The sequence below is a fragment of the Cobetia sp. BMC6 genome, from assembly GCF_029991385.1.
Taxonomy (GTDB): domain Bacteria; phylum Pseudomonadota; class Gammaproteobacteria; order Pseudomonadales; family Halomonadaceae; genus Cobetia.
In genome coordinates this window covers 1-230,686 of sequence record NZ_JAKUMF010000005.1, presented here as the reverse complement: position 1 = coordinate 230,686, position 230,686 = coordinate 1, and the positions used below count along the sequence as shown (strand labels likewise).

The 230,686-nt window shown below is 63.6% G+C and carries 196 protein-coding genes, 14 tRNA genes and 2 pseudogenes (1 of these 212 cut by a window edge); 75 read left to right on the top strand and 137 right to left on the bottom strand.

Features of this window, described 5'->3' with window-relative positions; genetic code table 11:
* From argA to MKZ40_RS11925, 3 genes are all read right to left on the bottom strand, one after another.
* A protein-coding gene (gene argA / locus MKZ40_RS11935) for an amino-acid N-acetyltransferase (protein ID WP_043333715.1) crosses the window boundary here: on the bottom strand, positions 1–426 show its beginning. It extends 885 nt beyond the left edge of the window; the window shows 426 of its 1,311 coding nt (coding positions 1–426); its start codon is at positions 424–426; the stop codon falls past the left edge of the window.
* 182 nt (positions 427–608) lie between these two features.
* Entirely contained in the window at positions 609–1,892 is a 1,284-nt protein-coding gene (locus MKZ40_RS11930) for an inorganic phosphate transporter (protein WP_043333714.1), read from the bottom strand.
* A gap of 40 nt (positions 1,893–1,932) precedes the next feature.
* Positions 1,933–2,613 (bottom strand): TIGR00153 family protein, encoded by a 681-nt coding sequence (locus tag MKZ40_RS11925; protein ID WP_043333713.1) that lies wholly within the window; start codon positions 2,611–2,613, stop codon positions 1,933–1,935.
* Between the two features lie 475 nt (positions 2,614–3,088).
* On the opposite strand from MKZ40_RS11925, the gene MKZ40_RS11920 reads away from it, so the two are divergent.
* Together MKZ40_RS11920 and MKZ40_RS11915 are read left to right on the top strand one after the other, a co-directional pair.
* A complete protein-coding gene (locus MKZ40_RS11920) occupies positions 3,089–4,099 on the top strand; it encodes a CYTH domain-containing protein (protein WP_175089925.1) in 1,011 nt (336 codons plus the stop codon).
* A gap of 151 nt (positions 4,100–4,250) precedes the next feature.
* Complete coding sequence (locus MKZ40_RS11915) at positions 4,251–5,315, top strand: ion transporter (RefSeq protein WP_175089928.1); 1,065 nt, start codon at positions 4,251–4,253, stop codon at positions 5,313–5,315.
* A 144-nt stretch (positions 5,316–5,459) separates the two neighbouring features.
* Here the strand turns inward: MKZ40_RS11915 and MKZ40_RS11910 are convergent, their stop codons facing one another.
* Together MKZ40_RS11910 and MKZ40_RS11905 are read right to left on the bottom strand one after the other, a co-directional pair.
* Positions 5,460–6,083, bottom strand: coding sequence for an L-threonylcarbamoyladenylate synthase (locus tag MKZ40_RS11910; protein WP_054555307.1), 624 nt, complete (start codon positions 6,081–6,083; stop codon positions 5,460–5,462).
* 65 nt (positions 6,084–6,148) lie between these two features.
* A complete protein-coding gene (locus MKZ40_RS11905; RefSeq protein WP_131432877.1) occupies positions 6,149–7,009 on the bottom strand; it encodes a PHP domain-containing protein in 861 nt (286 codons plus the stop codon).
* A 368-nt stretch (positions 7,010–7,377) separates the two neighbouring features.
* Here MKZ40_RS11905 and MKZ40_RS11900 point away from each other — a divergent pair, with 368 nt between their 5' ends.
* The 3 genes from MKZ40_RS11900 (at position 7,378) to mnmC (ending at position 10,745) form a co-directional block, all read left to right on the top strand.
* The gene (locus MKZ40_RS11900; protein ID WP_043333711.1) at positions 7,378–7,959 is read left to right on the top strand and encodes a septation protein A; all 582 of its coding nucleotides are present in this window, start codon (positions 7,378–7,380) and stop codon (positions 7,957–7,959) included.
* Positions 7,959–8,258: a YciI family protein gene (locus tag MKZ40_RS11895; RefSeq protein WP_043333710.1), complete on the top strand. Its 300-nt coding sequence runs from the start codon at positions 7,959–7,961 to the stop codon at positions 8,256–8,258. The genes MKZ40_RS11900 and MKZ40_RS11895 overlap by 1 nt, the downstream gene beginning before the upstream one ends.
* A gap of 141 nt (positions 8,259–8,399) precedes the next feature.
* Positions 8,400–10,745 carry a bifunctional tRNA (5-methylaminomethyl-2-thiouridine)(34)-methyltransferase MnmD/FAD-dependent 5-carboxymethylaminomethyl-2-thiouridine(34) oxidoreductase MnmC gene (mnmC, locus tag MKZ40_RS11890; RefSeq protein ID WP_348994701.1) on the top strand — a complete coding sequence of 782 codons (2,346 nt, stop codon included), beginning with the start codon at positions 8,400–8,402 and terminating at the stop codon, positions 10,743–10,745.
* 14 nt (positions 10,746–10,759) lie between these two features.
* On the opposite strand, the gene MKZ40_RS11885 is transcribed toward mnmC, so the two are convergent.
* Both MKZ40_RS11885 and MKZ40_RS11880 read right to left on the bottom strand, forming a co-directional pair.
* Positions 10,760–11,497, bottom strand: a complete 738-nt coding sequence (locus MKZ40_RS11885; RefSeq protein WP_175089931.1) for a response regulator — start codon at positions 11,495–11,497, stop codon at positions 10,760–10,762.
* 65 nt (positions 11,498–11,562) lie between these two features.
* Positions 11,563–13,380: a sensor histidine kinase gene (locus MKZ40_RS11880; protein ID WP_254627125.1), complete on the bottom strand. Its 1,818-nt coding sequence runs from the start codon at positions 13,378–13,380 to the stop codon at positions 11,563–11,565.
* A 192-nt stretch (positions 13,381–13,572) separates the two neighbouring features.
* Here MKZ40_RS11880 and MKZ40_RS11875 point away from each other — a divergent pair, with 192 nt between their 5' ends.
* Positions 13,573–14,883 carry a 2-hydroxycarboxylate transporter family protein gene (locus tag MKZ40_RS11875; RefSeq protein WP_054555304.1) on the top strand — a complete coding sequence of 437 codons (1,311 nt, stop codon included), beginning with the start codon at positions 13,573–13,575 and terminating at the stop codon, positions 14,881–14,883.
* Positions 14,884–15,046: 163 nt separating this feature from the next.
* On the opposite strand, the gene MKZ40_RS11870 is transcribed toward MKZ40_RS11875, so the two are convergent.
* The 13 genes from MKZ40_RS11870 to ccmA all read right to left on the bottom strand — a co-directional run bounded on the left by MKZ40_RS11870 (position 15,047) and on the right by ccmA (position 31,014).
* Positions 15,047–15,349, bottom strand: a complete 303-nt coding sequence (locus MKZ40_RS11870; protein ID WP_248379925.1) for a YheU family protein — start codon at positions 15,347–15,349, stop codon at positions 15,047–15,049.
* Between the two features lie 68 nt (positions 15,350–15,417).
* Entirely contained in the window at positions 15,418–17,508 is a 2,091-nt protein-coding gene (gene ligA / locus MKZ40_RS11865; protein ID WP_254627126.1) for an NAD-dependent DNA ligase LigA, read from the bottom strand.
* A gap of 420 nt (positions 17,509–17,928) precedes the next feature.
* Positions 17,929–19,041 carry a cell division protein ZipA C-terminal FtsZ-binding domain-containing protein gene (locus tag MKZ40_RS11860; RefSeq protein ID WP_282627895.1) on the bottom strand — a complete coding sequence of 371 codons (1,113 nt, stop codon included), beginning with the start codon at positions 19,039–19,041 and terminating at the stop codon, positions 17,929–17,931.
* 413 nt (positions 19,042–19,454) lie between these two features.
* Positions 19,455–22,976 (bottom strand): chromosome segregation protein SMC, encoded by a 3,522-nt coding sequence (gene smc, locus MKZ40_RS11855; protein WP_175089940.1) that lies wholly within the window; start codon positions 22,974–22,976, stop codon positions 19,455–19,457.
* A 295-nt stretch (positions 22,977–23,271) separates the two neighbouring features.
* Positions 23,272–24,639 (bottom strand): c-type cytochrome biogenesis protein CcmI, encoded by a 1,368-nt coding sequence (ccmI, locus tag MKZ40_RS11850; protein WP_175089942.1) that lies wholly within the window; start codon positions 24,637–24,639, stop codon positions 23,272–23,274.
* Positions 24,636–25,127: a cytochrome c-type biogenesis protein gene (locus MKZ40_RS11845; protein ID WP_175090068.1), complete on the bottom strand. Its 492-nt coding sequence runs from the start codon at positions 25,125–25,127 to the stop codon at positions 24,636–24,638. Before MKZ40_RS11845 ends, ccmI begins: the two co-directional genes overlap by 4 nt.
* A 53-nt stretch (positions 25,128–25,180) precedes the next feature.
* Positions 25,181–25,759, bottom strand: coding sequence for a DsbE family thiol:disulfide interchange protein (locus tag MKZ40_RS11840; protein ID WP_175089944.1), 579 nt, complete (start codon positions 25,757–25,759; stop codon positions 25,181–25,183).
* Positions 25,756–27,756: a heme lyase CcmF/NrfE family subunit gene (locus MKZ40_RS11835; RefSeq protein ID WP_282627901.1), complete on the bottom strand. Its 2,001-nt coding sequence runs from the start codon at positions 27,754–27,756 to the stop codon at positions 25,756–25,758. The genes MKZ40_RS11840 and MKZ40_RS11835 overlap by 4 nt, the downstream gene beginning before the upstream one ends.
* Positions 27,756–28,262, bottom strand: a complete 507-nt coding sequence (gene ccmE / locus MKZ40_RS11830) for a cytochrome c maturation protein CcmE (protein WP_175089946.1) — start codon at positions 28,260–28,262, stop codon at positions 27,756–27,758. The genes MKZ40_RS11835 and ccmE overlap by 1 nt, the downstream gene beginning before the upstream one ends.
* Before the next feature lie 81 nt (positions 28,263–28,343).
* Positions 28,344–28,610: a heme exporter protein CcmD gene (gene ccmD, locus MKZ40_RS11825; protein ID WP_217485884.1), complete on the bottom strand. Its 267-nt coding sequence runs from the start codon at positions 28,608–28,610 to the stop codon at positions 28,344–28,346.
* A complete protein-coding gene (locus MKZ40_RS11820; RefSeq protein WP_175090070.1) occupies positions 28,607–29,374 on the bottom strand; it encodes a heme ABC transporter permease in 768 nt (255 codons plus the stop codon). The genes ccmD and MKZ40_RS11820 overlap by 4 nt, the downstream gene beginning before the upstream one ends.
* A gap of 165 nt (positions 29,375–29,539) precedes the next feature.
* Positions 29,540–30,262 carry a heme exporter protein CcmB gene (gene ccmB / locus MKZ40_RS11815; protein ID WP_043333704.1) on the bottom strand — a complete coding sequence of 241 codons (723 nt, stop codon included), beginning with the start codon at positions 30,260–30,262 and terminating at the stop codon, positions 29,540–29,542.
* Positions 30,259–31,014 (bottom strand): cytochrome c biogenesis heme-transporting ATPase CcmA, encoded by a 756-nt coding sequence (ccmA, locus tag MKZ40_RS11810; RefSeq protein ID WP_175089947.1) that lies wholly within the window; start codon positions 31,012–31,014, stop codon positions 30,259–30,261. Before ccmA ends, ccmB begins: the two co-directional genes overlap by 4 nt.
* Positions 31,015–31,488: 474 nt before the next feature.
* Here ccmA and MKZ40_RS11805 point away from each other — a divergent pair, with 474 nt between their 5' ends.
* Both MKZ40_RS11805 and MKZ40_RS11800 read left to right on the top strand, forming a co-directional pair.
* Positions 31,489–31,965 carry a LexA family transcriptional regulator gene (locus MKZ40_RS11805; protein WP_043333703.1) on the top strand — a complete coding sequence of 159 codons (477 nt, stop codon included), beginning with the start codon at positions 31,489–31,491 and terminating at the stop codon, positions 31,963–31,965.
* 26 nt (positions 31,966–31,991) lie between these two features.
* Positions 31,992–32,618 (top strand): YigZ family protein, encoded by a 627-nt coding sequence (locus MKZ40_RS11800; RefSeq protein WP_175089949.1) that lies wholly within the window; start codon positions 31,992–31,994, stop codon positions 32,616–32,618.
* Between the two features lie 110 nt (positions 32,619–32,728).
* On the opposite strand, the gene MKZ40_RS11795 is transcribed toward MKZ40_RS11800, so the two are convergent.
* Both MKZ40_RS11795 and MKZ40_RS11790 read right to left on the bottom strand, forming a co-directional pair.
* A complete protein-coding gene (locus MKZ40_RS11795; RefSeq protein WP_175089951.1) occupies positions 32,729–33,358 on the bottom strand; it encodes an NAD(P)H-dependent oxidoreductase in 630 nt (209 codons plus the stop codon).
* 153 nt (positions 33,359–33,511) lie between these two features.
* Positions 33,512–34,492, bottom strand: coding sequence for an MliC family protein (locus tag MKZ40_RS11790; RefSeq protein WP_175089954.1), 981 nt, complete (start codon positions 34,490–34,492; stop codon positions 33,512–33,514).
* Positions 34,493–35,121: 629 nt separating this feature from the next.
* On the opposite strand from MKZ40_RS11790, the gene MKZ40_RS11785 reads away from it, so the two are divergent.
* The gene (locus MKZ40_RS11785; RefSeq protein WP_054555293.1) at positions 35,122–36,033 is read left to right on the top strand and encodes a LysR family transcriptional regulator; all 912 of its coding nucleotides are present in this window, start codon (positions 35,122–35,124) and stop codon (positions 36,031–36,033) included.
* Positions 36,034–36,270: 237 nt separating this feature from the next.
* Here MKZ40_RS11785 and MKZ40_RS11780 read toward each other — a convergent pair whose 3' ends face one another.
* The 4 genes from MKZ40_RS11780 to MKZ40_RS11765 all read right to left on the bottom strand — a co-directional run bounded on the left by MKZ40_RS11780 (position 36,271) and on the right by MKZ40_RS11765 (position 39,541).
* A complete protein-coding gene (locus MKZ40_RS11780) occupies positions 36,271–36,477 on the bottom strand; it encodes a cold-shock protein (RefSeq protein ID WP_043333698.1) in 207 nt (68 codons plus the stop codon).
* A 214-nt stretch (positions 36,478–36,691) separates the two neighbouring features.
* On the bottom strand, positions 36,692–37,141 hold the full coding sequence (locus MKZ40_RS11775; RefSeq protein WP_043333697.1) for a lipocalin-like domain-containing protein: 450 nt from the start codon (positions 37,139–37,141) through the stop codon (positions 36,692–36,694).
* Positions 37,142–37,165: 24 nt separating this feature from the next.
* Complete coding sequence (locus tag MKZ40_RS11770; protein WP_175089956.1) at positions 37,166–38,827, bottom strand: ATP-binding protein; 1,662 nt, start codon at positions 38,825–38,827, stop codon at positions 37,166–37,168.
* 3 nt (positions 38,828–38,830) lie between these two features.
* Positions 38,831–39,541, bottom strand: coding sequence for a response regulator (locus MKZ40_RS11765; protein WP_043334706.1), 711 nt, complete (start codon positions 39,539–39,541; stop codon positions 38,831–38,833).
* Positions 39,542–40,139: 598 nt separating this feature from the next.
* On the opposite strand from MKZ40_RS11765, the gene MKZ40_RS11760 reads away from it, so the two are divergent.
* From MKZ40_RS11760 to gnd, 3 genes are all read left to right on the top strand, one after another.
* Positions 40,140–43,040, top strand: coding sequence for a ribonucleoside-diphosphate reductase subunit alpha (locus tag MKZ40_RS11760; protein WP_054555290.1), 2,901 nt, complete (start codon positions 40,140–40,142; stop codon positions 43,038–43,040).
* Positions 43,041–43,317: 277 nt separating this feature from the next.
* Positions 43,318–44,571 carry a ribonucleotide-diphosphate reductase subunit beta gene (locus MKZ40_RS11755; RefSeq protein ID WP_175089958.1) on the top strand — a complete coding sequence of 418 codons (1,254 nt, stop codon included), beginning with the start codon at positions 43,318–43,320 and terminating at the stop codon, positions 44,569–44,571.
* Between the two features lie 168 nt (positions 44,572–44,739).
* Entirely contained in the window at positions 44,740–45,723 is a 984-nt protein-coding gene (gene gnd / locus MKZ40_RS11750; RefSeq protein ID WP_043334711.1) for a phosphogluconate dehydrogenase (NAD(+)-dependent, decarboxylating), read from the top strand.
* Between the two features lie 148 nt (positions 45,724–45,871).
* Here the strand turns inward: gnd and MKZ40_RS11745 are convergent, their stop codons facing one another.
* The 6 genes from MKZ40_RS11745 to MKZ40_RS11720 all read right to left on the bottom strand — a co-directional run bounded on the left by MKZ40_RS11745 (position 45,872) and on the right by MKZ40_RS11720 (position 50,672).
* Positions 45,872–46,423 (bottom strand): retropepsin-like aspartic protease, encoded by a 552-nt coding sequence (locus MKZ40_RS11745; RefSeq protein ID WP_175089960.1) that lies wholly within the window; start codon positions 46,421–46,423, stop codon positions 45,872–45,874.
* Positions 46,420–46,917: a hypothetical protein gene (locus tag MKZ40_RS11740; protein ID WP_175089961.1), complete on the bottom strand. Its 498-nt coding sequence runs from the start codon at positions 46,915–46,917 to the stop codon at positions 46,420–46,422. Before MKZ40_RS11740 ends, MKZ40_RS11745 begins: the two co-directional genes overlap by 4 nt.
* 26 nt (positions 46,918–46,943) lie before the next feature.
* Positions 46,944–47,609, bottom strand: a complete 666-nt coding sequence (locus MKZ40_RS11735; RefSeq protein ID WP_175089963.1) for an ankyrin repeat domain-containing protein — start codon at positions 47,607–47,609, stop codon at positions 46,944–46,946.
* 341 nt (positions 47,610–47,950) lie between these two features.
* On the bottom strand, positions 47,951–49,315 hold the full coding sequence (locus MKZ40_RS11730; RefSeq protein WP_131431216.1) for a HAMP domain-containing sensor histidine kinase: 1,365 nt from the start codon (positions 49,313–49,315) through the stop codon (positions 47,951–47,953).
* On the bottom strand, positions 49,312–50,010 hold the full coding sequence (locus tag MKZ40_RS11725; RefSeq protein WP_175089965.1) for a response regulator transcription factor: 699 nt from the start codon (positions 50,008–50,010) through the stop codon (positions 49,312–49,314). The genes MKZ40_RS11730 and MKZ40_RS11725 overlap by 4 nt, the downstream gene beginning before the upstream one ends.
* A 152-nt stretch (positions 50,011–50,162) precedes the next feature.
* Positions 50,163–50,672 (bottom strand): hypothetical protein, encoded by a 510-nt coding sequence (locus tag MKZ40_RS11720; protein WP_064503321.1) that lies wholly within the window; start codon positions 50,670–50,672, stop codon positions 50,163–50,165.
* Positions 50,673–51,143: 471 nt separating this feature from the next.
* Between MKZ40_RS11720 and MKZ40_RS11715 the strand changes: the two genes are divergently transcribed.
* Together MKZ40_RS11715 and MKZ40_RS11710 are read left to right on the top strand one after the other, a co-directional pair.
* On the top strand, positions 51,144–51,767 hold the full coding sequence (locus tag MKZ40_RS11715; protein WP_175089967.1) for a hypothetical protein: 624 nt from the start codon (positions 51,144–51,146) through the stop codon (positions 51,765–51,767).
* 336 nt (positions 51,768–52,103) lie between these two features.
* Positions 52,104–52,457, top strand: a complete 354-nt coding sequence (locus tag MKZ40_RS11710) for a hypothetical protein (RefSeq protein WP_052384715.1) — start codon at positions 52,104–52,106, stop codon at positions 52,455–52,457.
* Between the two features lie 179 nt (positions 52,458–52,636).
* On the opposite strand, the gene coq7 is transcribed toward MKZ40_RS11710, so the two are convergent.
* The gene (gene coq7 / locus MKZ40_RS11705; RefSeq protein ID WP_043334772.1) at positions 52,637–53,284 is read right to left on the bottom strand and encodes a 2-polyprenyl-3-methyl-6-methoxy-1,4-benzoquinone monooxygenase; all 648 of its coding nucleotides are present in this window, start codon (positions 53,282–53,284) and stop codon (positions 52,637–52,639) included.
* A gap of 260 nt (positions 53,285–53,544) precedes the next feature.
* Entirely contained in the window at positions 53,545–53,886 is a 342-nt protein-coding gene (locus MKZ40_RS11700) for a histidine triad nucleotide-binding protein (protein WP_043334727.1), read from the bottom strand.
* A gap of 221 nt (positions 53,887–54,107) precedes the next feature.
* Between MKZ40_RS11700 and MKZ40_RS11695 the strand changes: the two genes are divergently transcribed.
* Positions 54,108–54,938, top strand: a complete 831-nt coding sequence (locus MKZ40_RS11695) for an RIO1 family regulatory kinase/ATPase (protein ID WP_175089969.1) — start codon at positions 54,108–54,110, stop codon at positions 54,936–54,938.
* 34 nt (positions 54,939–54,972) lie between these two features.
* Here MKZ40_RS11695 and MKZ40_RS11690 read toward each other — a convergent pair whose 3' ends face one another.
* From MKZ40_RS11690 to phaR, 4 genes are all read right to left on the bottom strand, one after another.
* Positions 54,973–55,845, bottom strand: a complete 873-nt coding sequence (locus tag MKZ40_RS11690; protein WP_043334728.1) for a phosphoribulokinase — start codon at positions 55,843–55,845, stop codon at positions 54,973–54,975.
* The gene (locus MKZ40_RS11685; RefSeq protein ID WP_175089970.1) at positions 55,845–56,300 is read right to left on the bottom strand and encodes an acyl-CoA thioesterase; all 456 of its coding nucleotides are present in this window, start codon (positions 56,298–56,300) and stop codon (positions 55,845–55,847) included. The genes MKZ40_RS11690 and MKZ40_RS11685 overlap by 1 nt, the downstream gene beginning before the upstream one ends.
* Positions 56,301–56,559: 259 nt before the next feature.
* Positions 56,560–57,852 (bottom strand): phosphoribosylamine--glycine ligase, encoded by a 1,293-nt coding sequence (gene purD / locus MKZ40_RS11680; protein WP_043334731.1) that lies wholly within the window; start codon positions 57,850–57,852, stop codon positions 56,560–56,562.
* A 164-nt stretch (positions 57,853–58,016) separates the two neighbouring features.
* Positions 58,017–58,535 (bottom strand): polyhydroxyalkanoate synthesis repressor PhaR, encoded by a 519-nt coding sequence (gene phaR, locus MKZ40_RS11675; RefSeq protein WP_175089972.1) that lies wholly within the window; start codon positions 58,533–58,535, stop codon positions 58,017–58,019.
* A 197-nt stretch (positions 58,536–58,732) separates the two neighbouring features.
* On the opposite strand from phaR, the gene MKZ40_RS11670 reads away from it, so the two are divergent.
* A complete protein-coding gene (locus MKZ40_RS11670; protein WP_175089974.1) occupies positions 58,733–59,458 on the top strand; it encodes a 16S rRNA (uracil(1498)-N(3))-methyltransferase in 726 nt (241 codons plus the stop codon).
* A 74-nt stretch (positions 59,459–59,532) separates the two neighbouring features.
* Here the strand turns inward: MKZ40_RS11670 and MKZ40_RS11665 are convergent, their stop codons facing one another.
* Positions 59,533–61,209, bottom strand: coding sequence for a deoxyribodipyrimidine photo-lyase (locus MKZ40_RS11665; RefSeq protein WP_175089976.1), 1,677 nt, complete (start codon positions 61,207–61,209; stop codon positions 59,533–59,535).
* Positions 61,210–61,924: 715 nt separating this feature from the next.
* Here MKZ40_RS11665 and MKZ40_RS11660 point away from each other — a divergent pair.
* From MKZ40_RS11660 to MKZ40_RS11635, 6 genes are read left to right on the top strand one after another with little or no spacing between them, the layout of a single operon-like run.
* Complete coding sequence (locus MKZ40_RS11660) at positions 61,925–64,717, top strand: monovalent cation/H+ antiporter subunit A (RefSeq protein WP_175089978.1); 2,793 nt, start codon at positions 61,925–61,927, stop codon at positions 64,715–64,717.
* Positions 64,717–65,073: a Na+/H+ antiporter subunit C gene (locus MKZ40_RS11655; RefSeq protein WP_166019703.1), complete on the top strand. Its 357-nt coding sequence runs from the start codon at positions 64,717–64,719 to the stop codon at positions 65,071–65,073. Before MKZ40_RS11660 ends, MKZ40_RS11655 begins: the two co-directional genes overlap by 1 nt.
* Complete coding sequence (locus tag MKZ40_RS11650; RefSeq protein ID WP_175089980.1) at positions 65,073–66,614, top strand: monovalent cation/H+ antiporter subunit D; 1,542 nt, start codon at positions 65,073–65,075, stop codon at positions 66,612–66,614. The genes MKZ40_RS11655 and MKZ40_RS11650 overlap by 1 nt, the downstream gene beginning before the upstream one ends.
* Positions 66,611–67,111, top strand: coding sequence for a Na+/H+ antiporter subunit E (locus MKZ40_RS11645; RefSeq protein WP_043334742.1), 501 nt, complete (start codon positions 66,611–66,613; stop codon positions 67,109–67,111). The genes MKZ40_RS11650 and MKZ40_RS11645 overlap by 4 nt, the downstream gene beginning before the upstream one ends.
* Entirely contained in the window at positions 67,105–67,374 is a 270-nt protein-coding gene (locus MKZ40_RS11640) for a K+/H+ antiporter subunit F (RefSeq protein WP_175089982.1), read from the top strand. Before MKZ40_RS11645 ends, MKZ40_RS11640 begins: the two co-directional genes overlap by 7 nt.
* A gap of 18 nt (positions 67,375–67,392) precedes the next feature.
* Positions 67,393–67,794: a Na+/H+ antiporter subunit G gene (locus MKZ40_RS11635; RefSeq protein WP_175089984.1), complete on the top strand. Its 402-nt coding sequence runs from the start codon at positions 67,393–67,395 to the stop codon at positions 67,792–67,794.
* 202 nt (positions 67,795–67,996) lie between these two features.
* On the opposite strand, the gene hemH is transcribed toward MKZ40_RS11635, so the two are convergent.
* Entirely contained in the window at positions 67,997–68,986 is a 990-nt protein-coding gene (hemH, locus tag MKZ40_RS11630; protein WP_054555275.1) for a ferrochelatase, read from the bottom strand.
* Positions 68,987–69,182: 196 nt separating this feature from the next.
* Between hemH and MKZ40_RS11625 the strand changes: the two genes are divergently transcribed.
* A complete protein-coding gene (locus tag MKZ40_RS11625; RefSeq protein ID WP_282627887.1) occupies positions 69,183–70,865 on the top strand; it encodes a cryptochrome/photolyase family protein in 1,683 nt (560 codons plus the stop codon).
* Complete coding sequence (locus tag MKZ40_RS11620; protein ID WP_054555274.1) at positions 70,862–71,248, top strand: DUF393 domain-containing protein; 387 nt, start codon at positions 70,862–70,864, stop codon at positions 71,246–71,248. Before MKZ40_RS11625 ends, MKZ40_RS11620 begins: the two co-directional genes overlap by 4 nt.
* Positions 71,249–71,264: 16 nt before the next feature.
* Here the strand turns inward: MKZ40_RS11620 and MKZ40_RS11615 are convergent, their stop codons facing one another.
* The 11 genes and pseudogenes from MKZ40_RS11615 to rnr all read right to left on the bottom strand — a co-directional run bounded on the left by MKZ40_RS11615 (position 71,265) and on the right by rnr (position 82,024).
* Positions 71,265–71,621 (bottom strand): DUF6482 family protein, encoded by a 357-nt coding sequence (locus MKZ40_RS11615; RefSeq protein ID WP_254627111.1) that lies wholly within the window; start codon positions 71,619–71,621, stop codon positions 71,265–71,267.
* Positions 71,622–71,840: 219 nt separating this feature from the next.
* A complete protein-coding gene (locus MKZ40_RS11610; RefSeq protein WP_282627886.1) occupies positions 71,841–72,350 on the bottom strand; it encodes a GGDEF domain-containing protein in 510 nt (169 codons plus the stop codon).
* A gap of 614 nt (positions 72,351–72,964) precedes the next feature.
* Positions 72,965–73,702 (bottom strand): annotated as a pseudogene (locus MKZ40_RS11605) (EAL domain-containing protein); the annotation flags it as partial.
* A gap of 213 nt (positions 73,703–73,915) precedes the next feature.
* Positions 73,916–74,203 carry a hypothetical protein gene (locus MKZ40_RS11600; protein WP_043334752.1) on the bottom strand — a complete coding sequence of 96 codons (288 nt, stop codon included), beginning with the start codon at positions 74,201–74,203 and terminating at the stop codon, positions 73,916–73,918.
* An 86-nt stretch (positions 74,204–74,289) separates the two neighbouring features.
* Entirely contained in the window at positions 74,290–75,678 is a 1,389-nt protein-coding gene (gene dnaB, locus MKZ40_RS11595) for a replicative DNA helicase (RefSeq protein WP_175089987.1), read from the bottom strand.
* A 286-nt stretch (positions 75,679–75,964) separates the two neighbouring features.
* Positions 75,965–76,411, bottom strand: coding sequence for a 50S ribosomal protein L9 (rplI, locus tag MKZ40_RS11590; protein WP_175089989.1), 447 nt, complete (start codon positions 76,409–76,411; stop codon positions 75,965–75,967).
* Positions 76,412–76,423: 12 nt separating this feature from the next.
* Positions 76,424–77,278 (bottom strand): hypothetical protein, encoded by an 855-nt coding sequence (locus MKZ40_RS11585; RefSeq protein WP_175090073.1) that lies wholly within the window; start codon positions 77,276–77,278, stop codon positions 76,424–76,426.
* Positions 77,279–77,290: 12 nt separating this feature from the next.
* Entirely contained in the window at positions 77,291–77,518 is a 228-nt protein-coding gene (gene rpsR / locus MKZ40_RS11580; protein WP_024952281.1) for a 30S ribosomal protein S18, read from the bottom strand.
* A 26-nt stretch (positions 77,519–77,544) separates the two neighbouring features.
* Positions 77,545–77,925, bottom strand: coding sequence for a 30S ribosomal protein S6 (gene rpsF / locus MKZ40_RS11575; protein ID WP_043334756.1), 381 nt, complete (start codon positions 77,923–77,925; stop codon positions 77,545–77,547).
* 305 nt (positions 77,926–78,230) lie between these two features.
* A complete protein-coding gene (gene rlmB, locus MKZ40_RS11570) occupies positions 78,231–79,142 on the bottom strand; it encodes a 23S rRNA (guanosine(2251)-2'-O)-methyltransferase RlmB (RefSeq protein ID WP_175089991.1) in 912 nt (303 codons plus the stop codon).
* A 170-nt stretch (positions 79,143–79,312) separates the two neighbouring features.
* Positions 79,313–82,024, bottom strand: coding sequence for a ribonuclease R (gene rnr, locus MKZ40_RS11565; RefSeq protein ID WP_175089993.1), 2,712 nt, complete (start codon positions 82,022–82,024; stop codon positions 79,313–79,315).
* 339 nt (positions 82,025–82,363) lie between these two features.
* Here rnr and MKZ40_RS11560 point away from each other — a divergent pair.
* The 4 genes from MKZ40_RS11560 to MKZ40_RS11545 all read left to right on the top strand — a co-directional run bounded on the left by MKZ40_RS11560 (position 82,364) and on the right by MKZ40_RS11545 (position 82,976).
* Positions 82,364–82,450 (top strand) — tRNA-Leu (locus MKZ40_RS11560).
* A gap of 123 nt (positions 82,451–82,573) precedes the next feature.
* Positions 82,574–82,660, top strand: a tRNA-Leu gene (locus MKZ40_RS11555).
* A gap of 42 nt (positions 82,661–82,702) precedes the next feature.
* A tRNA-Leu gene (locus MKZ40_RS11550) sits at positions 82,703–82,789 on the top strand.
* 100 nt (positions 82,790–82,889) lie between these two features.
* Positions 82,890–82,976: transfer RNA gene (locus MKZ40_RS11545), tRNA-Leu, on the top strand.
* A 297-nt stretch (positions 82,977–83,273) separates the two neighbouring features.
* On the opposite strand, the gene MKZ40_RS11540 is transcribed toward MKZ40_RS11545, so the two are convergent.
* Positions 83,274–84,140, bottom strand: a complete 867-nt coding sequence (locus MKZ40_RS11540) for a DNA/RNA non-specific endonuclease (protein ID WP_254627112.1) — start codon at positions 84,138–84,140, stop codon at positions 83,274–83,276.
* Positions 84,141–84,588: 448 nt separating this feature from the next.
* On the opposite strand from MKZ40_RS11540, the gene MKZ40_RS11535 reads away from it, so the two are divergent.
* Positions 84,589–84,906, top strand: coding sequence for a high-potential iron-sulfur protein (locus tag MKZ40_RS11535; protein ID WP_175089995.1), 318 nt, complete (start codon positions 84,589–84,591; stop codon positions 84,904–84,906).
* Positions 84,907–85,083: 177 nt separating this feature from the next.
* On the opposite strand, the gene MKZ40_RS11530 is transcribed toward MKZ40_RS11535, so the two are convergent.
* The 12 genes from MKZ40_RS11530 to MKZ40_RS11475 all read right to left on the bottom strand — a co-directional run bounded on the left by MKZ40_RS11530 (position 85,084) and on the right by MKZ40_RS11475 (position 97,429).
* Positions 85,084–86,649 (bottom strand): SpoVR family protein, encoded by a 1,566-nt coding sequence (locus tag MKZ40_RS11530; RefSeq protein ID WP_254627129.1) that lies wholly within the window; start codon positions 86,647–86,649, stop codon positions 85,084–85,086.
* Between the two features lie 83 nt (positions 86,650–86,732).
* Entirely contained in the window at positions 86,733–88,016 is a 1,284-nt protein-coding gene (locus MKZ40_RS11525; RefSeq protein WP_107335619.1) for a YeaH/YhbH family protein, read from the bottom strand.
* A 97-nt stretch (positions 88,017–88,113) separates the two neighbouring features.
* The gene (locus tag MKZ40_RS11520) at positions 88,114–90,036 is read right to left on the bottom strand and encodes a PrkA family serine protein kinase (protein WP_175089999.1); all 1,923 of its coding nucleotides are present in this window, start codon (positions 90,034–90,036) and stop codon (positions 88,114–88,116) included.
* A gap of 703 nt (positions 90,037–90,739) precedes the next feature.
* Positions 90,740–91,825 carry a low specificity L-threonine aldolase gene (locus MKZ40_RS11515; RefSeq protein WP_175090001.1) on the bottom strand — a complete coding sequence of 362 codons (1,086 nt, stop codon included), beginning with the start codon at positions 91,823–91,825 and terminating at the stop codon, positions 90,740–90,742.
* Positions 91,826–92,024: 199 nt separating this feature from the next.
* On the bottom strand, positions 92,025–93,098 hold the full coding sequence (locus MKZ40_RS11510; RefSeq protein WP_175090003.1) for a pyridoxal-phosphate dependent enzyme: 1,074 nt from the start codon (positions 93,096–93,098) through the stop codon (positions 92,025–92,027).
* A gap of 203 nt (positions 93,099–93,301) precedes the next feature.
* Complete coding sequence (locus MKZ40_RS11505; RefSeq protein WP_175090005.1) at positions 93,302–95,329, bottom strand: NADPH-dependent 2,4-dienoyl-CoA reductase; 2,028 nt, start codon at positions 95,327–95,329, stop codon at positions 93,302–93,304.
* Positions 95,330–95,790: 461 nt separating this feature from the next.
* A tRNA-Asp gene (locus MKZ40_RS11500) sits at positions 95,791–95,867 on the bottom strand.
* A gap of 4 nt (positions 95,868–95,871) precedes the next feature.
* Positions 95,872–95,948 (bottom strand) — tRNA-Val (locus tag MKZ40_RS11495).
* 49 nt (positions 95,949–95,997) lie between these two features.
* Positions 95,998–96,074 (bottom strand) — tRNA-Asp (locus MKZ40_RS11490).
* Positions 96,075–96,115: 41 nt separating this feature from the next.
* A tRNA-Asp gene (locus MKZ40_RS11485) sits at positions 96,116–96,192 on the bottom strand.
* Positions 96,193–96,270: 78 nt separating this feature from the next.
* Positions 96,271–96,346: transfer RNA gene (locus MKZ40_RS11480), tRNA-Val, on the bottom strand.
* A 216-nt stretch (positions 96,347–96,562) separates the two neighbouring features.
* On the bottom strand, positions 96,563–97,429 hold the full coding sequence (locus tag MKZ40_RS11475) for an alpha/beta family hydrolase (protein WP_254627113.1): 867 nt from the start codon (positions 97,427–97,429) through the stop codon (positions 96,563–96,565).
* Positions 97,430–97,751: 322 nt separating this feature from the next.
* On the opposite strand from MKZ40_RS11475, the gene MKZ40_RS11470 reads away from it, so the two are divergent.
* The 4 genes from MKZ40_RS11470 (at position 97,752) to fnr (ending at position 101,267) form a co-directional block, all read left to right on the top strand.
* Complete coding sequence (locus tag MKZ40_RS11470; RefSeq protein WP_175090006.1) at positions 97,752–99,242, top strand: cbb3-type cytochrome c oxidase subunit I; 1,491 nt, start codon at positions 97,752–97,754, stop codon at positions 99,240–99,242.
* On the top strand, positions 99,239–99,856 hold the full coding sequence (locus tag MKZ40_RS11465; RefSeq protein WP_175090008.1) for a cbb3-type cytochrome c oxidase subunit II: 618 nt from the start codon (positions 99,239–99,241) through the stop codon (positions 99,854–99,856). Before MKZ40_RS11470 ends, MKZ40_RS11465 begins: the two co-directional genes overlap by 4 nt.
* Before the next feature lie 23 nt (positions 99,857–99,879).
* Positions 99,880–100,149 (top strand): hypothetical protein, encoded by a 270-nt coding sequence (locus MKZ40_RS11460; RefSeq protein WP_175090010.1) that lies wholly within the window; start codon positions 99,880–99,882, stop codon positions 100,147–100,149.
* 368 nt (positions 100,150–100,517) lie between these two features.
* The gene (fnr, locus tag MKZ40_RS11455) at positions 100,518–101,267 is read left to right on the top strand and encodes a fumarate/nitrate reduction transcriptional regulator Fnr (protein ID WP_175090012.1); all 750 of its coding nucleotides are present in this window, start codon (positions 100,518–100,520) and stop codon (positions 101,265–101,267) included.
* A gap of 213 nt (positions 101,268–101,480) precedes the next feature.
* Here fnr and MKZ40_RS11450 read toward each other — a convergent pair whose 3' ends face one another.
* Entirely contained in the window at positions 101,481–103,979 is a 2,499-nt protein-coding gene (locus MKZ40_RS11450) for a fatty acid cis/trans isomerase (protein ID WP_175090013.1), read from the bottom strand.
* A 268-nt stretch (positions 103,980–104,247) separates the two neighbouring features.
* On the opposite strand from MKZ40_RS11450, the gene MKZ40_RS11445 reads away from it, so the two are divergent.
* The 8 genes from MKZ40_RS11445 (at position 104,248) to MKZ40_RS11410 (ending at position 110,853) form a co-directional block, all read left to right on the top strand.
* A complete protein-coding gene (locus tag MKZ40_RS11445) occupies positions 104,248–104,514 on the top strand; it encodes a hypothetical protein (protein WP_197738697.1) in 267 nt (88 codons plus the stop codon).
* Between the two features lie 181 nt (positions 104,515–104,695).
* Positions 104,696–105,655 carry a DUF692 domain-containing protein gene (locus MKZ40_RS11440; RefSeq protein WP_175090015.1) on the top strand — a complete coding sequence of 320 codons (960 nt, stop codon included), beginning with the start codon at positions 104,696–104,698 and terminating at the stop codon, positions 105,653–105,655.
* Positions 105,652–106,488, top strand: a complete 837-nt coding sequence (locus MKZ40_RS11435; RefSeq protein ID WP_175090017.1) for a DNA-binding domain-containing protein — start codon at positions 105,652–105,654, stop codon at positions 106,486–106,488. Before MKZ40_RS11440 ends, MKZ40_RS11435 begins: the two co-directional genes overlap by 4 nt.
* 120 nt (positions 106,489–106,608) lie before the next feature.
* Entirely contained in the window at positions 106,609–107,538 is a 930-nt protein-coding gene (locus MKZ40_RS11430) for a pseudouridine synthase (protein ID WP_254627114.1), read from the top strand.
* Between the two features lie 230 nt (positions 107,539–107,768).
* A complete protein-coding gene (tcdA, locus tag MKZ40_RS11425; protein WP_175090077.1) occupies positions 107,769–108,662 on the top strand; it encodes a tRNA cyclic N6-threonylcarbamoyladenosine(37) synthase TcdA in 894 nt (297 codons plus the stop codon).
* Between the two features lie 73 nt (positions 108,663–108,735).
* Entirely contained in the window at positions 108,736–108,993 is a 258-nt protein-coding gene (locus tag MKZ40_RS11420; protein WP_225996526.1) for a DUF1653 domain-containing protein, read from the top strand.
* A 216-nt stretch (positions 108,994–109,209) separates the two neighbouring features.
* Entirely contained in the window at positions 109,210–109,728 is a 519-nt protein-coding gene (gene purE, locus MKZ40_RS11415) for a 5-(carboxyamino)imidazole ribonucleotide mutase (protein ID WP_043333193.1), read from the top strand.
* Between the two features lie 3 nt (positions 109,729–109,731).
* On the top strand, positions 109,732–110,853 hold the full coding sequence (locus tag MKZ40_RS11410) for a 5-(carboxyamino)imidazole ribonucleotide synthase (RefSeq protein WP_175090019.1): 1,122 nt from the start codon (positions 109,732–109,734) through the stop codon (positions 110,851–110,853).
* Between the two features lie 93 nt (positions 110,854–110,946).
* On the opposite strand, the gene bfr is transcribed toward MKZ40_RS11410, so the two are convergent.
* Both bfr and MKZ40_RS11400 read right to left on the bottom strand, forming a co-directional pair.
* Positions 110,947–111,426 (bottom strand): bacterioferritin, encoded by a 480-nt coding sequence (gene bfr, locus MKZ40_RS11405; protein ID WP_131431198.1) that lies wholly within the window; start codon positions 111,424–111,426, stop codon positions 110,947–110,949.
* Positions 111,427–111,776: 350 nt separating this feature from the next.
* On the bottom strand, positions 111,777–111,980 hold the full coding sequence (locus tag MKZ40_RS11400; RefSeq protein WP_043333196.1) for a bacterioferritin-associated ferredoxin: 204 nt from the start codon (positions 111,978–111,980) through the stop codon (positions 111,777–111,779).
* 617 nt (positions 111,981–112,597) lie between these two features.
* Between MKZ40_RS11400 and MKZ40_RS11395 the strand changes: the two genes are divergently transcribed.
* On the top strand, positions 112,598–113,422 hold the full coding sequence (locus tag MKZ40_RS11395; RefSeq protein ID WP_175090021.1) for a hypothetical protein: 825 nt from the start codon (positions 112,598–112,600) through the stop codon (positions 113,420–113,422).
* 146 nt (positions 113,423–113,568) lie between these two features.
* On the opposite strand, the gene MKZ40_RS11390 is transcribed toward MKZ40_RS11395, so the two are convergent.
* Genes MKZ40_RS11390 through lptF form a run of 3 tightly spaced genes read right to left on the bottom strand, consistent with a single transcriptional unit; the run spans position 113,569 to position 116,202 of the window.
* Positions 113,569–114,033, bottom strand: coding sequence for an RDD family protein (locus MKZ40_RS11390; RefSeq protein ID WP_282627884.1), 465 nt, complete (start codon positions 114,031–114,033; stop codon positions 113,569–113,571).
* On the bottom strand, positions 114,026–115,108 hold the full coding sequence (lptG, locus tag MKZ40_RS11385) for an LPS export ABC transporter permease LptG (protein WP_175090022.1): 1,083 nt from the start codon (positions 115,106–115,108) through the stop codon (positions 114,026–114,028). Before lptG ends, MKZ40_RS11390 begins: the two co-directional genes overlap by 8 nt.
* On the bottom strand, positions 115,108–116,202 hold the full coding sequence (gene lptF / locus MKZ40_RS11380; protein ID WP_175090023.1) for an LPS export ABC transporter permease LptF: 1,095 nt from the start codon (positions 116,200–116,202) through the stop codon (positions 115,108–115,110). The genes lptG and lptF overlap by 1 nt, the downstream gene beginning before the upstream one ends.
* A 411-nt stretch (positions 116,203–116,613) precedes the next feature.
* Here lptF and MKZ40_RS11375 point away from each other — a divergent pair, with 411 nt between their 5' ends.
* The 3 genes from MKZ40_RS11375 (at position 116,614) to MKZ40_RS11365 (ending at position 120,051) form a co-directional block, all read left to right on the top strand.
* Positions 116,614–118,134 carry a leucyl aminopeptidase gene (locus MKZ40_RS11375; RefSeq protein ID WP_175090024.1) on the top strand — a complete coding sequence of 507 codons (1,521 nt, stop codon included), beginning with the start codon at positions 116,614–116,616 and terminating at the stop codon, positions 118,132–118,134.
* A 145-nt stretch (positions 118,135–118,279) separates the two neighbouring features.
* Positions 118,280–119,374: a branched-chain amino acid aminotransferase gene (locus MKZ40_RS11370; RefSeq protein WP_175090025.1), complete on the top strand. Its 1,095-nt coding sequence runs from the start codon at positions 118,280–118,282 to the stop codon at positions 119,372–119,374.
* A 206-nt stretch (positions 119,375–119,580) separates the two neighbouring features.
* Complete coding sequence (locus tag MKZ40_RS11365) at positions 119,581–120,051, top strand: DNA polymerase III subunit chi (protein WP_175090026.1); 471 nt, start codon at positions 119,581–119,583, stop codon at positions 120,049–120,051.
* A 15-nt stretch (positions 120,052–120,066) separates the two neighbouring features.
* On the opposite strand, the gene MKZ40_RS11360 is transcribed toward MKZ40_RS11365, so the two are convergent.
* On the bottom strand, positions 120,067–123,021 hold the full coding sequence (locus MKZ40_RS11360; protein ID WP_175090027.1) for an ATP-binding protein: 2,955 nt from the start codon (positions 123,019–123,021) through the stop codon (positions 120,067–120,069).
* A 263-nt stretch (positions 123,022–123,284) separates the two neighbouring features.
* On the opposite strand from MKZ40_RS11360, the gene MKZ40_RS11355 reads away from it, so the two are divergent.
* A complete protein-coding gene (locus MKZ40_RS11355) occupies positions 123,285–126,128 on the top strand; it encodes a valine--tRNA ligase (protein WP_175090028.1) in 2,844 nt (947 codons plus the stop codon).
* A gap of 110 nt (positions 126,129–126,238) precedes the next feature.
* On the opposite strand, the gene MKZ40_RS11350 is transcribed toward MKZ40_RS11355, so the two are convergent.
* Positions 126,239–126,739, bottom strand: a complete 501-nt coding sequence (locus MKZ40_RS11350) for an META domain-containing protein (protein ID WP_175090029.1) — start codon at positions 126,737–126,739, stop codon at positions 126,239–126,241.
* Between the two features lie 522 nt (positions 126,740–127,261).
* On the opposite strand from MKZ40_RS11350, the gene MKZ40_RS11345 reads away from it, so the two are divergent.
* Positions 127,262–127,945 carry a phosphatase PAP2 family protein gene (locus MKZ40_RS11345; RefSeq protein ID WP_282627883.1) on the top strand — a complete coding sequence of 228 codons (684 nt, stop codon included), beginning with the start codon at positions 127,262–127,264 and terminating at the stop codon, positions 127,943–127,945.
* Positions 127,946–127,997: 52 nt separating this feature from the next.
* Here MKZ40_RS11345 and MKZ40_RS11340 read toward each other — a convergent pair whose 3' ends face one another.
* The 4 genes from MKZ40_RS11340 to MKZ40_RS11325 all read right to left on the bottom strand — a co-directional run bounded on the left by MKZ40_RS11340 (position 127,998) and on the right by MKZ40_RS11325 (position 133,338).
* On the bottom strand, positions 127,998–129,224 hold the full coding sequence (locus MKZ40_RS11340; RefSeq protein ID WP_175090030.1) for a GGDEF domain-containing protein: 1,227 nt from the start codon (positions 129,222–129,224) through the stop codon (positions 127,998–128,000).
* Positions 129,225–129,509: 285 nt separating this feature from the next.
* Complete coding sequence (locus tag MKZ40_RS11335; protein WP_175090031.1) at positions 129,510–129,950, bottom strand: VOC family protein; 441 nt, start codon at positions 129,948–129,950, stop codon at positions 129,510–129,512.
* Positions 129,951–130,121: 171 nt separating this feature from the next.
* Positions 130,122–132,515: an FdhF/YdeP family oxidoreductase gene (locus tag MKZ40_RS11330; RefSeq protein WP_175090032.1), complete on the bottom strand. Its 2,394-nt coding sequence runs from the start codon at positions 132,513–132,515 to the stop codon at positions 130,122–130,124.
* Between the two features lie 31 nt (positions 132,516–132,546).
* Positions 132,547–133,338, bottom strand: a complete 792-nt coding sequence (locus MKZ40_RS11325; RefSeq protein WP_175090033.1) for a formate dehydrogenase accessory sulfurtransferase FdhD — start codon at positions 133,336–133,338, stop codon at positions 132,547–132,549.
* A gap of 336 nt (positions 133,339–133,674) precedes the next feature.
* Between MKZ40_RS11325 and MKZ40_RS11320 the strand changes: the two genes are divergently transcribed.
* Entirely contained in the window at positions 133,675–134,775 is a 1,101-nt protein-coding gene (locus MKZ40_RS11320) for a rhodanese-related sulfurtransferase (RefSeq protein WP_175090034.1), read from the top strand.
* Positions 134,776–134,886: 111 nt separating this feature from the next.
* Here MKZ40_RS11320 and MKZ40_RS11315 read toward each other — a convergent pair whose 3' ends face one another.
* From MKZ40_RS11315 to MKZ40_RS11280, 8 genes are all read right to left on the bottom strand, one after another.
* A complete protein-coding gene (locus MKZ40_RS11315) occupies positions 134,887–135,774 on the bottom strand; it encodes a LysR family transcriptional regulator (RefSeq protein WP_175090035.1) in 888 nt (295 codons plus the stop codon).
* Positions 135,775–135,949: 175 nt separating this feature from the next.
* Positions 135,950–136,081, bottom strand: a complete 132-nt coding sequence (locus tag MKZ40_RS11310; RefSeq protein WP_043333217.1) for an entericidin A/B family lipoprotein — start codon at positions 136,079–136,081, stop codon at positions 135,950–135,952.
* A gap of 151 nt (positions 136,082–136,232) precedes the next feature.
* Complete coding sequence (locus MKZ40_RS11305) at positions 136,233–136,364, bottom strand: entericidin A/B family lipoprotein (protein WP_107335644.1); 132 nt, start codon at positions 136,362–136,364, stop codon at positions 136,233–136,235.
* Positions 136,365–136,387: 23 nt separating this feature from the next.
* Positions 136,388–136,519 (bottom strand): entericidin A/B family lipoprotein, encoded by a 132-nt coding sequence (locus tag MKZ40_RS11300; protein ID WP_084589348.1) that lies wholly within the window; start codon positions 136,517–136,519, stop codon positions 136,388–136,390.
* 65 nt (positions 136,520–136,584) lie between these two features.
* Positions 136,585–137,580 (bottom strand): zinc-dependent alcohol dehydrogenase family protein, encoded by a 996-nt coding sequence (locus MKZ40_RS11295; RefSeq protein ID WP_054555249.1) that lies wholly within the window; start codon positions 137,578–137,580, stop codon positions 136,585–136,587.
* Between the two features lie 179 nt (positions 137,581–137,759).
* Positions 137,760–138,539: a TSUP family transporter gene (locus MKZ40_RS11290; RefSeq protein WP_254627115.1), complete on the bottom strand. Its 780-nt coding sequence runs from the start codon at positions 138,537–138,539 to the stop codon at positions 137,760–137,762.
* 204 nt (positions 138,540–138,743) lie between these two features.
* Complete coding sequence (locus MKZ40_RS11285) at positions 138,744–140,816, bottom strand: TRAP transporter permease (protein WP_254627132.1); 2,073 nt, start codon at positions 140,814–140,816, stop codon at positions 138,744–138,746.
* A gap of 363 nt (positions 140,817–141,179) precedes the next feature.
* The gene (locus MKZ40_RS11280; protein WP_175090037.1) at positions 141,180–142,187 is read right to left on the bottom strand and encodes a TAXI family TRAP transporter solute-binding subunit; all 1,008 of its coding nucleotides are present in this window, start codon (positions 142,185–142,187) and stop codon (positions 141,180–141,182) included.
* Positions 142,188–142,591: 404 nt separating this feature from the next.
* Between MKZ40_RS11280 and MKZ40_RS11275 the strand changes: the two genes are divergently transcribed.
* Positions 142,592–143,020: an HIT family protein gene (locus tag MKZ40_RS11275; RefSeq protein WP_175090038.1), complete on the top strand. Its 429-nt coding sequence runs from the start codon at positions 142,592–142,594 to the stop codon at positions 143,018–143,020.
* 149 nt (positions 143,021–143,169) lie between these two features.
* Here the strand turns inward: MKZ40_RS11275 and MKZ40_RS11270 are convergent, their stop codons facing one another.
* The 6 genes from MKZ40_RS11270 to MKZ40_RS11245 all read right to left on the bottom strand — a co-directional run bounded on the left by MKZ40_RS11270 (position 143,170) and on the right by MKZ40_RS11245 (position 150,070).
* A complete protein-coding gene (locus MKZ40_RS11270; RefSeq protein WP_175090039.1) occupies positions 143,170–144,414 on the bottom strand; it encodes a nickel transporter in 1,245 nt (414 codons plus the stop codon).
* A complete protein-coding gene (locus MKZ40_RS11265) occupies positions 144,404–145,165 on the bottom strand; it encodes a DUF1007 family protein (RefSeq protein ID WP_175090040.1) in 762 nt (253 codons plus the stop codon). Before MKZ40_RS11265 ends, MKZ40_RS11270 begins: the two co-directional genes overlap by 11 nt.
* 122 nt (positions 145,166–145,287) lie before the next feature.
* The gene (locus MKZ40_RS11260) at positions 145,288–146,817 is read right to left on the bottom strand and encodes a response regulator (RefSeq protein ID WP_175090041.1); all 1,530 of its coding nucleotides are present in this window, start codon (positions 146,815–146,817) and stop codon (positions 145,288–145,290) included.
* A gap of 16 nt (positions 146,818–146,833) precedes the next feature.
* Complete coding sequence (locus MKZ40_RS11255; RefSeq protein ID WP_175090042.1) at positions 146,834–148,885, bottom strand: ATP-binding protein; 2,052 nt, start codon at positions 148,883–148,885, stop codon at positions 146,834–146,836.
* A 124-nt stretch (positions 148,886–149,009) separates the two neighbouring features.
* A complete protein-coding gene (locus MKZ40_RS11250; RefSeq protein ID WP_175090043.1) occupies positions 149,010–149,441 on the bottom strand; it encodes a hypothetical protein in 432 nt (143 codons plus the stop codon).
* Positions 149,442–149,446: 5 nt separating this feature from the next.
* The gene (locus MKZ40_RS11245) at positions 149,447–150,070 is read right to left on the bottom strand and encodes a hypothetical protein (RefSeq protein WP_175090044.1); all 624 of its coding nucleotides are present in this window, start codon (positions 150,068–150,070) and stop codon (positions 149,447–149,449) included.
* Positions 150,071–150,482: 412 nt separating this feature from the next.
* Between MKZ40_RS11245 and betT the strand changes: the two genes are divergently transcribed.
* The 3 genes from betT to MKZ40_RS11230 all read left to right on the top strand — a co-directional run bounded on the left by betT (position 150,483) and on the right by MKZ40_RS11230 (position 154,636).
* Complete coding sequence (betT, locus tag MKZ40_RS11240) at positions 150,483–152,480, top strand: choline BCCT transporter BetT (protein ID WP_175090045.1); 1,998 nt, start codon at positions 150,483–150,485, stop codon at positions 152,478–152,480.
* Between the two features lie 364 nt (positions 152,481–152,844).
* Positions 152,845–153,324: a Dps family protein gene (locus MKZ40_RS11235; RefSeq protein ID WP_166019656.1), complete on the top strand. Its 480-nt coding sequence runs from the start codon at positions 152,845–152,847 to the stop codon at positions 153,322–153,324.
* 199 nt (positions 153,325–153,523) lie between these two features.
* Positions 153,524–154,636 (top strand): phosphatase domain-containing protein, encoded by a 1,113-nt coding sequence (locus MKZ40_RS11230; RefSeq protein WP_175090046.1) that lies wholly within the window; start codon positions 153,524–153,526, stop codon positions 154,634–154,636.
* Positions 154,637–154,758: 122 nt separating this feature from the next.
* Here the strand turns inward: MKZ40_RS11230 and MKZ40_RS11225 are convergent, their stop codons facing one another.
* The 5 genes from MKZ40_RS11225 to rmuC all read right to left on the bottom strand — a co-directional run bounded on the left by MKZ40_RS11225 (position 154,759) and on the right by rmuC (position 159,673).
* On the bottom strand, positions 154,759–155,232 hold the full coding sequence (locus MKZ40_RS11225; protein WP_175090047.1) for a DoxX family protein: 474 nt from the start codon (positions 155,230–155,232) through the stop codon (positions 154,759–154,761).
* Positions 155,233–155,325: 93 nt separating this feature from the next.
* Positions 155,326–156,132, bottom strand: a complete 807-nt coding sequence (locus tag MKZ40_RS11220; RefSeq protein WP_175090048.1) for a DNA-binding domain-containing protein — start codon at positions 156,130–156,132, stop codon at positions 155,326–155,328.
* A complete protein-coding gene (locus MKZ40_RS11215) occupies positions 156,129–157,055 on the bottom strand; it encodes a DUF692 domain-containing protein (RefSeq protein WP_254627116.1) in 927 nt (308 codons plus the stop codon). Before MKZ40_RS11215 ends, MKZ40_RS11220 begins: the two co-directional genes overlap by 4 nt.
* Positions 157,056–157,159: 104 nt before the next feature.
* On the bottom strand, positions 157,160–157,456 hold the full coding sequence (locus MKZ40_RS11210; RefSeq protein ID WP_175090049.1) for a DUF2282 domain-containing protein: 297 nt from the start codon (positions 157,454–157,456) through the stop codon (positions 157,160–157,162).
* 324 nt (positions 157,457–157,780) lie between these two features.
* Positions 157,781–159,673 carry a DNA recombination protein RmuC gene (gene rmuC, locus MKZ40_RS11205; RefSeq protein ID WP_254627117.1) on the bottom strand — a complete coding sequence of 631 codons (1,893 nt, stop codon included), beginning with the start codon at positions 159,671–159,673 and terminating at the stop codon, positions 157,781–157,783.
* A gap of 215 nt (positions 159,674–159,888) precedes the next feature.
* Here rmuC and MKZ40_RS11200 point away from each other — a divergent pair, with 215 nt between their 5' ends.
* Positions 159,889–160,476 (top strand): type 1 glutamine amidotransferase domain-containing protein, encoded by a 588-nt coding sequence (locus MKZ40_RS11200; protein WP_043333235.1) that lies wholly within the window; start codon positions 159,889–159,891, stop codon positions 160,474–160,476.
* A gap of 405 nt (positions 160,477–160,881) precedes the next feature.
* Complete coding sequence (locus MKZ40_RS11195; RefSeq protein WP_175090050.1) at positions 160,882–161,307, top strand: hypothetical protein; 426 nt, start codon at positions 160,882–160,884, stop codon at positions 161,305–161,307.
* 132 nt (positions 161,308–161,439) lie between these two features.
* Here MKZ40_RS11195 and MKZ40_RS11190 read toward each other — a convergent pair whose 3' ends face one another.
* Both MKZ40_RS11190 and MKZ40_RS11185 read right to left on the bottom strand, forming a co-directional pair.
* Positions 161,440–162,906: an aminoacyl-histidine dipeptidase gene (locus MKZ40_RS11190; protein WP_175090051.1), complete on the bottom strand. Its 1,467-nt coding sequence runs from the start codon at positions 162,904–162,906 to the stop codon at positions 161,440–161,442.
* Between the two features lie 317 nt (positions 162,907–163,223).
* A complete protein-coding gene (locus MKZ40_RS11185; RefSeq protein ID WP_175090052.1) occupies positions 163,224–165,563 on the bottom strand; it encodes a GNAT family N-acetyltransferase in 2,340 nt (779 codons plus the stop codon).
* A 290-nt stretch (positions 165,564–165,853) separates the two neighbouring features.
* Here MKZ40_RS11185 and MKZ40_RS11180 point away from each other — a divergent pair, with 290 nt between their 5' ends.
* From MKZ40_RS11180 to MKZ40_RS11165, 4 genes are all read left to right on the top strand, one after another.
* Positions 165,854–166,414 carry an iron transporter gene (locus MKZ40_RS11180; RefSeq protein WP_175090053.1) on the top strand — a complete coding sequence of 187 codons (561 nt, stop codon included), beginning with the start codon at positions 165,854–165,856 and terminating at the stop codon, positions 166,412–166,414.
* Positions 166,415–166,591: 177 nt separating this feature from the next.
* Positions 166,592–167,020: a cupredoxin domain-containing protein gene (locus MKZ40_RS11175; protein ID WP_175090054.1), complete on the top strand. Its 429-nt coding sequence runs from the start codon at positions 166,592–166,594 to the stop codon at positions 167,018–167,020.
* Positions 167,021–167,096: 76 nt separating this feature from the next.
* Positions 167,097–167,957 (top strand): FTR1 family protein, encoded by an 861-nt coding sequence (locus MKZ40_RS11170; RefSeq protein WP_175090055.1) that lies wholly within the window; start codon positions 167,097–167,099, stop codon positions 167,955–167,957.
* Between the two features lie 41 nt (positions 167,958–167,998).
* Positions 167,999–169,477: a 4Fe-4S binding protein gene (locus MKZ40_RS11165; protein ID WP_175090056.1), complete on the top strand. Its 1,479-nt coding sequence runs from the start codon at positions 167,999–168,001 to the stop codon at positions 169,475–169,477.
* A 152-nt stretch (positions 169,478–169,629) separates the two neighbouring features.
* On the opposite strand, the gene MKZ40_RS11160 is transcribed toward MKZ40_RS11165, so the two are convergent.
* Positions 169,630–171,264: a DHA2 family efflux MFS transporter permease subunit gene (locus MKZ40_RS11160; RefSeq protein WP_254627118.1), complete on the bottom strand. Its 1,635-nt coding sequence runs from the start codon at positions 171,262–171,264 to the stop codon at positions 169,630–169,632.
* Positions 171,265–171,266: 2 nt separating this feature from the next.
* Positions 171,267–172,394 carry an HlyD family secretion protein gene (locus tag MKZ40_RS11155; RefSeq protein ID WP_175090057.1) on the bottom strand — a complete coding sequence of 376 codons (1,128 nt, stop codon included), beginning with the start codon at positions 172,392–172,394 and terminating at the stop codon, positions 171,267–171,269.
* A 244-nt stretch (positions 172,395–172,638) separates the two neighbouring features.
* Here MKZ40_RS11155 and MKZ40_RS11150 point away from each other — a divergent pair, with 244 nt between their 5' ends.
* The gene (locus MKZ40_RS11150) at positions 172,639–173,313 is read left to right on the top strand and encodes a TetR/AcrR family transcriptional regulator (protein WP_175090058.1); all 675 of its coding nucleotides are present in this window, start codon (positions 172,639–172,641) and stop codon (positions 173,311–173,313) included.
* Between the two features lie 106 nt (positions 173,314–173,419).
* On the opposite strand, the gene MKZ40_RS11145 is transcribed toward MKZ40_RS11150, so the two are convergent.
* The 17 genes and pseudogenes from MKZ40_RS11145 to MKZ40_RS11065 form a co-directional block, all read right to left on the bottom strand.
* On the bottom strand, positions 173,420–175,054 hold the full coding sequence (locus MKZ40_RS11145; RefSeq protein WP_175090059.1) for a sigma 54-interacting transcriptional regulator: 1,635 nt from the start codon (positions 175,052–175,054) through the stop codon (positions 173,420–173,422).
* 65 nt (positions 175,055–175,119) lie between these two features.
* Positions 175,120–176,577, bottom strand: coding sequence for a hypothetical protein (locus MKZ40_RS11140; protein ID WP_175090060.1), 1,458 nt, complete (start codon positions 176,575–176,577; stop codon positions 175,120–175,122).
* Positions 176,578–176,652: 75 nt separating this feature from the next.
* The gene (locus tag MKZ40_RS11135) at positions 176,653–177,822 is read right to left on the bottom strand and encodes an iron-containing alcohol dehydrogenase (RefSeq protein WP_175090061.1); all 1,170 of its coding nucleotides are present in this window, start codon (positions 177,820–177,822) and stop codon (positions 176,653–176,655) included.
* 409 nt (positions 177,823–178,231) lie between these two features.
* A complete protein-coding gene (locus MKZ40_RS11130) occupies positions 178,232–178,981 on the bottom strand; it encodes an ABC transporter permease subunit (RefSeq protein ID WP_175090062.1) in 750 nt (249 codons plus the stop codon).
* Between the two features lies 1 nt (position 178,982).
* Positions 178,983–179,702, bottom strand: coding sequence for an ABC transporter permease subunit (locus MKZ40_RS11125; protein WP_043333243.1), 720 nt, complete (start codon positions 179,700–179,702; stop codon positions 178,983–178,985).
* A 96-nt stretch (positions 179,703–179,798) separates the two neighbouring features.
* Positions 179,799–180,695, bottom strand: a complete 897-nt coding sequence (locus MKZ40_RS11120) for a transporter substrate-binding domain-containing protein (RefSeq protein WP_254627119.1) — start codon at positions 180,693–180,695, stop codon at positions 179,799–179,801.
* Between the two features lie 78 nt (positions 180,696–180,773).
* Positions 180,774–181,631, bottom strand: coding sequence for an amino acid ABC transporter ATP-binding protein (locus MKZ40_RS11115; protein ID WP_254627120.1), 858 nt, complete (start codon positions 181,629–181,631; stop codon positions 180,774–180,776).
* 393 nt (positions 181,632–182,024) lie between these two features.
* A complete protein-coding gene (locus MKZ40_RS11110; RefSeq protein WP_175090063.1) occupies positions 182,025–183,005 on the bottom strand; it encodes an ABC transporter substrate-binding protein in 981 nt (326 codons plus the stop codon).
* Between the two features lie 204 nt (positions 183,006–183,209).
* Complete coding sequence (locus MKZ40_RS11105; protein WP_175090064.1) at positions 183,210–183,842, bottom strand: HD domain-containing protein; 633 nt, start codon at positions 183,840–183,842, stop codon at positions 183,210–183,212.
* Complete coding sequence (locus tag MKZ40_RS11100; protein ID WP_254627133.1) at positions 183,839–184,957, bottom strand: TauD/TfdA family dioxygenase; 1,119 nt, start codon at positions 184,955–184,957, stop codon at positions 183,839–183,841. Before MKZ40_RS11100 ends, MKZ40_RS11105 begins: the two co-directional genes overlap by 4 nt.
* Before the next feature lie 280 nt (positions 184,958–185,237).
* Positions 185,238–185,855, bottom strand: coding sequence for a hypothetical protein (locus tag MKZ40_RS11095; protein ID WP_175090065.1), 618 nt, complete (start codon positions 185,853–185,855; stop codon positions 185,238–185,240).
* A 111-nt stretch (positions 185,856–185,966) separates the two neighbouring features.
* Positions 185,967–187,316, bottom strand: coding sequence for a TRAP transporter large permease subunit (locus MKZ40_RS11090; protein ID WP_175090066.1), 1,350 nt, complete (start codon positions 187,314–187,316; stop codon positions 185,967–185,969).
* Complete coding sequence (locus MKZ40_RS11085) at positions 187,306–188,037, bottom strand: TRAP transporter small permease subunit (protein ID WP_107335668.1); 732 nt, start codon at positions 188,035–188,037, stop codon at positions 187,306–187,308. Before MKZ40_RS11085 ends, MKZ40_RS11090 begins: the two co-directional genes overlap by 11 nt.
* Positions 188,034–189,170: a TRAP transporter substrate-binding protein gene (locus tag MKZ40_RS11080; protein WP_254627121.1), complete on the bottom strand. Its 1,137-nt coding sequence runs from the start codon at positions 189,168–189,170 to the stop codon at positions 188,034–188,036. The genes MKZ40_RS11085 and MKZ40_RS11080 overlap by 4 nt, the downstream gene beginning before the upstream one ends.
* A gap of 460 nt (positions 189,171–189,630) precedes the next feature.
* Positions 189,631–191,183 (bottom strand): annotated as a pseudogene (locus MKZ40_RS11075) (IS3 family transposase).
* Positions 191,184–191,280: 97 nt separating this feature from the next.
* Positions 191,281–192,816 (bottom strand): sigma 54-interacting transcriptional regulator, encoded by a 1,536-nt coding sequence (locus MKZ40_RS11070; protein ID WP_254627122.1) that lies wholly within the window; start codon positions 192,814–192,816, stop codon positions 191,281–191,283.
* A 1,010-nt stretch (positions 192,817–193,826) separates the two neighbouring features.
* Positions 193,827–194,837 carry an IS481 family transposase gene (locus tag MKZ40_RS11065; protein WP_282627874.1) on the bottom strand — a complete coding sequence of 337 codons (1,011 nt, stop codon included), beginning with the start codon at positions 194,835–194,837 and terminating at the stop codon, positions 193,827–193,829.
* Positions 194,838–194,995: 158 nt separating this feature from the next.
* On the opposite strand from MKZ40_RS11065, the gene MKZ40_RS11060 reads away from it, so the two are divergent.
* On the top strand, positions 194,996–195,724 hold the full coding sequence (locus tag MKZ40_RS11060) for a hypothetical protein (RefSeq protein ID WP_175090682.1): 729 nt from the start codon (positions 194,996–194,998) through the stop codon (positions 195,722–195,724).
* A gap of 42 nt (positions 195,725–195,766) precedes the next feature.
* Here MKZ40_RS11060 and polA read toward each other — a convergent pair whose 3' ends face one another.
* Positions 195,767–198,655 (bottom strand): DNA polymerase I, encoded by a 2,889-nt coding sequence (gene polA, locus MKZ40_RS11055; RefSeq protein WP_175090681.1) that lies wholly within the window; start codon positions 198,653–198,655, stop codon positions 195,767–195,769.
* 342 nt (positions 198,656–198,997) lie between these two features.
* On the opposite strand from polA, the gene MKZ40_RS11050 reads away from it, so the two are divergent.
* From MKZ40_RS11050 to speA, 3 genes are all read left to right on the top strand, one after another.
* On the top strand, positions 198,998–199,327 hold the full coding sequence (locus MKZ40_RS11050; protein ID WP_175090680.1) for a DUF2782 domain-containing protein: 330 nt from the start codon (positions 198,998–199,000) through the stop codon (positions 199,325–199,327).
* Positions 199,328–199,522: 195 nt separating this feature from the next.
* Positions 199,523–200,485, top strand: a complete 963-nt coding sequence (locus tag MKZ40_RS11045; RefSeq protein WP_175090679.1) for a homoserine kinase — start codon at positions 199,523–199,525, stop codon at positions 200,483–200,485.
* Positions 200,486–200,661: 176 nt separating this feature from the next.
* On the top strand, positions 200,662–202,560 hold the full coding sequence (speA, locus tag MKZ40_RS11040) for a biosynthetic arginine decarboxylase (protein ID WP_175090678.1): 1,899 nt from the start codon (positions 200,662–200,664) through the stop codon (positions 202,558–202,560).
* 159 nt (positions 202,561–202,719) lie between these two features.
* On the opposite strand, the gene MKZ40_RS11035 is transcribed toward speA, so the two are convergent.
* A complete protein-coding gene (locus tag MKZ40_RS11035) occupies positions 202,720–203,454 on the bottom strand; it encodes a fumarylacetoacetate hydrolase family protein (RefSeq protein ID WP_175090677.1) in 735 nt (244 codons plus the stop codon).
* A gap of 206 nt (positions 203,455–203,660) precedes the next feature.
* Positions 203,661–204,767, bottom strand: coding sequence for an ectoine hydroxylase (gene thpD, locus MKZ40_RS11030; RefSeq protein ID WP_348994700.1), 1,107 nt, complete (start codon positions 204,765–204,767; stop codon positions 203,661–203,663).
* A gap of 589 nt (positions 204,768–205,356) precedes the next feature.
* On the opposite strand from thpD, the gene MKZ40_RS11025 reads away from it, so the two are divergent.
* From MKZ40_RS11025 to MKZ40_RS11010, 4 genes are all read left to right on the top strand, one after another.
* Positions 205,357–206,280 carry a CsgG/HfaB family protein gene (locus MKZ40_RS11025; RefSeq protein WP_254627223.1) on the top strand — a complete coding sequence of 308 codons (924 nt, stop codon included), beginning with the start codon at positions 205,357–205,359 and terminating at the stop codon, positions 206,278–206,280.
* Between the two features lie 25 nt (positions 206,281–206,305).
* Positions 206,306–207,175, top strand: a complete 870-nt coding sequence (locus tag MKZ40_RS11020; protein WP_175090676.1) for a hypothetical protein — start codon at positions 206,306–206,308, stop codon at positions 207,173–207,175.
* A 116-nt stretch (positions 207,176–207,291) separates the two neighbouring features.
* Entirely contained in the window at positions 207,292–207,675 is a 384-nt protein-coding gene (locus MKZ40_RS11015; RefSeq protein WP_175090675.1) for a hypothetical protein, read from the top strand.
* Positions 207,676–207,829: 154 nt separating this feature from the next.
* Positions 207,830–209,107 (top strand): sigma-54 dependent transcriptional regulator, encoded by a 1,278-nt coding sequence (locus tag MKZ40_RS11010; protein ID WP_348994699.1) that lies wholly within the window; start codon positions 207,830–207,832, stop codon positions 209,105–209,107.
* A gap of 131 nt (positions 209,108–209,238) precedes the next feature.
* Here MKZ40_RS11010 and MKZ40_RS11005 read toward each other — a convergent pair.
* From MKZ40_RS11005 to MKZ40_RS10965, 9 genes are all read right to left on the bottom strand, one after another.
* Positions 209,239–209,313, bottom strand: a tRNA-Gln gene (locus MKZ40_RS11005).
* A 3-nt stretch (positions 209,314–209,316) separates the two neighbouring features.
* Positions 209,317–209,392, bottom strand: a tRNA-Phe gene (locus tag MKZ40_RS11000).
* Positions 209,393–209,469: 77 nt separating this feature from the next.
* A tRNA-Thr gene (locus MKZ40_RS10995) sits at positions 209,470–209,545 on the bottom strand.
* A gap of 49 nt (positions 209,546–209,594) precedes the next feature.
* Positions 209,595–209,669: transfer RNA gene (locus MKZ40_RS10990), tRNA-Gln, on the bottom strand.
* Between the two features lie 5 nt (positions 209,670–209,674).
* Positions 209,675–209,750: transfer RNA gene (locus tag MKZ40_RS10985), tRNA-Phe, on the bottom strand.
* A 104-nt stretch (positions 209,751–209,854) separates the two neighbouring features.
* Positions 209,855–210,166 carry an oxidative damage protection protein gene (locus MKZ40_RS10980; protein ID WP_052384882.1) on the bottom strand — a complete coding sequence of 104 codons (312 nt, stop codon included), beginning with the start codon at positions 210,164–210,166 and terminating at the stop codon, positions 209,855–209,857.
* A 138-nt stretch (positions 210,167–210,304) separates the two neighbouring features.
* On the bottom strand, positions 210,305–211,477 hold the full coding sequence (gene mutY, locus MKZ40_RS10975; RefSeq protein WP_175090673.1) for an A/G-specific adenine glycosylase: 1,173 nt from the start codon (positions 211,475–211,477) through the stop codon (positions 210,305–210,307).
* A 110-nt stretch (positions 211,478–211,587) separates the two neighbouring features.
* Positions 211,588–213,981 carry an AsmA family protein gene (locus MKZ40_RS10970; protein ID WP_175090672.1) on the bottom strand — a complete coding sequence of 798 codons (2,394 nt, stop codon included), beginning with the start codon at positions 213,979–213,981 and terminating at the stop codon, positions 211,588–211,590.
* A gap of 241 nt (positions 213,982–214,222) precedes the next feature.
* On the bottom strand, positions 214,223–214,708 hold the full coding sequence (locus MKZ40_RS10965; RefSeq protein WP_254627222.1) for an acetyl-CoA sensor PanZ family protein: 486 nt from the start codon (positions 214,706–214,708) through the stop codon (positions 214,223–214,225).
* Between the two features lie 260 nt (positions 214,709–214,968).
* Here MKZ40_RS10965 and hisB point away from each other — a divergent pair, with 260 nt between their 5' ends.
* From hisB to hisF, 4 genes are all read left to right on the top strand, one after another.
* On the top strand, positions 214,969–215,562 hold the full coding sequence (hisB, locus tag MKZ40_RS10960; protein WP_043336716.1) for an imidazoleglycerol-phosphate dehydratase HisB: 594 nt from the start codon (positions 214,969–214,971) through the stop codon (positions 215,560–215,562).
* Positions 215,563–215,632: 70 nt separating this feature from the next.
* Entirely contained in the window at positions 215,633–216,274 is a 642-nt protein-coding gene (gene hisH, locus MKZ40_RS10955; RefSeq protein ID WP_175090671.1) for an imidazole glycerol phosphate synthase subunit HisH, read from the top strand.
* A 115-nt stretch (positions 216,275–216,389) separates the two neighbouring features.
* Entirely contained in the window at positions 216,390–217,136 is a 747-nt protein-coding gene (hisA, locus tag MKZ40_RS10950; RefSeq protein WP_175090670.1) for a 1-(5-phosphoribosyl)-5-[(5-phosphoribosylamino)methylideneamino]imidazole-4-carboxamide isomerase, read from the top strand.
* Positions 217,137–217,147: 11 nt separating this feature from the next.
* Entirely contained in the window at positions 217,148–217,921 is a 774-nt protein-coding gene (hisF, locus tag MKZ40_RS10945; RefSeq protein ID WP_175090669.1) for an imidazole glycerol phosphate synthase subunit HisF, read from the top strand.
* Between the two features lie 112 nt (positions 217,922–218,033).
* Here the strand turns inward: hisF and MKZ40_RS10940 are convergent, their stop codons facing one another.
* The 3 genes from MKZ40_RS10940 to MKZ40_RS10930 form a co-directional block, all read right to left on the bottom strand.
* Entirely contained in the window at positions 218,034–218,882 is an 849-nt protein-coding gene (locus tag MKZ40_RS10940; RefSeq protein WP_175090668.1) for a CHAD domain-containing protein, read from the bottom strand.
* A 62-nt stretch (positions 218,883–218,944) separates the two neighbouring features.
* The gene (locus tag MKZ40_RS10935) at positions 218,945–219,556 is read right to left on the bottom strand and encodes a DUF416 family protein (protein ID WP_175090667.1); all 612 of its coding nucleotides are present in this window, start codon (positions 219,554–219,556) and stop codon (positions 218,945–218,947) included.
* A gap of 181 nt (positions 219,557–219,737) precedes the next feature.
* Positions 219,738–220,031 carry an MGMT family protein gene (locus MKZ40_RS10930; RefSeq protein WP_043336737.1) on the bottom strand — a complete coding sequence of 98 codons (294 nt, stop codon included), beginning with the start codon at positions 220,029–220,031 and terminating at the stop codon, positions 219,738–219,740.
* Between the two features lie 52 nt (positions 220,032–220,083).
* Here MKZ40_RS10930 and MKZ40_RS10925 point away from each other — a divergent pair, with 52 nt between their 5' ends.
* A complete protein-coding gene (locus tag MKZ40_RS10925; protein ID WP_254627221.1) occupies positions 220,084–220,899 on the top strand; it encodes a type 1 glutamine amidotransferase in 816 nt (271 codons plus the stop codon).
* Between the two features lie 25 nt (positions 220,900–220,924).
* Here MKZ40_RS10925 and mnmH read toward each other — a convergent pair whose 3' ends face one another.
* The gene (mnmH, locus tag MKZ40_RS10920) at positions 220,925–222,031 is read right to left on the bottom strand and encodes a tRNA 2-selenouridine(34) synthase MnmH (protein WP_175090666.1); all 1,107 of its coding nucleotides are present in this window, start codon (positions 222,029–222,031) and stop codon (positions 220,925–220,927) included.
* A 118-nt stretch (positions 222,032–222,149) separates the two neighbouring features.
* Positions 222,150–224,021, bottom strand: coding sequence for a SulP family inorganic anion transporter (locus MKZ40_RS10915; protein ID WP_175090665.1), 1,872 nt, complete (start codon positions 224,019–224,021; stop codon positions 222,150–222,152).
* 285 nt (positions 224,022–224,306) lie between these two features.
* On the opposite strand from MKZ40_RS10915, the gene MKZ40_RS10910 reads away from it, so the two are divergent.
* A complete protein-coding gene (locus tag MKZ40_RS10910) occupies positions 224,307–224,951 on the top strand; it encodes a DUF1415 domain-containing protein (protein WP_175090664.1) in 645 nt (214 codons plus the stop codon).
* 134 nt (positions 224,952–225,085) lie between these two features.
* Here the strand turns inward: MKZ40_RS10910 and radA are convergent, their stop codons facing one another.
* The 4 genes from radA to MKZ40_RS10890 form a co-directional block, all read right to left on the bottom strand.
* Positions 225,086–226,498, bottom strand: coding sequence for a DNA repair protein RadA (gene radA, locus MKZ40_RS10905; protein WP_175090663.1), 1,413 nt, complete (start codon positions 226,496–226,498; stop codon positions 225,086–225,088).
* Between the two features lie 141 nt (positions 226,499–226,639).
* Positions 226,640–227,107: a copper resistance protein NlpE N-terminal domain-containing protein gene (locus MKZ40_RS10900; protein WP_175090662.1), complete on the bottom strand. Its 468-nt coding sequence runs from the start codon at positions 227,105–227,107 to the stop codon at positions 226,640–226,642.
* Between the two features lie 179 nt (positions 227,108–227,286).
* Positions 227,287–228,426, bottom strand: coding sequence for an alkene reductase (locus tag MKZ40_RS10895; RefSeq protein WP_175090661.1), 1,140 nt, complete (start codon positions 228,424–228,426; stop codon positions 227,287–227,289).
* Positions 228,423–228,683, bottom strand: coding sequence for a hypothetical protein (locus MKZ40_RS10890; RefSeq protein WP_175090660.1), 261 nt, complete (start codon positions 228,681–228,683; stop codon positions 228,423–228,425). The genes MKZ40_RS10895 and MKZ40_RS10890 overlap by 4 nt, the downstream gene beginning before the upstream one ends.
* A gap of 25 nt (positions 228,684–228,708) precedes the next feature.
* On the opposite strand from MKZ40_RS10890, the gene hisC reads away from it, so the two are divergent.
* Together hisC and MKZ40_RS10880 are read left to right on the top strand one after the other, a co-directional pair.
* Positions 228,709–229,764, top strand: coding sequence for a histidinol-phosphate transaminase (gene hisC / locus MKZ40_RS10885; protein ID WP_175090659.1), 1,056 nt, complete (start codon positions 228,709–228,711; stop codon positions 229,762–229,764).
* A 154-nt stretch (positions 229,765–229,918) separates the two neighbouring features.
* Positions 229,919–230,362 (top strand): VOC family protein, encoded by a 444-nt coding sequence (locus tag MKZ40_RS10880; RefSeq protein WP_254627220.1) that lies wholly within the window; start codon positions 229,919–229,921, stop codon positions 230,360–230,362.
* Positions 230,363–230,686: the final 324 nt, after the last annotated feature.

Below are 230,686 nucleotides of genomic sequence, written 5' to 3'. Positions count from 1 at the left end.
GCCATGACGCACCCCCAGCGGCTTGGCCATCACCAGATTGCCGGAGACGGCAGAGAGCTCCACGCCATGCAGCGGCGTATTGGGCAGCCCCTGGGACAGACTGGCCTCAAGACGCAGACGCAGCGTGGCGACCTGCTGCTCCAGATGGCCGAGAATCTCGCGCGTCACCACCCAGCGGCCCTGATGGCGGTCCGCCTCGATACCGGCAGCCTGCAACGCCTCGGCCACCTGCGGGCGCACCCCGAACACCACCACCAGCTTCACGCCGAGGGTATGCAGCAACGCCAGATCCTGTATCAACTGCGTTCGTCGTGACGAGGACAGGGCATCGCCCTCGATCAGAATGACGAAGGTACGGCCGCGATGGGCATTGATATAGGGAGAGGAGTTGCGAAACCAGTCCGCGAAGGGGAAACGCGTGTTCAAGAGCCAGCTCCGGGCAGGAGAGAGGGAAAATGGCATGTCAGGCATGCCCATGAATCATCATATCAGCGCCGCAGCCTGCACGGCGAGCGGTGCCCCCTGACATCCATGTGTCAGACACGAGAAAGGCGACCCGAAGGTCGCCTTTCTCGTTTTTCCAATTCAGCTCTGGATCATGCGTCGGCTTAGCCGAACATGCCCTTGAACATGAAGAAGAACAGGATCGACAGGATCGCGCCGGCCGGCAGAGTGATCAGCCAGGACATCACGATGGTGCCGATCACGCGCAGGTTGAGCGCTGCCATGCCGCGCGCCAGACCCACCCCCAGCACCGCACCGACCAGGGTGTGGGTGGTGGAGATCGGCAGGCCGGTACCGGAGGCCAGCACGACGGTCGAGGCGGCGGCCAGCGTGGCCGCGAAGCCGCGTGACGGCGTCAGCTCGGTAATGCCGGTGCCGACGGTTGCGATGACGCGACGACCATAGGTGACCAGGCCGACGACGATACCGCCGCCACCCAGCACGAGGACCCACCACGGCATGCTCGCCTTGGCGCCGATCTGACCGGCAGAGTCGACGACGCTGATGATGGCCGCCAGCGGACCGACCGCATTGGCCACGTCGTTGGAGCCGTGGGCGAAGGCCATCGCACAGGCGGTGAACATCATCAGCAGGCCGAATACCTTCTCGACGCCGCTGAAGTCGAAGTCGTCACCGGTGGCGCGATTCTTCTCCTTGAGGCGTGAACGCGCGACCTTGCGCTCCATCAGCACGCCGATACCCATCACGATGGCGCCGATGACGACGGCCAGCAGCAGGCTGGATTCGAAGCTCAGGTGCAGGCCGACATGCTTGAGGCCCTTGACCATGGTCACCATCGAGATGATGAAGCCGACCAGGAACATGTACATCGGCACGTAGCGCTTGGCGGCCGCGAACGGGTCTTCGTTGTCGAAGATCAGCGTCTGCACGGACTTGAACAGCACGAAGGCGATGGAGCCCGCCAGCAGCGGCGAGACCAGCCAGGAGGCCGCGATCTGACCGACCTTGGTCCATTCGACGGCATCCACACCCAGACCCGCAGCGGAGAAGCCGACGATGGCGCCGACGATGGAGTGGGTGGTCGAGACCGGCCAGCCCTTCATGGAAGCGATCAGCAGCCAGATACCGGCGGCCAGCAGCGAGGCCAGCATGCCGTAGACCAGGAACTGCGGATTCTCGATCAGCAGTGACGGGTCGATGATGCCTTTGCGGATGGTGTCAGTCACCTCACCACCGGCAAGCCAGGCACCGAGGAACTCGAAGATCACGGCGATGATGATCGCCTGCTTGATGGTGATCGCCTTGGAACCTACCGAGGTTCCCATGGCATTGGCGACGTCATTCGCACCCACACCCCATGCCATGAAGAAACCGAACAGACAGGCAAGAATGACGAGCACATCGCCGTATTGAGCAATGATGGACATAGAAGACTCTTGGACAGATGGCAGGACGTCCTGATGGCGCTCAGCGCGCCATCAGGATCTGCAGTCGGGTACCGACCTTTTCCGCTTGGTCAGCCACATCGCCGACCCAATCGATGATCTTGTAGAGGAAGATCACATCGACGGGCGGGAGACTGGCTTCCAGCGAGAACAGGGTCTGGCGGATGGCGATCTGCTGTTCGTCGGACTGTTTCTCGAGCTCATGCAGCTCGTTGATCAGCTTGTCGACCAGCTCGCTCATGTTGCGCCCGAAACCGGACTCGACGAGGTCTTCCAGTTCACCCAACGCACGACGCGCCTGGCAGACCGATTCGACCGCAGTCTTGAGATACTCACGCATGGCGGGCACCAGTGCGGTGGGTATCTGCATATGACGACCCAGCATGATCCCGGCGATGTCCTTGGTGACATTCGCGATGGAATCCTGGACATGGATCAGCTCGAGAAGGTCGGAGCGCGAGACCGGCAGGAACAGCGAGTTGGGCAGGTTGAGACGCAGCTGCGTCTTCAACTCGTCCGCTTCACGCTCCAGACCACTGATGGTCTTGCGGATGCTGGCTGCCTGCTCCCAATCACCCTGCTCGCAGGCGTCGAAGAAGGTCAGCAAGTGCTGGGCGCACTCGTCGGTCTTGATGATGTGGGTGTGCAGCGCCTTGAAAGGCGAGCGCCCGAACATCGAAGAGAAAGGGTTGGTCGTTACCATAGTGGCCGTCGGCGTTAAGGATTGACGCGCGGAGTGTAGCAAAGCCTTTGTGACGATCACATAACTTTCATCGTAACGTCATGATACCGCCATGCTGTTGTCATTTACGCAACAACAGCGGCAGTACGGGGGAACACGAAGGATTCCAGAAGAGAGATTGTCATGTAGCGGCAGGACCCGTGGTCGCTGGCTTTATCCACTGTTCGTAATATAACCAAGGACGTGACGACAGGCAATTGCTGTCACTTCAATGTCATCATGCTGTCATATAAGTGTGATTCTGCCGACAGGCCGATATCCGGCATGCCCTTCCGCCCTCCCCGTGCTTGCCTTGCCGCGGGCCAGGCGCGAGCATGAGACACACGAGCCTTCACCACCATGCACCACGCTTGCCGGAGGCTCTGCGGTCCTGGCGCCGCTGTCATCCTCATCCGTCAGCATCTGTCTTCTTTCATCCGTACAGGGAGTGCCCATCATGGCGCAAGAAATCGAACTCAAACTGGCACTGTCTCAACCCGTCATTGATCGCGATGCCATCCTGGAGACACTGGCGAGCATTGCAGAACTGGCAACGGTCATCCCCAGGCGGCGCTGGCTGGCCAACACCTACTTCGACACCCCCGAGCATGCGCTGGAGCGCGCGCGCATGGCGCTGCGTCTGCGCCAGAGCGGTGAGGATGCCGACAGCACGGGCGCCCTGCGCCAGACGCTCAAGACCAGCGGCGAGAGCCATGGCGGACTGCATTCTCGCGGCGAATGGGAGTGGGAGCTGCCCGAGGGCCAGACCGGCCTCGACCTCGACGGCCTGCGTGACCTGCCGCCCTTGCAGGCGCTGGAAGACGGCGCCCGCGAGCAGCTGCTGAGTGCACTCGCGCCCAGCTTCAGCACCGATTTCGAGCGTCATGCCTGGCAGATCGACGTCAAGGCGACACGCAGCGACGCGAATGTGAGCGACGAGCAGGTCACCGTCGGCGTCGAGATGGCGCTGGACCTGGGCGCGGTGAAGGCCAGTGGTCGCGAAGTGGCCATCCAGGAGATCGAGCTCGAGCTGACCGGCGGCGAAGAACTCGCCCCCGAGGTGAGAGAAGGCGTGCTCTGGCAGCTGGCGGATTCACTGGCCAGCCGCCTGGCACTGCGCCCGGCGGATGCCAGCAAGGCCAAGCGCGGCGCGGCGCTGCGGGATGGCGAATGGCATGAGAAGACGTTGGATACCGCTGACCCCGGCGCGCTGCTGTCCGCCGCCATCGATGCACTCGATGCCCACGCCGACCGTCAGGCGAAAGACGACCTCAGGTGGCACGCGCATGCGTTGGCCGCCCTGTCGGCCCTTGCATCACGGCTGGCCGCCAGCCAGCATCCCGGCCATATCCATGCGGTGGCGCTGGTCGAGGCGCTGGAAAGCAGCGACGGCGACGCCTCACAGGACTGGGCGACTCGCGACTTCGGCCAACACAGCCTGTCACTGCTCGCGACGCTGCGCGGCTGACTCTCGGCACGACACTGACTGCCCAGCCGCCAGGCGCTAGACCACTGGCTGATGGACAACGGCCGGGCAGTCACTGAAGGTCACACACTGAGACATCCCCGATACGCCCTGACATTCATCCGGCGTCGTCACGCCCGTCAAGGAAGCCTGCATGCCTGAACGCCAGGGCCCTGCCAATGAATATGGCAGCACGCCGCAAAGCCCCCCAGCGACACCCTCGCACCCCAGCGACTACGAGCCCGCGACGGGCCGCCTGCGCGCGCGGCTGTTCCATTGGATCTTCGAATCCGACACCAAGGCGGCCAAGGCCTTCGATATCGGCCTGATCCTGATGATCTTCGCCAGTGTCGCCGTGGTGATGCTCGACAGCGTGCCCTCGCTGAATGCGCAATACGGCGAGCTGTTCCGCATCATGGAGTGGGGCTTCACGATCATCTTCACGCTGGAATACGCCGTCCGCCTCTACTGCCTGAAGCATCCCGGCACCTGGGCCAAGGGCTTCTACGGCGTGCTCGACCTGCTGTCGATCGCGCCCACCTGGCTGTCGCTGCTGATTCCGGGCGCCCAGGCCCTGCTGGTGGTACGCGTGCTGCGTGTGCTGCGCCTGTTCCGCGTGTTGCGCCTGATGGCCTTCGTCGGCGAGGGCCGCATGCTGGTCGAGGCCATGACGCGCAGCCGGCGCAAGATCCTGCTGTTCTTCATCACCGTGCTCAGCATCGTCACGGTGTTCGGCGCTCTGATCTATCTGATCGAGCCGCCCGAGGCCGGCTTCACCTCCATCCCCAAGGCGCTCTACTGGGGCGTGGTGACGCTGACGACGGTGGGCTATGGCGACATCGCGCCCATCACGCCGCTGGGGCAGTTCATCTCGGCGCTGATGATGATTCTCGGCTACTCGATTCTCGCCGTGCCCACCGGGGTGTTCTCGGCCGAGGTTCTCAACGGCCTGCGCATGCAGCAGACCAGCGACGAAGCCTGCCCGGGCTGTGGTCGTGAGGGCCATGATCGCAACGCCAAGTACTGCAAGTTCTGCGGCACCTGGCTGGACGAGGACACCCGCGACCCGCGCGAGCCAGAACCGGAGCCTGAGCCTGAGCCTGAGACAGAACCGGAGCCCGAATCTGCGCCTGACGCAGAAACCCCATCGGACGATCAGCCAGAACCTCCCGATAGCGGGCCTCCCGATAGCGGGCCTCCCGACCACGACCGCAGCTGACGAAGCCGAGAATCACTCAGCACACGACAACGCCTCGGAAATGACAACGCCTCGGAAATGACAACGCCCCCGCGACCGCAAGGTCCGGGGGCGTCTTCGTATGGCAAGGCGATGTCAGCGCCGTGAAGCGCTACGCTGTCGCGATCACTCCGTGAAGCTCGAGATATCGCCGCGCCCTTCGCGCACGATCACCGGCGGCAGCTCGCGCAGGTCCACCACACTGGTGGTCTCGAAGCTGCAGGCGCCACCGTCGATGACCAGATCCAGCGCGTGTCCGAAGCGCTCGCGAATCTCTTCGGCGTCCGTCATCGGCAACTCCTCGCCCGGCGGGATCAGCGTCACGCTCATCAGCGGTTCGCGATGGGTTTCCAGCAGGGCGTGGGTGATGGCGTGGTCCGGCACGCGCACGCCGATGGAGCGACGCTTGGGATGCAGCAGCAGGCGCGGCACTTCGGAAGTCGCCTGCAGGATGAAGGTATAGGCGCCCGGCGTGTGACTCTTGAGCAGGCGGAAGATGGCGTTGTCGACCTTGGCGTAGGTGCCGATTTCCGACAGGTCAGAACACACCAGGGTGAAGTTGTGCTTGTCGTCCAGCTGACGCAGGCGCTTGATGCGCTCGATGGCCTTCTTCTCGCCCAGATGACAGCCCAGCGCGTAGCCGGAGTCGGTCGGATAGGCAATCACGCCACCCTGCTGGATGATGGCGACGGCCTGATCGATGAGGCGTTTCTGGGGATTTTCGGGATGAATCTGGAAGAACTGTCCCATGCGGTGCTCCTTGCGTCTGGGCGCCAGCCCGGCAGGCGGACTGGCGTCACGGTGATCTCTTGATATCACATGGAGGCAGCGTCGGCCGCAAAAAAGGGCGCGATGCGCGGATGACACCACACGGGCGGCACCTTGGTGCGGGGCGGCGGACTCATGCTGCCGGGCGCCAGCGGGCCGCCGGGGAAGTGGAAGTCACTGCCGACGGAGGCGTAGAGACCCAGCTCATCGAGCTGACGCGCCAGGTCACGCGCGCGATCGATATTCTGGAAGCCGCTGACCAGCTCCGCGCCTTCACCGCCGGCGGCAATGAAGTCACGCAGCAGCTCGCCACGCTTGGTGCGCGTCAGCTTGTAGCGCATCGGGTGCGCCATCACGGCGATGCCACCATCGGCACGCACCCAGCCCACCGCCTCTTCCATCTCCGGCCAGTGCGCCTTGACGTCACCTTTCTGGCCTGCGCCCAGGTGCCGCTTGAAGGCGTCCTGCAGGTTGCGTGCAATCCCGGCCTCGACCAGCGCGCGGGCGAAATCCGGGCGTGACAGCGGGCGGTCGCCTGAGCCACTCAGCGTGGCCTGTTCCCGGGCGCGCTCGAAGGCATTCTCGAGCCCGAGCTTTTCCATGCGCGTGGCGATCTCGTGGCTGCGTCGCTCACGCGCCTCGTGCTGCTGCTTGAGGCCGGCACTCAGTGCATCGCCGGCGCCCTCGGGCATCAACGCCACGATGTGGATGGTCTGGTTGCGCCAGCGGACCGACAGCTCACAGCCGGGCAGCAACGAGATTCCCTCGGCGCGGGCGGCCTGCTGGGCCTCGAAGATGCCTTCCATGCTGTCGTGATCGGTCAGTGACATGCGTGACAGACCGCGCCGCGCGGCCAGTGCCACCAGCTCTGTCGGTGCCATGCCGCCATCGGAGGCGGTGGAGTGCATGTGCAGGTCGATGTCCGGCACCTCGATATCGGAATCGAAGCGCTCCGGCAGCGGGCGAAACTCGATCGGCTTGCGGGATGCGGAAATCGGCGAAGAGTCGGACAGAACGTCGGACACGGGGAACCTCTCGGGATGAACGTCTGTGCCACGCGATGCCTGAGATGCAGGCGATCCAGCGGGCCAGACGTCGGGCAGTATTGGCTGCGATGCGAGCCCGGACACACAGGGGCTTTGTCAGCAGGCAGCAATGGCGGCAGAATGAGCACATGCAGGCAGGGGTGCGCCGCTGGTGTCAGACAGGATACCACTCGCACAGGCCCTTGCCTTCCCGACGGCTGCGTCGTCGTGTTCAGGAGTGCGCATTACCCATGAAGATGTTGCTCGACTTTCTGCCGATCGTGATCTTCTTCGCCGTCTACAAGATGACTGGCGACATGATCATGGCTACCGCCGTGTTGATTCCCGCGACCCTCGCGCAGGTGCTGTACATCTATTGGCGCCACAAGCGCGTCGAGAAGATGCAGCTGGTCACCCTGGCGCTGGTCGTCGTTCTGGGTGGCGCGACCGTGCTGTTCGGCAACAGCTCCTTCATCCAGTGGAAGCCCACCGTGGTCAACTGGCTGTTCGCCGTCGCCTTCCTGCTGTCGCCGCTGTTCGGTGGCAAGCCGCTGGTGGAGCGCATGATGGAAAAGGCGATTCAGCTGCCGCGCCCCATCTGGCACCGCCTCAATCTAGCCTGGGTGGTATTCTTCCTCGCCATGGGCGGCCTCAACATCTACGTCTTCAGTCACTATTCGGAAGACATCTGGGTCGACTTCAAGCTGTTCGGCATGCTCGGTCTGACACTGCTGTTCGTCATCGTTCAGGGCGTCTACCTGTCCCGTCACATGGTGCAGGCCCCTCAGGAAGAGAACGCTTCCTCGACCAATTCTCAAAAGGATGATTCGTGATGCTCTACTCCATTGTCTGTCAGGACGTCGAAGGTAGCCTCGAAGCACGCATGGCGGCGCGTCCGCCGCATCTGGCACGTCTGGAGGCGCTGCACGCCGCCGGTCGTCTGGTCATCGCCGGCCCCAACCCGGCCATCGACAGCGAAGCTCCGGGCGAAGCCGGCTTCAGCGGCAGCGTCATCATCGCCGAGTTCGATTCCCTCGAAGACGCCCAGAAGTGGGCCGATGCCGATCCCTTCGTCATCGCCGGTGTCTATGAAAGCGCCGAAGTGAAGCCCTTCAAGCAGACCCTGCCCTAGCCCGGCACCCGACCGGTCATCTGACCGGCGGTTTCTCACAGACGACGGACAGCCTGGCTGTCCGTCGTCTGCGTTGCAGGCCTTGCTCTGCCGCTGTCTCGCTGTGCTGCTCTCCCGCTCGACCTCCTGCCAGGAATGCCCGTGAACGACCACCCTTCCTCCCCCCGCCAGCCCGCTCCCGGCCAGTCAGCTCCTGATCAGGCCGCCTCGTCAGCCCGGAAGACTTCGCCGCAGCAAGCCCCGGCCACCGCGGCACGCAAGCCTGCCACAACGCCACCGAGCGCGATCGAGCCGGTCACGGCGCCCGGCGTAGTGCCGGACGTGCCACTGGCACCACTGGCGGCATTGGAGGAGGCACAGCTCGAGTGGGACGACACCGCGCCACAGGCCACCGATTACGGCGATGTGTACTTCTCGATCCACGATGGCCGCGCCGAGACCGTGCACGTCTTCCTCGACAGCAACCGGCTGAGCGAGCGCTTCCGTGACTGGCGGGAAGCGCGCCCCTTCGTGATCGGCGAGACCGGCTTCGGCACCGGCCTCAACATCCTGTGCGCCGCCCAGCGCTTTCTGGCAACGGCACCCGCCGAGGCGCGCCTGCATGTCGTCTCGGTGGAAAAGCACCCGATGCGCGCCGCGGATCTCGAGCGGGCACTGTCCGCCTGGCCGGATCTCGCCTCACTGGCGAAGCCGCTGGTCGCTCAATGGCCCGCTGCCGTCCTCGGCGTGCACCGCCTGTGGCTGGATGAGCGCATCACCCTGGACCTGCACTTCGGCGATGCGGTGGAGCGCCTGTCGCGCCTGGAAGGTGGCGTGGATGCCTGGTTCCTCGATGGCTTCTCGCCGTCGAAGAACCCGCAGATGTGGTCACCCGAGCTGTTCGCGGCCATGGCGGGTGTCTCGCGCCCCACGGCGACCTTCGCCACCTTCACCGCCGCGGGCTTCGTGCGGCGTGGCCTGCGCGCGGCAGGCTTCGTGTGGCGCAAGGTGCCCGGCCACGGCATGAAGCGCGAGATGATCTGCGGCGAGCTGGACGAGCCGACCGCCGCCGCGCGCGCCGAACTGATGGGGCTTGATGCCTCACCCGCGTCCGGCCATGCCCCCATGAAAGAGCACGCGGTGCGTGGCGCCCTTCATCCGCTGCGTCGTGAGCAGCCCTGGACTCAGGCTCCGCAGCCAGCGCCTATCGCTCGCGAGACGCATGTCGCGGTACTCGGCGCCGGTATCGCCGGCACCAGCTGCGCCGAGGCGCTGGCGCGGCGCGGCGTGAAGGTCACGCTGATCGATGCCGAAGCCCCCGGCGCGCGTGCCTCCGGCAATCGCCAGGGCGCGCTCTACGTCAAGCTGGCCGCCGAGACCAACCCCGCCAGTCGCTTCCAGCTGGCCGCGCTGCAGTACAGCCGGCGCTGGCTGGCAAGCCTCGACCCCGAGCAGATCCTGTGGTCCGCCAGCGGCGTGCTGCAGCTGGCCACCAGCGAGCGTGAGCGCAAGCGCCAGCAACGCTTCCTCGACAATCACCCGCTGCCCGAGGCGCTGCTCAGGCCTGTCAGCGCCAGTGAGGCCAGTCGAATCGCCGGCAGCGAGATCACCTTCGACGGCCTCTTCTATCCGGTCGCGGGCTGGGTGCGCCCCAGCGCGCTCTGCCAACACCTCGCCGCCACCCCGGGCATCCGCTTTCTGCAGGCACGCATCGAGGCCATTCAGTCGCTGGAGAACGAGGAAGGCGGAGAGGAAGGCGCAGAGACAGGCAACAGCAAGCCAACATCACGCTGGCAGCTGCAGACCAGCGACGGCAGCTGTCTAGAAGTCGATCAACTGATCGTCGCGCTGGGGGAGCAGACTCACCTGCCCGAGCCGCTCGCGCACCTGCCGCTGCAGCCGATTCGCGGCCAGGTCAGCGAGATCACGGTAGCGCCGGAACACGCCGCGCACCTGCCCGCGCTCGACAGCGTGGTGTGCGCCGGTGGCTATGTCTCGCCCTATCAGCGCCACGCCGATGGCAGCGTGACCCTCAGCTTCGGCGCGACCTTCGCCCCGCGCGATGAGGATGAGGCGGTCCGCGCGGCGGACCACGCCGCCAATGTCGCGGAGCTGCGCAGCGCCCTGCCCGCCTTCGTCGCCGCCTGGGAGCAGGCGCGTGGCATCAGGCTGGAAGACGATGACTGGCAGGGACGCGTCGCCTGGCGCGCCGCCAGCCCGGACAAGAGCCCGCTGGCCGGCCCGGCACCGGACGCCGCGCAATGGCGTGAGGATTACGCCGCCATGGCCTTCGATGCGAAAAAACGCGTACCGCAGTCGAGCGGCGCCCACCTGCCCGGCCTGTGGCTCTCCACCGCACACGGCTCACGCGGCTTCACCACCGCCCCGCTGTGCGCTGAGCTGATCGCCTCGCAACTGTGCGGCGAGCCGCTGCCGCTGGAACGCGAACTGGCCGAGCACCTGCATCCGGGACGCCGCCTGATCCGCGATATCGTCCAGCGGCGCTGAGAGGTCGGTATCACTCAGGCCTGACGGCACTGTCTGGACAGGGCCTGACGGTCGATGACCTGATAGGTGAAGGATGGCCGGCCGATCTGTCCGTAGTGGAAGGCCTCGCTGAGCATGCCGCAGGCCGCGAGATGGCGCAGGTACTTGCGGATGGTCACTCGCGACATGCCGGTGGCAGGCAGCAACGCCTCACTGGTGAAGCTGCCTTCCTCGCGCGGCAGCGCCTGGATGGCACTGGCCACCAAGGCAAGTGATGCCGCCGTCACGCCCTTGGGCAGGCGCCCCTCGGGTACCGCGCCCGCAGCGCCGCTGACCAGCCCCTGCACGCCGAAGAGCTGGTCCAGTTGTTGCTGGCTGACTTCACCCTCGAGGCTCTCCAGCTGCTGGCGGCCGCGACGCGCCAGTGCCAACGCCTGCTGAAAACGGGCGAAGCTGAAGGGTTTGACCAGGTAATCGCACACCCCGAGCGCATGTGCGCTGCGCACCGTGTCCGCCTCACTGGCGGCGGTGATCAGGATCACCTGGATATCGGGGGCGGCGTGGCGCCTCAGCCATCGCAACACTTCCAGCCCGCTGCGGCTGCGCAGGTAGACATCCAGCAGCACCAGGTCCACCGCTTCCTGCGCCAGCACGTCGAGTGCCGTCGCGACATCCTCGCACTGGGCCACCAGGCGCATGCCGTCGATGCGACTGAGGTATTCGACATTGAGACGCATGACCATGGGGTCGTCTTCGACTATCAGCACACGCATGCGCTCTGGCTCCTTTATTGTGCAAGTTCCGGCCGCAACGCCATCCCGTGATGCGTGGCCCCCTATCAGGGCGCCGCGCCAGTCAGCAGTCGGCAAGGCAGGGTCAGCTCGACCAGGGTACCGCCGCCCGAGGGCGCATAGAGGTGCCATTCGCCCTCGCGCACGGTCACGATCTCCTGCACCAGCGACAGGCCCAGCCCGCGGCCTTCCCCATGACTGCTCACCCCCGCCATGCGTGCCGTCTGCCTCAGCTCCGTCGGCATGCCGGGGCCGTTGTCCGCCACGCTGATCGACAACTGCGCCTCTGTCGACGGGTCCAGTGATTCCAGCATCAACCCCAGGGTCACAGACGGGGCGTGAGCGTCAGCGCCCACCTCCTCCAGCGCTTCGAAGGCATTGTCGAGCAGATTGCCGATCACGCTGACCAGATCATGACTCAAGCTACGCTCCAGCACCGGAAATTCGGCCTGAGCGCCATCGTCCTGTGACATTCCCCACTCAGCGCAGCGGCCATGATGGCATTCGATCTCCAACTCGACCGTCAGCGTGATGCCACGCTCGCGAGCCTCGCTGTGCTTGCCGATCAGAAGGCCTGCCAGCAGAGGGTCCGCGATGCGCTCGGCGGCCGCGGCATCCGCCGGCAACTCCCGCTCCACCAGCAACGCAAGATAATCGCGCAGACCGGCGAGGTCCTGCATCTGTGTCAGGCCCGACAACACATGCAGCCGATTGCGGAACTCATGACGCGCGGCACGCAGTGACTCCGCCTGGCGGCGGACGCCGGTCAGCTCCTCGGCGAGGCGCTGCATGCGGTCGTGCTCGCGCAGTACCAGCACGCCGCCCATCAGCAGCTCGCCATCATGCACCCGCTGGCAACGCACCAGCAATCGCCGCCCGCCATGGGTCACCTGGCGCAGACGGGTCTCCTCCTGCTCGCTCACCGGCTGGCGCGCGACAAGGCACTCACGCATGCCGGTGTCGGGCAACCAGTCATCAAGGCGCTCGCCCAGCGTCGGCAAGGCCCCCAACAACTCGCGCGCCGCGGCATTCACCAGCGTGATCCGCCCCTCGGGATCGACCACGATGATGCCCTCTTCCAGGCTGGCCAGCACCGCCTGATGCTCCTCCACCAGGCGCGCGATGGCCGCCGGCTCCAGTCCCTTGAGCTGTCTGCGCAGATAGCGCGCAAGTCCCAGTGCGCCCAGCGTGCCGAACAGCATCAACACACCCAGTCCGAGCAGCAGCTGGCGCTTCTCATCGGCCAGACGCCGCCCCAGGGAGTCCAGCGTGATACCGATGGCCACCGCACCGACGACGGCGCGCTCATCGCTCTTGGACGCATTCGCCATGACCGGAACGAAGCTGCGCAGGCTTTCGCCGAGCGTGCCGCGGGATTCGGAGAGGTAGGAGGCGCCGGCAAGCGCACGCTGTTCGTCGCCACCCTGGAAGGGCTGCCCGATGCGTGCGGGGTCCGGGTGACTGAGCCGCAGGCCATCCGGGCGCATCACCACGATGAAGTCGACGGCATTCTCCCGACGCAGTCCCTCGATGCGTGCCGCCAGGCGGCTGTCCGCGACAGGAGGCACAGCCTGCGGTGAGCTGGCCTCGCTCAGGGCAGAACGCACCTCGGGCAGACGCGCGATGCGCTGGGCAAGAGCGGCAATGCGCTGGCCCTGGATCTCGCGCTGGGTCCGCTCCAGCTGGGCACTGAAGAGCCAGGCCGCGACCAGCAGGCTGACGATCACCATGCCGGCGGCGAGCAATGAGGTCAGCGCGCTCAGCCCGGGTTGAGAATGTCGCAACACGCCGGACAAGCCATGTGCCCCCTTGGTGGCATGGCCATTCGGCCCGGCGCATGGGCGAGTGGCAGTCGGCGCTTTCATAAGTTTCAAAAGGCTTTCTTTAATTCGCAAAACTTGGCCCTCGGGAGCCACACCGTAAGCTCCCTGTGACGCGCATCCAGTGCGCAAACATGATGTCCCTTCCCCGTCCCAAACGATCCCGCGATGCCACGCCAACGCGTCCGGGCATGACAACAGGTCCTGCAATGACAGAGTGCAGGACAAGGAGCATGCATGACACATTCCTCGCAGACCGCCACGGCCACGCCTGCCGCAGAGTCCCCCTGGCAGAAGACGCGCATCTTCGGCATGTCGCTGCCGATCTTCGCCCTGTCCTTCCTGGTCCTGATTGCCGCCATCGCCACCGACACCCTGCCTGCCGGCATGATCGGCGCGCTGCTGGTCATGATGATTCTCGGGGAGCTGCTGGGCTTTCTGGGCGACCGCCTGCCGATCATCAACAGCTATCTGGGTGGCGGTGCCATTCTCGCCATCTTCGGTGCCGCAGCGCTGGTCTACAGCGGCTGGCTGCCGCAAGAGGTCACGGCGAATGTCAGTGAGTTCATGAAGGCCGGTGGCTTTCTGAACTTCTACATCGCGGCGCTGATCACCGGCAGCATTCTCGGCATGGACTCCCGCGTGCTGGTCAAGGTCGGGGCCCGCTTCGCGCTGCCGCTGCTGTGCTCGGTGCTGTTCGCGGCGCTCTTCGCGATGCTGGTCGGCTGGGTCATGGGCTTCTCGCCCAAGGATGCCGTCATGGTCATCGCCCTGCCCATCATGGGCGGCGGCATGGGGGCCGGCGCCGTACCGATGAGCCAGATCTACGAGCAGCTGCTGGGGCAACCGGCCAGCTACTATATCTCGATCCTGGTGCCGGCACTGGCCCTGGGCAATGTCTTCGCCATCATCATTGCCGGGCTGCTCAACGGGCTTGGCAAGCGCTTCCCGTCGCTGACCGGTGGCGGCCAGATGATGCCGGGCGTCAATGTCCGCGAAGAGAAGAGCACGCCTGACCTGTCCCAGCTGGGCATCGGCATGGTGATTGCCCTGAGCTTCTTCGTCGCCAGCCAGATTCTCGGCAAGGTCATTCCGCTGCACCCCTACGCGCTTATGATCATCGCGGTCGCCGTGCTCAAGTGCGCCAACCTGGTACCGGAGAACATCAATCAGGCCGCCGCCCAATGGTTCCGGTTCGTGGCTGGCAACTGGACCTTCGCGCTGCTGTTCGGCATCGGCGTGGCCTATACCGATCTGGGACAGGTGATCGATGCCATCACCATCACCTACGTGGTGATCGTGTTCGGTGTCGTCGCGGGCGCCGCCTTCGGTGCGGGTCTGGTGGGCAAGCTGGTCGGCTTCTATCCCATCGAGTCAGCCATCACCGCTGGCCTGTGCATGGCCAACATGGGCGGCACGGGTGACGTCGCCGTACTCTCGGCGGCCAATCGCATGCAGCTGATGCCCTTCGCGCAGATTTCCTCGCGCCTGGGCGGGGCCTTGATCCTGTTGATCTCGAGCCTGGTCGTGCCGATGTGGTTCGCATGATCCGGCGCTTCGCCAGACGACACTAGGCGCACCAAAGGGTGCAACAACAGGCGCTTCATGAACGACAACGCCCCTGGCCTGTGCCAGGGGCGTTGTCGTTTCCAACCCCGGAGTCAGGGGCAGGGTCAGGGCATGCTCAACACAGCATGACCGCTGGCCGGGCTCAGTCGCCCTCTTCCTCGTCGTCCGCCAGCTGGCGACCGAAGGACTGCCATTGCTCCAGCGTCATCACCTCGGTGGATTCGGTGCCGATGTCGTGGACGATCAGCAGCTTGCCGCGTGACAGCTGGCCTTCCAGTTCTGCGACCCAGCCGGCCATGCCTTCACCGACATCGGTGGTGTCGTAGCCCTGACGGGTGACGAAGGCTTCCAGCAGGGCGCGCCGTGTATCGGCGGGCAGCATGGTCTGCGGCACCTCGATGAAGCGGTCCCGCGGGTCCATCTGATCAAGTGGCATCTGGCTCATGGGTAGCTCCTGTCCATCATCAGGGGGGCGTGACGCCGCCTGCGGTGCATCGTTCAGCGTATCCGTACTCATGCATCCTCTCCCGCGCTGTCTTGCGCACTGTCTTGCGGATTGTCCTGCTGTGCATCAGCACCGGATTCCCATTCGGCCAGGCGCTTCACGAAGGTCTCTTCGTCCAGCACCGTGAGGCCCAGCTGCATGGCTTTCTCGAGCTTGCTGCCCGCTGCCTCGCCGGCGACCACACCGGCGGTCTTCTTCGAGACACTGCCCGCCACCTTGGCGCCCAGCGCCTGCAGACGCGCCTTGCCTTCATCACGCGTCATGCTGTCGAGACTGCCGGTCAGCACCCAGGTCTGGCCTGCCAGCGGCTGGTGGCGCTCACCGATCTCGACCTCTTCCCAGCTCAGACCACAGGCGAGCAACGCTTCCAGCGTCTCGTTGTTGGTCGGCTGCTGGAAGAAGGTATGGATATGCGCGGCGACGATGGGGCCGACATCTTCCACTGCCTCCAGCGCGGCCTGATCCGCTGCGCGCAGCGCTTCAAGCGTGCCGAAGTGCGTGGCCAGATTCGCGGCGGTGGCTTCCCCGACTTCCCGAATGCCGAGGGCGTAGATGAAGCGCGCCAAGGTGGTATTGCGGCTCTTGTCCAGCGAGGCGACCAGATTGGCGGCGGACTTCTCGCCCATGCGCGGCAGCTCAGCCAGGGTGGCAGCTTCCAGGTGGAACAGGTCCGCCGGCGTCTTGACCAGCTCACGCTCGATCAGCTGCTCGATCAGCTTCTCACCGAGGCCATCGACATCCAGCGCCTTGCGGCTGGAGAAGTGCTTGAGGGCTTCCTTGCGCTGCGCGGCGCAGATCAGTCCGCCCGCGCAGCGTGCCACCACCTCGCCTTCGAGGCGCTCGATCTCGGAGCCGCACACCGGGCAGCCGTCCGGCAGCACGATGGCTTCACGGCTGGCACCTTCACTGGCGACCCGCACCACCTGCGGGATGACATCGCCGGCACGCCGAATGATGACGCTGTCACCGATCTGCACGCCGAGACGTTCCACCTCGTCCATGTTGTGCAGTGTGGCGTTGGAGACCACCACGCCGGCGACCTGCACCGGTGCCAGCCGGGCGACCGGTGTCAGCGCGCCAGTGCGTCCGACCTGAAAATCGACGCCTTCCAGGGTGGTTTCCTGCTCCTGCGCCGGGTACTTGTAGGCGATGGCCCAGCGCGGTGCGCGCGCCACGAAGCCCAGTTCACGCTGCAGACGCAGTGCATCGAGCTTGATGACCGCGCCATCGATGTCGTGATCGAGGCCATCACGCTGCTCACCGAGGCGGCGGGTGTAGTCGATGATGCCCTGAGCACCGCGCACCACCTCAAGCTGCGGGCTGGTGCGGAAGCCATAGTCGTTGAGCAGCGCCATCAGACCGGAATGATTCTGGCCGGCCTCGCTGGCGAGCAGCGCATCATCCACCCGCGCGACCTGATAGGCGCAGAATTCCAGCGGGCGCGAGGCGGCGATGTTGGAATCCAGCTGGCGCAGGCTGCCGGCGGCGGCATTGCGCGGGTTGGCGAACACCTTGCCATCCTCGTCGCGGCCGCGCGCGTTCAGCGCCTCGAAACCAGCGTGGCTCATGTAGACCTCGCCGCGCACTTCCAGCAGCTCCGGCAGATCATCACCCCGCAGCTTGAGCGGAATCGAGCGGATGGTGCGCAGATTGGTGGTGATGCCTTCGCCGGTGCGGCCATCGCCGCGCGTCACGCCCTGCACCAGCACGCCATTCTCGTAGATGAGCGACACGGCCAGGCCATCGAGCTTGGGCTCGCAGCAGAAGCTCAGCTCGTCACCCGCGTCCTGGGCGTCTCCCAGCTCCAGCGTTTTCGACGCACGTTGCACGAAGGCACGCAACTCATCGTCATCGAAGGCGTTGTTGAGCGACAGCATCGGCACCGCATGCTGCACTTCCTCGAAGCCGCTGGCCGGTGCGGCTCCGACGCGCTGGGTGGGCGATTCCGAGCTGATCAGCTGGGGATATTCGGCTTCCAGCGCCTCGAGACGGCGCAGGCGCGTGTCGTAGTCGGCATCGGTCAGCGTCGGATCATCCAGCACGTAATAGCGATGGCTGGCCTCGAGCAGCTCGCGATGCAGCTGCGCGACCTCCTCCATCACCTTGGCAGGCACGCCTTCCACCGCGGCCGGTGCAGCGGAGCGAGAAGCGCTCGAGGCGTTGGAATCATCGGCAGGCGCCGAAAACAGATCATCCTGGGCTGACATGACACTCACTCGAAACAGTGGCTCGCCAGCACTGCCAGAAGGCAGCGCTGAGCGACCTGAAAACGGGTGGCGACCCCTCCGACCTGATGCACTTGCAAGGGCTTGCAAAGACTTGCAGGCAGAGGGGTCGCCTTGATGCTGCCATTGTACTCAATGTGATCGACAGGCCACACATTCAAGCACTTCGGGCGACTGGCAGGGAGCGTCAAAGGCTGCAAGAGGTCGGCAGGACACGAAAACGCCAACGGCGACCCGAAGGTCGCCGTTGGCGTTTGGCATGACTGCTCGACTCAGAGAATGGCTGGGAGTCGATCAGTTGGCCTGGTAGCGATGCAGACGATTGCGACGCTCGAACTCATGCACCTGCTGGCGCTTGAACTCGATGGTCTGGGCCGTCATCACGCTGTGGTTCTCGTCTTTCAGCTCACCACCCAGACGACGCACCAGCAGCATGGCGATCTCGACCATGGTCTCGAAGGCGGCGGAAGTGTCGTCCGCGCCCGGCAGCGGCATCAGGAAGGTGACGCCATCCAGCTGGCTGTCCACCATCTCGGCCGGCTTGAAGATGCCCGGCTTGACCACGTTGGCCATCGCGAACTGCAGCGGGCTGTCGTCATCATCTTCCTCGTGGCGCAGGAACAGCCCCATCTCGGAATGACGCAGACCACAGGCCAGCGAGATGCCCAGCACGTCTTCACCGCTGAAGCCTTCATCGCCGCGCGCCATCACCGAGATGATGATGACTTCACTGGCATCGGCCAGGGTGTCACGTGCGAGCTGGTCATCGACCTGATTGCGTTCGGCACGCAGCACCAGCGGATGACGATCATCCTCGGGCGCTGTGGCATCGGCAGCAGGCGCGGCGGCCGCTTCCAGTGAAGGCTCCTGGCGCTGGGAAGCACTGCTGGCGACATCGGCCTGCTTGCCAGCGGAGGACGCCTCATTTCTGGCATCCTGACCTTCCTCGATCTCGGCCATCGGTTCGAGATCATCGGCCTGGGTGGAGGAGACGCTGATGCTGTCGTCCTCGGCGGTGATCACCGGCTTCTCATGGAAGTCGTCTTCGCGCGCCGTCTCGGCCTGCTCACTGGAGGCGCTGCCGAGCACGGGCTCACGATGCGCATCGTCGTGCTCATGCTCATCATCACGCCGTGCGCCCAGACTGGCCGTCACGTCGCGCATCGACTGGCTGGCACGTGCACCGAAGGCAGCCGCACGCTCGCCGAAGCCCTTGCGCTCCGGTGCCTCGCGACGCTCCATGGGCTGCGCCGGACGACTCGGTTGAGTCACCCGCGAGGCCTTGATGCCGTGAGCATTGTCGAGCACGACATCTTCCTCGGCCTCGGCATGCGTCTCGGAATCGCCAACCACCCGGTAGCCGCCATTCGGCAGCTCCCAGTTGTCACGTTCTTCCTCTTCTTCCACCGCGGGATTGCCCGCATCGTCGGTGGAATCCTCTGTACCCGCTCGATCCAGTCGGGGTACTCGACGTTGACGTTGGAGCCTGCGCACACCGTCAACGACGATGATTGCGACCAGCACCAACCCCAACAAGATGAGCCACTCTCTCAATTCCATGGGTCATTAGCCTGTTTGCTTGGGCACCATGCACGTGAACAGCATAGCGCGATTGCAGAAAAAGGGGACATTTTTTCGAATGTCAATCCTGTGGTGGTGACCTGCGCAATCGCCCTTCAATTATCCCTGACTGACACTATGACGCAAACTCGTAGTGCTTTCGATCTCTAGATGCAACACGATCTTGCCAACTAGGCCGCCAAGGCGGCCACTGGCTACCGCGCCGGAGGATGACCTTGCCCTCCTGAACGGCTTTTCCCTCACGCTTCGGCAAGCACGGCAGCTTCTTCTATCCCTACAGAGACAAGGCGCGAGACGCCGGGTTCCTGCATGGTGACACCCATCAGCCGATCTGCCGCTTCCATGGCGATCTTGTTATGGGTGATATAGATGAACTGTACGCTTTCCGACATCTCCTTCACCAGCCTCGCATAGCGTCCGACGTTGGCATCATCCAGCGGTGCATCCACCTCATCGAGCATGCAGAACGGGGCCGGATTGAGCTGGAAGATGGCGAAGACCAGCGCCAGTGCCGTCAGTGCCTTCTCACCGCCTGACAACAGGTGAATGGTGGAGTTTTTCTTGCCCGGTGGCCGCGCCATGATCGCGACTCCCGTCTCCAGCAAATCATCACCAGTCAGCGTCAACCATGCGGTTCCGCCCCCGAAGATCTTGGGGAAAAGCGCCTGGATTCCGGCATTGACCTTGTCGAAGGTGTCCTTGAAGCGCACCCGTGTTTCCTGGTCAATCTTGCGGATGGCGCGCTCGAGGGTCTCCAGCGCTTCGCTCAGCTCGGCATGCTGGGCTTCCAGATAGTTACGACGCTCGGCCTGCTGGTCGTATTCCTCGATGGCCGCCAGGTTGATGGCCCCCAGCCGCTTGATGCGCTCACCGATCTGCTCGAGGTTGTGACTCCAGGCCGACTCGGTGGCATTGGGGTCCAGCTCGTCCTCGAGCTGCGTGATCGCTGCCTCGTCATAGCCCAGCTCCACCAGTTGCTCGTCCTGCGCATCGCCCTTGAGGGTCAGCGCCTGCACCTGCATGCGGCCTTCCTCGAGGCGCTGGCGAATCCCCTCGAGATTGCGCTCATGAGTCTGACGCGCCTGTTCCGCCTGACGCATCTGTTCGACCAATTCATGAGTCTTGTCACGACAGGCGTTGAGCTTGGTTTCCTGATACAGACGCGTCTCGAGCAGCATCTCGAGCTTTTCGCGTTCTTCTTCCTGTGGCAGTGAGGCTTCTTCGCGGCTGGCCTCGAGCATCTCGATGCGCTCGGCGAGCTTCTCGCGTTGCTCGACGGCTCGCATGCGCTGGCCCTGCATGCCGTCACGTTCGGTGGTCAGGCGCTGACGCTCCATGTCGAGGCGGTTGACCTGCTCACGCGCGGGCGCCAGCTGGGCACGCAGCCCGGCCAGCGCCTCCTGATGTTCGCGCCGTGAACGCTCCAGCGACTCACGCGACTGGGCGTTGTTCTCGACCGCCTCCAATGCCTGCTGCCAGCGCTCACGCGCCTCCTCCAGCGTCAGGGCCTGAGTCTCGCGCGTTTCCGCCAGCTGCTCGAGCTCCTCATCCAGCTCACGAGCGCGGCCATCGACATGCTCCAGGCGGCTGGCGATGCCGGCCTCCTTGAGACTGAGTTCACGCTGGCGCTCGCCAAGCTCCCGCTCTTCGACGCGCAGATGCTCGAGTTGCTGCTCGGCGCCGGCAATCTGTTCGGCGGCTGCGGCCAGACGCGTCTCGATCTCCTCGAGACGCTCATCCAGTGACTGGAGTTCCAGCACGACCTGCTCGAGGCGCGCCCGCTGGGCGATGACGCTATCGGCTCGTTCACCGGCCACCTGGCGGCGGCTCCAGCCCTGCCCCAGCCACAGGCCATCCGGCGTCAGCACGCTCTCGTGCGCGGCCAGCGACTCACGTCTGGCCCAGGCGGCTGCCTGCGACTCGACACAGTGGATGCTGGCCAGCCAACCGGCCAAGGCATCCGCGCCACTCACCTGCGCCGCCAGGGTGCCGGCGGGGCGGGCTGCCGCGCTGGACGCCGGCGTGCCATCGACCAGCAACAGCTCGCCGCCGGGCAGCTCATCCATCAGCGTGGCCAGACGCGACGGCTCGCTCGCCGCCAGGCGCGCCTTGAGGAAGGGGCCCAGCACCCAGGCGCTGGCCGACTCCCAGCCCTCGGCGACCTCGAGCCCCTCGGCCAGCGCCGGGGTCTCGGCGAGCCCGTGCTGTTCCAGATGGCTCGCCAGGCTGTCATCGTCGTCACGCAGCGCCGCGTCGATCAATGCCTCAAGCGAGGCCTTCTCGCCCTGCAGGACATTGCGACGCTGGCGCAGCTGATCGCGCTCACCATCCAGCGCCAGACGATCGGCCTGGGCCTGCTCACGGGCTTCACTGGCCTGCTCGCGGCGCGACTCCAGTGATTCGCCGCTGAGCGACAATTCATCGAGCTGCTCGCGCAGCTCCTCGCGGGCTTCACGCAGCTCGGCGACATCCGGCAGCTCCGCCAGCTGCTGGCGACGGCGCTCGCGCTGGCGCTCGGCGTCGGCGATGGCATTCTCGAGCTGCTGGATCTCGCTCTGGGCCCGCTCGGCGCCACGCTGGGATTCGTTGTCGGCCTGACTGAAGCGCTCCCACTCGCTCTGGCTGTCCTGGCGGCGCTCTTCGGCCTCCTCCAATGACAGCTCGAGCCCTTCGAGGGTCTCGCGGGCCAGCTCGAGTTCCGGGGCGATGTCTTCCAGACGCGCATCGATCATCTCGAGGCGCTCGCCGTCCTCGCCCTCGACGCGCTGGATGTCGCTCAGCTCGCGCCTGGCCATCTCGAGATCCGCCGCCAGCTGCTGCTCACGGGTGCGGGCGTGCTCGAGGCTCTGCTCGAGGCGCGCGATCTGGGCGCCGGTCTCATAGAAGGCGGCCTGATGGGTTTCCAGCTCACCGGCCAGCTCGTCGTGCTGATAGCGCTGCTCTTCCAGCTGGCTCTCGCACTGACGCTGACCGAGAATCTCGCGCTCGACGCCGGTTTCCAGCTCCGCGACGCGTGACTGCTGCTCGCGCTGCTGCGCACGCAGGCCCCGCCGACGCAGCACGGCCAGCTCGCCCTTGAGGCGATATTCGTCCTGCTTGAGGGTCTGATAGCGCTTGGCGGCCTCGGCCTGACGCTTGAGGCGCTCGAGCTGCTTGTCGAGTTCCTCACGCAGGTCATCCAGGCGCTCCATGTTCTCCTGGGTGCGCTTCATGCGGTTCTCGGTCTCGCGGCGGCGCTCCTTGTACTTTGAGATGCCCGCGGCTTCCTCGAGGGTGCTGCGCAGGTCATCCGGGCGCGCCTCGATCAGCTGCGAGATCATGCCCTGACCGATGATGGAGTAGGAGCGCGGCCCGAGGCCGGTGCCGAGGAAGACGTCGGCGATATCACGCCGGCGACATTTCTGGCCATTGAGGAAGTAGCCGGACTGGCCATCGCGCGTCACCAGACGCTTGACCGCTATCTCGGCGTACTCGGACCAGGCGCCCCCGAGACTGCCATCGGCATTGTCGAAGGTCAGCTCGATGGAGGCCTGCCCCACCGGCTTGCGCCCGGTGGAGCCATTGAAGATGACGTCCGTCATCGACTCGCCGCGCAGATTCTTGGCGCTGGACTCGCCCATCACCCAGCGCACAGCATCGATGACGTTCGATTTCCCGCAGCCGTTGGGGCCGAGAATCGCCGTCATGTTGCTGTCGAAGGGCACGGTGACCGGATCGACGAAGGATTTGAAGCCGACCAGCTTGATCGATTTGAGCCGCATTGCGCCTGGCGCGTCCTTGAGTCTGGAGAAAGAAGGTCTGAAGAAATAAGTTCTGAAGAAATAAGTTCTGGAAAAAGAAGCTCTGACGCAGGAAAACCTGAAATACCGCGGCGTCGCAGGCCTTTCGATAGGAGCCCGCACCGCCACAAGGTAAACATGTCCTTACGACGAGACAGCCGGTCATCGAGGGTATTTTCGAAAAACCAGCGCGCAGTCTACCCAAAAGCGGCGATGGCCCCAACCGGCGCAATGACAAACGAAGCCGTCATCGCGCGGGCCAGGGGCCAATCGCGGCTTACTGAGTGATGCGGTGATCGATGCGCAGTGCCAGCGGCGCCTGTGATGCATCAGTGCCCTTCTCGTCATCGGCATCGGCACTGCGCGTGACGATGACATTCTCGAGCTTGCCTTCGAGATCCCCCGGCTGGGCCGTCGGCTGCCCGGAAGCGGAGATGCGCGCCACGAGCGTGACGCGCTCGGCCATCGAGAGCCGCGCCATCGGGGCCATGGCGTTGTCGTCCGACAGAGTAAGCGTCAGCGGCAGCTTGTCCGCGGTGGTGCGCACCACTGCCAGCGGCGGCAGCTTGCCTTCGGTGTCACGCGCCACGATGAACAGGGTCGTCGCTTCGGCACTGACCGGCAGCGCCGCCAGCTGCGCCTCGAGCGCCGGGTCCAGTGACACCTTGAGCGTCAGACGTGCAGCGCCCTCCTTGCTGTCCTGATCAGCCGCAGTGCTCTGAGCCACCGAGCCTTGATCTGGCGCGACCGAGTTGGCCAGGGCGACCGAGGCATCGACGTCACCGGCACTGGCCATGCGCTGGCGAGCGGCCTTGATGCCTTCGCGCAGCGCCTTGGTGGCATCGGGATTCTCGAAGCCGGCAATCGCCTTGCGCCAGTAATCGATGGCCTCGGGATAGCGGGCATGATCGAAAGCCTCGATCCCGAGCAGGCCGAGTACCGTCGGCTGACGCGGATCGGCCGCCAGCACTTCATCGACCAGTGCCTGGACCTCATCAGTCAGGGTGCGTTGGGCCGCGAAGAACTTGAGCTGCGCCAGCTGCGCGATCAGCGCAGGCACGCGGCCTTCGAGCGCGATCAAGGCCTCGAGCGACTGCATGGCCTCATCGAGACGTCCGGCATCGCGGTAGAGCGGGAACAGCGCCATCCACACCTTGGCGTTGTCGGGCTGGGCCTCGGCCTCGGCGCGCAGCCGGGCGATGCGCGCCTCGAAACTGGCAGCATCATGGATCGGCGTGGCGGCAATCGCCTGCGCCAGCGCCAGGTCCCCGCTCGCGCCTTCGCGCTGATACCAGTAGAGCGAGCCCGCCACCATCGCCACCAGCAACACGGGCACCAGCACGCGGCCGCTGCTGGCCGCCTTGAGCGGAGAGCGCTTCAGGGATTCGGCATCTTCCAGCAGGCTGCGTTCCAGCTCGACCCGCCCTTCCGCCAGCGCCGTGTCATCCAGCTCGCCGCGCGCATGGCCGCGCTCCAGCGAAGCCAGTCGACGCCGATAGACACGCACGTTCTCGGCGCCGAGGCTGTCGTTGTCCTCGAACGCCTGCTGATCGGCATGCACGCGGCGCGCCCGCCGCAACGGAAGCAACAGCAGCCAGCCGGCGGGAATCAACAGCACGGCAATCGCCAGCCATAACAGAATCATGAGCGCTCCTTGGCAGTGTGTTGCCCAGCGCCGGGCTGCTCATCGCCGGACTGGCGGTGCGTGGCAAGCAATGCCGACAGGCGCGCCTGCTCATCAGCATCCAGCGCACGCACTCGCGCACGCCGCCGGGCGCGCACGATCAAGGTCACGACCAGCAAGCCGAGCAGAATCAGGACAGCCGGGCCGCCCCACAGCAGCCAGGTACGCCCATCGAGGCGCGGGTTGTAGAGCACGTACTCGCCGAAGCGCGCGACCATGAAATTCTGGATCTCGCTGTCACTGCGACCGTCCTTGAGCAGGTCCGCCACGTTCTGGCGCATGTCACCGGCGATGGGGGAATCCGAGTCACCGATCGCCTGGTTCTGGCACTTGGGGCAGCGCAGCGCGGCGGTCAGGCTGTCGTAGCGCTTCTGCAGCACCGGATTGTCGAACTGATGCATCTCGATGGCGGCATGCGCCTTGCCGGCTGACAGCCAGGCGAGAAACATCAGCACCACCAGCGCCTGCACCAGCGGGATGGCGAAACTCCTGAGCACGGTTTTCATGAGCTGGCCTCCTCATCGGTCATGCTCGCAGCATCAGTCGCGGGCTCCGCGATGCGCTCCAGCGTCGGCAGGATGACGTCGCGGACATCTTCGGGGCGGATGTAGCCGGTGTGGTGATAGCGGATCACACCCTCGGCATCGACCAGGAAGGTTTCCGGTGCCCCATAGACGCCGAGATCAAAGCCCAGCGTGCCGTCGGGGTCGAACAGATTGACGCTGAACGGGTTGCCGAATTCCTCCAGGAACTGGCGGCCCTTGGCGCGGGTGTCCTTGTAGTCGACGCCGACCATGTGCACGCCGCGGCTGGCGAGATCCAGCAGCTGCGGCATCTCGTGCTTGCAGGTCGGGCACCACTCGCCCCATACATTGACGAGGCTGACCTGCCCCTTGAGCAGCGAGGCATCACGGCTCGCCTGCGGATCACTCAAGGTGCTGAGCGAGAATTCGGGGAAGGGCCGCGACAGCAGCGCGGAGTCCCGTGCATAGGGGTCATCATCGAGGCGCTGGTAGAGGAAGGCACCCAGCCCCACCACGACCACCAGCGGCACGAACAGCACCAGACGACGAATATTCATGGGCGAACCTCCTGCGTGGCGAGGGAGCGGGTGTCAGAGGCCGTGCTGGCCTCGACACGGCGGCGATAACGGCGATCCAGCACGGCGATCACACCGCCGGCCCCCATCAGCAGGGCGCCCAGCCACAGCCAGCGCACGAAGGGTTTGACCTGGATGCGTACCGCCCAGCTGTCGTCATCCAGCTTCTCGCCCATGGCGACGTAGAGGTCACGCGTGAAGCCGGCATCGAGCGCGGTCTCGGTCATCGGCATGCCGCTGGCCAGGAACAGACGCTTCTCGGGATGCAGTGTCGTCACCGCCTTGCCATCACGGCTGACTTCCACCGTGGCGCGGTCCGACAGGTAGTTGGGGCCGCGATATTCACCAAGCTCTGTCATGCGGAACTGATAGCCGCCCACGCTGACTTCCTTGCCCTGCACCATGCGCACGTTCTCGGCGACCTCGGTATTGGAGACCAGCGTCACGCCGACGATGGTCACCGCCAGCCCCAGATGCGCCAGCTGCATGCCCCAGTAGCTGGGCGTGAGGCGCTTGAGCCCCGCCCAGCGACCCGCCTTCGAGGCACTCTTGTCCCACAGGTCGCGCAGCAGCGGCAGCACCACCCACAGCGCGATGACCAGCCCGAGCGCCACCGAGAAGCTCCACTCGATATCCAGCGTCAGCGGCAGCAGGCCGCCGATGACGAGTGCCGCGCTGCCGGCCAGCGCCAGGCGACGCGCCAGCTCGCGCCCCGGCATCTGCTTCCAGCGCGAGGCTGGCCCGAGGCCCATGAAGGCACACAGCAGCGTGGTCAGCGGCACGAACAGCGCATTGAAGTACGGCGGGCCCACCGAGATCTTGCCCAGCCCCAGCGAATCCAGTACCAGCGGATAGAGGGTGCCCAGCAGCACGGTGACCATCATCACCAGCAGCACGAGATTGTTGACCAGCAGGAAAGCATCCCGCGATAGCCAATGAAAGCCCAGCGTCGAACGCACGCGCGGTGCACGCAGCGCGAACAGCAGCAGCGAGCCACCGACGGTGATGCCGAGCAGTACGAGAATGAACAGCCCGCGATCGGGGTCGCTGGCAAAGGCGTGCACCGAGGTCAGCACGCCGGAGCGCACCAGGAAGGTGCCCAGCAGTGACAGCGAGAAGGCGAAGATCGACAGCAGTACCGTCCAGCTCTTGAAGGCGCCGCGCTTCTCGGTGACCGCCAGCGAGTGGATCAGGGCGGTACCGGCCAGCCACGGCATCAAGGAAGCGTTCTCCACCGGGTCCCAGAACCACCAGCCGCCCCAGCCCAGCTCGTAGTAGGCCCACCAGCTGCCCAGCGCGATGCCGACGGTGAGGAAGGCCCAGGCGATGTTGGTCCAGGGGCGCGCCCAGCGTGCCCAGGCGGCATCGAGACGCCCGCCCATCAGTGCCGCCATCGCGAACGCGAACGCCACCGAGAAGCCCACGTAGCCCATGTAGAGCATCGGCGGATGGATTATCAGCCCGATGTCCTGCAGCAGCGGATTGAGGTCCGCGCCGTCAGCCGGCATGTCCGGCAGCAGGCGCGCGAAGGGATTGGAGGTCAGCAGCACGAAGGCCATGAAGCCGGTGGAGATCAGCCCCATGATGCCCAGCACCCGTGCCAGCATGTCGCGCGGTAGATGGCGCGCGCCCAGCGAGACGGCAAAGCCCCAGCCGGCCAGTATCAGGCTCCACAACAACACCGAGCCTTCATGACTGCCCCATACGGCGCTGAACTTGAAGTACCACGGCAGCTGGCTGTTGGAGTTGTTGGCGATGTAGGCGACGCTGAAATCATCCAGCAGGAAGCTCGCGGTCAGGCAGGCATAGGCGATCAGCACGAACAGGAACTGCCCCCAGGCCATCGGCTGGGCGAAGCTCATCCACAGCGGACGGCGCGTACTGGCCCCCGCCAGCGGCACGACCGCCTGCACACAGGCCAGACAGGCGCCCAGAATCAGCGCGAAGTGGCCGATTTCCGGCAACAGTTGCGTCACCATCACGGGGTCTCCTGCGGATCGAGCGCGGCCTTGGCAGCGCTGCTGTCGCTGGTCAGGTTGCCCGTCCTGTTACCAGACACATCACGCCCGGAGGCCTTGAGTGCATCGGTCACCTCCGGCGGCATGTACTTCTCGTCATGCTTGGCCAGCACCTCGCTGGCCTCGAGATGCTCACCATCGAAGGTGCCCATCACCACCACGCCCTGCCCTTCACGGAACAGGTCCGGCAGGATGCCCTGATAATGCACCGTCACGTCATGATCGAAATCCGTGACGGTGAAGATGGCATCCAGCGTCTCATTGTCGCGCCTGACACTGCCATCACGCACCATGCCGCCCGCACGGATCTGCCGCCCCTGGGGCGCTTCGCCGGTGGCGATCTGCGTCGGAGTATAGAAGGCGTTGATGTTGGCACGCAGGGCATAGAGGGTCAGGCCCACCGCGAGGGCGGCCAGCAGCACGATGGCCGTGACGATATACAGGCGCTGCTTGCGTTTGGGAGTCATGGTCAGGGCTCGATCAGGGCAAGGGACGGTCAAGCCTCTCGCGGCCGGCGGGACAACCGCCGCGGGAGGGAGAAAACAGGTTCAATCACGAGAGCTGTGGCGCGAAGCCTGATGTGACGAACGATGCGAAGCGCGGTGTGAAGCAGGGTGCGAAGAATGACGGGAAGCGTCACGGCGCAGCCGGCGACGGATATCCGCCTCCAGCGCGCGACGCGACAGCCGCGTGGCGATCACCAGCCCCACCAGACACGCCGCCGTCAGCCCCCAGGCCGACCACACATACAGCGCATGGCCGCCCATGGCGAAGAACTCGCTGACACTCGAGAAGGCGATGCCCGGCAGGTTCATGGCTTATCCCCTTCTGCCGCGACCACCGCCGCGTCGGGGCGCGCATGCGAAGACGGACTCAGCAGATCACGCACCCACTGCTTGCGACTCTCGCGCCTCAGCACCTCGACCCGCGTGCGCATCAGCACCAGCGCGCCGAACAGGGCGTAGAAGCCGATCACCATCATCAGCAAGGGAATCCACATGCTGGCCGGCATCGGCGGCGCTTCGCTGAGCGTGAAGGTGGCCGGTTGATGCAGTGTGCTCCACCAGTCCACCGAATACTTGATGATCGGGATGTTGACCATGCCGACCAGCGCCAGGATCGAGGCCGCACGCGAACCGCTGTCACGGCTGGCGAAGGAGCCACGCAGCACGATCACGCCCAGATACAGGAACAGCTGGATCAGCATCGAGGTCAGCCGGGCATCCCAGATCCACCAGGTGCCCCAGGTGGGAATGCCCCACACCGAGCCGGAAAACAGCGCCAGCGCCGTCATCAGGGCACCGACGGGCGCGGCGGCCGTGGCGACCATGTCCGCCAGCTTGATCTTCCACACCAGGAAGAGCAGCGCGCACACCGCCAGCAGCATGAAGCACGACTGGGCGAGAATCGCCGCCGGCACATGCACATAGATGATGCGGAAGCTGTTGCCCTGCTGGTAGTCGGCGGGCGCGAAGGCCAGCCCCCAGACACTGCCGGCCACCAGCGCGATGATCGCCAGGGCCCAGAGCCACGGCAGCCAGCGCTGGCTGGCCGCGAAGAAGGTCGCCGGTGCGCCCATGCGATGCAGCCACGGCCATAGCCCGCCCTTGCGGGGGCGAACCTTGCGGGCAGGCGCTTGAGGAGAGTCGGAGTCGGCGGTCACACGGGCCTCTTGTCAGGGGCAATGAAGAGCCTTGCGAATGCCCGAGAATGCTCGGGCAGCGTCATGCAGTTCTTGATCGGGCTAGCCATTGATGCTCAGCCTGAGTCCGGCGGCGATGGCGAGCGGTGCCAGCAGCAGGGCCAGCGCCAGCATCGCGCCCAGAATGGCCAGATGGGCCAGGCTGGGCATGCCATTGACGGCGCTCTGTACGGCGCCGGCACCGAAGATCAGCACCGGAATGTACAGCGGCAGAATGATCAGCGAGAGCAGCACCCCGCCACGCCGCAGCCCCACCGTGAGTGCCGCACCGATCGCGCCGATCAATGACAGGCTCATACTGCCCAGCGCCAGCGAGGCGATCAACACGCCAAAGGCGCCGCTCGGCAGCCCCAGCATCACGCCCAGCAAGGGTGCCATCAGCGCCAGCGGCAGGCCGGTCAGCAGCCAGTGGCCCGCCACCTTGGCCAGCACCAGCAACGGCAATGGCTGCGGCGTCAGCAACAGTTGCTCGAGGCTGCCGTCCTCCAGATCCTGCCGGAACAGACCGTCCAGTGACAGCAGCGTCGCCAGCAATGCCGCCACCCACAGCAGGCCCGGCGCCAGCGTCGCCAGCAGCGCCTTGTCCGGGGAGATGCCCAACGGAAACAGCGTGATCACCAGGGCGAAGAACACCAGGGGGTTGATCAGCTCACTGCGTCGGCGCAGCGCCTGACGCAGGTCGCGCGCGAGGGTCGCCTTGAAGGCACCGGCCAGCGAGCTGGTGGGCGGGGCCTCGGGCAGTGCCGTCAGCAGCTCATGGTTCATGCCGAGGCGCCTTGTATCGAGGCTGTGTCTTTCCCGCCCATGCCCTGCTCTGAACCCTGTTCGGCCTTCTCCCCTTCCTGCGCGCCCAGGCACAGGCGGCGCAAGCGCGAGGCCTGCGAGAAGCGATGATGAGTCGTCATCACCACGCTGCCCCCACGCTGGGCGTGAGCCAGCAGCAATGCTTCCAGCGCCTGAACGCCGTCGCTATCGATGGCGGTGAAGGGCTCATCGAGCACCCACAACCGGCGTGGCGTCAGATGCAGCCGCGCCAGCGCGATACGTCGCTGCTGACCCGCGGACAGCTGCTGGGCAGGCACATCCTCGAAACCGGCCAGCCCCACGGCGTCCAGCGCCGCCCAGGCGAGCTCGCTGCGGGCCTCTGACTTTGCCTGCGGCTGACCGCCAAGCGCCTGATACCAGGCAAGGTTTTCCAATGCGGTCAGGGTGCCCTTGATGCCGGGCTGGTGACCCAGATAGAGCAGTGAGCCCAGAAAGTCGTCACGCACCCGCGAGGTGGGCTGGCCGCGCCACAGCACCTCGCCCTCGTAGTCATGGAACTGACCGGACAGAATCTTGAGCAGGGTCGTCTTGCCACTGCCATTGGGGCCCTCGACCTGCAGGATCTCTCCCGCATGCAGCGAAAGATCCAGCCCCTCGAACAGCCAGCGCTCATCACGCTCACAGCCGAGCGCCACGACCGCCAACAGAGGCGGCGCGCTACAGACTTCATCGCTGGCAGACTGGCTGGGCATCCCGGATTCTCGCGGCTGAGCCGTCGCGGAGTGCGACATCAAAAGCAGACCCAAAGGGTCACTGCGAGCCATTCTACGAGCTGAGGTCGACACTGACCACCGAGCAGCCGATCGCCTGGCCTCGCAGCCCCGCCATGACGGGCAGTCAAGCACTCGAGAAATATATCAGCGACATGTGGTGCACATTCATACGACACACTTTCGCTGGATTGGCGCTGGTCGATCCGCTCACCTCTTGCCACTTCGCGAGAGCTTGCTATGATGCAGACACTGTATACAAAAACAGTATCCATGCAGTACCTTCATCACACGCCTGCCGAGTGCAGGCACAGACTGATCGGGTCGGCTCAACGCGTTGTCAGCATGTTCGCGGAGCCTAGCAGGCGACAGATGAACTCAGCCTGACGACCCTCCACGCTGCACCGCAGGCCGACGCACCATCCGCGCCGACCGCACGGCATCAGGGGATAGCTCATGTCACGTCTTCACGCTCCGCACTACCTTCAGCGTCTTCACAACCTGCCGCTCAATGACCAGGCCTGGCAGGAAATCACCGCCAGCGACATGATGGATATCCCGCTGCTCGGCAACATCACGGCCGGCATGCCCATCGAAGCCATCGCCGACTGCGGTACGGTTGCCGTGCCGACGCGCATGGTGCGCCGCAATACCTACGCCCTGCGCGTGCGCGGCCATTCGATGATCAACTGCAATATCCATGATGGCGACATCATCATCATCGAACGCAGCGAAAGCGCCGAGAACGGCGAGACCGCCGTGGTGATGATCAATCAGCAGGAAGTGACGCTGAAGAAGCTGTATATCGAGAAGACCGGCGTGCGCCTGCAACCGGCCAACGACAGCATGGCCCCCATCTATCTCAAGAATGCCGATATCGAAGTGCTGGGCATGGTGATGGGCGTGGTGCGCGGCAACGCCGTCACTCACTGAGGGCGACGCTTTGGTAAGATGGTGCCATGACCTATCTGATACCGGCACTGGCGCCCGAGGCGCATCATGAACACAGCATCGAGATCGAGAAGAGCCGCTTCATCGCCTGGCTGGCCCATGCCCCGACGCCAGAAGGCATGACGCGGCTGCTGGCTCAGGCGCATCTCGCCCACCCCAACGCACGCCATCACTGCACGGCGTTCATCGCCGGGGCACCCAATGAGCAGAATGCCATCGGCTTCTCCGATGATGGCGAGCCGGGCGGCACTGCTGGCAGGCCGATGTATCAGGTGCTCGAAGGCAGTGGCGTCGGCCAGGTGGCCTGTGTGGTGATCCGCTACTTCGGCGGCATCAAGCTGGGTACCGGTGGCCTGGCGCGCGCATACAGCCGCGCGGTGCTCGAGGCGCTCGAGCACCTGCCCACCACGACCTTCACACCGCGCACGCCCAGGCGTCTGAAAGTCGGCTTCGCCCATGAAGCCGATGTTCGCCACTGGTTGAGCAGCTACGATGTGCCGGTGGATGCCAGCGACTATGGTGCCGATGGCGTGGTGTTGACGGCGGGCTGGCCGCAAGGTGGCGCCCAGCCGCCGCTGGAAGAACTGCATGCGCGCCTCAAGGGAGCGCTGGAAGTGCTCGACTCCCGCGACTGATCTGCACCAGCGACTGACCGGCGCCAGCGCCTCCCTTTGGCTCTCCACAAACACGAACGCCATCGCCGCCCCTTGTCCGGGCGGCGATGGCGTTCGTGTTTTCACTTCTCTCAGCGGAACTGCAGGGCTTCCACCTGATTGGCGATGGCAGTCTTGGCCTCGGCCAGCGAGACGGCCCTGGGCTCATCGCCCATGCTGAGGCCTTCGGCATACACGAAGTGCTGATCCGTGATCCCCATCAGCCCGAGCATGGATTTCAGATGTGGTGTCTGGGAGTCCATTTCAGTGCCCGCGTACATGCCGCCACGCGCCGCCAGTACCAGCGCCTGCTTGCCTTCCAGCAGGCCCACCGGCCCTTTCTCGGTATAGCGGAAGGTCTCGCCGGCACGCAGCACACGATCGAACCACGCCTTCATCTGCGTCGGCAGGCCCAGATTGTAGAGCGGTGCCGCGACGACCAGCAGGTCTGCCGCTCTCAGCTCGGCCAGAAAACCATCGGACAGTGCGGCGAGCTTGCGTTGCTCGGCGCTACGCTCATCCGCCGGCGTCATCCAGGCCTGCATTTCCGCGCCATCGAGATGCGGCAGGTCACGCTCGACCAGATCATGATGCGTCAGCTGAAATGGCTGCCCGGAGGCCTCGAGCGCACTGACGAAGGATGAGGCCAGCGCACGTGAATTGCCCTTGTCGGCGAACAGGGAAGCAGACACCAGCAGGACATTGAGCGAAGCTTTTGACATGTGGAGGGTCTCCATGAAAGTGAGGCGCGATCCTGTCGACGGTGTTCGACCCGATCCGCATGCACAGCATGATAAATGAACCATTCCACACGAAAAGCGACTTAAATCGCCTACATCATTCGAAAAAAACGAACACTTAGCCAGTCGTCACCCTCATTCGACCGCCGACTGATAGCGGAACGCCTCGCCACAGCCCTTCAATTCCTGTCCCGCAATCGTCAAGGTCGCCGTCAGTGGATAGGGCGCGCCCTGCATGGAATCGAAGCAGGCGCCCGGCGCGACCACCAGCTGCAATGGCTCGCCCTGCTTGCCGCCAGCCGGGAGTTGCGCCTTGAGCACACGGCTATCGTTTGCCTCGCGGGCGACCCGATAAGGCAGCTTCACCACCTGGACACTTGACGAGCGAGCGTCAGCCTCCGCTTCTGCAGAGTGCTCGGATGCCTGCGCCTCGTGCGGCGACTCGAGCAAGCCCTGCATGGCCGTCAGCGTCAGCAGGTTGTGCTGGCTGTCGAGACTGACCTGCCAGCCGGGCTCATTGCCCTGCGCCACCAACAGCGGCTTCTGCGTCGTCGGATGAATCACGCGCCGATCATCCTGCACACATTCCAGATTGCCACGGGCATTCTGCAGCATCGCCTCGGAACCCTTGAACCACACCTCCAGCCCCTCTTCACCGGGCAACGCCTTCACATCACCAGGCGCCTTCTCGGCCGGCGATGCACCGGCATTGGCCTGATAGCGCTCGCCGGAGGCACTGACGACCCGCTCCAGGGTATAGGCATGCCGCCGTGACCACAGCCGCAACCAGTCATGCGACGCCTCGGCGTCGCCTTCACTGAAGGCCATCAACAGATCCTGCGCCGGAGTACAGCGCCACACCTGATACTCACTCGCCCGGGGCGGTGGCAGAAAGCTGGAGGGCAAGGTCACCGCAGCGGCCTTGCCCAGCGATTCCGCACTGGGCGGCGCAGGCTTCTTCGCCACCTCATGCACCACGGGGCCCGGGTCCTGCGCGGGAGCCGGCACCTTGAGCGGCGGCTGGCCAGCATCCGTCCCTGACGCGGCATCCTGACTCCACGGCAGGGAGGTACATCCCGCCAGCAGCATGGGCACCGCCAGAGGCGACAGCCGCAAGCCCGCTCGACCGGCAGCGATCATCCCTGGCGTGAGACTCGCGGCCCACCTATGGGGCAACGCACGGGAAATGGCAAAAAGACGACAGCAATGACGTGACATGATGAACCCTCCCTGGGCATGTCGGACGACAAGATGCAGCGCAGGACTCTCGCGACGAGACACTGCGGCATGGCTGGACTTCAAGGCGGAGACGGCGGCCTTCCTGGCGCACCCTGCCAAAGTCTATCAAGCGCAGTGGGGCTTGTGGGGATGGGAATGCACTGAGGGTACAAGGCGCGTGCCCTGCCGGCCTTGCATGACACCCTCCTCGCATCTGACTCCGGCGCTCTTCGTGTTCCGCCGCCCCGAGTGATACGCGAATCGCCATGAATATGAGACAGTGTCATGAGCGCCCTCGGGCAGCCGCGCGTCACGATGGTGGCCTGGCGGGGAGAAAATCCCGCTGCCACTCCCCCACTGATCCAGTCACGCGGGAGTGATTGACCCGCGCGCGGCTTGTGCCAGGACTTTCAACTTATCGTTCTCGACTTAACGTTCTCGGCTTGCCTGTCTCCACTGGCCTGTCTCAACTTGCCGTTCACAACGTACCTTTCTCACTCAACCTCTCAACATGAGCACCATTCATCATGCTTGAATTGCGCCATCTGCGTACCCTGCTGGCCCTGCGTGATGCTGGCTCGCTGGTCGAAGCCGCGGAGCGTGTCCACCTTACCCAGTCCGCCCTGTCCCATCAGCTGAAGGACCTCGAGGAGCGCCTGGGCGCGCCGCTGTTCATCCGCAAGACGCGCCCCGTGGAGTTCACCCGCGCCGGACAGCGCCTGTTGTCGCTGGCAGAGCAGGTACTGCCTCAGTTCCGCATGGCTGAGCGCGACATTGCGCGCATGGCGGGTAGCGAGCAGGGCCGGCTGCACATGGCCATCGAGTGCCATAGTTGTTTTCAGTGGCTGATGCCGACGGTGGACCGCTTCCGCGATCACTGGCCGGAGATCGAAGTCGATATCCCCTCGGGCCACAGCTTCGCTCCCCTGCAGGCATTGGGCCGCGAGCAGCTGGACCTGGTCATCACCGCCAACCCGGTGGAGATGACCGGCATCCAGTACATTCCGCTGTTCCGCTATGAGGTCATGCTGGCCGTGGCACGCCAGCATGCACTGGCCATCAAGGGCCACGTGGAGCCGCAGGACCTGTGCGACGAGACCTTGATCATCTATCCGGTCGAGCATGATCGCCTGGACGTCTTCACCCAGTTCCTCGAACCGGCCAACGTGAGCCCGCGCGAGATCCGCAGCGCCGAGATGACGGTGATGATGATGCAGCTGGTCGCCAGCGGCCGCGGCGTCACGGCGCTCCCCAACTGGGCGCTGGCCGAGTACCTGACGCGCGATTACGTGCGCGGCCTGTCGCTGGGCGACGGAGTCTGGGCGACACTCTACGCCGCCGTCAGAGAAGATCTGCTCGGCACGCCGTGGATGGACGACTTCCTGCGTACCGCCCGTGAGACATCATTCGAGGTGCTGAGTGGCGTGAAGCCTGCCTGATACCCGGGCCTCAGCGCTTACGAGGAATGGATACACGAAAGCCCCATCACTCGACAGGCCGCAAGGCATCGATTGGTGGGGCTTTCGTGTATCTGCTGATCACTGCTTGTTCGCGCCATATCACTACGGCTACGCAAAAGACTTTTCTTCAGCACAAACAGAACCGCCCCAGCATGAGCTGGGGCGGTTCTTGACATCTATCATCTCAAGCGGAAAGCATTCCGCAATGAGTGATGATCAGTCGATAGCCTTGACGTTGGCTGCCTGCAGGCCTTTCTGGCCCTGGGTCACGTCGAAGGAGACCTGCTGGCCGTCCTGCAGGGTCTTGAAGCCATCAGCCTGGACTTCGGAGAAGTGAACGAACAGATCGTCACCACCGTCAGCCGGAGCGATGAAACCAAAACCTTTAGCGTCGTTGAACCACTTAACTGTACCTGTAGCCATGAGAAATTCCTCTCTGATTAGCATGTTTGAAATAACGGGCATTACCCGAAGAGCGTGGGCAAAGCAAAACCATGCATCAAATCAGCGAGGCTTCTCGGGGCGCTCAAGGCGATTTACCGAGCAGCACAGGCGACTGAGTGGTGCGTCTTGCTATCCAACAGGGGCTACATTGCACGCTAACCCATGATCACGTCAAGCCTTTTCGACAATCACTTCACACAGTCGCCAATCGATGCCACTCCAGCCAGGTCAGAAATCCCCCTTCCGGCAGCTGCAGATTCGGCGCATCGGTCCCCAGCAGCAGGCGGTCTCCCTCGAGCGTAACGCGCCGCACAAGCGTCACCTCATCCCAATCGGCGATCGTGGCCAGCGACAGATGATGGCAGACCTCCTCCCGCTCACTGTCCCACTGCCAGCGCCCACAGTAGGCAAAGCCCTCACGAAAGGCGGCGACCAGCTGATCATCCGTCGGCGCCATCCCCAGAGGCTGGCGCTCACAGGACACCAGCTGCACGCTCATATAGCCATTGGCCATGTAATGCAGCTGGCCCTTGCACTCGCCCAGCGGCTCCAGCTCGCGTCCATCCGGCCAGGCATACCAGAAACGCTCGAGCCGCCACGCGCCGATCAAGTCAGGATGCAGTGACAAGGAAGATTCCCGCATGGCCGATTCCTCAAACGGTCGTGATCAGGTGGCGTGCTCGTCCTGGAGTGACGGCGGCTTGACCGGCGGCAAGGGCACAGGCGCCTTGCGTTCCAGCTGGCTGGAGGTCAGTGGCAGCAACAGGCTGAAGCGCGCGCCCTTGAGCGACCTGCCCTTGTCAACCACCACGCTGCCGCCGTGGGAATGCAGGATCTTCTGCACGATGGAGAGCCCCAGCCCGTAGCCGCCGGAGGCACGCGTACGCGAATCATCCAGGCGCGCGAAGGGCTTGAAGACCTTCTTGCGATCTTCCTCGTTGATGCCGGGGCCATCGTCCTCGACATCAAGCCTGACCACCTGCGGGTCACTGGTGATGCGCACCAGTACACGGGAATCCGCGTGCCGGCAGGCATTGGAGACCAGATTCTGCAGCGCCCGCTGCAGATAGCGTGCCTCGGCCTCGACCTCCAGCGCCTCGCCCTCGATGCTCAGCAGCAATTCAGGATGCAGCGGCGCCAGCGTCTCGCAGACCTGCTCCGCGATCTCGCGGCAATCCACCATGCCGAGGTCCAGCTGGATACCGGCGGCATTGTTGAGGCGTGCGTAGGTCAGGATCTCGTCGATCAGCTTGTCGAGTTCCTCGATGTCGCCGTCTGCGCCCTTTATCTGACGCTGGACGAAATCATCATCGACCATGTCCTCGATCATCTGCAGCGCGAAGCGGATACGTGCCACCGGCGTGCGCAATTCATGCGAGACCGCCCGAATCATGTCCTGCTGCGCGCCCAGCAACCCCTGCACCCGCTCGGCCATGCCATTGAAGGCCATACCGAGACGCCCGAGAAAGTCATTGGACTCGATGCGCACCCGCGTATCGAGATAGCCGCCCGCGATGCGGGTCGCGGCCTTTTCCAGACGCGTCAGGCGCGCCTCCAGTGAACGCACCACCAGATAGATGACGCCGCCCAGCAGACTGATGACCGCCAGTATCATGGCGATGATCAAGGCCGGCGGTGTCGTCTCGAAGCCGCGGATGGGCCCGACCTTGAGCATGGCGCGGTCACCCAGTCGAGTATAGAGCGCCATCGCCTGACCGTGACTGGCCACGTTGAGCACCACTCGACCGGCCTCCAGGCGACTGGCCTGCTGCGCATCGAGATTCTGCGGAATGTCCGGCAGCAGCGCGAAGGAAAGACCGGAGGCCTGCTGCAGCTGGGCCAGCAAGTCGCTGCGCTGCTCGGCATTCATGGGTTGCAGGGTGTCATGCAGCGACACCATCAACCCGCGCAACTGCCGCTCCGCGAGATGCAGCAGCCGGAATTCCAGCACTCTCTCTTCGCCCGGCACCGCCATCAGCAGCTGCCAGCCGGCGTCATCATGTGGCCGCACCAGCGGCCGCCCGGCCTCAAGGCGGCGCTGCTCCCACCAGCTGAGGTCAAAGACCGCCGCCGGTGCCAGCAACAACCGCCCATCCAGCAGCCGGGCGGTCCGATTGAGGAAGGCCCCGCGCTCAGCCTCCGGCGTGGCCGCGATCTGGCTCACCAGCAGGCGCATCGGCGCTGCGCCCAGACGCGTCTGGTAGGCCTCCAGCCGGACCATGTTGGTCAGCTGAAAGCCACCCAGCGCGATGCCCAGCGTGAGCACCAATGCCACCAGCAAGGCGACATAGACACGCAGGAAGATGCTGTCGGAGAGAGCCCGGCGCATCGTCTAGAGGTCCTTGACGAACAGGTATCCCTTGCTGCGCACCGTCTTGATCCGCTCAGGATGATTGGGGTCATCGCCAATCTTGGGGCGGATGCGCGAGACACGCACGTCGATGGAGCGGTCCTGGCCGTCGTACTTGATGCCGCGCAGCGCAGAGAAGATTTCCTCGCGCGTCAGCACGCGACCCGCGTTCGAGGACAGCAGCCACAGCAGGTCGAACTCGGCACTGGTCAGCTCGATGCGCTCGCGCGCCAACCATGCCTCACGGGTGGCGTTGTCGATCTCGAGATCATTGAACACCAGGCGCGTCTCACCGGCGGCCACTTCGGGGCCATCGGCGCGACGCAGCAAGGCCCGCATGCGTGCAAGCAATACACGCGGCTGCACCGGCTTGGGCACGTAATCGTCGGCGCCCATCTCCAGGCCCAGCACCTGATCCATGTCATCGGTACGCGCCGTCAGCATCAGGATCGGCCCGGCGAACTGAGGCCGCACGCGGCGACAGATGGACAGGCCATCCTCGCCCGGCAGCATCAGGTCCAGAATCACGATGTCGGGGCGCAGACTGATGATCAGGTCCACCGCCCGCGCGCCGTCATTCTCGACGCTCACGCGGAAGTTGTTGGCTTCGAGGTATTCGCGCGTCAGTGTCGCCAGACGCTCGTCATCCTCAACAATCAATACATGTTCTTGCGCATTGGTATCCAAGGGCATTCCATCCGCATCGTTGGGTCAACGTGGCCAGCAGCTCACAAGCAGTTACTTTCCTGTGCCACGTCGTAACCTTTTCAGGGTGATTTGTCACGAATGATACGCCAATTTGGGCGTTTACGCGCCAGCAGCGCAGGCACCATCTGCATTGGCGGAGTGCAGAAAATTTAACACCTGAACTCTTGACATCCCCCAGCGACAAGGCCGGATTTTCAACCACACCTTACCCACAAGTTATCCACTTGCACGCCCCACCAAACAACACTATCTTGTGTCCAAAATCAGCTCACACCCCATATGTAGGGTTTTGGCGACGTCGACACCCATAGATCATGGCGACGATTGTCAAGCCCCGAAAGCATGAATCAGCGTATGGGAAGGCAGTCACGCAAGGCTGCTGGAACCGTGTCTCATGAACGCTATCAGGCTCAGCCCGGGCGCCGATTGCCCCGCCTGAGCCTGATCGAGTTTCTCGACGACAAGGCTGACGACGACAGAATATCCCCGGGCGCAGGCAGGATTTCCAGCCTGCGCCCCGATACGAATTGCCCTCGAGCCCTAACGGGCAACGATTCACCTTCAGACGATTCAGGAAGGCGTCATGGATTCCACTTTCAGCACCGATCAGGCGACAGTCGACGTGACTGCCCCCCAGCGCCTGCGCGTCATCAAGCGCAATGGCGATGTTGCGGCCTTCGACGCCAGCAAGATCTCCGTCGCTCTCTCCAAGGCGTTCATCGCCGTGGAAGGCGATCAGGTCGAGTCCAGCTCGCGCATCCGCGACCTGGTTCAGCAGCTGACCAGCCAGATCACCGACGCCTTCCAGCGTCGCATGCCTGACGGTGGCACCCTGCACATCGAAGACATCCAGGATCAGGTCGAGCTGGCGCTGATGCGTTCCGGCGAGCACAAGGTCGCCCGTGCCTATGTGCTGTACCGCGATGAGCACGCTCGTGCCCGCAGCGCCCAGAGCGAAGGGATCGCCAAGCCGCACCCGACCATCAACGTCACGCACCTCGACGGCAGCGTGCGTCCGCTGGATCTGGGCCGTATCGAGACCCTCGTCTTCGATGCCTGTGCCGAGCTTTCCAACGTCGATGCCCAGAAGATCGTCGATGACTCCCTGAAGAATCTGTACGACGGCGTGCCGGTCGATGGCGTATCCACCGCGCTGATGATGACCGCGCGCACGCTGGTCGAGAAGGACCCGAACTACACCTACGTCACCGCCCGCCTGCTGCAGGACAACCTGCGCCGCGAAGCCCTGAGCTTCCTCAAGGTCGCTGACGAGGCTACCTTCGGCGAGATGAAGGACCACTACCCGGTCGCCTTCAAGGCCTACATCGAGAGCGGTATCGCCTTCGAGCAGCTGGACGAGCAACTGGCCACCTTCGATCTGGAGCGTCTCGGCGCGGCCATCGACCACACGCGTGACAACCAGTTCACCTATCTCGGCCTGCAGACCCTGTACGACCGCTACTTCCTGCACCAGAACGACGTCCGCTATGAGCTGCCGCAGGTCATGTTCATGCGTGTCGCCATGGGCCTGTCCCTGAACGAGGAAGACCGCGAAGGTCGTGCCATCGAGTTCTACGAGCTGCTGTCCAGCTTCGACTACATGGCTTCCACGCCGACGCTGTTCAACGCCGGTACCCGTCGCAGCCAGCTGTCCAGCTGCTACCTGACCACCGTGCCGGACGCCCTCGACGGCATCTACGGCGCCATCCGCGACAACGCCATGCTCTCCAAGTGGGCGGGGGGTCTCGGCAATGACTGGACGCCGGTGCGTGCACTGGGCTCCTACATCAAGGGCACCAACGGCAAGTCCCAGGGCGTCGTGCCCTTCCTGAAGGTCGTCAACGACACCGCCGTTGCCGTCAATCAGGGTGGCAAGCGCAAGGGCGCCGTCTGTGCCTATCTGGAAACCTGGCACATGGACGTCGAGGAATTCCTCGACCTGCGCAAGAACACCGGTGATGACCGTCGTCGTACCCACGACATGAACACCGCCAACTGGGTGCCGGACCTCTTCATGAAGCGTGTCTTCGATGACACCGAGTGGACCCTGTTCTCGCCGTCCGACTGCCCGGACCTCCACGACCTGTACGGCGCGGCCTTCCAGGCGCGTTACGAGCAGTACGAGGAGATGACCCGTCAGGGCCAGCTGAAGCTGTTCAAGCGCGTCAAGGCACGTGATCTGTGGCGCAAGATGCTCTCCATGCTGTTCGAGACCGGCCACCCGTGGATCACCTTCAAGGACCCGTGCAACCTGCGCAGCCCGCAGCAGCACGCCGGTGTCGTGCACTCGTCCAACCTGTGCACCGAGATCACCCTCAACACCTCCGAGGACGAGATCGCGGTCTGCAACCTGGGCTCGATCAACCTGGCGCAGCACGTCATCGACGGCAAGCTGGATGGCGACAAGCTCAAGAAGTCGGTGCGTACCGCCGTGCGCATGCTCGATAACGTCATCGACATCAACTACTACGCCGTACCGCAGGCACGTCGCTCCAACATGCGTCACCGCCCGGTCGGCCTCGGTATCATGGGCTTCCAGGATGCGCTCTACGCGCAGTCCATCGCCTATGCCTCCGAAGAAGCCGTGACCTTCGCCGACGAATCCATGGAACTCGTCAGCTATCACGCCATCGAAGCTTCCAGTGATCTGGCCGCCGAGCGTGGTCGTTACGAAAGCTTCGACGGCTCTCTGTGGAGTCAGGGCATTCTGCCGATCGATTCCATCGAGAAACTCAAGACCGAGCGTGGCGCCGACTACATCGAGATGGACGAAAGCCAGACTCAGGACTGGGACTACATCCGCGAGAAGGTCCGCACCCAGGGCATGCGCAACTCCAACGTGATGGCGATCGCGCCGACCGCGACGATCTCCAACATCTGTGGTGTCTCGCAGTCCATCGAACCGACCTACCAGAACCTGTTCGTCAAATCGAACCTGTCTGGCGAGTTCACCGTGGTCAACGCCTACATGGTCAACGACCTCAAGGCGCGCGGCCTGTGGGACGAGGTCATGATCAACGACCTCAAGTACTACGACGGCAGCGTGCAGCCGATCGAGCGCATCCCGGAAGACCTCAAGGCGCTGTACGCCAACGCCTTCGAAGTCGAGCCGAAGTGGATCGTCGAAGCCGCCTCGCGTCGTCAGAAGTGGATCGATCAGGCCCAGTCCCTGAACCTGTACATCCAGGGCGTGTCCGGCAAGAAGCTGGACGTGACCTACCGCATGGCATGGTTCCGTGGCCTCAAGACCACCTATTACCTCCGTGCTCTGGGTGCGACCGCCGTGGAGAAATCCACCGTCGATCGCAGCAAGCACAACGCCGTCGGCAATGCACCGACTCCGGCACCGGCTCCCGCGCCGACCCCGGCACCGGAAGCCAAGCCGGAACCGCGCGGCATCGAAGACTTCCTGCAGGGCAAGAGCGGCCAGCGCGCCCCCTCCGCCAGCAACATCGATGAGTTGGGCTGTGAGGCCTGTCAGTAAGCGATTGCGCCAGACCCGAGTCCGCTGACGCTGACTCACCGCCTGCCAGGACACACCTTGCAGGCGGATTGCGGCAAATCCACAAGACCGAGCCCCGCTCGGTCTTGTGCCGCCACCAACAATCACTGCCTCCTGACATTCCCTCGAAACAAGCCCGGGCCTGACTCCCTGTGGGAGCCACGCCACTCGATGGAGCTCGCGTCGTAGAACGCACCGCCCCTGCCTTTTCGTCACGCTGACTGCCCGCGTGACCATCACCGAACACGAGGAACGCAACATGTTGAACTGGGACGATTTCCACGAAGACGAAGCCCCCGCCGCCGAGAAGCCGGCGACGGCCAAACCGGCGCCGCAGGCCGAAGCTCCCGCCGCTGCCCCGGCGGCTGACGCTGTCGTCGCGAGCGAGAACAGCGAAGGCTACGCGATCAGCGATGCCGAGCGCCTCGCGCGCGCCCAGCAGGCGCTGGACGATCTCGACGTAGCCAAGGGTCTGGAAGAACTGGAAATGGGTGCCCAGCGCATTCAGGTCGACGAGAAGCGCATGATCAATGCGCGCGCCGACGTCAACCAGCTGGTGCCCTTCAAGTACGACTGGGCATGGCAGAAGTACCTCGACGGCTCCGCGAACCACTGGATGCCGCAGGAAGTGAACATGAACGCGGACATCGCGCTGTGGAAGAGCCAGGACGGCCTGACCGAAGACGAGCGCCTGATCGTGATGCGCTCGCTGGGTTACTTCTCCACTGCCGACTCGCTGGTCGCCAACAACCTGGTGCTGGCCGTCTACAAGAACATCACCAACCCGGAGTGCCGCCAGTACCTGCTGCGTCAGGCCTTCGAAGAGGCGATCCACACCCACGCCTACCAGTACTGCATCGAGTCACTGGGCATGGACGAAGGCGAAGTCTTCAACATGTACCGTGAAGTGGACTCCGTGGCGCGCAAGTCCGCCTGGAGCCTCAAGCACACCCAGGCGCTGGCGCGTGCCGACTTCCACACCGGTACACCGGAAGCGGACCAGGAATTCCTGCGCAACCTGATCGGCTTCTACGCCGTCACCGAAGGCATCTTCTTCTACTGCGGCTTCTCCCAGATCCTGTCCATGGGTCGTCGCAACAAGATGACCGGCGTCGCTGAGCAGTTCCAGTACATCCTGCGTGACGAGTCCATGCACCTGAACTTCGGCATCGACGTGATCAACCAGATCAAGGTCGAGAACCCGCACCTGTGGACCGCCGAATTCCAGGACGAAGTCACCCAGATGATTCTGGAAGGCACCCAGCTCGAGATCGAATACGCGCGTGACACCATGCCGCGCGGCGTGCTGGGCATGAACGCGGCCATCATGGAGGAATACCTCCACTTCATCTGCAACCGTCGCCTCGCGCAGCTGGGCCTCAAGGAGCAGTTCCCGGGCGCCAAGAACCCGTTCCCGTGGATGTCCGAGATCATCGACCTGCGCAAGGAGAAGAACTTCTTCGAGACGCGCGTCACCGAATATCAGGTCGGCGGTGCCCTGAGCTGGGATTGATCGCTGATCACTCCCCCTCCCAGAGACAGGCACGCGACTGACGCCTGCCTCTGCTGAGCACCCCAACGGGCCATGTCATTGATATGGCCCGTTTTTGCGTCCAGCGCCCGCACAGGGTAGGCTTCGCGCCGTCCCGACTCTCCCCGGCTTCACGTGAAAGGAACGAACATGCAACTCGGTATCATCGGACTCGGCCGCATGGGCGGCAATATCGCTCGTCGCTTGATGCGCAATGGCCACGAAGTGGTCGCCCATGATCGTGACGCGGCAATCGCCCAGTCACTGGTCGCCGACGGTGCGACGCACGTCGATAGCCTCGTGGAACTGGTTCAGCAGCTCGAGGCGCCGCGCGCCGTCTGGGTCATGCTGCCGGCGGGCGAGATCACCGAGCAGACCATCGCCACGCTGGCCGAGCTGATGGAAGCCGGCGACACCATCATCGATGGCGGCAACACCTTCTACAAGGACGACATCCGCCGTGCCACGGCCCTCAAGCTGAAGGGCCTGAACTACGTCGATGTGGGCACTTCCGGCGGCGTGTGGGGCCTGGAGCGCGGCTACTGCATGATGATCGGCGCCGAGAAGGCCGTGTTCGAGCATCTCGAGCCGCTGTTCGATACCCTCGCCCCGGGCTATGGCGATCTCGAGCGCACCAAGGGCCGCAACGCCCCAGACGAGCGCGCCGAGCGCGGCTACATCCACGCCGGCCCGGTCGGTGCCGGTCACTACGTGAAGATGGTCCACAACGGCATCGAATACGGCCTGATGCAGGCCTACGCCGAGGGCTTCGAGCTGATGCAGAGCAAGGGCTCCGATGCCCTGCCGGAAGATCAGCGCTTCGACCTCAATCTGGCCGATATCGCCGAAGTGTGGCGTCGTGGCAGCGTGGTGTCTTCCTGGCTGCTCGATCTGACCGCCCAGGCCCTGGCCGGTGACGAGCGTCTGGACCACTACAGCGGTGCCGTCTCCGACAGTGGCGAAGGCCGCTGGACCGTCGATGCCGCCGTCGAACAGGGTGTCGCCGTGCCGGTGCTGGCCAATGCGCTGTTCTCGCGCTTCAGCTCACGCAAGGAAAACACCTACGCCAACCGCCTGCTGTCGGCGATGCGCTTCGGCTTCGGTGGCCATGTCGAGCCGCCCAGGAAAGACTGAGCACCTGCTCTGACACGCCAGACGTGAAACGCCCCGCTCATGGAGATCATGAGCGGGGCGTTGTCGTTTTCGGGCCTGCTGGCAGAGCGGTGGAGTGTCAGCTGCCCTTCTTGCCAGCCCTGTCAGCCATCTGTGTCAGCCACTGGCGTTATCGAACGCCGCCAGCGCCATCCACCGGCGTCAGCGTCATCTGCTGACCGCGCATATTGATATCGAACTCTCCCAGGAAACTCATTCCCAGCAGCACCACCTCATCGTGCATGCCCGGCACGATGGCCCCGCGCACCTCGCGCTGGCTGAGCCCCGCCAGACTGACGGTATCCAGTGTGGTCAGGGCACCGTGGCTGACGCCATTGGCGGTGGTGAAGCGCGCATCCCGCCCGCGTGGCAGCTGCAGGCGCTCGGCCAGCGCGTCGGACACCGAGACATAGGTGGCGCCGGTATCGAGCAGGAAGGTGACCGGCTGATCATTGATCGTGCCGGGGGCCACGAAGTGCCCGGAGCGATTGCGCGACAGCGTCAGTGGCTCTCCGGACGACAGCGACTGGCCAGCCAGCGAGGCATTGGGCCGGGTGCGCTCATCAAGCTGGCCCTGAAACCACCACACCAGCATGGCGAGAATCAGCGCCCAGCACAGCACCAGCATGCCGACACCATAACGGCGGGTCGCGCCGCCGGCCCCGCCCCCTGAATCACTCATCCACCACCACCCCGCAACAGCAGGCGCAGGCCGACGGCGCACAGTGCGAAGCCGAGAATCAACGGCACCCCGATCAGCCAGCCGCGCGTCCCCGGCAGGCTGGCCTCATGCGGGGCGTCGAGGCGATAGACCAGCGCCACGCTCTCCCCCACGGCGGGTGTCGGCGAGGGCACCGCCAGCGGCGAGATGATCTCGTGCCAGCCATCACGCTGATCCTGATAGCGCACCACGGGCGCATACTGGATCGACTCGATATTGAAGCGCCCGCCCGGCGGCAGGCCCGCCATCGCCAGGGCCTCATCCTCGCTGAGCCTGCCGCCCTTGGGCAGATGGATCGGGCCACGTCCTTCGACGTGCAGCGTGCGGTCGTGGTTGATGACCTCGCCCATTACCTGCGCGCTGTTGCGGGCGAAGGACTGCGCCTGCTGCCAGCGATAGCCGCCGAGCAGCAGCAAGGCGATGCCGATGATGATCAGTCCCCAGGTCAACGCCATGCGATGCCTCCTTGTGGTCGGCGCCATCATGCACGACGCGGGGTCGAGGTGCGGGCCTGGACGTCGTCGCTCACGTCATGGGCCACGCCCTGCTCGTGTCCGCCGGCCGCTTCCAGCCTCTCGCTCAGCGCCTCGAACTGGCGCCAGCGCGCATGCGCCAGCGGCGTGACACCTTCGGCGTCCGCCAGATTGACGTCGGCGCCGTGGGCCAGCAGCTGCTCGACGACCCGTTGATAGTCAACGCCGCCATCCCCCAACAACACGGCCTCGATCAGTGCCGTCCAGCCGAGCGTATTCTGGTGATTGACGTCGACAGCGGTCTCCTCGAGCAGCTGACGGCAGATATCGGCATGACCACGCTCACTGGCCGACATCAGCGCAGTGGAAGAGAAGCGATTGAGCACCGTCGCCGAGGCGCCATGCGCCAGCAGCCGGCTCAGGCAGCGACCATAGCCGAGTGCGGCCGCGGCCAGCAGGGGCGTGTCGTGCAGGGCATCGGTCTGCTCGCAATCGGCGCCGGCGGCCAGCAGGGCCTCCACCGCCTCCGGCTGATTGGCCTGCACCGCGACCAGCAATGGCGAGCGCCCGCGATAATCCACGTCATTGACTCGCTCGTGCGCATCGGGAGCGGCCAATGCCTGTGCCAGGCCCTCCAGATCGCCATGCTGAGCACACATTGTCATGTCCTTCATCACCACCTCCTGACGCCCGGCAACGGATGCTTACTCTCTGACAGCCTATGCGATCCTGAGCGTGACCGTTAGCCCCGCCAGCGTTCAATCGGCGCCTTGAGCATCGCCGATCAGGCATGGCGTGACGAATGACAGGCAAAAAAAAGCGCTCCCGAAGGAGCGCCAGTTCGTCATCACCGCAGGGCGCGGCAGACGAGACTCAGAAACGAAGCCCGTCCGGCTGCCAGCCGGACACCGTCAGAATACGGTGTCGTCCTGGCCGCGCCCAATCATCTCTCGGGATGGCTGTGATAGCGCTGAGCTATCAAGACAAGACCGCCGATAAACGAGGCGGCGCCCTGTCACTCCGTGGGCTGTGCCCCGACCAGCGGGGAGCTCGGCAGCCAGACGCGTGCCGCCAGGCCGCCCAGACTGGAGCGCTCCAGTGCCAGCTCGCCCCCGTAGAGCGCCATCAGATCATCGACGATCGCCAGCCCCAGACCGGAACCGGAGCGCCCTTCATCAAGACGCGCCCCACGCCCCAGCGCGGCAGCGCCCTCTTCTTCATTCATGCCGGGGCCGTCGTCCTCGATGATCAACAGCACGCCGCCATCGCGGGTCTCGCTGCTGACGCGCACCTGCTGGCGAGCCCACTGCAAGGCGTTCTCGAGCAGGTTGCCGACCATTTCCTGCAGGTCCTGCGGGTCGACTCGCACGCTGGCGTCGTCCTCCAGCGCCAGACTGAGCGTGATGCCACGCCGACTCGCCAAGCGCCCGAGCCCCTCGAAGACCGGCCCCGCCGCCTCACGCAGGCTGATGCGCCCGCTGAGATGCGCGCCACCGGCGGCACTGGCACGCGCCAGATGGTGGCGCACGGCTTCATCGATGCGCTTGAGCTCGGCGTCGATCCGCGCGCGGTCCTCGCCGTCGAAGCGCTCGGACTGCGCCTTGAGCACACTGACCGGCGTCTTGAGGGCATGCGCCAGATTGCCGGCCGCCGCACGCCCACGCTCGATCAAGCGCTGATCTCGCTCGAGCACGGCATTGATGGCGCGGGTCAGCTCGGTCAGCTCCGGCGGCAGACGGGTCTCTTCCAGCCGCTCCGCCTCGCCGTCGGCAACCTTCTTGAGGCGAGCCCGCAGGCGCCGCAGAGGCGCCAACCCCCAGCTGATCTGCGCGGCAGAGCCGCACACCAACAGCGATGCCAGCGCGACCAGCGCACCCGCCAGCAGCCACTCGAAGCGCGCGACCTCGGCGTCGACCTCACTACGACTGGCCGCCACCATCACGTGCAGTGGCTGGTTGCGGCCGGGCAGACGGATATCGCGCTCGAGGGAGCGCAGCACCTGATGGCGCGGACCCTTGAGATCTCGACTGATGATGACGCCCTTGTCCATGTCTTCCAGCGGCGGCAGACGTTGGTCCCACAGCGAGCGCGACGTCAGCACATTGCCGTTGCGATCGGAAATCTGCCAGTACCAGCCCGAATAGGCCTGATCGAAGCGCGGGTCGCCCAGCGAGCGTGTCAGGCCGGGGCGGCCCTTCTCGCGGTCGAACTGGATGGCGGCGATCAGCACCTTCGACAGCGACAGCAGGCGCTGGTCGAAGGCGGTAGTCACGGCGTCACGGAAGCTCCAGGCCAGACCGAGCCCGGTCAGTGGCATGACGATCAAGGCAATGACCAGCGAGCCGCCCAGCAAGCGGCGGCCGACGGACAATGGCTTCATGCGTCGCTGCCATCCGCCGGCGTCGGTGTCTCGGCGTCCGGATCACGCAGACGATAGCCACGCCCGCGCAGCGTCTCGATGCGCTCGGCACCCAACTTGCGGCGCAGACGGCTGATCTGCACATCGATGACGTTGGAATCGGGTTCGTGGTCGCGGTCATAGACATGCTCGACCAGTTCAGAACGGCTGACCACACCAGGCACGGCGTGCATCAGGTGCATCAGCAGGCGCGTTTCCTGGGCGGTCAGCGACACGGGGCGCCCCGCCAGACTGACGGTACCGCCATGGGTGTCACAGGCCAGATCACCCAGCTTGAGCACGGGGTGGGCATGGCCGCGTGAGCGACGCACCAGGGCGCGCAGACGGAAGATGACCTCGGCGGTCTCGAAGGGCTTGGTGACGTAATCATCGGCGCCGGCAGAGAAGCCGGCGGCCTTGTCAGACCAGCGCTCGCGCGCGGTCAGCACCAGCACCGGCACCTCGATGCCGGCTTCCCGCCACTGGGCCAGCCAGCGCGTGCCATCGCCGTCCGGCAGGCCGAGATCCAGCACTACGGCATCGTAGCTCTCGGTCTGGATCAAAAAGTCGGCGTCTCCCCCGGTGGTGGCATGCTCGACCAGTACATCGGCTTCCCCCAGGCGCGCCATCAGCGCTTCGGCCAACGGCATGTCATCTTCAACCAGCAATATCTTCATCGATTCTCGGGCTCCTGACGCAAGCGGCGTTCTACCGGTGGCGCAATGGACAATGGCACTAGCATACCGTTCCTCAGGGCGGCCAGGCACCCTCGGCGCCCTTGTCACAGCCTGCGCTGGCACTGCCTGGCCTGGCCACTGCCTGCCTCATCCTACTGACTCTCGACCTCGGCATTGGCGCCGTCAGTCACGAGCGGCGCGTCGTCCGTCTCGGGCAGGGGCCTGGTCAGGGGCTTGGTCAGAGGCTCAGACAAGGAACCGCTGCCAGCGCGACGCATGGCATCCAGATTCACGCCGCGCACCTCACGCAGGCTGCCATCCGAGGCACGCACGGTGAATCTGGCCATCTGGCCCTGCGGCCCGAGCATCTCGACCTCGTAGATCAGCTCGCCGTGCGTCTCTTCGAGCTCCACCTCGACCACCTGACCCAGCCAGTCGCGCTCGAGGCTATCGAGCAGCTCGGACAACGAAATGACACGTCCGGCGGCGACTTCATCGTGCAGGCTGCGCCAGCGCTCGCTGTCACACAGCGCATGCGGCGGCAGTGCCAGCGCACCGACCAGCAGGCTCCCGAGCCCGAGGCACAGCCAGACATAGCGTTGCCGCCATTGACTGCCACGCGCTGCACGGGCGTCTGGCTGAGCCTTGTGGGGAGTCTGCATGAAGAGGAACCTCGTGAATGACGGCGGGGCTGGTGTGCGCCCAAGGCGGGCGCTTGCGCGTGGCGCTCAATCTAGCAACGGAATGTGCAATCAAACCTGCGTTGGAACAACGCGGACCAACGCGAGAGCAACCACTGACCCTGTAATGCAGAGACTGACAGGAGGCAATGAACCTCAGATGAATTCACGTCTCAGCGTCGCGCAAGGTCGCCTGGCCCACAGTGAGCGCCATGCCCAGCCATCCTTGAGGAGGGTGTCATGTCCCCATCAGCCGCGTCCCGTATTGCTCCCGTTCGTGAATCAGACTCCGCATCCCGACAGCCGCCATCCTCGGCCGCAGGCGCCGCCCCGTCACGCTTCTGGCTCGCCAGCCGCGCAGTCCAGCACTGGCGACACGGCCTGGGCGTCAGCGCACTCGGCCTGATGCTGGGCTCGGCTCCCGCCTATGCCAATGGCATCGAGGACCTGCCGGTGCGCCATCAGCTGTCGGCGGCAGAACTCTCGACCGCCGGACTCTCCGCAAATGGGCCCTCGACCAGCGAGCACTCAGATGACGGCAAGGCGCACGCCACGCTCGGCGATGATGCCGGGGATAGCGCGCTGGACACGGCCGCCACCCGCACAGCCGGAAAGCCTGCGACAGATATCTCTGAGGCCGCGTCTCCCCAGGGGCTCGCGCCAGAGCTGCTCACGCAGATGATGATCCACGCCAGTCGCAAGGGCATGATGGAATTCAGTACGATGGATATCCGCGACGATCATGTTCAGTTCACGGGCTGGGGGCATAATGGGTGGCAGATGGAACTGGCCATCAATCTCGCCGATGGAGAATTCATCAGCGAAGCGCTGCGCCAGAGTGATTCCGCGCCCGGCGACAAGGCCATCGATGGCGACAGCATGCGCCAGACCTTGAATTTTGCCGCTGTCGACGGCATCAAGAGTGTACAGAGCGTCGAAGTCGCTGCGCACGCCATACAGATTCACGGGCGCGATGCGCAAGGCAGGCCGCAACGGGTGACATTGAACATGCCGCTGCCGGGCAACGCTTTCAACCTCGCTGCCAGCGTGTCCATGAATCCGGATTACCGGCCGTGAACTGATCGACCCGCTTGACCAGCCGCCGTGCCTTGAAGTGGTTCAGGGACTGAACCTGACATCCAGCGCTGGATCAACGCCGAAGCCGCTTGACGGCAACGGTGCCAACTTCGATGCTGAACGAGTCAACCGGCCGCCCGATGCCATCAAGCGCCTCATGCAAAAGTGCGTCGCATCGAGCCCCACTTACCCATCCCCCGGCCCAGAGCACGAATGCCCGTTGCGCCGGGAGAGCAATACCCCTGTTTCCTGACCCGATATCCCCGACCACCCACTTTCACCTATCGGGTCATCCTCGCCCGGCCTGACGGCCCGGCTCTATCGTGGAGAAGACACATGCAAGGCCAACAGCACAACACTCTGTGGAACCAGGCTCGCCAATGGCAGGCCAATGCAGGCAACCAACGCCCCTCCAATGGCCTGTCCGGCCTCAAGCTGGTCGCCGCCTGGCTGATCGGTGGCGTGGTCATGATCTTCAGCCTGTTCGCGGCGCTGGTGATGATGGTACTCGGCATCATCATGCTGCCCTTCATCCGTCGTCGCATGAAAAAGCGCATGAGCGAGATGCAGCAGCGCATGCAGGAGGCCCAGGACAAGGCCAGTGGCCGCCAGAACTACTCGCGTGATGCCACGCGTGAAGACGGCAGCAGCACCGAGACGCTGGACGGTGAGTACCAGGTCAAGGAATAAGCCCTGACGCCAGAGACAGCTGAACGTCTCGCACTGGCCGACTCGCACTGGCCGACTCGCACTGGCCGACTCGTATTGATCATCACGACGTTCGCCAAAAACACAAAGGCCGCCCCATGGGGCGGCCTTTTGCGTTGCAGCGTCCTGAAGCTGCCAAGGCAGGCTCAGGCGCCTGACCATCACACTCGATAGACGCTGGCCGTCATCACCTTGGACATCAGGCGCATCGCGCTCTTCAGCGGCCCCGGGAAGCGATGACCACCGGCTTCCAGCGCCCACTGCTCATGATGGGCTTCGTCGATTTCCATCTGGCGCAAGACGGCACGTGAACGCTGATCGCCCTCGGGCAGCGTCTGCTGGTGCTTCGACAGGTGCTCGCCGACCAGCTCTTCGGTCGCGGCCACGAACCCGAGGCTGACCTTGTCGTTGATGGCACCAGCCGCTGCCCCGAGGGCGAAGCTCGTCATGTAGAACAGCGGATTGAGCAGGCTGGTATTGGCATCCAGCTCGACGAGTCGTGCATCGCACCAGGCCAGGTGATCGATCTCTTCCTGGGCAGCCAGCTCCATCTGCGTGCGCGTTTCAGGCAGACGCGCCGTGAAGCCCTGACCCTGATAGAGCGCCTGGGCACACACCTCGCCGGTGTGATTGATGCGCATCAGGCCAGCGGCGTGCTGGCGCTCTTCGTCGCTGATCGCTTCGTCATGGATGTCGCCCGCCGGAGAGGGACGCGACGGCTGGGCGGCATGTGGCACCAGGGTACGCAGTACGGTGTCGAACTGATGGATCAACTGATCGGCGCGGCTGTGATGACGTTGCGCCGAAATGGCATCGGAATGCGGCATGGGAAGACTCCTGCACGGCGTGAGCAATGAGGCCATCTTACGCAAGCCAGCCCGCGACGGTAAGGGGCAGAGTGTCGCCGGGCGAGGCCTGACCGGCTCCCTTGCGCCGTGGCTTCCCCAATGAAAAACCGGCAATGCCGTTTTCACGACATTGCCGGTATGCGCCTGTGTGCCGCGCGCTTGTTATCGCTAGCCGCTACCTGCCCGCGAACCGCCGGTACAGGCGCCTGCTCTATGCCGGCTCAGCCAGCCGGCCATGTGAAGCGGCGACCACCCATCAGGTGCATATGAATATGATAGACCGTCTGGCCGCCATCTTCATTGCAGTTCATCACCACGCGATAACCGCCCTCGGCAAAACCGTAGTCCTTCGCCAGTCTGGCGGCGGTGTACTGCAGGCGCCCTACCGTGGCCAGCTGATGCTCCTCGATATCGTTGAGCGTGGCGATGTGCTGCTTGGGGATGATCAACACATGGGTCGGCGCCTGCGGATTGATGTCATTGAAGGCCAGCACCTCATCATCCTCATAGACGATATCGGCGGGAATCTCGCGGTTGATGATCTTGCAGAACAGACAGTCCATGACACCTTCTCCCTTGAAGTGGGGCTGCCCACGGCAGCGTGGCCTGCCAGCGTAGCGCCAGCCGGGCAACAGGCCAAGGGCAGAGACAGGAATATGCGGGCCAGCTGGCGGACAGGACAATGTCGCCTTCAGGGAAACAGACTGATTCACCGCTGTCAGTGGGCGAATGAGGAAAACAGTAGGATAATCATTGTTAACCCGCTAACGAGAAGTCGCCTGTCATGCCCGTGTTCACTCGCCAAGATTCCTCCCTGCGCAAGGCCAACCACGAACTGGAGGCCGGCCTTGGCGCTCAGGGCGAGACACGAACGGCCACTGTCGGCGCCCCCGCCACTGAACGCGCAGCCCCCACGCGCGCCGAGAAGGCGCGGGCGGCGCTGCGTGCCGCGCCCAGGGTCACGCGTGTTGACGGCGAGCAGGCCCCGGGCGAGTTCCTGCAGCGTGCCAAGGGTTTTCTCAAGGCCGAGGTCTATATCGCGCACCTCAATGGCCAGCCGGTGGTCTGCAAGGATTACCGCCGCTATGCCGGCACGCCGGCGGCATTGGTGGCACGCTGGCTGGTACGCCACGAACTGAAGATGCTAGAGCGTCTGGGCGACTGGGCACACGCCCCTCGCGCCGTGGCACGCCTGTCACCGCTGTCGCTGGCGATGGAGTACATCCCCGGGCCGCTGCTGAGTGATGCCGCCCTGGATGACGTGACGGACGCCCGCCTCAGTCAGCAGCTGATTCTCGTCGTGCAGCAACTCCATCAGCGCCAGATGGCCCATAACGATATCCGTGGTTCCAACGTCGTGCTGCGCGATGGCGTGCCGGTCCTGATCGACTTCACTTCTGCCATGCGCCTGCCACACCTGCCGGGAACAGCCAGCCTCGCGCGCATGATGCGCCGCTTCGATCTGCGTCACTCGCTGAAGCTCAAGCAACGCACCCTCGGCCTGCCGCTGAGCACCCGCGAGGCACGCCTGCTGATCCGCAGCGGCCGCCTGAATCGCACCCTGCGCATCTGGAAGAAAGGCATCCTGCCACGCCTCAAGGGCCGCAGGCACTGAGCCAGTCCGAGCCCAGACCCCTTCATGTCTCCCGCTAGCGGAACCGCCGCTGCGCCAGCAGGCTCTTGACCAGCGGCGTGATGATCAATTCGATGGCCAGTGCCATCAACGCGCCGGGCACCACCAGCGTATGCGGGCGCGACATGAACGAGCCCTGGATCATCGCCAGCAGGAACGGGAAGTCGACACTGCCGGGGTCACGGAAGTGGATCACGACCATCGACTCGGCATCCGTCGGGATATCCTGCGGCTCGAAGGGGTTGGAAGTATCCACCGTCGGCACGCGCTGGAAATTGATGTGCGTGCGTGAGAACTGCGGCTGGATGTAGCGCACGTAGTCATCCATGCGGCTCAGGATGGTGTCCACCACCGCCTCCTGGGAATGTCCGCGCAGCTTGGTGTCGCGATCGATCTTCTGGATCCACTCCAGATTCATGGTCGGTGCCACCCCGATCAGCAGATCGACATGACGCGCGATGTCATGCTCCGGCGTCACCAGCCCACCATGCAGCCCCTCGTAGAACAGCAGGTCCGTACAATCCGGCAGCGACTGCCATTCGGTGAAGGTGCCGACCTTGTAGCCGGCCTCGATCATGCGCTTGTCTTCGGCATGGATGTAATGACGATGCGTACCGGAGCCCTGCTCGCCATATTCGACGAACAGCGCTTCCAGACGATCCAGCTGGTTGGCCTCGACCGCGAAGTGAGACAGCTCGCGCTTGCGCTCCGGCGCCTCCTGGAACATGCGCACCAGCTCATCACGGGTATAACGGTGAAAGGCATCCCCATCCACGTAGGCGGCATGAATCGCCTCACGCGAGAACATGCGCTCGAAGGTTCGCATGACAGTGGTGGTGCCCGCGCCGGAAGACCCCGTCACGGCGATGATCGGATATTCCCGCGACATCAGTTGGCTTCTCGGGAAGACATGGCAGAGACGGCCTGCTCGATGGCGGCACTGGCGCGCGCGCTCGGTTCCGCCAGCCCCTGCTCGCCAGCGAACACCAGCCCGACGCGCAGCGTCGCCAGTACCGCGTCATCGCTGACACGCAGCAGACGGTGATGGACACCAAGCCCCTTGCCGGACACGCTGTCGATGGCCGTTTCCACCACGAGGGCGTCACCCAGCCGGCCCTCGCCCTGATACTGCACGGCGAGATCCGCGACGATGCTCATCAGCCCATCGATGTTCCATTCGGGGAAGCCCAGCGCCTGCCAGGCCTGGCCCCGCGCCTCGTGCGCCAGGCTGACCACGCTGTCGTGGCCCAGGTGCTGGCCATAGTTGATGTCGCTGACCCGAATCGTCATCGGGTGGCGATGTACCAGACGGGAAACCGGAAATTCAAGCCGGATGCGGTCCATGCAGACTCCTTGTCGGCGAGACAGGAAAAAGGTTCAGGGCGGACGGCGACGCCATCTTTCGACGCCGCTCAGCCTCAAGAAGGAATAGAGGATGACTAGGGTTATCGCATGCCCGGCACCGACATGACCAGACCCCGACACGATGGTCGTAGGCGCGCAGAACGTCGAGAGTCACCCCAACGACAAGACCCGGCCTGAGGCCGGGTCTTGTCGTGAAGCAGGCATGTCGTGGGGTGATGGCCCATGCGACTCAGCGCTTTCAGCTATCGCCGCGCTCGCGAGCGATGGCGCGCCAGGCGATGTCGCGACGCACCAGCATGTCCTGCCAACTGATGGCATCGACGCCTTCATAGGCACGCTCGGTGGCCGCCGCAACGCTGTCGCCCAGAGCGGTGACGCACAGCACGCGACCACCGCTGGTGACGACCTGGCCGTCCTGCTCGGCGGTGCCGGCATGGAAGACCTTGCAGCCGGTCGCTTCGGCAGCGTCAAAGCCGCTGATGACATCGCCCTTGCGGTAGCTGGCCGGGTAGCCGCCAGCCGCCAGCACCACGCCGACCGCCGCGCGGGAATCCCACTCGCAGGTCTGGGTGTCGAGACGCCCGTCTTCAGCGGCCAGACACAGCGCGACCAGATCGGACTTCAGGCGCACCATGATCGGCTGGGTTTCCGGGTCACCGAAGCGGCAGTTGTATTCGATGATCTTCGGCGCGCCCTGGGCATCGATCATCAGACCGGCATACAGGAAGCCGGTGTAGGGATGGCCTTCGGCCGCCATGCCACGCACGGTGGGCAGGATGATCTCGTCCATCACGCGCTGGTGAACGTCAGCCGTCACCACCGGCGCCGGAGAATAGGCTCCCATGCCGCCGGTGTTGGGGCCGGTATCGCCTTCACCGACGCGCTTGTGATCCTGACTGGTGGCCATCGGCAGCACGTTCTCGCCATCGACCATCACGATGAAACTGGCTTCCTCGCCGTCGAGGAATTCCTCGATCACCACGCGTGCGCCGGCATCACCGAAGGCGTTGTCCTCGAGCATGTCACGCACGGCGGCGCGAGCTTCCTCGTCGCTCATCGCGACCACGACCCCCTTGCCCGCCGCCAGGCCATCGGCCTTGATGACGATGGGTGCCGGATGTGCCGCCAGGTACTCAAGCGCCGCATCGACCTCCGCGAAGGTCGCGTAGTCGCCGGTCGGGATGGCATGACGCGCCAGGAAGTCCTTGGTGAAGGCCTTGGAGCCTTCCAGCTGGGCGGCACCGGCCGTCGGGCCGAAGCACTTGAGACCCGCTTCGCGGAAGCGATCGACCACGCCGATCACCAGCGGCGCTTCCGGGCCGACGATGGTCAGCTCGATGGCATTGTCACGCGCGAAGGCGACCAGCGCATCGAGATCGTCAGCGGCAATCGCCAGATTGGTCAGCTTGGACTCGCGCGCCGTGCCCGCATTGCCGGGCGCCACGAAGACCTCCTCGACACGGGATGACTGGGCGGCCTTCCAGGCCAGCGCATGTTCGCGGCCACCGCCGCCGATGATCAGGACCTTCATCTTTTCAACCTTCATGAGCCAGTGAGGATCAGGGCGACCCGCAGGGCGCGAGCTACCGAGGAAATATCAGGCTGCGCATTATGGCAGAAAGGCGCCCTGCTCGGGGCGCCCATTTCACATCACGATGAATTCATGTGAAAGCTGGATCTGACACGATGTCACACTCAGCGACGCTCATCGTCCGGCGGTGTATCCGACTCATCAGGCGCCGCATCCGCATCGCTCGGCTGTGAGCGTGAGGCGCTCTTGCCAGCGCCCATGCCGCCGCCCATGGCCTGCTGCCAGAAGCGCAGATTCTCTTCGGCGACCTCGCGCATCATCTCCATCGGCGAGTGACGCATGGCCTGGGACCACTGCTCCTGCATGCGCTGCTGCTGTTCCATCATCAGACGCGTGCCCTGCTCCAGATAACCGGCCAGCGGCAACGGCTTGGCCATCGCGTAGATACGAATGAACTGCTCCAGCAGCTCGTTGGAGAAGACCTCGGCTTCGCCCTCGCCCTGCTCCTGCTCGATGATGATGGTCAGCAGGATGGTGCGCGTGAGGTCCTCACCGCTCTTGGCGTCCTCGACCTTGAAGACCTCTTCCGCCAGCACCAGGCTGCGCAGGTCCTCCAGGGTGACGTAGCGGCTCTGCTCGGTATCGTATAGGCGCCGATTGGCATATTTGCGGATCACTCGCACGTGTCAGGCTCCTGTCGATTTTTCTTCATTGTGCACTCAAGGGGGGGGACTGCAAGAAAAGGCGTCTCCACGCGTCAGCCATTGGCGCCAAGCCAGCGCTGTCCCCGTCGGGTCAGCATGCACGACATGCTAGAATAACGCCCGCTTCCCGCTGTCTGTAAGCGATGTACCCCGCTCCCCACTGCCCCGGTATTGCCATGAATCTGATTTTGCTCGGCGCTGACGACCTGACCGCTCAGGACCACGCACGTGTCACGGACCCACGCCGCCTGCGCCATCTGCGTGAGGTGCATCGTGCCAACATCGGCGACGAGATGACGCTGGGGGTGGAGGGCGGCCTGATCGGCCGTGGCCGCCTGGAGCGGCTGGACGCGGACGTCGCTGAATTCAGCCTGACGCTGGACCGGCAGCCGCCGGCACCGCTCGACGTGCATCTGCTGCTGGCGTTGCCGCGCCCGCGCATGCTGGCACGCTCGCTGGAACACGTCACGGCATTGGGCGTGAAACACATCACCCTGCTGCATACACGGCGGGTCGAGAAGAGTTATTGGCAATCGCCGGAGCTCAAGGAAGACAAGATTCGCCAGCATCTGGTGCTGGGACTGGAGCAGGCGCGTGACACCATCATGCCGACGGTGACCCACGAGAAGCTATTCAAACCCTTCGTGGAAGACCGCCTGCCGGCACTGATGACGCCATCATCAGGCACGACTCCGCGTGGCATCATCGCCCATCCGGGCATGCCGGATGAGTGCCCACGCGCCGTCAGCGAGCCGGTGGTTCTGGCCATCGGCCCGGAAGGCGGCTTCGTGGACTATGAGGTCGAGAAATTCATGACGGCAGGCTTTGAAGGGGTGCATCTGGGCGAGCGCATCCTGCGCGTCGAGACAGCCGTGACGGCGCTATTGGCGCGCCTGGGCTGAAGAGCGACAGGTTGTAAAGAAGAGCCGCCCGGGGCTGGCTCTGCTCGCACGACTCGCGTGATATCGACACCTCCTTACACATCGAAGCCCGCCAGATGCCGCCATTCTCCCCAGTGGGTGGCGGCGTCGTAATCGAGCAGACAACGCTCGAACCAGCGCGCACCCAACCGCCAGTCGCCGCCGCCGTCCAGCCAGACGCCGGCCAGATACTTGCGCTCTGACCAAGGCAACCAGCCTTCACGTACCAGCACCTGCATGGCCTTGTCGGCCCGGGCATCGCCTGTTCGCCCTCCGCTCCAGCGCGCAAAGGCGGCATCATTTGCGGCATCTTCCCGCAACGCGGCGCCATACCAGGCCGCGCGAGCCTCCTCATTCTTGTCACGCAGCATGCGCTGCCAGCATTCACGCTGCAGCACGATGGCCAGTAGCTGCCGATTGATCGCCTCATCACCCGCCTCACGGCGGCGGGCATCCAGCATCTGCAGGATGCGGCGCGGACTGATGCAACCCAGCGCCAACCATGCTGCCAATGGCCATGCATCCGCCGGGCGCGTCATCAATTGCATATCGTCCAGCGTCTTCCCCGCCTCCCGCTGGGGTGCCAGTCCCGTCGGCACACCAGCGCCTTCGCCATCGACAGAGTGCGATCGCTGATAGGACGCCCCTTCGATCGAGTCGCCATCGCCGTTGCCGGCATCTCCCTTCACCCAGGCCTTGCCCCACAGCAAGCTCGACAGGTATGCGCGGGCTGGTTCCTCGCCGCCCTGTAGCTCCGCAAGCCTGGCAGTCGCCGGCTGCCAGGCTTGCGCCGAGCCACAGATGGCATCCAGCGGCGGTAGGCCACGCGAGGCAGAATCAGGCCACGGCGGCAGGGAATAGGGCAGCCCCTGCAAGGGTGGCTGCGCCTCGCACAGCGCGCGCCACTGCTCATCGTTCAGCCCCGTCGGCAAAGCCTCGCACTGAGACAGAGCCTCGCGCTGAGGGCATACCTGCATGGCACCGGGTACCGGCGTGAGCACAGCGGTAGGAGGCAGCATCAGGTCAGCCACGCCAGAATCAACGCCACCACTGGCGTGCAGCACCTGCGAGGCAAGCGCGGCGCAGGTCGTCAGGGCGTCATGATCGCCTGAGGCGCCTGTGTCAGCAGGGGCCGTGTCACGCAGAGTGAGGTCACTGGAGGGAGCCGCACACTCGTCAACTTCGCAGGACGCTTCATGCGCCATGCGCAGGCGAGCCGTCTCTTCTCGAGGGAGTCTGCCCGGCAGCTGGCGATCAAGAACTGGGCCATCCAGCAACTGGCTGTCGAAGGCTATCTGGTCAGGCGGGTGACAGTGGAGCCGGGTCGAGGCCGGTAGACGCCGTGAGAGCTGCTGCAGGGCGCGGCTGTCTTCCGGCGCGGCGGCGAGACTGACCTCCAGACACTGGACATCATGCTGGGCGACCTGCGTCAGCACTTCCTCGACAGGGTCCCCGACGCGCACCAGCAGGTCACTGCCACGGCGCAGCAGCATGCCGCGCAGGTTCATCAGACTCTGCCACAGCAGGCGCAGACGCGCTGACCCCAGGCGTGGCAAGCCGTCGCTCGGTCTCAGCCAGCGACGGTCGAAGACATACATCACCATCATCTGATGCGGGCGACGTGACAGGGGCAGCGCGAACAGCGGGTTGTCTTCCAGCCGCAGGTCGTGACGCAACCACACCAGAGAGGTTTCCGGTGCGTTGCCCGAATTCATGCTGGCGACCTCGTGCATGGTGACTCCGTGGAACGTATGGCGTGCAATGTTTGTACAAGAAAAACGACATCTTGTACAACACTTCACACGGTGTATGTCGCGTTCCGGCGCGTCGGGCATGCGCTGGCGAGGGGTGCAAGTGCGTGATACATTCGAGAGGTTAGGTCACGTTCCATCAATGTTTTCAACAAGATCGCGCAAGTGTCTCCACTCGAACACACACTTGTCATCCAGGGGCTTCAGGAGGAATACGGCCATGCTCGCAAGACATGACATGACCGCACCAACCCGGCATATTCGCCGTCTGCCCGTTGCGGGCAGCCGGGGACGCGCTGCGGACCTCATCCCATCCTGGATGCTAGCACCCCGTGCCGTGCGACTCCCCTTCCTGACGGATCCGCCCCTTGCGACGGTAACGTCATGCCCGGAGCGATTGACGCACTGAACCCGCGCCAGATCCTCCGTGCAGCCTGAGCCAGCCACTGTCAGACCTTGCTGCCGCGTGACGCATGTCGTGTCTCGCATGGCCCCATGAGAACGTCTTCCTGACAGAGTCTCGTGTGTCCGGCACTTCATCGCGGCAACCTGCAGTGCGCTCGCCTATTCTGTCGGCACCCAGTGGCCGAAACTCCGCCTCCCGATCTCGAAGCTGGCAGTCCGGCCCTGAGCCTGTGTCTGCGCTGCCCACGAATGACGGACTACGTACTACAACAACGACTGGAGCGAGTCTTCCATGACCCTGCTGTTGATCGTGCTATTGCCGTTACTCGGTGCCCTGGTGCCCTTGATGGCCAGAAATCTGCCCCGTGCACGCCTTGCCTGGCTGACCGCGGTGGCACCTGCCCTAGCACTCGGTATCGCCGTCTTCCACCTCGGGGACGTCTTCTCGGGCATGGTGCCCCAGTTCCATCTGCCCTGGATCACGGAGCTGGGACTCAATCTGTCGCTGCGCTTCGATGGTCTGTCGGGGCTGTTCGTGCTGCTGATTCTCGGCATTGGCCTGCTGATCATCCTCTATTCCCGCTATTACCTGTCGGGCGAGGATTCACTGGCACGCCTCTACAGCTTCCTGATGCTGTTCATGACCGCGATGCTCGGCATCGTGATGGCAGACAACCTGCTGCTGATGTGGGTGTTCTGGGAGCTGACCAGCCTGAGCTCCTTCCTGCTGATCGGCTACTGGTACCAGCTGAGCGAGGCGCGCAAGGGTGCCCGCATGGCCCTGACCGTCACCGGCGCCGGGGGCCTGGCACTGCTGGCCGGTATCCTGGTCATCGGGCATATCGTCGGCAGCTACCAGTTCGATGACGTGCTGGCCGCGGCGGACCAGATCCGCTCCCACGAGCTCTATCCGGTCGCGCTGGTGCTGGTACTGCTGGGCGCCTTCACCAAGTCGGCCCAGTTCCCGTTCCAGTTCTGGCTGCCCCACGCGATGTCGGCACCGACACCGGTGTCCGCCTTCCTGCACTCCGCCACCATGGTCAAGGCCGGTGTCTTCCTGCTGGCGCGCATGCATCCGGTGCTCGCGGGCTCCGACCTGTGGTTCTACATCGTCAGCCTGACCGGCCTGGCCACCCTGCTGTATGGCGCCTGGTTCGCGCTGATGAAGCAGGACCTCAAGGGCGTGCTGGCCTTCTCGACCATCAGTCACCTGGGCCTGATCACGCTGCTGTTCGGCTTCAACAGCCAGATGGCCGCCGTCGCGGGTCTGCTGCACATCATCAATCACGCCACCTTCAAGGCCTCGCTGTTCATGGCTGCCGGCATCGTCGATCACGAGTGCGGCACGCGTGACATCCGCAAGCTCAACGGCCTGTATCGCTACATGCCGCATACCACGGTGCTGGCGATGGTTGCCTCGGCCTCGATGGCCGGTGTGCCGCTGCTCAATGGCTTCCTGTCCAAGGAGATGTTCTTCGCCGAGAGTCTCGATGCCCAGCTGCTGGGTGGCCTGTCGTGGCTGATTCCGGCACTGGCGACCCTCGGTGGCATCCTGTCGGTGGCCTACTCGCTGCGCTTCATCCACGACGTCTTCTTCAATGGCGAGCCGAAGGACCTGCCCAAGACCCCGCATGAGCCGCCGCGCTACATGAAGCTGCCCATCGAAGTGCTGGTACTGATCTGTCTGCTGGTCGGTATCCTGCCGTCGCTGGTGATCAAGGACCTGCTGGTCAGTGCCTCCGCCAGCGTGCTGGCCGGGCCGGTACCGGACTTCAGTCTCGCCATCTGGCACGGCTTCAATCTGCCGCTGTTGATGAGTGGTATCGCGCTGGCGGGCGGTGTCGCCATCTATGCCCTGCGCCACCACCTCTATTCCTTCCAGCGTCAGTTCCGCGCGCGCAACGCCCTGCTGGTGTTCGAGGCCAACGTGCAACGCCTCGTCAGTCTTTCCGAGCGCAGTATGGACAGCTTCGAGAATGGCTCGCTGCAGCGCTACATGCTGTGGCTGTTGCTGACCGCGCTGCTGTTCGTCGGCATCGGCCTGCTGGCCGTGCCGCGACTGGGCGGGGAGCTTGAGCAACAGCCCTTCGACGGCATGCTGCTGACCGGCGCCGTGATCACCGGCCTGGCCGGTCTCGGCACCGCGATCACCCACCGCAAGCGTCTGATCTCGTTGCTGATGCTCTCGGTGGTCGGTCTGATGACCTCGCTGGCCTTCGCCCGCTTCGCCGCGCCGGACCTGGCACTGACCCAGCTGGCGGTCGAGGTGGTGACGATGATCCTGCTGATGCTGGCGCTGTTCTTCCTGCCCCAGCGCACGCCAAAGGAATCCAGTGCGCGCCGCATCATGCGCGACGTGCTGCTGGCCAGTGCCTTCGGCGTAGTGGTGGCAAGCCTCAACTTCGCCATCCTGACCCGCCCGGTGGAGTCGATCTCCGACTTTTTCATGGCCAATGCAGTCTCCGGTGGCGGTGGCCATAACGTGGTCAACGTGATTCTGGTCGACTTCCGTGGCTTCGATACGCTGGGTGAGATCACCGTACTGGGCATCGCGGGCCTGGCGATCTTCAAGCTGCTCAACCGCCTGCGCCTGTTCATGCCGTCCAGTGACCTGGATGGCCGTGGCTGGTCGCCGGATCGCCATCCGATGATCCTGGCCACCGTCTCCCAGACGCTGCTGCCGCTGGCACTGCTGGTCTCGGTCTACATCTTCCTGCGTGGCCACAATGCGCCGGGCGGCGGCTTCATCGCCGGTCTGGTGACGGCAGTCGCCATCATCCTGCTCTACATCGCGCGTGGCGTGGACTGGACGCAGCGCTGGCTGCGCTTCCCCTATCAGCCCGTCGCGGCAGCCGGGGTGTTGATAGCCGGCCTGACCGGCGCCGGCAGCTGGGTGTTCGGCTATCCGTTCCTGACATCCTCCTTCGGCCACTTCACCCTGCCCGTCATCGGGGAAATCGAGCTGGCCACCGCGCTGCTGTTCGACCTCGGCGTCTACCTGACCGTGGTCGGTGCGACCCTGATGATTCTCGCCAATCTGGGCAAGCTGACGACTCCGCATCGCCCGACCAAGGAGAAGATGTGATGGAAGCCCTCTACGCCACTACCACCGGCCTGCTGGCCGCCTGCGGTGTCTACCTCACCCTGCGCGGCCGCACCTTCCCCGTCGTGGTCGGTCTGACGCTGCTGTCCTACGCCGTCAACCTGTTCCTGTTCTCCATGGGCGGCCTGGCCATGCACGGCACACCGGCCGTGGTCGGCTCAGGTTCACCCACGGCAGACCCCCTGCCCCAGGCGCTGGTGCTGACCGCCATCGTGATCGGCTTCGCCATGACGGCCTTCGTGGTCATTCTGGCGATGCGCGCGCGCGGCGACCTGGGCAGTGACCACGTCAACGGCAATCGCCTGGATGATTCGAAAGAGAAAGAGGACACCAAGTGATGCTGCAACACCTGATTGTCCTTCCGATTGTCCTGCCGCTTCTGGTGGGGGCGGGCCTGCTGCTGAGTCGTGCCACTTCACCGACCCTGCGCCGCACGGTCAGCCTGGTGGTCCAGGCATTGATGGTGGCCATCGCCATCGCGCTGGTGGTGCAGGCCGGTGATGGCACCATCCGCTACTACGCGCTGGGCGACTGGCAGCCGCCGTTCGGGATCGTGCTGGTGCTGGACCGCCTGTCGGCGACCATGGTGCTGCTCAGCTCGCTGCTGGGACTGCTGGCCTGTCTGTACGCCACGGCGGGCATCGATGAGACCGGCTCCAATTTCCATGGTCTGTTCCTGCTGCAGCTGATGGGCATCAACGGCGCCTTCCTGACCGGCGACCTGTTCAACCTGTTCGTGTTCTTCGAGGTGCTGTTGATCGCCTCCTACGCCCTGCTGCTGCATGGCGGCAGCAAGGCACGCACGCTGTCAGCGCTGCACTATGTGGTGCTGAACCTGATGGGTTCGGCGTTCTTCCTGATCGCGCTGGGTATCCTGTACGGCGTGACCGGCACCCTGAACATGGCCGACATGGCAGTCATCGTCACCACGCTGGACCCGGGCCGGGCCGGTCTGATGGAAGCCGGTGGCCTGCTGTTGCTGGTGGTGTTCGGCCTCAAGGCGGCAATGCTGCCGCTGTATTTCTGGCTGCCACGCGCCTATGCCGCGGCTTCGGCACCTGTGGCGGCGCTGTTCGCGATCATGACCAAGGTCGGCATCTACTCCATCCTGCGCGTCTACTCGCTGATCTTCACCGACAATGCTGGCCCACTGGCGGACCTCGGTCGTGACTGGCTGTGGTGGGCGGGTCTCGCCACCCTGGTGGTGGCGATGCTGGGCGTGCTCTCGGCGCGTGATCTGCGCACCCTGGTGGCCTATCTGGTGATGGTGTCGGTGGGCACGCTGCTGACGGCGCTGGGCATGAACACGATCGAGGCAGACAGCGCCCTGCTGTTCTACCTGATCCACTCGACGCTGGTCACCGGCGGGCTCTTCCTGCTGGTCGACGTGGTCGCCGCTCAGCGCGGCAAGGCCGGGGCACGCATCGTGCGCTCGCGCCCGCTGCTGCAGGCAGGCCTGCTGGGCGGCCTCTTCCTGATCGGTACCGCCGCTGCCGCGGGGCTGCCGCCGTTCTCGGGCGCCATCGGCAAGGCGCTGATTCTCGCCTCGGCGACGCCGGAGCAACAGATCTGGCTGTGGCCGCTGCTGCTGCTGGCCGGTCTGTGCTCACTGGTCGCCTGCTCGCGCGCCGGCTCCAGCGTGTTCTGGCGCACCAGCAAGGCCGAACCCAGCGGCGAGCGAGTCGGCGCGGCCCGCGGCATCGCCACTGGCGGGCTGATCTCGGCCGCACTGATGCTGGTCATCCTCGCGGGGCCTCTGTCGAACTGGACCAAGGCCACCGCCGAGCAGCTGTCCAACCCGGCCCCCTATCTTGAATCCTTGCTCGGCAAGGACGCGGCCCCTGAAACCGCACCGCCGCTGAAGGGAGATGTCTCATGATCAAGCCTCGTTCCCGTCTCTTGCCCACGCCGATGCTGTCGGTGCTGCTGCTGATCGTCTGGCTGATGCTGCAGAACAGCGTCGCGCCCGGACAGATTCTGCTCGGAGCAGTGCTGGCCATCGCGATTCCCATCCTGACCTACCGCTTCTGGGAGCCGCAGCCCGACCTCCAGAAGCCCTGGCGGCTGATCAGCTACTTCCTGCGCGTGATCATGGACATCATCATCGCCAACCTGCAGGTGTCCTACCTGATCCTCAATCCGCGCGCCAAGTTCCGTCCGGCCTTCGTACGCTATCCGCTGGAGCTTGAGGAGAAATTCCCGATCACCCTGCTGTCGAGCACCATCACGCTGACGCCGGGGACGGTCTCGGCCTATCTGACGCTGGATGGTCGCCACCTGATCATCCACGCACTGGATGTCGAGGATGAGCAGGAGTTGATCGACGAGATCCGCCAGCGCTACGAGCGTCCGCTCAAGGAGATCTTCGAATGCTAGACATCGCCCTGTGGATCAGCATCGCGCTGTTCGCCGCCTCGCTGATGCTCAATGTCTTCCGGCTCGCCATCGGGCCGGACCTGCCGGACCGCATTCTGGCGGTGGACACCATGTACGTGAACTCCATCGCCCTGATCGTGCTGTTCGGCATCCAGCTCAACAGCAAGTCCTACTTCGAGGCGGCGCTGTTGATCGCCATGCTCGGTTTCGTCAGCACCGTGGCAGTCTGCAAGTACCTGCTGCGCGGCGACATCATCGAATGACCTGAGCGGAGATTCCCCATGCCCACCTGGTTCTATCCTGTCCTCGAAGGCGTGATCGCCTTCTTCCTGGTTGCCGGCGGCCTGTTTGCCTTCATCGGCTCTCTGGGACTGACGCACCTGAAGGACTTCTACATGCGCCTGCACGGCCCCAGCAAGACCACCACGCTGGGGGTCGGCTGCGTGCTGATGGCGTCGATGATCTATTTCCGCGCCACCACCGGCCACTTCAGCTTCCAGGAAATGCTGGTGTCCATCTTCCTGTTCATCACCGCCCCCGTGACTGCTCATCTGCTGTCCAAGGCGGCGCTGCACCAGAAGCTGGTGGCGGACAAGCGCACACGCAACGTGCCGGAGCGACTTGAAGTCGCCGAGGAGCCGGACGAGGTCAACGCCGAGGCCAGCGAATCCCGCCTGCCGTGATCGGGTCTCGGGTCTCGGGTCTCGGGTCTCGGGTCTCGGGTCTCGCCAGACAGGCTATCACCCTCCTGGCTCTGAGCCACGAGCGCTGATTCGCAGGAGCAGATTCACGAACAACAGACAAGCAACATGAAAACGCCCCACCAGTGATGACTGGTGGGGCGTTTTCATTTCTCAGGCTATGGAAGTCTGACGGGCCTGCTGGTTACCAGCCCTGAGTATGCTGGCGACACAGCGCCTCGAGCAGATCGATATGATCACTGCGATCATTGAGCGCCGGAATGTAGCGGAAGTCGCCACCACCGGATTCGGTGAAGTAGCCGCGGTTCTCTTCCTCCAGCTCTTCCAGCGTCTCGAGACAGTCAGCCGCGAAGGCCGGCGAGATGACATCGACGCTTTCCAGCCCTTCACCGCCCCACGCCTTGAGCGTTTCATCGGTGTACGGTTTGAGCCACTCGGCCTTGCCGAAACGTGACTGATAGGTCATCGCCCATTCATCGTCACCAAGCCCCAGCGCCTCGGCCAGCAACTGGCTGGTTCGCTCGCATTGCGTCGGGTAGGGGTCACCTGCGGTGGCATAGCGCTTGGGAATGCCGTGATAGCTCATCAGCAGGCGCTTGCCCCGCCGGCCTTCCTTCTCCCAGTGCTCACGCACGCTGGTGGCCAGCGCCGCGATGTAATCCGGATGATCGTGATAGTCGCGCACGAAACGCAGCTCCGGCAGATGCGGGCACGGCTTGAGCGCACGCGCCAGGCGATCGAAGACCGCGGCGGTGGTCGTGCGCGAGAACTGCGGATAGAGCGGCAGGATCAGCATGCGGTCGGCACCGCGGCTGGCGAGCTTGCGCCCCACCTCTTCCATGGTCGGCTTGCCGTAGGTCATCGCCAGCTCGACGGGAATATCCTCGCCCAGTGACTCGGCCAGGCGTGCTTCCAGCGCGGCGCGCTGACGCTTGCCGATCGCCATCAATGGTGAGCCGTCTTCCGTCCACACCGAGGCGTAGGCCTCGGCCACCTTCTTGGGACGCGTCGTCAACACCAGGCCATGCAGAATCGGCAGCCAGAGCAGACGCGGCAGGTCGATCACGCGCACATCACCGAGAAACTCCGCGAGGTAACGGCGCACCGCCTTGGGGGTCGGGGCATCGGGGGTGCCGAGATTGACCAGCATGACGCCAAAACGCGGGGTACTCATGGATGATGGACTCCTGACTAAGGGCAAGAAGAGAGATAAAGCGGCAGCGTATCCACTTTCACCGACAACGCAGCAAACTTCACCGACAGCGCAGCCATATTACCAGCTCGCCCTGTGCGTGAGGGATGAAGTTATACTATCATCACGATTTGTATAGCTTTAAGACAATTATTGTCACAACCCCTCCGGAGGCCTCGTGCCCGATCCCATCCCCGCTATTCTGCGTCTGGCGACGCGTCATGACTTTGCGCGGCCACTGGTGCTGATTCTCGGCGACCAGCTCAGCCATGAGCTGGCAAGCCTCAAGCAGGCGCCAGCCGACAGCGTGATCGCCTTCTGCGAGGTCGAGGAGGAAGGCCGCTACGTACCGCACCACCCGCACAAGATCGCGATGATGCTGGCCGCGATGCGCCATCACGCCCAGGAACTCAGGGAATGTGGCTGGCAGGTACATGAAAGCCGACTGGAGGCCCCGGATAACCTCCAGCGTCTAACCAGCGAGGCAGAGCGTCTGGCCGCCCTGTATCAGTGTGATGGCGTGCTGGTGACCCGCCCCGGTGAGTGGCGTCTGCTGGACGACTTCATGGCGCGACGCGAAGCCGGCAGCGTGCGCTGGGAAGTCCTCGAGGACACGCGCTTCTTCACCACGCCGGCAGCATTCGCCGACTGGGCCGAGGGCCGCAAGCAACTGCGCATGGAATACTTCTATCGCGAACAACGCCGTGACACCGACCTGCTGATGGAAGGCAACGAACCCGCCGGCGGCGAGTTCAATCACGACCACGACAACCGCGAACCGATTCCAGACGACTTCCATGCCCCGCCACCACCGGTGCATGCCCATCACGAAGATGCGACCACTCGCGAGGTGCTGGCGCTGGTCGCGGCGCGCTTCGGGGAACAGGCCAGTGACAAGGATCGCCACTTCGGCAGCCTCGAGAACTTCAATTGGGCCGTCACCCGCGCCCAGGCCCGCTCTGACCTCACGCATTTTCTCGATCACTGCCTGGCAGACTTCGGCCGCTATCAGGATGCCATCGAGGACAGCGACCCCTTCCTGTTCCATTCACGTCTGTCCGCCGCGCTCAATATCGGACTCTTGAGCCCGCAGGAGGTCTGCAACGCCGTGGACGCTGCCTGGCGGCGCGGCGATGTACCGATCAACTCGGCGGAAGGATTCATTCGTCAGATACTCGGCTGGCGTGAATATGTGCGCGGCATCTACTGGACACGCATGCCCGGCTACAAGCGCGAGAACCGGCTGGAAGCCAGCCGCAACCTGCCGGAATTCTTCTGGACGGGGGATAGCGGCATGCGCTGTCTGGATCAGGCCATCGCCAGCACCCGCGAGCATGCCTACGCCCACCATATTCGCCGCCTGATGGTCACGGGCAACTTCGCGCTGCTGTGCGGCGTGAAGCCCGAGGCGCTATGCGACTGGTATCTGGCAGTCTATGTGGACGCCTGTGAGTGGGTCGAGCTGCCCAATACGCTGGGCATGGTGCTGCATGCCGATGGTGGCCTGATGGGCTCCAAGCCTTACTGTGCCTCGGGCAAGTACATCGACCGCATGTCCAATCACTGCGACAGGTGCCAGTACTCGCCGAAGAAGGTCACCGGCACGCATGCCTGCCCGTTCAACAGCCTCTACTGGCACTTCATCGAGCGCCATCGCGAGGCATTGTCACGCAATCCGCGTATGTCACTGGTCTACGGCAGCTGGCGACGCATGAAGGACGACAAGCGCGAAGCCCTGCTGCAACAGGCCGACGCCTTTCTGGCTCGCCTCGACAGCGCAGTGGACTATGGCAGTGATGCCCATCGCGCCGGTTACTACGCAGCGCCCTCCAGTCTCACGACCGACAAGGAATCCCCATGAGTCGCATCTGGCAAGCCAGCGCACCGGTCACGCTCTATCACGATGGCAAGTGTCCCCTGTGCCAGCGCGAGGTCGCCTGGCTGGCCAGGCATCCCGGGCGGGAGCGGGTCAGAACGGTGGATATCCGTGCACCAGATTTCTCGCCTCAGGCGCTGGGCTTGAGCTTCGAGACGATGATGGGCCGCCTGCATGTGCAGGACGCACGCGGGGAGTGGTATGTCGGCATGGATGCCAGCCGAGCACTCTATGCGGTACTCGGCTATCGGCGCCTGGTGCGTCTGTCGCTGCTGCCGGGCCTGCGCCCGCTGATGGACTTGAGTTACCGCTTCTTCGCCCGCCATCGCGAGCGCATTGGCCGCTGGGTGCCTCAAAAGCACACCTGAGCCAGGAGGCGCGGGCTCAGAAGCTCAGCGGGATACGCGAGCTCAAGGGTTGATGGTACTGCGGCGGGCGTCCGATCATCTCGTCATTGGCAACCTGCGAGACCAGCCACGCCCGTGACATCCCGCCCCGCTTGAGCTCGCTGTAGACATCCTCCAGCGAGCGGAACAGCATCGGCTTGCCGCGCTTCATCAGCAGCTCACTGCGCTCCTCCCCTTCCTCGCCGGCGGCTTCCAGCACCAGCTGAACCTGATAGAAACGACTGGCGGCATGACTGATCACGCGCGCCTCCAACGCCGGATATTCGGCCATCAGTGACTGTAGATTACTGGTAAAGATGGCGGACGGCGTAAAGATGCTGGTGGTTCTGGACATGTAAGGACTCCTGCGCATCCAGGGGGCTGCGCATGGCAAGGCCGCAAGACGACGACGTGGTACAAGGATAGCCCGTGAAAACAGGTGCTGAGCGAATCAGATGCCACAGCAGCCCGACAGACGCTTCAGGGAAAACTTCAAGACTTCACGCCAGACTGATGGCCAGCGATGACAGTCATGGGGCAGGCGGATGACGATTGAGTGACTCGCAGGCAGAGATCAATGCACCGGCGATGCACACGCCTCGATGACCCGCCCGGAGTCCCGCGCCTTGGCCTCGCTCTTGAGCTCGCTCCAGCGCGCGGAGATCCGGGTCGTCTCGCACCCGGCAAGACCATGCAGCGCCACCAGTGACAGTCGCGTCAGCGGGAAGAAGCGCGTGGTACCGAAGCGGTCGTGCCCCTGAAAGCCCCCCGCTGCCAGCACATCGGCCGGATACAGGCTGGCGACCGCATGCTGAAATGCCGACTGCAGGCCGGCCAGGCGTTGCTCGAGCGCTGTCAGGCGCAGTGCCCGGTGAGATTCGGTCATGCACAGCGTCATCACGAAATCATCGCCGCCGACATGGCCGAGAAAGTCCCCCTCCTGCAGCGCATCGCGCAATACCGTCGCCAGTGCCAGCAACATGCGGTCACCCTGCGCGTGGCCGAAGCGGTCATTGAAGGGCTTGAAGTTGTCGAGATCCAGATAGATCGCCGCCCACTCGGCACTGCGCGCACCGCTGTCCACACCCGCCCCTCACCTATTCCCGCAGCCTCGCCAGCCACGCACTCGAGCAACTGACGCTCGATCGGCCCGTTGCCCGGCAGGCGCGTCAGTGGGTTGGCCTCCTCGGCGCTGGCCACCTGCAGCTCCGTGATGATGCGCAGCAGATCCAGGGTGCGCCCCAACCCCTGATAACGCCCGCCTCGCGTGATGATGAAGTCCTCATCGCGATCGCTGCCTTCGCGGCCGGTCACCTTGGCCGAGACGCGCTCCAGCATCTCATCCGCCTCGACGCGCAGTGGGCTGGTCTGCATGACCTCGTGGATCAAGCGACGCGCATGCAGTTCCGGCCCGAAGCGCTGGCTCAGCAGCCCCAGCAGGCGATGGCGAATGATCAGACCCACTGGACGTTGCTGCTCGTCCACCACGGCCAGTGACATCACCTCCTGCTCGGCATGTAGACGCTGGGCGACCTCATTGACGGTGACATCCTGCTGCACAGGCGCCACGGCGCGCGCCAGACTGCCGATGCTGCGGCCAGGCGGCGGGCGGTGATGCAGCCTGCGACTCAGTCGGCGCAGATGCCGGTCGAGCGCGGCGCGCTGGCCGCGTGGGTCGGCCTCGGCCGGCGCGAACAACCAGCCTTGCAGGTAGTCGGCCCCCAGCTGTCGCACGCACTCCATTTCCGCCTCATGCTCGACGCCCTCGGCGATCACCTGACTGCCACTGCCGTGGGCGATATCGATGATCGAGCGCACGAAGCGCCGCTTGAGCGGGTCGGCATGGATGCCACTGATGAAGTGACGGTCGATCTTGACGAAATCCGGCTGCACCGACGACCACAGCTTGAGGCTGGCATAGCCCTCCCCGAGATCATCGAGCGCAATGGCGAAGCCCATCGATTGGTAATGGCTGACGGCTTCCCGCATCAGCGCCGAATCCAGCCCCGGCGTCTGCTCGGTCAACTCGATCACCACCTGATGCGGACGCAGGCCGAAGCGCCGCAGCAGGCGTCTCGTCAGGCCGGACGAGTGAGCGCCATCCAGCAGCACATCGGGAGACACGTTGATGAACAGCCGCTCCGTCAAACCCAGCGTCGACCACTGCTCGAGCGCACGTTCGCGACACAGGCTGTCGAGTTCCACCAGTCGGCCGTGTTCGCGCGCCACCGAAAACATTGCCAGCGGTGAGGCCAGTGGCCCTGCCGCACTTCCGCGCGCCAACGCCTCATAGGCGAAGACCTCTCGGCCATTGGACGACACGATGGGCTGGAAATGCATGCTCACCTGGCGCAGACGCAGCAACGTCTCCAGTGCATGACAGGATTCGACGGCTGGCTGGCCATGAGCGGCTTGCAGGGGCGGGGATGGGAGCATGTCAGAATCTGAACATGCTGATATGACAGAGGGGTGACAAAGGTGCCGCGCGGCGCATGAGACGCCTCATCCGGCAGAAGGGATGCCAGACGCCAGAACGACTCACTCGAGGTGTCGACTATCTCGATGTACCGACTATCTCGATCAAAACAGGATCACGCCATGCCGGCCTGGCAGCCGGCATGGCGTGATTCTCATGCGCCAGAGCGACGCTTACAGCGAGTTGGGGTCGATGGCCTTGCCGAGGGAGTTGCGGTCGATCCACTTGCCCGCCTTGGTCTCCTTGTAACGGAAGACGACCATGTCGCCAGCCACTACCGGCACTTCGCTGTCTTCGGTCTGGTAGCTGTAGCTCTCACCCTCCACGACCAGCGTGAAGCGGTAGAGGTCCGGCATGCCCAGCCATTCCTTGAAGGGCCCTTCACGCTCCAGGCTCTCCAGCGTACCGCGGCCCTGCAGCTTGGGGGTACGTGCGCGTCCGCGCCCAAATCCACCTGCCATGCTATCTCCTCCCCGTCAGTGCGGGTCTTGCGAGGCAACGGCGATGCCGCCGCCCGGGTACATGATTGACGCGCGTACGCATCACGTTATTCAGCGAAGGCCTGGCCATAACTGTCGGGTGCCAGGTCCTCGAAACGGGTGTACTTGCCGATGAAGGCCATGTGAACGGTACCGATGGGGCCGTTACGCTGCTTGCCGATGATCAGCTCGGCCAGCCCCTTGTTGTCGGGATTGTCCTTGTTGTAAACCTCATCACGGTAGACGAAGGCGATGACATCGGCATCCTGCTCGATGGCGCCGGATTCACGCAGATCCGACATCACCGGGCGCTTGTTGGGGCGCTGCTCAAGCGAGCGGTTCAGCTGTGAGAGCGCCACCACCGGGCAGTCGAATTCCTTGGCCAGGCCCTTCAGCGAGCGCGAGATCTCGGAGATCTCGGCGGTACGGTTCTCGGAAAGCCCCGGCACCTGCATCAGCTGAAGGTAATCGATCATGATCAGACCGATACCGCCGTGCTCACGCGCCATGCGTCGACAGCGCGAGCGCATCTCGTTGGGCGATAGCGCTGCGGTGTCATCGACGAACAGCTGCTTGTCCTTGAGCAGGTTGACCGCCGAGGTCAGACGCGGCCAATCCTCGTCTTCCAGCTGACCGGTACGCACCTTGGTCTGATCGATGCGGCCCAACGAGGAGATCATGCGCAACATCAGCGATTCGGCGGGCATCTCCATCGAAAACACGGCGACCGGCTTGTCGCCGGAGACCACGGCATGTTCGACCAGATTCATGGCGAAGGTGGTCTTGCCCATAGAGGGACGCCCGGCAATGATCACCAGATCCGACGGCTGCAGACCGGAGGTCATGTCATCGAGATCACGGAAACCCGTCGACAGGCCCGTCATCTGGCCCTTGAGGTTGAACAGCTCATCGATGCGGTCCACCGCGCCGGTCAGCAGCTGGCTCATGCCCTTGGGGCCGCCGCTCTTGGGCCGCGACTCGCTGATCTGGAACACCAGGCGCTCGGCCTCGTTGACCAGCTCATCGGCATCACGGCCCTGCGGACTGAAGGAGCTCTCGGCGATCTGGTTGGCCGCCTGGATGAGCTTGCGCAGCGTGGCGCGCTCGCGAACGATGTCGGCATAGGCCTTGATGTTGCTGGCCGAAGGCGTATTGCGCGCGAGCTCGGCGAGGGTCGCCAGCCCGCCGACCGACTCGAGTTGATCACGACTTTCCAGCAGCTCGGACAGCGTCACCACATCCAACGGGCGGCTGCCGCCGACCAGCTGAGACATGGCGTTGTAGATGAGACGATGCTCATAGCGATAGAAGTCGTCGGCCACCAGACGCTCGGAAACCGTATCCCAGGCGCTGTTGTCCAGCATCAAGCCGCCAAGCACCGATTGCTCGGCTTCCAGCGAATTGGGCGGCACCTTGAGCGCTGCCGTCTCGCGATCCTGATCCTGAATCTCGCTCATGCCTGACTGACTCCTGCTGATGACTGACATGCCCGCGGGGGCTTCTAGTTTCACGCATTGACGCAAGCCTGCCAACCGCCGCGCCCACGCCGAAGCCTCTTCCTGACGAGGGCAGGCATTCTACCGGATTTTGTGCGTCATCGCCTCGCCGACGACAAGGCAAATGCCATGCCGATGACAAATCGTGCCCATGAAAAAACCGCCTTCGCATCAAGGATGCAAAGGCGGCTTGGGTACCGCAGCAGTCGCTACACCGGATCACCGGCCAGCCACTGCAAATCAGCGATTACTCGCCGACCACGACCACACGGACAGTGGCAGTCACTTCAGCGTGCAGCTGCAGCACGATGTCGTATTCGCCAGTGTTGCGCAGCGGGCCTTCCGGCATGCGGACTTCGCTCTTGGCGACGTCGATGCCAGACTGGGCGATAGCTTCGGCCAGATCGCGCGGACCGATGGAACCGAACAGCTTGCCTTCATCGCCAGCCTTGGCGACCAGGGACAGTTCGATTTCGTTCAGCTGAGCGGCACGCGCTTCAGCTTCGGCCTTGCGCTCTGCAACCTGTGCTTCCAGCTCAGCGCGCTGAGCTTCGAAAGCTGCCTGGTTTTCAGCAGTGGCCGGAACTGCCAGGCCGTACGGCAGCAGGTAGTTGCGACCGAAGCCAGCCTTGACGGAAACCTGGTCACCCAGGTTACCCAGCTTGCCAATCTTGTCGAGCAGAATGACTTGCATCTCGTAAACCTCTTATCGATGACTGCCGGCGAGACGTGCGCGAAAATCCGCAAAGACGTCCACAAGCGCCAACAGCAGCAAAATCAGAATCGTGGGCCAGGTGGCCAGCATCATGAAATAGACGCCGACGAGCCATAACCCGCTCATCCCCTTTAACCCGATGTAACCATGTACCAGGGCAATGCCCGCCACCAGCAGCGGTATCCAGATCAGCAGGAGCACTGCAGGCACATTGAGCAGTACGCCAATGATCCCGCAGGCTGCCAGTATCAGGATTTCGGGCAAACTCAGCCGAAAGGCATGGAATTCGCGGCGAAACCCACCCGGATTGTAGAGCCCGGACTGCCAACTACGCGCCAGGGCCAGACAGCCCGTGGCGGCCAGCAGGACTACCAACCCGGTAATACCACCGATGACCAGCCCTGCGAGCTGTTCAGTCGGTACACCTTGAGCGGCAAAGTCGTTCAAGCGTGCGTCGAGCTCAGGGGCATTCTCGCGAATGCTCTCAAGCAGTGGACCGGCTCCGCCTGGTGGCAGGAATATCCCGGACTGCACCATCAGTGCCGCCGTCAGGCTGGCGCCTATCAGCGCCTCACCCCATCGCACGCGAGCGCGCAACAGGGTTGCCATCAGGGTGACCAGCAATACGGTTGCCAGAGGCACCGGATCGCCTTGTACCCACCACCAACCAGCCGGAACGGCAGCGGCGATGACTACGGGTGCGGCAGGCGCAAGGCCACGCCGAAGCGTGACCAGCGCACTGATGGCGGCACTGAACCAGAAGAACCAGGGCACGATTCCCGTCAGCAATGCAATCGCGATGCATTGCAGGGGGCCGCGCATGGCCCAGCGTGCCAGTGCCAGCATCATGGTGTCGCCTTACTGGTGGCTGTCGCTGTACGGCAGCAGAGCCAGGTAGCGAGCACGCTTGATGGCAGTCGCCAGCTGACGCTGGTAGCGTGCCTTGGTGCCAGTGATACGGCTCGGGACGATCTTGCCGGTCTCGGTGATGTAAGACTTCAGGACTTCGATGTCCTTGTAGTCGATCTGCTTCACGCCTTCAGCGGTGAAGCGGCAGAACTTGCGACGACGGAAAAAACGTGCCATTGCAATGACCTCCTGGGGGTGCGGTATCAGTTAGCGTCTTGAGCTTCGGATTCGTCACGCTTGTCTTCGCGACGCGGACGCTTCTCTTCAGCCGGCTTCATCATCGGAGACGGCTCGATGGCCGCTTCCTTTGAACGCACAACCAGGTTACGGATGACGGCGTCGTTGAAACGGAAGATGGTTTCGAGTTCTTCAACCACCTCACCGGTAGTTTCGACGTTCATCAGCACGTAGTGGGCCTTGTGGATCTTGTTGATCGGGTAGGCCAGGTGACGGCGACCCCAATCTTCCAGACGATGCACAGTACCGCCGGCTTCGGTCACGATGGAGGTGTAACGCTCGATCATGGCCGGAACCTGTTCGCTCTGGTCCGGGTGGACCATGAACACGATCTCGTAGTGACGCATGGCTTGGCTCCTTTCGGTTTGACAGCCCCCACAGCGCGTCTCGGGCCGGGAAGCAAGGAGTGGAGTGATTACTACGGTTGTGCCATTCAGACCCGAAGGCCACGAAAGACGCGCGCGGGCGAGGACAGGTGCCCCCATGCCGCGCATTCACTGCAGACTGCACTTCACAGAACCGCAGTATTGTAGAGAGGAGTCAAGGGCTTGGCAAGCGGCCCGTAAAAGACAGCCAGCCCCGTTCCGCCGGCCGCCTTTCTCTTGCCTCTCTTGCCTCTGCCCTGCCTGCCTATCCCCTGCCGACAATTGCCTCAGCCGCGGCGCTGACGCACGGCCTCGAACAGGCAGATGCCCGCGGCAACCGAGACATTGAGGCTGGAGACGCTGCCCGCCATCGGCAACTTGATCAGGCTGTCGCAGTGCTCGCGGGTCAGACGGCGCATGCCCTTGCCCTCGGCACCCATCACGATGGCGACCGGGCCGGTGAAGTCGGCTTCGAAGGCCATGGATTCGGCTTCCCCCGCCGTACCCAGCACCCAGACACCGGCTTCCTTCATGGCGTCCAGCGTGCGGGACAGATTGGTGACCTGATAGACCGGCACCACTTCCGCAGCCCCACAGGCCACCTTGCGCACGGTCGCGTTCAGGGAAGCCGACTTGTCCTTGGGCACGATGACGCCATGGGCGCCCGCGGCATCGGCGCTGCGCAGGCAGGCACCGAGGTTGTGCGGATCCGTGACGGAGTCCAGCACCAGAAACAGCGGAGCTTCTTCGTGGGACCAACCATCAAGACGCAGCTTGAGGCCGGTCTCGTTCTCGGTGGCCAGTGGCGCGCACAGCGCGACCAGCCCCTGATGGGCACCACCGCCGACGGCCAGTGCATCCAGCTCCTCGCGCCCCTTGAGGGTGACGCGCGAGCCGGCGGCACGCGCCTGCTCGATGATCTCGCTCAGGCGCAGCTCGGCCTCGCCCGCCTGCACCCATAGCTCGCTGGGTGCACGATCTCGTGCCAGCAAGGCTTCCACGGCGTGCACGCCATAGACGGCTTCCAGCCCACCGGGAATCTTCGGCGCGGCGGCGCGAGCACCCCCCTTGCGCGCCCCGCCACGCTCATGACGCTGAGCGCCGCTGCGCTCGCCTCGGGAATGCTCACTTCTGGCGTGGCTAGCACGCTCGCCGGCGGGCTTGCCGCGGCCGGGCTTGCGCCCCTTGTCCTGACTCATTGTGCCTTCCTGACTGATGACCCGACGGGCCCTGTCACATTGACGGAAACTGAGCTGCCGCCGACGCGACAGCCTTGAAATCGTGCAGTCTGACGACTGCCCAACGCATCAGCCCCGACCGGAGCCGGGGCTGATGCAATTGCAATGACGCGCGAGGAGCCGAGCCGAGATCAGCTACGGCCGTTACCGCGACGCCCGCGCGAGCGCGAACCCCGCTTGCGCGACGGATCGTCCTTGCCTGCGGCACCCATCGGTGCCACCGGCGCGAACGGACTGTCGGCTGCTTCCGGGCCACTCGGCACGGCCGGACGCGCTGCCGCCGGCGCTTCAGGCGCAGACTCACGCTCATTGCCAGCAGACGGCTTGCGCTCTCCACGGCCTGAGCGGTCATTGCGCTCACCGCGCGGTTTGCGCGGCGGACGCTCACCTGCCGGTTTTTCGGCCGCCGCCGCGCTGCCATTGCCCTCCTGGCTGACTTCTTCAGTCAGGGACTTGAGACGCTCGCGTTCACGCTTGCCGGGGCGTCCCTTGGAAGAGGACTCCTTGCCGGTAGGTGAGCTGCTCTTGGCCGCAGATGACTTGTCACCCTCTCGCTCGCTGCTGCGCGACTTGCGCGGCTTGCGCTTGGGACGCGGCGTCGGGTCGCTGAGCATGAAGTCGATCTTGCGCTCATCCATGTCGACACGGGCCACCTGGACGGTGACGCCATCGCCGAGACCATAGCTGACGCCGGCACGCTCACCCTTGAGGCGGTGCTTCTCGGCCTCGTAGTGATAGTAGTCGGACGGCAGCGAGGAGATGTGCAGCAGGCCCTCGACGTAGTAGGCATCCAGACGCACGAACAGGCCGAACTGGGTGACCGCCGCGACGGTGCCTTCCAGCACTTCGCCGACCTTGTCCTTCATGAACTCGCACTTGAGCCAGTCGTTGACGTCACGCGTCGCCTCATCGGCGCGGCGCTCGGTCATCGAGCAGTGCTCACCCAGCTCGAGCATCTGCTCGAAGGTGTACGGGCACCACTTGGTCGGGCGCTCGGTCACGGCGTCTTCAGCGCGCAGCACGGTGTCGGTCTTGCGCGGGCCACGGATGACGGAGCGAATCGCACGGTGCACCAGCAGATCCGGATAACGACGGATCGGCGAGGTGAAGTGCGCATAGGCATCGTAGGCCAGACCGAAGTGACCTTCGTTCTGCGGCGAGTAGACCGCCTGGGTCATGCTGCGCAGCATCACGGTCTGGATGATGTCGAGGTCCGGACGCTCGGCGATCGAGGCACGCAGTGCCTGGAAGTCCTTGGGTGCCGGCTCGTCACCACCTTCCAGCGTCAGACCCAGCTCGCCCAGGAAGGCACGCAGGTTGTTCAGACGCTCCGGTGCCGGCTGCTTGTGGACACGATAGAGGGCCGGGAGATCGTGCTCATCCAGGAAGCGTGCCGTGGCGACGTTGGCCGCCAGCATGCACTCCTCGATCAGCTTGTGCGCATCGTTGCGGGTACGCGGCACGATCTGCTCGATCTTGCGCTCATCGTTGAACAGGATCTGCGTCTCGGTGGTCTCGAAGTCGATGGCACCACGCTTGTCACGCGCCTTGCGCAGCACACCGTACAGCGCATGCAGGTTGTGCAGCGACGGCAGCAGCTCATTGTACTGCTGGCACAGTGCCTGACCTTCCTCACTTTCCGGGTCGGTCAGCATGGTGCCGACCTTCTCGTAGGTCAGGCGTGCATGCGAGCGAATCACGGCTTCGAAGAAGCGGTAGTCGAGCATCTCGCCACTGCCGGCGGAGATGGTCAGCTCACAGACCAGTGTCAGACGATCGACATGCGGGTTGAGCGAGCACAGACCGTTGGAGAGCAGTTCCGGCAGCATCGGCACGACCTGCCCCGGGAAATACACCGAGTTGCCGCGCACGTAGGCTTCCTGATCCAGCGGACTGCCGCCACGCACATAGTGGGAGACATCGGCGATGGCGACCAGCAGCTTCCAGTTGCCGCTGTCGTCCTGCCAGGCACAGACGGCGTCATCGAAGTCCTTTGCGTCTTCGCCATCGATGGTGACCAGCGGTGTCTCGCGCAGGTCGATGCGACCCTTCTTGTCTTCTTCCAGCACCTCGGCGGAGATGGTCGAGATCTGGTCTTCGACTTCCAGCGGGAATTCACTGGGGATATCGTGGGAGCGGATCGCGATATCGATTTCCATGCCCGGGTCCATGCGCTCACCGAGCACCTCGACCACTTCACCCACCGGCTGAACGCGTGTAGCGGGCTGCTGAGTGATGCGCACGGACACCACCTGGCCGTCCTTGGCTCCATTGGCCACGCGGTTGGGGATGATGACTTCCTGCGCGATGCGCGAGTTCTCGGGAATCAGCACACCGAAGTCCGGCTCGGACTGACGATAGATGCCGACCAGGGTCTGGGTGTTGCGCGCCAATACCTCGACGATGGTGATCTCGTCACGGCCACGACGGTCACGGCCGCTGACGCGCGCCAGCACCTGATCGCCATGGAAGACGCGACGCATCTGGCGCGGCGGCACGGCGAGGTCCGGCTTGACGCCATCTTCGCGCGCCAAGAAGCCGAAGCCGTCACGGTGACCGACGATGCGGCCACGGATCAGGTCCAGCTTGTCGATCAGGGCATAGGCGCCGCGACGATTGCGCAGCACCTGACCGTCACGCTCCATGGCATTGAGACGACGACGCACAGCTTCCTGCTGCTCCTCGTCCTCGAAACCGAGCATGCGGCTCATGTTCTCGTGGGTAATGGGCTTGCCATACTCTTCCAGCTTGTCGAGCAAGAACTCTCGGCTGGGGATGGGCTTGTCGTACTTATGGGCTTCGCGTTCCGCGTGCGGGTCGTCGCTGAGCGTCCATTGGGTCATTAATCAGGATTCCTTGACGATGAATTCGAGACGGGCAGCGATCGCGGCACGGAATGACAGGTTGTCTCTCATCCGCGCATTATAGCCTCTACCCTTGGGCCGACCCAACCATTCCCCGCCACTCATCACGGCGGAGGGGCCATTCAGTGCTCTCAATGGCGCCCCGAGGCCTGACTCTCAAGTCTGAAAGCTCGCCAATCGATGAGCTTCATCTGTCTGTCCTCTCTCTGCCCTCTGTCTATCCTCATGAAGCGAGAGAGGCTTTCTGCGGCTAGATCAGCAGGCATGAAAGAAAAAGCTTGCATTCCCTCAGTACATCCGTATTATTCGGCACCACTTGCCCAGATGGCGGAATTGGTAGACGCGCTAGCTTCAGGTGCTAGTGTCCGTATGGACGTGGAGGTTCAAGTCCTCTTCTGGGCACCAATTTCAGGTTTCATGTTGGCGTGACACACGTTAAGATGAATACCAGAAAACGGGTAAAGCATTTAAGTTTCAATAACTTGACTGCTGATCCGGGTCTGCGGACCGAAACGAGTTCTGATGTCTGCCCAGGTGGCGGAATTGGTAGACGCGCTAGCTTCAGGTGCTAGTGTCCTTATGGACGTGGAGGTTCAAGTCCTCTCCTGGGCACCACGGACGTCAGACTCACAACGAACGACCCCTGTATCGCGCTTCGCCCAGATGGCGGAATTGGTAGACGCGCTAGCTTCAGGTGCTAGTATCCGTAAGGATGTGGAGGTTCAAGTCCTCTTCTGGGCACCACGATGCGCACTCGAACAGGGAACATGGCATCCACTACCAAGGATCTCATGCTCGTTCAGCTGCAAGACTCAGCTCTTGAGGCTTCAGCACACAACTTGATGCCCAGATGGCGGAATTGGTAGACGCGCTAGCTTCAGGTGCTAGTGTCCTTATGGACGTGGAGGTTCAAGTCCTCTTCTGGGCACCATCAAGTTGATATCCGATGCATCTTCGCAGCGCCTGCTGCTCACATCGCGATACTCCCCCTCGCAATACCCTGATTGCCTCACCCTCTTGTTTTGCCCAGCCCCACAGCGCCCTGCGTTGTCTTTCGCATGCCCCGACGATAATACCGCCCTCCTCATGCGCAACTTGTCCACACCCGTTGCCATGCCTGGCGCTGTGGATAACTCTTTTCAGCCGCCCTCTTCTCGTCAGACCTGGTTCTGTCGGACCTTGGCTTGGCGCTGATAGGCTCCTATGTCACCTGCCTCTCCCTGTGCGCTCAATAACGTGATGGCGTACGACTGAAACTGTCCACCTGCCAGCCATCGCGCACGACTTGCGCCTCGAGGCGCTGCTCGACGTCATCGGGAAGCTCATGGAAGAAGTCCAGCCCTGTCAGAGACTCGATGCGGTCGATGCTGACCAGAAAGCGATCCAGCGGCTCATCTCCCCTCACCTGCTGCGGAAGGAGAAATGCCAGCGCACGCGGTGCCTGCCGGCCCGAACCGGGCGAGATGATGATCTTGTAGAAGGCATCGGGAATCTCGATCAGATTGGGCAGCCGCTCGATACTGCCGCTGAAGACCGGTCCTGCCGTGATCCATAGCGCGCCTTCACGCGGCAGGATGCTGTCCATGATGGCGGCTTCCAGCCGTTGCCAGAGCTTGCGATTGAGTGCCGGTGTCTGTGGCGAGATATTCGTCATGCGGAAGGTCTGATGCTGCGCCTTGACGCCGTAGATCTTGCCGATGGCGTAGTTGGGCGCCAGATGCCCACGGTCATAGCCACTGTTGCGATAGCTATCCGGCGTGACGGGCCACAGTGAGCGCCAGTCGCGCTCGAACTCGTCAGGACGCTCCCCCAGCCGCGACCCCTGGGTATTCTCGAGTCGCCATGTCACCCATAACGGGTTGGCACGCAGATCAGACCAGCCCACCAGATAGGCGTCGCTGCGCAAGCCGCGCGCCAGCGTCTTCCAATCCAGTGCACGCGCCTGCGGCACGCCCTGCCAGACGTAGAACTGCTGGTAGTCGCGCTCCTGCCACCACCAGAGCCCACCTCCCACCAAAGCAAACACCACGCTGACCCCGAAGCCTCGCCACAGCTTGCGGCCGGCCGAGCGAATATCATCCATCACATCCAGCATCCCGCCATTTCCTTCTTGTCGTTGCAGTTACCTCGGCAAGGCATGCATTCATCATTTCGCCATGGCTCGCGGGCCACAGCGATGTCATTCACGCTACTGCGTGGCTTCCATCATGCCAGAGTTATGCCAGCGAGGCTGACGGTTGCCCCAACTCAAGCCACAATAAGCAGGTAGCACCCGCTTGATGCACCATCGGCAAGCAGAGACCTCCTGACAAGTCTGCCCGAACACTGATGGCGCAGAACCTGACCACACGTTCAGCATCTGGCATGCCACCTGCATCCATGAATGTCAGCAAGCGGCCAGCAATGCCACACAGAGTGCCCCTCAAGGCACCGGTGGCACCCGCGACACTGCAACGATTGACATGCAAGCGCCTCCTGACAGGCGAGCCGTGACCGCAGCACATCCCGACGGTTGTGCTCCATTGATGAGAAGGAATCCGACCATGGCCAATCAGAGCCGCCGTAACTTCATGCGCAACAGCCTGCTGGGGCTTGCTGCCCTGCCGCTGGGCGCCACCATGCTCTCCCCCCGCGCCCTTGCCGCCGACCTGCCGCGACTGGATACCTCCAACCCACAAGCCAAGGCGCTCAACTACGTGGAAGTCGCCAGTGAAGCCGAGGACCACCCTGCCTTCAAGCCGGGCTCGGACTGCGCCAACTGCATGTTCTACAAGCCCGAGAACGAAGGCTGCCAGCTTTTCCCAAGCCATAGCGTCGAGCCGAAGGGCTGGTGTCAGTCCTGGACCAAGCGCCCGGCCTGAGATGCTCAACCGGAACCCTCTGGCTGTGAGCACTAGAGCCCACTGAAACAAGAAAACCGCCGCGAGGGTGTCCTCACGGCGGTTTTTTCATGCCTGCCTTATGCCGATTGCGCGCCGATCAGGGCTGGCATCCCTCGACACCTACTCGACCCGCCATGAGCATCACCTGAAGCCCTGTCAGCCGGGATTGGCGTCCTCCGGCAGTGGCCACTGGTAGCGCCTTGCCACCTCATCGTTCTCCATCGACTCCAGATGGACAGGAAAGCCCCACAGCTGATGCAGATAGCGCATCACGGGGTAGACGCTGCGCGCCAGCGGGCGCCGATCATCCTGCACATGGCGCAGGGTCAGCGAGCGATCCCCGCGAATGTTGGCGGCCCACACCTGGATATTCGGCTCACGGTGGCTCAGCGCGTACTGCACGCACAGCGCCTCACGAATGCGCTTGTAACCACGACTGTCGTGAATGGCGTCAATGACGAGATGCTCATCGCTGTCATCATCGACCAGCGAGAACAGCTTGAGATCCCGGATCACCTTGGGCGACAGGAATTGCTGGATGAAGGACTCATCCTTGAAGTTGCGCATCGCGAAGTGCACCGTTTCCAGCCAGTCGCTGCCGGCGATATCCGGGAACCACTCACGATCCTCATCGTCGGGGTGCTCACAGATACGCTTGATATCGGTGAACATCGCGAAGCCCAGCGCATAGGGATTGATGCCGTTGTAATGCGGGTGATCGAAGCCGGGCTGCTGCACCACCGAGGTATGCGACTGCAGGAACTCGAGGATCACGCCCTCGCCGATCAACCCCTCATCGTAGAGCTGATTCATGATGGTGTAGTGCCAGAAACACGCCCAGCCCTCGTTCATCACCTGCGTCTGGCGCTGCGGGTAGAAGTACTGCGCCAGCTTGCGCACGATACGTACCAGCTCGCGCTGCCAGGGCTCCAGCAACGGGGCATTCTTCTCGATGAAATAGAGCAGGTTCTCCTGCGGTTCCGGCGGATAGCGGCCGCGACGATGCAGACCGAGAGGATCATTGACCTCATCGACCACCTCATCCTCTTCGCCCGCCTGGGGAATCGTGGTCCAAAGCGCATTCACCTGGGCCTGCAGATAGGCCTCACGCTCCTGCTGACGCTGGACCTCCTCTTCCGGCGAGATGGCCGATGGACGCTTGTAGCGATCCACGCCATAGTTCTGCAGAGCATGGCAGGCATCGAGCAGCTGCTCGACGGCGTCCACGCCATGACGCTCCTCGCACTCGGATACGTATTTCCGCGCGAAGACGAGGTAGTCGATGATCGCCGAGGCATCGGTCCAGGTGCGGAACAGATAATTGCCCTTGAAGAAGCTGTTGTGGCCATAGCAGGCATGTGCCATGACCAGAATCTGCATCATCAGGGTGTTCTCTTCCATCAGATAGGCGATGCACGGATCGGAGTTGATCACCAGCTCGTAGGCCAGCCCCATCTGCCCTCGCCGATACGCCTGCTCCACCGACAGGAACTGCTTGCCGAACGACCAGTGATGGTAGCCGACCGGCATGCCGATACTGGCGTAGGCATCCATCATCTGCTCGGACGTGATCACCTCGATCTGGTTGGGGTAGATATCCAGATGGTACTGCGCGGCGATGCGCGCGATCTCGCTTTCGAAATGCTCGAGCAATTCGAAGGTCCAATCCGACCCGCTGGCCGGTTGGGTATCTTCGAACCGGCTATCGATGTGCTTGCCCATTCGGTCATCAAGACCGCCATCAAGACCATGGCTCATGAGGCCTCCTGACCCGGCGCGACTGCCGGGCACGTCGAATGATGTGATCAGGCGCTGATGCGGCGCTTGAACAGCTCGCGGAATACCGGGTAGATATCGCCTGCCTCGACGATCTGCTGCATGGCAAAACGTTCCGGAAATTCCGCCTCGACCCGCTCGTACTCCTCCCACAACGCCTGATGGGCATGCGGCGTGATCTCCACATAGGCGTAGTACTGCAGGCGCGGCATCAGCTTCTTTATCATCAGTTCGCGACAGTTGGTGGAATCATCGTCCCAGTTGTCGCCATCCGAGGCTTGCGCCACATACAGATTCCACTCACCGGCCGGATAGCGCGATTCGATCACCTCATCGAGCAGCGTGAGGGCACTGGACACGATGGTGCCGCCGGTTTCGCGGGAGTAGAAGAACTCCTCCTCATCGACTTCCTTGGCAGCGGTGTGGTGACGGATGAAGACCAGCTCGACCTTCTCATAGTTGCGCTCCAGGAACAGATACAGCAACAGGAAGAAACGCTTGCCGATGTCCTTGTGCGCCTGGGTCATCGACCCCGAGACATCCATCACGCAGAACATCACCGCCTTGTTGGACGGCATCGGCTGATTGATGAGGTGGTTGTAGCGCAGATCATAGGTATCGAGGAACGGCACCGCCTTGAGGCGCGCCTCGAGCCGCTCGATTTCCGCCTTGAGCTCACTGATGCGCACCTTGTTGCGCAGCACCGGGTCCTTGCGCTCCTCCTGCTCCAGCGCTTCGACAGCCTCCTTCAGCGCCCGCTTGATCGGGGAACGCATCGCGATGCGCCGCGCCTGTGCCGAGCGCATCGAGCGAACGATGTTGATACGTGCCGGTGTGCCGTCACGCGCAATCCCCGCGCGCACCGGGCGCACCTCTTCCATGTCCGCGATCTGCTTGCGCTCCAGATGCGGCAGTTCCAGCCCGTCGAAGACGAACTCGAGAAATTCCTCACGCGACAGGGTGAAGGCGAAGTCGTCTTCCCCTTCGCCCTGATTGGAGGCCTGGCCTTCGCCACTGCCACCTCCCCCGCCGCCACCACCGGGACGGCGCATGCGGTCCCCTTCGACAAATTCCTTGTTGCCGGGATTGATCACACGCCGCTTGCCGCCCTGCCCGTGCTGGAACACCGGCTCGGAAATGTCACGCGTCGGGATGGAGACTTCCTCACCGCGCTCCATGTCGGTGATGGAGCGCCGATTGACGGCATCCTCCACCGCCCGCTTGATATGACTGCGATAGCGCCGAATGAAGCGCTGTCGATTCACTGCACTCTTGTTGCGTGCATTGCTGCGTCGATCAATGAAATAACTCATTCGCCCTCCTTGCCGGCCCCGCCCTCAGCGGATGGCCGGATGGCAAGTGCCGACGGCAATCGAGCCCGCCGGCAGGCCTGTCGTCAGTCGGCAGGGCTTACTGCGACTTGCGTACACGCAGGTACCATTCGGACAACAGGCGCACCTGCTTCTCGGTGTAGCCGCGATCCACCATGCGCGCCACGAAGTCCTCGTGCTTGCGCTGATCAGATGCCGAGGCCTTGGCATTGAAGGAGATGACCGGCAGCAGCTCTTCGGTATTGGCGAACATCTTCTTCTCGATCACCGCACGCAGCTTTTCATAGGACTGCCAGCTCGGGTTGGTACCGTTGTTCTGCGCCCGTGCGCGCAGCACGAAGTTGACCACCTCGTGACGGAAATCCTTCGGGTTGGAGATGCCCGCGGGCTTCTCGATCTTCTCCAGTTCCTCGTTGAGTGACTGACGGTCCAGCAGTTCGCCGGTCTCGGGATCGCGATACTCCTGCTCCTGGATCCAGAAGTCGGCATAGGTCACATAGCGATCGAAGATGTTCTGCCCATACTCGGAATAGGACTCGAGATAGGCGGTCTGGATCTCCTTGCCGATGAAATCGACGTAGCGGGGTGCCAGGTATTCCTTGATATAGCGCAGGTAGCGCTCATGGGTTTCCTTGGGCAGCTGTTCCTGATCGAGGCGCTGCTCCAGCACGTAGAGCAGATGGACCGGATTGGCCGCGACCTCACTGGCATCGAAGTTGAAGACCTTGGAGAGAATCTTGAAGGCAAAGCGCGTCGAGAGCCCGTCCATCCCCTCGTCAACACCGGCGCTGTCGCGGTATTCCTGGATCGATTTGGCGCGCGGATCGGTATCCTTGAGGTTCTCGCCGTCATAGATGCGCATCTTCGAGTAGACGCTGGAATTCTCCGGCTCACGCAGACGTGACAGCACGATGAACTGGGACAGCATGCGCAGCGTATCCGGGGCACAGGGCGCCTGATTCAGCGACGAATGCTCCAGCAGCTTGGCGTAGATCTTGACCTCCTCGGAGGCACGCAGGCAGTAAGGCACCTTGACGATATAGACGCGATCAAGGAAGGCCTCGTTGTTGCGGTTGTTGCGAAATGCCTGCCACTCGCTCTCGTTGGAGTGCGCCAGCACCACGCCATCGAAGGGAATCGCGCCCATGCCTTCCGTCGGGTTGTAATTGCCCTCCTGGGTCGCGGTCAGCAGCGGGTGCAGCACCTTGATCGGCGCCTTGAACATCTCGACGAATTCCATCAGCCCCTGGTTGGCCTTGCACAGCCCGCCGGAGAAGCTGTAGGCATCCGGATCGTCCTGGGCATAGAGCTCCAGCTGACGGATATCGACCTTGCCGACCAGCGCAGAGATGTCCTGGTTGTTGTCATCGCCCGGCTCTGTCTTGGAGATACCGATCTGATTGAGGCGTGAGGGATAGAGCTTGACCACGCGGAACTTGCTGATATCTCCGCCATATTCCTTGAGCCGCTTGGCAGCCCACGGCGACATGGCACTGCGCATGCAGCGCCGAGGAATGCCGTACTCCTTCTCGATCAGCTCACCATCTTCCTCCGGCGAGAACAGCCCCAGCGGAGACTCGAATACCGGCGAGCCCTTGATGGCATAGAAGGGGATCTGCTCCATCAGCAGCTTGAGGCGCTCCGCCAGAGACGACTTGCCGCCGCCCACCGGGCCGAGCAGATACAGGATCTGCTTGCGCTCCTCCAGCCCCTGCGCCGCGTGCCGGAAGTAGGAAACGATCTGCTCGATAGCCTCTTCCATGCCATAGAACTCGGCAAAGCTTGGATAACGGCGGATCAGCTTGTTGGAAAAGATACGGGAAAGACTGGGGTCCTTGGCGGTATCGATGACCTCCGGTTCACCGATGGCCGCCAGCATGCGCTCGGCAGCGCTGGCGTAGGCAGTAGCGTCCTGCCGGCACAACTCCAGGTACTCCTGGAGACTCATCTCTTCTTGCTGAATCCGCTCATAGCGGCTCTGCACGTGATCGAAGATGCTCATGGAAGCCTCCTTGTCGCGACATCAGTCGCTGGGACCATCGCCGGGCCCACTCAGGTAAGACCGCAAGATTCGCTCGTCCGCTCAGCCTGGATAGCGTACGCAGGACGGCTGCCTCGGCGTGTTTATCAGCATAGGTCGATATAGGGTGCAGGTGTCCAATACAGTGAGTGAATGCATTCAACGAACTTTCCGCCGGCGGAGCCAGTTCTGCCAAGCACCGCAGCATCTACGGCAGCCAGTGGGTCAGCAGACACTACGTTCGCGCCTCAATGCCCCTGACAACGCGTTGAAGAAAGCTTTGAAAGACGCGAAAACTCGACCAATGCTTCTGCTGTCGCGGGTGATTCACTCATGTCATGTTGCACCGCAGCACACCCTGAGCATAGGAACAGACTGACGGTTGACGCCAGTCACTCGCACGCCCAGACGACACTGCATACCAGCCAGTCGAGCAAGAATGATCGCGTCCACACCTCTCACCCGACCACCCCCGCCGCTCTTCACACAGCCTCCTGCTTCGCCACAAAGACCATGAAGACAAAGACTGGCGACGAAGTGGCTACCAACCTGATCAGACTATTGCCTCAGTCACACATGACGTTGACCAGACCGGACAACAGGCTATAAAAAAATCCCCATCGCCGGGGCGATGGGGATTTCGAGGGAGGCGCTCACGCCTTGGGGACCGCCTGAATCGAGAGACTCACAGCACGTCGCGAATATCCTTGAGCAAGGCGTCGAGCAACTCGGTGGTGGTGTTCCAGGAGCAGACGAAGCGCGCGCCGCCCGCACCGATGAAGGTATAGAAGGTCCAGCCACGCTCACGCAGCGCCGCCAGCACATGCTCGGGGAAGCTGGCGAACACGCTGTTGGCCTCGCTGGGGAACAGCAGCTCGATGCCCTCCAGCGCCTCGAGTCGCTCGGCCAGATACTGCGCCATGCCGTTTGCATGACGGGCGTTGTTCAGCCAGACATCATTTTCCAGCAGCCCCATCCAGGGCGCCGCGATGAAGCGCATCTTGGAGGCCAGCTGACCGGCCTGCTTGCAGCGATAATCAAAATCGCGTGCCAGCTTGCGATCGAAGAAGATCACCGCCTCTCCCATGGCCAGACCATTCTTGGTGCCGGAGAAGCACAGCACGTCCACGCCCGCCTTCCAGGTCAGCTCAGCGGGCGAGACACTCAGCGCGGCGCAGGCATTGGCGAAACGGGCACCATCCATATGGATCTGGAGGTCATGACGGTCTGCCACTTCACGAATTGCCTGCAGCTCTTCCAGGCTGTAGACGGTGCCGACCTCGGTGCACTGGGTCAGGGAGATCACCCGCGGACGCGGATAGTGGATATCGCTGCGCTTGGTGACCAGCTGCTCGATGCCTTCCGGCGTCAGCTTGCCGTTGGGGCCCGGCGCGTTGAGCAACTTGGACCCGTTGGAGAAGAACTCCGGCCCGCCGCATTCATCGGTCTCGATATGGGCCAGTTCGTGGCAGATGACACTGTGGTAGGACTGGCACAGATGGGCCAGCGACAGGGAGTTGGCGGCGGTGCCATTGAAGACGAAGAACACCTCGCACTCGGTCTCGAACAGCTGACGGAAGCTGTCGGTGACCTGCTGCGTCCAGCGGTCATTGCCGTAGGCGAGATCGTCATCACGATTGGCCTGCATCATGTACGCCATCGCCTCGGGACAGATACCGGACGTGTTGTCACTGGCCAGAAAGCGTGAAGTGCACGCTTCATCGGCAGCAGAGGTCGCAGCGGGGGTCGGGGCAATGGCGTCAGTCGTCATGGGAATTTCCAGAGCGGGACAGGGGATCACCCTGTCCGGTGAAACAGACACGGCTCCCGGATGGCAGGAGCCGCTGCAGAAACTCCATCATAACAGCGCTGCACGCCGCCGCCAGTGGCAGGTGAATGCTGCACGCAAGCCACCGGATGGCGCCTAGCGAGAGGAGACGAGCCAGATGACACTCGCCTCGCCAGCACCCTCAGATGGCCTGCAACGCCGGATAACCTCGCCGCCCCTGCAAGCCGCCGCTGTGCAGCACGCGAATGCGCGTACCGCGTGCGATCAGACCATTGACCAGATGGTGCGCCAGCGCCGCAAACAGCTTGGCGGTGTAGACCGGCTCCACCGCAACGCCTGTCTCGGCCTCGAAGCGCTGAATGAACTGGATCAACCAGTCAGGTGCCTTGGCAAAGCCGCCGGCCTGCGCTCCCAGCCACAAGCCCCACTCCGGCGTCTTCTGCTGGCTGCCGCCACTCTCCGCCAGCAGGCGACGCACACGATGATAGAGCTGATCGCCATGATTCATGGTCGGCACCCCGATGACCCGCAGCCCATCGCGCTCACCCAGCGCACTCAGCACCCCCGCGAGCGTCGTGCCGCTGCCACAGGCCAGCAGCACCAGCTGCGGCGCAGACTCGCCCGGCACCGGCTCGGCCAACGCCTGGGCCAACGGTGCCAGCCCGGCGACACCCTCCGCGCAACCGCCACCCTCGGGAATCCATACTCCCTCGCCATGGCGCCTGGCAAAATCAGGCTGGTCGCGCTGCCGGTACTCTGCTCGCGAGACGAAACTCAAGCGCATGCCATTGTCACGTGCATCGGCGAGCGTGGGCGTCAGCGGCGCTTCGGGGTGCCCGCGCACCAGGCCATGCGTCTCGATGCCCAATCTGGCACCCGCCGCCGCCAATGCATGCAGATGGTTCGACCACCCCCCTCCACAGCTGATGATACCCCGCTTCTCGCTCAACGCCCTGGCCAGCGGCAGACGCAACTTCCAGGCCTTGTTGCCGGAAATCTCGCTATCCAGCGTGTCGGCGCGCAGGCACTCGACGATCACACCGGCCTCATCGGCCAGCGGCCACGCCAGGCGCTCGACCGCTGGCGGCGTGAACAGATCCAGCAGGCTGTCCAGCGTCTCGGCTACCGGCGGGGAGGCGGCCTGCGATGATGAAGCCCGAGCGCCCTCCCTCTTCGGCGGCAAAGGACTGTCCTCGGTGTCCGGCATCAGAGCCTCAACGGTGGCATGGCGTGAGGCGGCGGCGTGCGGTGACATGAGCAGATCCCATCGTGGCGGCAAGGCAGAAATCAGAGCGCATCGAGCCGCTGGCGCGGCGCCCGAGGCAAACTCTGAAGACGACAAAGCCACCACGGAGGCACATGCAACAAAGGCACGGCGTCCGCGGTGGCTTCCATCAGTCTAGGCAGTGGTCAGGCTCAGCTCAACGCTGAATATCCCCATGCGTGATCGCGGTCAACTCAAAGGGCAGCGGCCGCCATGGTGCCCTGCGCGATCGCACGCTTGGCATCCAGCTCTGCCGCCTTGTCGGCGCCACCGACGATATGCAGCTCCACCCCCGCCGCCTCCAGAGGCGCCTTGAGCTCCAGCACCGAATCCTGCCCGGCGCACAGCACGATGCTGTCCAGCGCCAGATGCTGCTCTTCGCCATTGAGGCTGACGGTCAGGCCTTCGCTGTCGATCGAGCGATACTCACAGCCGGCGACCATCTTGACGTCACGCTGCTTGAGGGTCGCGCGATGCACCCAGCCAGTGGTCTTGCCCAGCCCCTTGCCGGGCTTGGAGGTCTTGCGCTGCAGCAGCCACACCTCACGTGGCGCCTGCGGTATCACGGGCGCCTTGAGGCCGCCAGGCGTGCTGACCGAGAGATCTACCCCCCACTCCTCGCACCACAGCTCACCATCCAGCGAGGGCGACGGCTCGACGTGGGTCATCAGCTCCGCGACATCGAAGCCGATCCCGCCAGCCCCGATCAACGCCACGCGACGCCCGACCCGCTCCGGTGCGCTGATCGCCTCGGCATAGCTGAGCACCTGACCCCGCTCGATACCGGCTTCGACACCCTCGATATCCGGCGTCCGCGCCTTCACGCCCGAGGCCAGAATCACGGCATCGAATTCCGCCAGTATCTCGGCGGTGGCGCGGGTATTGAGACGCACCTCGACCCCACAACGCACCAGCTTCTCGTTGAAGTAACGCAGTGTCTCGTCGAACTCTTCCTTGCCGGGGATGCGGCGTGCGAAATTGAACTGGCCCCCCACCTCGGACTGCGCCTCGAACAGCACCACCTCGTGGCCACGCTCTGCCGCCGTCACGGCGGCAGACAAGCCGGCAGGCCCTGCGCCTACCACTGCCACACGGCGCTCATGTCGCGCGGGCTCGATCACCATCTCGGTTTCATGACAGGCGCGCGGATTGACCAGGCAAGAGGTCAGCTTCATCTGGAAGGTGTGATCGAGACACGCCTGGTTGCAGGCGATGCAGGTATTGATGATGGCAGCATCGTCCGCCTTGGCCTTGCTGACCCATTGCGGATCCGCCAGGAACGGTCGCGCCATCGACACCATGTCGGCATGGCCCTCGGCCAGCACCGACTCGGCAACCTCAGGCATGTTGATGCGATTGGTGGTGATCAGCGGCAGGCTGAGCTCCTGCTTCATGCGCTGGGTCAGCCCGGTGAAGACAGCGCGCGGCACGCTGGTGACGATGGTCGGCACACGCGCCTCATGCCAGCCGATGCCGGTATTGATCAGGCTCGCCCCCGCCGCCTCGATGGCCTTGCCGAGCGCAACCACTTCATCCCAGGTGCTGCCCTCGTCGACCAGATCCAGCATCGAGAGGCGATAGATGATCAGGAAGTCCTCACCCAGCGCGGCACGGATACCGGCGACGATCTCCACCGCCAGGCGGATGCGATTCTCGAAGCTGCCACCGTACTCATCCTCGCGCTGATTGGTGCGCCGACAGATGAACTGGTTGATGAAATAGCCTTCTGAGCCCATCACCTCGACGCCGTCATAGCCGGCCTCGCGTGCCAGGCTGGCACAGCGCACGTAGTCGGCGATCTGCTCCTTGACCTCCGAGGTGCTCAGCGCGCGTGGCGTGAAGGGGTTGATCGGCGCCTGAATCGCCGAGGGCGCGACCTGATCCGGTGAGTAGGCATAACGCCCCGCATGAAGGATCTGCAGACAGATGCGCCCATCCTCGGCGTGCACCGCCTCGGTGACCTCGCGATGGTGCTCCGCCTCCTCCGGGGTGGTCAGCTTCGCGGCCCCCTGCATGACAGCCCCTTCCGCGTTCGGCGCGATACCGCCCGTGACGATCAGCGCCACACCATGGCGTGCACGCTCACGATAGAACGCCGCCAGGCGCGCGAAGCCATTGAGAGTCTCCTCAAGCCCCGTGTGCATGGAGCCCATCAGCACACGGTTCTTGAGCGTGATATGGCCCAACGTCAGCGGACGGAAGATATTCGGATAGGCAGTCATTGCGGTCTCTCCTTGGCTGTCTCGAGCACCTCGGACAATCATTGTTGTATCGCGCCGCCGCCATTCTCATCAGCAACACTCATGAGTCATGGCCATCAGCAGTAACAGGTCGTCAGGACATCCACGACTGAGGTCAGATGGCAAACGGTCGTATGAAACGAGTGATCCCAGTGTAGAGCATCGCGCCCCGGGCTCAATACTCCCAAAGGCCACATCGCGAATGAGACCAGAGATGACAGCAGCGAGGGGAAAACCGTGCAGGATACCCATCAACGGGGGGAGGGGAGCGTCGCGATGTCCACCGAGAAGGCCGACAAGCCGGGAACAGGGCCAGGTCGAGACGTAGAGAGGCAAGAACGGGAGACAAGCGAGGCTGGATCAGTACTGAAGACTTTTCGACAGCCAGAAACGCAAAAACCCGAGCTCGAAAGCTCGGGTTTCACGAATTCTTGTAGATCGAATGGCGGACCGGACGGGACTCGAACCCGCGACCTCCGGCGTGACAGGCCGGCATTCTAACCAACTGAACTACCGGTCCGCATTGGTGGGTGATACTGGATTCGAACCAGTGACCCCAAGCATGTGAAGCTTGTGCTCTAACCAACTGAGCTAATCACCCAACACAAACGATCTTTGCTGCAAGCAGCGGTGATATCTCGCGATTCTGATGGCGGACCGGACGGGACTCGAACCCGCGACCTCCGGCGTGACAGGCCGGCATTCTAACCAACTGAACTACCGGTCCACTTCAGAACAACTCAACATCGGGCGCATGACAAACGAGAATGGCGGACCGGACGGGACTCGAACCCGCGACCTCCGGCGTGACAGGCCGGCATTCTAACCAACTGAACTACCGGTCCACGACAAACGCTTGCTTCTGCTAACGAACCAGGCCATTTAATCAAGTAACGCTTTGAAAAGCAATGACTTTTTTCAAATGGTGGGTGGTACTGGGTTCGAACCAGTGACCCCCAGCTTGTAAGGCTGGTGCTCTACCAACTGAGCTAACCACCCCTGTCTCGTTGGCGCTGCATTCTACGGAATCCGGCCCATGAGTCAATACTTTTTTTACGCGCAATTTCAGCAATCGCCCGCGACAGAGTATTGATAAGACAGGACTTTCCCGCTGCATCTTGCCTGCAGGCCAGTAAACATCAGCGTTGCGTCATCATTCTGACATGCCGCTGTCGCCATCGAAGGCCTGGGTAATGCCCCTCGAATAATGATGATTCACTGCCGCTTTCCACCCAATGCCGGGTGATGGGCCAAGGCCTGCGCCGCACGCGAAATCAGTCCTTCACGAGTCTCGCCACTCACTTTTCGTGGTTTGAAATCATGTTCGCCATCATTCAGCCAATGCAAGGTGAGGCTTTCCGGCAACGGATATGCCGTCACTTCCTCTCGAGTGCCGAAGGGATCGCGGCTGCCCTGACAGATCACACCCGCCATCGGGATAGCCGGCAGATGGTCGATGCGCAACTTGTCGGGCTTGCCCGTGGGATGGAAGGGATAGCCCAGCGCGTACCACCCGACCGGCAACGGCGCATGCGCCGCCTGGGCCAATTCCACCAGCAGATGAGAGGCCACACGACTGCCCATCGACTTGCCGCCAACCAGCCAGGGCAGCGTCCGCAAGCAGTCGAAGTCTGCCACACACGCCATCAGCGCCTGACACCAGCGCGCCATCTCCTCGATCAGCCCGGGCAGCCGGGGTGGCGGTCTGCGGCGACGCTCGCAGCGCATCCTGACGAGATAGCTGAAATCGAATGCCAGCCATGCCATGTCATGCGCCAGGCAGGCAGCAGCGAACCGTTGATGGAAGTCGGTCTCACGCCCGGCACCGGCACCATGGGCATGCAACAGCAGGGCACGCTCAGGACGCCCATGGATCTCGAGAGGCCCAAGCTCCGCCAACCAGCCTCGCCACGGCCCTCGCGCTGTCAGCGCGTCGTGGGACATGGTCTGGCGAGCAGCAAGCTCCAAGGCGACGTCGGCCAGGCTGGCGACACGAAAGCCTTCCTCGGCGTAGGGGCTGGGGACCTCAGCCGTATTGGACGCATTGGCATCTTCGTCCGATGATGAAGTGACGGCGGGCAAGCGAAATTCTCCTGTTGATCTCGTACGGCTCGCGCCAGACAACGCTGGAACCGATGAGGGGTAAACGCTGCATTCCAGCGCGAGGGATGGCCTGTCAGTCGGCCATGGTCGCGCGTGATATCGGTCAGCGCCAGCCCTGCCGCCCTGAACAGTGGCGTCGGTGATATGGCTGCTCCCGCAGCGCCGCTTCCAGCACCGTCGCCACCAGCACTGCGCTTTCGCCCACTGCCGACGAGGTCGTGATATGCGTACAGCTCTTGAGGCTTCGGCCTGCCAACCCCGCGTGAACCATCATCATCACGTAAGCCATGATTTCGCTCGCATGGCCGTCATCTGGGGCCTGCTCAGCCTCTGTCTGGCCGTATGGCTCAACCTCATCTGGCTATGGCCCTCGCTGGGGCCGGAAGTGGCCTGGCTGAGCTACGGCCGCCTCGCCCCCTTGCAGCACCACCTGCTGCTCTACGGTCTGGGCGGCTCGGCAGTGATCGCCGGTGGTTACTCCATCGCCATGCACAGCGTCCTGCAACGCGAATCACGCACGGACGCCGAGACGGCGATACCGGATATCGCACTGCCCCCTTTCACGCTCAAGCTGATGCATTTCACCTTCCTCGGCTGGCAGGCCGTGGTCGCGCTCGGCGCACTGGCGATTGTCGCAGGCTACTCCTCGGGCCAGTACATGGCCGAAGCCCCCTGGCTCGTCGATCTACTGATGACCCTCGTCTGGCTGGCCGTGGCGTGGGTCTTCTTCACGGTACTGGAACAGCGCACGCTGCGCCGCCTGCCGGTGGCCTGCTGGTACTTCATCGCCGGCCTGATGCTGGTGTTGATGCAGCATGTGCTGATCTCGCTCAGCGTGCCGATCGGCCTGCTTGAATCGATACCGCTCTTCACGGGCAGCCTCGAGGCACTGATTCAGCGCTGGCAGGCCGGGCCACTCCCCGGCGGCATGTTCGCATTCGGCCTCATTGCCTTGCTCCATCACATGGTGATGAGCCGCTCGCGGCGGCCGCTCCACTCGCATCGGCTGGCGACCACCAGCTTCTGGATGCTGGTGCTGCTGGTGACATGGGGAGGTGCTCCGCTGCTGTTCGCGAGCGCCCTGCCAGCCTGGAGTCAGACGCTGGGCATGGCGATGGGCCTCCTGCTGCTGGCACCGGGGCTGGCACTCAGCCTCAATGGCCTGATGACACTCAAGGAGGATTGGCACTCATTGCGCCGGGATCCGCTGATCTGCCTGCTGGCGGCAGCTCTGGTCAGCTTCGCCCTTGCGGTTCTTGAATACAGCCTGCTGTCACTGCCGACCCTCAATGCCCTAGCCTTCAGTGCCACCAACAGCCTGTCGCCGGCAGCAAGCCTGGGGGTGGTCGCGACAGTCGCCATCGTGATGGCCTATCACCTGCTGCCCCCGATGCGCTCCCTCGCGCTGCTCAAGACCCATGCCCTGCTGGCCATCATCGGCACCCTGCTGTGCATTGCCGCCAGCTGGGCCACCACGCTGCTTCAAGGCAGCATGTGGCATGTGCTGGCAGATGACGGCAGACCGCTATACACCCTGAGCGAGGTGCTGGAAGCGGCCCGCATGCCGATGATGATCTCGCTGGGCGGGCTCGCCTGCTGTGCGCTCGGCATGCTGCTGATGCTCCTCAATGTGATGCGCACCCTGGCTGTCCACAAGAGCGAACGGCAAGCCGCTCATGAGCGCCAGCTCCCGAAGTCCGGCTCGCGGAAGACATCATCACAGCCTGCCATACACCCTGCATTACCCTCTGCCACGCCCCCTGCCACATCCTCGGGAGGGCACTACGCATGAGACATGTCCTGCTCGAACGACACGCCGGCCTGATGACGGCACTATGCCTGCTCACCATGAGCCTCGGCGCCCTCGCCCAGCTGGTGCCGCTTGGAGCTCACCCCAGTCTCGCCAGCGCGCCCGAAGACCTCAAACCGCTGAGCGCCCTGGCGCTGGAGGGTCAGCGCATCTATCAACGCGAGGGCTGTCAGCAGTGCCACACACGCATGGTGCGCTATCTACCGGGCGACACGGCGCGCCACGGCGATGCGACGACCACCCGGGCACGCTTCTACGACCGCCCTTCGCTGTGGGGCGTCGAGCGCTGGGGGACGGATTTGAGCCAGCTGCCTGCGCAGCATGACGATGCCTGGCAGCGCCTGCATCTGCATGACCCGCGCAGTCAGGTGCCGGGTTCGGCGATGCCTGCCTACCCGTGGCTGTTCGAGCGGGCGTTGAGCGGCGAAGGTATCGCGGCACGCATGCGAGCCCTGCAAGGCCTGGGCGTACCCTACGCGGAAGACGAGATTCTCGCCGCCCCCAATGACGTGCGTGGCACTGCCGAAATCACGGCTCTGCTCGCCTACCTGCAGCAGGCCGCCCCTGCGAGCGACACCGCCAGCCGTAGCCCATGACAGCCCCCCTCAGGAGACACGACATGAATCTGCTGGAGACAACTGGCCTCCCCCTGTTCTGGAATCTCTGGGTGCTGGCCCTCACGCTGGGCAGCCTGGTGTTGTTCGCCATGCTGGCGCTGGGCAGTCTTTCGCGCGCTGACAGCGACGAGCGCGAAGGCGATGGCCCCATGCAGGAACATCGCATCAACGGCATACGTCAGCCTGACACACCAGCGCCACGTGCCTGGGGCATTCTGGCACTGGCGACGCTGGCCGCCGCGCTGATCCTGCTGCTCGGCGCAGCTGGCTGAGCCCAGATGGCCAGCGACGGATGACCAGCGACTGATGCCTGAGTGCTGGTCACTGCATACTGACTCGCGCCTTCGGCTGAGGCAGGTCGTCGCGGTATGGTCACGCGGGGTCAACCAGGCCTAAAGTTCACACACCTTGCAACGCCCATGGGTTGGGCAGGATAATGAATTAACAAAATCTAATATTATGGCGTCACGGAATGCGCTGCCTCGGCCGATGAGCGCTCAGACTCTGTCCGCTCGATACACTGCGGCTCAGCAGTGCAGCGGCGGGCGACAAGGCCCCGCCCCACCGTTCGTTGCGCCCGAAAGACCCCTCCCGCTGCCCTACCCCAGGGGTAGCGGTGACATTCCTCAGGAGAGTCACCATGACGGCCAATGCACAGGCATCACACCGCTTGCGCGCCCATGAAGCCCGCTGCCAGACATGTTCGCTGAGTTCACTGTGCCTGCCACTGGCACTGAACATGGAAGATATCGACCAGTTTGACGCCATCATCCGCCGTCGCGCGCCACTCAGAAAAGGGGAAGTCCTCTTCACCCAGGGCGATGCCTTCGATTGCGTCTTCACGGTGCGCTCCGGAAGCCTCAAGCAGATCACCAATGAAAACAGCGGTACGGAGCAGCTGACCGGCTTCTACCTGCCCAGCGAGCTGGCCGGACTCGATGCCATCGACAGCAATTGCTATCCCGGCACCGCGGTGGCGCTGGAGACCACCACCGTCTGCGAGATTCCCTTCGACCGACTCAATGCGCTCTCGGAGCAGATGCCTGAGCTGAGAACCCAGCTGTTCAAGAGCCTGAGCAAGGAATTGCACGAAGATCGCCGCATGATGATGCTGCTGTCACGCAAGACAGCCGATGAGCGGCTGGCGAGCTTCCTGGTCAACCTGTCACAGCGCTTCCGTCGCCGAGGCTATTCGCCATACAGCTTCCGCCTCTCGATGGCACGCGCCGATATCGGCAACTATCTGGGACTGGCCGTCGAAACCATCAGCCGCATCCTGACCCGCTTCCAGACCCAGGGGCTGGTCGACATTCGTGCCCGCGAGGTGCATATCCTGCATCTGGATGGCCTGATCGAGCTGGCCGAGGGCGAGTGTCAGGGCGGTCGCTGATGACGCCTGCTGACAGCACATCACGCGGTGCGACACTGCGCTGATCTACCGCAGGACGCCATGTCGGTCCCACACAAGGCAGAAGCCCGCCACGCAATGGGCGTGGCGGGCTTCTGCTTTCTGACAGGCCAGTCGTCAGTCATCGAAACAGTTCGACAACCCAGACAGCCCTGACGACAGAGCGTGTCTCGGCCGCTCAAGCCCCGCTGGCAATCAGCGGTTCTCGAGGCGGTTATAGTCCAGCAGGCCCGCTTCGACAGGGCGATCAGCATAGTTGACGCGCAGCACGCTGTCGGAGAACTGCCAGAAGCGCGGATCAGTCCGGCGCACTCCGATATCGGCCTGCAGGGCGCGGTAGTCCTCTTCGGTCTCGAGTGCCGCCACCCGCTCTGCCAGCCCCGTCAGAGTGTCAGGCGTCAATCGCCAGAAGGCATTCGGGTAATCGCCCGCCACGCCCCGCAAGACATCGAGAGTGTCTTCCTCAGGACGGCGGTTTTCCTCCTCATCGAACAGACTGGTGATGTTGGCGTGGGCGGAATTGCGCAGCACGCTGTAAAGGCGTGGCGAGTCATCAGTGCCATCCTCCAGCGCGACGATCGTCACCTCCGGCATCAGGCTGGCCGAGACTCCCTGCACCGCAGCGAGGGCCTGCAGCTCATGTCGCACATGCTCATCCTCGACATTGCTCAGACTGCGCTCATGCCCGAGTTCCGGCGCGAGGCGCTCCTGCATGCGCCGCATCAGGCCAAGGCGGGCCTGGTCCGGCGACGAGAGCTCCTGCGGTGTCCAGACAATGTCACTGGGCGCATCGAACTGCGGCGGTTTCTTGAACAGCAGCCCCCCAAGCCCCGGGCTCACGTCGCGATACCAGCTATCATGCACCGCCTGGCGCTCGCCCGCCGGCAACAGCACCAACAGGTTGTTCTCGCCCTCCATGCGCAGGAAGTCCATGTACAGGCGAGTGACCAGCTGATGCCCGAGATTGCCGTAGACATCGAAGCCGGCGACCAGCAGGTAGTGGATACGCTCCAGCATCGGGTAATCGATGATCCAGCCCGTCTTGGGTACGCCACCGACCAGCCCCTTCATTACCGCCGCATTGTCGAAGTGACGATAGATGGTCAGGGCCGCGTTGGGGTTGCGCCCCTGCCCGGGGCCGTCGGCCCAGCCGCTGCCGTCCCACATCACTCGCGTATCCAGGCGCAGGTCACCATCGCGATAGGCCTGGGACATCAGACGCTGTTTGGCCTTGAGATAGGCGGTCTGCTTGCTCTCGAACTTGACCCAGGAGCTGATAGGCAACGCGTTGCTGCTTTGCTCGGCGGGCAAACTGAGGTTCTTTCCTTCCTCGGCCAGGGTGCGCTCCACTTCCGGGTGACTGAACATCTTCGGATCAGTGAAACCGACCCAGAAGTGATCATTGATCACATCCACCGCGACCTGCCCGCGACAGACCGGCCCCTTGATGAAGCCCATGATGGTGTTCTGCGACTCATCCAGCATGAAGCGATAGCGTGACTCGGCCGGAATGGCCTCGAAGGTCAGGAAAGGATTCGAGGCCGTCTTGAGGTCGTAATCCGGCAGGTCATTCACGGGGTAATCCGGCGTCAGGAACAGCGCCTGCCAACGTTTGAAGCGAGCATCATTGAGTGCATAGGGCAGATGATTCTTGGCCAGGATCGTCGCGCGCTCCTGCCACAGACGGTAATAGACCCGCGGCCGCCCGGCGTCATCGTGGGGCATGCTCGCGCGTTCATCGCCGGTATAGGAGGCGTAGGGTGGGTCGTAGGGACGGCGCGTGGAGATGCGCTTGATCGGCTCGCCCGGCGGGGTGCTGGAACGCACCAGCTTGAAGAAGATCGGCCGTCCATCCGCGCCCTTGATGCCCGGGAAATACACATGGCTCAGGAAGAGATGCTCGTAGATATAGCGATTCATCAGGCGCTGCTTGAGGCTGTCGCCATTGAAGAAGCGCTCGGCCTGCTCGATGTGCGGCAACAGCGCCTGGGGCAGCGGCGCCGGCCCCGTCATCGCACCACCCTTGGCCAGCCAGTTCACCAGCGTGCGGTGCTCTTCATCACTGACCTGTGGCAGGGCGTAGGGCATACCCCAGTCAGGGTGGTCTTCGGCGAACTTGTCGTAGCCCTCGACGGGGGCACACACCTGACTGCGATTGAGCGACAGGTCGAAACGGTCTTCCGGCAGCCGGCCATCTTCCGTCACCGGCAGCGGCGCCTTGCGCTTCTGGCTGAGCGCACGGAACAGCACACTGCCCTCCAGATTGGCAGCCGGAGAGTCGAAGCGCTCATTGAGCACCGGCGAGAAGTCCATGCTGCGCCACTGCTCAGTGGTGTCCGCGTCCTCGAACATGCGCGTCAGATTGGCCGCCAGCAAGCGCGTGCCATCGTAGACCGGCTCCGGATTCATGCCGCGATCGATCCCGGCGGCCGATGACATCTTGAGCTGACAGGGAGCGTCGTAGCAGCCATGACAGACCACGCAGCGCGTCTCAATCACCGGCTTTACCTCATCCTCCCACTGACGCCCGGCAAGGCTGTCGTGAGACACCACCCGCTCACGCGGTGACGCGGGGCCGAAACGCTCATCGAGCTGATGAATCGCGACGGCACTGCAGCCCCCCAACAATAGAACGAGCACGATGCTCCAGCGCCAGCGCGGTATGCGCCACAGGCGTCGAAGTAGGTCCGGCATGGGGAACTCCAGCAAGAGGAAGGGATATCGGCAATCGGGCAGATGATGGCGAAAGCGTACCATAAGCATGCTCACTAATTCGGCAAGACTGCCTTTCCAAGCATAGTGAACAATGATGCCAGATTTTTTTGGCGCTACCGCATCCAACTTTATTTTGACGGCGTATGACGTCATGACCCGCCTGAACGAGCTGTCTGACGCAGCGGGTGCCACGATGTTCCTGATCCATAATTCAAAAAATACGGGCCCTGCCCGATAGGAAGCCATCATGACCATGAAGAAGACCGTTACTGCTGCCACCTTCGCCGCCGCTGCCGCCGCGCTGTTCTCCACTGCCGCTCTGACCTCGTTGCCGGTGCACGCCGGTGACAATGCCGTGAAATGCTCCGGCATCAACTCCTGCAAGGGCACCTCCGAATGCGCGACCGCCAACAGCGCCTGCAAGGGCCACAACGCCTGCAAGGGCCAGGGCTGGTCGTACACTGCCAGCGCTGAATCCTGTGTCGGCGAAGGTGGTACTGTCGTCGAGGGTTGATCCTCAGACGCCTCTGGCGAATTACCGACGGGAGGACGGCACACCGTCCTCCCGTTCCTGATTCTGGCTCTGATTCTGTTTCTGTCTGAGAGCCTTGGCGAGTGTCTTTCAGCCCTCCTGACTCGCCATCTGCCTCGCCCTTTTCCGCGCCCTCTGCCTTCGCTCAGAAGAGGACTCACACATGACGACAGCGGTCACCACTCGCCTGCCCACACCCGCCAGCGCCGGCATCGGTCAGGGGCTGGGCCTGCGCCCCGAGTACTACCACGAGATTCTGACGACGCTGCCGGATATCGACTGGTTCGAAGCCATCAGCGAGAACTACATGGGACACGGCGCCAGCGAATCCGGCGGCATGAGGGGAGGCGGATTGAGCGCCGGTGGCAAGCCACTTCATCATCTCGAGCGAGTCCGCGAGCACTACCCCATCGCCTTGCATGGCGTCTCGCTATCCATCGGCGGCAGCCATCCTGTCGACAGCCGTTACCTGCGCGAACTGCGCGCCTTGTGCGAGCGCATCGAACCGCTGTGGGTCTCCGACCACCTGTGCTGGACGCGTACCGGCGCGCATCAGTTCCATGACCTGCTGCCGCTGCCCTACACCGATGCCACCATCGACCACCTGGCCGAGCGCATCGATCAGGTCCAGAACGCGCTCGGCCGTCAGTTATTGCTGGAAAATGTCTCCAGCTACCTGACCTGGCGCCCTGACGAGATGAGCGAGTGGGAGTTCCTGGCCGAGGTCAGCCGCCGTGCCGACTGCCTGATCCTGCTCGACCTGAACAACATCATCGTCTCGAGCCACAATCATGGCTTCGATCCGCTGACCTATCTGGACGCCATGCCGGCAGAGCGCGTCTGGCAGCACCATCTGGCCGGGCATGTCCGGCAGGAAGTCTCCGGCGGCGAGCTGTGCATCGACACCCATGACCAGCCCGTCCCGGACGCCGTATGGACACTATATGATGCCGCGCGGGAGCGCTTCGGCGATGTCGCCACCATGATCGAGCGCGACGACAACTTCCCGCCGTGGTCAGAATTGATGCAGGAGTATGCCGAGCTGCGCCGACGCAGTGGTCGTCCGCTGGCGGATGCCGCGCACACGGACCAGACGGCAGACCACGGAGGGCTGCGCGCATGACGCAAGCGAGCCCCGCAGGCGGAGCTGATCGCAGTGCCTTGGCGCAGCTGCAGGAGACCACGGGCGCCTACCTCGCGACACCTGGCCCTGGCACCCGCAACGCGGCGGCCGAGTCCGTCATCAGTGATCAGCTTGCCAGCGCCGAGGAGCGCCTCGGCATCTACGCGATGGCCTATCGGCTGCGGCTCTTCGAGGTCTTCGGCGGGGATTTCGAGGCCGTGCACACCCTGATCGGCGATGACGCCTTCGGGCTGCTGTGTCGTGACTACCTCGCGGCCCACCCGCCGAGTCATTATTCGATTCGCTGGGCAGGCCAGCATTTCCCGGCCTTCGTCGAGGCGCGCGAACCCGAGCGTTCCCTGGTGACCGAGATGGCCGCCTTCGAGTGGGCATTGGGGCTGGCGCTGGATGTGGTGGACAGCACCCCGCTGAGTGTCGAGACCCTGCAGACACTGGCCCCCGAGGAGTGGCCAGAGCTGGCCCTGGCGGCGCATCCTTCCCTCAAGCATTTCTCGTTCCACTTCGATACGCCGGCCATCTGGAAGGCCATCGACAACGATGAGCCGCCACGCGCGCCGGTCGAGTCCGACACGCCCACGCCCTGGATCGTCTGGCGCCAGCCCACCGCTGGCGCGCCCGAGGTGCACTATCGCTCTCTCGATGCACTGGAAGACCTGGCTCTCGGCGCCATCCTCGCGGCCGGAGACAAGGGCCTGAGCTTCGGCCGGCTCGGTGAGCTGCTGACGCCGCAGGTGGGGGCAGAGCAAGCCCCGGGCGTGGCGATCAACCTGCTGGTGCAGTGGCTCGCCGCCGGTCTGCTGATCAGGCCCTGACGCCAGACATCCGTGTGCCCGACGCCACGCCGGACATGACAGCCAGCGGCGAAAGCCGGACAATACACGCCGACCCTCATTGCGATGGTCGGCTTTCGTCTTCCTGCTGCCGTGATGCCCATGCCCTCTTCTCCTTATGCTCCGCACTCCGACGCGCCGACGGCGCCTCAGACACCTGCGACGATGGCGGACGCCACGCCCACGCCTCTCGAGGCCGAGTCTGCTGAGATTACCGAGCCTGTTGAGCTGACTGAACCCGCCGAGCCACTCGACATCCTGTTCCAGGATGAGGTGCTGGTGGTGGTTCACAAGCCATCGGGCTTGCTGGTACACCGCAGCCCCATCGACAAGCACGAGACCGAGTTTCTGCTTCAGCGCCTGCGCGACCAGATAGGCCAGCATGTCTTCCCCGTGCATCGCCTCGATCGCCCCACATCAGGGCTGATGGTGTTCGGCCTCTCGCCCCAGGCGGCGCGCAAGCTGAGCACCGCCTTCGAGGAGCAGCAGGTCAGCAAGCGCTATCTGGCGATAGTGCGCGGCGTCGCGCCCGAGCAACAACGCCTCGATTACGGTCTGCGCAAGGAAGATGGCAAGCTGCCCAAGGCCGAGATGCCGGAGCAGGAAGCCATCACCGACACGCGCCGCCTGGCACAAGTCGAGCTGCCCATCGCCATCGACCGCTACCCGCAGTCGCGCTTCTCGCTGGTCGAGGCCCGTCCGTTGACCGGCCGCCGCCATCAGATTCGCCGTCACCTGTCACGCCGTGGCTACCCGATCATCGGCGACGCCAAGCATGGCAAGGGCAACTACAATCGCTACTTCGCCACGACACTGGAATGCCCCCGCCTGCTGTTGGCGGCTGTCGGGCTCGAGCTTCCCCATCCCGAGGGCGGCTGGCTGAGCCTGTCATGCCCGCCAGAAGGGGCCTACGCGGCAGTGATGGAGCGCTTCGGCTGGCTGGGCCATCTGCCCGAACGCTACGCTGAACATCTGGCAGAGCGCCCGAGCAGACATTGGCTCGATGCGACCGCCGGCGACCTGGCTGACTGAGCGTGCCCCTGCCGATTGCCACCCGTTCCCCCGAGATTCGCGAGCTGCGCATGACCACCTCTTCCGACACCCCGGGCTCGACCGACATGAGCCCAGAACAGCAGAGCCCTGAAAATAAAAGCTCTGAAAACAAAAGTTCTGAAAGCCAAAGCTCTGAAGAACAGAGCCCTGACCGCAAGCCCGCAGGCGAGCCGTCGACCCACGACAGCACGCCCTCCGCCAGCGAACGGATGCTGGAAAGCTTCTTTGCGGCCGGCGCTGCCAGCCAGGCCCCTGCAGAAGACGACTACGACTTCCGCTTCGGCGGCATCCGTCGCCTCTACGGTGCCAGCGCCTTCGCCCACTTCCGCCACGCGCATGTCGCGGTGATCGGTGTCGGCGGCGTCGGCAGCTGGAGCGCCGAGGCACTGGCTCGCTCCGGCATCGGCGAGATGACGCTGATCGATCTCGATGATGTCTGCGTGTCCAACGTCAATCGTCAGCTGCATGCGCTGGATGGCCAGATCGGCCGACCCAAGGTCGAGGTGCTGGCCGAGCGCTGCCAGCTGATTGCGCCGCAGATGAAGATCCACGCCATCTCGGCCTTCGTCACGCCGGACAACCTCGCTGAGCTGATCCACGACGACCTCGATCACGTCATCGACGCCATCGACAGCGTGCCCGCCAAGACGGCGCTGATCGCCTGGTGCAAGCGGCGCAAGCTGGGCCTGACCGTGACGGGCGGCGCCGGCGGCCAGCTCGATCCGACACGCATCCAGATCGGTGATCTTGCCCGCACCGAGCAGGACCCGCTGCTGGCGCGCGTTCGCTCACTGCTGCGTCGCGACTACAATTTCAGTCGCAACCTGAAGCGCCGATTCGATGTCGAGTGCGTCTATTCCGACGAGCAGCTGACCTACCCCGGCGCCGACGGCGAGGTGTGTGCCACCAAGCCCGGCGACAGCGCCACGCGCCTGGATTGCGCTGGCGGCTTCGGTGCGGCCACCTTCGTCACCGGCAGCTTCGGCTTCACCGCCGCTGCCCGTGCGCTGGCGCGCATCGCACGCCGCGGTGCCAAGGCCACGCCTGCCGCCGATGACACCTCTGTGGCTGATGACGCCCAGGCGCCGAATGCTGCCGACTGATACGCCTGCTTCTCGCTGTTGGCTTCAATGCTTCTTGCTTCTCGCTTCTTGCTTCACCCTCAAGGAAATCGCCATGACTGACCTGCCTGCCATGCCGCCGCTGCCGGAAAATCGTCCCGTGCCGGGCCTCTACCGCCACTACAAGGGCGCGCAGTACGAAGTGATCGGCACCAGTCGCCACAGCGAGACCGAAGAACTGCTGGTGGTCTATCGTGCCTTGTATGGTGAATGCGGGCTGTGGGTGCGCCCGCTGAGCATGTTCATGGAGAACGTCGAGATCCAGGGCGAGCCGGTGCCACGCTTCGCGCTGGTCTCGGCGTGGTCCTGCTGATCCACGGGCGCACCCACATCCTGACCGTCCAGACAGGTACATGCCGCCTGTCGGTCGCGGTGCTATACTGCGCCGCTTGTTTTTCCAGACATACGCATTGAGCCGCTTGCGGGCATGATCTGCCCGCGCGGCTCGGCCACGCCCACACAGCGCATTGCCCGGCACGTCTGGCAGGCACTGTGAGCTGGTTCATACCACGTCAAGAGCGGAGGAAGCATGAGCGCACTGGTTGGTGTCATCATGGGATCAAAATCGGATTGGGCGACCATGTGCCATACGGTCGAAACCCTGGAAGCGCTGGGGATCGAACACGAAGTCAAGGTCGTCTCTGCCCATCGCACGCCCGACCTGCTGTTCGACTATGCCGATACCGCTGCCGAGCGTGGCCTTGAGGTCATCATCGCCGGTGCCGGCGGCGCGGCGCACCTGCCGGGCATGTGTGCCGCCAAGACCTGGCTGCCGGTGCTGGGCGTGCCGGTGCAGTCCAGCATGCTGTCAGGTGTCGATTCCCTGCTCTCCATCGTGCAGATGCCCGCCGGCATCCCCACCGGCACGCTGGCCATCGGGCGCGCCGGTGCCGTGAATGCCGCGCTGCTGGCCGCCAGCCAGCTGGCCAACAAGTACCCGGCCATCCGCACCGCGCTGATCAACTTCCGTGCCGAGCAGACCGACCGTGTGCTCGACAATCCGGACCCGCGCCCCGACGCGCCCAGCCTGTCCCACGGAGGCGAGTAAGCCATGAGCCAGCCGTTCCGCTTCGGTATCGTCGGCGGCGGTCAGCTGGGCCGCATGTTGGCTCAGGCCGGCGCCGCCCTGAATGCCCGCTTTACCTTCCTTGATCCTTCGGATTCGCCCTGCGGTCGCGTCCACGGCCATCACCTCTGCGCCGATTGGCAGGATGATGCGGCCCTGACCCAGCTGGTGGCAGCGTCTGACGCCATCACCTTCGAGTTCGAGAACGTGCCGGCGGACGCCGTCGCGCATCTGGCGGCCGAGCGCCCGACCTTCCCGCCGGCTGGTGCCCTGGATACCGCGCGTGACCGCTGGAGCGAGAAATCGCTGTTCATGCGTCTTGGCATCGAGGTGCCGCCGCTGGCGCTGGTCGACAGCCAGGCGGATCTTGAAGCGGGCGTCGCGACCATCGGTCTGCCCGCCGTGCTCAAGACACGCACGCTGGGCTATGACGGCAAGGGCCAGAAGGTGCTGCGCGAGATGGCAGACGTCGCCGACACCTTCGCTGAACTTGGCAGTGTGCCGCTGATCCTGGAAGGCTTCATCGCCTTCGATCACGAAGTCTCGGTGATCGCGGTACGCGGTCGCGATGGCGAGACACGCGCCTGGCCGCTGTCGCGCAATGAACATCGCAGCGGCATCCTGCACTGCTCCACCCCGCTCGACTCCCACGGCCTGCAGGCCGAAGCCGAGGCGGCTGCTTTCAAGGTGATGCACGAGCTCGACTATGTCGGCGTGATGGCCTTCGAATTCTTCGTCGTCAAGAACGCCGATGGCAGCGAGCGCCTGCTGGCCAACGAGATCGCCCCGCGTGTGCACAACTCGGGGCACTGGAGCATCGAAGGCGCCGTCACCAGCCAGTTCGAGAATCACCTGCGTGCCGTCGCCGGCATGCCGCTGGGCGAGACCGCAATGCTCACGCCCTGCGCGATGCTCAACATCATCGGCCGCATGCCGGAACGTGACGCCGTGCTCGCCATTCCTGGCGCGCGCCTGCACGACTACGGCAAGGCGCCGCGCGCGGGCCGCAAGATCGGCCACATCACGGTGCTGGCTGGCGACAAGGAGAGCCTCGACGCACGCATCACGGCTGTTGAAGCGCTGCTGGTCAATGAACTGGGCAAGTAAGCCGGTTCTGCGCCACTGAAGACAAAACGCCCCCACTGCCATCGGCAGCGGGGGCGTTTTCGTTTCGGCACGACTCAGCACGCCACCAAGGGATCAGTCGATCTCGTGGTGGATCTGCTTCTGCAGGTAGAGCTCGATGCCGACCTTCTCGATCAGGCCCAGCTCGGTCTCCAGATGATCGATATGCTCTTCCTCGTCGTCGAGGATCTTGCGGAACAGATCACGCGAGGTGTAATCGCGAATCTGTTCGGCGTAGGCGATCGCTTCCTTCAGATCGCCATGTGCCTGGTGCTCCAGCGCCAGATCGCACTCGAGCATTTCCTTGGTGTTCTCGCCGATGCGCAGCTTGCCGAGGTCCTGCAGGTTGGGCAGACCTTCCAGGAACAGGATGCGCTCGATCAGGGTATCGGCGTGACGCATCTCTTCGATGGACTCGTCGTATTCCCACTTGGCCAGGCGCTTGAGGCCCCAGTCCTTGTACATGCGCGCATGCAGGAAGTACTGATTGATGGCGACCAGTTCGTTGGCCAGTATGGTGTTGAGATGCTCGATGATCTTGGGATCGCCTTTCATGTCGCCATTCCTCTCTTGTCAGGGTTGCTTCCTGTCAGGGTTGCTGCTTGCGTCAGGTTCTCTACTGCGCCTGATGACGGCATGCATCAGCCGCAGCGCGGGCACGTCAGGCGCGCCATATCGGTCAGGTGCGGCAAGTATGGCGCAAAAACATGATTTTTTCGAGACATAGCAACAAGTTATCGACTTTTAGGCGCAAATGGGAAAGATTGGTATCCGCGTTGTCATGTAGCGGCCGACATCGACTTGCCTGGCGCCCATGCGAAAACGCCCGCCACCCGGTCTTGAGACCAGGTGGCGGGCGTTTTCGCATGGGCGCGAGTCCTTGCCGGGACTCGACGAGACCTGCGTCACACCGCGTAGGCGAGATCCTCTGCCGGCATCATTTCACGCGCGACCGCTTCGCGAGTGATGGTCTTGGCCATGCAGGCACATTTGCCGCACTGGGTCGCGCATCCGGTCTGCTCACGGACTTCGCGGAAGCTGCGCGCTCCCTGTTCCACGACTTCGCGGATCTTGTGGTCTGACACACCTTTGCACAGACAGACATACATGGCTCACCTCGCTCACTCCAAGTGAGACAAATGTAAATGATTCGCAGAAACATGCGCAACACCTGACTGCAAAAAATTCTCATTCCCACGATATATCAAATACTTGGCGAGGCGGTTTCGGGCCGGTTTGCGGTTGCGGAACACACGATCTCTCAAGCAGGCCACATCAGGCTCACAAAGCGATTGCCGTGGGCAAAGCCAGCGCCGTATAAAGAATGATGGCCCGTGGATGACAGAAAGGTAGGGTTGCGATTTCACACGAGGCCGCTAGTATGTATAACGATTTTTTATGCAATTCGAAAAACAATCGCACCAAAACATAATGAGTCATCGCTAGCCGATCACTCAGGCGGGTCACTCGAACGCAGCCCAGCTCCTCGCTCACCGGAAGCGCCGCGTCACGATGAAGGCAAATGACTGCCACGCCCCGCCAGGCAATCAGGAAAGAACATGAACAGGACACCGCAAGAGATTCCGTCGCTTCACCTCCTCATGGCCATGACCCGCATCGGCATGCCGATGATGGGCGCCATGCTGAAGCCGTGACCGGCCTGAATCCGTCTGCTGTTGCCCTATCTGCCGATTTCCGAACGCCAATCCGCAAGGAGCCCGATTTCATGTCAGTACAACTCGCCACCGCTGATCATCACGCCACGTCCCACCTGCCACTTGATCTGGACGCCGTCCGCGACGCCGGCAGCTGCTTCGGTGACCACCACCGCCTGCCGCTGACCCCGCTGCTGCGCAATCTCTATCGTGAAGCCCGCCGTGAAGGCCTGGTGGATGAGCATTGCAACGCGCGTGAGCTGATGAGTCATATCGCTCTGCCCCATGACCATGTGGTCACCCAGGAAATATCCGACCGTGTCTGGCGCTACAACGTCGGTTACTCCAACACCGGCGAGAGCACGGAACAGGGCGACCTGAGCGCGGCGCTGGACTCCCTGAACGAGCGTACCCTGGATGAGCCGCTGCCGGGTGCCCTGCAGCGCCTGACCGAATCCTGGCTGTACCTGCCGGGCGAGCTGGAAAGCCCACGTCAGGCCAGCGCCGACGTGCTGTGGCTCGACAAGCAGGGCCGTGCTCGCTACCGCCTGGATCAGGCGCGCCACTGGTTCGCCACCCTGCGCGATGAAGCCGTCGACATCGATGGCTGGCTGGCATGGCGCCTGACACACCTGCCGCTGACCAGCGCGCCGGTGCTCGATACCGTCAGCGCCTTCACGCGTCTGGCGCGCCTCGACCACGGTGGCCAGCGTCCGATCGGACAGCTGTCCTTCGTGCGCTACCGTGAGGGCGTGCGCCTGGAAGGCATGGGTACCGCGGTGATCGACCTGCCGCGCGAACTGCCCGAGGCAGCGGCACAGGAAGACAGCCTGGTGGTGTCACGCGCCAGCGTGGAGCGCATCATCACGCGCCTGGATGGCCTGCTGGGCGTCTGATCACGCCCTGCACTCGCGAAAAAGACAACGCCCCGCCAGTCGATGACTGGCGGGGCGTTGTCTTGTCTGACTGAGACCACTTTTGGCTGAGGTCACTTCTGGATGAGCTCACTGCTTTCCTGCACGGCGCACGCGCCAGAGGCGCTTCACTCGCGCCGCGGCTTGGGCACCACCACCACGCGAGTACCAGAGGCGATGTCCTGCCAGCTGCGCTGCTCAGGGTCCCACAGCTGCCAGACATACCCCAGTCCGCAGGTGCCCAGTGACAGCCCGGCAACCACGAAGCGTATCAGGCACTGCTGCAGCGTCGGGGCATGGCCCTGTGGCGTCTCGATGCGCAGCCGCCAGGCCTGCATGCCCAGCGTCATGCCACTGCGGCTCCAGCAGCCGCCGAAGAAGGCGAACATCGCCACCAGCAGCAGACTGCGGAACAGCGGCGACTGATTGGCCTCACCGCCATTGACGGCGACCCCGATGAAGCCCAGCACGATCAGCAGCGCCATCACGAGGAAGGCGTCATAGACCACGCCGCCCAGACGCCGCATCAGGCCCGCAGGGCGCGCTCCCTGCGGGTCGAGACGGCGGCGAGAGTGCGGGGCGCCCCTAGCCACTGCGCCGGATCAGCAGCAGGCCGATCACGTAACAGGCCAGCATCGGCGCCAGCACCGCCCAGATGGGCGCGAAGCCGAACACCACCGAGGCCGGGGCGAGCAGGTCCTGCAGATACTTGAACAGCAGGCCAACCACGATGCCGTAGAAGACCCGTGTCCCCGCCGCCACCGTGCGCAAGGGTCCGAACACGAAGGAGGCGGCCACTAGCACCAGCGCCGCCAGTGTCAGCGGCTGCAGAATCTTCTGCCAGAAGTAGAGCAGCGGCTGATTGGCCGACAGCCCCTGGTCCTGCAGGTAGCGGGAATAGCGCCATAGATCCGAGGCTGACTGCTGCTTGGGGTCGCTGATGACCAGCTTGAGCAGGTCCGGCGTCAGCTGGGTATCCCACTCGCAGGTCTCCTGCTGAGCCACCGTGGTGGCGCTCGGCTCGCCATCCCGGGACTCGAAGGTGGTGGTCTGCACTGCCTCCAGCGTCCAGCCATCGTCCTGCCAGACGGCGCGCCTGGCGTAGAGCGCCTGGGTCAGATGGCGCTCGTCATCGAAGCGATAGCGGGTGACGTTGAGCACCACATCATCGCTGCGAATCGAGCCGAATCGGTAGTAGTCGTTGCCCTCGCGCTGCCAGCCGCCACCTTCCGCGTAGACGGCACCTGCACCCTGCTGCTTCTCGGCGCGCCAGGCGTCGGCCTGCAGTTCGGTGACGGGGGCGACGTATTCACCGACCGCCATGGTGATGGCGATGACCAGCCCCAGCGGCTTCATCACGCCCCATAGAATGCGCGTCAGTGAACGACCGGCGGCACGCATGATGGTCAGTTCATTGCTCGAGGCCATGCTGCCCAGCCCGATCAGGGCGCCCAGCAGTACGCCGACCGGCACGAATTCGTAGAAGCGCGAGGGCAGACGCATCAGCAGATAGAGGAGCACTTCAAAGGCGCCATAGTCGCCTTTCACGTCCCCCAGATCATTGATGTAGGTGATCATCAGGTCGAGCCCGAGAATCAGTACCTGTACCACCAGCATGGCCACCAGCACATTGCGGGCGATGTAACGGTCGAGACGATCAAGCAGCATCAGCGGCCACCTCCGCGGTTGTCGCGCCAGCTCAGCCAGATGCCGAGCGCCAGATAGACGCCGTGAATGGGCCACAGACCAATGGCGGCCGGGTACTTCTCGGATGCGACGGCATTCTGCGCCGCGATCAACAGACTGAGATAGGTAATGTGCACGAAGATGGCCGGCAACAGACGCGCGAAACGCCCCTGACGCGGATTGACGCGCGCCAGCGGCAGACCGATCAGCATCAGGATCGGCACCATCAACGGCAGCGAGATGCGCCACTGCAGCTGGGCCCTGGCCTCCGGAAGATCGGAAGCCAAGAGCTGCGCCGTGGTCGCAAGCTCGATGTCTTCCTTGAGAGTCGCGGCATCCTGGCCCTCGGTGATGCGCACGCCGTAGCGATCAAAGCCCAGTCGCTGGGCGATCGCCTTGCCCGGTTCCACCCCGTAGCGCGTGCCGTCGCTCAACACCAGATAGCGGCTGCCGGTCTCGGGGCTGACTTCCTGGAAGGCACGCTCGGCGCGCACCACCGATTGGCTGGGATCGCTGTCGGGCGTGCTGGCGGCATTGCTGTCACCTGCCTCGGCGATGAAGACGTTTTCCAGCTCGCTGTTGTCATCGCTCATGCTCTCGGCATAGACGGTGCGATTGCCGATCTCCTGGAAGCGTCCCGCGCCGAGAATCGAGAAGTCGGTCTTCTGCTTCTGCTGCTCGAGCAACAGCTCATTCTTGAGCGCGCCAGCAGGCGTCAGATAGAGGCTGCAGGCCGCGACCAGCGCCGTGATCAACAGCGCCGGCAGCAGGGTGACACGCAGCAGGCGCTCAGGGCCGACGCCACAGGCGACCAGCACGGTGATCTCGCTGTTCATGTACAGCTGCCCGAAGGCCAGCAACACGGCAAGGAAGAAGGACAGCGGCAGCAGCAGCTCAAAGAAACCCGGCAGGTGATAGAGCATCAGGCTGCCGAGAATCGACGCCGGGAAATCCCCCTCCGCCGCATCACTGAAATAGCGGATGAATCGGCTGCCCATGATGACAAGCATCAGCACCCCGGCCACGGCGGCCATGGTGGTGAGTATCTCGCGTGTCAGGTAGCGGAAGATGATCAAGTGGAACTCCTGTTTCCCGCTCGCAAGCGAGCGTGTTGACCAGATCGATGATAGCCGGTGGAGGAATGGTCATGATCACATGAAGGCATCATCCCCCTCATGCATGGTGCGCAGCCTTTGCGTACACTGGCGGCACGGGTCTGAAGACTGGACGGGAGCGGCTCCCCCTCATGCAGCAGCATTATCCAGAAAGGATGCTGCCTTGTCGCGGCTCCAGGCATTGCCGTGGACAGCCTGACATGATGGACTGCCCTCACTCGTGCGTGCCAGCTCAGCTTGTCATGAGCGGTCTGCGCCCCCATCCAGACCATGACCCCGATGTCGCCGCGAGCCGGGCACGCCTGGCCTGGCGACATCCTTCATTCTTGTACTGTTCATCTTCGTACCCTCACTCGCGCGCGTGGAGTTGCCATGGAATTTCCTGTAGTCACTGCCAATCCGGCCCAGCTTGAAACCGCCTGCATCGTGGTACCTGTCATTGAGGGCGACCTCACCGGTGCTGCGGCACGACTCGACGATGCCAGCGAGAAGCTGATTTCCCAGCTGATCGAGCGCGGCGACTTCAAGCCCGAGCTCGGCAATACCCTGCTGGTGCCCTTCGCTCCGGGCCTCGGCGCTCAGCGCCTGCTGCTGGCCGGTTTCGGCAGCGAGGAAAAGCTCGACGAAAGCCGTTACAAGCGTGGCCTCGACGCCGCCATGACTGCCCTGCTCAAGCTGCCCGTCGAAGACGCGGCCTTCGCTGGCCTCGAGCTGAATCTCGAGCTGCGTGAGGCTGACTGGATGGCGCGCATGATCGCCGAGAGCGCACTGCGCACTGCCTATCGCTTCACCGAGATGAAGAGCAAGCCGGGCGAGCCAGTCTCTCTGACCCGCCTGAGCGTGGTTAGTGCCGACAAGCAGCGTCAGGCCGTACTGGAAGCCGGCCTGCGTGTCGGTGCCGCCATCGGCATGGGCGTCAATGAAGCGCGCACGCTGGGCAACCTGCCGGGCAACATCTGCACGCCGCGCTACCTGGGCGAGCGTGCCGAGCAACTGGGTGCCGCCTCGGATGGCGCCCTGAAAGTGACCGTGCTCGGTGAAGAAGAGCTCGAGGAGCTCGGCGCCCTGTCCCTGCTGTCGGTCGGCCGCGGCAGTGAAGAGCCGAGCCGCCTGATCGTGATGGAATACCGCGGCGCGGAAGACGAGAACGAAGCCCCGCACGTGCTGGTCGGCAAGGGCATCACCTTCGATACCGGCGGCATCTCGCTCAAGCCGGGCGCCGGCATGGACGAGATGAAGTACGACATGGGCGGCGCGGCCAGCGTGTTCGGCACCATGCGCACCGTGCTGGAACTCAAGCCCAAGCTCAACGTGGTAGCCATCGTGGCCAGCGCCGAGAACATGCCGGACGGCCGCGCCACCAAGCCGGGCGACATCATCAAGACCCTGAAGGGTCTGACCGTCGAAGTCCTCAACACCGACGCCGAAGGTCGTCTGGTGCTGTGCGATGCGCTGACCTACGCCGAGCGCTTCGAGCCGGCCAGCGTCGTCGACATCGCCACCCTGACCGGTGCCTGCGTCATCGCTCTGGGCAACCACGCCACCGGTCTGATCTCCAATGATGATGACCTGGCACTCGACCTGCTTGACGCCGGCGAAGAAGCCTGGGACCGCGCCTGGCACATGCCGCTGTGGGACGAGTATCAGACGCAGCTGGATTCCAACTTCGCCGACATCGCCAACATCGGCGGTCGCGAAGCCGGCATGATCACCGCAGGTTGCTTCCTGTCCCGCTTCGCGGACACCTTCCCGTGGGCGCATCTGGACATCGCCGGCACCGCCTGGATGTCCGGCAAGCAGAAAGGCGCCAGCGGCCGCCCGGTAGGCCTTCTGACCCAGTACCTGCTGGATCGCGAAGCGGAACTCAGCGCCCCGCAGGAAGAGACCGTCTGAGGCTTCGCATGCTCTCGATAGCGTGCTAGCGTTGAGACACGCGGGTCGCGACGCCACTCGGCACCGCTGACCCGAGAGGTCCTATAAAAATGACTCGACCCCCGGCGTTCCGCGTCGGGGGTCTCGCTGCTACGGAGACACCCACGTGACCAAAGGCTTCGACGTCCGCGCGTCCACGCAACCGGCGGATGCTGCCGTTCGTGACACCATTCTGGCCAATCCCGGTTTCGGCCGTCACTTCAGCGATCACATGGCCCATGTACGCTGGACCACCGACGGCGGCTGGCACGGCCATGAAGTCCGCCCCTACGGCCCGCTGAGCCTCGACCCCGCCGCCTCGGTACTGCACTACGCCCAGGAAATCTTCGAAGGTATCAAGGCCTACCGTCATGAAGACGGCTCGGTGTGGACCTTCCGCCCCGAGAAGAACGCCGCACGTTTCCGCAACTCCGCCCGCCGCCTGGCACTGCCGGAGCTGTCCGACGAGGACTTCGTCGGCTCGCTCAAGGCCCTGCTCGCGCAGGACAGCGCCTGGGTACCGACCCCGGCCAGTGTCAGTGACGAATGCAGCCTCTATCTGCGTCCGTTCATGATCGCCAGCGAAGCCTTCCTCGGCGTGCGTCCGTCGCGTGAAGTCGATTACTACGTGATCGCCTCACCGGTAGCGGCCTACTTCAAGGGCGGCATCAAGCCGGTCTCCATCTGGCTGTCCTCGCACTACAACCGTGCGGCCGCCGGCGGTACCGGTTTCGCCAAGTGCGGCGGCAACTACGCGGGTTCACTGGCCGCGCAGAGCGAAGCCTCCGCCAATGGCTGTGACCAGGTCGTGTTCCTGGACGCCGCCGAGAACAAGTGGGTCGAGGAACTGGGCGGCATGAACCTGTTCTTCGTCTTCAAGGACGGCCGTCTGGTCACGCCGCGCCTGACCGGCACCATTCTGGAAGGTGTCACCCGTGACTCCATCCTGACCATGGCGACCGACCTGGGCCTGACGCCGGAAGAGCGCCCGATCAGCATCGACGAGTGGCGTGAAGGCATCGCCTCCGGCGAGATCACCGAGGTGTTCGCCTGCGGCACCGCCGCCGTCATCACCCCGGTGGGCAAGCTGGTCAGTGAAGAAGGTCGCCTCGACCTGACCGCCAACGCCGGTGATGTCGCCATGCGTCTGCGCAGCCAGCTGCTGGACCTGCAATACGGTCGCGCTGAAGACACGCGTGGCTGGATGACGCGCCTGGCTTAAGTGCGAGGAACAAGCCCTCGAGCCTGCCCCTGTGGCTTGAAGGATGACCAAAACCCCAAGGCCCGCCTCGAAAGAGGCGGGCCTTGGGGTTTCTGGCGCACGGATATCTGACTACGGAAAGACGTCAGGGGAGGCAGGCTGCATCGAAGCCGCGCGGCGAGTGCGGTATCCTGAGCGCTCGAGAATTCCTTGCCCGAGCGGTGCCCATGACCCAGATCGACTTCTACATCCTGCCCGACACCACGCTGGAAGCCCGGCTGGAATTCGCCTGCCGGCTGGCCGAGACCATTCACTCCAAGGGCTTTCGCCTGCATGTGCATGTCGAGGACGAGGCGATGGCACGTCAGTTCGATGAACATCTGTGGCAATTCCGCCCGGAAAGCTTCGTGCCCCATGCGTTGGATATCGATCTCGACATGGCCGCCCGCGAGGCCGAACACGCCGATGACGTGCCGCGCCCGCCGGTCACCATCGGCTGGCAGGACGCCCCGGCGCCGGGTATCGAGGCGCTGCTCAACCTGCACCCCGAGATTCCCGAGTGGTTCTCACGCTTCGAGCGCGTCGCCGAGATTATCAATCAGCATCAGGATGTGCTGGTAACCAAGCGCGAATGCTGGCGCACCTACAAGTCGCGCGGTTATGCCGTGCGCTCGCATCAGCTCAAGGGCGTCGGCTGAGCGACACGCCATGCGTCAGCGGTCCGTATTGCAGGCACGCTGGTAGTTGTCCATCAGATGCGTCATCCAGCGTTCGATATCGGCCATGCCCGGTGGACTTTCACCGCTGTCGAAGAAGGCCTCGGGCAGGCCGCCTGCGGCTTCGCTGGCGTCACGCTCCCCGATACGCACGGCCCACAACGGCAGTTCGCGCGGCATGCGCTGGATCTCGGCGAACAGCGCTGCAACGTTCATGTCAGGCACATCGCCGAAGATGACCAGACACGGGCTGATATCTCGCACCAGGCGCAACGCCTGGGCTGCACTGTTGGCGATGATGATCTCCAGATTGGCGACGTGACTGCCGATCACCTCGAGGCGCAGGCGGTCCTGCGCCCGTGTGCTGATCACCAGCCAGCGACAGGGCACCGGCAATACCTTCTCCGCCGACCACGCCGCCTGGACGACGCGCTCATGGGCGCTGACATCCGCCAGTGGCAACCAGACCCGGAAGCTGGCGCCCTCGCCCAGTTCGCCCCGCGCCGTGATATCACCGCCCATGCGGCGGGCAAGCTCCCGCGACAGCGCAAGCCCGAGCCCGGTACCCTCGATGCCTGAATCTTCACGCCCCAGACGCGAGAACGGCTGGAACAGCTGGACCGCCTGCGCGGAATCAAAGCCGAAACCGCCATCGGTGATTTCCACCCAGCCCATCTCCACCCCGCTGGCATTGCGCTCCTGGCCGATGGCCAGGCGAATCCACCCTCCCTCGCGATTGTACTTGATGGCGTTGCCCATCAGGTTGCCGAGAATCTGATCCAGTCGACGCTGGTCGGCATTCAGCCACAGTGACTCGCCTTCCAGTGCCAGCGATAGCGTCAGATTGGCACTCTCCAGGCGCGGCTGATATTGCCCCGCCAGCCGTATCAGCTTCTGGCCCACCGAGAGGGGTTGGCAATCCAGCGGCAGGTCACCAGCCTCCAGACTCGACATCTGCAGCACGTCCTCGATCAGCGCCGACAGCTGTGCCGCCGCATGACTGGCCTCATCCACGTAGCGGCGCTGCTCGCGGGTCAGGTCGGCTTCCTCACAGAGCAGGTCCGTGAAGCCCATGATGGCATTGAGCGGGGTGCGAATCTCGTGACTGAAACTCGAAAAGAAACGCGACTTGGACTGGCTGGCCTCGGTGGCACTGTCGCGGGCCGCCTCCAGCAGCTTGAGCGACTGCTTGTGGCGCTGGATGTCCAGCGCAAGCCCGGTAGCGCGCTGTGGCCGGCCCTCATGATCACGCCGGGTGATCTGGCCGCGAATCTGCACCCAGACCCAGTGACCACGCGCATGCCGATAGCGGACGTCACGTGCCTCGGCCCAGCTCTCACCGTGCATGACTCGCCAGCGCGCCTCGAGCAGACCGACGAGGTCTTCCGGGTGCGTCATGGCGTCAAGGTCCGCCAGATGCATGCTGGCGCGGACCGGCAGTCCCAGCATCAGGAAGAAATTCTCGTGCAGGTAGAGATCGTCCTGTTCGAAGTCATAGCGCCAGGTGGCATCGCCGGAGGCCGCCATCACCATCTCGACGTGCCGCGCACCTTCGGCGCGTTCAAGCTCGATCTGATCGCGCCGCTGGGCCGCTTCGCGCAATGCCTCGCCGGCCTGGTCCAGCTCCTGCAGCTGGAAGCGCTCGCGAATTACGGGCTGGCCGCGACCGATGCGCAGTGCCATGTCGCTGAGGCGTGCCAGTGATTCGGACAGGGTGGCCGCCATGGTCTCGGCCCGCCAACGCATCACCACCAGCAGGGCGAAGAAGAACAGGATCAGTCCCACCAGCATCACGTAGCCCAGCTGGTTGAAACGCTCATTCCAGATATCGATGCCACTGTTCACCTGCTGCGCATCCACCACCGCCAGCAACCGCCAGTCGGTGCCCGGCACCGATTGCCAGCCGACCAGCCGCTCACCGGCGAGCAAGGAAACGCTGCGCACGCCCTGCGCCTCATCCGAGATGCTGCGCAGCAGATGCGCCATGGCCGGGGAGTTCTCGACATCATGCGCCGTATCGAGGAAGCGATCGTGCAGCAGCGGCATCGGCACCACTTCGGGATCGGGCTGGGGGCCGAAATCCTGCTCGCCGACATGCGGCATGGCCATGACGACATCGTCACTCACCAGAATCAGATAGGCGCCCCAGGGCAGCTCGGCATTTTCGAGCCGCTCGACCAGAGAATCGAGGGTGACATCGATCCCGACCACGCCTTCGAGGAAGTCGCCGCGATGGACCGGCATCAGCGTCGAGACCAGCCAGCCGCTGCCGACCGGGTCCTGGTAGGGCGGCGTGATGACGGCGCCACGACTCGGGTTGTTGCGGTCATCCGCCAGGTAGTAGAAGCCGTAGCTGGTGAGGTCGACGCCGGGCGTGAAGATGTTGCGGGTATCGGTCCACGGCAACATGCGGAAATAGCCATCGTAGCCGGAGAACCAGATCTGGCGCAGCTCGGGTTGCGTGGCGAGCATGTCCGACACCTGAGCGTCCATTGCCGAGAGGCGCACCACCTTGTCGTGGTCCTGCAGATAGCTGGGCACCAGCGAGGAGTAGTAGGAGCCGGCGCCACCATCATTCCTGGCGACGTACAGGGTGCCGTCGCCCGCGCTCATGTGGCGCTTCAGCTCCTGCTCGCGCTGGCGGGCCGTCACGGGGGTATCCATGTGACGCAGAGCACTGCGCGCCAGCTGGCGGGCATCGCTGCGCCAGTCGTCCGCCAGCAGGCTGATATGCTCTGCCTCGTAATGGGTCAGCTGCTCGAGCTGGGTATTCACCCGCTCACTGCGCGTGGAGTCCTGCTGCCCGGAGACCAGCCAGTGCAGCACCAGATAGCAGCCCAGCAGCGCCACCTCGAGCACCAGCAATGGCACCAGCACATGACGCAGCAGCTCATGCCAGACCCAACGACGAGTCGGACGAGGGGTACCGTCCGTGGGGCGAGGCTTGGACATTGCGGCTCCGCGAGCGTGAGAAAATGGGAAGTGTGCGAGGCGGCAAGCCTCGGCCTGATGAGGTCGCAACAGGATACGGCATCAGTGCGTGGATGTTGCCTGCTTTATGAAAACTGCGTCTGCCGGACGCCACGAGGGCCTGCCCGCCAAGACCGAATGACGCCCGACATCAGCGGCGCTATAATCGAGCCCATTTTCTGCCTGCGCTGACCGCTCCTTGAGCCGGCGCGGGACGCCCCGCCCAACCGGATCAATGCAGACCCATGGACAAGACCTACCAACCGAACGCCATCGAGACGCGCTGGTACGAGCGCTGGGAATCCGACAACCGCTTTGCGCCATCAGGCCAGGGCGAGAGCTTCTCATTGGTCATCCCGCCGCCCAACGTTACCGGCTCCCTGCACATGGGCCATGCCTTCCAGGATTCCATCATGGACACCCTGGTCCGCTGGCGCCGCATGCAGGGTCGCAACACCCTGTGGCAGGTAGGCACCGACCACGCCGGTATCGCCACCCAGATGCTGGTCGAGCGCAAGGTCGCCGCCGAAGAAGGCAAGACCCGCCATGATCTCGGCCGTGAAGCCTTCACCGACAAGATCTGGGAGTGGAAGGAAGAGTCCGGCGGCAACATCACCCGCCAGCTGCGTCGCATGGGCACCAGCATCGACTGGAGCCGCGAACGCTTCACCATGGATGACGGCTTCTACAAGGCGGTGCAGGAAGTCTTCGTGCGCCTGCACAAGGAAGACCTGATCTACCGTGGCAAGCGTCTGGTCAACTGGGACCCGACCCTGCACACCGCGATTTCCGATCTCGAGGTCGAGAACCGCGAGCAGCAAGGCAGCTTCTGGCACTTCCGCTACCCGCTGGCCGATGGCGTCAAGACCGCCGATGGCAAGGACTACGTCATCGTCGCCACCACGCGCCCGGAAACCCTGCTGGGTGACACCGGCGTGGCCGTCAATCCCAAGGATGAGCGCTACGCGAGCCTGGTCGGCAAGTTCATCGAACTGCCGCTGGTCGGTCGCCGCATCCCCATCGTCGCCGATGAACACGCCGACATGGAAAAGGGCTCCGGTTGCGTCAAGATCACCCCGGCCCACGACTTCAATGACTACGAAGTCGGCAAGCGTCAGGGCCATCTGCTGATCAACGTGATGAGCCAGGATGCCACCATCCTGGAGCGCGCCGAGATCTATGACCTCCAGGGCCGTCCGCAGCCCCAGGAAGACGCCAGCCTGCCGGGGGCCTACGCCGGCCTGGATCGCTTCGTCGCCCGCGAGAAGCTGGTCGCCGACATGGACGCGCTGGGCCTGCTGGAGCAGGTCGAGGCCGTCAACAACACTCTGCCGCACGGTGACCGCTCCGGCGATGTCATCGAGCCGCTGCTGACGGACCAGTGGTTCGTGGCCGTCGAGGAGCTGGCACGCCCGGCCATCGAAGCGGTCGAGAACGGCGACATCGAGTTCGTGCCCAAGAACTACGAGAACATGTACTTCGCGTGGATGCGTGACCTGCAGGACTGGTGCATCTCGCGCCAGCTGTGGTGGGGCCACCGCATTCCGGCCTGGTATGACAACGACGGCAACGTCTATGTCGGCCGCAATGAAGAAGAAGTCCGCGCCGAGAACCACCTGGGTGCCGACGTCGAACTACGTCAGGACGAAGACGTCCTCGACACCTGGTTCAGCTCCGCGCTGTGGACCTTCGGCACCCTCGGCTGGCCGGCGGATACAGAAGAACTCAAGACCTTCCACTCCACCGACGTGCTGGTCACCGGCTTCGACATCATCTTCTTCTGGGTGGCGCGCATGATCATGTTCACCCTGAAGTTCAAGGGTGAAGTGCCGTTCCGCAAGGTCTATGTGCATGGTCTGGTGCGCGACAGCCTCGGTCAGAAGATGTCCAAGTCCAAGGGCAACGTCCTCGACCCCATCGACCTGATCGACGGCATCGGCCTGGATGAGCTGGTCGAGAAGCGTACCGGCAACATGATGCAGCCCAAGAAGGCCAAGGCCATCGCCAAGGCCACGCGCAACGAGTTCCCGGAAGGCATCGAGCCTCATGGCACCGATGCGCTGCGCTACACCCTGCTGTCACTGGCCTCCACCGGGCGTGACGTGAAGTTCGACATGGGCCGTCTCGATGGCTATCGCAACTTCTGCAACAAGCTGTGGAATGCGGCGCGCTACGTGCTGATGAATGCCGAGGACCAGGATTGCGGCGTCAACGGCGAAGCCGTCGAACTGTCGCTGGCCGATCGCTGGATCATCGCGCGCCTGCAGCAGACCGAGCAGCAGGTCACCCGCGCGCTGGAAGAGTTCCGCTTCGACCACGCCTCCCAGGCGCTCTACGAGTTCATCTGGAACGAGTACTGCGACTGGTATCTGGAGCTGTCCAAGCCGGTTCTGTGGGACGACAACGCCAGCATCGAAGCCAAGCGCGGCACGCGTCGCACCCTGGTGCGCGCCCTCGAGACCATCCTGCGTCTGATCCACCCGATGATGCCATTCATCTCCGAGGAGATCTGGCAGCGTATCGCACCGCACGCCGGCAAGCCGGTGGAAGGCGAAAGCATCATGAGCCAGGCGTGGCCGCAGGCCGAAGCCGACCGGATCGATGAGCAGGCCATCCGCGATATCGAGTGGCTGAAAGGCATCATCATCGCCATCCGCAACGTGCGCGGCGAGCTCAACCTGTCACCTGCCAAGCCGCTGGAAGTCTTCCTGCAGAACGGCGCAGCTGGCGATGCCGAGCGCCTGGAAGCCAACCGCCTGTTCCTCTCCAAGCTGGCGCGTCTGGAAAGCATCACCTTCCTGGCGGCAGGCGACGAAGCCCCGATGTCCGCCATCCAGCGCGTCGGTGAGCTGGAAGTGCTGGTGCCGATGGCAGGCCTGATCGACAAGGAAGCCGAGCTCAAGCGCATCGACAAGGAGCACGAGAAGCAGCAGAAGGTCATCACCGGCCTCGAGAACAAGCTCGGCAACGAGAAGTTCGTCGGTCGTGCACCGGCTGATGTGGTCGAGAAGGAGCGCGCCAAGCTGGCCGATGCCCAGGCGGAACTTGCGCTGCTGGAAAGCCAGCGCGTCAAGATCGAAGCGCTGTAAGTCACGCTCGCGCTTCACGCAAGCAAAAGCCCCCTGCACCGAACGGTGCAGGGGGCTTTCTCGTTTCTGGCAGCCCGCTCGCGAGTCGCCATCCCGAACGCGCCGAGCAATTACTCGGCGGCACCCTCCAACGGCATGAAGGTCGCCAGCAGATAGCCGGTGTCATCCATCACCCGCAGCCGAGCGCTCTCACCACTGCCGATGATCTGATAACTGGCCACTTCCTCGAGCATGCGATTGAAGGCGTTGGACTGCTCGGGGTTGGGGCACATCTTCATGGTCGAGGCCAGCGGACCGATATCCAGCGTCTGACGCGACTCATCCAGCACCACCGGCCCCATCAGGCGGTTGCAACCATTGCTGCCGACCAGGCGCAGACGATCATCCTCCTCGTCTGCCAGCTGCTGCTGGCTGGGGGGCTGTAGCAGGAAGTTGGCGGCCTCTTCACCGGTATCCGTGGCGGAGAAACTCCATTGGGTGCCCACCAGGGCAGGGGCACCCGATGATGCACCGCCCTGCGGATGCTGTGTCATGGCCGCGCAGCCAGCCAGCAAGGAGATAGCGAACCCCACGGAGGTATAACGCGATAGACGACGCACGGTAACAGACATGGATGACTCCTGTGGCGCCCGTCGGTGGCACTGCCGGCAACGGCAGTCACCCGACAGACGGAAAGAACGATGGGTGAGGAACGGACATGGCAGCAAGAGTAGCGATCATGCGCACGGCTGTCATGAACGAAAGGCCCTCACGACATGCGCTTGAGTGTCACCTTCCGGACTGCGCCAGCTTGCCACAAGCGCGATGGACGCAACCATCTGTCCACCTCGTCAACTTTGAAAACAGTGTTTTCAAAGCGGTGCCTGCTCTAGAATTTCGACCAGATCACCACTCAGCGTCGCCTGCCCCGAGTCCTCTGACCACCGAGCTACGGACCTGAGTGAGCCTGTCCCGACATGAGCCCCGCAGAGCTGACACGACATGGCTCCCGCTGCCCCCGATACCCCTTCCTTGCACGCCGCTGATACTGCGCCTTTACAGCGAGTCAGTGGTTCGCAGCAGGCCCCGCACGTGCACCCTCGCCCCCGCCCCGCCCGCTCAGGACGCAGACGGGATTCAACCTGCGACGGCTGGTGCTCCTGAATGCGCTGGGAGTGGCGCTGCTGGCGTGCTGGTGGATACCGGCGCTGGATTTCTGGCCCACTCTCGACAGCGATGTCTTCTGGGGCTTCAACCAGTTCATCACACCGCTCAATCCACGCTGGGACACGCTGCTCGGCATTCTGAACACGCGCGCCTTCGACGCCGTGGCCTTCGCCATGATGGGAGTATTGTTCTGCTGGGCGATGCTCAATGATCAACAGCCTGCCCGCTACCGCCGCTGGACCAGCATCGGCATCACCATGCTGCTGACGGCGGGCCTGCTCTCGCTGTTCGTGCTGCGCGCCATCAGCTATGGCCATGCCAGCCCGACGCGCTTCTTCAGCCACGCACAGCATCTCTCCGAACTGGTGTCCTTCAAGACCAAGGACTCGGCGTCGAACAGCTTCCCGGGGGATCACGGCCTGATGCTGATGGTATTCGCGAGTTTCATGCTGGCCTTCGCACCGCGCCGCATCGCCCTGTGCAGCCTGCCGTTCGTGGTACTGCTGAGCGCTCCACGGATCATGGTTGGCGCTCACTGGGTCAGCGATGTCTATCTGGGCTCGCTCAGCATTGCACTGATCGCGTTGCCCTGGGTGCTGTGCACACCACTGGCGACCACCATTGCCCGTGGCATGGAGAACGCGCTGGCCCGATTGAAGCAGCGCTCCTGATCAAGAGCAGCACTCGTGAAATGGCAGGGGGAAAAGCGGAAACGAGCGCATGTCAGCCAACGAGGGGGGTCCGCGAGAAAGGGCTGGAGTCCTCGTGGTGCCGCTTTTCCTGGCGGTCATCCTCCTTGTCGCGAGCGCCCTCCTCCATGGCCTCTGCCTTGCCAAGTCCGCCGCCGTCATTGCCGGGAGGTGGAGGGCTGACATCGGCCGTGGCAAAGCCTGTCATCTCATGTTCCCCACCGGCCACCACCTGATCACGCCCATTGTGCTTGGCGTGATACAGCCGCCTGTCGGCCAGCTGCATCAGCTCATCCAACGAATCGACTTCATGACTGATGGCAACGCCGATGGAAACCGTGATCGGTACCGGCGTGCCGGCGAAGACCGGAGGGGATTTGGCCAGCAGGGAGCGCATGCGTCCCGCCACGGAGATGGCTTCGGTACGCCCGATGCGCGGCAGCAGCACCAGGAACTCCTCTCCCCCGACACGTCCGGCGCGATCGCCCTGACGTAGTGTGGCCGTCAGCAGGCGGCCCAGATGGCGCAGTACTTCATCACCGACGGCATGACCATGCAGGTCATTGACGCGCTTGAAGTTGTCGGCATCCAGCATCAAGACCGCACAGGGCACTCCGTCACCCCACCAGTCCTCGGCATGGCGCAATATCTGGCGGCGATTGAGCAATTCGGTCAACTCATCACGACTGGCATCCTTCAGATACTGGCGCTCGAAGTGTTCGGTAAGCGCCAGCATGCGCCACAGGAAGGTGACCATCATCAGGAAGACCGCGAACAGGTTGGCAGACTGCAGCATCCAGGCCCGCAAGAGTTCTCCCTCATACAGTACCGGCGAGACCATCAATGCCGAGACAGCCGCCATGAACAGCATCAGCGTCGTCACCACACGAATGCGCGGCGCCAGCGGTGCCAGATGAATACCGGCCATCACGATGAAGAAATAGTACTCATAGCCCGCCGAGAGCCCGAAGCAGAAAACCGAGAGCCAGGCCATCAGCGTCAAGGCGCTCATCATCAGGGCCAGGCCCAGCGTCAGCTGATGCGCCCGATGCATCATCACGCCCAGCACGGACACGAGTGCCATGATGCCGCTGACGAATGCTAGCCGCGGCTCGTTGAAGAGAGTGAAGAAGGGAACCCACATCACGAAGAGGCCCATCAGCATCAGATAGACCCAAAGATAGGCATGGTAGAAACGACGATGCTCCACGGCGAGCAATCGTGGTTCATGACGTAGCCAGGCACTTGTGACTCTTGGCATCAGGCAGTCCTTGCCAGCTAGGCAGTGTCCGCGTGGCAGTCCCTCACGCGAGTGCAGAAGGTGCAACATCGCGGCAGGCGGGCAGCAGGAAAAAGGAAGAAGGTATACCTGCCTGCCGCGATGACACTCCACTAAGGCCGAGCACGATATGTCACACATCATGCTACGGGGCTTATGAACTTCATTACATCATAAGCCCTGCTGGGCGATGCACCAGTCGTAATTCGGCTATTGCGTTGCCTGAATGCGACGCTTACGCGCACGTCAATATGCGACCTTGCTTGCTTACCAGCTGCCAGTATTGCTCATGGAGGCCCAGGGTTCCTGCGGCTCAAGGGCGTCACCGGCCTGCAGCAGCTCCAGCGAAATCCCATCCGGGCTTTTCACGAACGCCATGTGGCCGTCACGCGGCGGGCGGTTGATGGTCACGCCGTTGTCCATCAGATGCTGACAGGTAGCGTAGATATCCTCGACGCGATAGGCCAGATGGCCGAAGTTGCGCCCACCTTCGTATTCCTCCGGGTCCCAGTTATGGGTCAGCTCCAGCATCGGCGCCTTCATCTCACGGGCTCGTTCGGCATCCTGCGCGGCTGCCAGGAAGATCAGCGTGAAGCGGCCCTTCTCGGAATCCTTGCGCGAGATCTCGACCATGCCGAGCAGGTCACAGAAGAAATGCAGTGAAGCGTCGACATCACGGATACGCAGCATGGTGTGCAGATATTGCATGGATCACTCTCTTGAACGGTGGCTGAGGCAACACTGAAGATGGAAAAGGCGTGGCCGAGCGTAGCGGGCTCGGCGCAGGGATATTCTAGACACGCGACTGCCGCGCGACGAGTCTCCTCGCGGCACGGCAGTGTGGCGATGCATGCACCCTGCTGCTGGCGTCTCGCGCCATCAGGCGATGCGTGAACTGCGCTCCAGGCGTACGGGCACCGCCTTGGAGGATGGCGTGCCGGTATCAGCGCCGTGACTTTCCAACGCGACCAGTACGTTGGTTTCGGGATAGTAGGCCCCGATGCAACCGGCCGGGATGTCGTACTCGACCAGACGGAACTGCGGCGCACGCCGTTCGCTGCCGTCCGGACGCGGCTCACCGAGCATGTCGACCCAATCACCATCGGCCAGCCCCAGTCGCGCCAGGTCTTCGCCATTGATGAAGATCACCCGCCGCTGACCGGATACGCCACGATAGCGGTCGTTGTAGCCGTAGACGGTGGTGTTGTACTGATCGTGACTGCGCATGGTCTGCAGCGTCAGCCAGCCGTCACGCCGCGCCAGCTGTTGATGTATCACCGACTCCGGCAGCGGCATGTGCGAAAACTCGGCCAGGCCGCTGGAGGTCCGGAAGGCAAGCTCGCGCACCGGATTGGCAAGGTGGAAGCCGCGCTTGTGTGCCAGTCGTGCATTGAAGTCCGCGAAGCCGGGGATGACCGCCGCGATCTCGTCACGGATCAGATCATAGTTCTCGCTCAAGGCCTGCCAATCGACCGGATCACGGACACCTCGCGCCGGCAGTACGCGCGCCAGGGTGTCACGCGCGATCGCCGCGATGATGCCGGGCTCGGAGCGCAATTCAGGGCTGGCCGGCGCCTTGATACCGACGCTGGAGTGCACCATCGACATCGAGTCCTCGACACTGATGTGCTGGGAAGCCACCTGTGAGGAACGATCGATCTCGCTGCGACCGAGACACGGCAGAATCAGCGCATCGGTCTGCTTGCCCATCACCAGATGACTGCGATTGAGCTTGGTGCTGATCTGGACGTTGAGCTCGAGGTTGCGCATCGCGGCCTCGGTTCGCTCGCTATCCGGCGTGGCACGCGTGAAGTTGCCGCCCAGCGCGATGAAGGTCTTCGCCTTGCCCTGCTCCAGCGCCGCCAGGCTCTCCACGGTGTTGTAGCCCGGCGTACGCGGCATGCTGACGCCGTAGCGCGCTTCCAGCGCATCGATCAGCCAGGTGGGCGCCTTCTCGTCGATGCCCATGGTGCGATCGCCCTGGACGTTGGAATGACCACGTACCGGACAGGCCCCGGCACCGGGGCGACCGAAGTGCCCCCCGAGCAACAGCAGATTGACGATCTCCCGCACACTCTGGACGGCATGCAGATGCTGGGTGATGCCCATTGCCCAGGTGCAGATGACGTTGTCGGCGCCAGCGAAGATGGCTGCCGCCTCCTCGAGCTGAGCGCGCGTCAGGCCGGACTGGTCCTCGAGGGTTGCCCACTCGGTCGACTCGACCAGCGCCTGCCAGTCCTCGACGCCCCGGGTATGCGCCTCGATGAAGCTGGCGGCGCGCGTGAATTCGCCCCGCGCCTCCATCGCGAACAGCGCCTTGGCCATGCCACGCACCGCCGCCATGTCGCCGCCCATGCGCGGCTGGTAATAGCGATGGCTGATGGGCTGGCTGGAGAGGGTCATCATCTCCAGCGGCGACTGCGGGTCGGCAAAGCGCTCCAGCCCCCGCTCACGCAGCGGATTGAAGCTGACGATGCGCGCGCCACGCCGTGAGGCACGCCGCAGATCGCCCAGCATGCGCGGGTGATTGGTGCCGGGGTTCTGACCGAACACGAAGATGGCATCGGCATGCTCGAAGTCCTCCAGCAGCACCGTGCCCTTGCCGACGCCGAGGCTCGCCTTCATGCCGACGCCGCTGGCCTCGTGGCACATGTTGGAGCAGTCGGGGAAGTTGTTGGTGCCGAACAGACGCACGAATAGCTGGTAGAGATAGGCCGCCTCGTTGCTGGTACGCCCCGAGGTATAGAACAGCGCCTCATCCGGCGACGACAGCGCGCTGAGATGCTCGGCGACAAGCGCGAAGGCCGCGTCCCAGCTGATCGGAATATAGCGATCACTGGCCGCGTCGTAGCGCATCGGCTCGGTCAGGCGGCCCTGATCCTCGAGCATGAAGTCGTCCCAGCCCAGCAGCTCCGTGACGGTATGCTGAGCAAAGAAGCGCGGTGTGACACGCTTGGCGGTCACTTCCCAGGCCACCGCCTTGGCACCGTTCTCGCAGAATTCGAAGGAGGAGCCGTGTTCCGGGTCCCCCCAGGCACAACCCGGGCAGTCGAAGCCCTTGTCCTGATTGGCCTTGAGCAGGGAGCGCACGCTCTTCCACGGCGCCCTGGAGTGACTGACATGCTGACCGACGCTCTTGAGCGCGCCCCAGCCACCCGCCGGCCCGGAATAGGCGGCAATGCGCGGATGACGCGTCTGTTGCGCATCCTCACGGGGCAGGCTGGCAGACGCCGGCTCGGGCGTCTCGATCTCGGGGGCTGCAGTCTCGGTCATGTCAGGGTCCAGTGGCTAGAAGGAACAGGAGCTAGGATAAACAGGGGCGATCAGCGTGACCGCTGAGCAGTTCGAGTCGACGCCCGCGGTGGGCACAGACCAGATTTAGGTCGCAGGCGCGGGCGGTCTCGACGGCGAGGCGCGAGGGCACCGCGAGGGTGATCAGGGTCGGAATGCGCGCACGGATGGTCTTCTGCACCAGCTCCAGGCTGCAGCGGCTCGACACCAGCAACGCCTCGGGCCACACACCGCTGTCGAGACTCATGCCGATCACGCGGTCCAGCGCATTGTGGCGACCGATATCGGCGCCCTGCGAGATCAGACCCCCTTCGGCGTCCAGCCCCAGCGCTAGATGCATGCCGCGGCGCGTGGCGCGCTCCAGACGTTCCAGCCCGCGCATCAGTGCATAGGGCGCCAGCGCTGCCCGTGGCGGCAGACGCATGAGTCCCGCCATCAGCTCCGCTTCGTCCTGCACGCCACAGGCGCCGCAGCTCGAGACACTGCTCTCACGTCGCTGATGCCGCTCGGCCTTGCGCGCCAGCGAGTCACTGACCTCAAGACGCACCGCCAGCCCATGACGCAGCCGCGAGAGATGGATCGCCAAGACCTCGTCACGCTGCGTGATCCAGCCCGCCGTGAAGGCATGCCCCAGCGCCAGTGGCTCAAGGGCCTCTGGGCTGGCCAGCAAGGTGCCCATCGCGGTGTCATTGAGCGCCAGACTCACCGGCAGCTCCGATGGGCCATCCAGCTCGCGCAGCGGCACCTCGCGGGCGTCCGCGTAGCCTGCAGCGCCTGGCGCTTGTTGATAGAGCGAATCTTTCATTACGGCTCTCCGTGGCGCAGAGGCGTGGCGAGAATGGTGCGCGCAACCCTCACCCTACCTCTGCGCAATATGGGAACATCCTACCGTCATGCCGTGAGGGCGACCAATTGAACCGAGCCGCCAATTGATAGAAACCGCCAATGAAGATGGCGTCATGCCGGTGACAGGCACGCGGGCCATCGCGGTGGGCGAGAAATTCGCACGCGAGTCGCGTAAAATGCGTCGCCGACCCTTGAGGGTGCTCCTGCTGACGCGATATCACCCGCTCGCCGGCCGCTCTCATCTCTCGATCATCCTGCTCCGGATTTACGTTCCGGCCCGCATGAGGACCTTCGCATGACCGACACTCCCGACCTGACTGCCACGCCTGATCAGGCCAGCACCCCGCAGCTGACCAGCACGTCTGCCTCCGCCCGCCCCAGCCCGCTGGCGCCACAGCATGTGGTCTGCGCGCTCTACAAGTTCGTCACCCTCGAGGACTTCGAGGCGCTGCGCGACCCGCTGCTGGCGGTGATGCACGAGCACGCCATCCGCGGCACCCTGCTGCTGGCCCGCGAAGGCATCAACGGCACCGTGTCCGGCTCACGCGCCGGCATCGATGCGCTGCTCGCCTGGCTGACCAGCGACCCGCGCCTGGCCGAGCTCGACACAAAGCAGTCACTGGCCGAGCAGGCACCCTTCCTGCGTGCCAAGGTCAAGCTCAAGCGCGAGATCGTCACCATGGGCGTCGAGGGCATCGATCCGCGTCACACCGTCGGGACCTATGTGGAGCCGAAGGACTGGAATGCGCTGATCTCCGATCCTGAGGTGCTGCTGATCGACACGCGCAATGACTATGAAGTGGAAGTGGGGACCTTCGCCGGAGCCGTCAACCCGAACACCACAGCCTTCCGTGATTTCCCGGACTACGTCTCGCGTGAGCTGGACCCGAAACAGCACCGCAAGGTGGCGATGTTCTGCACCGGCGGCATCCGCTGCGAAAAGTCCACGGCCTATCTCAAGGAGCAGGGCTTCGATGAGGTCTATCACCTCAAGGGCGGTATCCTGAAGTATCTGGAAGAGGTGCCCGAGGAAGAGACCCTGTGGCAGGGCGAGTGCTTCGTGTTCGATGAACGCGTCACCGTCGACCACCAGCTGCGCCCTGGCCAGTACGACCAGTGCCATGCCTGCCGTCTGCCGATCACCGAGGAAGACAAGCAGAGCGAGCGCTACCAGAAAGGCGTCAGCTGCCCGCGCTGCTACGACAAACTGAGCGATGCCCAGAAGGCGCGCTTCGCTGAGCGCGAGAACCAGATTCGTCTCGCCAGAGAGCGTGGCGAAGCTCATCTGGGCATGGACGCCGTCGCCCAGATGCAGGCACGCCGGGATGCCAAGCAGCAGCAGCGTGAAGCCGCCCGCCGTGCCGCGCTGGAAGCCAGCGAGAAGTCCGGCAAGTAGATCTGCCAATAGATCTGCAAGCAAGCCGGCAGGAAGAGCTGATAGCGGCCAACGCCGCTTTCGCTACCCGAACACCCCGTCTCGACGGGGTGTTCTGCGTTGCAGGCTCGCTCAATCGGCCACACCCGCCGAGTGAGGCAGCGAACGCAGCAGCTCCAGCACGGCATTCAGTCGTCGGCTGCGCTGCTGACCACTGCGCCACAACAGCCCGACCGTCTCGCCCTCACCGGGCAGTCGACGCGCGACCAGCCCTTCACCAAGCCGCGAATCGGCCAGGTTCTCCGCCAGCACGCTGACTCCCAGGCCAGCCTCCAGCATCACGCCGAGGCCGGAAATCGAATTGGCCTCCAACAAGGGCGAGGGCTGCAGGCCCAGCAGCTCGAACTGCTGATTGAGGCGTCGCCGCTGCTGCATCTCCGGCGTCAGCAACACCAGCGGATAGTCACGCAAGCACTCCCACTGCGGCGCGTCGGGCAGGCGGAAATGCGTCTGACTGGCGATCAGCGCCGAATGCTCTTGATAGAGCGGCCGACAGGCGAAGCCGCTCATGGCCGGCGCCGCGGGGTAGCCGACCGCAAGATCCAGCTCGCCATCCTCGAGCCCCTGGGCCAGCGATGACGTCGACAGCTCGCGCAGGCGCAGCGAGAGCTGTGGAAAGGCCTCGCGCAGCCGCGGCAGAAACTCGCCGACCGCCGCCAGCGCCGACGGCACTACGCCCAGTGACAGGCGGCCGGTCAGCACCGCGTCCGGCGACAGGTCTCCCTTCAGTTCATCCAGTTCGGCAAGAATGCGCCGTGCGTGGGTCAGCACGCGCTCCCCTTCCGGTGTGAAGCCCTCGAAGCGGTGGCCGCGTATTATCAGCGCCGTGCCCAGCTCCTCCTCGAGCTGCTTGAGGCGCGCCGACAACGTCGGCTGGGTGACATGACAGACCCGCGCTGCGCGACCGAAATGGCGCTCACTGGCCAGCGCGACCAGAAAACTCAACTGTCGATGATCCATGTCGGGCCCTTGGCTCGCGGTGGCGGGAGTGACGCACGCTGGGGGCGCATGCCGTCAGCGCCATGATGACGCAAGGCGGCCCGTCAGTCAGCACGCCTGCATGTCTGGCGATAAGACACGAAAACGCCCGGCGCGATGGCCGGGCGTTGGATATCACCACTACCCGGGGCGTCGCTTATTGAGCGGCGTCCTGGACAGCTTCGCCAGCATGCTCGACATCCTGGCCGGCACCGTCAACGGTGTTGCAGCCGGAAAGCGCTGCCAGAGTGAAGAAAGAGGCGAAGATGAGTGCAATGGTGCGGGACATGGTCATGCTCCTTGCGGTAGTGAATATCGAGAAATCTCGTAAAGACGCCAGTTCCTGCGCCTCTACCCTCATACCTTGGGCCGCCCCATGGGCTTTCAAGGGGTGAGATTCATGTTTTGTTCACTCGCCGCCCATGTCATGGACAGTGCCATCAACTGGCCGATTCCTCGATGGAACCCCCAAGGTGTTCGAGATCTTCCCCGAAACCTTCCACGGTATTGCAGCCACCCAACAGCAGGCCGAACAGCAGCGCAGTGCCAGTCATCATCATGAATCGTCGCATGGGCATTCCTCTCTCTCGGGCTATCAGCTGGCGGCGTTGTCGATCGAACCGCCCAGATGCTCCAGGTCCTTGCCGAAACCGGCCACGGTATTGCAGCCGGCCAGACTCACACTGGCCACCAATAGGGCAGCCACCATCAAACGCGTCATTCTCATCACTTCTCTTCCTGATCAACGGCCAATGAAGGTCAGACACCCTCACTGACCGAAGGTGCCAACACTCAACGATTTACCAGCAGAATCTTGCCCAGCGCCTCGCCGGACTCCAGCAGCTCATGCGCCTTGGCGACGTCACGGAAGCTGAACTGGTGCTCGTCGAGCAGCGGACGTACCGCGCCGGCCTCCAGCATCTCGCTCAGGGCGTTGAGCAGCTCCGGCTGGTCGTCCATGCCGATACCGGTCAGCAGCGGTACCGAGCGGAAGATGACGTGCAGCGACAGGTTCTTGGAGTGCAGCTGGGTCAGGTCGTGGGTCGAGCGGGTATTGATGGAGCACAGACGACCGGAGGTCGCGGTGGCCTCGATGGAGCGGTCCAGGTTGTCGCCACCGACGGTGTCGAAGACCAGATCGAAGCCACGCCCGGAGGTCAGGCGCGTCACGTAGTCCGCGACCGCTTCCTCGCGGTAGTTGATGATCTCGTCGGCGCCCAGCTGGCGTGCCAGGTCCGCCTTGGCTTCGCTGGACACGGTGGTGGTGACATGCGCGCCGAGATACTTGGCGATCTGTACCGCGACATGGCCGACGCCGCCGGTGCCGGCGTGGATCAGCACGTGCTCGCCTTCCTTGATCTGACCGCGCGAGACCAGCGCCGTCCAGGCCGTCAGGAATACCAGCGGCAAGGCCGCGCACTCTTCCAGCGTCAGCGCCGCCAGGCTCGGGCGCTTCACGATCACACGGGTGTCGGCGATCATGTAGTCCGCCAGAGCGCCCTGCCAGCCCTTCACGCCACCGGCACAACCCAGCACTTCATCCCCGACGGAGAAGTCCGACACGCCTTCGCCGACGGCATCGATCACCCCGGAGACATCGCCATTGAGAATGGCCGGGAATTCCGGGTGCGACTTGACCAGCCCGCTGCGCAGCTTGGTCTCGATGGGGTTGATGCTGGAAGCCGTCACCTTGATACGCACCTGCCCCCGCGCCGGCGTCGGGGTCTCCAGTTCGCGCTCGACGAACACTTCGGGACCGCCGTACTGCTCGATGACCATGGCTTGCATGAGGAAAGACTCCTGAACGATGAAGGAAGAGACGCCATAGCCGGGCTCGGCGCCATCATGAATAGGGGGTGAGCGGCATGCCGGTGTGTCGACAGGACAGGCAGGCATTCCGTTCAGATTACCGCGAGCTTACTCCGTGTCTAACATAAGGTCAGCATCAGGTCAGCATCGACTCAGCATCAGGTCAGCGCCAGCTTGAGCACGATGATGAAGATGACCGCGACCGTCAGCCACTTGACCCACCGCGCCCCCGCGGGACTCATGTTGACCCGCGCGCCGAGAAAGGCACCGCTCATGTTGCCGATCGCCAGCACCAGACCATAGGCCCAGCGCACCTGACCATCGAACACGAACACCGCCAGCGCCGGCAGGGTATACATCAACACGATGAAGACCTTGAAGACGTTGACCTGGGTCAGGTCGATCTTGAGCAGCCGGTAGAGCACCACGATGAACAGCACGCCGACACCGACCTGGATGAAGCCACCATAAATGCCGATGCCGAACATCGCCAGCACCACCACGGGCGTGACGCGCTCCGGCGTCAGTTCACGGGTGTCGATGCGCGGCGTCGGCAGCAGCATCATGATCGAACACACCACCATCACCACGATCAGGACACTCTCGAAGGCCTCGGCACTGATGCGGGTCGCCAGCCAAGCCCCCAGCATGGCGCCTGCCACGGCAGGCACGGCCAGCCGCCAGGCCACCCCCATGTTGTGTGCACCCGCCTTGAGGAAGGTGCTGGTCGCGGTCGCACTCTGCAGCGCGATCGCCACGCGATTGGTGGCATTGGCCTGGGCAGGCGGCAGACCGAGAAACATCAGCAATGGTAGCGTCAGCATCGAGCCACCCGCCGACAGCACATTGATGAAACCGGCCACGCCTCCCAGTGCAATCAGCGCCACTACGCTGATCAGATCAAGGCCGCTTGTCAGCCCTGCAACATCCGACATCATGCCGACATTCCTTGTCCCACTATTCCGTTGAGTGAAGACGCCTGCGGCAGACATGCCCCAGAGCGCGCGATGCCCGACACACCACCCTCGCGTGACTGAACGGGGGAAAGTGATGCCGGGCATCGTTCATAGCATATCGCGTCGCGTCACGCCTGCTTCAGCCATATCGGCTGACGCGTCTGGCGCTCATCCGACACGCCTGGCTCAGTGCGCCAGCGCTTGCTGGCGGCCACTCTGGCGCACGCTGTAGGCCAGCACGCCCAGGAAGATGACCAGACCCGCGAGGTCGTAGGTCAGCTGACCATGCGGCCACAGCATCAGCGCACCCAGCGGGAACATCGCCAGACGCAGCCACCAGGGCAGCTCGTGCTCCAGATAGCCTTCCAAGCCCGCGACGATGGCGTAGATCCCGAACAGCGCGAACACGAACACCGTCAGCATCTCGCCGATGTCGCCGGAGATCAGCGGGCTCCAGGCGAACAGCAGCGGCACGATGTAGAGGCCCTTGGCGATCTTCCAGGCCATCAGGCCGGTCTTCATCGGCGGCGTGCGGGCGATCGCGGCTGCCGCGAAGGCGGTCAGGCAGACAGGCGGCGTGACGTTGGAATCCTGGGACAGCCAGAAGATGATCATGTGCGCACTCACCAGCGCCATGGTCAGTACGTGCGGCGACAGCGCCTGCTCATACAGCTGGCTCTGGAAGGTATCCGGCACCAGCGCCAGCAGTTCGCGGGCGGCGTCCATGCTCATCGGCGCGCCCAGCAGGTCCAGCTTGTCCGGTGCGGCCAGCATGAAGATGGCCTTGGCCTGCTCCGGCAGGTTGCCCGCCGCCAGCAGATCCACCAGCTGGGAATGGGCGATCAGGTTGTAGAGCGCCGGGGCGGACAGCGTGCCCAGCACGATATAGGACGCCGTCACCGGTAGGCCCATGCCCAGAATCAATGACGCCAACGCGATCAGGATGATGGTGATCAGCAGGCTGCCACCCGCCCAGTCGGTGATCATCAGCGAGAAGGTGTTGCCGATACCGGTGGTGGAGACGACGTTGACGATCAGGCCGACGGTGATCAGCAGGATCGCGGTGGTGGTCATGTTGCGCACCCCGGCCAGCATCGCCTCGATGATGTCGCCGAGCTTCATCGGATTCTTCGACAGCCAAGAAGCCGCGATGACGGACAGGATCGCGATGCCGGCGGCGTAGGTCGGCGTGAAGCCATAGATCAGCGCGCCGACCAGCACGAACAGCGGTGCCAGATAGTGCCAGCCATCCTTGAGCACGTCCTTGAGACGCGGACCCTGCGGGTCGTCCAGCGCCGTGGCATCGGAGCGCTTGGCCTCGATGCGCACGAACATTGCCACCGACAGGAAGTAGAGCAGCGCCGGCAAGGCGGCCACGCCGACGATGGTCAGGTACGGCACCTGGGTGTAGGACGCCATGATGAAGGCGCCTGCACCCATCACCGGCGGCATCAGCTGACCACCGGTCGAGGCGGCTGCCTCGACGCCTGCCGCGAAGCGCGCCGGGAAGCCGGCACGGCGCATCAGCGGAATCGTGATCACGCCAGTGGAGACGGTGTTGGCGACACTCGAGCCTGACACCGAGCCCATCAGGCCGGAGGCGAACACGGCCACGAAGCCCGGACCACCCTTGAAGCGACCCGCCGCGCAGCGCGCCAGATCGATGATGAAGTCACCCGCGCCGGACTTGACCAGGAAGGCCCCGAACAGGATGAACATGAACACGTAGGACCAGGAGATGCGCGCGATGGAGCCCAGCATCCCTTCGCCACCGATGAAGCTTCTGAACAGCACCGTCTCCCAGGTCAGGCCCGGGAAGTTGAATACGCCGCCCACATACTTGCCCCACCAGGCCACGTAGGTCAGCGCGATCAGACACAACACCGGGATGAACCAGCCAGTGGTGCGACGCGCGAACTCGAGGATCAGACCGACCGCGACGATGGAGACCACCCAGTCCGCGGTGGAGAACACCACGCCACGGTCATAGAGCGCATCCTCGAAGCCGATCAGGTAGAGGCCGCAACCCAGTGCCGCCAGCCCCAGCAGGACATCCACGCCCAGCACCCAGCGCTTGGCACCATCACTGGCCGGGGTCAGCATCGGAATGGTCAGCGCGCACAGCAGACCGAACAGGCCGTAGTGCAAGGCGCTCACCCACAGCTCCGACAGGGTCGAGACGGTGTTGAAGTACAGGTGCGCCAGACAGATGACGATGGAGATCACGAAGACGGCACGCCCCAGCCAGGGTAGCTCCATGCGCCACGGCGCAGCTTCGGCGGATTCGTCGCGCACACCGGAGAGATCCGGCTCCTGCGCTTCGCTATCAGTGGGACGAGAGGGCTCTGGCGAGCGGGAATCATGCATGGCGTTGCCTCAAGACGGGATCAGACAGCGATGGCGCAGCGGCGACTTGCGTCACCATGCGCCCGGGCTTGCGAGGAGAATACGGGCTTCTACAACAATCATTCGTGGGCACTGCTCTGGTCCTGCGCCTCACCTTGTCCGCGCGGGGCAGTGACATGGCGCCGGACCGGCGGTGGTTTATTGGTCTGGGAAACTGCGCTGCCCTCACCGCCGCCAGAGGCGAGCGATGAGGGCAGCGGGAACATCAGGTGTGGATCACTCGGCGATCAGGCGCGCCGGAATCTCGATGCCCTGCTCCTTGAAGTAACGTGCGGCACCCGGATGCAGCGGCAGCGGCAGGCCCGCGATGGCCTTGTCGAGGGCCATGGCCTTGGTGGCCGGGTGGATGTTGTTCAGGAACGGCAGGTTCTCGTACATGGTCTTGGTGATCTGATAGACGTCTTCTTCGGAGACATCGTCACGCACCACCAGGATGTTCGGCTGGGCGATGGTGTTGATCGCCTCGTCCTGGCCCGGGTAGGTGCCAGCGGCAATTTCATACGGGGTCCACAGCTCGAACTGGGAGTTGACCTTGGCCAGCTGCTCTTCGGTGAAGTCCAGCGTGGTGATCTCACCGCCCAGGTTGGCGTAGGCGCGGGTCACGGCGGAGGCCGGTGCACCGGCCGGAATGTTCATGCCGTCGATGTTGCCGTTCTGCATCGCGTCGGCGCTCGGGCCATAGCCCATGTAGGCCAGATCCATCTTGTCGGCATCGATACCCAGCTGCTCGAGGATGAAGCGACCCGAGCCTTCGGTGCCGGAATTCTTCTTGCCGATGGAGAAGCTCTTGCCGTAGAAGTTGGTCATGTCCTCGATGGTGCCGGTCTTGACCTCATCGTTGCGGGCCACGAAGTGCTCGACGTTCTGCCACAGCATCGAGATGCTGCGCAGGTTCTTGTGCGCCTTGTTGACCGGCGGGGTGCCATTCCATGCCCAGGCGCCGTAGAGGCCCTGGATGATGCCGAACTGGGCCTGGTCCTCTTCCATCAGCTTGAGGTTCTCGCCGGAACCGGCAGAGGAGATCGCGGACACGGAGATGCCGGCGGTCGGCTCGAGCTTGACCTTGATCAGCGTGGAGAGTGCCACGCCGACCGGGTAGAAGGTGCCACCGGTGGTGGCGGTACCCATGATGTACTTGCCTTCCGCCTGAGCCACGGCACTGAGACCAAGAGAGGCTGCGATGGCGAGACCGAGACCGGCCTTGAGGATCTGGCGCTTTTGCATGGAGTGACTCCTTGGCGAACCTGCCGGGCGCAGGTTGAGCGTTCTTGTAATGTGGGTAGGCAGACGGACATAGCGGCTGAGCAGGCTCTGGCCCTGGGCGGTGCTGGCCATGTCGCGACCGACAATGCGCAAGGTAGCCCTCTTTTGCGTGGGGCGTTCGTTGCGAGCCTCTGCTTCAGCGTAGGAAGAAGGTTAGCAACTGTCCGCGCGACGCGGTATTTGGCGATGGGGGCATTGCGCAGCCTCCAGAGCGCGCACGGGCAATCCGCAAAGTGGCAGGATTCTGCCGATCTGGTCACACTGAGGGCATTCGCGGGTGTTCAAGCCAAGGCGTCCGCCACGATTCGGGTTACCCTTTGCCCTCGACTCACGCCCGCCCTGCTCCATCCGATCAAGGAGAGACGATGCCCCCCTTCAGCCTTCACCCGCAGCTGGATGCCGACACTCACTTCGTGGCCGATCTGCCGCTGTGCACCGTGCGCCTGATGAACGATGCGCGCTATCCGTGGCTGATACTGATTCCGCGCCGCGATGCCATCCGCGAGATCTATGAGCTGGACAGCAGCGCCCAGCAGCAGCTGTGGCAGGAAACCACCCAACTGGGCGAGCTGCTGATGACGGTGAGCGGCAGCGAGAAGCTCAATATCGGCGCACTGGGCAACATGGTGCCGCAGCTGCACATGCACGTGATCGCCCGCCGCAGCGATGATGCAGCCTGGCCGGGGCCGGTGTGGGGCGTCGGCACGGCCGAGCCCCACGACAACGAGGCGCTGACGATACTGATCGACACCCTGCGCATGAAGATCGCCGAGCTGCCGAGCTATTCCTACTGACAGCGTCACCGGCGCTGTCACTGACATCCACGCTTTCACATCTACGACAACGGGGCCAGATGGGCCCCGTTGTCGTAACTCGCAGGTAGTGTGTGGCAGGTAGCAAGCGACAGGTAGTCAGTGGGATACCAGCCTTGCTGGCGCTGATCTCACTCGTCGCCTGAGGTCTGTCCTGAGGATCTCGGGCCCAGAGGGCTCTGGAGGGAGGTGCCCGGCGCCGAGCGATCGAACGGCGAAGCACCACGACCGGTGGAAGAGTCCAGCGCCTTGAGACTGCTGGCGACCAGCAAGGCGCCGAAGACAGTGATGATGATGCCGCCGAGCAGACCGACCAGCGCCGCCCACGGCCACTGACGACGCGCGCGGCCGTCCGAGTGCGGCCCACCCAGGCGCGCGCCGGCCGCCGCCAGACGTCCGCTGGCCTTCATGATCAAGGTGGCCATCGCCACGCTACCCACCGTCAGCGCGGTGCCCAATGACATCGCCAGCACCGCCAGTACCCCGCTGCCGACCATGTTCAGCGCCAGCGCGGCCAGCAAGACCAGAATCGCGCCGGAACACGGCCGCAGGCCGATCGCCAGCACCGCCATGCCCATGGTGCGCCAGTCGCCACTGGCCTGCTCCGCCGTCACGCCATGCGCATGACCGCAACCGCAGTCATGTCCATGTGAATGAACATGGCCGTGAGAGTGAGAATGTGAGTGGTCGTGGCCAGGCGACGGCTCGAACGCCAGCCCCTGCATCGCTGACGCCTCTGGCTTGGTCGTGCCTGAAACCGGGCTTGAGACAGCCCGGGCGCTGAGCGCGCGCCACAAGGAACGCGCGGCGCGCCACAGCAACAGCCCCCCCAGTACCAGCACCCCGAGATGACTGAGCAAGGTGACCTTCTCGACCTGCCCGAGCACATCGCGCCCCGCCCAGTCGAGCAGCCCCGCCCCGAGGCCGACCAGCACCAGTGCACTGACGCCCTGCAGCAAGGCCGCCAGCAGTGACAGCCACAGCGCGCGGCGCCGAACGATGGGCTGACTGACCAGCAGCGTACTGATGACGACCTTGCCATGCCCGGGGCCCGCGGCATGCAGCACGCCATAGGCGAAGGACAGCCCGATCAGCGCCCAGGGGGTGCCCGGATGCGCGGCAAGCTCGCTCATCGCTCGCCCCAGCGAGCGCTGGAAACGTGACTGCTCGGCGAAGACCCACCCCAGCGCCTCGCCCCAGCCCTGCACCAGGCCTGGCCAGAGCGCCATGCCCAGCACGAGCAGCCCGCAGCCGACCGCCAGCCAACCGGCCAGGCGCCGCCCTCGCGACGAGGCCGGCTTCAGCAGGCCATCGCGCATGCCCTTGAGGCTCTTGATATCGCCAAGCCCGCTGGTGTCCTTCGGCTCACTGCTCATCAGCCACCTCACAGCTGACACTGCCGACTTCGGCGAAGTACTGGCCGAGATCCATCGGAGCAGTGGCGTTGATATCCAGCATCGAGGCCTCGGCGACCTTGGACGGGTCCGGGTCGGCCGGCGAGATTCCCGGCGTGCAGCTCAGCGCCGAGCCCTGCCCTTCCAGCCCGCTCACCACCAGTCCTTGCTGCACGGCGATGGCGTCCGGGTCATGCAGTATCTCGATGTAATAGGTGGGATCGTAGATGCGATAACTGAGGGTGTGGCCAGCCATCGCGACCGGCTCGGCCAGCGGCAGCTCCATCTGGAAGGCGACACGCTCGCCCTTGAGCCAAGTGGTCTGGCGCGTCGCCTTGCCAAGCGCCACGGGCTCGCCGTCCAGGGTGACATGGGTGTAGTAATCGAACTGCGACAGATTGGCCAGAATCTCGCTGCCCAGCACATCGAGACGCTGCTCCATGCTGGTATCGTCCTCAAGTGCGGACAGCTCCTGACGCAGCGTCAGGCTGTAGAAGGGGTCGAGCAGCCAATACTGGCGCATCGCGACGGCCCGCCCCTGGTCATCGAGACGCAACGTCACTCGCAGGTCGACCCAGCCGTGCGGGTGGGCGGCGGCAGGCTGACTGACGACCAGGGTGCCCAGCATCAGCAACGGCGTCAGCCAGGCTACGGGGCGCAGGCCATGACGAGATGGGAAACGCGCCAGCGCGGACGACAGCGCCGCCACCAGGCGATGAACAGCAACAGACATCGAGAAACTCCGGCAGAACGTCACGGGGACGACAGGAAAGATTTGGCAGGATGTTACTTCATGACCAGACGGGCGGCACCCCGACGCAGCCCGAGGACACCTTCGACAAGCAGTGGTGATGGTCAGTTCGCCGGATCCTCATGACCATGACGAAAGTCTTCACGGCGCAGTCCGTACTTGTGCATCTTGAGATTGAGCGTGCGCCGCGGCAGTGCCAGCTCCTCCAGCACCTGAGCGATGTTGCCGCGTGCGCGGGTCAGGGCGGCGCGAATCAAGGTCGACTCGAACATCGCCACCTGTGCCGCCAGCCCCTGGTCCTCGCTGCTCGCCAGCGCCTCGTCGCTCCCACCATTGCCGGCCTCGTCTGCATTCTCCTTTGCTGAGGCATTGCCCGGCGCGGATGGCTGTCGCGTCGTGGACAATTCCCCCAGCACCACACGGCGACTGGCGGCCTGGCGCAGCTGCCAGAGATTGCCCGGCCAGTCCGCCGCCATCAATGCAGCCAGCTCACCGCTGGCGAAGGGTTGCGCCTCCACCTCGTGCACCTCGGCGGCCTGACGGCTGAAGTGCGCCATCAGCAACGGGATATCCTCGCGCCGCTCGCGCAGGGCGGGTGTCGTCAGTTCGATCTCGGCCAGCGCATGCCCCAGGGTGCGAGTCAGAGGCCCGCTTGCCATCAAGTCACCCACGCTGCACAGCGCGCTGCACACCAGCCGCGGCGCCTGGCGGGCGCCGTCCTCACGAGTGGCGATCCAGCCGTCCAGCCACTGCCATTGCGCGCCACTCAGTTGGTCCACCTCATGCAGCAGCAAGGTATTGGCTGCAGGACATGCCGCGAGTGCATCCTCGATCGCGCTCGCCAGTGCCTCCGCGCCCTCTGCCCTGGCTTGCGACAGGGGGGCGCATTCCACTCGCGCCAGCAAGGCCGTCGCCGCCGTCGGCATGGCGGTAGATGAGAGCGATGCCTCAGCAGGCGGCGCATGCTCGGCCAGCGCCAGCGCCAGAGTGCTCCGCCCGCTGCCCGTCTCGCCGCTGATCCAGACACGCGCCGGATGTCCGCGCAATTCAAGCAATCGCTCACGCAGCTGGCGAATCTGACGACTCTCGCCACGCAGCAGACCACTGAGGCCGCGCACGCTCAAGCGGCGGCGCAGGCGTTGGTTTTCATCACTCAGACGCCGCCCCGCCAGCGCCTGACGCAGCTTGAGCTCCAGTGCTTCGGGGTCAAACGGCTTCTCGATGAAATCGCGCGCGCCGGCCTGCATCGCGGCAACGGCCGTGGCGACATCGCCGTGGCCGGTCATCATCAGCACCGGCAGCTCCGGTGCCTGCAGCGCAAGCCGCGCCAACAGCGTCAGGCCATCCATGCCCGGCATGCGAATATCACTGATCACCACGCTGACCGGCTCGGCGGCAGCCAAGGCTTCCAGCAGCGCCTCGGCGCGCGAGAAGCAGCGCAGGTGGATCTCGGCCAGTTCCAGCCACTGGGTGAGGGATTCACGCACCGCCGGGTCGTCATCCACCAGCCATATCGGGGCCTCGCGGGTCAGATCGCTGTCCTGCTGCAGGCGCAGCTCTGCCGGGTCCAGGCCCGTGGCGGCAAACTCCTCTGCGCCCTCGAAGCCAGCGCTGTCGTGCGTATAGCCTGTCATTCGTGCGAATACCCCGTCATGTCACGGATTGCTGCCCGCTGCCTTGCCGTGGAGTGTCGTCAGTGGCGTGCTCCGCTTCGGACGCCGGCGTGCGTAGCCACAATTCGAAGCAGGCGCCGCCCAGCGCAGAGCCATCGGCCAGACGCAGCTGGCCACCGAGGTCGCGCGCCAGGCCATAACTCAGAAACAGCCCCATCCCCATGCCTTCACCGACCTCACGTGTGGTGGTGAAGGGATCGAACAGCGTGGCACGCAGCGCAGGGTCGATGCCGGGGCCATTGTCCTCGATACGCAGACATCCGCCCGGCTGCCCCTCAAGACTGGCCACTGACGGCCAGGCCTGCCAACTGAGGCGCAATCTCGGGGCCGCGCGGCCATCGTCAGGCTCGTCGCTCTGCTGACCGGCCTGCTGCGCTTTCTGCTCCCCTTCCAGCGCATCGAGCGCATTGCGGGTCAGGTTGGTCAGCAACTGCTCGAGACGCACCTGTTCGCCCATCACGATGACGTCCCGGGGCAGCGCCTCCCGCTCCACCGTCAGATCGAGGGCGGTGACTCGCTCGGCGAGCAATTCCAGTGCGAAGTCGATGCGTGGCGCCAGCGCCAGGGCAACGGGTGCCTGCTGACTGGCCGGACGCACGAAGACCCGCAACTGGCGAATCATGTCCGCCAGGCGCTCGGACAGCTCACTGATGCGCGTGAAGTTGCTGGCGGCGGATTCGGCGGCACGTGCGGTCAACTCGGGGCGCGTTGCGGCGGAGGCGATGCCCCGCGCCAGCAGTTTGCCGCCGCTGGCAGCGTAGGTGCGAATGCCGACCAGCGGCTGATTGAGCTCATGGGCGATACCGGCCGCCATGGTGCCCAGTGCGGCCAGCTTGCCGGCCTGCACCAGCTCATCACGCGTGGCCTCGAGTTCGCGCGAGCGCTGGGCGACCCGCTCCTCGAGGCGCTCGTTGATCTCGCGCATCATCACCGCTTCACGCCGAATCAGCCCCAGGCGCGCCTGACGCTCGCGCATCCACAGTGCCATCATCGCCAGCCCCAGAATCACGGCGAGCCCGACCAGTACCACATTGCGCGCCTGAATATAAAGTGGCCGCAGCGGCATCAGAAAATGCAGCTGCCAGCCCAGCGGCCCGCTGGCCAGCGACTCATCCAGATAGCGTTGGCCCATCGCCGCCGTCGGCAGCGGCACGATCTTCGACGCCGCCAGCTCGTGGTTATCACCCAGCACCAGGCTACCGTCCTCCAACTCCCGCGACAGCGGTGTCAGCGGCGCTCCGCGGAACTGCTGCTGCGCCCGAATGCTGTCCAGCGCCTGCGGCTCGATCGCCTCCAGCGCGCGATATTTCCAGTTACGCCGCGAGGCCAGCAGCACGATGCGATTGGCATCGGCGAGCAGCACCGTCTCTCCCGCCTGGCGCCAGGTATCCTCCAGCGCTTCCAGCGAGACCTTGACCACCATGACGCCCAGCGGCTGGCCCTCGGCCGCCAGCACCGGCGCCGAGACGAAATAGCCGGGACGCCCGGTGGTATTGCCGACGGCGAAGAATTCACCGCGCCCGCGCGCCAGGGCATCGATGAAATAGGGGCGATAGTCGTAGCGATAGCCGACGAAACTGTCTGGCTGATCGAAGTTGCTCGCGGCCACGGTCATGCCGTCGCGGTCGGTCAGGAAGATGGCCGCCGCGCCGGAGGCGCGCGCGACACGCCGCAGATGCTGGTTGAGGTCACTGCTCGAACCTAGGGAAGCGACGGCGCTGGCGGCATCGGGCTGATCTGAGGGGATCACAGGCGCCGTTGCCGCAGGTGGAACGCCCTGCTCGCCGAGGGCGATGCGCACACGGGCCTGGCGTGCCAGCAATTCCGGCAGCCACTGGAAGCGCGACAACTCGGCATTCAGGGTGCTGGCGTAGAAATTCAGACGAGTCGCGGCGTGCTGGCGGGCATCACGCTCGCTGCGCGCCAACTCCCAGTGCCAGAGAGCAAACAAGGCCATCAGCCCGACCAGCAGGCTGGCCGAGAGCGCCAGCCAGGCCAGACGCCGACGGCGCAGCGCACTCAGCGTCATGGGCAGTCACACCGCGCGAGCGCGGGCTCGCCCGGGCTCCGGCTCTGCCTGCCTGCAAGGTGCTGCACAAGGCCAGTGAGGCGACGCTGGGGGCCACCTCGTGGAGTTGTCATGTGCGGAGCAGTCACGGCGCGCCGATCACCGGCACGGTGCGCGCATTCAGGGTCACGGCGACCTCCACCAGCAGGTTGTCGAGGCGGCCCGGCGCGATATCGGCGCCATTGCTGTCACCGCTCACGCTGAGACGAATCTGGCCGTTGACCTCGCTCACCCAGGCTTCCAGCGCCAGCGGCGGCCGGGCAGCGTAGCTGGCATCGAGACGCTCGAGGTCCGGGTCTGCCCGCTCGATGATGAAGCCACGCTCCGCCAGCGTCGTCAGCAGGGTGACGAAGACCTGCCGGGAGCTCAGGGTGCCACTGTTGGGGGCGATCACCGCGGTGCGTGAGTCCGGCGCATGGGTCGGCTGATTCATGCAGCCACCCAGTACCAGCAGACCGGCGAGCAGCGTCGCGAGCCCCAGACGTTGCCACAGAGAGCGTGGAGATACCTTGCACATGACCATCAGCGAACCTCCCGTGGATCACGACCCGCCAGCGCGGCCTGCAGCTGACGCTCGATCTGGCGGCAGCTGTCGCTGTCATTGTGAGGACGGGCATCGATGACGTAGCCACCCTGATTGATGACCTGCTCATCGCGGATCACGCGCACGCGCTCGTCCGGCGCGACCAGCGAAATGCGCTCGAAGCTGATCGGGTCATCACGGAAGGTGTCATGGCCGACGCCCACGCCGAAATCGTTGCCTGCCGCGACGCCATAGCCCACCGAGAAGCCGATGCGCGAGCCGAAGGGCCCGTCGATCGCACCCAGGCCCGGCTGGTCCACCTTGCGCTCACCCGTCACCACGCCCAGCGCCTGTTCACTCTCGCGGATCTTGTAACCACGGGCTTCCACGACCTGCGCCGCGGCACGCAACCACTGATTGGCATCGCCCTGACGCGGGAAGATGCAGGCCTCGGGCAGGCCAGCGCTGTCATTCGCGGCCAGCGGGTCCTTGCCGGAAAGGGCCGAGCAACCGCTCAGCAGCACCAGCCCCACTGCGAGCAATGTCATGCGCGGCAGTCGCGAGCGTGCTGACGTGTCAGCCAGGTCCGGCCGCGCGGGAAATTCGGAAAGTCGATGGAGCATGCGAACGTCTCCGGTCAGCCATTTGAGTCGACGCGACATCATGATTTTCACACCATGAGACACACCAGAGGCACTAGACTGACACATAAGTCTTGTAGGGTTTCTGCATAATTATGGTATCAAGACAGCGGGATACCCTGGATGCAGGAAACCTCATCTTAGCCTCCAGCCATGCCAGCGCCTACCGTATCCAGCACCCGACAATCCGTGACAAGGCCGCACTGGCATTGCCATTTCACACGACGATCACGCAACGCCAGTACTACCAGTGCCACTCGCTCGGTGCGCAAACCGCCGGTCATCGCGCGCAACACTGGTTACATATGGAAACGATATCGCGCGGACAACTCACGACGCTACAGGTTCAATAAGTTACCATTATCGACGAATAGGCAATCAGGGAGAGAAATTTATGTCAGAAAATGCCGACCAGCCCACGGTCGCCAAGATCAATCCGCCAGTCTTCTTCGGCTCCGCCGCCGTGATTCTGGCGTTCGTGATCTTTACGGTCGCCATGCCGGATACCGCGCAGACCGCCTTCGGTCATGTCCAGACCTGGATCATCGACACCGTCGGCTGGTTCTACCTGCTGGCCATGGGCCTGTTCGTGATCTTCACGCTGGGTCTCGCCTTCTCGCGCTATGGCGACATCAAACTGGGGCCAGACCATTCCGAGCCGGACTTCAGCTACGGCTCCTGGTTCGCGATGCTGTTCTCCGCGGGCATGGGCATCGGCTTGATGTTCTATGGCGTTGCCGAGCCTGTCTTCCACTTCACTGCGCCTCCGGTCGGCGATGCCGGCACCGTCGAGGCCGCCCGTGAGGCCATGAAGACCACCTTCTTCCACTGGGGCATCCACGCCTGGGGCGTCTATGCCGTGGTGGCGCTGGCACTGGCCTACTTCAGCTTCCGCCATAACCTGCCGCTGCGCATCAGCTCTGCGCTGTATCCGCTGATCGGCAAGCGCATCCATGGCCCGATCGGCCATGCCGTCGATATCTTCGCCGTCTTCGGCACCATGTTCGGGGTCGCGACCTCGCTGGGCCTGGGCGTGCTGCAGGTCAGCTCCGGTCTGCATTACCTGTTCGATATCGACAATGACCTGACCACCCAGATCATCCTGATCGCCATCATCACCTGTCTGGCGACCGTTTCCGTGGTCATGGGCCTGGACGGCGGCATCCGTCGTCTCTCCGAGCTGAACCTTGGCCTGGCACTGGCGCTGATGCTGTTCGTGCTGTGCGTTGGTCCGACCATCTTCCTGCTGCAGACGCTGATCCAGAACATCGGTGGCTATCTCAGCGAAGTGGTCGACAAGACCTTCAACATGTTCGCCTATATCCCGGAAGATGGCCCGTCCAAGTGGCTGGGTGGCTGGACCCTCTTCTACTGGGGCTGGTGGATCGCGTGGTCCCCGTTCGTGGGCATGTTCATCGCGCGCGTCTCGCGTGGCCGCACCATCCGTGAGTTCGTCTACGGCGTGCTGTTCGTGCCGATGGGCTTCACCTTCCTGTGGCTGACCTTCTTCGGCGACAGCGCCCTGCACATGCTGCTCACCGATACCGCAGGCAACCTGGCGGAAGCGGTCTCCGCCGATGCTTCCGTGGCGCTGTTCAAGTTCCTGGAGCTCTTCCCGTTCGGCAGCATCACCTCCATGCTGGCCACCCTGCTGGTAGTGACCTTCTTCGTCACCTCCTCGGATTCCGGCTCGCTGGTCATCGACATGCTGACCTCCAAGGAAGGTGACGAATCTCCTGTCTGGCAGCGTGTCTTCTGGGCCTTCTCCGAAGGTTTCGTCGCCGTGGCGCTGCTGATGGCAGGTGGCCTGGGTGCACTGCAGACCGCCTCACTGGCCTCTGCCCTGCCGTTCGCGATCATCCTGATGTTCGTCTGCTATGGCCTGCTCAAGGCACTGCGTCTCGAGGGCGTCAAGCAACGCTCCATGCAGCACCTGAGCAACACGCCGGGGCACACCGCCGGTGGCGCACGCAGCTGGCAGAAGCGCGTCCAGACCCTGGTCGAGACGCCGCGTCAGAAGAACGTCGAGCAATACCTGATCAACACCGTCACGCCGGCACTGGCGGATGTCGCGAAGGAATTCGAGGCCCAGGGCCTGGATACTCGCGTCAATGACGAGGAAGACCGCAGCTATCTGCAGGTCAGCCACGGCGAGGAAGTCGACTTCGTCTACGGTGTGCGGGTGCGCGAATACGCAGCACCGGCCTTCGCGCTGCGCAACGTCAAGCGCAAGGGCACCAGCGACGTGGAACGTCATTACCGCGCCGAGGTCTTCCTGCGTGAAGGTGGCCAGACCTATGACGTCATGGGTTACACCAAGGAGCAGGTGATCGGCGACGTGCTGGACCAGTACGAGAAGCACATGCACTTCCTGCACATGGCGCGCAACTGACGCCTGAGCGTTGCAGAAGTGATGACAGCTGATGACATGGCTGTCGCAAAGGCCCCGCCCCGTGCGGGGCCTTTGCGTATGTGGCCGAAATCAGAATGTCCGAGCCGACGACATTGGCTGCAATATCCGTGTGCGACCTTGAAAACCGCGTGCGCGCACCACATCTCTTTCCAAGCATTCATCTACGGCTTGAGGGTGGTGCGCCGGCGACGATAGGGGCGGCCGATGAGGGCGATACAGTGAATTCGTTACCCTGCATCCCGACCAGCCTCTACACTGGTGGCATACTGGCAGCACGGCTCGCCACCTGCATCTCCACTTTCCCCACAATGCCGTTCACTTCACATTTTTCAGGAGAGTCTTCATGTCCAACGATACCAATGCCATCGGCCTGCACACTGCCAGCGCCACTCAGCTGGCCGAGCACCTCAACATCCTGCTGGCCAACTACCAGACCTTCTACATGAATGCCCGTGGCTACCACTGGAACGTGAAGGGCAACCAGTTCTTCGAGCTGCACGTGAAGTTCGAGGAAACCTACACCGACCTGCTGACCAAGGTCGACGAGATCGCCGAGCGTATCCTGACCCTGGGTCACGAGCCGCTGCACGCCTACAGTGACTACGCACGTGTCGCCACCATCAAGGAAGACACCCATGTCAGCGACGGCACGGCTTGCATCAAGGGCCTGCTGACCGGTTACAAGTCTCTGATCGAACTGCAGCGCGAGATCATGTCCGTCGCGTCTGACGCCGATGATGAAGGCACCGCCTCACTGGTCGGTGACTACATCCGCGAGCAGGAAAAGACCGTGTGGATGCTGTCCGCCTACCTGGGCGAGTAAGCGCTCAAGCCAATGCAGCGCCAGGACATGGCAGCGCGGATCTCTGATACTGCTGCCTGACGCTGTATTTGACTGACACTGGGCCGCGAGGCATTCGCGCAGTGTGAACGCCGCCTTTCGACCCTGCACACGCGGGACTCGGAAGGCGGCGTTGTCATGTGGCCATGAAGGCCCGCCAAATACCGACCAGGAGGGTTGCATGTCACTGCCGCTGACACGTCTGCTACGCAAGCTGCTGCATGTGGCTGCCAAGCCCATGCGCCACGCCCAGGGCAAGGATGGCTATGTCATTCACGCCTATCGTGGCTACGGCTCGCACAGCGAAGCCTTTCTGATGGGGCGCATCTTCCGCCAGCCAGGCTCACGCAGCCAGCTGGCCCCCGGTGCCGGGCGCGACCTGATGGATGTCGGCCGCCGCATGCTGCGCTGGGGCAAGAGCGGCGTCGAGGTAGAGGTCGCGCTGGGGGACAACCGCACCACCGCCATTACCGACCGCGATGGCTACTTCAGTGTGCATCTGCCGCTCGATGCGCCACTGGAGCACCAGGGCCAATGGCATACCGCCCGCATCACGGCGTGTCCGCCAAAGCAGCCCCCGGTGGAGGGCGAGGCACAGGTCTATCTCCCCCCCATCAGTACGCGCCTCGGGGTGATCAGCGATATCGACGACACCGTGATGTACACCGGTGTCGCCAACAAGCTCAAGATGCTTTATCGCCTGTTCATCGAGTCTGCCGAACGCCGCACCGCCTTCCCCGGCGTGGCCGCGCTCTATCAGGCGCTCCATGAGGGTGATGACGGCCAGCAGCAGCGCCCGCTGCTCTATGTGTCGCGTGGTCCGTGGAGCATCTACGAGATGCTGGAAGTCTTCTTCCAGCACAATCGCATCCCGGTCGGGCCGATCCTGTTCCTGCGCGAGTGGGGGCTGACCCTGCAACGCCCGCTGCCCAGACGCTCCGAAGACCACAAGCAGGCGCTGATCGAGAAGATGCTCGGCCTGTATGACGAGATGCAGTTTCTGCTCATCGGCGACAGCGGCCAGCATGACCCGGAGGTCTACGCCGAAGTCGTGCGCCGCTATCCCGGTCGCATCTGCGCGATCTACATCCGCCAGATAGGCGATTCGGACTCGCGCAAGGCCGAACTGGACCAGCTTGGCGAGGAGCTGGCCGCTCTCGGCTGCGTGATGCTGTTGAGCACCAATAGCCTCGACATGGCGCACCACGCGCATGCCAACGGCTACATCGATGCCGCCAGCGTCGAGATGGTGCGTGCCGAGATCGAGCACCAGCTCGCCGACGAACCGGCCTGAGCGCTTCGAACGCCAGCGGACAGGTAGCGGCAACACAACGCAAGACGGAGACCCCGAGGTCTCCGTCTTGCGTTTGTGTGACTGACATATGGCTCACCGGACGGCACAGCCGAAGGACGGCCTCAGACGATGCGTGAGCGAATCAGCCGATCGAGCGACAGGCGTCCCGGGCCTTGCAGCACCAGCACCAGCAGGCTGGAGAGCCACAGACCGTGGGTCACCCAGGCATGGGGATAGACGAACAGCTGGATGGTCAGCGTCATGAGGGACAGCCCCAGCGCCGCGAAGCGCGTCCCCAGCCCCAGCCACAGCATCAGCGGGAAGAGGTGCTCGGCGATGGTCGCAAGCCACGCGGCCAGTATCGGCGAGACCAGCGGCAAGGCGTATTCGTGCTCGAACAGGAAGAAGGTGCTGTCCTTGATCGAGAAACCGTCGACCTTGGTCTGCGCCGACATGAAGAACACGGCACCGACCACGATACGCATCAGGATCAGTACCGCATCCATGCGCAGGTTTTCCAGCCAGACGAACACTTTCAGGGCCTGCCCCGCCACACCGGTCCGAACCGCAGGCGTCGTTGATGATTCAAGGCTCATGATGAGAACTCCTCAAGAGTGCGCCAGGGCGCGAAGGGTCGAGCGGAAAAGAACCGTGCAGGATGGAACAGAGCAGGAAGCTACCGAGCAGAATCAGGTCGGCGCGCGAAAGGCACCACTTGCCAGCAGGGGGGCCAGCAGCGGCCCCAGTTCCTGCTCGGGGTGCGCGTCCGCGAGCCGCGCTGCCGCGTCCGCCAGCGTCTCCCCCGCCAGCAGCAGCTCGAGCAGCAAGGCAGCGGCCTCACACAGCACCGCGACCTGCACCTCCAGCGCCGGGCGCGTGATCAACACCTGCTCCGGTCGTGCGATATCCAGCCCTTCAAGCGTCGCGCCGGCATGCTGATGGCGCTGCCAGATCTCGAGCACCGCATGTTCCAGGCGCAGCAGGCATGCTGCGGGGTGCGCCGAGAACCTGAGTTCCATCACTGCCTCAGGCGGCAACCCCGCCAGCTGTGTCGGCACCAGGGCCTCGGCGTCCGCCGCGTGATAGGCCACCAGACGAGCGGCCTCGAAGCGTGCCAGGTCCACCGCATAGAACGGCAGCTGAGCAGCTGATACCTGACGCGCGTCGACCAATGTGGTCAGGGTCGCGTGCAGGGTTTCGGCAAGCCCGGCCCCGTACTCCATCATCAGCGGTGAGCGTGGCAGATGCTGGCGAGAATGATCATGGGCCAGGGCCGCAAAGAAGCGCTCGCCCACCACCTGTCGGGTCACCGGGTAGGCCTCTTCCAACGCACTGATCAGGCTGGCCCAGACATTGTTGCGATAGACATCGAGGCGCTGCTGATGGCCTGCCTCGATACCGGGCAGCGCGGCATCGGGCTTAGTGAGTGCCTCGATGAAGGCGCGCTGCCAGTCGGGCTGGCGCTCAGCGCTGGCATGCCGCTCGAGAGAGCTCATCGGGCGCCCTCCATGCCGGAGCGCGTCAGCTGCTGCGCCCGTGTGCTGTGCAGCAACGCCTGAGCGCGCGTGGTCTGCCCCAGCAAGACCTCCAGCGCCGGCACCTGGGTATCCCACTCAATCAGGGTCGGACGCGGCCCGATGCGATTGATGAAGTCGGCATACAGCTCCCAGACCTCATCACAGACCGGTGCGCCATGATTGTCGATCAGCAGGCCCTCACGCGTGTCCTCGCCATGCCCCGCCAGATGGATCTCCCCGACGGCGCGGGCCGGAATGGACTCCAGCCAGGCCGCGGGATCGATACCGATGTTGTGCGCCGAGACGAAGACATTGTTGACGTCGATCAACAGACCGCAGCCACTGCGCTCGACCAGGCGAGTGAGGAAATGCGTCTCGGGAATCAGTTCCGATCCCAGCTCGCGCGCATCGAAACGCAGATAGTGGGCGGGATTCTCGATCAATACCTGACGGCCCAGGGTGTCCTGCAACTGCATCAGGTTATCGCTGACCCGTGCCAGCATCGCGTCCGTCAGCGGTACCGGCAGCAGGTCGTTGTAGAAGTAGCCGCTATGGCCGGCCCAGGCCAGATGTTCTGACACGCTGGTGGGCGGGTGACGCTCGCAGAGCGTCCTGAGGCGCGCCAGATGCGTGGCATCCAGCGGGCGCTCCGATGCCAGCGACAGGCCGACACCATGAATCGAGAGAGGATACTCCTGCAGCGCATCCAGCCGGGCATGGGGGGCCCCGCCGGCGCCCATGTAGTTCTCGGCATGAATCTCGAGAAACCCCAGTGCCGGTCGCGACGACATCAGCTCACGCACATGCTGCGCCTTGAGACTGATGCCGACGGCCATCTCGTCGAGTGAGGGACAGGCCGCACCGAGATCCGGACTGCCGGAGGGAGGGAATGGCTGGTGCATGAAGACCTCTCGAGGCAGTGGACATCCGGTGGCGTGATGCCAGGCCACCGGACGTCAAGTTCGGGGGTACTCGGGGAAAACCGAGCCAGCCCGACGCGTGATGCTTACTTGATCTCTTCCAGGCTGCCGGTGCCATTGGGCGTCTCGATGGAGGTGCAGGTGCCTTCCGGCACCAGCTTCCAGGCATTGCCCTGATAATCGACGGTCGAAGTCCCGGCACACGAAGTGCCCGGGCCAGCGGCGCAGTCATTCTCACCGGCCAGCGACACGCCGTAGCACTTTTCCATGCCCGCCGCGTGGGCCGGGAGGGAGACGACAGCAGTAGACAGAGCGACAGCGGTTCCGAGCGCGGAAGCCAAGGCAAAAACGGTCTTGGCGGACTTGTTTGTCTTGGTAGACATGGGCACATCTCCTGAGAAAATGCTCTTTAATGAGCCAAACGTTATTTATCTATCACTTTCGCCCCTGCGCTGCGGGCTCAATCCAACTTACGGGGGGCTTGGGAAGATGGATGCAGAAAAGATCGAAATTATTGTCGCGACTCGACAATATCGCGCAGACCACACTCCCCTCACCGCATGCGGAGACGATACTCCGCGCTTGCGTTGACCTCGCCATGCAAAAACGCCAGCGGCCCCATGCAGGGGCCGCTGGCGTTGACTGTCATCTGCTGTCTGAGGGGCTGACACATCGGCTGTCTGCCGAGCTGTCGCCGATGAAGGCGATCAGCTATCGCCCTGCCACTTGCGCTCCATGAGCTCCCAGCGCGAGAGCGACGCAGACGCCTGGCCTGCCTCGGCATCCAGTGCTTCGGCACCCGAGGCTTCGGCGCCCGGCGACCCGGCGTCCGGCGACTCAGCGTCCGACAACCCGTCGTCCGGCGCTCCGGTGACACCCCGGCCTTCACTGGCTGCCGCTTCTTCGCTGGCAGGCGGTTCGGGCTCGGGCGCGGGCTGGCGATCTAGCGCCGGCGGCGCGGATGTCGATGGCTGATCCAGTGACTGCTCGGGTTGATGCAAGGTGTCACGCGACTGGCGCACCAGCGACTCCGGTAGCGGCTTCTTCATGCGCGCGCCGAGCGCCAGCAGCTCTTCGGCACGGTTGATCAGGTTGCCGCGCCCGCTGGCCAGCCGCTTCATGGCGGTATCATGCGCCTCACGCGTGCGCCCCAGCTGTGTGCCGAGTTCCTCGAGGGATTCGGCGAGGCCACGGAACTTGTCGAGCAGTGCTCCGGCGCGCTCGCCGATCACACGCGCATTGTCGTTCTGGCGCTCCAGACTCCACAGACTCGCCACGGTGCGCAGGCTGGCCAGCAAGGTGGTCGGCGTCACCATCACCACCCCCTGGGTGAAGGCGTCCTGGAACAGGCTGTCATCGTGTTCGAAGGCCAGCGCGAAGGCCGGCTCCATCGGCAGGAACAGGAACACGAAGTCCGGCGATCCCAGCCCCTCGATGGCGGGATAATTGCGCCGCGCAAGCCCGGTGACATGGCCGCGCACCGAGGACAGATGCGCGCGCAGTGCGCGTGCTCGCGTCACGTCATCCTCGGCGTTGACGTACTCGGTGTAGGCGGTCAAGGAGACCTTGGCATCAATGATCAGATGCTTGTTGTCCGGCAGGTAGACGATGGCATCCGGACGCTGGCGACCGCCCTCGCCGGTGAATGACACCTCGCGCTTGAACTCGATGCCATCACGCAGGCCGGAGCGCTCCAGCACGGTCTCAAGAATCATCTCGCCCCAGTTGCCCTGCATCTTGCTGTCGCCCTTGAGCGCCCGCGACAGGTTGGCCGCTTCCTCGGTGATCTGGCGGTTGAGCCCCGCCAGCTGGTCGAGCTGACTCTTGAGGCTGGTGCGCTCACGCACCTCCTCGCCATGCAGCTGCTCGAGGCGCTGACGGAAGTCGCCGACCTGCTCACGAAACGGCTTGAGCAACTGCTCGAGCTGGGCGCCACTGGCGGCGGTGAAGCGCTGCTGGCGCTCCTCGAATACCTTGCCCGCCAGCTGCTCGAACTCCTGACTCAGGCGCTCGCGCGACTCATTGAGCAACGCCAGCTGCTGCTCGTGATGGCTGGCCTCCTGACGCTGACGCGTCACCAGCGAGGCATGGGTCTCGCGCAGCTCGGCGTAGCGCTCGGTCAGTGTCTCGAGACGCTCTTCGCGCTCCAGCAGCTGCGCCTCCAGCACTTCCTGCTGGCGGGTCAGGCTGCGTGCCAGCGTCTGCTGCTCACTCAAGGCGCGTGACTGTTCATCCAGGCGCCCCTGCAGCGATTCGCGCAGCGTGGCGAGTTGCTCCGTCAGGGCATCGCGTGCCTGGCGCGCCTCCTCCAGCGACTGGCTCAGATAGCGTTGCTGTTGCTCCGCCTGCTGCCCATCCAGCGCGGCACGCTGCTCGACCAGGGCCGCCCGCTGCTCGGCCTGTTGCTGACGCTCACGCGACTCCTCCAGCGAGGCCTGCCACGTCTGCTGCATCGATTGCTGCTCCTCCTCACTGCTCTCCTGCATCGCACGGAGCTGCTCGCGGGTTCGCCGCCAGCCCAGCCCCAGGATCAACGACAGCATCAACAGCACGCCGACCAGCAACCACATCACGGCGGATGATTCAGAAAGCAGCGACATCGGGCACTCCATGGCCTGTGAAAACGCAGCGGGGTCACCCCCTTGAAAGTCAGTATCGCGCATCCATGTCTTGAGTGTCAGGGCACGAAAGGACGGGGATTGCCTGCCATCATCGAGCGGCGCCCACTGCGATGAGTGGCGCACGCCGAGAGCAGAATTCTCCCCTTCTCTGCCCAGCACGCTCGCAAGAGCCGAAGCACGGAAAGGAGATTCGCATGACACAGCAGACCGATCAGCAGACACGTCAACAACTGCAAGGTAAGCGCGTGGCCATTCTCGCGACCCATGGCTTCGAGGAATCCGAGCTCGCGGTGCCGCGCGCCGCACTGCAGGAGGCAGGCGTCGAGGTAGACATCGTCTCGCCGGAGAAAGACGGCATTCGCGCCTGGGCCGAAACCGACTGGGGCGAGAAGTATCAGGTCGACACCCCACTCAGCGATGCCAGCGAACACGACTATCACGGCCTGGTGCTGCCGGGCGGCCTGTTCAATCCGGATACCCTGCGTCAGGACGAGAGCGCACTGAGCTTCGTGCGCAGCTTCTTCCAGGCCCACAAGCCGGTCGCCGCCATCTGTCACGCGCCGTGGATCCTGATCGATGCCGGTGTCGTCGAAGGCCGTCAGATGACCTCCTTCCCCTCAGTCGCACAGGACCTGAAGAACGCCGGTGCCGAGTGGCAGGACAGCGAAGTGGTGTGTGACAGCGCGCTGGTCACCAGCCGCAAGCCTGCAGATCTTGATGCGTTCAACGCCAAGCTGCTCGAGGAACTGGCCGAAGGCAAGCACCAGCATCAGCACGCCTGAGGTCGCAAGTCAGAGATCCGCAAGCCAGAGATCCGCAAGCCAGAGATCCGCACGCTCTGAAGCTTGAACCGACAGACGCCCCTGCCACTTCGGCAGGGGCGTTTTCGTTGTCTCAAGGGCGCAATCCGGTGCCTTGGTGGCAGAAGTGAAGTGTCCTCGCAGCACTGGCTGAACCACTCATCTCCAAGGTTCGTTGGCCATTGTGCAGCCGTGCATCTCAGAACCCTATTGCGAGCAATCACTTACGCTACAGGCAACGCAATCTGGACAACTCAGTACCACGACTACACACCGAGCGACGCACGGAGACATTAGCGAACGCCTTTCGTAAAAGGCGCTGCGACACGATATTCTGACGACAAGGATCCTCTTGGGTGACTGACCGACCATACGGGAGACCGCCCCATGCATATCTCGACCTTGACCACAGCCCTTGCCTCTCTGCTGCCCTCCCTGCTGCTGGGACTGACGCTGATGTTCGCCACGCCGACGCTGGTCGCCGCGGATGATCGCCATCGCGCACAGGGCCAACACGGCGAGCGCCACAGCACGCCGCAGAGTCGCCACGAGGCGATCAAGCGCCGCCACCTCAGGATGTTCGACGAGCCGCGCGTGGAGCGCCATCACTCGCGCCAGCATTCCCGGCAGCACTTTCGTCAAGATATCCGCCGCCATGTTCCCAAGCGCCGCTACTATCAGCATGGCCGCCATGAGCACGACCGCTACCGCCCTTACTACTACCGGAACCATGACTCAGGTCGGCATGCTATCCGCCGCTACCATAACGGCGTGAGCATCGGCATTCCGGCGATCCGCATCAATATCAACTGAAGCCGCGCACTCTCATCAGGCCAGGCCAGGCCAGGCCAGGCCAGCGCCTGATGCCCAGACATGACGACGCCCCCGCAGGCTGGCCTGCGGGGGCGTCGTTCGTCTACGTGATGCGTCTTGCCTGAGAATTGCTCAAGCGGCCCTGGCAGGCTCGGCCAGTTCCGTGATCAGTCCCTTGAGCACCTGCCAGAATTCACCGACCGACTCGACCTCGACCCGCTCGCTGGGCGAGTGAGCACCGCGGATCAGCGGCCCGAAGGAGATCATCTCGAGCTGGGGATACTTGGCCCCGAGGATGCCGCACTCGAGCCCGGCATGGATGACCTTGATCTCCGGCGCGCGGCCAGTGACGCTCTCGTGCAGGCTGCAGAAGCGCGCCAGCAGCTGCGCATCCGGCGCCGGCTGCCAGCCCGGATAGGCATTCTCGGCCACGGTGGTCGCGCCGATCAGCGCAAAGAGCCCACGAATGCGTTGCTCCATCATGGTCACGGCATCATCGCGCAGCGAGCGCACCAGCGCGCAGAGATGGAAGCGCCCCTCGCGCAGCTGCACCACGCCGAGGTTGTTGGAGGTTTCCACCACGCCTTCCACCGCTGCACTCATGCGCTCGACCCCGTAGGGCGCAGCATCCAGCACCGCGACCAGTCGCTGGGTGTCCTCGACGGACAGCGCGTTCTCGGCGTTGCCGCGGGTCACGCTGAGCGAGACATCCGGGTCCGTCTCGCGCAGCTCGTCGCGTATCTGGGCCTCGAAGTCCGCCAGGCGCTGGCGCGCGGCGGCGACGCGCTCGTCATAGATCACCACGCCGACCGTGGCCTCACGCGGCAAGGCATTGCGCAGCGTACCGCCAGACCAGCTGACCAGACGCGGCTTGAACTCGGCCAGCGCGACCAGCGCGCGTGACATCAGGCGATTGGCATTGCCGCGGCCACGATGGATATCGAGTCCGGAGTGGCCACCGACAAGGCCACTGATGGTCAGCTCCAGCTCCGCTTCGGCATCCTTCAGGGATGAGGTGGCAAACTCGTGGGCGACATTGATATCCGCGCCACCGGCACAGCCGATATAGACCTGCCCGCGGTCTTCCGAATCCAGGTTGAGCAGGTAGCGCCCTTCCAGCCAGTTCTCGGCCAGATTCAACGCGCCGCCCATCGAGGTTTCCTCCTCGAGAGTGAACAGCGCTTCCAGCGGACCGTGCACGAGGCTGTCATCTTCGAGAACGGCCAGCGCCGCCGCGACGCCGAGACCGTTGTCGGCCCCCAGAGTGGTGCCGCGTGCCTTGAGCCAGCCATCTTCCAGATAGGTATCGAGGGAATCACGCGTGAAGTCGTGATCACTGTCGCTGGCCGCCTGGGCGACCATGTCGAGATGGCCCTGCAGCACGATGCCCGCTGCGCTCTCGTGGCCTGGCGTGGCGGGCTTGCGCAGACGCAGGTTGCCGAAAGCATCGCGATCATGAGCGAGACCACGCGCTTCGGCCCAGTCGATCAGATAGGCCACCAGCGCGGCTTCATGCCCGGAAGGGCGCGGGATATTGCACAGAGTGCGGAAATGACGCCAGAGGATGGCGGGGTCCAACGTATCGATATGCTCATTCATGGCGAAGATTCCTGTTCTTGTCATCAGCGAGCATACGGAACAGCGGACGGGCGTGGCTAGTGGTTGTCGACACCTATCGATCAGCGACTTCGAATATGCAAGGATGACAATCATGATCCTGCTGACAGATACATGCCATTCCCCACCCTCATCGGAGACTTTATGCCTCGCCGACTATTGCTGCTGACCGCCATCTCCGCCACTGCCGGCCTGCTGATGCTGAGTGGCTGCTCGCCGATTCCTGACATGCCCGGCCCGATCGGCATTCCGGGCCTCTGAGCCGCGACCGGCCGCGCTGCCCTTGCCTGCTGCGCTAATCAATCGCTCTTTTCGATCAGGTGCCCGACGGATGCACGGCACCAGCGATCGCGCGCCTTGCGGCCCACGATGCCCTGCCCCTCGGCCCAGCTGACGAAGGCAGGCGCATCCTGTCCGCCCAGTGCCAGCACCAGTCCGTGACGTGACGCTTCACCGAGTCGTGAAGGCTCACTGGCCTCGAGTACTGTCTCGAGCCACGGCCGCACCAGTGCCAGCCCCCCGCCACCACGGCAATACCAGTCCAGTCGCTGCGCGCATGCGGCTGGTGTCAGCATGGCCAGGTCAGTTTCACTTCCTCGCTGCCGCAACCTTTCGGCCAAGACGGGCGGCAAGGCGTGCAGCTCATGCTTGAGCAGGCTGGGCAGCAGACGCTGAAAGTCCTGTTGCAGCGCCCCGAGCAAGGCATCCTGCGTCAATTGGTCTTGCGGCGCTGATGCATCACTCCCGCTCTCGCCGATGGCCTTGCCCATCATCACCGCGTGCTCGCCACTGGCGGCATCGCGCTTGAGGCCCATGCGCAGCGGCACGAAGCCCTGCGCCTGCCAGAAGGCGACCAGATCGGCCTCGGCCCCGAAGCTGGTGCCGAGTCGCGTGACACCTGCTGCCAGTGCCTGCTGCTCGAGCGCCTTGAGCAGGCGCGCGCCCTGACCACGCCGCCACAGTGCGGGATGCACCGCGATGCGCAGCACCCGCCACCAGCGGGCTTCAGCGGCGCTCTGGTGGCCTGCATGCGCCGCCAGCGACTGTGCCAGCAGGTGCCCACGCGGACGCCGCTTGCCGCACCAGATGTCATGCGCCAGGGGCGTCGGGAAGCCGCCCTCCTCGACGGCGGCCACCACCCCCAGCCAGGCATCACGCCCAGTCGTGTCATCGCGCTGACGAATCGCCATCAGCGTGAGCCCCGGCGTGTCGAGCAGCTGGCGCAGGTCCGCCGGTGCAGTGCGGTAATGCGCCTGCACCAGCAGGCCGAACAGCTGCCGCAACGCCGCCTCATCACGCGCCAATGCATCACGCTCCAGTACGACAATGTCGCAGCCCTCCAGCCACTGCTGAGCATTCTTCGCGCATGGCTCAGGCAGCTCAGGAAGCTCCGGCGGCTGCGCCGAGAGCAGCAGCAGATCATCGGTCAATGCTTCCAGCGGATCGCCGGGCGCCCAGCGCACGGGCGTCGTCATCTCCAGCGCCTGCCAGCCGGGACACTGGCGCTCGAGATGATGGCGAAACCGCAGCTGGAAGCCGCGCCCGGTGCCTTCATAGCCATGCACGGTGGTGGCGAAGGCGATGCGCGGAAAATTCGCCAGATAGCCTTTCAGCAAGGGGGTGGGGATGGCGGCAGCTTCATCGACGAACAGCCGCGGCAGTAGCTCATCGTGACAGGCAAGGCGAGCCGCCTCGATGGCATCCGGTGCCAGAAAACGCAGCTCGCTGCCGGAAGCCGTGTCGTCGTCCGCCTGTCCAGCCGGCAAGCGAAAGACATTGCCCTCGCGCTGCCCTCGGGGCAGCAGGGCCGCCAGGCGTTCGAAGATCGCGCTGACCGCCGCAGGGCGCGGTGCCGTCAGCCAGACATCCTGTCCCGCTGCCAGACAGCGCGCCGCCGCGATGCCCAGCGCGCCACTCTTGCCACGCCCGCGATCGGCACTGACCACCACGGGTCGCGCAGGTGCCAGAGCCTCCAGCGCAGCCACGCTGGCGGCCTGGTCCTGCGTCAGGCAATCGCTGTCGGCGATGGCGTCTGATCGTGCTGCCTGATTGCCGCTATCCAGCGACGGCGCAGGCAAGTGTCCGCCCTGTGGCCAGTGCAGAACATTGGCGTGGGATGAGAGGCGGCGTGCCAATCGCGCCAGATAGCGCGCCGTCAGCTGTTCACGCTCGAAGGGCCAGTGGGCCAGGCGCATGTGATCGCCATCCGGCGCTGGCGCTGGGTCTGTCGCGGCCCAGGTGGCAGGTGTCATCAGTACCAGCAGGCCACCCGCTTTCAGGGTACCGGTAACGGCACCGAAGGCATCAGGGTTGAAGCCAGTCGCCGGCTGCGCCGCATCGAAGATGACCAGTGACTGCTCACCGCCCAGCTGGGTGGCAGCCTTGGCCATCGTCAGCGCACGCACCGGCGGCGCGACCGCTGTCGACAAGGCTTCACCTGTGCCCAGCCACAACGGGGCAGCCTCACGCGCTGGCCATAGCTCGCAGAGTGCCTGCGCGGCGCCGGAGGGGTCATCGCCACTGATCCACAGGCAGGCACGCTGGCGCCGCGCGAGCAGATGTTGATGCAGCGCTCGGCACCACGCCTCGAGGGCGGGCAGGTCAATGCAAGCAGGAGAATCTGAAGGAGGAATCGTCATGTCGCGCAGCATGCCGCATGGCAGCGCGTCAGACCAGATGGGCAGACCGGATGGCGCGAGAAACTCGCGAGGCAGCCGTGTGGCAATCGTGAGGCTGTTGCAAGAAAGCCGCGATCTGCCCGGCGCTGCCGCCCGGTCTGTCACCCGCCCTCGTTACTTGAGAACAAGCTCATATTCACACAACGTCCCGTTGCAAGATGAGCAACGCAAGCGGCGCAGGGATGAGAATAGTTATATTTAGGCTTATCGGGATAATGAAGCTCCACTTCCCATCATTGCGAGTCCCCCCGATGCCACAGCGTCACTCCCTCACCACTGCTCTGCCCCGCGCGCTCAAGCCTTGCCTGCTCGCCCTGAGCCTGGCGGCAACGTTCGTGGCGGGTCAGGCCTCGGCACTGGAATACCCGATCGGCACGCCGGTCAAGGAAGGCGGCATGGAAATCGCTGCCGTCTACCTGCAGCCGGTGGTGATGGCCCCGGCCGGCAAGCTGCCGGCCAACCAGGCCGATATCCACCTGGAAGCCGATATCCACGCGCTGATGGAAAACGACACCGGCTTCGCGCCGGGCGACTGGATTCCCTATCTCGGCATTCACTACACCCTGACCAAGCAGGGTGGCGAGACGCCGATCGAAGGCGAGCTGGTGCCGATGATCGCCAATGACGGCACCCACTACGGCAAGAACGTCAAGCTGGATGGCCCGGGCAAGTACCACCTGACCTTCGAGATCCAGCATCCGGACATGCCGCGTCATATCGACAAGGAAACCGGCGTCGCCGAGTGGCCGCAGACCATCACCACCGACTATGACTTCGTCTATGCCGGCGTCGGCAAGAAAGGCGGCTACTGAGCGCCGCTCTGCCCTTTCTGCATGCCCCTGAATGTCTGCATCCCGTGAGGCGGCCATTGCCGCTTGCTCCTTCGATGGCCGCCTGTGCTGACCTGCACTCGCGGCCATTGATCGCTCTACCGCCAGCACCTCGTGCTGGTGTCAGTGTGCGCTTTTCCTCAACGTCCGGAGTGCCCCATGCGCCTGACCGCTTTCTTGCCCTCCCTCTTGCCCTCCCTCTTGCCCTCTCGCCTGCCCTGTCGCCTACCCCCTCGGGCAAGCGCCCTGCTGCCCGCGCTCGCCAGGTTGCTCGTCGCCCTTTTGCTCGTGGCCCTGCTGCCTCGGCCGGCGGCCGCCAGCGACATGCCGTCCTACGACCTGACCCTCGACAACGGCAAGCTCACTCCTGAGGTCCTTGAGGTCAAGGCGGGCGAAAAGTTCGTCATCCAGCTGCACAACGCGGGCAATACGCCGGCCGAATTCGAGAGCAACTCCCTGCGCAAGGAGAAGGTGCTGGCGCCGGGCGTGAAGTCGTTCGTCGTCATCCATCCGCTGCGCGCGGGCAGCTATGACTTCTTCGATGATTTCCACCTGCCGGACGCGCGTGGCAAGGTCGTCGCCGAATAAGCTCGGCCACCCTGTGCCAATGACGCCTTTTTCGTCATCGATGGCGCGTACCGATCGTCAGTAGAAGAGAGTCCGCATGTTTGATCAGATCCTGTTTATCGTCTGGCGTGAAAGCGTCGAAGCCATTCTCGTCATCGGCATCATGCACGCCTGGCTGGTGCAGTCCGGCACCCGTGCGGGCCTGCGCTACCTGTGGGGCGGGGTCGTCGCCGGTCTGGTGCTGGCCGGCCTGATGGGGGCGGCGCTGATGGGTGCCGACACCTGGCTGACCGGCACCGCGCAGGAGGTCTTCCAGGCCGTACTGGTATTGACCGCCTGCCTGTTGATCACCCAGATGGTGCTGTGGATGCGCACCAAGGGGCGCACGCTCAAGGCAGAACTCGAGAGCGGCCTGGCCAGCGCCGTCTCCTCCGGCAGTTACTGGGGCGTGGCGACGCTGGTCGCCATCGCCGTGGCACGTGAAGGCGCGGAAACCGTCGTCTTCCTCTACGGCATGGGCGCCGCCAGCCTGCAGTCCGGCAGCATCGCCAGCTTCGCGCTCGCCGCAGGCCTCGGCTTCGCCCTCGCGGTGGCGACCTTCATGGCACTGCAGCTCGGTTCACGCCTGTTCTCGTGGAAGCTGTTCTTCCGCGTGACCGAAATCCTTTTGTTGTTGCTGGCGGCGTCGCTCTTGATGTCGGGCCTCGAACAGCTGATCGGCCTCGGCTATCTGCCGGCAGGCCTCGATCCGCTGTGGGATTCCAGCTGGCTGCTCGATGATGGCAGCGGCCTCGGCGGACTGCTGGCGACCTTCGCCGGCTATCGCGCCTGGCCTGCCGCGACGATGGTAGTCGGCTATCTCGGCTACTGGGTCATCGTCGCAAGCCTCATGAAGCGTCAGCGCAAGAGGGAGCGCGTCGACCAGCGCCGTCAGCTCACTGCCCGCGCGCGCAGCTGAGCCCTGTTCACGCGATCTGCCAGCCAGGAGAAACGACAGCCATGGCCAATTGCGGTTCCAGTCCCCACGGCGACATCGCCAACCTCATCGCCAGTGATGGCGGCACCTCGCCTGGCCGTCAGGCCACGCGCATCGCGCGCTTCGGTCAGGCGATGCAGCAGCGGCGCGGTCTGATCCAGCTGGTGCAATGGCTGGTGGTCGGCATCTATGCCTTTCTGCTGGTGGTGCCGGCCCTGTTGCCGCTGCCGGATTACCAGGCGCATATCCTCACCAACCTGACGGTGTTCGCCGAGTTCGTATTCTGGGGGCTGTGGTGGCCTTTCGTGCTGATCAGCATGGTGCTGATGGGGCGCGTGTGGTGCGGTGTCTTCTGCCCCGAAGGCACCCTGACCGAAGCCGCCAGCCGCATCGGCCTCGGCCGCCCGATTCCCGGCTGGATGCGCTGGGGCGGCTGGCCCTTCGTGGCCTTCCTCGGCACCACGCTCTATGGCCAGCTGGCCAGCGTCTATCAGTACCCGCTGGGCGCGCTGGTGGTACTGGGGGGCTCGACGGTGGCCGCGATCATCGTCGGGCTGATCTACGGCAAGGGCACGCGCGTCTGGTGCCGTCAGCTGTGTCCGGTGAATGGCGTCTTCAATCTGCTGGCGCGCCTGTCGCCGACCCACTTCCGTACCGACCAGGCCCGCTGGAACGCCCACAACCAGGCTGTCCGCCAGGGCAACGCCGTACGCATGCATGCCCCTGACTGCGCGCCGCTGATTCCGCTCAAGCAGCTCGACAGTGCCGGTGACTGCCATGTCTGTGGACGCTGCAGCGGCTACAAGGACGCGATGCAGCTGGAGTGGCGTGCGCCGGGCGTGGAGCTGGTCGAGCCGCCGCAGCCGGTGCGCTTCACCCACTACTCGGTGCTGGTGTTCGGCCTGCTCGGCATCGCCATCGGTGCCTTCAGCTGGAGCGCCAGCCCGTGGTTCGTCGCGCTCAAGCAGCAGCTGGCGGTCTGGCTGATCGAGCACGATCTGATGTGGCCGCTGACCACTACCCTGCCCACCTGGATCCTGACCAACTACCCCGAGCACAACGATGTCTTCAACCTGCTCGATGGCAGCCTGATCACGCTGTGGATCGTGGTCGGTGGCGGCCTGCTGGGCGCGCTCACCAGCCTGCCGCTGCTGCTGGGCAACTGGCTGATGGGGGGCAAGGCGACGCTGTCACGCCTGTGGCATCTCTCGCTGAGTCTGATTCCGCTGGGCGGGCTGGGCGTGTTTCTCGGCCTCTCCGCCACCACCATGACGCTGCTGCGCGGCGACGGCATCAATCTCAGCTGGGCCAATGATCTGCGCGCCACCCTGCTGGTGCTGGCCTGCCTGTGGGGGCTGCGGCTGGCCTGGCGCATTACCGGTGAGCAGTGCAACGGCGGCCTGCTCGCCGGCAACGCTGCACGGCTGGTCGGCACCGCGAGTGTCGCGCTGGCCTGCCTGCCCGCGCTGGGCATCTGGTATCTGATGTTCTGGGGCTGGTGACGCCCTGCTGGCTGAATGCTGGCTGACTGACAGAGGCTCATGGCCTGACACACCAAGGCTTGAAACACGAAGACCCGCCGATTGGCGGGTCTTCGTGTTTCAGCGACATGCGGCGTTTTCTCGAAGTTCGATCAAGGAGCCTTCAGGCACCATCAGTGCGCTGGGCTCTGTTCGGCACTTTCGCTGGCATCCGCCTTGCTGGCAGGGTTTTCCGGTCGACGGAACAGGAAGGCCGCCACGCTGCCGAGCACATAGACCGCGCCCAGCCACAGGAAGATATTGTCGAAGGCCAGCACCTCGGCCTGGATGCTGATGCGTTGCGCGATCATCTGCACACCGGCCTGCCACGGATCAGCCAGCCCCGCGAAGGTCGACTGATAGCTTGCCAGCTGGTCGATCACCACCTGACGGCTCTGGTCGATGGCCCCGATCATCTGGTTCCAGTGATAGTCCTCACGCAGCTCACGGAGGGTGTCGATCAGCGCCAGCCCCACCGCGCCGCCCAGGTTGCGCATCACGTTGAACAGGCCACTGCCGTTGCCTATCTCGTGGGGCGCCAGACGCCCCATCGCCAGCCGGGAGACCGACAGCAGCACCATGATCTGGCCCGCGCCGCGGATCACCTGCGGCCAGAAGAAGTCATCGAAGCCCGAGTCCGAGGTCAGGTGCACGTTCATGCCGGTGCCGAGACCGGTCAGCACCAGGCCGATGCACAGCATCAGGCGCAGGTCGATGCGGTCGGAAAGCTTGCCCGCCACCGGCGCCATCAGGAACATCACCACGCCGCTGACGAACATCACCTGCCCGATCTGCACGCTGGAGAAGCCGGAGATCGAACCGAGAAACAGCGGCACCAGATAAACCAGCCCATAGAGCACCACGCCGATCCAGAAGCCGATGATCGCCCCCAGCGCGAAGTTGCGGTCCTTGAATACCCGCAAGTCGACGATGGGATTGCGGGTCGTCAGCACGCGACAGAAGAAGCCGATCGCCGACGCCGTGCACACCACACTCCAGAACAGGATCAGCGAACTGGCGAACCAGTCATCGCCGGGCCCCTCCTCGAGCACGAATTCGAGGCTGCCGAGAAAGACCGCCATCAGCACCAGTCCCGGCGTATCCAGACGGCTGAGCAGGCCGCGGTCGCCGCGGTCGATCTCCAGATTGCGCCACACCAGTGTCGCCACGATGAGGCCCGGCACCAGGTTGACCAGGAACAGCCAATGCCAGCTCATGTATTCGGTGATGTAGCCGCCGACGGACGGCCCGATGGAGGGCGCCATGGTCGCCACCAGGCCGATCACCGCCTGGATGCTGCCCATCATGCGCCGCGGGAAGATCGAGAAGCTGGCCGCCTGGGTCAGCGGAATCATCGCCCCGCCCATGAAGCCCTGGACCGCGCGCAGCACGATCAGGGCCTCCAGCGAGGTCGAGAGCGCACAGCCCAGACTCGCCAGCGTGAAGCCCAGCGCCGAGACGGTTAGTACCAGCCGCGTCGAGAAGATGCGGGCCAGCATGCCGGAGAGCGGTATCATCACGATCTCGGCGATCAGATAGCTGGTCTGCACCCAGGAGATCTGGTCCTGACTGGCGGCCAGGCCCGCCTGCAGCTCGTTGAGCGAGCTGGACACGATCTGGATATCCAGAATCGCCATGAACATGCCGAACACCGCGGCCACGAAGCCGATCTGCTGGCGGCGCGTCGGCATGTCACTGGCGGTGCCCGCGGGGGGCGGTCTCGGGGTCTGTCTCGGGGGCTGGGCCGAGGACTGGGTCGTCTCGGCCATGCTTACTGCGCTCCGCGATCAGCGCTGGCGACCTGCGCGGCATCGGGCGCGATGACGTCCCTGGAGAGGGTATCGACGGCATAGGTGCCGGTGTCCGGCAGTTCACGCGTATCGACACTGGGGATGACCGACAGGCCAGCACGCAGACGCGGCAACGCATCCACAGGGCCGGTCAGGCGAATGCGCACCGGCACGCGCTGGACGATCTTGTTGAAGTTGCCGGTGGCGTTGTCGGTCGGCAGCAGGCTGAACTCGGTGCCGGTCGCCGGCGCCAGGCTATCCACCACGCCCTCAAACTCGATATCCGGGTAGGCATCCACCTCGAGACTGACCGGCTGACCGACGCGCATGCGCTCGGTCTGGGTTTCCTTGTAGTTGGCCACCACATAGGCGCTTTTCACCGGCACCAGCTGCATCAGGGTCAGCGAGGCGCTGGCCATGGTGCCCACCTCGACACTGCGATTGCCGACCACGCCATCCTGCGGCGCGTAGATCGAGGTCTTCTCCAGCTGGTGGCGCGCGTAGGCGAGATCCGCCGCCGCCGACACCACCTGGGCACGCGCCGACTCCAGCTGCGCCTTGTAGACCTCCAGCTGCTGACGCGCGGACGCCAGTGCAGCGTTCTGCTGCGCCACCTTGGCCTCGGCGGTGCGCAGGGTGACCTGATCATCTTCATAGGTCTGACGCGAGGCGTAGCTACGGCTCTCCAGACTTCTGGAGCGCTTGAGATGCAACGCCGCCTGATCGCGTTCGGCCTTGGCCGAGGCCAGCGCTGCCTTGGCTTCGTCGATCTTCGCGCCCTGCAGGTCCAGCTGACGCTCGGCCTGGACTTCCCCGGTGCGGGCGTTGTCCAGCGCGGCACTGGCCTGGTCCAGATTGGCCTTGGCATCTTCGTCATCCAGCTGCACCAGCAGCTGCCCCTTCTTCACCGGCTGGTTGTCATGCACCAGCATGCGCGTCACCCGCGCGGTGATCTCGGAGCGCACCGCGACGCTGTCGGTACGCACATAGGCGTTGTCGGTCTCCTGCATGAAGCGCCCGACCTGCCACCATTCGACCCCCATCACTCCGCCAGCGATCACGCCCGCCACCACGATGAGTGCCACGACACCCTTGCCAGCCTTGTTCATTCGGTGACTCTCTCTTGCTGCCTGTCGGGGACAGGCGTGTAATCTGTCCGACGCTGCGGATGAGGCCGCCACGGCGCTTGCGAGCGCCCAGGCCACGGCAGTCATCTTGCATCGCCACAAAGTGTAATAAATACTACACTTACTTGAGGCAGCCCCGACAGTTTCGACAGACAGCGTCTCTCGTTCGCAATATCGCAACCTTGCCTGTTTCAGGCGGTTCCCGGATCACAGACAGGACACTCACATGACTGATTCGCCCTCATCAGAGAACGGCCCTGACTCGGGAAGCACCGTGACTCGCGCCTCACCGCGCGGGGAAGCACGCCGCAAACGCCAGCTGGAAGTCGCGCGTGAACACTTCCTCGAACACGGCTTTGCCGCGACAAGCATCAATGAGATCGCCCGGCAGGCCGGCGGATCACTGGCAACGCTGTATCGTAATTTCGGCAACAAGGACGGCCTGTTTCTGGCCGTGATGCAGCAGGAGGCGCAGACGGTGTGGTCGGTGATGGACCACGAAGCCAACGAGACACGCAGTGTCGAGGAAGCGCTGGAAGACTTCGGCATGGCGATGCTGGCGCTGGCCCTCGCGCCCGAGCTGATCCGCCTGTTCCGTGGCCTCGCCTTCGAGAGCGGCCGCAATCCGCAGCTCGGCAAGCTGTTCCTCGACAACGGCCCCAAGCTGACCCGACAACGCCTGGCAGGCTACCTGTCGCGTCAGGTCGCCCAGGGCCACCTGCCGCCCACCGGCCTCGGCCAGGAACCGCTGGCCGCCGCCAACCTGCTCACCGGCATGCTGCTCAACCCGTTGCATGTCGACGCCCTGCTCGGCTGCCCACCCGACACCGCAAGCCCCGAACAACTCCGCCCACATGTCAGACGCTGCGTGCGCGTCTTTCTGGCAGGTTTCGGTGCCTGAGGAACAAGCCATGAAAGAAAAACGGTGACACGCTCTTCGAGGGAGTATTGAAGAGGCGAAAAGAGAGGGGCGAGGATGAGCCAAGGCCCGGGCAGCACTGCCGGCTTCAGGGCGTGTGGGTGAACTTCTGCATCTTCTTGACCAGCGTCGACTGGTTGATTCCCAGTGATGCCGCCGCAGCGCGAGTGGTGCGGTGCTTCTCCAGGGCCTGCTCGATCAAGCGCCGCTCCAGAGCTTCGGTATGTTCCTTCAGCGTGCGCTCCGGTGTGCCATCCCCCGGAGCGGTCATCACGTCGGGTATCATCGAATCCTCCCACCCTGAACTGGCATGCGCCGCAAGATACTCTGCCGGCAGGACATCGGATGTGATCACTTCGCTGGTGGTGGTCACCACGAGGCGCTCCACCAGATTGATCAACTCACGGATATTACCGGGCCATGCATGGCCGCCCAGTAGCTCGAGCACTTCAGGATCAAGGCGCCGGACCAGAGCATGACGCTGACAGAAATGGCGGAGATAATGCTGCAGCAGCGGAATCACTTCGCTGCGCCGCTCACGCAATGGTGGCAGCGTGATGGGCACGACACTCAGGCGATAGTAGAGGTCTTCTCGGAAGCGCCCCTCCTTCACCTGAGCAGCCAGATCATGATGTGAGGCAGTCAGCAGACGGACGTTGGTGCGCCGAAGCTCTGTCCCGCCGACAGGCATGAAACGCTGCTCCTCGACGACCTTCAACAACTTGGCCTGCAATGACAGCGGCAGATCACCGATCTCGTCCAGGAAGAGCGTGCCACCATTGGCGACGTCCAGAAGCCCCTGCTTGCCACGTGCGTTTGCCCCGGTGAAGGCGCCGGGCGCATAGCCGAACAGCTCGGCTTCCAGCAGCCCCTCCGGCAATGCAGCACAGTTGAGCTCAAGGAATACCCCCTCGGCACGCGTGCTGTGCTCGTGAAGATAGCGGGCCAGCAGCGTCTTGCCCGTGCCCGTCTCGCCCTGGATCAGCACCTTCACATCAGTGGCAGCCACGCGTTCCGCCAACGCGAAACAGTCGGCAGTGGCGTCACTGGTCACCAGTTCCAGCGACTGTTCATCCGTCCCGGAGCTGACGCTGTAGGTGTCATGCAGGGAGTGCAGTTGACGCAGCTGCTCCTGCGCATGCTTGGCGCGCAGCAGCTCGGTGATATCGCGCACGCTGGTGACCACGTGGCTCAAGGTCCCGTCGTGGGCCAGCATCGGCAGGCCGCTGACCAGAATCTTGCGGCCATCGCGCAGACTCTGCACGAGGGTGACGGGCTTGCCGTCACGGATGACCTCCAATGACACCGACTTGGAGATATACCCTCGGCGCACCAGCTCCTGCATATGATGCCCCAGCACGTCACTGCGCTTGAGCCCGGTAATACGCTCATAGGCCTGATTGATGGCGACGGTCACGCCGCGCCCATCGGTGATGTAGACACCGTCATGCAGGGCATCCAGCAGACGCTGGGTCGGCACCTGAGCCAGCAGATCAGACGCCGGACCGGCGCCAGCCTCCGTGGCATTCCTCCCGGTGGCGCTGCCCCGCTGCCTGGAGAGCGCGAGGCGTTCCTTGAGTTCCGCGGCGGACTCCACCTCCTGACGCGTCAAGACACCGATCACCTCACCACGTGTATCGATGACCTTGACGGCCTCCAATGATTGGCGCTCCAGCATCGCCAACGCTGCTTCCAGCCTGAGATCCTGCTCCACGTTCTGCATTGACGACTCCCCCGGCAGAAACCCCCGCGCACTCAGGCGGCGGGGGGACATGGGGTCACGATACGTCAATGCGAGGACGTCGGGGAGTCTGTCGAGGCGGCACCTGTCGAGGACAGGCTTGCCGTCTTGCTGTCGGCCGGCGCGATATCCGACTTGCCGATATCACGACTGAAGGTCTCATCGATCTCGCCGGAGAAGAAGCGCTTGCCGTAGATCAGCAGACACAGCGCAATGCCGATCCCGAAGGCCCAGGCAGCCCCCTTGATGACCAGTACGGCAGCGATCACCCCGGCAATGCCCAGGTCGCGCTGACTACGCGCTTCCAGAATGCCCAAGCGCACGCTGACATAGCCCTGGATCAACAACGTCAGCGCCAATGCTATCCCCAGGATGGGCTGGACCAGACTGACGATGGGCAACAGCAGCAGACCGGTATTTGTGCCCCAGCGGAATGAGCCCGAGCCGCCGAACAGCGAATGCATCGCCTGCCTGCCTTCCTTGTAGCGTTCGACCACCACCACCTGCATGGCAGCCCACAGCGGGCCACACATGGTGACGTCCGGGCCGAAGAGACTCATCAGGGTATTGCGCCCGCCGAAGATCATGTGCGCACGGTTGGCGTCGTAGTCGATCTTCTCGTCGGGGCGCGATTCATCAGCCTCCTCGACCAGTGCCTTGGACTGCAGAACATCGCCGAACAGCACGATATAGGCAGCCAGCACGGTCGGCAGCGCCGTCAGGAACATCGCCAGCGGCGGCAAGCCGACACCGAAGACAGTGTACTGGCTGAACATGGTCACGAAATCAGGTTGGCTGAAGCCCCACTGCACCTCCGGCCATGCGGCCTCGCCCACCAGCGGAGCAACGACGACCGCCAGCAGGATGATCGGGAAGATGCCCAGCTTGCCGAGATTGCTCCAGAACGGATTCGTGGTCTTCAGCTTGGCGAAATGACGCGAGAAGATGATGTAGAACGCCAGGCCCACCGCGATGCTGATGGTGATGGGATAGGTGTCGAAGCGCCCGCCTTCCTTGAAGACCACGCTGATTGCGGCCAACCCAGCACCCATGATGATGCCAGCCTTGATCGCCGAGGGGATCATGTTGACCACCTTGCTGGCCAGCCCCGTTCGCCCGAGCACGATGGCCAGTATCCCGAGCATCAGCTGGAAGGCGATCAAGGCATGCACCCGTGTCTCCCCCTCCGGGAAGGTCGCCACATAGGCCATCAACAGTGGAATGGCCGGTGTGATCCAGCCGGGGATGACCGGGTCGCCCAGCAGGTGGTGAACCAGATACAGCAGACCATTGAGCATCACGATGGCCAGTGCGGCCTCGAACGGCATGCCCAGGAGCTCCGTCATCAACGGGATGGCGGCGAGATCCACCGCGCACATCAACAACCCTTGCAGGTAGTCGGGCAGTTCGAAACGGTAGTGCAGGAAGGGAAGACGGATCTTGAAGGGCCCCAGCGCGAAGTAGGGGCTTTCCTCACCGGGCTGGCGGGTTTTCCAGTGGCTCATGATGGCGTTCCTGTTGTTATCGTTATGCATCTGCACCCTTGGTGGAGATGGTGTTCAGAAAGAAGATTCAGCGCTTCAGTAGGCCGCGCGATAGATACTCTCGATATCGGCCTGGCTGAGCTGACGTGGATTGTTGCGCAGCAGGCGTTCGACCTTGAAGGCATCTGCCGCAAGAGAGGGAATGTCCTCTTCGGGGATGTCGAAATGGCGCAGGCCGCCGGGGATGTCCACATCACGACATAGCGTATGCAGTCGCTCGACGACCAGTTCGGCAGTCGCTTCATCCTTGAGCTTGCGATGTGGGGTATCGAGGGCCTCCGCAATGTCCCGGAAGCGCTCGACACAAGCCAGTGCATTCCAGCGCATCACGTGGGGCAACAGCAGTGCATTGGTTACCCCATGTGGCAGGTGGTAGCGCCCTCCCAGCGGATAGGCCAGGGCGTGCACCGCCCCGACACCGGCATTGCCGAATGCCATCCCGGCCAGCAGACTGCCGGTCGCCATGTCTTCACGCGCCTTGAGGTCGGCAGGATTGGCATAGGCCTTGGGCAAGGCCTTGATGATCAGGCGCATGGCCTTGATGGCCAGTGCATCAGTGATCGGCGTGGCGAAATTGGAAAGATAGGCTTCGATGGCGTGGACGAGCGCATCGACACCGCTGGCAGCAGTGACATGACGGGGGCAGCTCACCGTCAGCTCCGGGGCAACGATGGCGACATCCGGCAGCAAGTAATCATTGACGATGCCTTTCTTCATCCTCGCTTCGGTATCAGACAGGATTCCGATGTTGGTCACCTCGGACCCGGTGCCTGATGTCGTCGGCATGGCGACAAGTGGTGCACCGCGGACACGCGCCTTGTTCTCGCCAAACAGACTCTCGAGGTCACCATCATGGGTCGCATACACCGCCACGCACTTGGCGATATCCATCGCACTGCCACCCCCTACCGCGATCAGGCCATCGCAGCCTCCCTCGCGGTAGCTGCTCATGCAGTCCTCGACGATATGCACTTCAGGCTCGGCGCTGACATCACTGAAGATGCGATAGTCCGTCAGGTGTCCTCTGGCCTTGAGGTCATCCAACTGAGCCTTGATCGGCTCCAGTGTTCCGGACCCCAGTACACCAGGGTCGGTGACCAGCATCGGCGAATGCATGCCCAGTCGCACGACCTCCTCGGCAAGGCGGGTCGAGGCTTGTTGCCCGGTGATCAGACGATTGGCAGATTTGAAGCTGGCGATACTCATGGCGATATCCTTTGGTGAGTGACGAGATGAATCCGCTGACCGCGTCTCTTGTCACTGTGGATAGCAAGCGCCATGCCAGCTCCATTCGCCTTACAACCTGCTGATATTGCTGGCATTATTTTCAGACCCCCTCCCAAGGTCGCTACGCCGATGGTCTAGAGGTGATTCCATATCGCATCAAATCAGCGCCAATTTGATTCCCTATGCAATCAGGGCGATGCCTTCATGCTGTGCAGCCGGCGTGGATTGCCCATACAGGTAAGTATGCGAGTGACCAGAAGTGCACCCCGAAGAAAGCACACGAAAACGCCGAGTCGACTGACTCGGCGTTTTCGTGTGCAGGCGTGAACAGGCACGCGCAGGAGAGATACCTGGCAGGAAACCAGCGATGGCCGCCAGGCGAGTGACCTCAGGCGGGTCTGGGCTGGCGCAGGCGCGCCAACCACCCGCCGCTGCGGGCCTGGGCGCGCACGCCAGGGAAGTTGAGTTCGACCTGGCGCAGACACAGGGTCAGCAGGATGGTCAGCACGAGATAGATGGCGCCAATGAACAGCAGCGGCTCGTAGGTGAGGAAGTTCTCGTCGCGAATGATGTTGGCGACCTGCAGCAGGTCCATCATGGCGATCGTCGAGACCAGTGGCACGGACTTGAGCAGCAGGATCATTTCGCCGGTCAGGGTCGGCAGGCACAGCTGGATGGCGCGCGGCAGCCACAGGCGACTGAAGACCTGGAACGGCCCCATGCCGAAGGCGCGCCCCGCTTCCCGCTCGCCCGGCGGCACGCTGAGCAGCGCCCCGCGCAGGACCTCACCGGTGTAGGCGCCCACCGAGAGGGTGAAGGTCAGGGTGGCGTAGAAGAACGGATCACGCAGGATTCCCCAGAACATGCTCTCGCGAATACCGGGAATGCCTTCCAGCAGCCGGCCGATGCCGTAATAGAAGAAGAACAGCTGCACCAGCAGCGGCGTACCACGCATCACGATGGAGACGCCGCTGGCCAGCCAGGCAAGAGGCCTGGGACCCTTGATGCGCGCCATCGCCATGCCGACCGCCAGCGTGAAGCCGAGCACGACCGATACCACCAGCAGTACCAGGGTGTTGATCAGCCCCGTCCACAGCGACTCCTGATAGTAGGGGTCCGATAACCAGCTGAAATCCATGTCACGCCTCCTGGGCTGAAATATCGGGCTCGCCGCGGCGCACGTAGCGTTCCAGACGACTGAACGCGGCGCTTGAGGTCAGGGTCATCAGCAGATAGAGCAGTCCCGCCACGCTGTAGAACAGGAAATAGGCGCGCGAGCTGGCGGCCGCCTGCTGCACGGTGAAGAACAGCTCGCTGAAGCCGATGACGCTGATCAGGGCGGTGTCCTTGATCAGGATCAGCCACAGGTTGGACATGCCCGGCAGTGCATTGGGCAACATGCCCGGCAGCGTGATGTAGCGAAAGCGCGCCATGGGCGAGAAGCCGTAGGCATCGGCCGCTTCCAGCTGACCCTTGGGGATGGCCAGGATGGCGCCGCGGAAGACTTCGGTCATGTAGGCGCCCTGCACGAAGGCCAGTACACCGACGGCAGTGACGAAGCCGCTGATCTCGACCTTGCCCGCGACACCCAGCGCATTCATCAGGGCGGTAAGCGCCTGGGAGCCGCCGTAATACAGCAGGATGATCAACAGCAACTCCGGCACCGCGCGCACGGCCGTCGAATAGCTGGTGGCCAGCGCGCGCAGCGGCGCCCAGGGGCTGAGTCGTGATGCCGCCCCCACCAGTCCGAGCAGCAAGCCGATGGCATAGGCGGCGAAGGCGATCTGCAGAGTGGTGACAGCACCGGCGAGTATCGGGGCCGCCCAATCGGCGAGCCCTTCCTGGGCGAACTGGGACATGATCAGCGTCCTTCTCGTATCAAGAGGAAATGGCGGCTGCGATACGCGAGGCGTGCTGACCGGGCGATCTCGGCCGTTCGGCCAGCACGCGCAGGATCAGCCCAGGCAGACGTCGGTATCGAAGTACTTGTTCGAGAGCGCCGTGCAGGTGCCGTCCGCGTAGACCTGGTGGATGGCGCCATCGAGTGCCTCTTTCAGCGCGCCATCTTCCTTGCGTACCCCGATACCGGCCCCGATGCCGTAGGCCTCGTGCTGCGGCGTGGTCGCCTTGATCTCGAAGTTGCTGGCCTCGTCACGCTTGACCAGTGCGCTCATGGCGATCTCGTCGGCCAGAATCACGTCCACGCGCCCGGACAGCAGGTCACTGTTGACCTGCTCCTGCTGATCATAGAGACGCACATCGACGCCGGTGCTGCGCAGCGCTCTACGGGCGAAGTTGGCATGGGTGGTCGCCGCCTGGGTACCGAGAATCTTGCCGTCGAGGCCGTCCGGAATCTCGAGCTCGAGATCCTTGGCGGCCACGTAGGCACCCGGCGAGTTGTAGTAGGGGATGCTGAAGTCGATGACCTTCTCGCGGGCCTTGGTGATGGTCATCGAATTCATGATCATGTCGATGCGACCGGCCTTCAGCGAAGGAATGATGCCGCTCCAGCCGGTCGGGGTGATCTCGCATTCACGCTGCATGGCGTCACAGATCGCCTCGGCCAGCTCGACCTCGAAGCCGGTCCACTCACCGCTGGCAGAGGTGTAGGTAAAGGGCGGGTAAGGTTCGGCGGAGATACCGACCTTGAGGGTGTCGGCGGCATGCACCTGAGCGGCGCCCAGCGTCAGTCCCCCCATCATCAATGCACCGGCCAGCTTGCGCAGCGCAGAGGTGGAAGCAGAAGTGGAAACAGAAGTGGAAACAGAAGTGGAAACAGAGTCAGAACGCGTCCCGCGTGCGGTCAGTGAAGGGGTATTGGCAGCGAATCCAGCATCGTTCATCAAGGTCATCAGGCCATCTCCTGGCTGTTGTTGTGGGTCCATCTACGTCATGGCGGGGAGGTCCATGACGGGGTGTTGCAGGCGGGCTCAGGCCGCCGGTGCAATGAAGCGGCGGCAGCGCTCGTGCTCGGTCTGCTCGAAGACCTCCTCGGGACTTCCGGCCACGCCTACCCTGCCCTCATCGAGAAACACGATCTGATCGGAGACTTCTCTGGCGAAGGCCATCTCGTGGGTCACCATCAGCATGGTGCGGCCCTCATCGGCGAGGCTGCGGATGACGCCGAGCACTTCACTGACCCGCTCCGGGTCCAGCGCCGAGGTCGGTTCATCGAAGAGCAGCACGCGCGGCTCCATCGCCAGCGCACGCGCAATCGCGACCCGCTGCTGCTGGCCGCCGGAGAGAAAGGCCGGATAGCTGTCGGCGCGTTCCAGCATGCCGACACGCTCCAGATAGTGCTCCGCGATGCGTGTCGCCTCGCGGCGTGACATGCCCTTCACGCGCATCGGCGCCTCGGTGACATTGCCGAGCACGGTCAGGTGCGGCCACAGATTGAACTGCTGGAAGACCATGGTGACCTTGGAGCGCAGGCGCTGGATCTGACGACGATCCAGCCCGATGAGGCCGCCGCGGCTGTCACGGTCGAAGCGCACATGCTCATCGGCGATCGACAGCTCGCCACGGTCGGGGCGCTCGAGCAGGTTCATGCAGCGCAGCAAGGTGCTCTTGCCGGAGCCACTGGCGCCGATGATGGTGGTGACGGTGCCTTCCTTCACGCGCAATGACACGTCGTGCAGCACCGCCAGATCACCGTAGTGCTTGACGATGTTGCTGGCTTCGACGACGACCCGATTCGAGGCAGCACGCGCGGGTCTTGCCTGGCCGTCCGGGCGCGCCTGCTGAGGCTGGGAGATGCCTTCACTGTCTGCATTCATCGAGCGGGTCATGGGAGATACGTTCGAGGGCGAGATAGTCATGAGCGACTCACAAGTGGGTGGCTGTGGCTGGCGTGAAATGAGCAATCGTGCGGCCGATAGCGGCGTGACGCACCCTGCTGGTGCAGAGTGATGCTGCCGAGCCTGACGGATAATGCGCGGATGACGCCTCTCTTGCCGCCACGGGCCACGGTGGGCTGTGCAACCGGCGATCGAGCTGCAATCGAGCGAACGACTATTGATACACTTGTATAGCAAGAGACGTTCCACATTGCGACTTTCCACGCCAGGGGCACGGCAAGCAGGGTCGTGATTCACGGATTGCACGCCTTGGACGCAACAAGACCTGGGCGAGAGCCATCCCTCGGCTCCCGCCCAGGCCGTCAAGGTGGCAGCAAGGCTACGTCAGCCTTGCAGGCTGGCCTTCACGGCAGCCAGGGCATCCTCGCCATCGCGTGTAGTCACGCCAGCGAGAAACTCCGCCAGCCGATCTGGATTGGCGACAAGCCAGTCGTGCGCCACCTCATCGAGGTCACGCTCCTTGAGGCTGTAGTCGAGGATGAAGGCACTCTGCTCTTCGGAGCTGAAGACCAGCTGATCGAGGAAGCGAGCGAGGTTGGGGTTGGCTTCGGCGTAGGCGGTGCGCACCACGGTCTTGACGTCACTGGCGCCATTGTCGGGGCCGAACACCGACTCAGGATCTTCCAGGATGTGGGTGTCGAATTCCGGCACCATCCAGTGCGGTGTCCAGCCGTAGAAGGCGATCCAGCGTTGCTCGCGCTGAGCGGCACGCACCTCACTTAGCATGCCGGGCGTCGAGGACTCCATCGCATCCCAGTCGCCCAGGCCATAGACATCATCGTCGATGGCTCCATTGAGCATGTCGCTGACGGTGGAGCCGCTTTCGATGGAGTAGACGGTCTCGTCGAATCGCTCGGCGTGGGCGGCAAGGTCCGCAGCGCTGTGGATGCCGGCCTCGTAGACATAGCCCGGCACCGCGAAGCCCATGCGGGCGCCGGTGACGTTGTTGCCGAGATCGGTGATCGCGCCGGCGGCCATGGCCGCGTCATAACTGTCCTTCTGAGCAGGCAGCCAGCCAGCGAGGAAGGCATCACTGTCGCCGGTGGTCAGGGTGTTGTAGCCGACGGTGGAGCTGACCTCCTGTCGCTCCACGTCGTAACCCAGCGGGGCGAGAATCTGGGCGACGATCTCGCTCTTGACGGTGACGCCGGGCCAGGGCGGCACGATCAGCGTCAGCTCGTCATCCTTGTCCTGGGCGGGGGTTGCCAGGCTTGCCGTACTGAGCAACAGGGTCGCGAGGGCAAGCAGGCCACGGCGGGCGCCGTGCTTCGTCGTACATGTCAGGGGGTACGGGGTGGTGGTCATCGTGTCTGTCCTTGTCGGTTCCGGTCGCGCCGGGCCTTGTTGTTGTCGGGGCTGAAAGGTTTCGTGGATGGCGGTCGTCGTGCGTGTCCATCGCTCGCGGCGCTGTCATGGTCGGGTGCTTGCGTCTCCTCCGCCCTGCCGCCCCGCTGGCTGCGTCGCAAGAGATTGCTTCAAGAGAGTTCTATCCTCCGGCGGAGTGCGCCTTCAGCGAGCACTGGCCTGCCTGCTCGGCGCTGGTTCAAGTGCTGTCTCAAGTGCTGGCTCCGGCACCAGATCCGGCAAGCCGCCAAAGGGCGCGCGTCCCATCACGCGCTCCAGCATCGGGATGAAATGCTCCAGCGGCAGGGTGTCGTATTCGGGATCGAAGCTGGTCTGGTCCCACTCGTCACAGAAGCGCACAGTGCGCTCATAGGCGGGATGCCCGGCATGTGCCTCGCGGGCGTGGCGGTCCTGACCGAAGAATTCGCGGTAGTGATAGCCCTGGAACAGCTCGTGATGACGAATCATCCAGGTGTTCAGCGGGTCGATGAAGGGCTCGAGAATACCGGCGGCGATCTCGGCATGATTGGCCGGTGCCAGATCATCGCCGATGTCATGCAGCAGCGCGCAGACCACCATCTCCTCATCGGCACCATCACGCAACGCGCGGGTAGCGGTCTGCAGGCAATGTTCGTAGCGATCGACTGGATAGCCGTGGTGATCGCCCTTGAGCCGCCCCAGGTGTTCCAGCACACGCCGGCAGGCATCGGACTGATATTCCCGGAAGCGCGCATCGATCAGCGCCCACTCGGCATGCGTGCTTTCCTCGAAACTGCGGAAGCGGGCCTGTTCGCTCATGCGCTGGCCTCCTCATTGGCGAACTGACCGTCGCGCTGTCCCTCGAGTTGACCGGCGAGCTGATCGGCCAGCAGCAGACGGCGGCTGGCGGTAGAATCGCGGTCCACGTAGCCCTGGCGCATATGGCGGATGCCGCCCTCCAGCTGGAAGGCGCTGCGACCATGGAACAGCCGATAGTTGTCCATGATCAGCATCTGGCCCGGTGCCAGCTTGAGGTGCAGCGTGAAGTCGTCACCGGAGATCAGGCGATAGAACGCCTGGCGGGCAGCATAGTAGCGACGCAGGGTCGCGCCGGGCAGCGCCGGTACCCGCTCGGTGCGGTTGGAGAAACGTACTCGGGCGACCTGGCCACGGCTGTCCAGCTCGATCAGCGGGCCTTCGCTCTCCAGACGCGTGGTGGCGTCGTGGTAGCGGAAGCCGGGACTGACCTCTGTCAGGCAGGCGAAGGCCTCGGGGTCTTCACGGCGCAGGTGCTCCGCCGCGCTGAAGCCATCCACCAGCATGCTGTCGCCGCCCTGGGCCGCGTTGCGCAGGCAGTGAAGCCAGATATAACCCGGAATCGGGTCGCGGTAGGGATTGTCGGTATGCGGCTCCAGCCCGCGCTGGGTCATCGTGAGGTCATAGGCATTGGCGACGGATTTCACATCGGCGATACCGCCCCAGTTGGTGCGTCGCAGCGGCCCGATACGGTGGATCAGCCCCTGCATGCCGTCCTCCGTGTCCGGCACGCCGCTGACCCGCACGAAGCCGAAGCGCTGCAACTGCTCGAGCATGTCCAGCAGTGCCGCGTCATCCTCCAGCGCTGCAGCGAAGTCGGCCTCGGGCAGCTGGGCGAGGCTCCCCTGCCAGAAGGTCATGCCCTGATAGGCCTCACACGGCTGACACTCCGCCAGCAGGGCCACCAGCGAGAAGCTCGCCGCATGGCCGTCACTGAAGGCCAGCGACAGCGTATCGCCATCCAGCTGCGCCTGAGTCAGGCTCAGGTCCAGCGGCAGGTCCGCCGCCTCGATCAGGCGCTGACCGGTGAGGGAATCGAGTGTCGTCTCATCGGGACTCCGCTCTCGCAGCCAGAGCGCCTCGAGGGTCAGATCGCCCTCGGCGTGGCTCAGATGCAGTTGTTGTCCATGGTCTTTCAGGCTGACGGAATGCGGTCTGCTGGGCACTCGATGATCTCCACGGCTGAGGGAGCGGCACTTTTGTCTTACCGGGCAGGTGCCTGCTCGCGGATGCTGGTGCGACGCTGAGTCTCCCTTTACCTTAATCACTTCAGCCAAAGCAGATTGATGGAATTGGACGTATATTTGATCAAATTGGCCATATGTCAGACCAGCAGACGACAACAAGCGGCCGTGGCAATGCCACGGCCGCTTGTGTTGTCAAACGTCTGTCAGGAGATCAGTCACTCAGGTGCAGTACCTGACCATTGAGGGAACGCCCGGCGCCACCGGCCAGAAAGCGCGCGCATTCCGCCACGGCGTCCGGTCGGCTGCCCTCGGGGCACAATAGATTGGCGCGTACCTTGTCCGGCGCGCGTGATGCCAGCCGCTGGATCAGCTCACTCAGCGCCGCCTGTGCCATGGCAGTGCCGTGATGGTCCCGAGAGGACAGCTGCGAGGACGGCGACGGCTGCGAGGGCAGCGGTGGTGCCACGGCCAGCAGGCGTCCGCCGTGGCGCAACATGCGCGCACAGGCCGCCTTGAGCAAGGCGCCGGGGCCGGCGACCTGCGCGACCAGACACGCCTCCAGCGACTGCCCGGCCATGGCCTGAGGTGGCATGCAGACCAGCACATCGAGGCGCCCGAGACGCGCCACCAGTGTCTCGAAGCAGCCCTCGCCGACCACCTGGCCGAAGCGGTCCGACTGCTCGCCGCCCAATGCATCCAGCACGCGTTCGAGGTCCGCCGGCGCGGTGCCCATCAGGGCGATGATGGCACCATCTTCCAGGAAGGTGCGCGCCATGGCCTCCAGCCACTCCCCCTGCCCCGCGATCAATACCCTGCGTCGTGGCAGCATCTCATTCTCCCTGATAGAACCTCCGCCGGGTCGCCCCGGCGTGCCTCACGCCGTACTGTGCCGCTCTTCTCACCCAGACATCACCTCCCTGTGATGCCTCAGTGGCGTGCGTCAGGGCATCAGCCCCGGCAGCCACAGCACCAGCGCCGGGAACAGCATGCACAGGGTCAGACCCGCCAGCTGCAGGCCGACGAAGGGCAGAATCGAGCGATAGATGGTGCCGATGGATACCTGCCCGGCGGTGATGCCCTTGAGATAGAACAACGCATAGCCGAAGGGCGGCGTCAGGAAACTCGTCTGCAGGTTGATGGCGACCAGAATCGCGAACCACACCAGCAGTCCCTGGCCGGAAAGCCCGAGCCCGAAGTCCAGCGCCTCGACCACCGGCGCCACCAGCGGCAGCACCACGAAGCTGATCTCGATCCACTCGAGGAAGAAGCCGAGCACGAAGATCAGCCCCATCAGCAGCAACAGCAGGCCGTAGGGCCCAAGGCCGGTGCCGGTGATGACATCCTCGATCAGGTAGTCGCCGCCGAGGCGCTTGAAGACCACCGAGAAGCAGGTCGCGCCGATGACGACGAACAGGATCATCGCGCTGGTCCGCGAGGTATCGCGCAGCGTGTTGCGCAGGGTGGAGAAGGACAGTCCGCCCATCACCAGCGCCAGCAGCAGACTGCCGCCCGCGCCGATGGCCGCGGCCTCGGTGGGCGTGGCGATACCGGTCATGATCGACCCCAGCACCGCGACGATCAGCACCATCGGGCCGAGCAGGTCGCGCAGCAATGCCAGCGGCAGCGGTGTCTTGTCGGTGCCGAGCAGCGACTGATCCGGCAGCGGTGCCCAGTCCGGGCGCAGCTTGGCGGTGATCAGCAGATAGGCGACGTAGAGCGCGCCGAGCATCAGCCCCGGAATCAGCGCCGCCTTGAACAGCGCACCCACCGAGATCTGCAGAATGGAGCCCATCAACACCAGCATGATCGAGGGCGGAATCAGGATACCCAGGGTGCCGGAGGCCGCGATGACCCCGCAGGCCATCTCGGCCTTGTAGCCCTGCCCCAGCATCACCGGCAGCGCCAGCAGGCCCAGCATGACCACCGAGGCACCGATGATGCCGGTACTCGCGGCCATCACCACGCCCAGCAGTGCCACCGAGACGGCCAGACCGCCATGCACGCGGCCGAACAGCCGCTGCAGCGTCATCAGCAGATTGCGCGCCACGCCGGAGCTTTCCAGCATCAACCCCATGAACACGAACAGCGGAATCGCGATCAGCAGCCAGTTCTCGATCACGCCACCGAAGATGCGCGAGCCGACGGTGCCGAGAAACGGCAGCGGAATGTCGCCGATGAAGGCGAACAGGATGCCCAGCCCGCCGAGCAGAAAGGCCACCGGGTAGCCGGAGAAGATACCGATCAGAAGTGCCACCACCATGGCGATGGGCAAGGCGTATTCAGCGAGCATTGTCATGGCTCCCGTCTGCATGATTCTGGGGTGCCGTGGCGTCGGTTGTCGCTTGCGCAGCATTCTGCTGATCCGCAAGGCCGGCCAGACTGGCAATCTCGTGGTCTTTCAGGCGCTCAGGGGTGCGCGCCGGGTCGAACAGGCAGGCCAGATTCTCGAAGATCTGCCCCAACGCACCGAGGGCGAGGAACACCAGCCCCGTCGGCAGCATCGCCTTGATCAGATAACGGTCCACCAGGCCGCCATAGTTGGACTTCTCGCCGGACATGTAGGACATGGTGACGAAGTGCTTGGACAGCCAGGCGATCAGCAGGCAGAAGGGGATCAGCATGATGAGGTGGCCGAGGATATCGACCACGGCGCGTCCGCGCGGCGAGAGGCGCTGATAGAACAGGTCGACCCGCACATGGGTATCGCTGTGCAGGGCATAGGTGCCACCAAATAGCGTCAGCAGACCGAACAGGTGCCACTGCAACTCGGTGACGGAATTGATGGTGATCGCGGTGCCGAACAGCAGCACGTCGGGCGACCCCCAGTTGGCGATTTCATTGATGCCCAGGGCGTTGAGCGTGACGGTGGTGAGCACGGCCAGGATGATCGCCAGACCCAACCAGCTGGTCAGGCGACCCACCCAAAGCCCCAGGCCGACCAGCGGTCGGCCCAGGGCGTCACACACCGCCCCGCCCTGTGCCCGCCAGGGCGCAAGGCGGGGGTCGGTCATTGGGCGCTACCCTTGTCAGCGTTGTCTGCCTGCTTCATGGCCATCGGCTGCGGCATGGCCTGCAGCTCGTACCATTCGTCGATCAGAGCGGCGTGCTTCATCAGTGAATCGTAGGCCTTGGCGAAGTCAGGATTGGTCTGCTTCTCTTCGGCCAGCACTTCACCCCAGGCTTCCTGCAGCGCGGTCATTACCGGTTCCGGGAAGCGCTTGACCTCGACACCCTTCTCCTCGAGCTCGTGGATCGCACGTACCTGAGCCGGCGGCGCTTCGGCCATCGCCCACTGCAGGGTCGCGCGGCAGGCAGTCTGGAACTGCGCCTTGCGCTCATCGCTGTAGCTGTCCCACACCTGCTGGTTGATCAGCAGCGAGAACCAGCTGGCGCTCTGGTGCCACCCCGGGAAGTAGTAATACTTGGCGACTTCATTGAAGCCCATCGCCTGATCGACCTGCGGCACCGAGAACTCGGTGGCATCGACCCGGCCACGCTCCAGCGCGAGGTAGATCTCGCTGCCCGGCACCAGCTGGGTGGAAGCGCCCAGCTTGTTGAGCACCTTGGCGCCGAGGCCGGAGATGCGCATCGACAGGCCCTTGAAGTCCTCCGGCGAGTTGATTTCCTTGTTGTACCAGCCGCCGGTTTCCTGCGGCGAAATGAAGCACGGCAGCACCTTCACGCCGTAGGGGTCGTAGGCGGCCTGCACAAGCTCGGTACCCTCACCGGCCCACATCCAGGACATGAAGGCTTCCGGGCTCGGGCCGAACGGCAGTGCGCCGTAGAGGTTGGTGATCGGCACCGTGCCGGCCCAGTAGCCCATCCAGTCCCAACCGGCCTGTACCGCACCGGAGGAGACGGAGTTGAAGACTTCGAAGGCCGGAACGAGATCGCCCGGTTCGTGCACGCGCAGGCCGACCTCGCCGCCGGTCGCGCTCTTGAGTTCCTCTGACAGCCGCACGGCACCGGCGCCGAGGAAGTTCTTGGTCGAGAAGGTACTGGCGACGTCGAGCTGTTTCGGCCCTTCCGCCTGAGCCGGCGCGGCGGCCATCAAGGTGGTGGTGGCCACGGCCGCCGCAATGGCAGCTCCGAGGCGCAGGCGGCGGGTCGGCGTCGATTGATACGGCGTGGCGTGTTGCGACATGGTGCGGCTCCCTGATTTGTTGTTGTGCTCGCTGGTTGTACGGCTTGTGGCTTGCTGGACATGAACCACGTTGCAAGATGACGCTTACGTCAACTTACCCGAAGACAACGCAAGCGGCTGACCACGCCACAACAACGTCAATGATTTCAGAGAGCTACGAGAACAAGGCCCGCGAGAACCGACCCACCGCGCGCTGCGCGGCAGTATCGGCTCACGACAGCGTCCGGAAAACCGGACACTTCGGTCGCCGAGGCTGCGACCAAGGTCGCGCGCTGTCATGCATTCTGTCTACGACTCCAGTCGAATATGCCGATAGAGGAATGCAGACCCCACGCGGGTGTGCAGGCCATGAGGTGACGGGAAACGCAAAGCATCCGGAATTCCGGTCACCGACCGAATTTCCGGACGCTCTGGCCACTCATTGGGGAGCGATGTCTGTCAAGCTTGTTGGAACCTGGAATCAGGCGGCTTCTAACTGCTGATCGCGTTGAACCAGCGGGTCTTCCTGATCGGGGTTCAGCCAGACCGTCCGGCGCGGCGTCCAGTTGCGGATGGCACGACTCCACCGCCCGGGATGTTGCCGTTTCGCCTCGGCATAGATGGCGTCTCGTCTTGCCAGCACCTCGTTATCCAGGTCAGCATGCCGCTCACCCGGGGTTACGAACCGTATGGCGCTGTGGCGGTGTTCGTGGTTGTACCACTGCACGAAGCGCGTCACCCACTGCTGCGCCGCTAACAGGCTCTCGTAGCCGTCCATCGGGTAGTCGGGCCGGTACTTGCAGGTCCTGAACAGCGACTCCGAGAAGGCGTTGTCATTGGAGACCCGAGGGCGGCTGTACGACGGAGTGATATTTAACCGCTGCAGCGTCGCCTGAAGCGTCGAGCCTTTCATGGCGGAGCCATTATCGGCGTGTAATACCAGTGGCTGGTTGATGCAGCCTTCGCGCAGCACGGCACGCTGGATTACCTCGCTGCTATTGGCCATGGACTCCTGGTCGAAGACCTCGGCATCGACGATCTTGCGGCTGTAGATGTCGACGATCATGTACAGATAGTAGAACTGCCCACGTACACGGGTTGGTAAGTAGGTCACGTCCCAGCTCCAACAGGTATTGGGGCGTGTCACCCGGTGTCGCTGGGGGTCTCCCTTGGGACGTGGAGCGCGAGCGCGGCCACGGTGGTGCTGCTCACCATGCTCCCGGAGAATGCGGTAGTAGCTGGACTCTGACGCCACGTAGCGGCCTTCTTCGTCCAGCAGCCGCGGCACGATCTGCCCAGGCGGCAGGCTGGCGAACTCAGGACGATGGCAAATCTCCAGCACCTGCTGACGCTCTTCCGGCGATAGGGCATGACGCGGGACAGGCCGCACCGCTTGAGGCCGGCGATCCTGATCGCCCCGCACCCAGCGGCGATACGTGTTGGTGCCGATGCCGAGTTCAGCGCATGCCGACTGCAGGCGTGCCCCTTGGGCACGCCCCTCATCGATCAGCTGTATGGCGTCCTGGCGATCTGTGGTGCTGATCATTCGTCCTCGTCCCCCCAGATCGCTCGGGCCTTTTTTCGCAATGTCAGTAGTGCGGCGGTTTCCGCCAGCGCGGCCTCCTTGCGGCGGAGCTCGCGCTTGAGTTCCTTGTTCTCCTGGCGCTCCGCCTTGCGTGCCTCACTCTGCTGCTTGGTGGCGGCATCGCTTCGGTCGTTAGCGCCTTCACAGCTCGCACGCCAGCGCTGGACCTGTTCGGGATAGAGGCCACGCTGCCGGCAGTATTCGGCACGCTCAGCCTCGCTGAGGGCCGCTGTCTCCAGAACGGCGTGGAACTTGTCCTGCGAGCTCCAGCCTTCGGGATCACCGCTCTGGTCAGGTAGCAAACGGCCTGCTTGCCGAGCCTTCTTGCGCCAGTTGTACAGTGTCGCAGCGGAGATGCCTTCTTCCTGGGCCACTTCTGCCACCGTGCGGTTGTGCGGCGGGAGCAGCTTCTTGAGGATGGCCTCCCGGCGCTCGTCGGAGTACTTCATCGGAACCTCATCACGCCCCATATGGTTCAGAGTCTACAGCCGCTGATACTCCAACTAGCGTGACAGTGGGGGGGAGGAAAGATGGAATGTCTGTCGATCAGGGCGCTTCGGCCAATAGCCCATGCCGGTTGAGCTTCTCGTAGAGCGAGGACTTGGCGATGCCGAGCTGACGGGCGGCACGGGTGCGATTGCCCTCGGCAGCGCGCAGCGCATCCTCGATCAGCTGGCGCTCCGCCTGGGCCATCGCCTCACGCAGCGAGGCCGGTGTGGTGTGTGGCTCCCGGGCGGTTGTGGACGACTCGGGCGCTGAAGCGGGTGTGGACAAGTCGCTTTGATGGGTAACGCCATGCCGGGCATCGCCATGCCGGGCACCGATGGCATCCGGGAGATCGGTCGGTTGGATATGGCTGCCGCCCAGATAGAAGGCGGCTTCGAGCACGTTTTCCAGCTCGCGCACATTTCCGGGCCAGTGATGGGCACACAGGCGCTCGAGGGCGGCTTCGGAGAGCATCGGCGGGCGACGGCCACTGCGTCGCGCCAGGCGTGACAGCAGGTGCGTGGCCAGGGACGGCAGGTCGTCGCGGCGCTCGCGCAGTGGCGGTACCTCCAAGGGCACCACATTGATGCGATAGAAGAGGTCTTCGCGGAATTCGCCGCTCTCGACCAGTGCTTCCAGCGGACGGTGAGTCGCGGCGATGACACGGACATCGACGCTGACCAGACGGGTCGCGCCGACCGCCTCGACCTCGCGGTCCTGCAGCACGCGCAGCAGCTTGGCCTGCATCGCCAGCGGCATGTCACCGACCTCATCGAGAAACAGCGTGCCGCCATCCGCGAGCTGGAACTTGCCGGGCTTGCCGCCACGCTTGGCGCCAGTGAAGGCGCCTTCTTCATAGCCGAACAGCTCCGCTTCCAGCAGCGCTTCGGGAATCGCTGCGCAGTTGAGCTTGATGAAGGGGCCCTTGGCACGCGCCGAGCTGCGGTGCAGCGCATGGGCATACAGCTCCTTGCCGGTGCCGGACTCGCCACGGATCAACACCGAGGCGCCGCCGGGGGCGATCTTGCGCACCTTGCAGGCCAACTCCCGCATCGCGGGCGAATCGCCGATGATGTCACTCAGCTGCCAGCGGGCGCCGTTGGGGGATTCCAGCGCCTGACGGTAGTAGTCCACCTCCGCTTCCAGCGCCTGAACCTGAGCATTCACCTGCCGCCATTCCCAGGTGTCGTGATAGAGCACCGAGCCGATGGCGCCGATCAGCTCGCCGTCGCGGAAGATGGGGTAACGGTGGGCAATCATGTGGTGACCACGAATCAACTGCAGTTGGGCCAGCTCCGCGCGCCCGCTCTCCAGCACCTCGTGCATGCGGGTGTTCTCGATCACCTCGCTGACATCACGTCCCAGCACCTCATCGGCATCCACATCCAGAAACTCGGCATAGGGCGCATTCAGAAACTGGATACCGCCCTGGGCATCCACCACCACCACCCACTCCTCCACCGCATCCATCGCGGCACGCAGCAACTCGCGGCGCCCCCGCTCGACATGAATCGAGGTGGCAGGTGAATCGTTGCGCAGCGGGGCAGCCGCCTTCGCTTCCCCTGCCGCACCTGATACAGGCATCTGCTGAGCCATCACCGCTCTCCCTTGGCGTGTCCGATCATCGTGGGTAGCCGTCATGCTGCCACCAACACCCGCCGGATCTGGTTGTTATGAGCTGTGCCATCACGCAGCCAGCGTCCGGAAAACCGGACACCACTCACAGCATCGCCTTAAGCAGGTTAATTTTCAATTTCACAAATAGTCTATTTGGATAGTTGACATAAGCTATATTTAACTGACATATAGCTTATGCGGCTTATAGATATTAAATGTGCATGACACAGGGAAAACAAAGACAAGGAGCACCTATGCTATTCCAGAGTATGTCACGAAAAAACAAGGGATTAGACATCTCACTAGGCTCCCCGGAGGCGGAGGCCGAAGCTCTGGAAAGCTCTAGAGTAAAAATAACTGAAGTATACGAAGATTGGCATAACCTATTTTCACAATTAGGCCATGAAAAATTCATTGTAATTGGGCGTAAAGGAGCAGGGAAAAGCGCTTTCGCACAATATGCAAAAGCCAAATCACATTCTGACAGCAATCTATTTATAGACTTTATAAAGCAAGACAAAATAAATCTAGAGATGCTAGTGCAAGTCGGCAATGATGTCGGGCATGAACTGGAAAAAGAATCTATTTTCAAATGGCTAATCTATACACATATTGTAAAACTCTTTACAGAAAGCGAAGCCGCTAAAGACTCTAAAGACTTCGATCAGCTAAGACAATTTTTGAAAAAGAATACAGGATTCGTCAATATAACTGAGACCGATATCTTTGAGATAACACAAAATAAATCTATAGATGTCAATATCGAACCGCTTAAAAGATTCTTTAGACAAAAATTCCATGACGATATAACCATAAAGTCAAATAGAGCACCATTTTACAAACTAATCCCACATCTCGAGGATGTTATAAAGAGCATCTTCAAGAGTCCTATAGAAATGCAGAACCAAAACTCTTATGTAATATTTTTTGATGACTTGGATGTTCGTTTTAAATCTACTGACAAAGCCAGTGTGGACAGTGTCGTTAGCTTACTTAGAGTCGCTAAATCCATAAATGTCGGGTTCCGTCTGATTGACTATAGCTTGCGTAAACAGCTCAGGTCGTTCGACCTGCCACTCCTTCATTGCTGCTATAGGCGCTTTGTGGTGTAGTGCCTTCTGAGGAATGTGGTGGTTATAGAGCCAGCAATAACGCTCGAGTGTCTGTTCTAAATCCTCACTTGAGTCATAACGCCGAGTCGCCAGAACATCGCTGATACGCCCATTGAAGCGCTCCACCATCCCGTTCGTTTGGGGTCTGCCTGGCCTGATCAATCGATGCTCAATACCATGGTTCTGACATTCCTGATCGAAAAGATGATTTCCACTGGGCTTACGTTCGCCACCCACGGTGAAGCGATCGGTAAAGGATTTACCATTGTCCGTGAGCACGGTTCGAATCGTGAAGGGAGCCTCCTCTTCTGCACGCTTCATGAACGCCTGGGCGTCCTTTGCAGATTGACTTGATCTGACCTCCAGATACACCCACCGAGTGGCACGATCAATCGCGACGTAGAGATAACGCTTCTGATCTTCGTCAGGCATTTGGGGCAGGTGCTTGATATCAATGTGCACATACCCGGGCTCATAATCCTTGAAAGGCCGATGCTTGGGCTTCTCGTCCTCCTTCGCATCTTGACGCGCCAGCTTGGCGAGAGTCGGTACATCACGTCGTTTGAGCATGCGCTGAAGCGCGGAACGCGACAGATTGGGGTTCAGGAATTCCCGAGCAACGACAAGTAGATCATCGAGCCCCAAGCGAAGCAGTTCACGAGCGGCAATGACGATCTCTTCCTGTTCTGAGGTCAGAGTCGCGAGTAGGTTATGACGTGTGTGGGAGCGATCCAGGACATCATCACGATAGCGCCAGCGCTGTATAGTTGAGACGCTGACCCCGAACTGACGAGCGAGATCTTTGTTCGTCATGCTCGAAGGAGCTGCTTGGATGTCGGCACGGATTTTCGGTGTCGTCGTCGCTTGCTTATGCAGCTTGATGTCCATGAAGCTTTTCCTGAATCAATTGCTTGATGAGCTCACGAGAGGCTAACAAAGGATAGCTTCGTTGTGAAATCCGATCATCCGGCACCCTACACATAAACAATGACTTATTTTCAAACAATGGGATTAATGCGAAGGTAATAATACTACTCAGGGATGATGTGGAAAAATTTATTGCTGACAAGTACGCTGATACGGCTAAAATGTTGGCCTCTTATTCAGCAAGAATAAACTGGTATCAAGACGACTTCCAAAAAGGAGATAATGAAAACGACTTGAATCTGAAAAAATTCATAGACCTTAGAATAAAAAAAGCTTTTGAAAGAGCACAACTTCCTTATAATCACTCAAACCCATGGAACAGCCTCGTTGACTCAGAAGAGGACTATACACCTAAAACATCTTTCAAGCACATATTAGACCATACCCTTTTCAGGCCACGTGATCTGCTTTTATTTTTCCAGCCTATTGAAAGCGGAACTATAAAAATACCTCTAAAGAAAAAGTCTGTGCAAGACTTGATCACCAAATACTCATCACAACTCATGAGAGAGTTTCGAAGCGAGCTTTCGTCTTTTTATACTCCAAGTGAAGTCGATTCTGTAACAAATATATTGCAACTACTGCATAAAGAAGGCGAGCCTAGCTACCAACGAGCATTAAAAATAACCGAAGACAATTACAATGGGGATAGCACTCCTAAAGAAGTTCTCGAAGATTTATTTGATCGCTCGGCTATTGGCAACAAATACTCGAACACTTATTATCAATTCAAGCATCGAGAACCATTAGATGGTTCCGATGTTTACTACTTAGATCCTGATGCAAGCATAGTGATGCACTATGGTTTTAAACGATATTGCACTAGCCGTGACAAAGGAAAGCAATAACCCCTCTATAATCAACCAAGAGGGGTTATTGGCTATAAATTTTTAATGCGCTTCTTCCCAGTTGTCGCCTTGCTCGACTTCGACGAGCAGCGGGACGTCGAGGGAGGCGGCGTTCTGCATGCGCTGGGCGACGTCTTTCATGAAGTCTTCGACCTGAGCCTCGGCGACTTCGAAGACAAGTTCATCGTGTACCTGCATGACCATCATGGCGTCGTACGCCTTGTTACCGTCATTGCCCGCCAGCCAGGCGTCCACGTCGATCATGGCGCGCTTGATGATGTCGGCGGCGCTGCCTTGCATAGGGGCGTTGATGGCGGTGCGCTCGGCGGCAGCACGACGCGCGTGATTGCGCGAGCCGATTTCCGGCAGGTAGAGGCGACGGCCGAAGATGGTCTCGACGTAGCCCTGCTCGGCGGCGAGCTGACGCGTGTCTTCCATGTAGGTGGCGACACCCGGATAACGCTCGAAGTAGCGCTCGATGTAGGTCTTGGCCTGGCCGGGTTCGATATCCAGCTGACGCGAGAGGCCCCAGGCGGACATGCCGTAGATCAGCCCGAAGTTGATGGCCTTGGCGCTGCGACGCTGATCACTGCTGACCTTCGCTTCCTGGGTGCCGAAGACTTCCGCGGCGGTGGCAGCATGCACGTCGCGATTCTCGGCGAAGGCCGAGAGCAGGCCCTTGTCACCGGAGAGATGCGCCATGATGCGCAGCTCGATCTGCGAGTAATCCGCCGCGACGATGCGATAGCCGGGGCGCGCGATGAAGGCCTGACGGATACGACGGCCCTCGTCACTGCGCACCGGAATGTTCTGCAGGTTCGGGTCTGACGACGACAGACGGCCCGTGGCGGTGACAGCCTGATGGTAGCTGGTGTGCAGGCGGCGCGTGGTCGGGTTGACCAGCTGCGGCAGCTTGTCGGTGTAGGTGCTCTTGAGCTTGGTCATGCCGCGATGACGCATGATCAGCTTGGGCAGCGGGTAGTCCAGCGCCAGCTCCTCAAGCACCGCTTCGGCGGTGGACGGTGCACCCTTGGGGGTCTTCTTCTTGACCGGCAGCTTCTGCTCCTCGAAGAGGATCTCGCCCAGCTGCTTGGGGGAAGAGAGGTTGAACTCGCGGCCCGCCAGCTCGAATGCCTGCTTCTCGATGTCGTGGATCTGCTCGGTCAGCTCACGCGTCTGAGCGTGCAGGCGCTCGGGGTCGATCGCGACGCCGTTGCGCTCGATGCGCGCCAGCACCGGTATCAGCGGGTATTCGTAATCACGCAGTACCTCGCCCAGGCGTCCCAGCTTCTCGATGCGCGGCATCAGCAGCGCGGCGAGGCGCAGGGTGATGTCGACATCCTCACAGGCATACGGCATCGCCTCTTCCAGCGCGATCTGATCGAACGTCAGCTGCTTGGCGCCCTTGCCGGCGATGTCGGTGAAGCTGATGGTGCTCTCGCCCAGATACTTGAGCGCCAGCGAGTCCATGTCGTGACGGGTCGCGGTGGAGTTGAGCACGTAGGACATCAGCATGGTGTCGGCCAGCGGGCCGGCCACCGCGATGTCATAGCGCGCCAGCACCTCGATGTCGTACTTGAGGTTCTGGCCGATCTTGGTGATGGCGGTGTCGGCGAGAATCGGCGTCAGCGCTTCCAGCACGGCCTGACGCTCCAGCTGCGCAGGGGCATCCAGATAGCTGTGGGCAACGGGAATGTAGACGGCCTCGCCGACTTCCAGCGCCATGCCGATGCCGACGATATCGGCTTCCATGTAGTTGAGGCTGGTGGTCTCGAGGTCGAAGCACAGCGAGGTGGCGTTGCGCACGCGCTCGAGCCACGCATCCAGCTCGGCCTGCTCGGTGATGGCGCGGTAGTTGCGCTCCTCACGTGGCGGCAGCGCATCGGGCATCTCGTCGCCCTCTTCCGCCGCTTCCAGATCAGGGGTTGGCGCAGTGGCGGTCTTGCCCTTGCCTGAGGCCTTTTCAGCGACCGGCGCGATGCTGTCACCGAACAGGTCACTGCCGGCGACCCCGCTGTCCTTCTCGTCAGCATGCGGCGTGGCCGCCATGTCGCCGCCTTCCAGCAGCTCCTTCAGCCAGGCCTTGAACTCCATCTCGCGATAGAGCTCGACCAGCGCTGCGGTATCCGGCGCGGCGATGGCGAGGTCATCCAGGCCATATTCCAGCTCGCAGTCCAGCTTGATGGTGGCGAGGCGATAGGAGAGATAGGCATCTTCACGATGCGCTTCCATCTTCTTGGCCAGGGTCTTGGCGCCACGGAAGCTGAGCGTCTTGATGCGATCGAGATCGCCGTAGATGGTGTCGAGGCCGCCTTCCATGCCCTGCAGCAGGCCCAGCGCGGTCTTCTCACCCACGCCCGGCACGCCGGGGATGTTGTCGACCTTGTCGCCCATCAGCGCGAGGAAGTCGATGATCAGGTTCGGCGGAATGCCGAACTTCTCGGTGACGCCGTCCACATCCAGCGTCTCGTTCTTCATGGTGTTGACCAGGGTGATGTGCTCGTTCACCAGCTGGGCCATGTCCTTGTCGCCGGTAGAGATGACGGCGTCACGCCCGGCTTCGGTCGCCATGCGCGCCAGGGTGCCGATGACGTCATCGGCCTCGACACCTTCCACGCACAGCAGTGGCAGGCCAAGGGCACGCACGCAGGCATGCAGCGGCTCGACCTGCAGGCGCAGGTCATCCGGCATCGGCGGACGCTGGGCCTTGTACTCGGGGTACATGTCGTCGCGGAAGGTCTTGCCCTTGGCATCGAAGACCACTGCCATGGGGCTGTCCGGGTACTGGCGAATCAGGCTCTTGAGCATGTTGATCACGCCCTTCACCGCGCCGGTGGGCAGGCCCTTGGAGGTGGTCAGCGGCGGCAGAGCATGAAAGGCACGATAGAGATAGGAAGATCCATCGACGAGAACGATCGGCGTGGCGGCCATGAGCAGTCGCATCCGTAGGCTGAAGGGTGAGCTTGGGGCAAGCAGAGTCGGGGCCGAAAACCTCTCGGCAGCTATGGCTGTCATGATACGCAAGGGCTGCGGCGAGGCACAGTCGCCACCCTCGGCGCGTGTGTCTTCTGCGCCCGGCATTGATGGCGGGAAGTCGTGCACACTGCCCGCAAGGGACGTAAACTGCGCCCATCAGGCAAGGTTTCAGGCCAGCGCCGATTCGCTTGTCTTCTGCACAGATACGCATCGTGCTCTTGCTTGCAGACCCCTTGCTCACAGAACTTTCGCACGCGGAACCTGAGACAGGCTGCGCTTGTGTAAAGGAGGATTGTCATGCGCTCGACTGCTTCCATTGCTCCGCATTCCCTGCTGCGCCTGCCCACGCTGCTGGCCACCGGGCTGCTGCTGGCCGTCACCGCCCTGAGTGCGCCGCTGGCCGTCGCCGAGAGCGAGACCCCCAAGCCGCAGATCACCAGTCGTCAGCAGGATGACCGCCAGCTGCGCGAATACCGCGTCAATGGCCATCTCTATGCCATCGAGATCATCCCCAAGGGCGGCGCGCCCTTCTTCCTGCTCGACAGTGACGGCAACGGCAACTTCATCAAGTCCAGCGTCACCAGTGCCAACCAGCTCAAGGTACCCGGCTGGGCATTGAAAAAGTGATAAGCTCGGCATCTGGTTCACGCGAGAGCTGAACCAGCAGCGACAGGCGTCACGCCCGCGGCATATCGCTTGCCTCCGGGCGTGGCGGTATCCTTCCTGCATACCTACAACAACTCCTGTCAGCGCATTGCCGCCGCTTCGCTCCGGCGGCGCGCCACTGGCGGGGCGGACACATTTCGGCGAGAAGAGTCACCCATGGCAGTCTTTACCCCCCTGAGCGACGCTCAGGTCGCAGAATTTCTGGCAGAGTACGACGCAGGCACACTGACATCGCTTGAGGATGTCGCGCACGGCACCGAGAACTCGACCTTCTTCGTCACCACCGAGCGCCGCGAGATGGTGCTGACCCTGTTCGAGCAGGGCGAGCATGCGGAACTGCCCTTCTTCGTCGAGCTGCTCGACTTCCTCGCCAGCCACAAGCTGCCGGTGCCGGGCCCGCTGCACGACCGCGACGGCCAGGCGCTCAAGGTGCTGGCAGGCAAGCCGGCGCTGCTGTTCCCGCGTATGCCGGGCAGCTGGCCGGTCTCGCCCAACGTGGCACAGTGCCGCGAGATCGGCGCGGCGCTGGGGCGCATGCATGCCGTCTCGCAGCACTTCACCGGCCACCGCCCCAACACCCGTGACCTGCATTGGATCAAGCCGATGCACCACAAGGTACTGGCGTACCTGAACCCTGAAGACCAGGCGCTGATGGCCGACGAGATCGATGTCTGCGAAGACGTCTTCAGTGGTGTCGAGCTGCCGCAGGGCGCGCTGCACGGCGACCTGTTCCGCGACAACACCCTGTTCGACGGCGATCGCCTCGGCGGCATCATCGACTTCTACAACGGCTGCACCGGCGACCTGATCTTCGATCTTTCGATTCTGGTCAATGACTGGTGCTCCAATGACGATGGCCGTCTGGACCAGGCGCGTTATGACGCCCTGCTCAGCGCCTATCTCGCCGAGCGCCCGATGAATGCCGACGAACGCCGTCTGTGGCCGAGCATGCTGCGCATGACCGCGCTGCGCTATTGGCTGTCACGCCTGCTGGTGGTCTACGTGGACCCGCCCGCCCACAACCTGACGCCGAAGGACCCGGCGCAATACCGCCAGCTGCTGGGTCGGCGCATCGAGGAAGGCGCTCTGCCGCTGCCCGAGGCCACGCAACCGGCCTGATCGGCATCTTGCGTACTGACCGAGTCGTCAAAGCAATTGCCTGCTGGCCCCCAGCAGGCATAATGCGCCCTCTGAGCGCCCGCATTCCTGCGGGCGTCATTGTCTTCTCCGACGCTGCCCACACCTGTTGAGCACCGCCGGGCTTGCCTTCACGCCGTCCATCTCCGGAGACCGCGATGACCTCCTTTGCAGCCGAAGCACGCCGCACCTACAACATCGACCAGTGGGGCAGCGGCTATTTCGACGTGGGCCAGGATGGCCTGACACTGGTGCGCCCGCATGGCGAGCCGGGCACGCCTGCGCTGCCGCTGATCTCGCTGATCGACAAGTCGCGCGCCCAGGGCCTGCGCCTGCCGTTGCTGGTTCGCTTCGCCGATATCCTGCATGACCGCGTCGAGCAGCTGTGCGCTGCCTTCGATGCCGCCATCAGTGCGCGCGGCTATGGCGCCAGCTACACCGCCGTCTACCCGATCAAGGTCAATCAGCAGCGTCGCGTGGTCGAGGAGCTGCTGGCGACCAGCGAGCGCTCACGCGGGCGTGTCGGGCTGGAAGCCGGCAGCAAGCCGGAACTGCTCGCCGTGCTGGCGCTGTCGGACAACGGCCCGTCGGTGATCGTCTGCAATGGCTACAAGGACCGCGAATACGTGCGTCTGGCGCTGATGGGCGAGAAGCTCGGCCACCGCGTGCATCTGGTGGTCGAGAAGGCCAGCGAGCTGGAACTGGTGCTGGAAGAGGCCAGGCGTCTGGGCGTGCGCCCGCGCATCGGCCTGCGCGCGCGCCTGGCCACCATCGGCAAGGGCAACTGGCAGAACACCGGCGGCGAGAAGTCCAAGTTCGGCCTGACCGCCAGCCAGATCGTCGCGCTGGTCGAACGTCTGCGCGAAGTGGATGCGCTGGATTGCCTCAAGCTGGTCCACTTCCATCTTGGCTCCCAGATCGCGGACATCAGCGATATCCAGCGCGGTCTGGCCGAGTGCGCGCGCTTCTATCAGGGTCTGCACGAAGCAGGCGCCGGCGTGGAGATCGTCGATGTCGGTGGCGGCCTGGGGGTGGACTACGAAGGCACCCGCTCGGAAAGCGCCTGCTCGCTCAACTACTCGATGCGAGAATATGCCGACTACGTGGTCGGCGCCTTCCACGCCGTCTGTGATGCCCATGATTTGCCGCACCCGCACATCATCTCCGAATCCGGCCGCGCCCTGACCGCCCATCACGCGGTGCTGATAACGGACGTGATCGGCGAGGAGTGCGTGAACCTGCCGCTGCCCGCACGCCGCGAGGACGATGCCCAGATCGCCGCGCTGTGGGCCCAGGCTGCACGACTGGAGGGTCAGCTGGAGCCGCGTGAGCTGGTGGAGATCTACCACGCCGTGGTGCACGCCCAGCATCAGGTGCAGGAGCGCTTCGTGATGGGGCTGGCGAGCATCGCCATCCGCGCCGAGGCCGAGGCCATCTACACCAACGTGTGTCGCAGCCTGGCCGGGCGTCTCGATGCGCGTCAGCGTTCGCACCGCGCGGTGCTCGATGAGCTCAACGAGAAGCTGGCCGACAAGCTGTTCGTCAACTTCTCGCTGTTCCAGTCGCTGCCGGACATCTGGGGCATCGAGCAGATCTTCCCGATCCTGCCGCTGACCGGTCTCGACCGCGCGCCGACACGTCGTGGCGTGATTCAGGACATCACCTGTGACAGCGATGGCCGCATCGACACCTATGTGGATGACCAGGGCCTGGACGCCACCCTGCCGCTGCCGGAATGGCATGCCGATGAAGAGAAGCTGCTCGGCTTCTTCATGGTCGGCGCCTATCAGGAAATCCTCGGCGATCTGCACAACCTGTTCGGCGATACCGATTCCGTGGATGCCAGCCTCGACGACGATGGTCAGTGGCAGCTTTCCCATGCCATTCAAGGTGATAGCGTGGCGCAGGTGCTGCGCTACGTGAACTTCGACCCGGATCAGCTGGCCGCGCGCCTCGCGCGTCAGCTCAAGTCATCCAACCTGAATGCGCTGGAACAGGCAGACCTGCTCGAAGACCTGAAGGCCGGTCTCGACGGCTACACCTACCTGGAGAGCTGAGACGCTGCCGAGATTGGGGCCTGGTGTCCTGAGCCGAGTCCGCGTCAAAAGCTGAAATCCAGACAGCAAAAGCCCCTGCCGGTGACCCGGCAGGGGCTTTTCTTTTTTAACCCGCTCGGGGCTGCTGTTACTCGCTCAGGGCTGAATCAGCCCCATACGTCATGCCACGCCGCGCGTGCGTGTCTCGACACGCAGAAGCTCGCCGCTGCCATCCGGGGCATCCAGCGCCAGTGCCAGCGCCTGATCCTGATTCAGCTCGCCGACGCCTTCCGGCGTGCCGGTCAGCACCACATCGCCGGGCAGCAGGGTGAAGCTGTGGCTGATTTCACTGAGCAGCCGCGCGACGGAGAACAGCATCAGGCTGGTATCCGCCTGCTGGCGCTGCTCGCCGTCGATGGCGAAGCGATAATGCAGCGCCTGGAAATCCACATCGTGCAGCTCGCCATCGGCATCACGCCAACGTGGTCCATCCAGCGCCACGAAGGTGGACAGCGGACAGCTGCCATCGAAGGCCTTGGCCAGCTCCCACGGCTGGCCCTTGGCCTTGAGCTTGCTCTGGCGCTCACGCAGGGTCAGGTCCAGCGCCAGGCCCATGCCGGCCAGTGCTTCCAGCGCCTCTGCTTCATTGGCTTCACACAGCGGCTTGCCGATCAGCAGCGCCAGCTCGGCCTCATAGTGGTACTGGCCGCGCCGCCGCGAGATCGCCAATGGCTTGTCCATCGGTGTCACGCTGGTGGCGGGCTTGATGAACAACAGCGGCTCGCTGGGCACTTCATTGCCGAGCTCCGCGGCATGGGCTGCGTAATTGCGGCCGACACAGACCACCTTGCCGAGGTCACGAGCGAAGACGCGACCATCGCTGAAACGCAGGGTGAAACGCTGAGCAAGCGGCATGCCGAACTCCTGTCGGGGCGTGATGGAGGATCAATGAGAGATATCGCAATGATACGTCGCCCCGACAGCCTGCCACTACCACACCAACGTCCGAGATTTCGCCGCCTGAGCGCAACCCGGCGTTGTGCAGTTCTGTCCACTTCGGTCTTCAGGCCAGGTCTTCAACCCAGGTATTCAAGTTCAGTTTTCCAGCTCAGTCTTCAACTTCAGTCTTCAAGTTCGTCCCAGCCACCATCGAGACGGTGCGCGAGAAATTCCGGGCGCGGACGCGCGGCGGCAAAGGGCGCCTGCATCGCGTTGTCGACGCGGTTGTAGACGAAGAAGGCGTTGCTGCGCGGGTCCGGCGACATGTTGGCGTTGGAGCCATGCAGCGTGTTGCAGTCGAACATCAACAGACCACCGGCGGCACCGGTCGGTGCTTCGATACCACGCTCGGCGATCAGCTCGCTCAGCGCTTCGCGCGAGGGCACACCGACCTTCTGGGTCTGCAGGGATGACTTGTGGTTGTCATCCGGCGTCTCGCCCAGGCAGTGCACGAAGACTTCATGCGAGCCGGGGATCAGCATCAGCGGACCATTGAAGTGGTGATTGTCGGTCAGGATGATCGAGGCGCTGACCGCGCGCATCTCCGGCATGCCATCCTCGGCGTGCCAGGTTTCGAAGTCCGAGTGCCAGTTGAAGCCCTTGCCCTCGAAGCCCGGCTTGTAGTTGATGCGCGACTGGTGGACATAGACATCGCCCCCCAGGATCTGGCGCGCGCGATCGACCAGACGCGGGTCCTCAGCCAGCTGGCGGAAGCGCTCGGACAGGAAATGCACGGCGAAGATGGAGCGAATCTCGCGGCTCTTGGGCTCGGTGATGGTGAAATCACGTCCCTGCCACTCTTCATTGTCGAGCAGCGCTGCCAGCTCGGCCTTCAGCGTCTCGACTTCCTCCGGCGCCAAGAATTCCGGCTCGAACAGGAAGCCGTCACGCTCGAAGCGCTTGAGCTGCTCGGCGCCCAGCGGCCCCTCATCGGCACGCGAGTGCACGACGGGCTCGCGGCGTTTCTGCCACAGGTGCTCCGGTGGCTGGCTCAGGCGCGCCGGATAGGCATCTCGCGAGTGATCGGACCCTCGATCGCTGCCCGACTTGTCGAGATAGGCTTCCGGCGCCTGATCACGGTCGGCATTGGTCTGACGGGCGTCCAGCGACTGATGGGAGGCGTCTGCAGCGGCGCTGACGTTGCCACCATCGGTCTGCTCGTGTTGACGTTGCTTGGACGAAAGAGCGGAAGTGGCGTTGTACGAAGTCATATGGCGTGAAGCTGTCATCGTGCTCTCCTTAAGGCATCAATGTCTTGCATTGAGGAAAGTGGAATCTGGCGTTCTAGCATGCGGCTTGCCCGCACTGTCCCACCTATGGGCCATACAACAGACTTCAACCCCCGAGATTCATGAAATAAGCATAGAGATCTGATCCTCAAGATCGTTAAAAGACCATCCAATCTCACACCACTCCCGCCATCACCCTTCTCAAGAAAACATGAGGCCGTCTGTGCCTCGCGAATGACAAAATCCTTCAGTCATCCCCTCTCGCCAGTTCTGGCTCATCCTGTTGGCACTGAATCTCATCTTTCGTGAGATAACCGGCTTAATCAGCGGCTCACCACTGGCACCATGCCCGTGGTATTTCCCCTCACTTCGCTTCGCCATTTGCAAAACGCATCGCGCGCAACATCGCGCGTTAATGCGTAAGTGTCTGTGAAATATTGTGAAATTGTTTGGCACGCTTCGTGCCCCTAGGAAAGCACGGCAGAACAACTGATAGAGACATATCAGAGAAAAATAACGGCGCAGGATCATGCGTCACACCAGGGGAACTTCCAGCATGTTTAAGCCACGGATATGCATGGCCGCTTGCATGGCCACAGTGCTGGGGGGCTGCGCCGCTGTCGAACCGAAATTCGACAATGTCGAACCGGTCGTAGGGCCACCAGTCACCTCCAACAACACGCCATATAGCGAATGCCTCGTGTCACTCAGTCGAATTCAGGGAGCCACCAACCTGCCTGTGATTGCAGTGGGTCAGGTGACGGACAAGACCGGTCAACGCAGTTACTCCACCGTGACAGAGAGTGCTGCCGTGACCCAGGGTGTATCCGAGATGCTGATAAGTGCTCTCTACAAGACTCGCAAGGTGCATCTTACCGAGCGTCTCGATGTGCGAGTCCCGCTGGCAGAGCAGCAGCTTTTCGAGAACAAGGCAATGGCCTACTCGCCGCGAAAACTGGCAGTCCTCCCTTCGCATTTCGTGATTCTCGGTGCTCTTACAGAGCTCAATTACAACATTTCAAGCGGCGGCGCCCGCCTGTTTGTCAGCGGAATCGGGGCCGGACTGCGCACTGCAGTCATCAATGTCGGCCTTGACCTGCGCATGGTCGATATCCGTACCTTCCGCACCGTCTATGTCACCAGCCTGCAGAAGCAGGTGGTGGGTTACGAAGTCGAAGCCGGTATCTACCGCTTCTTCGGCAATCAGTTGGTCGAGTTTGACTCCGGCGCAGTGCGCAATGAACCACTGCAGCTGGGCGTGAGATCAGTCGTGGAGATGGGCGCGTACCAGCTTCTGACTGAAGGCCTGGGGCTTCCTGTACCTGCGGGGCAGGAATGCGAGCTCCACCCGGGACAGCATGTTGCAGACGACGTTAGCAACACGCAGCAAGTGGCCGCAGCCAATACCAGCAGTAATGCAGCAAGTGGCAATGAATCAAATGAAGCAGTCGCAACACCGTTGCAAGCAACACCCGCATCAGAAGTACCGGCAGCATCCAGCGCAGCACAATAAGTCAACATTCATGAGGAACATGACAATGACTACCTATAACAAGCTCGCAGTCGCCATCGGTCTCGTAAGTGGTGTGATGATGGCAAGTCAGGCGCAAGCCTTCGATAACGTGGACTGGAACTGGGATGGTCAGGTGAATACCGATGTCAACATTGACGTCTATATTGATCCGAAAATCAAAGATCCAGGTGGCCTGGTGATGGTCGAAAGTCTGCAGAAGCAGATCGGTGATGTCAGCTCCGAAGCCATCGTCAGTGATGTCAGCTACGGTGCAGGTGAAGCAGGTGACCCTACTATCGAACTAGTTGATAGTCTCAGTGCAGGCAGCAGTGCGGCAGCCAATGCGAGTGCACACAGCTGGAATCATCATTCAACAGCCAATGCGGGCGCAGCTGCAGCTGCAAATGCTAACGCTGATGTTGATGTCTATATCAGCTATGCCGGTTCCACACCCAATCCTGACATCACCAAGCTCGAGTCCCTGGAGAATGCCGCCACTTCGGTGGGCAACAATGTCTCGGTGGATAGTGATGCCATGGTCAACCTGCACAATGAGCAGTTCTTGGCAGGTTCTGGTGGCTATTTCTTCTACCCGGGCACTGCTGAAGTCGAGTCCTTGGCCAAGGTCGACAACATTCTCAACCTGAGCGTGGACAATGCCGCGACCTCCGTGGGCAACAATATGTCGGTCACTCTGGATAGCACAGATATCGATAGCGCCCTGATTGCCGACAATACCCAGATGAGCTTCGCCAACATCAGTTCAACTGCCAAGGTCAGCAACATCACGCTGGATCTGCCGCCGGCAGGCAGCTTCGATGGCCCGGTCATCAACAATGCCGCGACCTCCGTGGGTAACAACATGTCCGTCTCCGTCGGTCCCGTTACTCCGTAAATCCTCAGCAGGCAACCAACACACGCGGGGCGACCCGCGTGTGTTTCAGCATCTGCCGACATCAGAAGTCTCACGCATCAGACACTGCATCTTTCACAGAGCGAAAGGAGCAAGACATGAATGCCTTTACACGTATCAGCCTGGGGGTCGTCAGTGCGGGATGCCTGCTGGCCACGACTGCCAGCGCCAACTCGCTGATGGGGCCCTTCCCCTACGACTTTCCGGCTCGTAGCGCAGAATCCGCCCTGATCCTCTACGAGAGCAAGAAGGCCGGCAGCCTGGGGGAAGGGTCCGATACCAATATCGGGCAATACACCCTCAATACCGGCAGCAGCACCTCGATCGGCAACTGGCAACAGATCGAACAGACGCTGAGTGATGGTTCCACCGGCACCATCGACAGCACTGCGGATCAATCCGCGGATGGTAGCTCTCAGACATCGTCGACTGACTTCACCATTACCCACAACAACGGAGATGAAGAGGAAGACGCCCAGTGATGCACTGCCCGGGACAGTCATCAGCGGCAAGACAGACCATCAGATACCAGGGCTCACCCTTTCAGCGTGAGTAGAGAGTTGGTCAGCCAGGCAAGCGTCGAGACTGAGAAGTCTGCCACTCAGGGGGAGCGGAAAAAACGCACTAAAAGCCGCCATGATCATCTCGCACAAGTCATTAACCTCTATATGGGAACTCGATAAACCCTCAAGACGAACACTCAACGCTGGAGAATCCAGACTCTCCGGTGAGGCTGTCACCAGAAGCAGCCCGACAATTATTCTTTCGCAGCCCGCTCGCACGAAGCGCAGGCAATGCAGAAAGACCAGCAGCAAGGGAACAACACTCATGACCGCACTGAAAGCTCATCAGGCTGCATCATCGGCTACCGCATTGAATCTGGCTGACGATATCTCCACTACCTCGCGGGTAAGGGAACTACCGGTAAAGCGACCTCGCGGTTTTGGGGAGTTTATCGGAGACTCATCGGCCATGCAGACGCTCTATCGCACTCTCATCCAGGTCGCCCACTCGGACGCTCCCATCTTCATCACCGGCGAAAGCGGCAGCGGCAAGGAATTGTGTGCCACTGCCATTCACCGCCATAGCCCGGTACGTGACGGCCCATTCATCGCCGTCAATTGTGCCGCCATTCCGGCAGAGCTGCTGGAGTCGCAATTGTTCGGACATGTGCGCGGGGCTTTCACGGGAGCCGTGAGCGCCCAGCAGGGGCTCGCCGTGGCGGCAGATGGGGGGACGCTGTTTCTCGATGAGATCGCGGAGCTGCCGCTGCCCTTGCAGAGCAAGCTGCTGCGCTTCCTGCAGACGGGGCAGGTAATGCCGGTGGGCGCCACGCGCACGGTAGAGGTCAATTGCCGCATCGTGTGCGCCACGCATCAGAACCCGCGAGTACTGGTCGATACTCACCGCTTCCGGGAAGACCTCTTCTATCGCCTGCACGTCATTCCGCTCAAGGTGCCGCCACTGCGCGAGCGCGGTCAGGATATCCTGGAGATCGCCACCGGGCTGCTGGGACGCATGGCAGGCCACGAAGGCAAGCGCTTCACACGACTCAGTGCATGCGCCGAGCGTCAGCTGCTGGCCCATGACTGGCCCGGCAACGTGCGAGAGCTGGAAAACACGCTGCGGCGCGCCATCATCCTCAATGATGGTGAGGTGCTGACGGCCGACATGCTGGATTTGCCCTCCAGCACGGCGCATCGCACGTCGGTCAGCCACAACGCGCAGGAGGACAGCGAGACCACGCTGCGCCCGCTGTGGATGGTCGAACGCGAGGCGATCGAGAGCGTTATCAGCGCCTGTGATGGCAGTATCCCCCGCGCTGCGGCGATACTGGAGATCGCCCCCTCTACCATCTATCGCAAGCGCCTGAGCTGGCTGGCGATGCACCCGGAAGAGCCCACCTCGCACTGAGAGAAGCGCTGGCCTGCGGTATACCAAGCTGCCGTCCAGACCTTTACTCCAGACGCAAAAAAGCCACCCCGAAGGGTGGCTTTTCTGTTGGCTGCCGAATTCATCCTGCGACTTCATCAGCTAGCCAGAATTGGCTGGGGTACCAGGACTCGAACCTGGGAATGCCGATACCAAAAACCGGTGCCTTACCACTTGGCTATACCCCAATTTGGTGGCCAGAGACGGAATCGAACCGCCGACACGGGGATTTTCAATCCCCTGCTCTACCAACTGAGCTATCTGGCCAACCTGAAGACACAAAAAAAGCCGCCAAGGCGACCTCTATATCGTGTGTTCTTCGCTCATCTACAGAAGCCTGAAGATGGTGCCGGCTAAAGGAGTCGAACCCTCGACCTACTGATTACAAGTCAGTTGCTCTACCAACTGAGCTAAGCCGGCACAAAGAACTCATGATATGAGTCTTCTTACTACGTTACTGCATGTCAGCTGGCTGGGGTACCAGGACTCGAACCTGGGAATGCCGATACCAAAAACCGGTGCCTTACCACTTGGCTATACCCCAACACTTGGTGGCCAGAGACGGAATCGAACCGCCGACACGGGGATTTTCAATCCCCTGCTCTACCAACTGAGCTATCTGGCCCTTGCCAACGAGGACGTATTAAATAGAAAACCTTTCCCGACGTCAACCCTTGCTTATCAAGAATTTGGCGTCGTAATTCGCCTTCCGCCGTCCTCGCCGTCCACTCAGACTTCGTAGCCCTGTCCGCCCTGCGATTCACCCTTGGCGGCGGCGTCCGTCGGCACGAAACCTTCAGCCTGGTCCGTCTCCTGGTTGTTGAAGAAGCGATCCATCTGCTCCATCAGATAGCGACGGCTGTCGGCATCCATCATGTTGAGGTGTTTCTCGTTGATCAGACGCGTCTGCAGCGCCTGCCACTCTTCCCATGCCTGCTTCGAGACGTTGGACCAGATGTCCTGGCCCTTCTCGCCCGGCAGCGGCGGAAAATCGAGACCCGGCAGGTCCTGGTCATACTTGCGGCAATGTACGGTGCGCATGGGTAACTCCGTAAGAGAACTGGATGTCAGTGCGGATGAGCGTCGAGCCTTCGCCAGACGCCTTTACTGTTGCCTCATTCTCGCACGCTTGAGCCGCTTTGCCCCAGACGTGCGGACGATGCCGACACCGACAAGGCCTCACAGCCCGAACAGATCATCCGTGCAGCGTGCCAGCAGCGCCTTGACCGGCGCCGGCAGGCCCACGGCGTCCGGCGCGGCAGGGTCGACGAAGCGACGGTCGGCGGCCGACTCGCTGACGCTCTCGGCCGCTTGAGCTGGCGCAAGCCCTGCCTCCCCCAGCTGCACCGGCTGTGGCGTGATGGTCAGTCGGAAGTGACTGAAGACATGCTCGAAACTTGCCAGTGGCGCCTCCAGATGAGCACCGCGGGCTTCGCGGGCGATCCATTCCCGCGCGGCCTCGCGGTCCTCGACCAGTGGCGGCGCCCATAGGCCACCCCAGATGCCCGTCGGCGGACGGCGTTCCAGCAGGATCTTCCCCGCCTCGTCACTGACCAGCAACATCAGTGTCTGACGCGTCGGAATGGTCTTCTTGGGCTTGCTCTCGGGGAAGCGCTTCTCTTCGCCACGCGCATGCGCCACGCAGACTTCCTCGAAAGGGCAACGCGCGCAATCCGGCTTGCTGCCACGCGTGCACAGGGTGGCCCCGAGATCCATCATCGCCTGGGTCCAGTCCGCCAGCCGCACCTGCGGCGTGTAGCGCTCCGCCAGCGTCCACAGCTTGCGCTCCACCGCCGGACGTCCCGGCCAGCCCTCCACGGCATGCAGACGTGCCAGCACGCGCTTGACGTTGCCATCGAGAATCGGCGCCCGCTGTCCGGTGCTGATACTGATGATCGCCCCGGCGGTCGAACGCCCGATGCCCGGCAAGGCCGACAGTGCCTCGACACTCTCGACCGGGAAGGCGCCGTCGTGCTCATTCACGACCTGCTGAGCGGCCTTGTGCAGATTGCGCGCCCGCGCGTAGTAGCCAAGGCCCGTCCACAGATGCAGCACGTCATCGATATCCGCCGCCGCCAGCGCCGCGACATCCGGAAAGCGCTCCATGAAGCGGGCGTAGTACGGCAGCACCGTCGCGACCTGGGTCTGCTGGAGCATGATCTCCGAGACCCACACGCGATACGGCGTGGTGTTCTCCTGCCAGGGCAGGTGCTTGCGGCCATGCTCATCGAACCAGTCGAACACGCGCGCCTGAAACGCCTCGGGACTCAGGGCGATGTCTTCGAAGCCGGGCGTGGCATGGCTCTCGGGAGCTGTCACATCTGGCGTGGCAGCAGTGTCAGGTCGCGCCATCAAAACTTCCTCTGCTCGCGCCATGGTCGACGCCATGGCCTGGGCTCAAACGGCAGCACGCCAGCCCCGAGGAGCTGGCGTGCCGGTCTTGCTGCGTAGGGAGCGCGTGATCAGTTGAACAGCCCCTGAATCGCGCCCTTCAGCTTGTCGCTGGCGCCTTCGCCCAGCTTGTCGTCGATCTTCTTGCGGGTATCTTCGTCGAGCTTCTCATCCAGCTTCTCGCTGACCTTCTCGCCCGCCTTGCGCTTGGCTTCTTCCTTGGCCAGTTCCGCTGCGGCACTCTGGAAGCCTTTCTGATCGAAGCCACACCACTCGCCCGGCTCACCGCTCAGGTTGCCCTGGCACTGCACCGGGAAGCGCAGCTTGATCAAACGCGGATTGACCGCACAGGCCGCGTCATCCGCGCCCTCGATGAAGCGCGCCGCCACGTTGTAGTCGAAGGCCTCGGTCGGCAGGTTGAGCTGGCCCTTGCCGTCCAGCGCGATGCCCGGAATCGCCAGGGCGAGATCCTGATTGCTGATCACGCCATTGGTGACCGTGAAGCTTCCCTGCGCGCGCTCCAGCGGCGTATTGGCCTTCCACTCGCGCGAGGAGGTCTTGCCACTCAGCGTCGCCACGGCAGTACACATCTCCCTGGAGATATTGACGTCGAGCACCTCGCCATTGCGAATCTCGAAGCTGCCCTTGCCGTTCAGATTGCGTTTGATGCTGTCGATCTGATTGGTGCTGGTGGTGTAGTCACCATTGAGCGTCAGGCGACCGCGCAGGATGTCCTTCTGCTCCGGCGCCAGCGCCTTGAGGAATGGCGCGATATCCAGATTGGTCAGCTTCTCGCCGAAGCTCATGCTCAGCGGTGTCTTGCGGCTGTCGATCCGTGCATTGGCCGCCAGCGAGCCGCCGTAGAGGCTGGCCGTCAGGCTATCGAGCTGCTGCACACCCGGCTGACCGGACAGCTTGGCGGTCACCTTGCTCATCTCGAGACCCGAGGCGATCAGCGTACCGATATCCAGCTGCCCCTGAAGGCCCAGCGTCTTGAGCAAAGCCACCGGCAGCAGCTCCGCGTCACCATCGGCCGCATAGACCGGCGCGATCACGCCCGCCGTGAGCGCTTCACCCAGGCTTGCCGTCTTCTCGTCTGCGCCCGCCGGTGCCAGGTAGTCATCGAGATTGAACGCATCGACATCCAGATCGAAGGTGATCTGCGAGGCATCGAAGGACGAGCCGAGGCGCCCATTGATGGTGGTGTCATCCAGCGCCATCACCAGGTTGGTCAGCTGCACCTGCGACATGTCGCCCTTGAACGGGCTGGAGAAGGCCAGCGAGGTCAGCGCGCTGCTCCTGGCGGTCTGCGGCGCCTGTATGCCGACACGCGTCATCCATGCCTTGGGCGATAGCGGTGCCAGCTTGAACTGACCGCTATAGCTGAGCGCGTCGCCGGTGATGTCCTTGGCCTTGAGTGCCCCGCTGAGGCGCAGGTCACTGCCGGAGGTCAGCAGCAGATTCTCGAGATTCGCCGTGCCCGCCGCCAGGTCCGCTTCGGCACCGAAGGTGGCTTTCAGCGGCAGAGCCTTGTCACCCAGTGCGGCCTGATGGAGCGTCGCGTCAAGCTCGGCGCCATCGGCCAGATACAGCTGCTTGTCGGTATCCAGCGTCAGGGTATCGATGTCCAGCGCCACGCTCTGGTCCTTGTCACCCAGCGACGGCATGCGCGTGGTGGTATCCAGGCTCACGCCGGTCAGCACATGACGGCCGCCCTGCAGGTCCAGCGCCACCTTGCCATCGAGGCTGACGGTGCTCTGAAGTTCCGGCTCACGCCCATCGGCCACGAACGACAGCTCGACCGGGAAGGCCTTGTCAGGGCTGACGTTGGAGGACGTCAACGCCACGTCGTTGAGCGTCATGTCGAGCCCGCTGGCCGCGTCCTGATAGGCGATCTGACCATTGGTGACCTGCACCGAGGCGATATCGAGATTGACCGCCATGCTGCCGGCGCCATTCTGCACCGACGGCGTCGTGTCATCCGCCAGCGCCACACCGGCGCTCTTGACCGGCGGCAGCGCTTCATCCGCCGCGCCACTGTCGGCGGCCGTCGCCGCATGCTCGAGCAGGCTTTCCCAGTTGCCACGCCCCTGTGCATCACGCTCGAGCGCCAGCTTGAGACCGTCGAGGAAGACGCCTTCGACTTCGACCTCACCGCTCAGCAGTGGCGTGAAGGACACGCCGACTTCCGCACGGGTAAAGGAGGCAAACGGTGACTGATCACGCTCCTGCTCCGGCAGCCAGGCTTCGGCATCCTCGACACTGACGCCGAGGCGTGGATAGAAGGACCAGTCCAGCGGGCCGTTCAGGGCCAGTTCCAGCCCCGCCTGGTCCTTGACCGCCTTGACCAGTCGCGGCTTGAGATCATTCGGATCGAGGAAGGTGGTGACATAGATCACCCCTGCCACGACCACCAACGCCAGTACTCCGACGATGGCCAGCAAGGCTCTGAACAGTGCTTTCATCTGCGTCCTCCCTTTGACACGATGAGAATTGCTGCGGTGCCCTCGCTCCTGGAGGACAGCACATGGAATGGCGCTGGGGGCTCATGGCATCAGGCGATGCCCTTTCACCCGCTCATCATCAAGTCCGAGCGCTGCGCGCCATCCTCGCGCACAGCGAGACAGTCTCAAGACAGAAATGATGATGACATAGCCGGTGGACAGGTCGCGTTGACGTCAGTTCCGCATCCGGCAACGGCTGACTTCACTCCTGCGCCAGCACGAAGCCGTCGCGAGCGGGGTCTCGCACATAGCCGAGACGTGATACCAGCAGCTCGTCGGCCAGGGTCAATCCCTGACTCGGCACGACCAGCAGACGCTGGGCACTGGCCGCTTCCAGCGACAGCAGCGCCATCAGGCGCGTACCGACACCACGTCGACGCGTGCTCTTGCGCACGCAGCAATGGCTGATCTTCCAGGCATCGCCTTCATCCTCGCAGAGTAGCGCTCCGATATGGCGATCGTTGAAGAAGGCACTGCAGAAGCGGTGTCCCGCGGCGAGATTGGCCTGAATGAAGTCATCCGGGGCAAGCGGTAGACGCTCACTGGGGGCTTCGTGATAGATACGCGACAGGTCGATACGGACTTGCTCATCGGTTTGCCAGCGTGCGTGATCGATCATCTCAAGAGTGACCGGCATGGTGAGATCCTCGCCCGCGATATGAATGCCCGCCATTGTAGCGGATGCCATTGTCCTTTCTCTATAATGACGGGTCGGGCAGGCACAAAGACGACGCGCCTGCCGCCGATCAAGCGCCCCGCCGACGGCTCTCTGCCGTCGTCAATGGCCTGATCACGATTTCGATTGCGACATCACATGACAATAACCACATGATGCGCACTTCCCGGCCGGACTGGACACACGCCTCTCATACCAAAGGCCCCAGACTGCGCCCAGACCCCATCGGCCTCGAAGCCGCTGATGGCGTCACCGACCGCTGGAGAGACATCATGGTAGAGCGTATCGCCGAAGTTCATCGCAACACCTCGGAAACCAAGATCCGGGTCCGCATCAATCTGGACGGTGAAGGCAAGCTGAGCGCCAACACTGGCGTGCCCTTCCTCGAACACATGATGGACCAGATCGCCCGTCACGGCGTGATCGACATCGAGGTCGACTGCGATGGTGACCTGCATATCGATGACCACCACACCGTCGAGGACATCGGCATCACCCTGGGTCAGGCCTTCGCGCAGGCGCTGGGCAACAAGGCCGGCATCCGCCGTTACGGCCATGCCTACGTACCGCTGGATGAAGCCCTGTCGCGCGTGGTGATCGACTTCTCCGGTCGTCCGGGCCTGTTCATGCAGTGCGAGTTCACCCGCGGCAACATCGGTCGCTTCGATACCCAGCTGTTCTGGGAATTCTTCCAGGGCTTCGTCAATCACGCTGGCGCCACCCTGCATATCGACAACCTCAAGGGTTTCAATGCCCACCATCAGGCCGAGACCATCTTCAAGGCCTTCGGCCGTGCCGTGCGCATGGCGGTGGAAGAGGACGAGCGCATGGGAGGCCGTATCGCCTCCACCAAGGGCTCGCTGTAAACGAATGATCCGGGCGCCAGACGCCTGACATCCAGCGCCGGAGCCTGCCTCCGGCCTTCGGGAGAAAGACATGACGATTGCCGTCATCGACTATGGCATGGGCAACCTGCACTCCGTCGCCAAGGCGCTTGAGCACGTGGCCGACGAGAATGTCGTGATCACCAGCGACCCGCGCGCCATCTGCGGTGCCACCCGCGTGGTACTGCCCGGCCAGGGCGCCATCCGTGACTGCATGGGCGAGCTTGAACGCGCCGAGCTGCGCGGTCTGGTCGGCGAGCTGTTGAGCAACCACAGCAAGCCGCTGCTGGGCGTATGCGTCGGTCAGCAGATGCTGATGGAGCGCAGCGAAGAGAACGGTGGCATCGATTGCCTCGCCTACTTCAAGGGCGACGTGAAACGCTTCGATGACCAGCAGCTGGACGAACACGGCCAGCGCCTCAAGGTGCCGCACATGGGCTGGAACCATGTCGCGCATACCCAGGGCCACGCACTGTGGGAAGGCATCGAGGACAACTCACGCTTCTACTTCGTGCACAGCTTCTATGTATCGGCCAGCGAGCGCTCCAAGGTCTACGGCGCCACGCACTACGCCGGTGCCGAGGCGCACGTCGCCATCGGTGAGGGCAGCCTGTTCGCGGTGCAGTTCCACCCGGAGAAGAGCGCGGCCGCTGGCCTCAAGCTGCTCGAGAATTTCGTCCGCTGGCAGCCCTGAAGGCTCGCCCGCGTGACCCTCGGCGTCTGTCTCGCGTGACGGACGCCGATACATCCGCCTTCGATATACCGACGACAATACAGGCGTGCCCAGACACGCCGAGAGGACACCCGACATGCTGGTAATCCCCGCGATCGATCTCAAGGACGGTCAGTGCGTACGCCTGAAGCAAGGCCGCATGGAAGACTCCACCAACTACGGCGATGATCCGCTGGCCATGGCCGCGCGCTGGGTCGAGGCCGGTGGCCGCCGTCTGCATCTGGTCGATCTCAACGGTGCCTTCGAAGGCAAGCCGGTCAATGGCGACGCCGTGACACGCATCGCTCGCGCCTACCCGGAACTGCCGATCCAGATCGGTGGTGGCATCCGTGATGCCGCGACCATCGAGCACTACCTGGAAGCCGGCGTCGGTCAGGTCATCATCGGCACCAAGGCCGTGAAGGAACCGGCCTTCGTCGCCGAGATGTGCCGCGCCTTCCCGGGCCGCATCATCGTCGGTCTCGATGCGCGTGACGGCTTCGTGGCCACCGATGGCTGGGCTGAAGTCTCCACCCTCAAGGCCACCGAACTGGCCAAGCGCTTCGCCGACGACGGCGTGTCCTCCATCGTCTATACCGACATCGCCCGCGACGGCATGATGCAGGGCGTCAACATCGAAGCCACCGTGGCACTGGCCCGCGAAGGCGGTATCCCGGTGATCGCGTCCGGCGGCGTGACCAACCTGGATGACATCCGTGGCCTGGCCGAAGTGGCCGATCAGGGCATCCTCGGTGCCATCACCGGCCGCGCCATCTATGAAGGCAGCCTGGACATCGCCGAAGCGCAGGCACTGTCCGACGCCATCACCGGCCGCAAGGCCTGAGGGGAGCGATCATGGCACTCGCCAAACGCATCATCCCGTGTCTGGACGTCGACGCCGGTCGTGTCGTGAAGGGCGTCAACTTCGTCGGTATCCGCGATGCCGGTGACCCGGTCGAGGTCGCCAAGCGCTACAACGAGCAAGGCGCCGACGAGATCACCTTCCTCGACATCACCGCCAGCGTCGACAACCGTGGCACCACGGTCGACATGGTGTCGCGCATCGCCGGTGAGGTGTTCATCCCGCTGACGGTGGGTGGCGGCATCCGCACCTGTGAAGACATTCGCACCATGCTGAATGCCGGCGCGGACAAGGTCTCGATCAACACCGCGGCCGTGTTCAATCCGGACTTCGTGCGCGAAGCCGCGGAACGCTTCGGCAGCCAGTGCATCGTGGTCGCCATCGACGCCAAGCGCGTCAGCCAGGAAGGCGAGACACCGCGCTGGGAGATCTTCACCCACGGTGGCCGCAAGCCGACCGGGCTCGATGCCGTCGAGTGGGCGAAGAAGATGGTCGAACTGGGCGCCGGCGAACTGTTGCTGACCAGCATGGACCGCGATGGCACCAAGGCCGGTTTCGACCTCGGCGTGACACGCGCCATTTCCGACGCCGTCAGCGTGCCGGTGATCGCCTCGGGCGGTGTCGGCACCCTCGACCATCTGGTGGATGGCGTGCTCGAAGGCGGTGCGGATGCGGTGCTGGCCGCCAGCATCTTCCACTTCGCCGAGTACACGATTCCCCAGGCCAAGGCGCACATGGCCGCACGCGGTATCGAAATGCGCCTGTAAGCACAGCCGCAGGATAATCGTTCAGGCAGAAACGCGAACGCCGCCATTTCTTCAAGGAATGGCGGCGTTCGTGTCTGTAGAGAAGCCACGTCGCTTCAGGCGATAACAGTGCTCAGACGTAGCCCAGCTTCGCGAGCGGCTTGAGCGCCTGCGCGAGTCGCTGGTCGGCAAGCGCCATGATGTCCGCGACCAGATGCTTCTCGGCGGCGGGCAGCATCACTCGCTCCCCGACCCACAGCGCCAGCTCCGCCAGATCATGCTGATTGCCCAGCCGCGCGGCCGCCTTGTCGAGCAGCTCCGGCTCGCGACGACGCCCGTGACTCGGTGACTCGAGCTCCCGCGCGGCAGCCTCACCCAGCGCCTCGTGCGCCAGTGCCAGCTGGAACATGCGGTACTTGACCCACTTGCGCAGCCGGTGAGACGTCTCGATCTCACGCTTGGTGGCCACCTTGGCCGCAAGCTTGCTGATGCGATGACGACTGCATTCCAGCCCGCCCTCGAGCTCCTCCACCGTCAGCGGCGCCGCCTGCCAGGCCGCCCGCTCTTCGCTCAGCAGCGTCTCGAGCGGCGCATGATCCAGCTCGCCCTCCGGCTCGCTCAGTGAGGCGCTGGTCAGCCCAGGACGCAGCGCATCCAGCAGGCGCTGACTGCGCTCATCCACCCAGGCGTAGGCACGACCATGCGTCTTGCGCAGCATGTGCGCCTCGCGCGGCCCGGCCAATGCCCTGGCGACGGCGCGCGGACGCGCCTGATGCTCACTCACCGCCGACTTGCCCAGGGACTCACGCCGCAATTGCCACCAGCCGCGCAGCTGCTTGCAGTCGACGCGTAGCGTGTGCACATTCGCCGCGCTCAACGTCGGCTGCGCGAGATGCTCACGCATGGCGTCGAGCCGTGCCTGAATCACGCCATTCAGCGCTGCGTTCATCGGAGAAGAATCCTGCTGACGGGTGTCGCTCATCTGTCTCTCCAACAACGGCTGGCCAGTCATCTCTGGCACCAGGATGATCCGAGTCGGGCCGCTCAGTCCTGCAAGGATAGCCCGAGATTGCTGACATCTTCATTGCGGCCCAATTGCTTGAGCGCACGCCAGTCATCGCGCGACAACTGCGGGGCTTCGACACTCTCGAGCACGGCGTCCTGGAAATCACGCTCATCGATCATCAGCGGATGTTCGCGAATCATGGCTTCCAGCGCTTCCTGCTCGATACCCTCACCGGCCTGCAGGTCGATCAGCGCGCGCACGCCATCGGTGGACAGACGACTGATCTTGAGCGCGGCTTCCGGCTCTTCGCTGATCAGCACGTCGATGCAGGCGGTCAGCGCCATCACGGCTTCCAGTGCGCGGCGCGCGCCGAAGCTGTCATCTTCCTCGGCGGGCTCGAAGGCGGTGACCTTCTCGGCCTGTAGCGAGAAATCGATCTTGGCATCGCGCACGCGCAGCTGCTCCCAGACGAGGTCCAGCAGCTTGCGCAGCTCACGCGTGGTGTCCAGTGCGCTGGCCGTGCCATTGGCTTCGGCGTAGAAGCCGGCATTGGGCAGGAGTCGCTCGGTCAGCGCCGCCATGAAGGCAGTACGGCGCACGGGGGCCAGCGCATCAAGGCGCGCACGAAAACCGGATACAGGCTGAGTCATGACGGCTCTATTCTCACTTCACTATTCAATATGCGGCGTTCGCGCTGGCGTCTTGCCTCCGCCAGCCACGATGTCACCGAAGGTCGCTATAGGGTATGCGATAGGATAGGCGAAAGGGTAGCGCCCGCGCGTGGCCGGATGAACGCGACCCTGCTCGAACACTGCCATGCTATTGCATACCTCAGGGCCACAGGCACTCCGTCGGCACGCGACCGGCACCATCGAACAGGATGCCTTCGCTGCGCAACTTTTCCCGCTGGCGCACCGCTCCGCCGTGCTCGGTGACCTTGAGCGAGGCATTGATCACGCGATGCCACGGCAACTGATGGCCATCCGGCAGGTGACGCATCGCCGAGCCGACCATGCGCGCGCTGGCGCCATCGGTCATCTTGGCGATACGCCCGTAGGTGGTGATGCGCCCTTCGGGAATCTGCGCCACCACGGTGTAGATCTGTTCGAGCAGTTCGGCCCGCATGCGGTTCTCTCCTTGTCGTGTCGCGGCTGATTCACCCGGTGCAGGTACCGGGATGCAGGTACTGGGACGCCAGCACTGGGGCCTTTACGCTGGCATGGCGCTCACGCATGATGAAGCCATGCATCTTTACTTCATACATCAGGGGCAACTCCCTGACGCTGAACCAGATTCAGCCGCCGATACCGCAACGCTAGCGCATGACTGGCAGAATCCGCTACGCCTCAAGGACTGGCTTTCCGGCATGGGGCACAGCTTCAACACCAGCTTCCCATTGTCAGGCGAGGCATTGCCGGGCATCGATGACTTCCATGCACTGGTGGTGCTGGATGGCCCGCAACGCCTGTCGAGCGCCGCAAAGACAGCCTCCCCCGCCGAACAGCAGTCGCTGCGCCTGCAGCGCAAGTTGATTCGGCGCACGCTGAACAGCAATCGCCCGCTGTTGGGGATTGGCCTGGGGGCGCGACTGATCGCCGAGCAGATGGGGGCGATCGTCTCGTCCGCCGTGGTGCCGCAGCGTCGCTGGGCCACACTGACGCGCAGCAACGAGTGCCCGCTGGGGTTACCCGCCGAGTTCGAGGCCTTGATGTGGCACGAGGAGATCTGCGGCCTGCCGGAAGACTGCGAGCTGCTGGCCAGCGGCGAGCACACGCCAGTGGCCGGCTTCAGTTGGGATGAGGGTCGCGTGGTGGCGCTCAACTTCCATCCGCATGTGGGTGCGGCGGCCACACAGGACCGCCTGGCCCACCATCCCGCGCCCCTGGAGGGCAATGGCGTGCAATCACGCGAGGCGTTGCTGGAGGACCCGAAGCGCTTTGATCGTCAGGCGGCCCTGCTGGACCGCCTGCTGGTGGACTGGCTGAATGCGTGAGCGCTGACCGCACCCATGAGGGATATCAGCGCTGCCAGCGGTGATTGGCGCTCCACTCACGCGCGAAGGCGAGGCTGTTGTCCCAGTCGCCGACGTGCAGGAAGGTGCGCTCGTGCTTCTCGAGCTGATAGCGGTACATCGGGTCGTAATACTCGCTGAGCAGCGGCGCCAGCCAGCCTTCATGGGCCATTGGATTGCCGCGCTTGTGCTCCTGGAAGGCGATGTCCTGCATGCGCACCAGACGAGCAAGGCGCGCACTGCCCAGGCGCTTGCGAAGACGCAGCAGTGCCTGACGCAGCTGGCGCTGCATCAGGGTCCAGCCGAGGAAGTCACCATAGTGACGACTGTAGGTGGCCCACAGCCCCTCGATATAGTCCTTCTGAATCTGCACGATTCGCCAATCCAGCGGCATCTCGACGCGGATCAACGGCGCCTGCTCCATCGCGCGCCAGGTAGCGAGCGGAATATTGACGCTGCCGATGAAGCGCGACTCGTCTTCCATGATGGTCGGCGCTTCTTCCTCAAGCATGAGCATCTCGGCGGCGATGCGGTGCTCGAAGTCGATCTGGCTCGGCGCCGGGAAGGGGTGACGGCCGAAGGCCGAACCCTTGTGGCGCGCACAGCCTTCCAGGTCGATGCCATTGTCCAGCGCATGGATCAGCTCAGTCTTGGCACAGCCGGTCAGCCCGCCGATCAACAGCATCGGGGCCTGCTCGGCACGCTCATCGATATGCTGACAGAGCTGCTGACGCATGGCCTTCCAACCGCCCTCAATACGTGGACGCTCGACCCCTGCTTCCTGCAACCACTGCTGGCTGAGCTGAGAGCGCATGCCGCCACGGAAACAGTAGAGGATGGCGTCAGGATGTCGCTCGACGTGCTCGACCCAGGCACGGATGCGTGCGCGCTTGATCCCGCCGCTGACCAGTTGATGGCCAAGATGTACCGCCGATTCCGGTCCGACCTGCTTGTACTGCAGCCCGACGCGATGACGCTCCTCATCATCCATCAGTGGCAGATTGACGGCACCCGGCAAGGCACCAGCGGCGAACTCGACCGGCGCGCGCACATCGATCAACGGACGGCCGTCGCGAATCAGGTCGCAGCTGGCCGCCACGGTGGGCAAACTCATGGGCATCTCTCGGCAGACAGAACAGGATTGAGGCAATGGGCGGCGACTGGCTGACTGGCCGCACCATCAAGGGGCCACATTCTATCGCAAGCGTGCAGCCGCCCCCAGCCTTGTGCTTTCACGCCAACGGTGGCGTCAGGCGCCCCCCCTGCCCCGGCCCGATCCCAGCCGGGCCGAACAGCTGACAATCGGGGCAGGCAGCGGGTTGATCACCGTGGGCGCGATGCGCTTCGGCGACCGAGTCGCGCAGCGAGGCGATCGCCGCCTCGGCGGTATGGAAGTAGTTCTCACGTCCCATGCGCTCGAGGAAGCCACCGCGCTCCATCACTTCCAGCGCGTACATGCGAAAGCCGCACATGCTGAGACTGCCGCCAGCATCGCGCAGGCGACGCTGCTCGATCTCGAGCATCTCAGCGCCCGCGATATCGATGAAGTTGCAGCCGGTGCCCAGCAGGATGACGTGCTTGCCGGTATAGCGCGCCAGCTTGCGCTGGACGTGGTCGACCGCCCCGAAGAACAGCGAGCCATCCACGCGCAGAATCACCACCTCTCGGCATTGAGCCAGCTGATAACGCTCGGCATTGCGCACCCCAAGCTCCGGATGTTCCGGGTCTGGCGCCATCTCGACCAGCCGTGGCCGTGAGGTGCGGTTCAGATACAGCACCAGCGAGACCAGCACCCCGGCGAAGATGGCGAACTCCAACGGCAACAGCAGAGTGGCGAGGAAGGTGATCACCAGCACCACCGCCTCTTCGCGGCTGACGGCCAGAATCTGGCGGATATGACCGACTTCGATCAGGTTGGCGGCAATCACCATGATCAGACCCGCCATCGCAGGCAACGGCAGCCAGGCGGTCACGTCAGGCACCAGCAACAGCACCGCCAGCACGATCAGCGCCGCCACCACCACCGACAGCGGCGTGCGGGCACCGGCATCATAGTTGGCGCCGGAACGCGTGAAGGAGCCGGAACCGGCGAAGCACGAGAAGAAACTGCCTGCCAGATTCGACAGACCCTGGCCGATGAACTCCTGGTTGCCATCGATACGCTGATGCGAGCGCACGCCGATGGCGCGCGCGATAGAGACCGCCTCGATCAACCCGAGCACCGCCAGCGCGAAGGCCGCCCCGCCCAGCGAACGCAGGGTGTCAAAGCCCAGCGGCGGCAGGGAAAACGGCGGCAGGCTACCGGACAGGGCGCCAACCATCGGGATACCTGCCGCGCTGCCGCCGAGCAATGCCGCGACACCGCAGCCGACGGCCATCGCCACCAGCATCCACGGCAGCTTGCGATTCAGCCGCCGGACCAGCACGGCCGCAAGCAAGGTACTGAGTCCCGTGATCAGTGTTGCCCACGAGGTATCGCCCAGATGCCCGAGCAGCGCCCACCAGGTGCCGAGAAAGCTCGAGGCATCGCCAAGCGCGATGCCGAACAGGTGCTTGAGCTGACTGGTGGCGATCAAGACCCCGGCGCCGGCGGTGAAGCCGATCACCACCGTGTGCGAGATGAGATTGACCAGCGCCCCCATGCGCATCAGCCCCAACGACAGCTGGATGATGCCGACCATGCAGGTCAGCGCCAGCACCAGCGGCAAGTATTCGGGACTGCCCGGCGCGGCCAGTGTCGAGACGGTGCCGAATACCACCATCGAGATCGCCGCGGCCGGGCCACTGACCATATGCCGCGAACTGCCGAACAGGCCGGCGATGATCGCCACCACGATGGCGGCATACAGCCCATGCGCCGGTGGCAGGCCGGCGATCAACGCATAGGCCACCCCCTGGGGCAGCACCAGCACCGCACCGCTGAGGCCCGCGATCAGATCGGAACGCGCATCCCCGGGCGACAGCTGACGCATCCAGCCGAGAAAGGGCAACAATCGCGACAGACGATAGGCCGCTGCACTGGTGTGCTCGCGCCCCTCTTCCCTCTCGGTAGGTTCGGGAGATTCGGGGAGCGGCGAGGAAGGAGGCGGAGTATCAGCGGACAAGAAGTATCTCCGTGGCGGGGCAGGAAAGAAGTCGTCAGCCGGCAGCCGCAATGTCCCTGAGCGGACTCGGGACGGGCTTTGAACCAGCAGTGATAAGTCTATCGCTGTAATCACTGATGAAACAGGGCCGCCACATGCTCGGCGACCACCTGCGGCCCTGCGACAACTTCAGGTTGAAGAAGCCCGATAACGAGAGACAATGAGAGACGGGAGTCACGGCGCTGGCCATGCCGCGCCCGAGCAGTGACAATACCCGCTCCTGACACCGCTGCGGACCCTGACGCCATGACCACCGACGCTACGCCGACCGATACCACGACTCCCGAGACGGCGGGTGGCTATACCCCGCCGCTGGATGCCAGCGAAGCCGAGGCCATCGACGCCACGCGCCAGTGGGTCGAGACGCACATCATCGCCGACAATCTGTGCCCGTTTGCCGCCCGCGAGATGGCACGCAACAGCATCCAGTATGCCGTGGTACCCGGTGCAGGGCTCGAGCGCTGCCTGCAGGCACTCGGCGATGAACTGCTGAACTTGGACGCCAATCGCGACGCCGAGACGACGCTGGTGATCTTCAAGGACGGCTTCCGCGACTTCGATACCTACCTTGAGCTGCTCGACTACGCCGAGGCGCTGCTCGAGATGCAGGGCTACGAGGGTATCTATCAGCTGGCCAGCTTCCACCCGGAGTACGTGTTCGAGGATACCGAGGAAGACGACGCGGCCAACTACACCAACCGCTCGCCCTACCCGATGCTGCACCTGCTGCGCGAAAGCTCGGTCGAAGCCGCCATCAATGCCTACGCGGGCGATGTCGAAGAGGTGCCGGGGCGCAATGAGGCGCTGATGCGCGAGCGCGGTGTCGAGCTCCTGGTCTCACGCCTCAAGGCCTGTGCTCATGCCGCCCGTCAGGCTGACAAGCAGGACTGACAAGGCAGGCTGAGCTTCGTGCTCGGAGAAAACCCCATACGAACAAGGCCAGCCGTGAGGCTGGCCTTGTTCGTTGCATGCAGTATCACACCACGACGCCCCCGTGCGGATGGCTCACGCGGAAGGCGCAGATGTCACAGGGCTTCCAGTGCCTGGGACAGCTTGTCGACCGCCACGATGGTCATGCCCTTGGGCGGGTTCCTGGGGGCATTGCCCTTGGGCACGATGGCGCGCGTAAAGCCATGCTTGGCGGCCTCGACGATGCGCTCCTGACCACTCGGCACCGGACGGATCTCACCGGACAGCCCCACCTCGCCGAACACCACCAGCTCACGCGGCAGCGGACGGTTCTGCAGGCTGGAGACCACCGCACACAGCACCGCGAGGTCGGCACTGGTCTCGAGCACCTTGACCCCGCCGACCACGTTCAGGAAGACATCCTGATCGCCGGTGAACAGGCCGCCATGCTTGTTGAGCACCGCCAGCAGCATCGACAGGCGATTGCCGTCCAGACCGACGGCGACACGGCGGGGATTGCCCAGCGGCGAGTCATCCAGCAAGGCCTGCACTTCGATCAGAATCGGTCGCGTGCCCTCCCATACCACCATCACCAGACTGCCGGAAGACTGCTCCTCGCTGCGCGACAGGAAGATCGCGCTGGGGTTCTTCACTTCCTTCAAGCCCAGCTCGACCATGGCGAACACGCCCAGCTCGTTGACCGCACCGAAGCGGTTCTTCTGGCCACGCAGCGTGCGGAAGCGCGAATCGCCATCGCCCTCCAGCAGCAGGGAGGCGTCGATCATGTGCTCCAGCACCTTGGGCCCGGCCAGCGAGCCGTCCTTGGTCACGTGGCCGACCAGCAGCAGCACGGTGTTGGTTCGCTTGGCGAAGCGGGTCAGCGCGGCGGCAGACTCACGTACCTGCGAGACACCACCCGGCGCGGATGACAGATCCTCCAGATGCATGGTCTGGATGGAATCGATGATCAGCACCTCGGGCTTCTCGCGCTCGGCGGTGGCCAGAATCGTCTCGACGCTGGTCTCGGCCAGCATCTTGAGACCCTGGGTTGGCAGCTGCAGACGATGGGCGCGCATCGCCACCTGCGACAGCGATTCCTCGCCGGTGACATAAAGTGAGCGCTTCTGCTGGGCGAGCTTGCAGGCGGTCTGCAGCAGCAGCGTCGACTTGCCGGCCCCCGGATGGCCACCGAGCAGCACGGCGGAGCCCGGCACCAGCCCACCGCCCAGCACGCGGTCGAACTCGCCGAAGGTCGAGGAGAAACGCGGCACTTCGGCCAGCGAGACATTGGAAAGATCGGTCACGTTGTCGCTGAGCGTGCCGGCGTAGCCGCCCCGCCCATTGCTGGCGCTACGCGCAGCACCGCCAGCGACAGCCCCCGCAGCGGGGGCTGCGCCGGGCAGTACCGCGGCGCCGACACGGATTTCCTGCAGGGTGTTCCACTCGCGGCAGCCGCTGCACTGGCCCTGCCACTTCGAGAATTCGCTACCGCATTCGGTACATACGAAGGCGCTCTTTGCTTTCGCCATCAGACAATCCTGTCGGGAAGAAGTGATTCTCGGCGTCATGATGAAGTGTCGTCAGCCGCGGATTTCCAACGGCCAGACACAAGGAAGGCGGCTTGCGCCGCCTTCCTTGTGCTCACGATCGCCTTGTGGCGCACGGCACGCTTACTGGCGCTTGAGGCGCAATGTCTCACCGTTCTGGAAGCGACGCTTCTGCGGGTCGACCAGCTCCAGTGTCTGGGCATCCAGACGCAGGAAGTAGTAGGTCTGGCCTTCGCCGTCCGGCGTCAGCTCATAGACGGTCGCGCTCGGATCCGTCACGGTGCCGGACAGCACATCCCACTGGCCTTCGTAATGCTCTGGATCCGGCTGCTGCGGATGATCACGATAGGTGGCATCGAGACTGAAGGTACGCTCATCCTGGGCTGCCTCTTCGGCGCCCTTGAGGCGCACATCGAGGTCAATGCCCGTGCAGCGACGACACGGCAGGGTGCCCTTGTAGACGGCAACCTGCTCGCTGGCTGTCTCGGTAGCGCTGTTGTCAGCGGCACCGTCATTGGTCTGGGCCGTTGATGCGCACCCGGCGAGACCGACCATCAGCGCGGCTCCCACCATCAGAGTCCTGATCTGCATTGAATCCTCCTTAAGGCGATGACTCGATAGCAGCGTCAGCGCTATCGACGGCGAGCGGTCTACCCGCTTTGGCAGGCAGACCGCTCACAAGCTTCCACGCTCAAGAATAGCGGGTATCCGCCCCGAGAGGCCACCCCCGATGGCGTTTATCGAACGCCATTCGTTAAATCGTGTTGGCCTCAGCCGCGGCGATCATGGCCATTGTCGAGGAACGGGTAGTCGGTATAGCCCTTGGCATCACCACCGTAGAAGGTATCCGGGTCCTGCTCGTTGAGTTCAGCCCCGAGGCGAATACGCTCGACAAGGTCCGGATTGGCGATATACGGGCGCCCGATGGCGACGGCATCCGCGATGCCCTCATCGATGATGCGAGCCGCACTCTCGCCATCGTAATGGCCGCAGAAGATCAGCGCGCCCTTGACGCGCTCGCGCAGGGCACGGCGGAAGTCATCACTGAACTTGATGTCTCCACCAGCCCAGTCCGGCTCGTTGACGTGCACATAGGCGATGCCACGCCGGGAGAGCTGCTCGGCCATGTAGAAGGCCATCTCTTCTGGCTCGTCATCGGTCAGGCCGAAGATCTCGATGAAGGGTGTCAGCCGGATACCGGTACGCTCAGGGCCGAAGACTTCGGCGACGGCATCGACGACTTCCAGCGTCAGGCGCGCACGGTTCTCGAGCGAGCCACCGTACTGGTCAGTACGCTGATTGGTGCCGGTAGCCATGAACTGGTTGAGCAGATAGGCGTTGGCGGCATGCACCTCGATCATGTCAAAACCGGCACGTTTGGCACGCACGGCGGCCTGGCGATAGTCCTCGATCAGCTGGGGAATCTCGTCCGTCTCCAGGGCACGCGGCGTGCTGGTAGGATGACGTCCGCTGGTGCCGTCCTCGAATTCGACGAAGCACTGGGCGCCTTCACCACGCAGGGCGCTCGGCGCGACCGGCTGCTGGCCACCCGGCTGCACCATCTCATGCGAGACACGCCCGACGTGCCACAGTTGCAGCGCCATGCGGCCGCCCTTGGCGTGCACCGCCTGGACGACGCCCTTCCAACCGGCTTCCTGCTCATCGGTCCAGATACCCGGCGTGTAGACGTAGCCACGAGCGGTCGGCGAGATGTTGGTCGCCTCGCTGATGATCAGGCCGGCACCGGCACGCTGACCGTAATAGGCCTGCTGCAGTTCGCCGGGAATGCTGTCGGGGGTACGAGCACGTGTCAGCGGTGCCATCAGGATGCGGTTGGGCAGGGTCAGATCACCGAGCTTGACCGGATCGAGCAGGGTGTCAGCGCACGGGGCATTGGTGTTGGCTGTCATCGGGACTCCTTGAATTGCAGGTCTTCGCCCAGCATCCTCATCGCACGAAGTCGCGCGAGCTGGGCAAGCATGCCTGTGACATGCGGTACACCACGCGCTGCTTCAAGCACACGCATCGCACGAGAATAATGCTGGCATGGCAACAATGTGGAAATCCGCACCAGTCGGCACGCTTTAGACTCAGGCAGAGAGCCTGCTGATGCTTGTACCGCGACGATCCAGCGGGCAACATGAAAAGCATCCATGACACGGGTCATGCACTGTCACCAGCGGCGAGAAATCATGAGCAAGTACTGGAGCCCACAGGTCCACGACCTGACCCCCTACGTCCCCGGCGAACAACCGCGTGAGCAGCTGATCAAGCTGAACACCAATGAGAACCCCTACCCGCCGGCGCCCGCCGTGGAGCAGACGCTGCGCGAGTTCAATGCCTCTGATCTGCGCCGATACCCGGACCCGAGCTCCAGCTCGCTGCGCGCCGCCCTGGCCGACACCTTCCATGTGGCCGCCGAGGAAGTCTTCGTCGGCAATGGCTCCGATGAAGTGCTGGCGCTGGCCTTCCAGGCCTTCTTCCGACAGGACAAGCCGCTGCTGCTGCCGTCCATCAGCTACAGCTTCTACCCGGTCTACTGCCGCATGTATGGCATCGAGTCACGCAGCATCGCGCTGACCGACAACTGGGAAGTCGACCTGGAAGCCTTCGGCAACGACAATGGCGGCATCATCTTCGCCAACCCCAACGCCCCGACAGGGCATGGCCATGGCCGCAAGGCGATTGCCGCGCTGCTGGAGCGCAATCCGCAGAGCGTGGTGCTGGTCGACGAGGCCTACGTGGACTTCGGTGGCGAAAGCGCCATCCCGCTGATTCATCAGTATCCCAACCTGATAGTGACCGGCACCTTTTCCAAGTCACGCAGCCTGGCCGGCATCCGTCTCGGCTATGCCGTGGCCTCACGAGAGCTGATCGAAGGCATGGAGCGCGTGAAGGACTCCTTCAACTCCTATCCCATCGATCGCCTGGCCGAACAGGTCGGCGTCGCCGCCCTCAGTGATCCCGCTTATTTCGATGAGTGCCGCACGCGAGTCATCACCACCCGCGAGCAGACGCGCGATCGCATGGCCGCGCTGGGATTCGAGATTTTGCCCTCGCAGACCAACTTCGTACTGGCGACTCACCCGACCCACGATGCCGGCAAGCTGTTCATCGGCCTGCGCGAACAGGGCATCCTGGTGCGCCACTTCAACACCGACGCACTACGTGACTATCTGCGTATCAGCATCGGTACCGATGCCGAGATGGACAGCCTGATCGAAGCCCTGGAAACCCTGTGTCGCTGAGATAGCGCACGGGCTGGCCGGTGATTGCTCCAATCAAAGAAGGCGCCCTGTGGGCGCCTTCTTTCATCAGAATGTCTCTCACGAGCTCACCGCCCGGCTCATTGCACAGTTCACCGCACAGTTCATCGCGCCTAACACTCTTCAGGAACACAACATGACAACGGACAGTCTCACCATGGCTTCGGACTCACCCTCGCCCCCCCGCCTGCCTCTGACGCGAGTGCATCACGTGGCGCTCATCACCGCTGATTACCCACGCGCCAGGCGCTTCTATCTCGAGGTCATGGATGCGCAGGTGATCAACGAGGCCTATCGCGAGGCCCGCGACAGCTACAAGCTCGACCTACTCCTGCCGGGCGGTATCCAACTGGAGCTGTTCTCCTTCCCTTCGCCGCCTGAGCGCCCCAGTTATCCGGAAGCCTGTGGCCTTCGTCACCTGGCGCTGGCGACGGAAGACATCGATACCTGTGTCGAGCTGCTGATCGCCCGTGGTGCCACGCCAGAGCCGATACGTGTCGATGAATACACCGGTGCCCGCTTCACCTTCCTGGCAGACCCTGACGGTACGCCCATCGAGCTCTACGAAGCCTCGCCCTGATGTGATGGCGCACTGAAACTTAACTGCCCGTGAAGATAAAAGGCTCCGAAGACAAAAGGCCCCTGCCGAGTTTTCGACAGGGGCCTTCTTTTGCCATAGACACGTTGCTTGGGCAGAGCTCTTTTCTTTCGCCCACAGCTGATTCGCATGCAGGACTTCTCTGCATAATTCCACTACGCACCACTTTTCCTGCGCACAAAGAGAACCGCCCCTGCAGCAAGGCTACAGGGGCGGTTCAGTATAAGTGCCTGACGATGACCTACTCTCACATGGAGAAACTCCACACTACCATCGGCGCTAAGCGGTTTCACTTCCGAGTTCGGC

Bases quoted from the DNA above. Each gene is read 5' to 3' on its own strand.
- MKZ40_RS11930 (WP_043333714.1), bottom strand. From the start codon at position 1,892: ATGTCCATCATTGCTCAATACGGCGATGTGCTCGTCATTCTTGCCTGT.
- MKZ40_RS11925 (WP_043333713.1), bottom strand. From the start codon at position 2,613: ATGGTAACGACCAACCCTTTCTCTTCGATGTTCGGGCGCTCGCCTTTC.
- MKZ40_RS11920 (WP_175089925.1), top strand. From the start codon at position 3,089: ATGGCGCAAGAAATCGAACTCAAACTGGCACTGTCTCAACCCGTCATT.
- MKZ40_RS11915 (WP_175089928.1), top strand. From the start codon at position 4,251: ATGCCTGAACGCCAGGGCCCTGCCAATGAATATGGCAGCACGCCGCAA.
- MKZ40_RS11910 (WP_054555307.1), bottom strand. From the start codon at position 6,083: ATGGGACAGTTCTTCCAGATTCATCCCGAAAATCCCCAGAAACGCCTC.
- MKZ40_RS11905 (WP_131432877.1), bottom strand. From the start codon at position 7,009: ATGCACTCCACCGCCTCCGATGGCGGCATGGCACCGACAGAGCTGGTG.
- MKZ40_RS11900 (WP_043333711.1), top strand. From the start codon at position 7,378: ATGAAGATGTTGCTCGACTTTCTGCCGATCGTGATCTTCTTCGCCGTC.
- MKZ40_RS11895 (WP_043333710.1), top strand. From the start codon at position 7,959: ATGCTCTACTCCATTGTCTGTCAGGACGTCGAAGGTAGCCTCGAAGCA.
- MKZ40_RS11885 (WP_175089931.1), bottom strand. From the start codon at position 11,497: ATGCGTGTGCTGATAGTCGAAGACGACCCCATGGTCATGCGTCTCAAT.
- MKZ40_RS11880 (WP_254627125.1), bottom strand. From the start codon at position 13,380: ATGAAAGCGCCGACTGCCACTCGCCCATGCGCCGGGCCGAATGGCCAT.
- MKZ40_RS11875 (WP_054555304.1), top strand. From the start codon at position 13,573: ATGACACATTCCTCGCAGACCGCCACGGCCACGCCTGCCGCAGAGTCC.
- MKZ40_RS11870 (WP_248379925.1), bottom strand. From the start codon at position 15,349: ATGAGCCAGATGCCACTTGATCAGATGGACCCGCGGGACCGCTTCATC.
- ligA (WP_254627126.1), bottom strand. From the start codon at position 17,508: ATGGAGGAGGTCGCGCAGCTGCATCGCGAGCTGCTCGAGGCCAGCCAT.
- smc (WP_175089940.1), bottom strand. From the start codon at position 22,976: ATGCGGCTCAAATCGATCAAGCTGGTCGGCTTCAAATCCTTCGTCGAT.
- ccmI (WP_175089942.1), bottom strand. From the start codon at position 24,639: ATGATTCTGTTATGGCTGGCGATTGCCGTGCTGTTGATTCCCGCCGGC.
- MKZ40_RS11845 (WP_175090068.1), bottom strand. From the start codon at position 25,127: ATGTTTCTCGCCTGGCTGTCAGCCGGCAAGGCGCATGCCGCCATCGAG.
- MKZ40_RS11840 (WP_175089944.1), bottom strand. From the start codon at position 25,759: ATGAATATTCGTCGTCTGGTGCTGTTCGTGCCGCTGGTGGTCGTGGTG.
- MKZ40_RS11835 (WP_282627901.1), bottom strand. From the start codon at position 27,756: ATGGTGACGCAACTGTTGCCGGAAATCGGCCACTTCGCGCTGATTCTG.
- ccmE (WP_175089946.1), bottom strand. From the start codon at position 28,262: ATGACTCCCAAACGCAAGCAGCGCCTGTATATCGTCACGGCCATCGTG.
- ccmD (WP_217485884.1), bottom strand. From the start codon at position 28,610: ATGAACCTGCCGGGCATCGCCTTCTCGAGTGTCAGCGAGTTCTTCGCC.
- MKZ40_RS11820 (WP_175090070.1), bottom strand. From the start codon at position 29,374: ATGGGCGCACCGGCGACCTTCTTCGCGGCCAGCCAGCGCTGGCTGCCG.
- ccmB (WP_043333704.1), bottom strand. From the start codon at position 30,262: ATGAACCATGAGCTGCTGACGGCACTGCCCGAGGCCCCGCCCACCAGC.
- ccmA (WP_175089947.1), bottom strand. From the start codon at position 31,014: ATGCCCAGCCAGTCTGCCAGCGATGAAGTCTGTAGCGCGCCGCCTCTG.
- MKZ40_RS11805 (WP_043333703.1), top strand. From the start codon at position 31,489: ATGTCACGTCTTCACGCTCCGCACTACCTTCAGCGTCTTCACAACCTG.
- MKZ40_RS11800 (WP_175089949.1), top strand. From the start codon at position 31,992: ATGACCTATCTGATACCGGCACTGGCGCCCGAGGCGCATCATGAACAC.
- MKZ40_RS11795 (WP_175089951.1), bottom strand. From the start codon at position 33,358: ATGTCAAAAGCTTCGCTCAATGTCCTGCTGGTGTCTGCTTCCCTGTTC.
- MKZ40_RS11785 (WP_054555293.1), top strand. From the start codon at position 35,122: ATGCTTGAATTGCGCCATCTGCGTACCCTGCTGGCCCTGCGTGATGCT.
- MKZ40_RS11780 (WP_043333698.1), bottom strand. From the start codon at position 36,477: ATGGCTACAGGTACAGTTAAGTGGTTCAACGACGCTAAAGGTTTTGGT.
- MKZ40_RS11775 (WP_043333697.1), bottom strand. From the start codon at position 37,141: ATGCGGGAATCTTCCTTGTCACTGCATCCTGACTTGATCGGCGCGTGG.
- MKZ40_RS11770 (WP_175089956.1), bottom strand. From the start codon at position 38,827: ATGCGCCGGGCTCTCTCCGACAGCATCTTCCTGCGTGTCTATGTCGCC.
- MKZ40_RS11765 (WP_043334706.1), bottom strand. From the start codon at position 39,541: ATGCCCTTGGATACCAATGCGCAAGAACATGTATTGATTGTTGAGGAT.
- MKZ40_RS11760 (WP_054555290.1), top strand. From the start codon at position 40,140: ATGGATTCCACTTTCAGCACCGATCAGGCGACAGTCGACGTGACTGCC.
- MKZ40_RS11755 (WP_175089958.1), top strand. From the start codon at position 43,318: ATGTTGAACTGGGACGATTTCCACGAAGACGAAGCCCCCGCCGCCGAG.
- gnd (WP_043334711.1), top strand. From the start codon at position 44,740: ATGCAACTCGGTATCATCGGACTCGGCCGCATGGGCGGCAATATCGCT.
- MKZ40_RS11745 (WP_175089960.1), bottom strand. From the start codon at position 46,423: ATGAGTGATTCAGGGGGCGGGGCCGGCGGCGCGACCCGCCGTTATGGT.
- MKZ40_RS11740 (WP_175089961.1), bottom strand. From the start codon at position 46,917: ATGGCGTTGACCTGGGGACTGATCATCATCGGCATCGCCTTGCTGCTG.
- MKZ40_RS11735 (WP_175089963.1), bottom strand. From the start codon at position 47,609: ATGAAGGACATGACAATGTGTGCTCAGCATGGCGATCTGGAGGGCCTG.
- MKZ40_RS11730 (WP_131431216.1), bottom strand. From the start codon at position 49,315: ATGAAGCCATTGTCCGTCGGCCGCCGCTTGCTGGGCGGCTCGCTGGTC.
- MKZ40_RS11725 (WP_175089965.1), bottom strand. From the start codon at position 50,010: ATGAAGATATTGCTGGTTGAAGATGACATGCCGTTGGCCGAAGCGCTG.
- MKZ40_RS11720 (WP_064503321.1), bottom strand. From the start codon at position 50,672: ATGCAGACTCCCCACAAGGCTCAGCCAGACGCCCGTGCAGCGCGTGGC.
- MKZ40_RS11710 (WP_052384715.1), top strand. From the start codon at position 52,104: ATGCAAGGCCAACAGCACAACACTCTGTGGAACCAGGCTCGCCAATGG.
- MKZ40_RS11700 (WP_043334727.1), bottom strand. From the start codon at position 53,886: ATGGACTGTCTGTTCTGCAAGATCATCAACCGCGAGATTCCCGCCGAT.
- MKZ40_RS11695 (WP_175089969.1), top strand. From the start codon at position 54,108: ATGCCCGTGTTCACTCGCCAAGATTCCTCCCTGCGCAAGGCCAACCAC.
- MKZ40_RS11690 (WP_043334728.1), bottom strand. From the start codon at position 55,845: ATGTCGCGGGAATATCCGATCATCGCCGTGACGGGGTCTTCCGGCGCG.
- MKZ40_RS11685 (WP_175089970.1), bottom strand. From the start codon at position 56,300: ATGGACCGCATCCGGCTTGAATTTCCGGTTTCCCGTCTGGTACATCGC.
- purD (WP_043334731.1), bottom strand. From the start codon at position 57,852: ATGAAGGTCCTGATCATCGGCGGCGGTGGCCGCGAACATGCGCTGGCC.
- MKZ40_RS11670 (WP_175089974.1), top strand. From the start codon at position 58,733: ATGAATCTGATTTTGCTCGGCGCTGACGACCTGACCGCTCAGGACCAC.
- MKZ40_RS11665 (WP_175089976.1), bottom strand. From the start codon at position 61,209: ATGCACGAGGTCGCCAGCATGAATTCGGGCAACGCACCGGAAACCTCT.
- MKZ40_RS11660 (WP_175089978.1), top strand. From the start codon at position 61,925: ATGACCCTGCTGTTGATCGTGCTATTGCCGTTACTCGGTGCCCTGGTG.
- MKZ40_RS11655 (WP_166019703.1), top strand. From the start codon at position 64,717: ATGGAAGCCCTCTACGCCACTACCACCGGCCTGCTGGCCGCCTGCGGT.
- MKZ40_RS11650 (WP_175089980.1), top strand. From the start codon at position 65,073: ATGCTGCAACACCTGATTGTCCTTCCGATTGTCCTGCCGCTTCTGGTG.
- MKZ40_RS11645 (WP_043334742.1), top strand. From the start codon at position 66,611: ATGATCAAGCCTCGTTCCCGTCTCTTGCCCACGCCGATGCTGTCGGTG.
- MKZ40_RS11640 (WP_175089982.1), top strand. From the start codon at position 67,105: ATGCTAGACATCGCCCTGTGGATCAGCATCGCGCTGTTCGCCGCCTCG.
- MKZ40_RS11635 (WP_175089984.1), top strand. From the start codon at position 67,393: ATGCCCACCTGGTTCTATCCTGTCCTCGAAGGCGTGATCGCCTTCTTC.
- hemH (WP_054555275.1), bottom strand. From the start codon at position 68,986: ATGAGTACCCCGCGTTTTGGCGTCATGCTGGTCAATCTCGGCACCCCC.
- MKZ40_RS11620 (WP_054555274.1), top strand. From the start codon at position 70,862: ATGAGTCGCATCTGGCAAGCCAGCGCACCGGTCACGCTCTATCACGAT.
- MKZ40_RS11615 (WP_254627111.1), bottom strand. From the start codon at position 71,621: ATGTCCAGAACCACCAGCATCTTTACGCCGTCCGCCATCTTTACCAGT.
- MKZ40_RS11600 (WP_043334752.1), bottom strand. From the start codon at position 74,203: ATGGCAGGTGGATTTGGGCGCGGACGCGCACGTACCCCCAAGCTGCAG.
- dnaB (WP_175089987.1), bottom strand. From the start codon at position 75,678: ATGAGCGAGATTCAGGATCAGGATCGCGAGACGGCAGCGCTCAAGGTG.
- rplI (WP_175089989.1), bottom strand. From the start codon at position 76,411: ATGCAAGTCATTCTGCTCGACAAGATTGGCAAGCTGGGTAACCTGGGT.
- MKZ40_RS11585 (WP_175090073.1), bottom strand. From the start codon at position 77,278: ATGCTGGCACTGGCACGCTGGGCCATGCGCGGCCCCCTGCAATGCATC.
- rpsR (WP_024952281.1), bottom strand. From the start codon at position 77,518: ATGGCACGTTTTTTCCGTCGTCGCAAGTTCTGCCGCTTCACCGCTGAA.
- rpsF (WP_043334756.1), bottom strand. From the start codon at position 77,925: ATGCGTCACTACGAGATCGTGTTCATGGTCCACCCGGACCAGAGCGAA.
- rlmB (WP_175089991.1), bottom strand. From the start codon at position 79,142: ATGAGTCAGGACAAGGGGCGCAAGCCCGGCCGCGGCAAGCCCGCCGGC.
- rnr (WP_175089993.1), bottom strand. From the start codon at position 82,024: ATGACCCAATGGACGCTCAGCGACGACCCGCACGCGGAACGCGAAGCC.
- MKZ40_RS11540 (WP_254627112.1), bottom strand. From the start codon at position 84,140: ATGCTGGATGTGATGGATGATATTCGCTCGGCCGGCCGCAAGCTGTGG.
- MKZ40_RS11535 (WP_175089995.1), top strand. From the start codon at position 84,589: ATGGCCAATCAGAGCCGCCGTAACTTCATGCGCAACAGCCTGCTGGGG.
- MKZ40_RS11530 (WP_254627129.1), bottom strand. From the start codon at position 86,649: ATGGGCAAGCACATCGATAGCCGGTTCGAAGATACCCAACCGGCCAGC.
- MKZ40_RS11525 (WP_107335619.1), bottom strand. From the start codon at position 88,016: ATGAGTTATTTCATTGATCGACGCAGCAATGCACGCAACAAGAGTGCA.
- MKZ40_RS11520 (WP_175089999.1), bottom strand. From the start codon at position 90,036: ATGAGCATCTTCGATCACGTGCAGAGCCGCTATGAGCGGATTCAGCAA.
- MKZ40_RS11515 (WP_175090001.1), bottom strand. From the start codon at position 91,825: ATGACGACTGACGCCATTGCCCCGACCCCCGCTGCGACCTCTGCTGCC.
- MKZ40_RS11510 (WP_175090003.1), bottom strand. From the start codon at position 93,098: ATGTCACCGCACGCCGCCGCCTCACGCCATGCCACCGTTGAGGCTCTG.
- MKZ40_RS11505 (WP_175090005.1), bottom strand. From the start codon at position 95,329: ATGACTGCCTATCCGAATATCTTCCGTCCGCTGACGTTGGGCCATATC.
- MKZ40_RS11470 (WP_175090006.1), top strand. From the start codon at position 97,752: ATGGCCGTCATCTGGGGCCTGCTCAGCCTCTGTCTGGCCGTATGGCTC.
- MKZ40_RS11465 (WP_175090008.1), top strand. From the start codon at position 99,239: ATGAGACATGTCCTGCTCGAACGACACGCCGGCCTGATGACGGCACTA.
- MKZ40_RS11460 (WP_175090010.1), top strand. From the start codon at position 99,880: ATGAATCTGCTGGAGACAACTGGCCTCCCCCTGTTCTGGAATCTCTGG.
- fnr (WP_175090012.1), top strand. From the start codon at position 100,518: ATGACGGCCAATGCACAGGCATCACACCGCTTGCGCGCCCATGAAGCC.
- MKZ40_RS11450 (WP_175090013.1), bottom strand. From the start codon at position 103,979: ATGCCGGACCTACTTCGACGCCTGTGGCGCATACCGCGCTGGCGCTGG.
- MKZ40_RS11445 (WP_197738697.1), top strand. From the start codon at position 104,248: ATGACCATGAAGAAGACCGTTACTGCTGCCACCTTCGCCGCCGCTGCC.
- MKZ40_RS11440 (WP_175090015.1), top strand. From the start codon at position 104,696: ATGACGACAGCGGTCACCACTCGCCTGCCCACACCCGCCAGCGCCGGC.
- MKZ40_RS11435 (WP_175090017.1), top strand. From the start codon at position 105,652: ATGACGCAAGCGAGCCCCGCAGGCGGAGCTGATCGCAGTGCCTTGGCG.
- MKZ40_RS11430 (WP_254627114.1), top strand. From the start codon at position 106,609: ATGCCCTCTTCTCCTTATGCTCCGCACTCCGACGCGCCGACGGCGCCT.
- tcdA (WP_175090077.1), top strand. From the start codon at position 107,769: ATGCTGGAAAGCTTCTTTGCGGCCGGCGCTGCCAGCCAGGCCCCTGCA.
- MKZ40_RS11420 (WP_225996526.1), top strand. From the start codon at position 108,736: ATGACTGACCTGCCTGCCATGCCGCCGCTGCCGGAAAATCGTCCCGTG.
- purE (WP_043333193.1), top strand. From the start codon at position 109,210: ATGAGCGCACTGGTTGGTGTCATCATGGGATCAAAATCGGATTGGGCG.
- MKZ40_RS11410 (WP_175090019.1), top strand. From the start codon at position 109,732: ATGAGCCAGCCGTTCCGCTTCGGTATCGTCGGCGGCGGTCAGCTGGGC.
- bfr (WP_131431198.1), bottom strand. From the start codon at position 111,426: ATGAAAGGCGATCCCAAGATCATCGAGCATCTCAACACCATACTGGCC.
- MKZ40_RS11400 (WP_043333196.1), bottom strand. From the start codon at position 111,980: ATGTATGTCTGTCTGTGCAAAGGTGTGTCAGACCACAAGATCCGCGAA.
- MKZ40_RS11395 (WP_175090021.1), top strand. From the start codon at position 112,598: ATGTCAGTACAACTCGCCACCGCTGATCATCACGCCACGTCCCACCTG.
- lptG (WP_175090022.1), bottom strand. From the start codon at position 115,108: ATGCTGCTTGATCGTCTCGACCGTTACATCGCCCGCAATGTGCTGGTG.
- MKZ40_RS11375 (WP_175090024.1), top strand. From the start codon at position 116,614: ATGGAATTTCCTGTAGTCACTGCCAATCCGGCCCAGCTTGAAACCGCC.
- MKZ40_RS11365 (WP_175090026.1), top strand. From the start codon at position 119,581: ATGACCCAGATCGACTTCTACATCCTGCCCGACACCACGCTGGAAGCC.
- MKZ40_RS11360 (WP_175090027.1), bottom strand. From the start codon at position 123,021: ATGTCCAAGCCTCGCCCCACGGACGGTACCCCTCGTCCGACTCGTCGT.
- MKZ40_RS11355 (WP_175090028.1), top strand. From the start codon at position 123,285: ATGGACAAGACCTACCAACCGAACGCCATCGAGACGCGCTGGTACGAG.
- MKZ40_RS11350 (WP_175090029.1), bottom strand. From the start codon at position 126,739: ATGTCTGTTACCGTGCGTCGTCTATCGCGTTATACCTCCGTGGGGTTC.
- MKZ40_RS11340 (WP_175090030.1), bottom strand. From the start codon at position 129,224: ATGCCAAGAGTCACAAGTGCCTGGCTACGTCATGAACCACGATTGCTC.
- MKZ40_RS11335 (WP_175090031.1), bottom strand. From the start codon at position 129,950: ATGCAATATCTGCACACCATGCTGCGTATCCGTGATGTCGACGCTTCA.
- MKZ40_RS11330 (WP_175090032.1), bottom strand. From the start codon at position 132,515: ATGACCGAGACTGCAGCCCCCGAGATCGAGACGCCCGAGCCGGCGTCT.
- MKZ40_RS11325 (WP_175090033.1), bottom strand. From the start codon at position 133,338: ATGAAAGATTCGCTCTATCAACAAGCGCCAGGCGCTGCAGGCTACGCG.
- MKZ40_RS11320 (WP_175090034.1), top strand. From the start codon at position 133,675: ATGACCGACACTCCCGACCTGACTGCCACGCCTGATCAGGCCAGCACC.
- MKZ40_RS11315 (WP_175090035.1), bottom strand. From the start codon at position 135,774: ATGGATCATCGACAGTTGAGTTTTCTGGTCGCGCTGGCCAGTGAGCGC.
- MKZ40_RS11310 (WP_043333217.1), bottom strand. From the start codon at position 136,081: ATGTCCCGCACCATTGCACTCATCTTCGCCTCTTTCTTCACTCTGGCA.
- MKZ40_RS11305 (WP_107335644.1), bottom strand. From the start codon at position 136,364: ATGCGACGATTCATGATGATGACTGGCACTGCGCTGCTGTTCGGCCTG.
- MKZ40_RS11300 (WP_084589348.1), bottom strand. From the start codon at position 136,519: ATGAGAATGACGCGTTTGATGGTGGCTGCCCTATTGGTGGCCAGTGTG.
- MKZ40_RS11295 (WP_054555249.1), bottom strand. From the start codon at position 137,580: ATGCAAGCCATGGTCATCGAGCAGTACGGCGGTCCCGAAGTGTTCGTC.
- MKZ40_RS11290 (WP_254627115.1), bottom strand. From the start codon at position 138,539: ATGATGTCGGATGTTGCAGGGCTGACAAGCGGCCTTGATCTGATCAGC.
- MKZ40_RS11285 (WP_254627132.1), bottom strand. From the start codon at position 140,816: ATGGAGCTACCCTGGCTGGGGCGTGCCGTCTTCGTGATCTCCATCGTC.
- MKZ40_RS11280 (WP_175090037.1), bottom strand. From the start codon at position 142,187: ATGCAAAAGCGCCAGATCCTCAAGGCCGGTCTCGGTCTCGCCATCGCA.
- MKZ40_RS11275 (WP_175090038.1), top strand. From the start codon at position 142,592: ATGCCCCCCTTCAGCCTTCACCCGCAGCTGGATGCCGACACTCACTTC.
- MKZ40_RS11270 (WP_175090039.1), bottom strand. From the start codon at position 144,414: ATGAGCAGTGAGCCGAAGGACACCAGCGGGCTTGGCGATATCAAGAGC.
- MKZ40_RS11265 (WP_175090040.1), bottom strand. From the start codon at position 145,165: ATGTCTGTTGCTGTTCATCGCCTGGTGGCGGCGCTGTCGTCCGCGCTG.
- MKZ40_RS11260 (WP_175090041.1), bottom strand. From the start codon at position 146,817: ATGACAGGCTATACGCACGACAGCGCTGGCTTCGAGGGCGCAGAGGAG.
- MKZ40_RS11255 (WP_175090042.1), bottom strand. From the start codon at position 148,885: ATGACGCTGAGTGCGCTGCGCCGTCGGCGTCTGGCCTGGCTGGCGCTC.
- MKZ40_RS11250 (WP_175090043.1), bottom strand. From the start codon at position 149,441: ATGTGCAAGGTATCTCCACGCTCTCTGTGGCAACGTCTGGGGCTCGCG.
- MKZ40_RS11245 (WP_175090044.1), bottom strand. From the start codon at position 150,070: ATGCTCCATCGACTTTCCGAATTTCCCGCGCGGCCGGACCTGGCTGAC.
- betT (WP_175090045.1), top strand. From the start codon at position 150,483: ATGTCAGAAAATGCCGACCAGCCCACGGTCGCCAAGATCAATCCGCCA.
- MKZ40_RS11235 (WP_166019656.1), top strand. From the start codon at position 152,845: ATGTCCAACGATACCAATGCCATCGGCCTGCACACTGCCAGCGCCACT.
- MKZ40_RS11230 (WP_175090046.1), top strand. From the start codon at position 153,524: ATGTCACTGCCGCTGACACGTCTGCTACGCAAGCTGCTGCATGTGGCT.
- MKZ40_RS11225 (WP_175090047.1), bottom strand. From the start codon at position 155,232: ATGAGCCTTGAATCATCAACGACGCCTGCGGTTCGGACCGGTGTGGCG.
- MKZ40_RS11220 (WP_175090048.1), bottom strand. From the start codon at position 156,132: ATGAGCTCTCTCGAGCGGCATGCCAGCGCTGAGCGCCAGCCCGACTGG.
- MKZ40_RS11215 (WP_254627116.1), bottom strand. From the start codon at position 157,055: ATGCACCAGCCATTCCCTCCCTCCGGCAGTCCGGATCTCGGTGCGGCC.
- MKZ40_RS11210 (WP_175090049.1), bottom strand. From the start codon at position 157,456: ATGTCTACCAAGACAAACAAGTCCGCCAAGACCGTTTTTGCCTTGGCT.
- rmuC (WP_254627117.1), bottom strand. From the start codon at position 159,673: ATGTCGCTGCTTTCTGAATCATCCGCCGTGATGTGGTTGCTGGTCGGC.
- MKZ40_RS11200 (WP_043333235.1), top strand. From the start codon at position 159,889: ATGACACAGCAGACCGATCAGCAGACACGTCAACAACTGCAAGGTAAG.
- MKZ40_RS11195 (WP_175090050.1), top strand. From the start codon at position 160,882: ATGCATATCTCGACCTTGACCACAGCCCTTGCCTCTCTGCTGCCCTCC.
- MKZ40_RS11190 (WP_175090051.1), bottom strand. From the start codon at position 162,906: ATGAATGAGCATATCGATACGTTGGACCCCGCCATCCTCTGGCGTCAT.
- MKZ40_RS11185 (WP_175090052.1), bottom strand. From the start codon at position 165,563: ATGACGATTCCTCCTTCAGATTCTCCTGCTTGCATTGACCTGCCCGCC.
- MKZ40_RS11180 (WP_175090053.1), top strand. From the start codon at position 165,854: ATGCCACAGCGTCACTCCCTCACCACTGCTCTGCCCCGCGCGCTCAAG.
- MKZ40_RS11175 (WP_175090054.1), top strand. From the start codon at position 166,592: ATGCGCCTGACCGCTTTCTTGCCCTCCCTCTTGCCCTCCCTCTTGCCC.
- MKZ40_RS11170 (WP_175090055.1), top strand. From the start codon at position 167,097: ATGTTTGATCAGATCCTGTTTATCGTCTGGCGTGAAAGCGTCGAAGCC.
- MKZ40_RS11165 (WP_175090056.1), top strand. From the start codon at position 167,999: ATGGCCAATTGCGGTTCCAGTCCCCACGGCGACATCGCCAACCTCATC.
- MKZ40_RS11160 (WP_254627118.1), bottom strand. From the start codon at position 171,264: ATGGCCGAGACGACCCAGTCCTCGGCCCAGCCCCCGAGACAGACCCCG.
- MKZ40_RS11155 (WP_175090057.1), bottom strand. From the start codon at position 172,394: ATGAACAAGGCTGGCAAGGGTGTCGTGGCACTCATCGTGGTGGCGGGC.
- MKZ40_RS11150 (WP_175090058.1), top strand. From the start codon at position 172,639: ATGACTGATTCGCCCTCATCAGAGAACGGCCCTGACTCGGGAAGCACC.
- MKZ40_RS11145 (WP_175090059.1), bottom strand. From the start codon at position 175,054: ATGCAGAACGTGGAGCAGGATCTCAGGCTGGAAGCAGCGTTGGCGATG.
- MKZ40_RS11140 (WP_175090060.1), bottom strand. From the start codon at position 176,577: ATGAGCCACTGGAAAACCCGCCAGCCCGGTGAGGAAAGCCCCTACTTC.
- MKZ40_RS11135 (WP_175090061.1), bottom strand. From the start codon at position 177,822: ATGAGTATCGCCAGCTTCAAATCTGCCAATCGTCTGATCACCGGGCAA.
- MKZ40_RS11130 (WP_175090062.1), bottom strand. From the start codon at position 178,981: ATGGATTTCAGCTGGTTATCGGACCCCTACTATCAGGAGTCGCTGTGG.
- MKZ40_RS11125 (WP_043333243.1), bottom strand. From the start codon at position 179,702: ATGTCCCAGTTCGCCCAGGAAGGGCTCGCCGATTGGGCGGCCCCGATA.
- MKZ40_RS11120 (WP_254627119.1), bottom strand. From the start codon at position 180,695: ATGACCTTGATGAACGATGCTGGATTCGCTGCCAATACCCCTTCACTG.
- MKZ40_RS11115 (WP_254627120.1), bottom strand. From the start codon at position 181,631: ATGACCCGCTCGATGAATGCAGACAGTGAAGGCATCTCCCAGCCTCAG.
- MKZ40_RS11110 (WP_175090063.1), bottom strand. From the start codon at position 183,005: ATGACCACCACCCCGTACCCCCTGACATGTACGACGAAGCACGGCGCC.
- MKZ40_RS11105 (WP_175090064.1), bottom strand. From the start codon at position 183,842: ATGAGCGAACAGGCCCGCTTCCGCAGTTTCGAGGAAAGCACGCATGCC.
- MKZ40_RS11095 (WP_175090065.1), bottom strand. From the start codon at position 185,855: ATGCTGCCACGACGCAGGGTATTGATCGCGGGGCAGGGGGAGTGGCTG.
- MKZ40_RS11090 (WP_175090066.1), bottom strand. From the start codon at position 187,316: ATGCTCGCTGAATACGCCTTGCCCATCGCCATGGTGGTGGCACTTCTG.
- MKZ40_RS11085 (WP_107335668.1), bottom strand. From the start codon at position 188,037: ATGACCGACCCCCGCCTTGCGCCCTGGCGGGCACAGGGCGGGGCGGTG.
- MKZ40_RS11080 (WP_254627121.1), bottom strand. From the start codon at position 189,170: ATGTCGCAACACGCCACGCCGTATCAATCGACGCCGACCCGCCGCCTG.
- MKZ40_RS11070 (WP_254627122.1), bottom strand. From the start codon at position 192,816: ATGGCTCAGCAGATGCCTGTATCAGGTGCGGCAGGGGAAGCGAAGGCG.
- MKZ40_RS11065 (WP_282627874.1), bottom strand. From the start codon at position 194,837: ATGGACATCAAGCTGCATAAGCAAGCGACGACGACACCGAAAATCCGT.
- polA (WP_175090681.1), bottom strand. From the start codon at position 198,655: ATGGCCGCCACGCCGATCGTTCTCGTCGATGGATCTTCCTATCTCTAT.
- MKZ40_RS11050 (WP_175090680.1), top strand. From the start codon at position 198,998: ATGCGCTCGACTGCTTCCATTGCTCCGCATTCCCTGCTGCGCCTGCCC.
- MKZ40_RS11045 (WP_175090679.1), top strand. From the start codon at position 199,523: ATGGCAGTCTTTACCCCCCTGAGCGACGCTCAGGTCGCAGAATTTCTG.
- speA (WP_175090678.1), top strand. From the start codon at position 200,662: ATGACCTCCTTTGCAGCCGAAGCACGCCGCACCTACAACATCGACCAG.
- MKZ40_RS11035 (WP_175090677.1), bottom strand. From the start codon at position 203,454: ATGCCGCTTGCTCAGCGTTTCACCCTGCGTTTCAGCGATGGTCGCGTC.
- thpD (WP_348994700.1), bottom strand. From the start codon at position 204,767: ATGACAGCTTCACGCCATATGACTTCGTACAACGCCACTTCCGCTCTT.
- MKZ40_RS11025 (WP_254627223.1), top strand. From the start codon at position 205,357: ATGGCCACAGTGCTGGGGGGCTGCGCCGCTGTCGAACCGAAATTCGAC.
- MKZ40_RS11020 (WP_175090676.1), top strand. From the start codon at position 206,306: ATGACTACCTATAACAAGCTCGCAGTCGCCATCGGTCTCGTAAGTGGT.
- MKZ40_RS11015 (WP_175090675.1), top strand. From the start codon at position 207,292: ATGAATGCCTTTACACGTATCAGCCTGGGGGTCGTCAGTGCGGGATGC.
- MKZ40_RS11010 (WP_348994699.1), top strand. From the start codon at position 207,830: ATGATCATCTCGCACAAGTCATTAACCTCTATATGGGAACTCGATAAA.
- MKZ40_RS10980 (WP_052384882.1), bottom strand. From the start codon at position 210,166: ATGCGCACCGTACATTGCCGCAAGTATGACCAGGACCTGCCGGGTCTC.
- mutY (WP_175090673.1), bottom strand. From the start codon at position 211,477: ATGGCGCGACCTGACACTGCTGCCACGCCAGATGTGACAGCTCCCGAG.
- MKZ40_RS10970 (WP_175090672.1), bottom strand. From the start codon at position 213,981: ATGAAAGCACTGTTCAGAGCCTTGCTGGCCATCGTCGGAGTACTGGCG.
- MKZ40_RS10965 (WP_254627222.1), bottom strand. From the start codon at position 214,708: ATGGCATCCGCTACAATGGCGGGCATTCATATCGCGGGCGAGGATCTC.
- hisB (WP_043336716.1), top strand. From the start codon at position 214,969: ATGGTAGAGCGTATCGCCGAAGTTCATCGCAACACCTCGGAAACCAAG.
- hisH (WP_175090671.1), top strand. From the start codon at position 215,633: ATGACGATTGCCGTCATCGACTATGGCATGGGCAACCTGCACTCCGTC.
- hisA (WP_175090670.1), top strand. From the start codon at position 216,390: ATGCTGGTAATCCCCGCGATCGATCTCAAGGACGGTCAGTGCGTACGC.
- hisF (WP_175090669.1), top strand. From the start codon at position 217,148: ATGGCACTCGCCAAACGCATCATCCCGTGTCTGGACGTCGACGCCGGT.
- MKZ40_RS10940 (WP_175090668.1), bottom strand. From the start codon at position 218,882: ATGAGCGACACCCGTCAGCAGGATTCTTCTCCGATGAACGCAGCGCTG.
- MKZ40_RS10935 (WP_175090667.1), bottom strand. From the start codon at position 219,556: ATGACTCAGCCTGTATCCGGTTTTCGTGCGCGCCTTGATGCGCTGGCC.
- MKZ40_RS10930 (WP_043336737.1), bottom strand. From the start codon at position 220,031: ATGCGGGCCGAACTGCTCGAACAGATCTACACCGTGGTGGCGCAGATT.
- MKZ40_RS10925 (WP_254627221.1), top strand. From the start codon at position 220,084: ATGCAGGTACTGGGACGCCAGCACTGGGGCCTTTACGCTGGCATGGCG.
- mnmH (WP_175090666.1), bottom strand. From the start codon at position 222,031: ATGAGTTTGCCCACCGTGGCGGCCAGCTGCGACCTGATTCGCGACGGC.
- MKZ40_RS10910 (WP_175090664.1), top strand. From the start codon at position 224,307: ATGACCACCGACGCTACGCCGACCGATACCACGACTCCCGAGACGGCG.
- radA (WP_175090663.1), bottom strand. From the start codon at position 226,498: ATGGCGAAAGCAAAGAGCGCCTTCGTATGTACCGAATGCGGTAGCGAA.
- MKZ40_RS10900 (WP_175090662.1), bottom strand. From the start codon at position 227,107: ATGCAGATCAGGACTCTGATGGTGGGAGCCGCGCTGATGGTCGGTCTC.
- MKZ40_RS10895 (WP_175090661.1), bottom strand. From the start codon at position 228,426: ATGACAGCCAACACCAATGCCCCGTGCGCTGACACCCTGCTCGATCCG.
- MKZ40_RS10890 (WP_175090660.1), bottom strand. From the start codon at position 228,683: ATGACCCGTGTCATGGATGCTTTTCATGTTGCCCGCTGGATCGTCGCG.
- hisC (WP_175090659.1), top strand. From the start codon at position 228,709: ATGAGCAAGTACTGGAGCCCACAGGTCCACGACCTGACCCCCTACGTC.
- MKZ40_RS10880 (WP_254627220.1), top strand. From the start codon at position 229,919: ATGACAACGGACAGTCTCACCATGGCTTCGGACTCACCCTCGCCCCCC.